Origin of the sequence: Streptomyces sp. NPDC002742, assembly GCF_042888885.1 — a bacterium.
Lineage (GTDB): Bacteria > Actinomycetota > Actinomycetes > Streptomycetales > Streptomycetaceae > Streptomyces.
In genome coordinates this window covers 1-187,652 of the sequence record NZ_JBIAQF010000002.1, presented here as the reverse complement: position 1 = coordinate 187,652, position 187,652 = coordinate 1, and the positions used below count along the sequence as shown (strand labels likewise).

152 protein-coding genes and 17 pseudogenes are annotated in these 187,652 nt (G+C 70.1%); 82 read left to right on the top strand and 87 right to left on the bottom strand.

Translation table 11 applies throughout. The annotated features are described in order from the left end of the window. Nucleotides 1-319: 319 nt before the first annotated feature. Both ACFYW8_RS03560 and ACFYW8_RS03555 read left to right on the top strand, forming a co-directional pair. Nucleotides 320-886 (top strand): RNA polymerase sigma factor, encoded by a 567-nt coding sequence (locus ACFYW8_RS03560; RefSeq protein ID WP_389067160.1) that lies wholly within the window; start codon nt 320-322, stop codon nt 884-886. Further along, nucleotides 883-1,380 (top strand): hypothetical protein, encoded by a 498-nt coding sequence (locus ACFYW8_RS03555; RefSeq protein WP_389067156.1) that lies wholly within the window; start codon nt 883-885, stop codon nt 1,378-1,380. Before ACFYW8_RS03560 ends, ACFYW8_RS03555 begins: the two co-directional genes overlap by 4 nt. Nucleotides 1,381-1,510: 130 nt before the next feature. Here the strand turns inward: ACFYW8_RS03555 and ACFYW8_RS03550 are convergent, their stop codons facing one another. Beyond that, on the bottom strand, nt 1,511-2,488 hold the full coding sequence (locus ACFYW8_RS03550) for a beta-ketoacyl-ACP synthase 3 (RefSeq protein WP_389067151.1): 978 nt from the start codon (nt 2,486-2,488) through the stop codon (nt 1,511-1,513). Nucleotides 2,489-2,892: 404 nt separating this feature from the next. Between ACFYW8_RS03550 and ACFYW8_RS03545 the strand changes: the two genes are divergently transcribed. Then, nucleotides 2,893-3,210, top strand: a complete 318-nt coding sequence (locus ACFYW8_RS03545; protein ID WP_389067147.1) for a response regulator transcription factor — start codon at nt 2,893-2,895, stop codon at nt 3,208-3,210. Then, nucleotides 3,207-3,962 (top strand): 4'-phosphopantetheinyl transferase family protein, encoded by a 756-nt coding sequence (locus tag ACFYW8_RS03540; protein ID WP_389067143.1) that lies wholly within the window; start codon nt 3,207-3,209, stop codon nt 3,960-3,962. Before ACFYW8_RS03545 ends, ACFYW8_RS03540 begins: the two co-directional genes overlap by 4 nt. A 12-nt stretch (nt 3,963-3,974) precedes the next feature. Here ACFYW8_RS03540 and ACFYW8_RS03535 read toward each other — a convergent pair whose 3' ends face one another. The 5 genes from ACFYW8_RS03535 to ACFYW8_RS03515 form a co-directional block, all read right to left on the bottom strand. After that, a complete protein-coding gene (locus tag ACFYW8_RS03535; protein WP_365873866.1) occupies nt 3,975-4,889 on the bottom strand; it encodes an SDR family NAD(P)-dependent oxidoreductase in 915 nt (304 codons plus the stop codon). Nucleotides 4,890-4,951: 62 nt separating this feature from the next. After that, complete coding sequence (locus ACFYW8_RS03530; protein WP_365873868.1) at nt 4,952-5,959, bottom strand: SDR family oxidoreductase; 1,008 nt, start codon at nt 5,957-5,959, stop codon at nt 4,952-4,954. Next, nucleotides 5,956-7,281, bottom strand: a complete 1,326-nt coding sequence (locus tag ACFYW8_RS03525; protein WP_389067134.1) for an NAD(P)/FAD-dependent oxidoreductase — start codon at nt 7,279-7,281, stop codon at nt 5,956-5,958. The genes ACFYW8_RS03530 and ACFYW8_RS03525 overlap by 4 nt, the downstream gene beginning before the upstream one ends. Before the next feature lie 62 nt (nt 7,282-7,343). Next, the gene (locus tag ACFYW8_RS03520) at nt 7,344-8,219 is read right to left on the bottom strand and encodes a class I SAM-dependent methyltransferase (RefSeq protein ID WP_389067130.1); all 876 of its coding nucleotides are present in this window, start codon (nt 8,217-8,219) and stop codon (nt 7,344-7,346) included. Continuing rightward, nucleotides 8,216-8,467, bottom strand: a complete 252-nt coding sequence (locus ACFYW8_RS03515) for an acyl carrier protein (RefSeq protein WP_389067127.1) — start codon at nt 8,465-8,467, stop codon at nt 8,216-8,218. Before ACFYW8_RS03515 ends, ACFYW8_RS03520 begins: the two co-directional genes overlap by 4 nt. Nucleotides 8,468-8,836: 369 nt before the next feature. On the opposite strand from ACFYW8_RS03515, the gene ACFYW8_RS03510 reads away from it, so the two are divergent. The 10 genes from ACFYW8_RS03510 to ACFYW8_RS03465 are packed head-to-tail and all read left to right on the top strand — an operon-like array spanning nt 8,837 to nt 27,932. Beyond that, nucleotides 8,837-9,685: an alpha/beta fold hydrolase gene (locus ACFYW8_RS03510; RefSeq protein ID WP_389067124.1), complete on the top strand. Its 849-nt coding sequence runs from the start codon at nt 8,837-8,839 to the stop codon at nt 9,683-9,685. Between the two features lie 51 nt (nt 9,686-9,736). Then, entirely contained in the window at nt 9,737-15,679 is a 5,943-nt protein-coding gene (locus ACFYW8_RS03505; RefSeq protein WP_389067119.1) for a type I polyketide synthase, read from the top strand. 3 nt (nt 15,680-15,682) lie between these two features. Next, nucleotides 15,683-19,648, top strand: a complete 3,966-nt coding sequence (locus ACFYW8_RS03500; protein ID WP_389067113.1) for a type I polyketide synthase — start codon at nt 15,683-15,685, stop codon at nt 19,646-19,648. After that, nucleotides 19,630-20,640, top strand: coding sequence for a 3-oxoacyl-ACP synthase III family protein (locus ACFYW8_RS03495; protein WP_389067108.1), 1,011 nt, complete (start codon nt 19,630-19,632; stop codon nt 20,638-20,640). Before ACFYW8_RS03500 ends, ACFYW8_RS03495 begins: the two co-directional genes overlap by 19 nt. Then, entirely contained in the window at nt 20,637-22,034 is a 1,398-nt protein-coding gene (locus ACFYW8_RS03490; protein WP_389067103.1) for an NAD(P)/FAD-dependent oxidoreductase, read from the top strand. The genes ACFYW8_RS03495 and ACFYW8_RS03490 overlap by 4 nt, the downstream gene beginning before the upstream one ends. Continuing rightward, nucleotides 22,031-23,080, top strand: coding sequence for an AfsA-related hotdog domain-containing protein (locus ACFYW8_RS03485; protein ID WP_389067099.1), 1,050 nt, complete (start codon nt 22,031-22,033; stop codon nt 23,078-23,080). The genes ACFYW8_RS03490 and ACFYW8_RS03485 overlap by 4 nt, the downstream gene beginning before the upstream one ends. Nucleotides 23,081-23,083: 3 nt before the next feature. After that, nucleotides 23,084-24,415: an FAD-dependent oxidoreductase gene (locus ACFYW8_RS03480; protein ID WP_389067095.1), complete on the top strand. Its 1,332-nt coding sequence runs from the start codon at nt 23,084-23,086 to the stop codon at nt 24,413-24,415. Next, nucleotides 24,412-25,245 (top strand): SDR family NAD(P)-dependent oxidoreductase, encoded by an 834-nt coding sequence (locus ACFYW8_RS03475; RefSeq protein ID WP_389067092.1) that lies wholly within the window; start codon nt 24,412-24,414, stop codon nt 25,243-25,245. The genes ACFYW8_RS03480 and ACFYW8_RS03475 overlap by 4 nt, the downstream gene beginning before the upstream one ends. A 7-nt stretch (nt 25,246-25,252) precedes the next feature. Further along, nucleotides 25,253-26,260 (top strand): acyl-CoA desaturase, encoded by a 1,008-nt coding sequence (locus ACFYW8_RS03470; protein WP_365873892.1) that lies wholly within the window; start codon nt 25,253-25,255, stop codon nt 26,258-26,260. Between the two features lie 46 nt (nt 26,261-26,306). Further along, nucleotides 26,307-27,932 (top strand): AMP-binding protein, encoded by a 1,626-nt coding sequence (locus ACFYW8_RS03465; protein WP_365873895.1) that lies wholly within the window; start codon nt 26,307-26,309, stop codon nt 27,930-27,932. Between the two features lie 139 nt (nt 27,933-28,071). On the opposite strand, the gene ACFYW8_RS03460 is transcribed toward ACFYW8_RS03465, so the two are convergent. After that, the gene (locus ACFYW8_RS03460) at nt 28,072-28,557 is read right to left on the bottom strand and encodes a hypothetical protein (RefSeq protein WP_389067083.1); all 486 of its coding nucleotides are present in this window, start codon (nt 28,555-28,557) and stop codon (nt 28,072-28,074) included. 751 nt (nt 28,558-29,308) lie between these two features. On the opposite strand from ACFYW8_RS03460, the gene ACFYW8_RS03455 reads away from it, so the two are divergent. After that, the gene (locus ACFYW8_RS03455; RefSeq protein ID WP_389067079.1) at nt 29,309-30,967 is read left to right on the top strand and encodes a ricin-type beta-trefoil lectin domain protein; all 1,659 of its coding nucleotides are present in this window, start codon (nt 29,309-29,311) and stop codon (nt 30,965-30,967) included. Nucleotides 30,968-31,218: 251 nt separating this feature from the next. Here the strand turns inward: ACFYW8_RS03455 and ACFYW8_RS03450 are convergent, their stop codons facing one another. Then, entirely contained in the window at nt 31,219-33,045 is a 1,827-nt protein-coding gene (locus tag ACFYW8_RS03450) for a cellulase family glycosylhydrolase (RefSeq protein ID WP_389067076.1), read from the bottom strand. Nucleotides 33,046-33,799: 754 nt separating this feature from the next. Here ACFYW8_RS03450 and ACFYW8_RS03445 point away from each other — a divergent pair. Further along, nucleotides 33,800-35,932, top strand: a complete 2,133-nt coding sequence (locus ACFYW8_RS03445) for a glycoside hydrolase family 6 protein (protein WP_389067072.1) — start codon at nt 33,800-33,802, stop codon at nt 35,930-35,932. 240 nt (nt 35,933-36,172) lie between these two features. Here the strand turns inward: ACFYW8_RS03445 and ACFYW8_RS03440 are convergent, their stop codons facing one another. After that, nucleotides 36,173-36,646 (bottom strand): MarR family winged helix-turn-helix transcriptional regulator, encoded by a 474-nt coding sequence (locus ACFYW8_RS03440; RefSeq protein ID WP_389067068.1) that lies wholly within the window; start codon nt 36,644-36,646, stop codon nt 36,173-36,175. Nucleotides 36,647-36,839: 193 nt separating this feature from the next. On the opposite strand from ACFYW8_RS03440, the gene ACFYW8_RS03435 reads away from it, so the two are divergent. After that, nucleotides 36,840-37,418, top strand: coding sequence for an NADPH-dependent FMN reductase (locus ACFYW8_RS03435; protein ID WP_365873909.1), 579 nt, complete (start codon nt 36,840-36,842; stop codon nt 37,416-37,418). Between the two features lie 157 nt (nt 37,419-37,575). Here the strand turns inward: ACFYW8_RS03435 and ACFYW8_RS03430 are convergent, their stop codons facing one another. The 3 genes from ACFYW8_RS03430 to ACFYW8_RS03420 all read right to left on the bottom strand — a co-directional run bounded on the left by ACFYW8_RS03430 (nt 37,576) and on the right by ACFYW8_RS03420 (nt 40,038). After that, nucleotides 37,576-38,850: a sulfite oxidase gene (locus ACFYW8_RS03430; protein ID WP_389067063.1), complete on the bottom strand. Its 1,275-nt coding sequence runs from the start codon at nt 38,848-38,850 to the stop codon at nt 37,576-37,578. A gap of 137 nt (nt 38,851-38,987) precedes the next feature. Next, nucleotides 38,988-39,071, bottom strand: coding sequence for a putative leader peptide (locus ACFYW8_RS03425; protein ID WP_354775551.1), 84 nt, complete (start codon nt 39,069-39,071; stop codon nt 38,988-38,990). A gap of 412 nt (nt 39,072-39,483) precedes the next feature. After that, on the bottom strand, nt 39,484-40,038 hold the full coding sequence (locus ACFYW8_RS03420; RefSeq protein ID WP_365873913.1) for a TerD family protein: 555 nt from the start codon (nt 40,036-40,038) through the stop codon (nt 39,484-39,486). Between the two features lie 150 nt (nt 40,039-40,188). Here ACFYW8_RS03420 and ACFYW8_RS03415 point away from each other — a divergent pair, with 150 nt between their 5' ends. Beyond that, a complete protein-coding gene (locus ACFYW8_RS03415; RefSeq protein WP_389067058.1) occupies nt 40,189-40,425 on the top strand; it encodes a hypothetical protein in 237 nt (78 codons plus the stop codon). Nucleotides 40,426-40,557: 132 nt separating this feature from the next. Here the strand turns inward: ACFYW8_RS03415 and ACFYW8_RS03410 are convergent, their stop codons facing one another. Next, the gene (locus ACFYW8_RS03410) at nt 40,558-41,277 is read right to left on the bottom strand and encodes an SDR family oxidoreductase (RefSeq protein ID WP_389067055.1); all 720 of its coding nucleotides are present in this window, start codon (nt 41,275-41,277) and stop codon (nt 40,558-40,560) included. A gap of 54 nt (nt 41,278-41,331) precedes the next feature. On the opposite strand from ACFYW8_RS03410, the gene ACFYW8_RS03405 reads away from it, so the two are divergent. The 4 genes and pseudogenes from ACFYW8_RS03405 (at nt 41,332) to ACFYW8_RS03390 (ending at nt 43,320) form a co-directional block, all read left to right on the top strand. After that, nucleotides 41,332-41,964 carry a TetR/AcrR family transcriptional regulator gene (locus tag ACFYW8_RS03405; protein WP_389067052.1) on the top strand — a complete coding sequence of 211 codons (633 nt, stop codon included), beginning with the start codon at nt 41,332-41,334 and terminating at the stop codon, nt 41,962-41,964. Then, a complete protein-coding gene (locus ACFYW8_RS03400; RefSeq protein ID WP_389067047.1) occupies nt 41,961-42,794 on the top strand; it encodes an SDR family NAD(P)-dependent oxidoreductase in 834 nt (277 codons plus the stop codon). Before ACFYW8_RS03405 ends, ACFYW8_RS03400 begins: the two co-directional genes overlap by 4 nt. A gap of 114 nt (nt 42,795-42,908) precedes the next feature. Beyond that, nucleotides 42,909-43,112 (top strand): annotated as a pseudogene (locus ACFYW8_RS03395) (helix-turn-helix domain-containing protein); the annotation flags it as partial. A gap of 58 nt (nt 43,113-43,170) precedes the next feature. Then, complete coding sequence (locus ACFYW8_RS03390) at nt 43,171-43,320, top strand: hypothetical protein (protein WP_389068161.1); 150 nt, start codon at nt 43,171-43,173, stop codon at nt 43,318-43,320. A gap of 316 nt (nt 43,321-43,636) precedes the next feature. On the opposite strand, the pseudogene ACFYW8_RS03385 reads toward ACFYW8_RS03390, so the two are convergent. Continuing rightward, nucleotides 43,637-43,891 (bottom strand): annotated as a pseudogene (locus tag ACFYW8_RS03385) (transposase family protein); the annotation flags it as partial. A 251-nt stretch (nt 43,892-44,142) separates the two neighbouring features. Between ACFYW8_RS03385 and ACFYW8_RS03380 the strand changes: the two are divergent. The 3 genes and pseudogenes from ACFYW8_RS03380 to ACFYW8_RS03370 all read left to right on the top strand — a co-directional run bounded on the left by ACFYW8_RS03380 (nt 44,143) and on the right by ACFYW8_RS03370 (nt 47,785). Further along, nucleotides 44,143-46,392 (top strand): hypothetical protein, encoded by a 2,250-nt coding sequence (locus ACFYW8_RS03380; protein WP_389067044.1) that lies wholly within the window; start codon nt 44,143-44,145, stop codon nt 46,390-46,392. A gap of 100 nt (nt 46,393-46,492) precedes the next feature. Further along, a pseudogene (locus ACFYW8_RS03375) lies at nt 46,493-46,995 on the top strand (transposase family protein); the annotation flags it as partial. Nucleotides 46,996-47,170: 175 nt separating this feature from the next. Beyond that, complete coding sequence (locus tag ACFYW8_RS03370; RefSeq protein WP_389067041.1) at nt 47,171-47,785, top strand: hypothetical protein; 615 nt, start codon at nt 47,171-47,173, stop codon at nt 47,783-47,785. Nucleotides 47,786-47,906: 121 nt separating this feature from the next. Here the strand turns inward: ACFYW8_RS03370 and ACFYW8_RS03365 are convergent, their stop codons facing one another. Continuing rightward, a complete protein-coding gene (locus ACFYW8_RS03365; RefSeq protein WP_389067037.1) occupies nt 47,907-48,287 on the bottom strand; it encodes a transposase family protein in 381 nt (126 codons plus the stop codon). A gap of 481 nt (nt 48,288-48,768) precedes the next feature. On the opposite strand from ACFYW8_RS03365, the gene ACFYW8_RS03360 reads away from it, so the two are divergent. Both ACFYW8_RS03360 and ACFYW8_RS03355 read left to right on the top strand, forming a co-directional pair. Further along, complete coding sequence (locus ACFYW8_RS03360; RefSeq protein ID WP_389067033.1) at nt 48,769-49,149, top strand: TetR/AcrR family transcriptional regulator; 381 nt, start codon at nt 48,769-48,771, stop codon at nt 49,147-49,149. After that, nucleotides 49,146-50,468 carry an FAD-binding oxidoreductase gene (locus ACFYW8_RS03355; RefSeq protein ID WP_389067028.1) on the top strand — a complete coding sequence of 441 codons (1,323 nt, stop codon included), beginning with the start codon at nt 49,146-49,148 and terminating at the stop codon, nt 50,466-50,468. Before ACFYW8_RS03360 ends, ACFYW8_RS03355 begins: the two co-directional genes overlap by 4 nt. A 30-nt stretch (nt 50,469-50,498) precedes the next feature. Here the strand turns inward: ACFYW8_RS03355 and ACFYW8_RS03350 are convergent, their stop codons facing one another. Further along, complete coding sequence (locus ACFYW8_RS03350) at nt 50,499-51,170, bottom strand: FMN-dependent NADH-azoreductase (protein ID WP_389067023.1); 672 nt, start codon at nt 51,168-51,170, stop codon at nt 50,499-50,501. 118 nt (nt 51,171-51,288) lie between these two features. Here ACFYW8_RS03350 and ACFYW8_RS03345 point away from each other — a divergent pair, with 118 nt between their 5' ends. Then, the gene (locus ACFYW8_RS03345; protein ID WP_389067019.1) at nt 51,289-52,356 is read left to right on the top strand and encodes a LysR family transcriptional regulator; all 1,068 of its coding nucleotides are present in this window, start codon (nt 51,289-51,291) and stop codon (nt 52,354-52,356) included. A 98-nt stretch (nt 52,357-52,454) separates the two neighbouring features. Here ACFYW8_RS03345 and pheA read toward each other — a convergent pair whose 3' ends face one another. The 5 genes and pseudogenes from pheA to ACFYW8_RS03320 all read right to left on the bottom strand — a co-directional run. Next, complete coding sequence (gene pheA / locus ACFYW8_RS03340; protein ID WP_389067014.1) at nt 52,455-53,309, bottom strand: prephenate dehydratase; 855 nt, start codon at nt 53,307-53,309, stop codon at nt 52,455-52,457. 9 nt (nt 53,310-53,318) lie between these two features. Then, complete coding sequence (locus ACFYW8_RS03335) at nt 53,319-53,750, bottom strand: nuclear transport factor 2 family protein (RefSeq protein ID WP_389067010.1); 432 nt, start codon at nt 53,748-53,750, stop codon at nt 53,319-53,321. Between the two features lie 17 nt (nt 53,751-53,767). Further along, entirely contained in the window at nt 53,768-54,691 is a 924-nt protein-coding gene (locus ACFYW8_RS03330) for an NAD(P)-dependent oxidoreductase (RefSeq protein WP_329303820.1), read from the bottom strand. Between the two features lie 43 nt (nt 54,692-54,734). Then, nucleotides 54,735-57,491, bottom strand: coding sequence for an AMP-binding protein (locus ACFYW8_RS03325; RefSeq protein ID WP_389067002.1), 2,757 nt, complete (start codon nt 57,489-57,491; stop codon nt 54,735-54,737). A gap of 629 nt (nt 57,492-58,120) precedes the next feature. After that, nucleotides 58,121-58,303, bottom strand: a pseudogene (locus tag ACFYW8_RS03320) (LLM class F420-dependent oxidoreductase); the annotation flags it as partial. A 283-nt stretch (nt 58,304-58,586) separates the two neighbouring features. Between ACFYW8_RS03320 and ACFYW8_RS03315 the strand changes: the two are divergent. The 3 genes and pseudogenes from ACFYW8_RS03315 to ACFYW8_RS03305 all read left to right on the top strand — a co-directional run bounded on the left by ACFYW8_RS03315 (nt 58,587) and on the right by ACFYW8_RS03305 (nt 60,436). Beyond that, nucleotides 58,587-59,507, top strand: a complete 921-nt coding sequence (locus tag ACFYW8_RS03315; RefSeq protein ID WP_389066998.1) for a hypothetical protein — start codon at nt 58,587-58,589, stop codon at nt 59,505-59,507. Nucleotides 59,508-59,531: 24 nt separating this feature from the next. Further along, nucleotides 59,532-59,666: pseudogene (locus ACFYW8_RS03310) on the top strand (peptidase); the annotation flags it as partial. 65 nt (nt 59,667-59,731) lie between these two features. Beyond that, nucleotides 59,732-60,436, top strand: a complete 705-nt coding sequence (locus ACFYW8_RS03305) for a terminase (RefSeq protein ID WP_389066993.1) — start codon at nt 59,732-59,734, stop codon at nt 60,434-60,436. A 20-nt stretch (nt 60,437-60,456) separates the two neighbouring features. On the opposite strand, the gene ACFYW8_RS03300 is transcribed toward ACFYW8_RS03305, so the two are convergent. From ACFYW8_RS03300 to ACFYW8_RS03255, 10 genes and pseudogenes are all read right to left on the bottom strand, one after another. Continuing rightward, nucleotides 60,457-60,858, bottom strand: a complete 402-nt coding sequence (locus tag ACFYW8_RS03300; RefSeq protein WP_389068124.1) for a DDE-type integrase/transposase/recombinase — start codon at nt 60,856-60,858, stop codon at nt 60,457-60,459. 6 nt (nt 60,859-60,864) lie between these two features. Then, nucleotides 60,865-61,029: a hypothetical protein gene (locus ACFYW8_RS03295; protein ID WP_389066988.1), complete on the bottom strand. Its 165-nt coding sequence runs from the start codon at nt 61,027-61,029 to the stop codon at nt 60,865-60,867. Nucleotides 61,030-61,084: 55 nt separating this feature from the next. After that, on the bottom strand, nt 61,085-61,402 hold the full coding sequence (locus ACFYW8_RS03290) for a transposase (RefSeq protein ID WP_389068123.1): 318 nt from the start codon (nt 61,400-61,402) through the stop codon (nt 61,085-61,087). A gap of 54 nt (nt 61,403-61,456) precedes the next feature. Continuing rightward, the gene (locus ACFYW8_RS03285; protein ID WP_389066984.1) at nt 61,457-61,948 is read right to left on the bottom strand and encodes a hypothetical protein; all 492 of its coding nucleotides are present in this window, start codon (nt 61,946-61,948) and stop codon (nt 61,457-61,459) included. Between the two features lie 681 nt (nt 61,949-62,629). After that, nucleotides 62,630-63,031, bottom strand: a pseudogene (locus ACFYW8_RS03280) (transposase family protein); the annotation flags it as partial. A gap of 387 nt (nt 63,032-63,418) precedes the next feature. Beyond that, a complete protein-coding gene (locus ACFYW8_RS03275; protein ID WP_389066981.1) occupies nt 63,419-64,189 on the bottom strand; it encodes a hypothetical protein in 771 nt (256 codons plus the stop codon). A gap of 190 nt (nt 64,190-64,379) precedes the next feature. Next, nucleotides 64,380-66,776, bottom strand: a complete 2,397-nt coding sequence (locus ACFYW8_RS03270; protein ID WP_389066976.1) for a hypothetical protein — start codon at nt 66,774-66,776, stop codon at nt 64,380-64,382. Further along, nucleotides 66,773-69,019, bottom strand: a complete 2,247-nt coding sequence (locus ACFYW8_RS03265; RefSeq protein WP_389066970.1) for a hypothetical protein — start codon at nt 69,017-69,019, stop codon at nt 66,773-66,775. Before ACFYW8_RS03265 ends, ACFYW8_RS03270 begins: the two co-directional genes overlap by 4 nt. 9 nt (nt 69,020-69,028) lie before the next feature. After that, nucleotides 69,029-71,176, bottom strand: a complete 2,148-nt coding sequence (locus ACFYW8_RS03260) for a hypothetical protein (protein WP_389066966.1) — start codon at nt 71,174-71,176, stop codon at nt 69,029-69,031. Nucleotides 71,177-71,218: 42 nt separating this feature from the next. Continuing rightward, nucleotides 71,219-72,208 (bottom strand): hypothetical protein, encoded by a 990-nt coding sequence (locus ACFYW8_RS03255; protein ID WP_389066961.1) that lies wholly within the window; start codon nt 72,206-72,208, stop codon nt 71,219-71,221. Between the two features lie 187 nt (nt 72,209-72,395). Here ACFYW8_RS03255 and ACFYW8_RS03250 point away from each other — a divergent pair, with 187 nt between their 5' ends. The 5 genes from ACFYW8_RS03250 to ACFYW8_RS03230 are packed head-to-tail and all read left to right on the top strand — an operon-like array spanning nt 72,396 to nt 80,775. Then, complete coding sequence (locus ACFYW8_RS03250) at nt 72,396-74,402, top strand: hypothetical protein (protein ID WP_389066957.1); 2,007 nt, start codon at nt 72,396-72,398, stop codon at nt 74,400-74,402. A gap of 20 nt (nt 74,403-74,422) precedes the next feature. After that, nucleotides 74,423-76,747, top strand: coding sequence for a hypothetical protein (locus ACFYW8_RS03245; RefSeq protein ID WP_389066952.1), 2,325 nt, complete (start codon nt 74,423-74,425; stop codon nt 76,745-76,747). Between the two features lie 31 nt (nt 76,748-76,778). Continuing rightward, nucleotides 76,779-79,055, top strand: coding sequence for a hypothetical protein (locus ACFYW8_RS03240; RefSeq protein ID WP_389066949.1), 2,277 nt, complete (start codon nt 76,779-76,781; stop codon nt 79,053-79,055). 33 nt (nt 79,056-79,088) lie between these two features. Then, on the top strand, nt 79,089-79,865 hold the full coding sequence (locus ACFYW8_RS03235; RefSeq protein WP_389066945.1) for a hypothetical protein: 777 nt from the start codon (nt 79,089-79,091) through the stop codon (nt 79,863-79,865). Nucleotides 79,866-79,884: 19 nt separating this feature from the next. Beyond that, complete coding sequence (locus ACFYW8_RS03230; protein ID WP_389066940.1) at nt 79,885-80,775, top strand: RICIN domain-containing protein; 891 nt, start codon at nt 79,885-79,887, stop codon at nt 80,773-80,775. 23 nt (nt 80,776-80,798) lie between these two features. Here the strand turns inward: ACFYW8_RS03230 and ACFYW8_RS03225 are convergent, their stop codons facing one another. Continuing rightward, nucleotides 80,799-81,914, bottom strand: coding sequence for an NAD(P)/FAD-dependent oxidoreductase (locus ACFYW8_RS03225; RefSeq protein WP_389066935.1), 1,116 nt, complete (start codon nt 81,912-81,914; stop codon nt 80,799-80,801). Further along, on the bottom strand, nt 81,914-85,339 hold the full coding sequence (locus tag ACFYW8_RS03220; RefSeq protein WP_389066929.1) for a LodA/GoxA family CTQ-dependent oxidase: 3,426 nt from the start codon (nt 85,337-85,339) through the stop codon (nt 81,914-81,916). Before ACFYW8_RS03220 ends, ACFYW8_RS03225 begins: the two co-directional genes overlap by 1 nt. A gap of 173 nt (nt 85,340-85,512) precedes the next feature. Here ACFYW8_RS03220 and ACFYW8_RS03215 point away from each other — a divergent pair, with 173 nt between their 5' ends. Beyond that, nucleotides 85,513-85,695 (top strand): hypothetical protein, encoded by a 183-nt coding sequence (locus ACFYW8_RS03215; protein WP_389066924.1) that lies wholly within the window; start codon nt 85,513-85,515, stop codon nt 85,693-85,695. Between the two features lie 76 nt (nt 85,696-85,771). Here the strand turns inward: ACFYW8_RS03215 and ACFYW8_RS03210 are convergent, their stop codons facing one another. The 10 genes from ACFYW8_RS03210 to ACFYW8_RS03165 all read right to left on the bottom strand — a co-directional run bounded on the left by ACFYW8_RS03210 (nt 85,772) and on the right by ACFYW8_RS03165 (nt 96,010). Continuing rightward, entirely contained in the window at nt 85,772-85,996 is a 225-nt protein-coding gene (locus tag ACFYW8_RS03210) for an LGFP repeat-containing protein (protein WP_389066920.1), read from the bottom strand. After that, nucleotides 85,993-86,673, bottom strand: coding sequence for a M23 family metallopeptidase (locus ACFYW8_RS03205; RefSeq protein ID WP_389066916.1), 681 nt, complete (start codon nt 86,671-86,673; stop codon nt 85,993-85,995). The genes ACFYW8_RS03210 and ACFYW8_RS03205 overlap by 4 nt, the downstream gene beginning before the upstream one ends. Nucleotides 86,674-87,167: 494 nt before the next feature. After that, complete coding sequence (locus ACFYW8_RS03200) at nt 87,168-87,470, bottom strand: helix-turn-helix domain-containing protein (protein WP_389068122.1); 303 nt, start codon at nt 87,468-87,470, stop codon at nt 87,168-87,170. A gap of 82 nt (nt 87,471-87,552) precedes the next feature. After that, nucleotides 87,553-87,960: a DDE-type integrase/transposase/recombinase gene (locus ACFYW8_RS03195; RefSeq protein ID WP_389066912.1), complete on the bottom strand. Its 408-nt coding sequence runs from the start codon at nt 87,958-87,960 to the stop codon at nt 87,553-87,555. A gap of 266 nt (nt 87,961-88,226) precedes the next feature. Then, nucleotides 88,227-88,643: a hypothetical protein gene (locus tag ACFYW8_RS03190; RefSeq protein ID WP_389066908.1), complete on the bottom strand. Its 417-nt coding sequence runs from the start codon at nt 88,641-88,643 to the stop codon at nt 88,227-88,229. Nucleotides 88,644-89,477: 834 nt separating this feature from the next. Beyond that, nucleotides 89,478-90,101, bottom strand: coding sequence for a malonic semialdehyde reductase (locus ACFYW8_RS03185; protein WP_389066905.1), 624 nt, complete (start codon nt 90,099-90,101; stop codon nt 89,478-89,480). 146 nt (nt 90,102-90,247) lie between these two features. Further along, nucleotides 90,248-92,266, bottom strand: coding sequence for an acetoacetate--CoA ligase (locus ACFYW8_RS03180; RefSeq protein WP_389066901.1), 2,019 nt, complete (start codon nt 92,264-92,266; stop codon nt 90,248-90,250). Then, entirely contained in the window at nt 92,263-93,897 is a 1,635-nt protein-coding gene (locus tag ACFYW8_RS03175; protein WP_389066897.1) for a bifunctional 3-(3-hydroxy-phenyl)propionate/3-hydroxycinnamic acid hydroxylase, read from the bottom strand. Before ACFYW8_RS03175 ends, ACFYW8_RS03180 begins: the two co-directional genes overlap by 4 nt. After that, nucleotides 93,894-94,868: a fumarylacetoacetate hydrolase family protein gene (locus ACFYW8_RS03170; RefSeq protein ID WP_389066892.1), complete on the bottom strand. Its 975-nt coding sequence runs from the start codon at nt 94,866-94,868 to the stop codon at nt 93,894-93,896. Before ACFYW8_RS03170 ends, ACFYW8_RS03175 begins: the two co-directional genes overlap by 4 nt. Next, nucleotides 94,865-96,010, bottom strand: coding sequence for a VOC family protein (locus ACFYW8_RS03165; protein ID WP_389066889.1), 1,146 nt, complete (start codon nt 96,008-96,010; stop codon nt 94,865-94,867). The genes ACFYW8_RS03170 and ACFYW8_RS03165 overlap by 4 nt, the downstream gene beginning before the upstream one ends. A 136-nt stretch (nt 96,011-96,146) precedes the next feature. On the opposite strand from ACFYW8_RS03165, the gene ACFYW8_RS03160 reads away from it, so the two are divergent. Continuing rightward, nucleotides 96,147-96,782 (top strand): TetR/AcrR family transcriptional regulator, encoded by a 636-nt coding sequence (locus ACFYW8_RS03160; protein WP_389066886.1) that lies wholly within the window; start codon nt 96,147-96,149, stop codon nt 96,780-96,782. Between the two features lie 93 nt (nt 96,783-96,875). Here the strand turns inward: ACFYW8_RS03160 and ACFYW8_RS03155 are convergent, their stop codons facing one another. Both ACFYW8_RS03155 and ACFYW8_RS03150 read right to left on the bottom strand, forming a co-directional pair. Continuing rightward, nucleotides 96,876-97,922 carry a zinc-binding dehydrogenase gene (locus tag ACFYW8_RS03155; protein WP_389066882.1) on the bottom strand — a complete coding sequence of 349 codons (1,047 nt, stop codon included), beginning with the start codon at nt 97,920-97,922 and terminating at the stop codon, nt 96,876-96,878. A 135-nt stretch (nt 97,923-98,057) separates the two neighbouring features. Then, nucleotides 98,058-101,279, bottom strand: coding sequence for a bifunctional cytochrome P450/NADPH--P450 reductase (locus ACFYW8_RS03150; RefSeq protein WP_389066878.1), 3,222 nt, complete (start codon nt 101,277-101,279; stop codon nt 98,058-98,060). Between the two features lie 131 nt (nt 101,280-101,410). Here ACFYW8_RS03150 and ACFYW8_RS03145 point away from each other — a divergent pair, with 131 nt between their 5' ends. Next, nucleotides 101,411-102,067, top strand: coding sequence for a TetR/AcrR family transcriptional regulator (locus tag ACFYW8_RS03145; protein ID WP_389066874.1), 657 nt, complete (start codon nt 101,411-101,413; stop codon nt 102,065-102,067). Between the two features lie 488 nt (nt 102,068-102,555). Here the strand turns inward: ACFYW8_RS03145 and ACFYW8_RS03140 are convergent, their stop codons facing one another. The 3 genes and pseudogenes from ACFYW8_RS03140 to ACFYW8_RS03130 all read right to left on the bottom strand — a co-directional run bounded on the left by ACFYW8_RS03140 (nt 102,556) and on the right by ACFYW8_RS03130 (nt 104,973). Continuing rightward, nucleotides 102,556-103,491 (bottom strand): diacylglycerol/lipid kinase family protein, encoded by a 936-nt coding sequence (locus ACFYW8_RS03140; protein WP_389068120.1) that lies wholly within the window; start codon nt 103,489-103,491, stop codon nt 102,556-102,558. Between the two features lie 255 nt (nt 103,492-103,746). Next, nucleotides 103,747-104,505, bottom strand: a pseudogene (locus tag ACFYW8_RS03135) (transposase); the annotation flags it as partial. A gap of 225 nt (nt 104,506-104,730) precedes the next feature. Then, nucleotides 104,731-104,973, bottom strand: a complete 243-nt coding sequence (locus ACFYW8_RS03130; RefSeq protein ID WP_389066870.1) for a transposase — start codon at nt 104,971-104,973, stop codon at nt 104,731-104,733. A gap of 278 nt (nt 104,974-105,251) precedes the next feature. Here ACFYW8_RS03130 and ACFYW8_RS03125 point away from each other — a divergent pair, with 278 nt between their 5' ends. Continuing rightward, on the top strand, nt 105,252-105,584 hold the full coding sequence (locus ACFYW8_RS03125; protein ID WP_389066866.1) for an NUDIX domain-containing protein: 333 nt from the start codon (nt 105,252-105,254) through the stop codon (nt 105,582-105,584). 256 nt (nt 105,585-105,840) lie between these two features. On the opposite strand, the pseudogene ACFYW8_RS03120 reads toward ACFYW8_RS03125, so the two are convergent. Further along, a pseudogene (locus tag ACFYW8_RS03120) lies at nt 105,841-106,760 on the bottom strand (helix-turn-helix transcriptional regulator). 244 nt (nt 106,761-107,004) lie between these two features. Between ACFYW8_RS03120 and ACFYW8_RS03115 the strand changes: the two are divergent. Further along, nucleotides 107,005-107,526 (top strand): hypothetical protein, encoded by a 522-nt coding sequence (locus ACFYW8_RS03115; RefSeq protein ID WP_389066864.1) that lies wholly within the window; start codon nt 107,005-107,007, stop codon nt 107,524-107,526. A 43-nt stretch (nt 107,527-107,569) separates the two neighbouring features. On the opposite strand, the pseudogene ACFYW8_RS03110 reads toward ACFYW8_RS03115, so the two are convergent. The 3 genes and pseudogenes from ACFYW8_RS03110 to ACFYW8_RS03100 form a co-directional block, all read right to left on the bottom strand. Next, nucleotides 107,570-108,336, bottom strand: a pseudogene (locus ACFYW8_RS03110) (enoyl-CoA hydratase/isomerase family protein). Continuing rightward, nucleotides 108,333-108,752, bottom strand: a pseudogene (locus tag ACFYW8_RS03105) (Zn-ribbon domain-containing OB-fold protein). Before ACFYW8_RS03105 ends, ACFYW8_RS03110 begins: the two co-directional pseudogenes overlap by 4 nt. An 84-nt stretch (nt 108,753-108,836) precedes the next feature. Further along, complete coding sequence (locus ACFYW8_RS03100) at nt 108,837-109,847, bottom strand: lipid-transfer protein (RefSeq protein WP_389066860.1); 1,011 nt, start codon at nt 109,845-109,847, stop codon at nt 108,837-108,839. A gap of 864 nt (nt 109,848-110,711) precedes the next feature. Here ACFYW8_RS03100 and ACFYW8_RS03095 point away from each other — a divergent pair. After that, the gene (locus ACFYW8_RS03095; protein WP_365873931.1) at nt 110,712-112,097 is read left to right on the top strand and encodes an MFS transporter; all 1,386 of its coding nucleotides are present in this window, start codon (nt 110,712-110,714) and stop codon (nt 112,095-112,097) included. Between the two features lie 56 nt (nt 112,098-112,153). Here the strand turns inward: ACFYW8_RS03095 and ACFYW8_RS03090 are convergent, their stop codons facing one another. The 4 genes from ACFYW8_RS03090 to lnt all read right to left on the bottom strand — a co-directional run bounded on the left by ACFYW8_RS03090 (nt 112,154) and on the right by lnt (nt 117,205). Continuing rightward, nucleotides 112,154-114,079, bottom strand: a complete 1,926-nt coding sequence (locus ACFYW8_RS03090; RefSeq protein ID WP_365873933.1) for a GAF domain-containing protein — start codon at nt 114,077-114,079, stop codon at nt 112,154-112,156. A gap of 121 nt (nt 114,080-114,200) precedes the next feature. Next, nucleotides 114,201-115,001, bottom strand: coding sequence for a 3-hydroxybutyrate dehydrogenase (locus ACFYW8_RS03085; RefSeq protein ID WP_365873935.1), 801 nt, complete (start codon nt 114,999-115,001; stop codon nt 114,201-114,203). A gap of 60 nt (nt 115,002-115,061) precedes the next feature. Beyond that, nucleotides 115,062-115,535 carry an NUDIX domain-containing protein gene (locus ACFYW8_RS03080; protein WP_389066850.1) on the bottom strand — a complete coding sequence of 158 codons (474 nt, stop codon included), beginning with the start codon at nt 115,533-115,535 and terminating at the stop codon, nt 115,062-115,064. A 56-nt stretch (nt 115,536-115,591) separates the two neighbouring features. Beyond that, nucleotides 115,592-117,205, bottom strand: a complete 1,614-nt coding sequence (gene lnt, locus ACFYW8_RS03075) for an apolipoprotein N-acyltransferase (protein ID WP_389066846.1) — start codon at nt 117,203-117,205, stop codon at nt 115,592-115,594. Nucleotides 117,206-117,445: 240 nt separating this feature from the next. Between lnt and ACFYW8_RS03070 the strand changes: the two genes are divergently transcribed. Next, nucleotides 117,446-118,504 carry an O-antigen ligase family protein gene (locus ACFYW8_RS03070; protein ID WP_389066843.1) on the top strand — a complete coding sequence of 353 codons (1,059 nt, stop codon included), beginning with the start codon at nt 117,446-117,448 and terminating at the stop codon, nt 118,502-118,504. An 18-nt stretch (nt 118,505-118,522) separates the two neighbouring features. Here the strand turns inward: ACFYW8_RS03070 and ACFYW8_RS03065 are convergent, their stop codons facing one another. Together ACFYW8_RS03065 and ACFYW8_RS03060 are read right to left on the bottom strand one after the other, a co-directional pair. Then, entirely contained in the window at nt 118,523-119,068 is a 546-nt protein-coding gene (locus ACFYW8_RS03065; protein WP_389066837.1) for a hypothetical protein, read from the bottom strand. Between the two features lie 208 nt (nt 119,069-119,276). Then, a complete protein-coding gene (locus ACFYW8_RS03060) occupies nt 119,277-120,062 on the bottom strand; it encodes a glutamate racemase (RefSeq protein ID WP_389066833.1) in 786 nt (261 codons plus the stop codon). Nucleotides 120,063-120,120: 58 nt separating this feature from the next. Between ACFYW8_RS03060 and ACFYW8_RS03055 the strand changes: the two genes are divergently transcribed. Beyond that, entirely contained in the window at nt 120,121-121,296 is a 1,176-nt protein-coding gene (locus ACFYW8_RS03055; protein WP_389066830.1) for a glycosyltransferase, read from the top strand. Nucleotides 121,297-121,314: 18 nt separating this feature from the next. Here the strand turns inward: ACFYW8_RS03055 and ACFYW8_RS03050 are convergent, their stop codons facing one another. Further along, nucleotides 121,315-122,640: a TerD family protein gene (locus ACFYW8_RS03050; RefSeq protein ID WP_389066826.1), complete on the bottom strand. Its 1,326-nt coding sequence runs from the start codon at nt 122,638-122,640 to the stop codon at nt 121,315-121,317. Between the two features lie 291 nt (nt 122,641-122,931). Between ACFYW8_RS03050 and ACFYW8_RS03045 the strand changes: the two genes are divergently transcribed. From ACFYW8_RS03045 to ACFYW8_RS03030, 4 genes are all read left to right on the top strand, one after another. Further along, nucleotides 122,932-123,348, top strand: a complete 417-nt coding sequence (locus ACFYW8_RS03045) for a DUF6643 family protein (RefSeq protein WP_365873951.1) — start codon at nt 122,932-122,934, stop codon at nt 123,346-123,348. A 45-nt stretch (nt 123,349-123,393) separates the two neighbouring features. Then, on the top strand, nt 123,394-124,218 hold the full coding sequence (locus tag ACFYW8_RS03040; RefSeq protein WP_389066821.1) for an MOSC domain-containing protein: 825 nt from the start codon (nt 123,394-123,396) through the stop codon (nt 124,216-124,218). Nucleotides 124,219-124,401: 183 nt separating this feature from the next. Further along, a complete protein-coding gene (locus tag ACFYW8_RS03035) occupies nt 124,402-125,007 on the top strand; it encodes a hypothetical protein (RefSeq protein ID WP_365873955.1) in 606 nt (201 codons plus the stop codon). A 171-nt stretch (nt 125,008-125,178) separates the two neighbouring features. After that, a complete protein-coding gene (locus tag ACFYW8_RS03030; RefSeq protein WP_389066816.1) occupies nt 125,179-127,608 on the top strand; it encodes a right-handed parallel beta-helix repeat-containing protein in 2,430 nt (809 codons plus the stop codon). Nucleotides 127,609-127,643: 35 nt separating this feature from the next. On the opposite strand, the gene ACFYW8_RS03025 is transcribed toward ACFYW8_RS03030, so the two are convergent. Further along, on the bottom strand, nt 127,644-130,025 hold the full coding sequence (locus ACFYW8_RS03025) for a hypothetical protein (RefSeq protein ID WP_389066811.1): 2,382 nt from the start codon (nt 130,023-130,025) through the stop codon (nt 127,644-127,646). A 279-nt stretch (nt 130,026-130,304) separates the two neighbouring features. Between ACFYW8_RS03025 and ACFYW8_RS03020 the strand changes: the two genes are divergently transcribed. Both ACFYW8_RS03020 and ACFYW8_RS03015 read left to right on the top strand, forming a co-directional pair. Continuing rightward, on the top strand, nt 130,305-131,135 hold the full coding sequence (locus ACFYW8_RS03020) for a DeoR/GlpR family DNA-binding transcription regulator (RefSeq protein WP_365873959.1): 831 nt from the start codon (nt 130,305-130,307) through the stop codon (nt 131,133-131,135). Nucleotides 131,136-131,378: 243 nt separating this feature from the next. Beyond that, the gene (locus tag ACFYW8_RS03015) at nt 131,379-131,858 is read left to right on the top strand and encodes an SRPBCC family protein (RefSeq protein WP_365873961.1); all 480 of its coding nucleotides are present in this window, start codon (nt 131,379-131,381) and stop codon (nt 131,856-131,858) included. 252 nt (nt 131,859-132,110) lie between these two features. On the opposite strand, the gene ACFYW8_RS03010 is transcribed toward ACFYW8_RS03015, so the two are convergent. After that, nucleotides 132,111-133,235: a PLP-dependent cysteine synthase family protein gene (locus ACFYW8_RS03010; protein ID WP_389066800.1), complete on the bottom strand. Its 1,125-nt coding sequence runs from the start codon at nt 133,233-133,235 to the stop codon at nt 132,111-132,113. 316 nt (nt 133,236-133,551) lie between these two features. On the opposite strand from ACFYW8_RS03010, the gene ACFYW8_RS03005 reads away from it, so the two are divergent. Together ACFYW8_RS03005 and ACFYW8_RS03000 are read left to right on the top strand one after the other, a co-directional pair. Continuing rightward, nucleotides 133,552-133,875 (top strand): hypothetical protein, encoded by a 324-nt coding sequence (locus ACFYW8_RS03005; protein WP_365873963.1) that lies wholly within the window; start codon nt 133,552-133,554, stop codon nt 133,873-133,875. 207 nt (nt 133,876-134,082) lie between these two features. Then, on the top strand, nt 134,083-134,598 hold the full coding sequence (locus ACFYW8_RS03000; protein ID WP_365873965.1) for an ATP-binding protein: 516 nt from the start codon (nt 134,083-134,085) through the stop codon (nt 134,596-134,598). A 62-nt stretch (nt 134,599-134,660) separates the two neighbouring features. Here the strand turns inward: ACFYW8_RS03000 and ACFYW8_RS02995 are convergent, their stop codons facing one another. From ACFYW8_RS02995 to ACFYW8_RS02985, 3 genes are read right to left on the bottom strand one after another with little or no spacing between them, the layout of a single operon-like run. Then, a complete protein-coding gene (locus ACFYW8_RS02995) occupies nt 134,661-137,222 on the bottom strand; it encodes an ABC transporter permease (protein ID WP_389066793.1) in 2,562 nt (853 codons plus the stop codon). Next, nucleotides 137,219-137,983: an ABC transporter ATP-binding protein gene (locus tag ACFYW8_RS02990; protein WP_389066789.1), complete on the bottom strand. Its 765-nt coding sequence runs from the start codon at nt 137,981-137,983 to the stop codon at nt 137,219-137,221. Before ACFYW8_RS02990 ends, ACFYW8_RS02995 begins: the two co-directional genes overlap by 4 nt. After that, the gene (locus ACFYW8_RS02985; RefSeq protein WP_389066784.1) at nt 137,980-138,285 is read right to left on the bottom strand and encodes an SHOCT domain-containing protein; all 306 of its coding nucleotides are present in this window, start codon (nt 138,283-138,285) and stop codon (nt 137,980-137,982) included. Before ACFYW8_RS02985 ends, ACFYW8_RS02990 begins: the two co-directional genes overlap by 4 nt. 205 nt (nt 138,286-138,490) lie before the next feature. Between ACFYW8_RS02985 and ACFYW8_RS02980 the strand changes: the two genes are divergently transcribed. The 3 genes and pseudogenes from ACFYW8_RS02980 (at nt 138,491) to ACFYW8_RS02970 (ending at nt 140,657) form a co-directional block, all read left to right on the top strand. After that, nucleotides 138,491-139,066: a TetR/AcrR family transcriptional regulator gene (locus ACFYW8_RS02980; protein WP_389066781.1), complete on the top strand. Its 576-nt coding sequence runs from the start codon at nt 138,491-138,493 to the stop codon at nt 139,064-139,066. Nucleotides 139,067-139,147: 81 nt separating this feature from the next. Further along, nucleotides 139,148-139,732, top strand: coding sequence for a DUF4865 family protein (locus ACFYW8_RS02975; RefSeq protein ID WP_389066778.1), 585 nt, complete (start codon nt 139,148-139,150; stop codon nt 139,730-139,732). Between the two features lie 5 nt (nt 139,733-139,737). Continuing rightward, nucleotides 139,738-140,657: pseudogene (locus tag ACFYW8_RS02970) on the top strand (phosphotriesterase). Between the two features lie 3 nt (nt 140,658-140,660). Here ACFYW8_RS02970 and ACFYW8_RS02965 read toward each other — a convergent pair. Together ACFYW8_RS02965 and ACFYW8_RS02960 are read right to left on the bottom strand one after the other, a co-directional pair. Next, nucleotides 140,661-141,899: an ROK family protein gene (locus ACFYW8_RS02965; RefSeq protein ID WP_389066773.1), complete on the bottom strand. Its 1,239-nt coding sequence runs from the start codon at nt 141,897-141,899 to the stop codon at nt 140,661-140,663. A 23-nt stretch (nt 141,900-141,922) separates the two neighbouring features. Further along, a complete protein-coding gene (locus ACFYW8_RS02960; RefSeq protein WP_389068118.1) occupies nt 141,923-142,600 on the bottom strand; it encodes an alpha-ketoglutarate-dependent dioxygenase AlkB family protein in 678 nt (225 codons plus the stop codon). A 71-nt stretch (nt 142,601-142,671) separates the two neighbouring features. On the opposite strand from ACFYW8_RS02960, the gene ACFYW8_RS02955 reads away from it, so the two are divergent. Then, a complete protein-coding gene (locus tag ACFYW8_RS02955) occupies nt 142,672-143,814 on the top strand; it encodes a methyltransferase (protein ID WP_389066769.1) in 1,143 nt (380 codons plus the stop codon). Between the two features lie 117 nt (nt 143,815-143,931). Continuing rightward, nucleotides 143,932-145,329: an FAD-dependent monooxygenase gene (locus ACFYW8_RS02950; RefSeq protein ID WP_365873978.1), complete on the top strand. Its 1,398-nt coding sequence runs from the start codon at nt 143,932-143,934 to the stop codon at nt 145,327-145,329. A gap of 128 nt (nt 145,330-145,457) precedes the next feature. Here ACFYW8_RS02950 and ACFYW8_RS02945 read toward each other — a convergent pair whose 3' ends face one another. The 3 genes from ACFYW8_RS02945 to ACFYW8_RS02935 all read right to left on the bottom strand — a co-directional run bounded on the left by ACFYW8_RS02945 (nt 145,458) and on the right by ACFYW8_RS02935 (nt 148,902). Beyond that, entirely contained in the window at nt 145,458-146,690 is a 1,233-nt protein-coding gene (locus tag ACFYW8_RS02945; protein WP_389066765.1) for an MAB_1171c family putative transporter, read from the bottom strand. A gap of 445 nt (nt 146,691-147,135) precedes the next feature. After that, entirely contained in the window at nt 147,136-147,987 is an 852-nt protein-coding gene (locus tag ACFYW8_RS02940; RefSeq protein WP_389066761.1) for a ketose-bisphosphate aldolase, read from the bottom strand. Nucleotides 147,988-148,020: 33 nt separating this feature from the next. Further along, nucleotides 148,021-148,902 (bottom strand): SIS domain-containing protein, encoded by an 882-nt coding sequence (locus tag ACFYW8_RS02935; protein WP_389066758.1) that lies wholly within the window; start codon nt 148,900-148,902, stop codon nt 148,021-148,023. A 122-nt stretch (nt 148,903-149,024) separates the two neighbouring features. Here ACFYW8_RS02935 and ACFYW8_RS02930 point away from each other — a divergent pair, with 122 nt between their 5' ends. From ACFYW8_RS02930 to ACFYW8_RS02905, 6 genes and pseudogenes are all read left to right on the top strand, one after another. Beyond that, the gene (locus tag ACFYW8_RS02930; RefSeq protein ID WP_389066754.1) at nt 149,025-149,804 is read left to right on the top strand and encodes a DeoR/GlpR family DNA-binding transcription regulator; all 780 of its coding nucleotides are present in this window, start codon (nt 149,025-149,027) and stop codon (nt 149,802-149,804) included. A 278-nt stretch (nt 149,805-150,082) separates the two neighbouring features. Beyond that, a pseudogene (locus ACFYW8_RS02925) lies at nt 150,083-151,335 on the top strand (MFS transporter). Between the two features lie 164 nt (nt 151,336-151,499). Beyond that, entirely contained in the window at nt 151,500-152,945 is a 1,446-nt protein-coding gene (locus ACFYW8_RS02920) for a glyceraldehyde-3-phosphate dehydrogenase (RefSeq protein WP_365873989.1), read from the top strand. Nucleotides 152,946-153,160: 215 nt separating this feature from the next. Then, entirely contained in the window at nt 153,161-154,327 is a 1,167-nt protein-coding gene (locus ACFYW8_RS02915; protein ID WP_389068116.1) for an MFS transporter, read from the top strand. Nucleotides 154,328-154,372: 45 nt separating this feature from the next. Further along, a pseudogene (locus ACFYW8_RS02910) lies at nt 154,373-154,771 on the top strand (DNA alkylation repair protein); the annotation flags it as partial. 195 nt (nt 154,772-154,966) lie between these two features. Further along, entirely contained in the window at nt 154,967-155,737 is a 771-nt protein-coding gene (locus tag ACFYW8_RS02905; RefSeq protein WP_365873991.1) for a maleylpyruvate isomerase family mycothiol-dependent enzyme, read from the top strand. A gap of 223 nt (nt 155,738-155,960) precedes the next feature. On the opposite strand, the gene ACFYW8_RS02900 is transcribed toward ACFYW8_RS02905, so the two are convergent. Next, a complete protein-coding gene (locus ACFYW8_RS02900; RefSeq protein ID WP_389066746.1) occupies nt 155,961-156,638 on the bottom strand; it encodes a response regulator transcription factor in 678 nt (225 codons plus the stop codon). Next, entirely contained in the window at nt 156,635-157,888 is a 1,254-nt protein-coding gene (locus tag ACFYW8_RS02895; RefSeq protein ID WP_389066743.1) for a sensor histidine kinase, read from the bottom strand. Before ACFYW8_RS02895 ends, ACFYW8_RS02900 begins: the two co-directional genes overlap by 4 nt. 125 nt (nt 157,889-158,013) lie before the next feature. Between ACFYW8_RS02895 and ACFYW8_RS02890 the strand changes: the two genes are divergently transcribed. From ACFYW8_RS02890 to ACFYW8_RS02880, 3 genes are read left to right on the top strand one after another with little or no spacing between them, the layout of a single operon-like run. Beyond that, nucleotides 158,014-158,961: an ABC transporter ATP-binding protein gene (locus tag ACFYW8_RS02890; RefSeq protein ID WP_389066739.1), complete on the top strand. Its 948-nt coding sequence runs from the start codon at nt 158,014-158,016 to the stop codon at nt 158,959-158,961. Then, nucleotides 158,958-160,514 (top strand): hypothetical protein, encoded by a 1,557-nt coding sequence (locus ACFYW8_RS02885; protein WP_389066735.1) that lies wholly within the window; start codon nt 158,958-158,960, stop codon nt 160,512-160,514. Before ACFYW8_RS02890 ends, ACFYW8_RS02885 begins: the two co-directional genes overlap by 4 nt. Next, nucleotides 160,511-161,347 carry an ABC transporter permease subunit gene (locus tag ACFYW8_RS02880; protein WP_389066732.1) on the top strand — a complete coding sequence of 279 codons (837 nt, stop codon included), beginning with the start codon at nt 160,511-160,513 and terminating at the stop codon, nt 161,345-161,347. The genes ACFYW8_RS02885 and ACFYW8_RS02880 overlap by 4 nt, the downstream gene beginning before the upstream one ends. 69 nt (nt 161,348-161,416) lie before the next feature. Here ACFYW8_RS02880 and ACFYW8_RS02875 read toward each other — a convergent pair whose 3' ends face one another. Continuing rightward, nucleotides 161,417-161,830: a MarR family transcriptional regulator gene (locus ACFYW8_RS02875; RefSeq protein ID WP_365874003.1), complete on the bottom strand. Its 414-nt coding sequence runs from the start codon at nt 161,828-161,830 to the stop codon at nt 161,417-161,419. A gap of 85 nt (nt 161,831-161,915) precedes the next feature. Here ACFYW8_RS02875 and ACFYW8_RS02870 point away from each other — a divergent pair, with 85 nt between their 5' ends. Together ACFYW8_RS02870 and ACFYW8_RS02865 are read left to right on the top strand one after the other, a co-directional pair. Continuing rightward, nucleotides 161,916-163,403 carry an MFS transporter gene (locus ACFYW8_RS02870; RefSeq protein WP_365874005.1) on the top strand — a complete coding sequence of 496 codons (1,488 nt, stop codon included), beginning with the start codon at nt 161,916-161,918 and terminating at the stop codon, nt 163,401-163,403. 69 nt (nt 163,404-163,472) lie between these two features. After that, nucleotides 163,473-163,808 (top strand): DUF6332 family protein, encoded by a 336-nt coding sequence (locus ACFYW8_RS02865; protein WP_389066721.1) that lies wholly within the window; start codon nt 163,473-163,475, stop codon nt 163,806-163,808. Here ACFYW8_RS02865 and ACFYW8_RS02860 read toward each other — a convergent pair. From ACFYW8_RS02860 to ACFYW8_RS02850, 3 genes are all read right to left on the bottom strand, one after another. Beyond that, on the bottom strand, nt 163,769-164,434 hold the full coding sequence (locus ACFYW8_RS02860) for a response regulator transcription factor (RefSeq protein WP_365874009.1): 666 nt from the start codon (nt 164,432-164,434) through the stop codon (nt 163,769-163,771). The two genes, ACFYW8_RS02865 and ACFYW8_RS02860, sit on opposite strands and share 40 nt — an antisense overlap. After that, nucleotides 164,431-165,666, bottom strand: a complete 1,236-nt coding sequence (locus ACFYW8_RS02855; protein WP_389066714.1) for a sensor histidine kinase — start codon at nt 165,664-165,666, stop codon at nt 164,431-164,433. Before ACFYW8_RS02855 ends, ACFYW8_RS02860 begins: the two co-directional genes overlap by 4 nt. A 193-nt stretch (nt 165,667-165,859) precedes the next feature. Then, nucleotides 165,860-166,588 carry a TetR/AcrR family transcriptional regulator gene (locus tag ACFYW8_RS02850; RefSeq protein ID WP_389066711.1) on the bottom strand — a complete coding sequence of 243 codons (729 nt, stop codon included), beginning with the start codon at nt 166,586-166,588 and terminating at the stop codon, nt 165,860-165,862. A 229-nt stretch (nt 166,589-166,817) separates the two neighbouring features. On the opposite strand from ACFYW8_RS02850, the gene ACFYW8_RS02845 reads away from it, so the two are divergent. Then, a complete protein-coding gene (locus tag ACFYW8_RS02845; RefSeq protein WP_389066706.1) occupies nt 166,818-167,267 on the top strand; it encodes a nitroreductase family deazaflavin-dependent oxidoreductase in 450 nt (149 codons plus the stop codon). A 93-nt stretch (nt 167,268-167,360) separates the two neighbouring features. Here the strand turns inward: ACFYW8_RS02845 and ACFYW8_RS02840 are convergent, their stop codons facing one another. After that, a complete protein-coding gene (locus ACFYW8_RS02840) occupies nt 167,361-168,623 on the bottom strand; it encodes a geranylgeranyl reductase family protein (protein WP_389066702.1) in 1,263 nt (420 codons plus the stop codon). A 176-nt stretch (nt 168,624-168,799) separates the two neighbouring features. Between ACFYW8_RS02840 and ACFYW8_RS02835 the strand changes: the two genes are divergently transcribed. Then, on the top strand, nt 168,800-170,155 hold the full coding sequence (locus ACFYW8_RS02835) for a dipeptidase (RefSeq protein ID WP_389066698.1): 1,356 nt from the start codon (nt 168,800-168,802) through the stop codon (nt 170,153-170,155). A 206-nt stretch (nt 170,156-170,361) separates the two neighbouring features. On the opposite strand, the gene ACFYW8_RS02830 is transcribed toward ACFYW8_RS02835, so the two are convergent. The 3 genes from ACFYW8_RS02830 to ACFYW8_RS02820 all read right to left on the bottom strand — a co-directional run bounded on the left by ACFYW8_RS02830 (nt 170,362) and on the right by ACFYW8_RS02820 (nt 172,633). Next, nucleotides 170,362-171,399 carry an NUDIX domain-containing protein gene (locus ACFYW8_RS02830; protein WP_389066693.1) on the bottom strand — a complete coding sequence of 346 codons (1,038 nt, stop codon included), beginning with the start codon at nt 171,397-171,399 and terminating at the stop codon, nt 170,362-170,364. A gap of 201 nt (nt 171,400-171,600) precedes the next feature. Beyond that, the gene (locus ACFYW8_RS02825; RefSeq protein ID WP_389068114.1) at nt 171,601-171,867 is read right to left on the bottom strand and encodes a transposase; all 267 of its coding nucleotides are present in this window, start codon (nt 171,865-171,867) and stop codon (nt 171,601-171,603) included. Continuing rightward, nucleotides 171,824-172,633, bottom strand: a complete 810-nt coding sequence (locus tag ACFYW8_RS02820; protein ID WP_389066688.1) for a transposase — start codon at nt 172,631-172,633, stop codon at nt 171,824-171,826. Before ACFYW8_RS02820 ends, ACFYW8_RS02825 begins: the two co-directional genes overlap by 44 nt. A gap of 493 nt (nt 172,634-173,126) precedes the next feature. Here ACFYW8_RS02820 and ACFYW8_RS02815 point away from each other — a divergent pair, with 493 nt between their 5' ends. The 6 genes and pseudogenes from ACFYW8_RS02815 to ACFYW8_RS02790 all read left to right on the top strand — a co-directional run. After that, nucleotides 173,127-174,008, top strand: coding sequence for an ISAs1 family transposase (locus ACFYW8_RS02815; RefSeq protein WP_389066684.1), 882 nt, complete (start codon nt 173,127-173,129; stop codon nt 174,006-174,008). Between the two features lie 321 nt (nt 174,009-174,329). After that, nucleotides 174,330-175,406, top strand: coding sequence for an IS110 family transposase (locus ACFYW8_RS02810; RefSeq protein WP_389068112.1), 1,077 nt, complete (start codon nt 174,330-174,332; stop codon nt 175,404-175,406). Between the two features lie 43 nt (nt 175,407-175,449). Continuing rightward, nucleotides 175,450-175,635: an IS3 family transposase gene (locus tag ACFYW8_RS02805; RefSeq protein WP_389066679.1), complete on the top strand. Its 186-nt coding sequence runs from the start codon at nt 175,450-175,452 to the stop codon at nt 175,633-175,635. A gap of 114 nt (nt 175,636-175,749) precedes the next feature. Next, entirely contained in the window at nt 175,750-176,010 is a 261-nt protein-coding gene (locus ACFYW8_RS02800; protein WP_389066676.1) for a type II toxin-antitoxin system Phd/YefM family antitoxin, read from the top strand. Next, nucleotides 176,007-176,252, top strand: coding sequence for a type II toxin-antitoxin system RelE/ParE family toxin (locus ACFYW8_RS02795; protein WP_389066674.1), 246 nt, complete (start codon nt 176,007-176,009; stop codon nt 176,250-176,252). The genes ACFYW8_RS02800 and ACFYW8_RS02795 overlap by 4 nt, the downstream gene beginning before the upstream one ends. A gap of 233 nt (nt 176,253-176,485) precedes the next feature. Beyond that, nucleotides 176,486-176,827: pseudogene (locus ACFYW8_RS02790) on the top strand (Tn3 family transposase); the annotation flags it as partial. Here ACFYW8_RS02790 and ACFYW8_RS02785 read toward each other — a convergent pair. The 5 genes and pseudogenes from ACFYW8_RS02785 to ACFYW8_RS02765 all read right to left on the bottom strand — a co-directional run. Then, nucleotides 176,767-176,939, bottom strand: a pseudogene (locus ACFYW8_RS02785) (recombinase family protein); the annotation flags it as partial. The pseudogenes ACFYW8_RS02790 and ACFYW8_RS02785 sit on opposite strands and share 61 nt — an antisense overlap. A gap of 57 nt (nt 176,940-176,996) precedes the next feature. Continuing rightward, nucleotides 176,997-177,449: an SRPBCC family protein gene (locus ACFYW8_RS02780; protein ID WP_389066670.1), complete on the bottom strand. Its 453-nt coding sequence runs from the start codon at nt 177,447-177,449 to the stop codon at nt 176,997-176,999. Between the two features lie 108 nt (nt 177,450-177,557). After that, the gene (locus ACFYW8_RS02775) at nt 177,558-178,169 is read right to left on the bottom strand and encodes a TetR-like C-terminal domain-containing protein (RefSeq protein WP_389066667.1); all 612 of its coding nucleotides are present in this window, start codon (nt 178,167-178,169) and stop codon (nt 177,558-177,560) included. Then, complete coding sequence (locus ACFYW8_RS02770) at nt 178,162-178,998, bottom strand: alpha/beta fold hydrolase (protein ID WP_389066662.1); 837 nt, start codon at nt 178,996-178,998, stop codon at nt 178,162-178,164. The genes ACFYW8_RS02775 and ACFYW8_RS02770 overlap by 8 nt, the downstream gene beginning before the upstream one ends. 223 nt (nt 178,999-179,221) lie before the next feature. After that, a complete protein-coding gene (locus tag ACFYW8_RS02765) occupies nt 179,222-180,226 on the bottom strand; it encodes a hypothetical protein (protein WP_389066659.1) in 1,005 nt (334 codons plus the stop codon). A gap of 237 nt (nt 180,227-180,463) precedes the next feature. Here ACFYW8_RS02765 and istB point away from each other — a divergent pair, with 237 nt between their 5' ends. Further along, nucleotides 180,464-181,234, top strand: coding sequence for an IS21-like element helper ATPase IstB (gene istB / locus ACFYW8_RS02760; RefSeq protein WP_189845846.1), 771 nt, complete (start codon nt 180,464-180,466; stop codon nt 181,232-181,234). On the opposite strand, the gene ACFYW8_RS02755 is transcribed toward istB, so the two are convergent. Continuing rightward, complete coding sequence (locus ACFYW8_RS02755) at nt 181,231-181,929, bottom strand: ISAzo13 family transposase (protein WP_389066653.1); 699 nt, start codon at nt 181,927-181,929, stop codon at nt 181,231-181,233. The genes istB and ACFYW8_RS02755 overlap by 4 nt on opposite strands. A gap of 99 nt (nt 181,930-182,028) precedes the next feature. Between ACFYW8_RS02755 and ACFYW8_RS02750 the strand changes: the two are divergent. The 4 genes and pseudogenes from ACFYW8_RS02750 to ACFYW8_RS02735 form a co-directional block, all read left to right on the top strand. Further along, a pseudogene (locus ACFYW8_RS02750) lies at nt 182,029-182,532 on the top strand (IS3 family transposase); the annotation flags it as partial. A gap of 89 nt (nt 182,533-182,621) precedes the next feature. Then, nucleotides 182,622-183,230, top strand: coding sequence for a transposase (locus ACFYW8_RS02745; protein ID WP_389066651.1), 609 nt, complete (start codon nt 182,622-182,624; stop codon nt 183,228-183,230). Between the two features lie 9 nt (nt 183,231-183,239). Beyond that, nucleotides 183,240-183,659, top strand: coding sequence for an IS30 family transposase (locus ACFYW8_RS02740; RefSeq protein WP_389068109.1), 420 nt, complete (start codon nt 183,240-183,242; stop codon nt 183,657-183,659). Nucleotides 183,660-183,862: 203 nt separating this feature from the next. Further along, the gene (locus tag ACFYW8_RS02735; protein ID WP_389066646.1) at nt 183,863-185,029 is read left to right on the top strand and encodes an IS110 family transposase; all 1,167 of its coding nucleotides are present in this window, start codon (nt 183,863-183,865) and stop codon (nt 185,027-185,029) included. A gap of 31 nt (nt 185,030-185,060) precedes the next feature. Here ACFYW8_RS02735 and ACFYW8_RS02730 read toward each other — a convergent pair. Continuing rightward, nucleotides 185,061-185,222: pseudogene (locus ACFYW8_RS02730) on the bottom strand (transposase); the annotation flags it as partial. 271 nt (nt 185,223-185,493) lie between these two features. Between ACFYW8_RS02730 and ACFYW8_RS02725 the strand changes: the two are divergent. Further along, nucleotides 185,494-187,089: an ISL3 family transposase gene (locus ACFYW8_RS02725; RefSeq protein ID WP_389066642.1), complete on the top strand. Its 1,596-nt coding sequence runs from the start codon at nt 185,494-185,496 to the stop codon at nt 187,087-187,089. Nucleotide 187,090: 1 nt separating this feature from the next. Here ACFYW8_RS02725 and ACFYW8_RS02720 read toward each other — a convergent pair whose 3' ends face one another. Then, nucleotides 187,091-187,528 (bottom strand): SMI1/KNR4 family protein, encoded by a 438-nt coding sequence (locus ACFYW8_RS02720; protein WP_389068106.1) that lies wholly within the window; start codon nt 187,526-187,528, stop codon nt 187,091-187,093. Between the last annotated feature and the right edge of the window lie 124 nt (nt 187,529-187,652).

Sequence of the window (187,652 nt, the reverse complement as noted above, 5' to 3'; positions counted from 1 at the left end):
CCGACGGCCCCCGCCGCCCCCGCACCCCCCCGCCCCCGGCCGGCCCGCGGGGCCCCCCCCCCGGCGCGGGGGGGGGCCCCCCCCGGGTGGGGGGGGGGGGGGCGGCGCCCGGGCGGGCCCCCCCGCGACGGGCATCCTCGACGTACAGGAAGAGGCCGTACGGGGCCGAAACACTCCCCGGGCGCCTGAAGGAGTTCCGGCCAGTTGCGTGACCTGGGGAGTGCGCGCCCAAAAGCCCCCCTCTGTCCCTGTGAAGCTCACGCGTCGACGCGGCCCCGCTGACGGTGGAGCGTCGACCTGCGAGGGAGGAGAACGACGCATGAACACAGCCGACACAGGCTTCCTGCCGCCCCGGCCGGATGCCCGGCAGCCGTCGGAGGAGGATCCGTGGGCCAGGGCGGCCCCCCTCGTCCGGGCCGCCCAGACCGGTGACGCCCTGGCTCTCAACGATCTCCTGGACCTGCTGACGCCGTACGTCAGCAGGTTGTGCCGTCCGATCGCGCTGGCCGACAGCCCCGACGCGGTGCAGGAGTCGCTCATCGCGGTCTTCCAGGGGCTGCCCAAGCTGCGGGAGCCCCGCGCCCTGTACGCGTGGGTCCGCACGATCACCGTGCGCGAGGCCGTGCGGGTGGCGCGGCGCGCGGAGCACGAGACCCCGGTGGGCGAGCTCGCGGACCTGCCCTCGGTACACAGCCCGGAACTCGCCGCCGATGTGCGCGACGTACTGCGCCGGCTGTCCACCGAACACCGCGCCGTCCTGGTCCTGCGCGAGCTGGAGGGACTCGACGAACGGTCGGCCGGCCGGCTCCTGAACATCTCCTGCGGCACGGTGAAGTCACGGCTGCACCGTGCCCGTCACAGCTTCCGAAAGGCGTGGGCGCGATGAGCGTTGACTGGCCGACCACCGAACTCGACCCTGTGCGCCGCCTGCGCGTCATGGCCGCGGGCCTGAACGCGGTCATGTACGCGGACGCCCACCTCGACAGGCCCTTCGCGGACGTCTGGGCGGTGGCGAGCGACCTGGAGGGCGAGCTGCCGCACCTGGTGCCGACGCTGCGCGCCTTCCACCTGTCGCCCGCCTCCGGGCCCCGCCGACACGCCTGGGCCTACGGACCTCTCGGGCACCGCGCCCGGTTCGAGGTCATGCTGCAGCCGGGATGGTGCCTCATGCAGAGCGGATGCGTCATCGGGGGGATGGCGGCCGTCCCGGAGGGTTCCGGGACACGGTTCGCGGTCCTCGGCGCGCTCCGGCACAGCGGGCCCTCCTCCGCCCTGAGAACGCTGCGCCCGCTCGGCAGCAGCCGCGGCCGGCGCATGATAGCCCGCGCCAGACTCCGGGCCGAGGCACGCTTCGCGCCCCGGCCGGCCGACGGTCCGTGACCGGGGGCCGTCCCGCCGGCGGACCGCTCACCCGGCCCACGTCCGCCCCGGCCGCTCGCGGCACCCGACGCGATGCCGGTCCCTGCCGGCCGGGGGGACCGGCAGCGCGTCGGACCGGGGCGCAGCCGGGTCAAGGGCAAGTCACCACCTGCGCCGCATAGCTGAGCCCGGCACCGAAGCCCATCAGGAGGACCGGGTCGCCCGACCGGATCTGGCCGAGGTCGATGAGCCGGGTCAGGGCGAGCGGGACGGAGGCCGCCGAGGTGTTGCCGGTCTCCACGATGTCGCGGGCGATCGCGGCGTTCGTCGCGCCGAGGCCGGCCGCGAGGCGCTCTATCATCCGCAGGTTGGCCTGGTGGGAGACGAAGCCCTTGAGACTGTCCGGGGACAGCCCGGCGCGAGCGCAGGCCGCGGCGGCGACCTGCGCCAGCTCCGTGGTGACCCAGCGGTAGACGGCCCGACCGTTCATCGTCACGCTGCCGCGCCGGTCCGGAATGGCGACCAGGCCCGCCCTCTCCCCGTCGCCGCCCCACACCACCGGGTGGATCCCCGTGTACTCGGCGGAGACGACGACCGCGGCACCCGCCCCGTCCGCGAACACCGTCGCGGTGTCCACGTCCGCGGGGTCCACCCAGTCGGTCATCCGCTCGGCGCCGACGACCAGAGCGCACCGACTGGTACCCGAGCGGATCAGGCCGTCGGCGATCCCGAGTCCGTAGCAGAAGCCCGCGCAGGCGGCGTTGACGTCGAAGGCCGCGACCGTGGGGATGCCCAGCAGGGCGGCCACGGACGCCGCGCCGTTCGGCATGGGGGAGGGCATGGAACAGGTGGCGAGGACGAGGAGGTCGACGTCCGCCGGGCCCAGTCCCGCGGTGGAGAGAGCCTTCGCGGCGGCCGTGGCACCCATACCCGTCAGGGAGTCGTCCGGGCCCGCGAAGCGCCGCTCGCGGATACCGACCCGCCGTTCTATCCACTCGGCGGAAACGCCGAGCGGATCCCCCAATTCCGAATTTCCCACGATGCGTTCGGGCCGGACCCCGGCCACGGCCGCGATGCGGGAGCCGGCTCCGGCATCAACGGTGATCGGTACGGAGGGATAGGACGACATAAGGTCACCTCGGTGAATCTGCGGCGGCGGGCAACTGGGCGGCTGCGTGCAATTGCACGTTTCCTGGAATCCGAATGCAGGCAGCACTGGGCAGAGCGGCGGAAGCTCAAGCTTCCATCAAATTTCCGCCGCTCCACGGAGACGGGAAACGCCTGGCCTCACGTCTGGTCCTCGGCACCGGATTCACCACCCTGATGCCCATCCGACAGGTGAACTCCCTTGCCAGGATGTAAAGTTGAGCAATCAATAAGTTACTTCACGATCAGCATCCACTAGTATTGTCGGCTGACAGCTTCTCGACACGGAGGTAGGGTGCGGAGATCACGGGGGAATGGCCGTCCATGGCCACGTGTTCATTTATTTCCTCGTGCGGGAGACGATTCCATCAAGGAGTTGGAGAGCGCATGAACGGGGACCACGCAACCACTGATGAGACCGAATCACGAATAGGGTTCGGCGGCGGTGTGGGCTTAGCGCGGGTAGAACGCTCGGCCCTGCAGAAGCTGACACCGCGCGAGCGCGAAGTACTCAGCGTCCTGTCGATCGGCGAGGGGAACAGAGCTCTCGCCCGCCGGTTCGGCATCGCCGAGCGAACGGTGAAAGCCCATCTGACCAGCATCACGCGGAAGCTGGGACTGCGGAACCGGGTCGAGGCCACGCTCCTGTCGGTGCGGTGGGCGGACGAGCTCCGCCCGGGCGGACAGAATCCCGAACACGGGTGACGATCCGTCCGGCAGGACCCTGCGAGGTCGCCGTCTGGACCTTGTGGATCCCCGATCACGCGGCGGTCGCGGCCGACAGCGCGTGGACACTCGGCGCCGAGGAAACCGAACGGGCCGCCCGCTTCCAGGACCCGGCGGCGCGTGAGCGCTATGTCACCTCCCATGTGGGTCTTCGCGTGCTGCTCGGCGGGTATCTGGGGATGGCGCCGCAGGACGTGGGGTTCCTCCGCGAGCGCTGCGGGATGCCGGACTGCGAACGGCCGCACGGACGGCCGGTGATCGCCGGTCCGCCCGGGCCGCATTTCTCCCTCTCGCACGCCGAGGACGCGGCCCTGTACGCGATCGCCGGCACGCCCGTCGGCGCGGACATCGAGTCGGCGGGACTGGTGGGCGACGGCCTGGAACGCGCGGGCGGGCGCTTCCACCCCGCCGAGCGGCGTGCCGTCGCCGCCCTCCCCCCCGCCCTGCGCGAGAGGGCTCTGCTCGGCTGCTGGGTGCGCAAGGAGGCGTACCTCAAGGGCATCGGAACCGGGCTCGCCGGCGGGCTCGGCCGCCATCACGTCGGCCTCGCCGAGGAGTTGGCACCCCCTTGGGCCCCGCCGGGGCCGGCGGGCTGGTCTCTCGCCGACGTGAAGGCGCCCGACGGCTACCGGGCCGCGGTCGCCGTCCGCGACGAGGACGCGCCGGACGGCACGGGCAGGCCGGGCGGCCCACGTCCCAGCGTGCGGGTCGCCGAACTGCGTCTGTCCTGACGTCACTTCCGCCTACTGCGGTCCGGCGGCGCCGACCACCTTGTTCAGGCGGTGCATCCGCGTGGCCAGGCTCATCCGCCCCTCCAGGCGGAAGGCCGGGGGGCGACGGCCGTCCACGTCGTCGAAGCCGTACTCGACCGCCAGGTCGCCGGTGCTCAGCACCGTGCCCGTGCGCTCCATGACGTCCGGGTCGGCGAGCAGGGAGGCGATGGCACGGCCCACGTACTCCGGGGAGTGCACCACCGACGCCGGGCCGCTGCCCATCGCCTCCCAGGCCGCCTCGACCCGCTCCGTCCGCACGAAGCCCGGGTGCAGGGAGACCGCCGCGACACCACTTCTGCGCAGGTCGGAGGCGACGCCGCGGCACATGCGGTCGGAGGCGGACTTGAACACGTCGTAGCCGACCTGACCGAGGTAGATGTCCCCGTCGGAGAAGCTGATGCCGACGACCAGACCGCTCCCCTGCGAAATCATCAGCGGGACCAGCCTGCGCGTGACGTCGTACTGCCCGCGGAGCGAAGACTCGAACAGTTCGTAGCGCCACATCGGCTGCTCCCAGAAGGGCGCGTCGAAGCGGACCTCGGCGGACCGCTCGTACCCTCCCCAGGCATTGGTGACCAGAAGGTCCAGACGGCCGTGGCCGGCCCTGATCCGCTCGGCGAGGGCTTCGTTGTCCCCCGCCGCCGCGTGGTCGCAGCGCAGGGCGATGCCCGTGCCGCCGCGCCGCGTCACCTCGTCGGCGGTGTCGTCGACCGTGCCGGGCAGGCCCTCGGTACGCCGGCCCGTGCGAGTGCTGCGGCCCGTGACATACACGGTCGCGCCCGCCTCGCCGAGCGCGAGCGCGATACCGCGGCCCACGCCTCGGCTGGCCCCGGTGACCACGGCCACCTTTCCGCCCAGGTCCGGAGCGTTCCACACGTCGTTCACGCCAGAGTCCTTCCGTTGGTTCGGGAGTGCGCCCTTTTTCGTACGGTGTCCGCGTCGCCTTCTCAGCCGAGATGCTCGGCGGCGTACTCCAGGCCGGCCAGGTACGCGGCCGTGCCGTCGACATGCGGGATCGAGTAGCGATCGCGCAGCTCCGCCATGGAGGAGGGCAGGACGCCGCCGCTGCACCTGGTGACCTCGCTGACGTCCCTGAGGACCGAGAGATACGAACGGGTCAGCGGGGGTGTCTTCGCTATGGCGTCCGGGGCGAGTTCGTCGGGGTCCACCAGCGGCGGCAGGTTCAGCGAGCGGCCGCGCCCGGCCGCGTGCTTGACCAGGAGCTGGAGACAGGTCTCGACATCCATCGCCTCCTCGCCGTAGGTCACCCAGAACTCGCCCTGCTCATGGCCGAGTTCGACAGCGCGCAGCACCGCCTTCGCCAGCAGGTCCTGTGGGACGAAGTCCATCCGGATGCCCGGGTGCACGGGGACGAACGGTGCCCGGCCCCGGCCGAGCCAGTCCGACATCAACTGCACGATCTGGCCCTGTGAGGTCCAGCCCGTCGTGGAGTCGCCGATGAGGTTGGTGGGCCGGAACACGGTGTGCGGCAGTCCGCTGTCTCGCAGGAGTTGCTCCGCCCGTCGCTTGGAGCGGATGTAGTTCCCGCAGACGTTCTCCTCGCCGAGCGGCACGGGCGCGTCCTCGGCGAGGGCCGCCACGAAGGCCGTGCCCATGAAGTGGACCGCGGCACCCGCCTGTTCGGCGAACTCGATGACCCGGCGGGTGCCCTCGACGTTGATCGGCCCGTAGCGCTCGGCCGGCAGGCCCCACTCGGTCAGCCCTGCGGAATGGATGACGGTGTCGACCGAGGCCACGAGCGCGGCATGGCTGTCCGCGTCCAGCCCGAAACGCTCCGCCGTCAGGTCCAGGGAGACCGTGGACTCCGCGGCCGGGATCCGCGCGCTGTGGACGGCGGAGATGATCCGCGGCCCGTCGGCACCGTTCTCCCGGAGGATGCTGCGGCCCACCACGCCGGAGGCTCCGGTGAGCAGGACCGTGCGACGCGCGCTCATGGGCGGGACTCCTTCCACTCCATCAGGCGGGCCATCGCGCGGGCGCCGACATAGAGAGCCGGTTCGGGCGGGAAGTCGGCTGGGGGCTTACGTCGCTCGTCGTCCACGAAGAGCAGCCGGGTGTAGTCGGTGTCCTTGCCGAGGGTGAGGTCGCGCAGGACCTTGCCACCGGTGTGGGTCGCGGCGATGCCGTTGCCGCAGTAGCCGTATCCGTACAGGATGCCGCCCCCGCCCAGGGAGCCGAAGTGCGGAGCGTAGTCACGCACGACATCGGCGGTTCCGCCGTACGCGTAGGTGAACCGGAGGTCGGCCCACATCGGGAAGAACCGCAGGAACTCACGGTGGATCTCGCGGTAGACCTCGGTGCGGTTCATGTTCCGCTGCCGTTTGTCCCGGCCGAAGTAGTACGGAGCGGGTCCTCCCGCGAACATGACACGGTTGTCGTGCGTGAAACGGGCGCATGTGAGAAGGGACTTGGCCTCGACCATGCCCTCACGTCCGGGCCACCGCACCCGCGCGAGCTGCGCGTCGGTGAGGGGCTCGCTCACCATGGCGTACGTCCAGATCGGCACGACCTTCCTGCGGAAGGGCGGGAAGGCGTCCATATGCACGTTCGTGGCGAGGACGACCTTGTCCGCCGTCATCCGGCCACCGGTGGTGATCACCGTAGGCCGCACGCCCGGCTCGACGCGCAGGCAGGGCGACTTGTCGTAGATGGTCACGCCCTTCTCGCGCACCACGCGGGCGAGGCCACGAGCGAGCTTGAAGGGGTTCACCAGAGCACCGCCGGTGCGCATGCCGGCCAGGATCGCGGGCGAGCCGATGACCGCCCGGGACTCCTCCCGCGTCAGGATCTCGGCCCGTGCCGCGCCCATCCGCTCGGCGAGTTCGCGGTCGTGCCGCAGGCGCTTGAGCTGGGCCGCGTCGGTGGCGACCATCAGGTAGTCATTGGCCTCGTACTCCGCGTCGACACGGTTCCTGCGGGTGAACCTGCCGATCTCCAGAATCGACCTGCCCACGGCCTGGGAGGCTTCCAGTGCCCTTTGCAGACCGAATTCCTTGACCAGAGCCTGGATGTCCTTGCCGATGGTGGGCGTGACGAATCCGTCGGCGCGGCCCGACGCCCCGTAGCCGGAGTGGTTCGCCTCGACGATACGGATGTCGAGCGCTGGCTCGGCCTCTTTGAGGAAGTAGGCGGTCCACAGTCCGGTGAAACCGCCCCCGACGATGCAGACATCGCAGTCCACGGTTTCCCGCAACGGGGCTTCGACGGTGACCTGTTCGGTGTCGTGCCAGTAGACGACGTGCTTGTATGCGTTCACTGAGTGCTCCTCAACAGGGCCACCGTGGAGCTGTCGGTCACCAGGATCCCGTGGACGTCACCTCACACGGCTTCGAGGATCATCCTGGACAGGCCGAGGTGGCGGTTCGTGAAGTGGCCGACCGTCGAGCCCAGATAGCGTTCGTAGTTGGCGACGTTCTCCTCGCCGGCGGCCTTGACGGCCTGAGCGCGGTTGGCCTGGAGGCGGTTCAGCCATTCCTGGCAGGTACGGCTGTAGTGGTCCGGGTCGGTGCGCAGATTCACGATGTCGAAACGTTTCTCGCTCGACTCGATGACCTCGGAGAGGGCCGGGATCTCGGATTCCGGGAAGATGGTGTCGATGATGAACATCAGATCACGGACGGTCTGCTTGTCCATCTGGACGTTGTTGCCCTTGATGTTGGTCTGCAGCGCGATCCGTCCGCCCTTCGGGAGCCATGTACGGCACCGGTCGAAGAACTCCTGGTACGCGGCGACCCGTTCGGCGCGAGACAGGCCCGTGCGGGCAAAGTGCTCGAAAGCACCGATGGAGATGATGGCGTCGTAGGGCTCGTCCGGTTCATGGTCGAGCCAGTTCTCCACCCGCACCTCGGTACGCGGCAGAGCCGCCCGGCGCAGCCGTTCGGCCTGGCTCTCGCTGAGAGTGAGGCCGACCGCCCGCTGCACACCATGGGTGTTGACCAGGCGGTCGAGCAGACTGCCCCAGCCGCAACCGACGTCCAGGACCCGGCGGGCGCCGGCCGCCCGCGCGCCCTCGATCAGATGGTCCAGCTTGCGCTTCTGGGCCGCCTCCAGAGTGTCACCGGAGTCGTTCTCGTCCCACAGCGCGCAGGTATAGGTGAGATCGGCGTCCAGCCACAGGGCGAAGAAGTCGTTCGACACGTCGTAGTGGTGGCGAATGGACTCGGCCGTCGCTCCCCGGTATTCGCCGGCCGTCACGCGGCGGCGCCGCCCTTCTCGCTCTCCTGCGCCAGCTTCACCAGGTCCGCCACGGTCCTGACACTCGCGGCCCTGCTCTCATCGAACTCGATCTTGAGGTCGTCCTCGATGGTGTAGACGATATCGGCTATCTGCAGACTCGAAAGTCCGACCGACTCGAAAGCCGTATCGGCATTCAGGTCATAGGAATCCGCTTTGCTGCCCAGCTTCTTGGCAATGCGGGAACACACTTCTTCAGCAGTGATCACAGGATGCCTTTCGACTATTGAGGCGATGAGCGCCAGAGATTTCCCAACGTCCACGATCCGGCCACGCCACCGAGCGAGTCGGGGCACATTCGAAGGCCGGTACGAAACGCCGCCGATGGCAGGACGGAGATTCCAGCGCGGGACGGGAGTTGCCACGGTACCCAGGGGACCGACGGGGCACTATTGCCCTTTAGGGCAGTGATCGTTTTCAACAAACATACTGCTGGCGAAAAAGGGGCTGACATGTTTTGCTTGCCGAGGCTCACCCGGCCGGGGGTAAGTACGCCGCGAGCTGACCCTGTGCGGTGGTATCTGCCGCGGGCGGCCGCTGCAGCCCCGTCTCATCCGACGAGGACCAAGGAGATCCGAATGGCCGAGGTACACCTTGCGGCGGGCACGGTGGAGTACCAGGACACCGGCGGAGAGGGGCCCGTAGTGGTCCTGCTGCACGGTGTCGCGATGGACGGCTCCCTGTGGCGGAACGTGGTGGCACCTCTGCGCGCGGAATTCCGTTGTGTGATCCCGACGTTGCCGCTGGGCGGACACCGCATTCCGATGAAGGCCGACGCCGATCTGTCGATCCCCGGTGTCGCCCGGCTCGTGGCCGAGTTCCTCGACGAACTGGACCTGCGGGACGTCACTCTGGTCATGAGCGACTGGGGCGGGGCTCAGGCACTCGTCGCCCTGGGCCGGGACGAGCGGATCGGCCGTCTCGTCATCACCTCCTGCGAGGCGTTCGACAACTTCCCGCCGGGCGTGCCCGGTTCCAATCTGTACACCTCCGCGAAGATGCCCGGAGGTATCAACTTCGCCTTCAAGCTCCTGAAGTTGAAGCCGATGCGGCGCCTTCCCATGACCTGGGGCTGGATGAGCAAGCGGCCCGTCCCGCACGAGGTGATGGACGCGTGGTTCGAGCCCCTGTGGACCTCCGCGGAAATCCGCCGGGATCTGCGGAAGTACGTCCTGGGCGTACCGCCCAAGGACGAACTCCTCGCCTGGGCGGAGAAGTTGCGGGAGTTCGACCGGCCGGCGCTCGTGGTGTGGGCCGCCGAGGACAAGGTCATGCCGCTCGCGCACGGGCGCAGGCTCGCGGAGCTGCTGCCCAAGAGCGAGCTCGTGGAGATCGCGGACAGTTACACCCTCATCCCGGAGGACCAGCCGGATCGACTCGCCGCGCACCTCCGGTCCTTCCTGCTCACGGGCAGGGCCACCGACTAGTCAGGACGGCTCGACCCGTCCGCAGCCGCTTCCCTCGCGCGGGAAGCGGTGATGAGGCGTGGGCGCAAGGCGAAGGACGACGACGTGGAGGACGGCATGGCGGACGCGATGGACCCGGGCGATCCGACGGACGAGCGGAGCAATCCCCTGACGGTGCGGCTGGCCGCGCTGCCGGCGGATGCCCGGTACCCGGTCCTGCTGGACCTGGTGCGGGAGAAGACCGCGGAACTCCTCGGCTCCGACCCCGGGGATGTCGATCCCGACCTCGCCTATCGCGACTTCGGCTACAACTCCCTGGCCGCGGTGGAGCTGACGAGCAGTATCGGCGCGGCTTGTGGGTTCGAACTGCCGCTGACGCTGCTGTTCGACCATCCGACGCCCGCGGCCGTGGCGAAGCACCTGCTGTCGACACTGGGGTTCACCCCGGCGGACGCGCAATCTCCGCGGACCGTCCCGGAGCGGGCCGACGACGAGCCGATCGCAGTCGTCGGAATGGCGTGCCGCTACCCGGCCGGAATCGCTTCCCCCGCCGACCTGTGGGACGTCCTCGCCGCCGGGCGGGACGTCGTCTCGGACTTCCCCGCCGACCGCGGCTGGGACCTGGACGGCCTCTTCTGCGACGATCCGGAGCGGGCCGGTACGAGCTATGCCCGCACCGGCGGCTTCCTGGAGTCCGTCGCCGACTTCGACGCCGACTTCTTCGGTGTCGCGCGGCGCGAGGCAATGGCGATGGACCCGCAGCAGCGGCTGCTCCTGCAGACGGTCTGGGAGTCCCTCGAGGACGCGGGCATCGATCCCGGCACGTTACGGAACTCCCCGACAGGGGTCTACGTCGGCAGCAGCGGCCAGGACTACGAACAGCTGGCCCGCTCGGGCCCGCTCGAGCTGGAGGGCTACTGGGGCATCGGCTCGGCGGGCTCCGTCCTGTCCGGCCGCATAGCCTACGCGTTCGGCTTCGAAGGCCCGGCGCTCACCGTCGACACGGCCTGCTCGTCGTCCCTGGTGAGCGTGCACCTGGCGACCCGGGCGCTGCGCGACGGCGAGTGTTCGCTCGCGCTCGCCGGCGGCGCCGCCGTGATGACGACGCCGAAGGTGTTCACGGAGTTCAGCAGGCAGCGGGCCCTGTCACCGGACGGCCGGTGCAGGTCCTACGCGGAGGCGGCCGACGGTACGGGCTGGTCCGAGGGCGTCGGGATCCTCGTACTGGAGCGCCTCGGTGAGGCACGCCGGCTCGGCCACCGTGTCCTGGCGCTCATCCCCGGCTCGGCCGTCAACCAGGACGGTGCGAGCAACGGCCTGACGGCGCCCAACGGGGCCGCGCAGCGCCGGGTCGTCACACAGGCGCTCGCGGCGGCCGGCCTTCGCCCCGGTGACATCGACGCGGTGGAGGGGCACGGCACGGGCACGAAACTCGGTGACCCGATCGAGATCGATTCGCTCACGGCGGTGTTCGCCCAGGACCGTCCCCCGGCGCGGCCGCTGCGACTCGGCTCCATGAAGTCCAACATCGGCCACAGCCAGGCCGCGGCGGGCGTCGGCGGACTCATCAAGATGATCATGGCTCTGCGTCATGAGGTTCTTCCCAGGACCTTGCACGTCGACAAGCCGACGCCCAAGGCGGACTGGACGAGTGGCGCGGTGTCCCTGCTGACGGAGCCGGCCCCGTGGCCGCGGAGCGGGCGCGTCCGCCGGGCCGGGGTGTCGGCGTTCGGGGTCGGCGGAACGAACGCGCATGTCGTCCTGGAGGAGGCACCCGGCGACGAGCCGGCCTCGCGACTCCCCGCCGGGCAAGGCGAGACCGGAGCCGCCGGGCACGCGCTGCCTGTCGTGCCCTGGGTTCTCTCCGCCAAGACCCCGGCCGCCTTGCGGAAGCAGGCCCGGCGTCTGCACGCGCATCTCACCGCGCGGCCCGAAGGCACGCCCGCCGAGGTCGGGGCCGCGCTCGCGCTGACCCGGGCCCACCTGGGCCACCGTGCCGCCGTCACCGGTGCCACGCGCGACGAGTTGCTCGGCGCCGTGGCCGCCCTGGCGCACGGGGAGGCCGTCGACGGAATGCCCCTCGCCCGTGCCCGCAGCGGCGGCGGCAAAGTCGTCTTCGTCTTCCCCGGACAGGGGTCCCAGTGGGTCGGTATGGGGCGTGAACTGGCCGCCGCGCAACCGTTGTTCGCACAGGAGCTGCGGGCCTGCGCCGATGCGCTGGCGCCGTTCGTCGACTGGTCGCTCGACGACGTGCTGCGCGGTGCGCCCGGCGCGCCCCCGCTGGAACGTGTGGACGTCGTACAGCCCGCGCTGTTCGCCGTGATGGTCTCGCTCGCCGCGCTCTGGCGGCGGCACGGGGTGCATCCGGACGCCGTCGTCGGACACTCGCAGGGCGAGATCGCCGCCGCTTACGTCGCCGGAGGGCTGTCCCTGGAGGACGCGGCCCGCGTGGTGGCGCTGCGGAGCCGGGCCATCGCCGACGTGATGGCCGGGCTCGGCGGGATGGCGTCGGTGACGGCGTCCCCCGAGAGGCTTCTTCCCCTGCTCGGACGGTGGGGCGAGCGCCTCTCCGTGGCCGCCGTGAACGGGCCCTCCTCGACGACCGTCTCCGGGGACCCGGACGCCCTCGACGAACTGCTCGCGTGCTGTGCCGCCGAGGACATCTGGGCCCGTCGCGTCCCCGTCGACTACGCCTCGCACTCCCCTCAGGTCGAAGCCGTGAAGGAGCGGCTCGCCGAGGTCCTCGCACCCCTGCGACCACGCTCCGGCGGGGTCCGCTTCCACTCCACCGTCACCGCGGCCGAGTTCGACACGGCGGGGCTCGACGCCGGCTACTGGTACCGGAATCTGCGCCGGCCCGTCCGCTTCGACCCTGTCGTACGGGATCTCCTCGCACACGGTCACACGACGTTCATCGAGGTGAGTCCGCACCCGGTCCTCACGGTCCCGCTGGAGCAGACGGTGGAGGCGACGGGCGCCTCGGCCGCCGTCTTCGGCTCGGCCCGGCGCGACGGCGAGCTGGCGCGCTTCGTCGGTGCCGTCGGCGACGCGTACGCGCACGGAGCGCCGGTGGCGTGGGACGCCATGTTCGACGCGGACACCGCACGGCGGGTCGAACTCCCCACGTACGCCTTCCAGCCGGAGCGGTACTGGGCCGTTCCACGGGCCGTCACGGGCGATGTCACCGGCGCCGGTCTGCTCGGCACGGGGCACCCGCTGCTCACCGCGGCCACCGCGCTCGCGGGCGGCACGGGGTGGCTGCTCACCGGTCGGGCCTCCCGGAGTACGCACGGCTGGCTGGACGACCACGCGGTCCACGACAGCGTCCTGATGCCCGGCACCGCCTTCGTCGACATGGCGGCACGCGCCGCGGCACTGGTCGGCTGCGATGTGGTCACCGAGCTGACGCTGGAGGAACCACTGGCCTTCCCGGACGCGGACGCGGTGGATCTGCAGGCCTCCGTGGGGACGCCGGACGGGGCGGGGCAACGGCCGGTCACCCTGTATTCACGCGCCGCCGACGCGGAGGAGGAAGCGGCGTGGACGCGGCACGCGGCCGGCCTCCTGGGGACGGCGCCGCCCGGCGATTCCCCGACGGAGCCGACCGCCTGGCCCCCACCCGGCGCCACACCCGTGGACATCGACGACCTGTACGAAAGCCTGGCGGACCGGGGCTTCGGCTACGGTCCCGCCTTCCGGGGCCTTCGGGCCGCCTGGCGGCACGAAGGCAGCCTCCTGGCGGAGGCGGACATCACTGCGGACCCGGAGGGCTTCGGGGTGCACCCCGCGCTGCTGGACGCGGCGTTCCACGCCCAGCTCGGGGAGACGACGGGCGCGGACGCCGGGTCGGCGCGGGTCTGGCTCCCGTTCACCTGGTCCGGCGTACGGATCGCCCGCCCCGGGGCCACCCGCCTGAGGGTGACGCTCACCGCGCAGGGCGAAGGCGTGGTTCAGATGTCCGCGACCGACGAGACCGGCACCCCGGTGGTCTCCGTCGACTCCGTGGTGGCCCGCCCGGTGTCCCCGGCAGGGCCGGCATCGGTGCGCTCGGCCACACGGTCGCTGTTCCGTCTGGAATGGCAGCCGGTGCCGGCCCCGGCCGCAGCGGCGGGACCCGGCGGGCCGGTCGCGGTCCTGGGCACCGTCGAAGGGGCCCAGGACCCCTCGGCCACAGCCGATTTCGCGGCGTACCCCGATCTGGCCGGTCTCCGCGCCGCTCTCGACTCGGGTGCCCCCGTCCCGGACACCGTGATCGCACCCGAGTTCGCTCCGCGCACGGTGCCGAACGCGGTGCCGAACGCGGCGAAGGCCCGTGCCCTGGCGGCCCGCACCCTCGCGCTTCTCCAGGAATGGCTCGCCGACGAGCGCCTGGCCGCCTCCCGGCTGGTCCTCGTCACACGGAACGCCGTCGCTGTCGCTGCGGACGCCGGCACCGTCCAGCCGGGCCTCGCCCCCCTCTGGGGTCTCGTCCGTGCCGCGCAGTCCGAGCACCCGGGGCGATTCACGCTCATCGACGTGGAGGGAGCGGAAGGTCCCGCCTTGTCCGAGCTCCTCGCCGGGCGCGAGGGTGCGCGGGGTCCGGCACTGCCCGCGCTTCTCGCCACGTCCGAGCCCCAACTCGCCGTGCGCGACACGATCCCGTACGTACCGCGCGTCGTCCGCGCGCACGCCTCCGGTGAGCCGCTCCCGTTCGCCGTGGACGGCACCGTCCTCATCACAGGCGGCACAAGCGGGATCGGCGCCCAGGTGGCCCGGCACCTGGTCGCCGAGCGCGGTGCCCGGCATGTGCTTCTCGCGAGCCGTCGTGGCCGCGGGGCCGACGGCGTGGCCGGGCTGGCCGCCGAACTGACCGCGCTCGGCGCCGAAGTCACCGTCTCCTCCTGCGACTTCGCCCAGCGGGCGGACGTGGCCGGGCTCCTCGCCTCCGTCTCGCCGGCGCATCCGCTCACCTCCGTGATCCACTCTGCCGGGGTCCTCGACGACGGGCTCCTGGAAACGCTCACTCCCGAACGCCTCGACCGTGTCCTGCGGCCCAAGGTGGACTCCGTGCTCCATCTGCACGAGCTGACCACCGAAGCCCCGCTCCAGTCCTTCGTGCTCTTCTCCTCGGTGGCCGGGACCATCGGCGGGCCGGGCCAGGCCAACTACGCCGCCGCCAACACCTTCCTCGACAGCTTCGCCCGGTGGCGGCGCGCGCAGGGGCGGCCCGCCCTCTCCCTCGCCTGGGGACTGTGGGAGGAGACGAGCGTCATGACCCGGCATCTCGTGGGCGGCGCAATGGCGCAGCTCGGCAGATCAGGGCTCGCCCCGCTCGCGACCGCCGAAGGGCTCCGGCTCTTCGACGCCGTGCACGGCACCGGTGACGCGCTCCTGCTGCCTGCCCGGCTCGACCTGGCGGCCCTGCGCGCCCAGGGCCGCGACGGCACACTCCCCGCCGTCCTGCGCGCCCTCGCCCCCACCGCGGCCCGTCCGGCGGAAGCCCTCGGCGGTGCGCTGCTCGCCCGGCTCGGCGCCACACCGCCCGAAGAGCGGGACGCGATCGTCGCGAGCGTCGTCACCACGGAGATCGCCGCAGTTCTCGGCCATGCCGACACCGGGACGATCGACCCGGAACGGCCCTTCAAGGAAATGGGACTTGACTCGCTCGGCGCGGTGCGGCTGCGCAACCGGCTCAGCCGGGCCACCGGGCTCACCCTGCCGTCCACGCTCGTCTTCAGCCACCCCAGGATCCCCGCGCTCGCGGCCCATCTGCGGACCCTGCTGGAGGAGCGCACCGAACCGCCCGCGCGGGAGCAGGCCGCTGCCGCCCTGTACGCGGGTCTCGACCGGCTCACCGCGCTCCTTCCCTCCGTCCCGGCGTCCGAGCTCCGCTCCGTGAGCGCCCGGCTGCGGTCCCTCCTCGCCTCGCTGGAGGGCACGGAACCCGGCACCCACGACAGCCGCGGGCAGCGGATCGACGACGCCACCGCCGACGAGATGTTCGACCTGATCGACAACGACCTGGGGGTGGTCTGAGCCATGACCGACGACGACAGGACCCTGCGCTACCTCAAGCGCGTGGTCGCCGAACTCCAGAGCACCCGCGAGCGGTTGCAGGAGGCCGAGCAGCTCCTGTACGAGCCGGTCGCGGTCGTCGGCATGGCCTGCCGGTATCCCGGCGGTGTCACGTCCGCCGCCGATCTGTGGGAGGTCGTGGACCAGGGGCGTGACGTCGTCGGACCCTTTCCCGACGACCGGGGCTGGGACCTCGACGGCCTCTTCGACGACGACCCCGACCACGTCGGGACCACGTACGCCCGATCCGGTGGATTCCTCGACAGGGCGACGGAGTTCGATGCCGAGTTCTTCGGCATCGGGCACACCGAGGCGCGTGCCATGGACCCGCAGCAGCGGCTGCTCCTGCAGACCGTCTGGGAGTGTCTGGAGGACGCCGGAATCGACCCCGGCCCACTGCGCGGCTCCCGTACGGGCGTGTTCGTGGGGACGACAGGGCAGGACTACGCCCTGCTCGCGCGCTCGGGTCCGAGCGATCTGGAGGGCTACTGGGGCATCGGCTCGGCGGGCAGCGTGCTGTCGGGGCGGGTCTCGTACGCCATGGGCTTCGAGGGGCCGGCGCTCACCATCGACACAGCGTGTTCCTCGTCCCTGGTCAGTGTGCATCTGGCGGCGCAGGCACTGCGCCGCGGCGAGTGCTCTCTCGCACTCGCCGGTGGGGTCACGGTGATGTCCACGCCGGGCGTGTTCACGGAGTTCAGCCGGCAGCGCGCCCTGTCGCGGGACGGCCGATGCCGCTCCTACGCGGAGTCGGCGGACGGAACCGGCTGGGGCGAGGGCGTCGGAGTCGTCCTCCTCGAGCGGCTCGGCGAGGCCCGGCGGAACGACCACCGCGTCCTCGCCGTCGTCCGCGGCTCGGCGGTCAACCAGGACGGCGCGAGCAACGGACTGACCGCGCCCAGCGGTACCTCTCAGCAGCACGTCATCAGCCAGGCGCTCGCCTCCGCCCGTATCCGTGCGGCCGACGTCGACGCCGTCGAGGGCCACGGCACCGGGACCACACTCGGCGACCCCATCGAGATCGACGCGCTGGACGCCGTCTACGGCCGACAGCGCGGGGAACGACCGGCTCTCTTCCTCGGCTCGTTGAAATCCAACCTCGGGCACAGCCAGGCGGCCGCAGGTGTCGGCGGGCTCATCAAGATGGTCCAGGCCCTGCGCCACGAACTGCTTCCGCGGACCCTGCACGTCGACCGGCCCACGTCGAAGGCCGACTGGTCCGGCGGCATCTCCCTGCTGACGGAGGCCACGCCCTGGCCACGCGGGGAGCGGGTCCGTCGCGCGGGCGTCTCGTCCTTCGGCATCAGCGGCACCAACGCCCATGTGGTCGTCGAGGAAGCACCGGCCGCCCGGCCGGAGGTGGACGAGGAAGAACCGCCCGGCCTTCCCGCGGTCCCTTGGGTGCTCTCCGCCAGGACTCCCGCCGCGCTGCGCGACCAGGCCCGCCGCCTCCACACCCACCTCGTCGCGCATCCCGGCGCCGGGCCCACCGAGGTCGGCGCGGCCCTCGCCCGTGGCCGCGCCCGCTTCGAGCACCGGGCCGTCGTCATCGGCGCGGACCGTGCCGAACTCCTCGCCGGTCTCGCGGCGTTCGGCAGGGGCGAGCATTCGGCCAACACCGTGCAGGGCGTCGCGGCACACACCGGCAAGACCGCCTTCCTCTTCTCCGGCCAAGGCTCCCAACGCGCCGGCATGGGGTATGAACTCGCCGCCGCACACCCGGTGTTCGCGGAGGCCCTCGACGCGGCCTGCGCCGAACTCGACCGCCACCTGGAACGACCGCTGCGGCAGGTGCTGTTCGCCGCCCCGGGCACCCCGGAGGCAGAGCTCGTGCACCGCACGGGCCATACCCAGCCAGCCCTGTTCGCCCTGGAAGTCGCCCTCTACCGCCTGGTCGAGTCGTGGGGCCTCACCCCCGACCTCCTGTTGGGCCACTCGATCGGCGAACTGTCCGCCGCTCATGTCGCCGGGGTCCTCTCCCTCGCCGACGCGAGCGCCCTGGTCGCGGCCCGCGGCGCGCTGATGCAGGCGCTGCCGAAGGGGGGCGCGATGGTCGCGGTGCAGGCGTCGGAGGAGGAGGTGCGCACAAGCCTTTCGGGGTACGAGCGGTTGGCGGTGGCCGCCGTCAACGGGCCCCGCTCTGTGGTCGTCTCCGGTTCTGCGGACGACCTCGACACCTGGGAAGTTCCCTGGCGGCAGCTGGGCCGACGCACCCGCAGGCTGCGGGTGAGCCACGCGTTCCACTCACCCCTGGTGCGCCCCGTGCTCGGTCGCCTCGCCGAGATCGCGGGCGGTCTGAGCTACCGGACACCGCGCATCCCGATCGTCTCCAACGTCACCGGCACCCTCGCCGACCCGGCCGCGCTCGCCACCCCCGGCTACTGGGTGCGGCACGCCGAGCATCCGGTCCGCTTCCACGACGGCATGCGCACCCTGGAGGACGCGGGGGTGACCGCGTTCCTGGAGCTCGGCCCGGCCGGGGTACTCACCGGCATGGCGCAGGAGTGTCTGGCCGAACCGTCCGCCGCCGTCCTCACCTGCGCGCTCGACGGGCGCGGGCCCGAGCCCGCGGCCCTGCTGACCGCGCTCGCGGAGCTGCACACCCACGGCGCCGGCGCCGACCCGGCGGTGCTGTTCCCACCGGCCGCCGGGCGTGGGGTGAGCCTTCCCACGTACGCTTTCCAGTCACGCCGCCACTGGATCGACGTATCGCCGACGGTCCTCGGTCCGCAGCGGGCGGACAGCGGCGCGCCCGCCCCGAGCCGGACTTCGAACGAGTTCGAGGAGCCGGCCCGGGACGTCCTGGAGCTGGTCCTGGCCGCGGCCGCCCTCGTCCTCGGATACGAGGACAGCACGCAGGTGGACGCGGAGAAATCCCTCCTGGAACTCGGCATCGACTCCCTCGGCGCCGTCCGGCTCCAGCGGCGGTTGTCCACCGTCACCGGGCTCGACCTGTCGGCGACACTCCTGGTGGACCACCCGACCCCGGTGGCGGTCGCGGATCACCTGCGGACGCTGGTCGGACAGACCACGCCCGAGGCGCAGGAGCCCCAGGAGGCCCCCGCCCCTGCACCCGCACCCGCACCCGCACCCGCCCGGACCCCGTACACCACCCGGCTCAGGTCCGCCCACGTCCGCGGTGAACTCGCCGCCGCCGTCCCGTGGTTACGGGAGGCCGCCGCCGCGCTCCCCACCTTCTCCTCCCCCGGCCGGCTCACCGCAACGACCGGACCCACCCTCGTCTCCGACGGCGCCGCCGAGCCCGCCGTGGTGTGCGTGCCGTCGTTCCTGGCCGGTTCGGGCCCGCACCAGTTCGCGCGGTTCGCCGCGGGCTTCCGCCGTCGTCTGCGGATGTCCGCGCTCACTCTGCCCGGCCTCGGCGCGCCCTCGCCCCTCCTCCCGAAATCCTGGCGAGCGGCGGTCGACAGTCTGGCGGCCGCGACTCTCGCAGCCGCGGCCGGGGCCCCCGTGCTGCTCGCCGGGCACTCCATCGGCGGAGCCTTCGCGCATGCCGCGGCGGCGAGCCTCGAACGCGCCGGACACCAGGTCGCGGGGGTCGTCCTGATCGATACGTACGAGCCCGAACCCGCCCGGCAGAGCGAGGTCTTCGCATGGGCGATGGGCCGCATCCTCGCCAGGGACCGGCCGTCGGCCGGCGTCGACGAGGCGGGCGTGCTGGCCATGGGCGGATATCTGCGTCTCTTCGACGACTGGGCCGCCGATCCGCTCACCGCCCCGGTACTGCTCCTCACGGCCGAACGCGGCCCCGAGGCATCGAACAGCGAGGGCTGGCGGGTGTGGCGCGCGGCGGACACCGTCACACCGGTCCCGGGCGATCACTTCTCGCTCCTCGAGGAACACGCCGCTGACACGGCACGGACCGTCGAGGACTGGCTTCGAAAGGAACGTTCATGCAGCCCGTCGGCATAGTCGACTTCGGGAGCTATCTGCCCGAGAACGTCGTGGGACCCGAGTTCTTCCACGACCCGGACGCCCCGGTGGACCCACTCGCCGGCGCCCCGCTGTTCAAGGTCCCCGCGACACGGCACCACGTCGCTCCGGACGAGCGCGCCTCAGACATGATCGCGAAGGCGGCCGAGCCGCTCTTCGAGCGGCTCGGGAGGAAGCCCCGGGCGGATGTGTTCCTCACGAACGTGCTGCTCCCGGACGAGCCGTTCATGGGCGTCGGCGCCCAGGCCGCGCACCGGCTCGGCATCAACCCCGAGTGGGTCGTGGACCTGCACAATGGCGGCTGCGCCTCGTTCGTCTACATGATGCAGCTGGCGCAGAAGATCATGGCCGACGGCTCCGCGCGCACCGCCCTGATCGCCAACGTGCAGAACACCGCGGGGCAGATGTTCGCCCAGTCCGAGGTGCGCAAGCACCCCCACGCGGCGGTACCGGGCGACGGCTGTGGCGTGGCCTATCTGGAGGCGGGCGGTGGTTCGCCGATCCTCGGCATACGCAAGCGGAGCACTCCCGAGTACTCCGTCGACCTGGGGCTGTCCGCTCCGGACGGGCGCAAGTACTGGGAGCCGGGCACCGGGCAGACGGACATCTGGTTCGACAACGGGAAACAGGCTCAGATCCTGGGGCGCGGCAACACTCTGGTCCCCGAACTCGTCCGGGAGCTCTGCTGGGACCTCGGCGAGGAGCCGTCCGGCATCGACGTCCTCGTCACCAACCAGCCGAACCGGATCTTCCTGAAGAACTGGCGGCGGGCCCTGGACCTCGACGAGAAGCGGCACTTCGACACCTTCGACCGCTTCGGCAATCTGTACGGCGCCGCCGTGCCCGTCACCCTCGACCAGGCCGCGCGCGCCGGCGGGCTGCGCGACGGCGACCTCATCGTGATGTCCGGTTTCGCGCACGCCGGCGACTTCGCGGCCGCGGCGGCGGTGCGCTGGAACGGTGTGTCGTGAACGGCGGCACGGAAGGCACCGCGTCGGAGCACTTCGACGTCGTCATCGTCGGAGCGCGCTGCGCCGGCTCCACGCTCGGCGCGCTCCTCGCGCGCCGAGGGCTGCGGGTCGTCGTGCTCGACCAGGCCGCACGGATCCGTTCGACGCTCTCCTCGAACATCCTGCAGGCAGATTCCCTGGAATTCCTCAACCGTCTTGGCGTGACGGACGAGTTGAGGGCGGCCGGGGTCACCACGATGACTCATGTCGACATGCGTCTGGAGGAGTTCCGCTGTGTGGCGGCCTTTCCGCAGCGGGAGGGGGACGCCGGCGGCGCGGCGTGCATCCGCCGAGAGGTCCTCGACCCCGTACTGGTGGGTGCGGCCCGCGCGTCCGGCGCCGAGGTGCGCCTGGGCACCCGGGTGGTCGGGGTGGTCCGCGAGGACGGCCGCGTCTCGGGGGTCAGGGCCGTGTCGGGGGGCACCGAGACCGTCCTGCGCGCCCGCCTCGTCGTCGGCGCCGACGGCCGGAACTCCAAGGTCGCCGAGACCTGCGGCTCCCGCATGTACAACGTCAGCCCGGGTGAACGCGGCTACTACTGGACCTACTTCGAAGGAGCGGACCTCGGCGAGCACCCCACCTTCGTCTTCCACCGCTGGGGCGACCGGCACATGCTCGGCGGCCCCGCCGACAACGGCCTGTACATCGTGGGCGTCTCCCCCCAGCAGCACGAGCGGGAGTCCTTCCGGGCCGACCTCGAAGGCTCCGTGCACGCCCACGCCCTGCGCTGCGCGCCCATCGCCAAGGCCCTTTCGGGCGCCACCCGGGCGAGCAAGATCTACGGTCTCCGCCGTTTCGCCGGGTACTTCCGCGAGGCTGCGGGCGCCGGCTGGGTGCTGCTCGGGGACGCCGGACACTTCAAGGACCCGGCGGGCGGGCGGGGCATCGGGGACGCCTTCCACCAGGCGGAGCGGCTCGCGCCCGCGATCTCGGCGGCGCTGCCCCACTCCGCCGGAATCGACCTCGCCACCGCCGAGTTCGGCACCTGGCGGGACCGCACCTACGCCGAGTACTACGGACTGGCGGCGGACCTCGGTGTCGCGGGCCCCATCGCGGGCGTCGTCCCGCGGGTCGTCGGCAGGCTGCACGCGAAGGGCAAGGTCGACGGCGTACTGAACCTGCTGAGCCATCGCGCCTCCGTCATGGAGGTCCTCACCCCCGGGCGGGTGCTCGGCGCCACCGGCGCGGTCGTACTGCGCGGCCGCGGCCGACGCCGTGCCGCGCTCGGCGAGTTGGGCCGGCTCGCCACCACGGAGATCCGCCGCCGCAGCGCCATGCGCACGCCCGTGTATCAGAGCGGCCCCCAGCCGCGCCCCGTACAACAGGACCCACCTGAACCGGAGTCGATCCGATGACCAGTCCTCTTCCGTACGCGATCGTCCCCGGCCCACTGCTGCCGCCCGGCGTCGAGCTGGGCTTCGAGCAGACCGTGCCACGCTCGTTGGCGCACCGCAGACAGATCGGCGAGGTCTTCGTCGCCGACTCCGCGCAGAGCTCGGACGTCGACTTCCATCTGTCGTTCCAGATCCCCCGCGCACACAGTCTGTGGTCCGACCGGAACGGGGCGTATCACGACTCGTTCGCGTCCGCCGAGGCCGCGCGGCAGTCCATCTTCGTGCTGTTGCACCGCCATGTGGGCGTGCCCGTGGGGCTGCCCTTCAGCCTCCAGCGGATCACGCTGCGCGTCGAGGACCCGACGGCGTACGCGGACGACGGGATCTCCGCGCTCCAGGGCCATCTGCACTACCGCGTCGCCGAACGGCAGGGCAAAGGCTCCGACGTGGTGAGCATGACACTCGAAGGCGTCATGGAGATCGACGGACGGCGGGCGATGACGCTCGGCGCGGTCCTCGCCTTCATGTCGCAGGAGGACTACGACGTCTTCCGCGCCTTCCAGCGGGCCCAGAAGCCGGTGGAGGGTACCCGGCCGACCCCGGCCCACCGGCTCGCGCCCGCCCTGGTCGGCCGCGAGATCCCGCGCAATGTCGTCATCGGTTCGACGGGCCCGAAGGGCTCGGAGCCCGACGACGGCACGATCCGCTACCTCCTCGCCGCCGACCGGCGCCATCCTGCCTTCTTCGACCACGAGTACGACCACGTGCCGGGCCCTCTGATGGTCGAGGGCATGCGGCAGGCGGCCGTCGCGGCGGCCTGCCGGAGCGGGGCCATCGCGTCCCCGCACGCCCTGGCCGTCGGCTGCGACGCGGCCTTCCTGGACTTCGCCGAGTTCGAGGCGGACGTCGTCTACGAGGCGCGGGTCTCGGCCCCCGGCGCGGACGGCAGCCTGCCGGTGGCCGTGCGCATCCAGCAGTTCGGCAAAACGATCGTCGAGGGCCGTGTCGAGCTGTTGCCCGACGCCGGCCCGCATCCCCGTTCGACCGCACAAGGCCACGGAGTCTGATTCATGTCATTGGAACGTACCCGGCGCCGCGTGGCCGTGGTGGGCGGCGGCATCGCTGGTCTCACCGCCGCCCTTCGCCTCGACCTGTTGGGCCACGACGTCGAAGTCATCGAATCCCAGAGCACGTTGGGCGGCCGCTTCGGCCTCGGCAGACTGGGCGACCGGGAGGTCATGACGGGCGGCAAGAACATCGGCCGCCAGTACCACACCTTCCGCTGGTTCACCTCGGAGCTCGGCTCGGACAGATACGAGAGCTTCGGGTACAACGCGTCCCGTATGAAGGACGGCGAGGTGCTCACGATCGACAGCGAGCGCCGTGGTCAGACGCTCAAGAACATCCGGCGCATGGGCTCGACCCGGGACTTCGCGCGCATGGCCGGCATGGCGGCCCGTATCCGCGCCGACCGGCGCAACCGCTTCCTCGGCTCGCGCCACTTCAGCGGCGTCTCGGCACGGCACGACCACGCCCCGCTCAGCGCGTTCTTCGGCCCCCGGATGACGGACATGCTGGTGCGGCCCATGGTCATCCGCAACAACGGAGCGGAGCCCGACGAGGTCTACCCCGGCACGTTCGGCACCAACCTCGCGATGCTGTTGGACCACTACGACCAGTTGTCGGGCGGTATCCAGCCCGTCCTGGCTGCGTTCGCGAAGCGGGTGCCCGTCCGTCTCGACTCGACGGTCGAGGACGTGGAGATCCGCGACGGCAGGGTCACCGGTCTGCGGATCTCCCGGGAGGGCGCCGAGGCCACGTCCCGCGACTACGACGGCATCGTGCTCGCCACCCCCGCCTACGCCACCGCCGAGATCGTCCGCTCGGCCCGGCCGGCTCTCGCCCGCCGCCTCGACGACGTGAACTACTTCCCGTCGACCGTGGTGCTCGTCGAGTACGACCGGGACATGTTCACGCATGACGTGCGGGCGCTCGCCATGGACGACGGACCGTGCAGCAACGCCGGCTCGTACGGGCAGGAGGACCGCCACATCGTCCGCTACACCTACAGCGGCCGCGAGGGCAGGCTCACCGACCTCAGCACCGAGAACATCGACCGGCTCACACGTGAGACCGAGGAACGCCTGGTGGCACACCTGGGAGCACCGCGCGCCGAGCGCGTCAACCTCCTGGTCAAGCACTGGAAGGCCGCCTACAGCGGCTATCTCCCCTATCACGCCGAGTTCCTGGCCGAGGTCCGCGAAAGCGTCACGGAGATCGCCGGCCTGGAGCTCGCGGGCGACTACATCCAGGGCGTGTCCATCGAGGGATGCGCGCGAACGGGACGTGCCGCGGCCGGGCGGCTCGCCGCGCACCTCGGCTCTCCGGTGACCCCCGCGTGAGCGGCCAGGAGTGGGCAGTGGTCACCGGCGCCTCCTCCGGCATCGGCGAGCACCTCGCCAGGGGCCTGGCCGCGCGCGGCTACGGCCTGTGGCTGATCGCGCGGAGGACCGAGGCCCTGGAGCTGCTCGCCGAAGAGCTGCGGGACAGGCACCACGTGAGTGTGCGGGTGCGGACCTGCGACCTCGCCGACCCGGCCGCGCGCGAGAAGCTGGCCGGGGAACTGGCCGGGGAGCCTGTCTCCGTGCTCTGCGCCAACGCCGGGTTCCCCACCTGCGGGCCGTTCAGCGAGAACAACCCGGCGAAGGAGACCGCAGAGGTCCAGGTCAACGTCGTCTCGCTGCACGCCCTCACCCAGGCCCTCCTCCCCGGCATGCTGGCCCGCCGGCACGGTCGCGTCCTGGTCACCGGATCCACCGCGGGCTGCCAGCCCGTGCCGACGGCGGCCACCTACTCGGCGACCAAGGCCTTCGCCAACGCCTTCGCCGAGTCGCTGCACGTCGAACTGCGTGGCACCGGAGTGAGCTGCACGCTGCTCGCACCCGGACCCGTGCGCACCGGCTTCTATGCGACGGGCGGCATTTCGGGCCTGCAGAGGCACTCGTTCCTCGCCTGGCTCACACCCCGGCGCGTCGCCGAGGCGGGCCTGCGGGGCATGGCCCGGGGGCGCCGTGTCGTGGTCCCAGGCCCTGTCGCCAAGGCCCAGTACCTCGCGGGCCGCCACACCCCCCGCGCGCTCCTCTTTCCCTTGCTGCGCGCGGCAGTTCTGCCCCTGTTCCGCAATGCCAGGGGCTCCATCGCGAACCCTCGGACAGCCAACTCCCGGAAGTGAGAAGCACATGGATGGCAGGAAGCATCGCTGGTTCATACTCGGAGCGTCGTTGATTCCGCTGCTCGCGGTCTTCGGCGCCATGGGACTGCTGTGGAACGAGATCTTCGGCTGGTCGGACATCGTCGTCCTGGTCATCATGTACGCCGTCTCCGGTTTCGGGATCTCCGCCGGATACCACCGCATGCTGACCCACCGCTCGTTCGAGACCTACAAGCCCATCCGCATCGCCCTCGCCACCGCCGGAGTGATGGCGGGGCAGGGCCCGCCCCTGATCTGGGCCGCGCACCACCGCAAGCACCACCGCGTCGCCGACAAGCCGGGCGACCCGCACTCCCCGCACCTGGACTTCGAACCCGGATTCAAGGGCACCATGGCCGGGCTGTGGCACGCCCACCTCGGCTGGCTCTTCGACGTCGGTCTCAGCTCCGATCCGATGCGCTACTGCCCCGACCTGGTCCGCGAGAAGCCCCTGCGCTGGCTCAGCGAGAACCTGGTCCTGGTCACCGCCTCCAGCGTGGTCCTGCCCGGCCTCATCGCCTTCGGCATCACCGGCGGATCGCTCCGGGCCGGCCTGACGGGAACGCTGTGGGGCGGCCTGGTCCGCATCTTCCTCATCAACCACATGACGTACGCCGTCAACTCCGTCGGGCATGTCTTCGGGCGTCGCCGCTTCGAGACCACCGACCAGTCGCGCAACGTCGCCTGGCTGTCGATCCCTTCGTTCGGGGAGGCCTGGCACAACAACCACCACGCGTTCCCCCGCTCCGCCCGCCACGGCATGAAGTGGTACGAGGTCGACCTCTCCGCGATCCTCATCTGGTCCCTGGAGAAGAGCCGGCTGGCCTGGAAGGTCGTCCGCATCGACCCGGAGCGCATGACCATGCGCGAGGCCAACATCAGCCGCGTGTCCGGCTCCTCCCTGGACGAGCGGGAACTCCTGGAATCCCAGCAGAAGATCGCGCCCATGGCCGAACGCGACCGCGACCGCGACGCCTCCCTCGTCGACGTCGAATAGCCACGCCGGGGAAGCCGAACAAGACGAGAGACGGGGAAACACGTACATGGAGTTCTTCAGCGCCCTGACCGACGGTGCCTCGCACGGTGTACTGCACGAGTGGAACGGCGACGCGTTCGACCACACACCCTGGCGCGAGGTCGTCGGGAACGCACACGGAATGGCCGCGGGGCTCCGCGCCCTCGGTGTGCGACCCGGGACCCGTGTCGCCTGCATTCTCACCAACACCCCCGACACGGTCCGCGGACTGCTCGCGATCTGGCTCGCGGGCGGCGCGGTGGCGTCGCTCCCGTTACCCACACGAGGGCAGAGCCCCGAGGCGTACGGCGAGCAGCTCGTCGCTCTTTCGGCGCGGCTGGACCCTACCCTCCTGCTCGTCGACGACTGGCTGACGGCCATGGTCCCCGCGGAGCTGACCCGGCAGCTTCCGGTGCGCGGCTGGTCGGCCCTGCGCGGCTCGGGACGCGTCGAGCCGAGCCCGCCGGGACGGGACGACCTGGCGTTCGTCCAGTACTCGTCCGGCTCCACCAGCACACCCAAGGGGTGCGCGCTCACCACCCGTGCCATCGAACAGCAGTTGCAGATCATCCTGCATCTGACGGGCGGCCGGCCGGGCGCGGACACCGTGGCCTCCTGGCTCCCGCTCTCCCACGACATGGGCATGTTCGGCTGCCTGCTGTACTCGTGGGCGTACGACTTCGACTTCGTGCTGTCCTCGCCCGACCGGTTCGGGATGGCGCCGCGCACCTGGTTCCGGGACATGTCGGAGTACGGGGCGACGATGACGGCGGGCACCAGCACCGCCGTGTACCTCGCGGCGCGGGCGCAGGGACAGGGCTCGCTGCCCAAGGAGCTGAAGTTGCGGGCCGCCGTGATCGGGGCGGAGCGCGTCGACTGGGACACACTCGCCACGGCGACGGAGAAGTTCCGGCCGTTCGGTCTGACCGACTCGGCGTTCCAGCCCGCGTACGGCATGGCCGAGGCGACGCTCGCGGTGACCGGCAAGCCCTGGGCGCAGGCGCCGACCGCACTCGCCTTCGACGGGCCCGCGCTCGTCGAGGGCTCGGTGATCGAAGTGGCGCCCGACCATCCGAAGGCCACTCGGCTCGTCTCCAACGGCCTTGCGCTGCCCGGGGTTTCCGTCCGCGCCGGGTCGAACGGCGGGATCGCGGAGATCCAGGTGGCCTCACCGAGTCTGGCCAACGGCTACTACGCGGACCCGGCGCGCACGGCCGCCCGATTCCAGAATGGCTGGCTGCGGACCGGCGACCTGGGTTTCGTCCAGGACGACGAGCTCTACATCCTGGGCCGCGCCGACGACATGCTGTCGGTGGGCGGGCGGAAGGTCTACGCCTCCGAGATCGAGTCGGCGGTCGACAGCCTGAAGAACGTACGCAAGGGGTGTGCGGCCGTCGTCGACGCGGGTGACTCGGGAAGGTCGCGGCTCGTCCTGATGGTGGAGTCGCAGGGCAACCCGCGCGACTACCGGCCCATCGCCGAGGAGGCGGCGTCGCTGGCCATGGAGAAGGCCGGGGTCGCGCTCGCGGAGTGCCTCTTCCTGCCGCGCGGCGTGCTGCCGAAGACGCCCAGCGGCAAGATCCAGCGGTTCCGCTGCCGGGCGCTGCTCACCGAGGAACGGCTCACGCCCGTGGCCCGCGTGACGTTCGCCTGACGGACACGGACGTGTGAGGGCCCGGCCCGGACCTGGGCTCGATCCCCTTCGACGGACATCCGAGATCAGGGGTTCGTCCCCGGAAGGATGTCCGTCGCGGAGGGCATGCGGACGCGGAAGCCCCGCCCTCGCCGATCGTTCACGCCGGAGTTCGCAGCACCCCGGCGATGGTGGTTCGGTACATCCGCAGCGCCTGGAGTCCGGCGGTGTAGCGGTCGCGGTGACGAGTGATGTCCACGGCCTGCTTCTGCGCCCGTACGGTGTGCCAGATCTCGGCCGTACGGTGGCGGCGCTTGCAGATGACGTCCGCGATGGCGGTGGCCCGCTCCCGTTGCGCATGCCGGGTGTTGCCGTCGCTGCCCCGCTTCCAGTCGGTGTCCGTGTACGCCGCGACAGGGTCGGAATAGCGCCTGAATCCTTGTTCTGCCACGCAGCGGGACCACACATCCCAGGCCGCGGTCAGGCGCGGGTCGCGCCTGACCGCCTTGTCGACCTCGATCGCCCGTGTGCTCGCGTAGAGCCAGTCCCGCTTGAGGTCGATGCCGCGCAGCAGCCGTCGGCCCGCCTCGTCATGCGAAGGGATGCCAGCGAGTGGTGCGCGGCGGTCTGCCGTCGCCCCCGTCAACTCAGCCCCGGGCGGCGGTCTGCCGTCACCCCCGCCCAACTCAGCCCGGAACGCCAGGACTTCAAGCGACGGAATGCCCGATCCGGCGGCACCTGTCGAGCGGCTCCGAAGACCCGCGTACCGCGATCCCGGGAGCCGGGTCGCGGCGCCCGGCCCATTCCGCGACTTCGCGCATCCGGGATTCGCCGACGTGCAGGAGCACGCGGCGGTGGCCGCGCCGGGGTTGGCGTGCGGGGCGTCGAGCTGCCGCTCCGAGTCGTCGAGCACGATCGGGAACCCCGGCTCGGCGCCATCGCGGTCCAGCCGATCCAGTACGGCTCAAGGACACATGAACCGCCCGCTGAAGACAGAACCAGGGCGATCCGTCCCTCCAGGTCGAGGTCCGTCGCACAGCCTTGACTGCATTGGTCCGGTCCAATAGCGTCGCCCCGCACAGAACTCCACACGGTTCAACACCCGCCAGCCGTCACCTGCGCTGATGGTGTGTCCGCCGGCCAAGGGACGGGAGCCCGGCCGCCTGCTGTGGGCCTGCCCGTCCACGGCTGCCCGGGTGCCGGTCCTCGCCTGTTCGTCGTCATCCAGATCCTCAAGTGCGCGTGCGCTGCTCACCGTTGATGGAGATCGCCGGGGCGGCGCGGCGGACGAACACGATCACGCCTTTTCTTCGGAGGTCCGACCCATGCAATTATCCTCTGCAAGACCACGGCGCCGCGGATGGAAGAGAGCGCTGACTCTGATTCCCGTCGCCGTGATGACGGTGGCGGCCACCGTCACCGGGACGCTGAACGCCGAGGCGGCAGTGCCCCCGACGCCGTCGGGCTTCACGCTCACCTGGAGCGACGACTTCAACGGCGCGTCCGGCACCGGCATCGACCAGAGCCTGTGGAAGTACGACACCGGGCCGGGCAGCAATTTCGGTACCGGTGAGATCGAGACCATGACCAACAGCACCTCGAACGTCTCTTACGACGGCCAGGGACATCTGGTGCTCCAGGCGCTGCATTCCGGTTCCGACCCCCGGGGTGGATGGACCTCCGGCCGCGTCGAGACCCAGTCGGCGTCCTTCGGCGCCCCGGCCGGCGGAGTCGTACGTATCGAGTCCGTCCTCCAGCAGCCCAACGTCACCACCGCCAACGGGGCGGGCTACTGGCCGGCGTTCTGGATGCTCGGCGCGCCGCTGCGCGACGGTGTGACCTGGCCGAAGTCCGGCGAGATCGACATCATGGAGGACATCAACGGCCGCAGCTCCGATTTCAGCACCCTGCACTGCGGCGTGAACCCTGGCGGGCCGTGCAACGAGTCGACCGGCATCGGCTCGGGTGAACGCGCCTGCGGCGGCTGCCAGACCGGCTTCCACGACTACGCGGCGGAGATCGACCGCTCGGTGTCGCCGGAGCAGATCAGGTTCTACCTCGACGGGAACAACTTCTTCACCGTCAACGCCAACCAGGTGGACGCGACGACCTGGGCCGACGCGGTCGACCACCCCTTCTTCATCATCTACGACCTGGCGATCGGCGGCGGGTTCCCGGACGCCTTCGGCGGGGGCCCGAACGCGTCGACGGTCTCCGGCGGCAAGCTGGTCGTCGACTCGGTGGCGGTCTACAACAAGGGGCCTGGCTCCGGGGGTGGCGGTGGTGGTTCGACGACCGGTCAGACGATCACCGGACCGGGCGGCAAGTGTGTCGACGTGGCAGGTGACGACACCGGCGGAGACGGCACCGCGGTGCAGCTGTGGGACTGCCAGTCGGCGGCAAAGGACCAGCACTGGACCTGGAGCGGCCAGACCCTCCAGACCCTCGGTAAATGCCTGGACATCGCCGGCGGGAACAGCGCCGCGGGTACGAAGTTGCAGCTCGCCACGTGCAACAGCGGCGGCTACCAGGCATGGGTGCGGCAGACCGACGGCTCGCTGAGGAACCCGGCCAGCGGCCGGTGCATCGACTCGCCGTCGGGCGCCACCGCGAACGGCACACGCCTCCAGATCTGGGACTGCAACAGCTCCGGCGCCCAGAACTTCGCCATCGGTACCCCGATCTACGGACCGGGCGGCAAGTGCGTGGACGTGGCGGGTGACGACACCGGCGGAGACGGCACCGCGGTCCAGCTGTGGGACTGCCAGCAGGCGACCTCGCTCGACCAGAAGTGGACGTGGAACGGCCAGACCCTGCGCACGCTGGGCAAATGCCTGGACATCGCAGGCGGTGTCAACGCGGCGGGTACGAAGCTCCAGCTGGCCACCTGCAACGGTGGTGCCTACCAGAACTGGGTCGCCAACGCCGACGGCTCGATGTCCAACCCGGTCACCGGCCGGTGCGTCGACTCACCGTCCGGCGCCACCGCGAACGGCACAGGCCTCCAGATCTGGGACTGCAACAGCTCAGCCGCCCAGAAGTTCGCCCTGGCATGAGAGGGGGGAGGCTCACGGCCTCCGGCAGAAGCCTCCTCTTCGCGTGAGCCGAGGCCGGGTACATCGAAGGGCAGCACCTCAGCCCGTGCGGCCCTTCGATGTACCGCCGGTGAGCACTGGCGCGGGAAACGAGTCGCGAGGACGTCGTGTCCCGCTTCGGCCGCGGGCCGCCGCACGGTGAGACTCACCATGCGGCGGCCGCACCGTGCGGCGTGCCGCGGTCCGGCCGGGACGGGCCCCGGGCGATCTCTCTAGCCGGCCCGGCAGCTCAGGACCGGCGTACCGGCGCCACCCGGTGTCGCACCGAACCCGAAGCCGGTGGAGGAGCCCACCGCGATGGCGCCGTTGTGGTCGGCGTTGTTCGCGGTCACCGTCCTGCCCACCTGGCTGTAGGAGGCGTTCCACATCGATGAGATGGTCTGGCTGCCCGGCCACTCCCACGTGACCTGCCACGACCTGGTCGTCGTGGAGCCCGTGTTGGTGACCGTGATGTCGGCGTTGAATCCGCTGCCCCAGTCGCTGCTCACCTTGTAGCCGGCGGTGCATCCGCTGGAGCCGCCCCCGGTGCCCGCGGTCGTCGCGGCGACCGGCGCGGACGCCGCGGAGGTGTTGCCGGCCGCGTCGCGAGCCCGCACGGTGTAGTCGTAGCGGGTCGCCGCGGTGAGGCCCGTGTCGGTGAAGGACGTGCCGGTGGCCTCACCGGCCTTGGCGTTGCCACGGTAGACGTCGTAACCGGTCACCCCGGTGTCGTCGGCGGAGGCTTTCCACGACAAGGACACACTCGACGCGGTGGTACCGGTCACGGCCAGTCCGGTCGGTGCCGAGGGCGCGGTCGTGTCTCCGCCTCCACCGCCACCCCCGCCTCCGGTGAAGCCCGGGGCCTTGATGGCCGCCAGGTAGCCGTCCTTCACGGTGTCCACGGTCTGCCAGTCGTCCTTGAGGATGCCTCCAGTGTCGCCGGAGTTCGGATTCCACGACCAGAAGGTCCAGTTGAAGCTGTCGGCCCCGTAGGTGTTCGTGGGGCGCAGGTAGTCGACGAGCGCCGCGAGCCACTTCTGGTCGACCGTCGACTGCAGGGTGGTGCCGAACTCGCCGAGCCAGACGGGGGCGATGTTCTGTTTGAAGATGTAGCCCCAGTACTTGTCCCAGACGCCCGGCATGTTCGCCGGGAACGACGGGTCACTGAACCACGGTTGCTGCGCGACGCTGGTGGCGTAGTCGTGGGCCGAGTAGACCACGCGGTTGGCGACACTCAGCCGCACCGGCGCGGTGGCGACCCCGGCGAGATTGCCGCCCCACCAGGTGCTCTGACCGTTCACCGTCTGGACGCCCTCGACGAAGATCAGCAGGCTGGGGTTGACGGACAGGACCGCGTCGCCGGCCCGTTCCGCCGCCAGCCGCCAGTCGGTGCTCGTGTCCCCGCAGCCCCAACAGGCCGGATCGTGCGGCTCGTTGTGCAGGTCGATGCCGATCACGGCGGTGTTGCCCTGGTAACGCGCCGCCAAGGCCTTGAGGTCGGCGATCCAGGTCGCCTCGGGGACGGCGGAGGTGTACCAGAGCGCCGACTGGGCCGAGGAGTCGGGCCGATGACGGTCGAGTACGACCTTGAGACCGATCGAGCCCGCGTAGCCGACGATCTTGTCCATCACCTGGAGCGAGTTGAGACCTTGCAGGTCGGAGTTCAGACCGTTGGCATACGTGATGCCGTTGGGCTGGGTGCCCTTGAAGATGTCGTCGCTGTAGGGCAGGCGGACGGTGTTGTAGCCCAGGGACTTCATCTGGTCGACCATCGACTTGTAGTCGCGCGACCAGAGCCCGTGCGCGACGTAGTTGGACGTCTCGAACCCGAACCAGTTGACGCCTGCCATGCGCACCGGCTGGTTCTGCGCGTCGAGGATCCGGCGGCCCTCGGTGTGCCAGTATCCGGCGCCGGACGCGGCTGCCGCAGGCGACGGGGACGAGGGGGCGGCGGCCGCCCGAGCGGGCACCACCACCGTGAACGGAACGAGAGCCGCGACGGTCGCGGTGAGGAGCGCGACCAGGGCGCGCCTGACGCGGAATGAGGGTGGGTGACGCATGGTGTGGGGGTCCTCTCCGGGTGGGAGCGCTCCCATTCTTGGGCGCGCGTCTCCGTCGGGCAGGCGGACGGGCATCCGGCATGGCGGCTCCCGCGGACCGTCGGGAGTGTCCCGCTCCCGACGGCCGGCTCGTCGAAGCCGGACTGCGCACATGGAAGCCACTAAGCGTGTTCGCGTCAATACCTCGCGCGGCGATCGCGCTCCTCCGCGGAGCTGCCGACCATGGGCATACGCCGGTTCAGGCCTCACCCCCGCACATCCGACCATGGAGGACGCACCCGCCTTCCGGATTCCCCGCCGGAGGCTTCCCGGACCACCCGGGCGTTCGCACCCACGGCGACCTGGCGCGCACACGGACGACCCGCGAGCGAGCCACGCCATGAGGTCGATGAGTGACGAAGCGTCAGCAACCCATCTTTCGCACAGGTGTTGACATCCACTGTCCGCACGTCGCACCTTGGGAGCGCTCCCACCATCACCCTCATGTCCCCGCCGTCACATCAGTGACCGGGCACCGTCCAGCTCGGCAGCGACAACGCCGGGCGCACGTCCGGACGACGCCGCGGCGCGCTCATGTTCGGCGACCCTCCGGCTCCAGCTTGCGCGACGCACACGGTCGCACCTTCGTCATGCCTGAACGCAACGCCCGTCCGGCGGAGTTCCGTCCGGTGTGCCCGAGCCGCGGCACACCGGGTGGCCGCCGGGCGACCCCGCACGCCGACCGTACCCGCCTGCTCTCCCCAGGAGATGGCCGATGCCTTCCCGTAGACCCGACTCCACCGTGCGCCGAAGCGGTCCGAAGCGGACCGCCGCTCTGGCCGTCGGCGCCCTTCTCGGAGCCCTGTCCGTCGCCGCCCTGCCGACCACCGCGACCGCTGCCGCCAAACTCGACAATCCCTACGTCGGCGCGAAGGCCTACGTGAATCCCGACTGGTCGGCCAAGGCGGCTGCCGAGCCGGGCGGTTCGGCCGTCTCCGACCAGCCCACCTTCGTCTGGCTGGACCGGATGGCCGCGATCCAGGGCACCGCCGACGCCCGTGGTCTGAAGGCGCACCTCGACGCGGCCAAGGCGCAGGGCGCCAACCTCGTCCAGTTGGTCATCTACGACCTGCCGGGCCGGGACTGCGCGGCGCTCGCCTCCAACGGTGAACTCGGTCCCGACGACCTGGCCACCTACCAGAGCAACTACATCGACCCGATCGCGGCGATCCTCGCCGACCCGGCCTACGCGAGCCTGCGGATAGTCAACCTCATCGAGCCGGACTCGCTGCCCAACCTCGTGACCAACGCCGGCGGCACGGCGGGCTCCACGACCCAGTGCGCCACCATGAAGGCGAACGGCAACTACGAGAAGGGCGTCGGTTACGCCCTCCACAAGCTCGGCGCGCTGCCCAACGCCTACAACTACATCGACGCAGGTCACCACGGCTGGCTCGGCTGGGACAGCAACCTCACGCCGTCGGCCCAGGAGTTCAAGAAGGCCGCCACCACCAACGGCGCCACCGTGAACGATGTGACGGGCTTCATCGTGAACACCGCGAACTACTCCGCCACCAAAGAGCCGTACGTGAAGGTGACGGACACGGTCAACGGGCAGACGGTGCGCCAGTCGAAGTGGATCGACTGGAACCAGTACGACGACGAGAGCTCGTACGCGCAGGGCCTGCGCACCGCACTCGTCGCGCAGGGCTTCGACGCCGGTATCGGCATGCTCGTCGACACCTCGCGCAACGGCTGGGGCGGTTCGGCCCGGCCGACCGGTCCCGGCCCGACGACCAGCGTCGACGCCTACGTGGACGGCGGCCGCATCGACCGGCGCATCCACGCCGGAAACTGGTGCAACCAGAGCGGGGCGGGTCTCGGCGAGCGCCCGGCGACCGCACCCGACACCGGAATCGACGCCTACGTGTGGGCCAAGCCGCCGGGCGAGTCCGACGGGGCCAGCCAGGCCGTCGACAACGACGAGGGCAAGGGCTTCGACCGGATGTGCGATCCCACGTACACCGGGAACGGGCGCAACGGGAACAACCTCACCGGGGCACTGCCCAACTCCCCCCTCGCCGGCCACTGGTTCTCCGCCCAGTTCCGCCAGCTGCTCGCCAACGCCAACCCGCCCTTGAGCGGATCGGGTGGCGGCGGCGGTGACACGCAGGCCCCCACCGTTCCCGGCGGTCTCGCGGTCAGCTCCACGACGAGCAGCAGCGCCACCCTGAGCTGGAGCGCGTCCACGGACAACACCGCGGTCACCGGATACGACGTCTACCGCGACGGCACCAAGGTCGGCAGCGCCACCACCACGTCCTACACCGACAGCGGGCTCGCCGCCTCCACCACCTACACGTACACCGTCAAGGCCAAGGACGCGGCCGGCAACGTCTCGGCCTCGTCCGCGTCGGTGTCCGCCACCACCAAGGCATCGGGCGGAGGAGGAGGCACCTCGGGGCTCAAGGCGCAGTACAAGAACAACGACTCCTCCACCGGTGACAACGGAATCAGGCCCGGCCTCAAGCTCGTCAACGGCGGTTCCGGCGCCGTCGACCTGTCCAAGGTGACCATCCGCTACTGGTTCACCGGGGAGTCCTCCTCCGCCGGCTACCAGACGTTCTGTGACTGGGCGCAGCTCGGCTGCTCCACGGTGAGGACTTCGGTGAGCGCCGTCGCCCCGAGCCGCACGGGCGCGGACCACTACCTGGAGGTGGGCTTCACCTCCGGTTCGCTGGCGGCCGGAGCGGACAGCGGTGATCTGCAGCTGCGCATGGCCAAGTCGGACTGGTCGAACTTCGACGAGTCGAACGACTACAGCCGGGGCGCCAACACCTCCTACGCGGATGCGGCCAAGGTGACCGTGTACGTGGCGGGCACCCTCGTCTGGGGCACCGAGCCGTAGAGCGGGCGGAACGGACAGGGGCCGGGGCGGAGGCGCTCCGGCCCCCACGCCGTCCGTGCGGGGACGGATCGTGACCGACCGACGGACACGACACCGAACGGCACGGCGTACGGCCACTGCTCGTGACCTGTGGCACGCCGCACGAGGAGGTGGAGCGGCACGACCTCCGTGCCGCGGTCGGGCCGACCGGGATCAGCCCGGCCGGCCTTCCAGTCGCCATGACCGGCCGCCGGGGCGGAGCTAAGGGCTGTCCCCGGTGCGCTTGAGGTTGTCCACGACTTGTTCGCCGATGTCGGCGAACACGTCGATCTGCTCGGGCGTCAGCAGGTCGACGAAGTACCGGTGCACCGATTCGACGTGCAGAGGCGCCGCCGTCTCGATGGTCCGCTGCCCCTCGTCGGTGAGGGTGACGACGGCGCCCCGTCCGTCGGTCACACACTCCTCGCGCGCCACCAGGCCCCGCTGTTCCATCCGGCTCAGGTGGTGGGAGAGGCGGCTGCGTGACCAGAGCATGCGGGCGGCCAGCTCGCTGACCCGGCGCCGGTGGTCCGGGCTGCTGTTCAGGCTGGACAGCACGTCGTAGTCCGGCTCGGACAGCCCGCTGTCGCGGCCCAGGTCACGGGCGAGTTGGGCGTTCAGCAACAGGAACATGCGGCGGTACGCCTGCCACGCGCGTTGTTCGCGATCCGTCAACCAGCGGGGCTCATCGTTCACGGTGTCAGCCTACCCATATGTGGTTGACGTATCACCATCCCGTTCCCTACGGTACTAGGTGACACGTCAATCACTTGGTGACAGGCCCGGAAATCCTCTCCCCGACGGCCCGTCACCGTTCCCGTGCCCGGCCCGGGTCCGTCACGTCCCTCCTACGGACCCGCGCCATTCCCTCGGACGAAGGAACCGGACCATGCCCATGCCCCGTCTGTACATCATTTCCACCAGCACGCGCCCCAGTTCCGCCGGCCGCCCGCTCGCGCGCTGGATCGCCGAACTCGCCGCAGAGCACGACGCGTTCGACACCCGACTGCTCGACCTGGGCGAGATCGCGCTGCCCTTCATGGACGAACCGGAGCACCCGGAGGCGGGCGTCTACCGCCACCAGCACACGAAGGACTGGAGCGCGACGATCGCCGCCGGCGACTGCTTCGTCTTCGTCATGCCGATGTACAACGGCGGCTTCGGCGCCCCGTTGAAGAACGCGATCGACTACCTGTACCAGGAGTGGCAGAACAAGCCCGTGGGGCTGGTCAGTTACAGCGCGGGCAAGAGTGGCGGCGCCCCCGCCGTCGAGATGATCCAGCCCGTACTGGGCCGGGTCGGTCTGCGCCCCGCCCTGCGGACGCTGTCCGTCCCGGCCATCGAGTCGTACGTCGACGAGGAGGGCCGCTTCGCCCCCACGGCCGACCTGCGGACCCGCGCACAGGCGGTCCTCGACGCCGTGGCGGACCTGGCCACGGCCCCCGAAGCGGAGCGCGCCTCAGCCTGAGAGGCCGCCTTCGGGTCAGCCCGGGCCTCCGCTCGGTCGCCTGCCACCCCGGTGCCCGGCCGGCCTCGGGCTGTGGCCCGGGCACCGGGTGAAACAGCGGCAGTACGCCGGGGCTCCCGCCTCCGGCGTGACAGGCCCTGGCCGGGGCTGCCGTCCGTCAGACCACGCTCACCGGATGCCGCACCACCGCGTCGAACAGGTACCCCTGTGTATTCGGCACGGTGATGTCCGGCTGAGTCCGGCCGGCCGTGTCCGTGGCACGGGCCAGCAGGTGGGTGGGGCCGGGTGTGTCGGGCCGCCAGCCGAGGGACCAGCGGGTCCAGGTGCCGACGCGGGGCCGGTCGTGCAGCCGGGCAGGCCGCCAGTGGGCACCGCCGTCGGTGCTGACGTCGACCCGGGCGACGGCTCCCGCGCCCGACCACGACCGCCCGTGCAGTACATGCCCGCGGCCCGCCGTGAACGTGGCCCCGCTCGCCAGCTCGAAGGCGCTCTTCGTGGCCTGCCGGGTGAGCGGCGCACTGCCGCCCTCCGGGTAGGTGGGGCCGAACAGCCGGTAGAAGGTGGTGTTCCAGGGCGAGTAGAGCGGCTGCGCGGACACCTCGATGTCGCCGACCCACTTGATCGACGCGATCCCCACCCAGGAGGGCACCAACACCCGCACCGGATGACCGTGATCATACGGAAGCCGCTCGCCGTTCATCTCGTACGCGAGCAGTACGTCATCCAGGGCCTTGGCCAGCGGCAGCGGACGGCGTACCCGGCCCAGGCTCTCGCCGCCGCTGACGTACTCGGCGTCCAGGCCGCGCGGCTGCACGTCAACGGCGTAGCGGGACAGGCCGGCCCTGCGCAGCACGTCGGCCAGGCGCACCCCCCGCCAGCGTGCGACGCCGACCGCCCCAAGTGTCCACGAGGTGCCGGTGACCGTCTCGCCCTGCTGTGTCGTGTAGTAGGAACGGCCGTTTCCGGCGCATTCGACGAAGGCGGTACGGGTGACGGCCGGCAGCGCCCGCAGATCGTCGTACCCGAACTCCACCGGCCGGTCCTCACCGGGGGTGCCACGCAGCCCGCTCCCCCACAGCCGCAGCCGCCAGTCGTCGGCATCCAGCACGGGCGTGGCTGTGTGGTTGCGTACGAAGAACAGTTCGTTGGGGGTGTGGTGGCCGGTTCCGCGCAGCGCCTCCCAGCGGGTCTCGGCGTTGGTGCCGCGCTCGATGAACCACTCGGGCGGCAGGGGCTTGACGATCGGCCTGTCGGTGGCGTGGGCAGGCCTCGTGGCGCCGAGTGCGGTCCCGGCGGCGGTCGCGGCGAGCAGGGTGAGCAGCCGACGGCGGGTGACCCCGTCGGCCCTGGCCTCACCGGCGAGCCACTGGCGCAGTCTGCGGCGGTCGTACTCGGATTCGTAGCGGTGACCGGCGGGGATGGGTGAAGGCATGGCGGGTCCTCGTCATGACGGGGGATGAACGAGAGGGATCGGCACGAGCGGGGCGCGGGCATCCGCGGACGGGGCCGACACTTACTCAACTGGCTTTTCCAGCACAGCTGTCGACAGATATGCGAGGAGCTGCGTGATCAGCCGGTCGTCCGACACAGCGCGGCGGCCACCCGGACGAGGTCCACGGCGCGGCGGCGGGTCAGCGGTTCCGACAACGGCATGGCGGGATGCAAGCACGTGGGGCGGAAGGTGTCAACGGAGCATTCGCGTCAAGAAGCCGGCTGTCCCGGAACGTCGGCGGCCTGCCGCCGATCGTGACAAGGCGTCCATGGCGCCACTGCCGAGGCCGACCGTCTCATACTCCACCGCCAAGTCACGCGCACGCGCGCCCGGCTCCCGTCTCACTGCCGACGTCCGCGGCCCTGCGTCTCCGGTGTCCGGTGTCCGGCCGGAAAACAGCTGGTCGCACGAGCACGATACAAATCGACCCGCGGAGGTCGCACGAGCCGGCGGAAGGCGACGTCCTGGCCTCGCGGGTTTCGTCTCACTCGCGAGAGGGATGGCGGCGGACGCGAGCCGACCGTCGCGGACGGGACGGCAAAGGGGCGCCGGATCCGCCCCGGGTCCTGCCGATCAAGCTTGCCGGATGCCGCCCATCTCCACGGCGAAAGCGGTCGGCGTGCTGTCGAATCCGCGGAGCGTCTCCCGAAGAGCCCACCCTCCGAGGCCGTCCCTGGTGAACTCCGCGACCGTCGTGGCGGTCGACCCGGCGACCTGTGCGAAATCATGCGCCATCAGCTCCGTATAGCCCTCGACGATCAGCACTCCCGCGTTCGCGATGTCGCCGAAGGTTCGGAGGCCGTGGTCCTGGTGGATGGCCACACCCACCACGACCCGCGCATAGGACGACGCCAGCCGGTCGAGCTCCAGGACCATCACCTCGACGAAGCCGAAGCCCTGACCGGTCTCGCTGTGGCGACTCATGTTGATGGTCCCGTCAGGAGACCTGCTCTCGGTGTGGACGACGTACACCGGGCGTCCGTGAGGGTCGTCCTCTGAATAGGTTGCGGCGATGATGTCGAGATGACGCGGTGGCTGCCCCCAGGGGCTGGGATCCCAGCGGAGCTTCACCTCGACCTTCGCAAGTCCCCTGCCGACACCGCTCACAGGACGCTGCCTCCCCCGCACCAGACCCGTATGGAACGTATATCCATGCCGTCAAGTATGTCTCTCCGCAAGCCTGTTCATGCTGGCCAGGTGCTCTCAGGTTTCACCCACGCGTGCGGGCGAGGGCATGATGCCAGACACTGGCCCCTTTCCGACCTGCCGGTGCTCGCCATGAAGGTCACCTCACGGTCGTCGGGATTTTGGACCTCGACGGTGGCGTACGGATTGCCGGGCGACGGGCATCTCACCACGATCAGCGCGGTACTCAGGGCGGGCTTCTGCGCCGAGTCGGCCGTCGAGCCGGAACGCGACCCCGAAGACCTGCCGCCACCTGTCGTGGACGTCGAACTGCCGTCGTGGTCCTGGCTGGAGCTGCTGCATCCACCGACCCCGCGGTCGTTGCCGTGACGGGTCTTGTGAAAGGTCTTCGCCGAGCGCGAACTGCTCCCGGGGCCACCCCGGTGTCGGGTTTTGAGCGTCGGTGTTCTGCCCTGCCGAGGTGAGGCGGCAGGGCAGAACACCGACGGCGCGGTGAGCGGATCAGCCGAGCGAGACCAGACGCGCGCCCCCGTCGGTCTCGACGATGGTGCCGGTGAGGTTGGCATTGGTGGCGGCCAGGGCCACCACCTCGGCGATCTCCTGTGCCGAGGCGATGTGGCGGACAGGCAGAGTGGCGGCCGTTTGTGCGAAGTACTCGCGCTTGGCGTCTTCCGGTAGGCCGTTCCACCAGGGCGTGTCGACGAGCCCGGGAGAGACGGCGTTCACCCGTATCGGAGCGAGTTCCGCGGCCAGCGGCCTGACCAGGGCCTCGATTGCGCCGTTGAGGGCGGCTATGCCGGCGGTGCCCGGCATGCCGGTCCGCGCGGTGATGGCGCTGAGCAGGGTGATCGACCCGTCCGGTGTGAGGTGCGGTAGGACCGCCTGGATCGTGGTGACGTGCGGCCAGAACTTGGCCTCGAACGCGCGTCGCAGCATCGTCAGGTCGAGATCGGCTACCGGCCCCGGCCCCTCGCTTCCGCCGGCCGCCAGGACCAGCCAGTCGATGCTGCCGGCCGCCTCGGCGAGGGCGCTCATCTCGTCAGGGTTTCCGGCGTCGGCCCGGTGCCCGACCAGCCCGGCGTCGGTGATGGCGAGGTCGTCAAGGCGCTCCTTGCTGCGGCCGGCGATGTGCACCGTGGCACCACGTGCCTGGAGCAGGCGGGCCGTTGCGAGCCCGATACCGGACGTTCCTCCGACTACGAGGGCGGTGCGCTGGGACATGGCGTCTCCTCATTTCGAACCGTCGCGTCTCGAATTAAGCTAGCCTCCATGGTCATGGACAAGCAACCCCCTCCGGAGTCACGCCCGGGACGCAAGCGCAGCGAGGAGAGCCGGATGGCGATCCTGGTCGCGGCGTTCGAACTGGTCGGCGAGGCCGGTTACGCGGGCCTGACGATCGAAGGAATCGCCAACCGCGCCGGATGCGGCAAACAGACGATCTACCGCTGGTGGCCCTCCAGGGCCCACGTTCTCCTCGAAGCACTCGCGGTGAAAGCCGATCTGTACATCACGAACGTCGACCACGGCTCCTATACCGACGACGTACGGGCCTTCCTGGAGGACACGTTCCGGCTCGGCCGCCAGCAGCGCGTCGCCGACATCCTGCGCGTCCTGATGGCGGAGGCCCAGATCAACGAGGAGTTCGGCCAGCTCTTCCGCAGCGCCTTTCTGCAGCGCCGGCGCGACGCGCTCCAGGTCGTCCTCGACCGGGCCCGGACACGGGGCGACCTGCCGCCCCGCCCTGCCGCGTCCACCGTCCTGGACATCGTGTTCGGCACCTTGTGGTACCGCCTCCTGGCCACGCGCCAGCCCATGGGCGACGACCTCGTCGAGGACCTCACGGCCACCCTCACGCAGGCCGCGCAACCCCCGACCGACACAGCGATCGACCTGGGAGACCAGCAATGACCCTTTCCCGCGCCATCCTCATCACCGGGGCCACCGACGGCCTCGGCCTGGCCCTGGCCGAACGCCTGGCAGCCGACGGCGCCGACCTGATCCTGCACGGCCGCAACCAGGCCAAACTCGACCGCATCGCAGACCAGTTCGCGGCCCGCGGCTTATCCAGGCCCCGGACCGTGACCGCGGACCTCGCCGACCTCGGCCAGGTCCGCCGCATGGCCGCTGAGATTCGCGCGTCGGTGGACCGACTCGACGTCCTGGTGAACAACGCCGGCATCGGCGGCGGGCATCCGGACGGCCGCACCCGCCGCATCAGTGCAGACGGCCACGAGCTGCGCTTCGCCGTCAACTACCTCGCCGGCTTCCTGCTCACCCTCGAACTCCTGCCGCTGCTGCGCGCGTCAGCGCCGGCCCGCATCGTCAACGTCGCCTCCATCGGCCAGCACCCGCTCGACTTCGAGAATCTGATGCTGGAGCGCGACTACGACGGCATCCGAGCCTACGGCCAGAGCAAACTCGCCCAGATCACCTTCGGCTTCGAACTCGCCGCACGCCTGCCCGCCGACGAGGTCACGGTCAACAGCCTCCACCCCGCCACCTACATGCCGACCAAGATCGTCCTCGCCGAGATCGGACACAGCATCGACACGCTGGACCAAGGAGTGACCGCCACCCACCGGCTCGTCACCGATCCGGCACTCGCCGGTACCACCGGACGCTTCTATGACCGCACCCGCGACGCACGCGCTCATTCCCAGGCATACGACAGCGAGGACCGACTGCGCTTGTGGCAGGCGAGCCTGGAACTCACCAAAGCCCAGAGCCCCCTGTGTTGAGTGCCGCTGAAGTTGAGGCCGTGGGCATGGCCGCCGTCCTGCCCGACGCTCGCAGGACCAAGGGCCGCAGACTACGGCCCGTCGTGATCCACTTCTCGTGATCGGCCTGTCTGCATGCCCGTTGCCGCCGCCCGTCCGATCGTCCTGACCGCCTCCGAGCGGCACCGACTGAAGAAGGCGGCCTACGGTCACAAGACCGAGCACCAGGCCCGCCAACGTGCCACCGTCGTGCTGCATGCGGCCCGCGGGTGCTCCAACGCACGCATCGCCCGCGAGACCGGCCTGCACATAGACACCGTGCGGACCTGGCGCGGCCGCTTCGCCCACGGCGGGCTGCCGGCCCCGGCCGACCGCAAGCGCAGCGGGCGCCCCGCACGTGCAGGTCGCCGAGACCAAGGCGCTGGCCTGCCGGCTGCCCGCCGAGGCCGGGGCACCGCTGTCGCGGTGGTCGTGCCCGGAACTGGCCGCCGAGCTGACCGCGCGCGGCATCATCGAAACCGTCTCGGCGTCCACGGTGCGCCGCTGACTGCACCAGGACGCGCTCAAGCCCTGGCAGTACCGGTCCTGGATCTTCATCCGCGACCCGAACTTCCGCGCCACGGCCCAGCGGGTCCTGGACTTGTACGCCCGTACCTTCGACGGCGAACCGCTTGGCGAGGACGAGTACGTCATCTCCAGCGACGAGAAGACCTCCATTCAGGCGCGCTGCCGCTGCCACCCGACCCTGGCGCCGGGGCAGGCCCGGGCGATGCGCGTCAACCACGAATACGACCGCGGCGGCGCGTTGGCCTGCCTGGCCGCCTACGACGTCCATCAGGCACACCGGGTCAGCCCGCCGAACCCAGCAGACCCGGCGCCCGTTCAGAAAGCAGGCCGATGACCGTGCTGGTGCAGGCGTGGGCGGTGGACTCGCTGATCCCGAACCCGGCAGCGATCTTCGCCAGGGTGGTGTGCTCTCGCAGATAGACCAGTGCCACCATCGCGCGCTGGGACGGGCGGAGCTTGCAGCGCCGATCACCCTCGCGGGTGACGATCAGCATGGTGACCCATTCCACGAGCCCGTGGGGCAGGTCGAGTGCGGCAGGATAGATAACCAACGAGGCCCCCGAGCAGCGTGATTGAGACGTCAGACATCTCGATCAGCAGCCCGGGGGCCTCGCCCGTTGCGGCTCACGGCCATCACCCGATCGGTGGCCACCTCGAAGAAGCTCAGTCAGACGCCGAACCATGCTTGGACGACAGCCTGGAGCAGGCCCCTACTCGGTGACCAGACATGGGGCCGACGGTCTACACGTGATCCGCCCACCCCGAGCCGGGAAGACGCATATGCCGTTGACATAATCCGCGCATGCCGACCCGAGACACGATCCAGTACGCCCCCGACGCGGGTCTCCTCATGATCCCGGGTGATCCGACGAAGGACCTCGCCCCGGGGTTCGCGGTCTTCGACGACTCCGTGCCCGCTCTGCGCACGTTCGTCCTGGGCCGACTGCAAAAGGAAAACGTCAGGCCGGCACCGCCCAAGGCGAAGTGCGATGCCGTCATACCCGTACGCGTGGGTCTCGTCCCCCGGCCCGACAACGACTACGACACGAGTGCCGTGTCGGTCGCCGCCCCGCCCCACCACGGCAGGTCCGTTCTCGACCGGCACATGGGCTATCTCTACAGCAGCGCGCTGCACGTCACGAGCGAGAGCATCCGCGATCTCACCGAGGAGGCCGGGACGCCCGTCGGCTGCCACGGATGGATAGAACTCCACGACCTCGAAGCCGATGACCGCTTCGACGACGAGGACGGCGAGGACGAGGACGACGCGGACTGGGAACCCAGCCGCCACGAGTTGGTGTCGTGGACGGAGCAGAAGGCCTTCGGCTATGCGGTCGGTTCCGTACGGGTCCTGCTGCCCGAGCGTCAGACCGTGCGCGCCCTCGTGGACTCGTACCTGGCCGCTCATCGGCAGGAGGCCGACCGGTGCACGGAGAAGGAGCCGGCCCCGACCGGTGTCGAGCAAGGCCTGCGCCGGGCGCTCGCCGAACGGCTCGCCATCCGGCTGCGGACCGGTCTGAGCCACCGCGCCGCCGGCGGGTCCTGGGGCCGGGAGACCGAGCTTGACCGCGCGCGGCAGCGCCGAGACGCCGAGGCGCGGCCGCTCCTGCGCGCCTGGGAGGCGTACCGGAGCTCGCCACACGGTTTCCGTGACCTGCGTGCCGTCACCCGGTCCGTCTTCCAACACACCCGGATCCTCGTCCTGGACGGGTCCGGCGTGGAGGTCGGGCAGTACCACCAGCCGGACGGCCCGCTCACCCTGGTCGACGAGCGGGTGCGCACCGAGGCACTCGACGCGCTGCGCGCGCACGGGGTGGACGTGGACACGCCCGAAGATCTGCCCCTCGGCGGCTTCCCGGACGCGGTGGTCGTCGTCGGCGGAGGCAGGTGGTCGATCCGGCTCTCGAAGCCGGGGGTGTCGCGGGGCGGACTTCCCGAAGCCGGCTGGTTCGACCCGGACTCGGGCACGCTCACCGTTTACGCCGCGCCGCTCGCCGAGCCGTTGGCGGTGCTGCTGCGTCGGCACGGCGTACGGCCACTGCTCGTGACATGGGGCGCGCCGCACGAGGAGGTGGAGCGGCACAACCTCCGTGCCGCGGTCGCACCGACCGGGATCAGTCCGGTCAGCCGCTCCAGCCGGGTGACGGCCGCCACGCAGCGGCTGATCCCGGAACCCCACCGCCGCTGGCTCGACGCGAAGCCCGACGACAGGGAGGCGCCTGCCGCGAAGGCGGGGAGCCTGCTGCCGCCGCTCATCGACAACGCGGCGGAGAACCCGTACTACCGGCGGGCCCTGGAGGCGCTGTTCGGGTCTCCCGTGGACCTGGCGGAGCGCGGGCCGTGCCGGCTCTGCGGGCGCTCCTCCCAGTCGGCACGCCCGGGACTCTTCTACTGCCACGGCTGCTGCGCCCTGGCGAGGAACGGGGTACTGCGCGACACGGGAGCGGACGGAGCGTGGACGGAAGCGATCGTGTACGCGCTGCGCAGGCTCGCGGAGATCGAGTTCTCCGGGCCGCCGTCCCTCGCCCAACTGGACCGTATCTGCGTCCCGTCCGAGGACCGCGCTCGGGTCGACGAGGCGATGCTCTGCCGTTTCCTGGTGCCGCGCCCTGGCTCCGCCCTGCTGAGCACGCGGCCGACACGCCCGGCCCGCACCTGGACGGAGTGGCTGGGACACGCAGGACTCCTCACGGACGGGGTCCGCACCTCGATGGGCACGGCAACCACGGCCACGGACGGGCACCTGTGCCGCTCCCTGTTCGAGCGGCACGTGGACGACTTCCTCCACCACCGGGGCGTGGCCCACGAACCGGAGCCTGCCTACCCGCGGCACCCGGAACTCAACACGACCGGCCTGCGGGCGGACTGGCGCCTGGCGGACGGCACATTCGTCGAAGCCCTGGGCCTCATGACCAAGGAGGCATACGCGGCGAAGGTCGCACGCAAACGGGAACTGGCCCGCCACCACGGCCTGCGCCTCATCACCATCACGGCCGAGGACCTGGGCCGCCTCCCGGAGGTCTTCGCGGAGCATTTGCAGCGTGGCCACTGATCGGGTGACGGCGATGGCAGCGAGCAGGCCACAACGCACAAGGCTCCCGTGCCGTTGAGGGAGGTGTCCGAAGTCTCAACCCACCGGCACAGGAGCCTTGTTGGTTTCCCATCCTGCCGCACTCGACCTGCCGCACGCCCTGGTCGAGTGGGTCACGATGCTCATCGTCACCCGTGAGGGTGACCGCCGCTGCAAGCTCCCACCGCACGCGCTGGTCGCCTTGGTGTACCTGCGCAAGCACGACACCCTCGCGCAGATCGCCGCCGGCTCCGGCATCTCGGTGGGTACCGCCCACGCCTACACCCAGGCGGTCGTCGATCTCCTTGCAGCACGGGCTCCCGGCCTGCTCAGGGTGCTGCGGGAGAACGGTCCGGAGTTTGTCCTGCTGGACGGCACCCTCGCCGGGTGCGACCGCGTCGGCGACAGCCGCGCCGACCACTCCGCCAGACACCGCCGCCACGGCGTGAACGTCCAGGTCGTCACGGACCCGGCCGGACACGTGCTGTGGATCTCACCGGCCTGCCCGGCCGGTCCCACGACCTGATCGCGGCCAGCACCCACCGGATCATCAGCATCTGCGATCGCCAGGGCGTCCCGGTCCTCAAAGCCGTCCTCACCCTGGAGAGGCAACGCTGAAAACGCTCCGTGGACGGGGGCTGGGTCTTGATGATGACTCCTGCGGTGCGGTTCGGGCTACGGTGTTGGATTCCGGGGTGTCGGGTTGGGGCCAGCCGGTGCAGGCGTGCCCGCGCCTGGTGACGACAGGTAGGAGCCGGCGGTGGAGATGGGCGAGCAACTCATTTCCCGGACGGATGCCGCCTACCAGCGGTGGTTGGCGTCGGTCACCGACGACGTCGTCGCCGGTGGAGTGGTCATGTACTGCCTGGAATCCCTGCTGGAGCGCAACACGACCTACGGAATCGACGAGTGGCTCACGGGCTACCTCATGATCGGCCAAGAAGGCGATCGGGGATTCTTCCTCAGGTGCGACGACGGCGGCGGCCCGGTGTTTTGGGCCGGCCTGGGCGGTCTCGGCGAAGTCGACCTCGATGTTGCTGCCCCGGTGTTCGAGGTGTGGCTGCGTTCCGGTTTCGCCCTGCCCCCCGACCCGGAGCCAGAACTGCCGCCAACCGCCGACGTCTATGTGGGCAGGATTCCGGTCGATGGAGTTCAGCTGCTGGTACGGGCAAGGAAGCTGCTGGGGGTGGATTGGCGGTTCGGGGATCTTAAGGGCCTGCTCGCCACCCAACCGTTCCTGGCGGCGAGGTCAGCTCATTTGTACGCGCTGCGCCGCGACCTGGAACACGCCCCCGGGTTGCGGCCGTACCTGTTCTACGCCACCGACCACGGCCTGGAAGCGGTATGGCCGACCGACAGCCCGGAAGGCCGGTGACTTGGCACAAGTTCAGGTGTCGAACCAAGGCCGTCCCCGATGACGGCGGATCGTATGGCGAGCCGTTGTGTGCACGGGGCTACTGGCCCATTCCGCGCAAGGTTTTGACTACGGATAGTTGTCACGTGGTGCGGTCGTGCTCGATGTGGAGGATGACCAGTGCGGCAGCGACGATCTTCCCGATCCGCCAGGGATTCAGGCTGACGTTGCGCAATGCTTTGAAGGCCATCTTGAGCAGGGAGTTTCCGCGTTCGCCGATGGCGCGCAGGCTGTTGTGGGTCTGGTTGAGCTGCTGCTGGAGCAAGCCGAGCCGGCCGTTCTTGGGTTTCTTGAACGCGACGGTGATGACGCCGCACTCGCCTTCGTAGCCCAGGTCTCCGAGGGTGCGCAGGTCGGCGGCGGCCTCGGTGAGGGCGGGCAGGATCTCGGTGTGGGTGCGGATCGCGGATTCGATCCGTTGGGCCAAAGCCCGGGCATCATGGTTGGCAGGGCCGACGCTCATGACCACGAGGACAGCCACCCGGAGGAAGGCCCTGGCTCCTGCCCACGCGGGCGGGTGCAGGATGCGGCCTCAGCGGCTGGTGAGGTTGTCGGCGATCACGGCGCCCAGACGTCGTCGGACACCTCCATCGGCGGACCCCGGTTGGCGATGGTGAGCACCGCGCCGTCCAACTGCCCGTGGTCTCCGCGAGTCGGGCGCGTACAGCACCGCTGTCCAGGTCGGAGACGTCAACGACCCGCAGGTGCGGGGTGCCGGGAGCGGCGTCGGCCACGTGGTCGGCGAGGCCGTGCTGCCGGGCCTCGCTGCGGCAGGCCGCCACCGGGATGGCGTCCAGCTCCAGGAGTGCGCGCGTCGCCCCTTCCCCGCTGACACCGCCTGCGTCGGCGATGAGCACGGTACGGCCCCACAGAAAGGATTCCTCAAGGGGTACCGATAACTGGACATTTCGAGCGGGGCAGCCATCGGCAGCACTAATGACCAGATGTACATTGAGAGGATCAGTAAGGAACCTCCCGGCACCCCTGCCGTAGTCAGGAAACGCGTCCGCGCCCCCGAAGCCCACCGCGAGGCGATTCTGGAGGCGGCGCGGGCCGCGTTCGCCGAGCGGGGCTACACCCGTGCCACCATCCGGGAGATCGCCGGGCGGGCCGGTGTCACTCACGGTCTGGTCATGCGGCACTTCGGCTCGAAGGAGCAGCTGTTCCTCGCGGCCGTGCCCGGACCCCGGGACCTGCCCGAACTGCTGCCCGGCCCGCCCGAGACCATGCCGGAGCGGCTCGTGGCGTACCTGACGCGCACTCTCCGGTGCCTCCTCGAGCCCGTCGGTCCTCCTGAGTCCTCCGAAGGGACCTCCCCGTCATGACGGAACAGAGCCTCACCCACGTCGCGTTACCCCCGTCCCTCACCGGCCGGACGGTACTGCCGTCCGACGCCCGCTACGAGCGGGTGCGCCACGGATACGTGCACCGGGGCGCCCCGGCCACGGTGATCTTCCCCGAGAGCGTGGAGGAGACGGCCGTGGCACTGGCGTACGCCCGCGCCAGGGGCACAGTGGTGTCCGTGCGCAGCGGCGGGCACGGCATCAGCGGACGGTCGACCAACGACGGCGGTGTCGTCGTTGACGTCTCCCGCCTCGACGACGTCGCGGTGCTGGACCGGACGCGACGCCGGGTCCGGATCGGCGCGGGTGCCCGCTGGGGGAGAGTTGCACAGATCCTCGCCCCGCACGGGCTCGCCATCAGCTCCGGAGACACCGGCGACGTGGGCGTGGGCGGGCTGGTCACCGCGGGCGGCATGGGCTGGTTCGCGCGGCGGGACGGGCTGACCATCGACCATGTGACGGCCGTCGAAATCGTCCTGGCCGACGGCACTTTCGTCCGTGCCGACGCGGAGCACCACCCCGACCTGTTCTGGGCGGTCCGGGGCGCGGGCGGCAACTTCGGCGTCGTGACGGCGGTGGAGCTGGAGGCGTCCGAGACCGGCGATGTCGTTTTCGCCAACCTGGTCTTCGACGCGCGGGACACCGCGTCGCTCGTCGAGGAGTGGGGAGCCGTCCTCGATGCCGCGCCCCGCGAGCTCACGAGCTTCCTCACCCTCATGCCCGCCGCACCGGGCCGCCCGGCCATGGCCCACGTCGCCGCGGTCTACGCAGGAGACCGACCGGACGCCGCCCAGCGGGTGTTGACTCCCCTGCTGGGCCTGGGCCCGCTGCTGCGCCAGGAGGCGGTGCTCGCCCCGTACCCGGCGCTGGTGCCGGTCGGCGGCGCCCCGCACCACGGGCAGGGCCTGGGCGCCACCCGCTCCGGACTGCTCGACCGCGTCTCCACGCACACCGCCCGCTCCCTCGCGGACGCGCTGGCGTCCGGGCAGGTACTGATGGGGCAGTTCCGTTCGGTGGGCGGCGCGGTCAACGACGTCAGTCCATCGGCCACCGCCTACACCCACCGCACCCAGAACTTCCAGCTGCTCTCCGCGACCGTGCCCGAACGGGTGCGCTCCCTCGACGCCCACTGGGCACGGCTCGCCCCGGAGGTGAACGGCATGTACCTCAGCTTCGACACCCGCCGCTCCCCCGAGGTCCTCGCCGAGGCGTTCCCCGAGCCGGCCCTGACCCGGCTGCGCGCGCTCAAGACGCGGTACGACCCGGAGAACGTCTTCGACCGCAACTTCCCGCTGCGATGAGAGCGGTTTCCGGGGACTTACCGGGGGCTGTCAGGCCTCGCCGTGCGTGCGGGCGCCGTCGATCGCCGCCTGGTACGACGTGGCCGCCATCTCCTTGAACTGGAGGAGCCGGGGCACGTGCGCCGACTTGGTCAGCTCCGCGTGCAGGAACGTCAGGTCGGAGGCGAGGCCCACCATGCTGAGCGCCGCCTTCAGGTACGGCTCCTGGTGGTCGAAGTCGTGGCGGGGCGTGCCCGGCCCGTAGGCGCCGCCGCGCGCGGAGGCCACGACGACCCTCTTGCCGGAGAGCGGGCCCTGGCCGGTGGCCGGGTCGGCGATCAGCGGCGCGATCAGGACGCGGTCGAACCACGCCTTGAACGTGGACGGCACCGAGAAGTTGTACATCGGCACGCCGAGCAGGATCGTGTCGGCCGCGAGGAGCTCCTCGATCAGCGGCCAGGTCACCGCCCAGCTCGCCGCCTCCTCGGGCGTCCGCGCCGCCTCGCGGGCCGCCTCGAGGTCGCGCACGCCCTCCGCCTCCAGGCGGTGCATGACCTCGATCTGCGCGTGGTCGACGTGCGGTACGGGGTCGGCGGCCAGGTCACGGTAGACGTAACCGCCGTCGGGGTTGGTCTTGCGCCAGGCCTCCGCGAACTCGCCCGAGATCTGGCGGGAGACCGAGCCCCGGCGGGGGCTGGAGTCGAGATGGAGCAGTGTGGGCATGGCGGAAGTCCCTTGTCTGGTTGGCGCGTTGGAGGGAGTCGATCTCCATTGAAGTCGCCGCCAGGACCGTTGTCTCGTAATCTGGCGTGATACTTCTTAACCAGAAGCGTTAGCGAGGATGACGGTGCTGGACGTACGGAAACTGGTGCTGCTGCGCGAGGTGGGGGCCCGGGGCTCGATCGCCGCGGCCGCGCAGGCACTCAACTACACGCGTTCCGCGGTCTCCCAGCAGCTGTCCGCCCTGGAGTCGGAGACCGGCGCCGCGCTGTTGGACCGCGGCAGCAAACGGGCCGAACTCACCGCCGCCGGACGACTGCTGGTGGCTCACACCGAGCGCGTCCTCGCCCAACTTGAGGCTGCGGAAGCGCAGTTGCTCGCCCGAGACGGCAAGGTCACCGGCGAGCTGCGGGTGGGAGTACCGCTGCACGAGGGGCCGGCTCTGCTGGTGCCGGCGTTGAACCGGTTGCGCGCACGTCATCCGGAACTGCGCATCACCCTGCACGGCGTCGATCCCGACAAGGGCCGGCAGACGGTCCGGCTGGGGCGGCTCGACGCCGTCCTGGCCTCCGGCTACCCGCAGGTGCCCGAGCCGCGGGTGCCGGGGCTGCACGAGGAGGAGGTGATCAGCGACCGCATCCGTCTGGCCATCGCGCCCGGTCACCCGCTCGCCCGGAGCGAGGGGCCACGTGACCTCGCCGAGTTCGCGGATCAGCCGTGGCTGCTGGACCGGACGTCCAGGCTCGGGCAGTTGGTCCTGCACCTGTGCGCCGACGCCGGTTTCGTCCCCGACATCGTCTCCGACATCGGGGACATGCAGGCCGTGTTCGGGCTGGTCTCGCTGGGCTGGGGCGTCGCGCTCGTCCCCGACCTGGTGCCCGAGCGGCCGGGGCATCCGGTCGCCCGCATCGCTCTGAAGAGGATCCGGCCCATCCGCCGGATCACCCTCGTGGTGCGCGAGGGCGCCCTGGACAGCCCGCCGGTGGCGGCCCTGCTGCCGGCCGTACGGGAGGCGGCCGACGAGCTGCGTCGATCCTCGGCGAACCCGATCCACCACCCAACGACAGACGAGCTCCACCCGCCGGGGGCCGACGAGCTGTGCCGAGGCGAGGCCGGCCGGCACCCCCGACCCGCAGCGGACGAGTCGCGCCTGCCGGCGGCCGAAGAACCTCCTCGGCCCACGGCATGAGGGCCTCGTCAGCCGCCGGCTGACGACTGCCTCCGCGCCGACCGACCAGCCGCTTCCGCCCCGGCGACCAGTTCGCTCCCGCCCCGGCGACGGACCGTTCATCCCGCCGTGGCGGACCAGCGTGGATAGCTGCCAAGGAAGCGCACCTCCAGGCCCCGGGCCTCCACGGCCGCCATGGCCAGGCGCAGCGGGCGGGTGTCGATGTGGGCGTCGACGTCGAGGAACAGGTCGTAGCTGCCGAGTGCCCGGCCCGTCGGCCAGGGCTGGATCCAGGACAGGGCAATGCCGAGGGTGCGGAACTCGTTGAGGACGTTGGGGACGAGGGCCGGGCCCGCGGTACTCAATGACACCAGCAGGGAAGTGCGCTCGCGTGCGGTCCGGGCCGGGTGGGACCAGCGGGGGGCCACCGACACGAACCGGGTCACGGCCCCCGCCTCCCGGCCCAGGCCGGTGGCGAGGATCCGCAGCCCGTACAGGCCGGCGGCCGGCGCGGCCGCGATGGCCGCGGGGCCGGGGGCGCCCGCCTCGGCGACCTCCCGGGCGGCCGCGGCGGTGGAGGCGGCGGTCCGGGTGCGGGCCCCGGGCAGCCGGGTGCGCAGCCAGTCCTCGCACTGGCCCAGCGCGTGCGGGTGGCTGTGCACCACGGTCACCTCCTCCACCGCGACGCCCTCGGGGGCCATGAGCGCGAAGGACACCGGCACCTCGACCTCGGCGTTGATGTGCATCTCCGCCGAGGCCAGCTGGTCCATGGTGGCGGGTACGACGCCGCGCACCGAGTTCTCCAGCGGCACCACCGCCGCTTCGCACTCACCCCGGCGGGCCGCCTCCAGTGCGGCGGGCACGCTCGGGAACGGACGGTGCGCCGGTTCGCGGCCCGGAGGGAGGGCCGACAGGAGCCGGCGCAGCGCGGTCTGTGTGAAGGTCCCCTCCGGGCCGAGGTAGGCGTACGTCATCGTCGCCCGTCAGCTCTCGATCACACGGTGGAACGCGACGGTGTCGAAGATGTCCTCCATGCGGACGGCCCGTCCGCCGCGCAGGACCCAGGAGTGCACGAACGGCTGAGTCTCCGTGTACCCGCTCAGGGAGGTGATGTCCCGGTGGCCGAAGACGACCACACGCTCGCCCTCGCGGACGAACTCGGCCGGGTGCAGCCGCATGCCGCCGAGGACGGTGGGCACGTGGGCGAGGAACTCCTTGACGCCGGCGTGCCCGTGCTTGGCGCCGCCGAGGCCGTACTTGTCCATCCCCTCGGGATGCACCCACTCGATGTCCGGATCGAAGGCGTCCAGGAGCGCGCCCGCGTCGCGGGCTGCGAAGGCGGCGTAGGCGGCGTGGATCGGTGCCAGCGGATCGGTGCTGTCGGCGCTGCCGCCGTTTTCGGTGCTGTCGGTCATGACGGGAGCCGGTCCTCTCACTTCTTGAGGTGTTCGGGGTAAAGGGCCGCGAGGGTGCGCCGGATGCCCTCGCGCCACGGCACCCTGCACGGTCCGGTGAGCGAGCGGCGCAGCGTCGGGTTGAACTGGTAGGTCTCGCGGGTGACTTCGCTCGGTACGAGCTTCGCCTCGACCCCCGTGAGCTCCTCCAGGTAGCGGACGCAGTCGGTGACGCCGACGGACTCGTCGCCGCCCCAGTTGGTCAGGGTCACCGGGACGCTCGCCGCGTTCCACAGGTGCGGGACCTGCTCGACGAGGTCGTCCGTGTACAGCAGCGAGGTCCAGTTCTGGCCCTCCAGCGGGACCGGGATCGGCTCGCCCGCGAGCATCCGTTTGAAGTAGAGCATCGGTACGCCGCCGTAACCGCCCGGCCCGTAGGCGATGTTGAGGCGGGCTATGACAGTCGGCAGGCCGAGGGTCTGCGCGAACGCCCGGACCGTACCCTCGGCCGCGATCTTGACCACGGGATAGGCGGGCAGCCAGTCGGCCTTGCCGTCCAGCGGGTCGGTCTCGGTGTACTTGTGGTCGAGGGTCTGGCGGGCGTACAGGGCGCCGGTGGAGACGTACAGGAACGCCTCCGCGGTACGGCAGTGGGTCATCAGGCGCCCCACGGCGACCGAGTTGACCTCGACGGCCGCGTTGAAGTCGCCGTCCTCTCCGCGGCGCACCGCTGAGTGGAAGACGTGGGTGAAGTCCTCCGGCAGGCCCTTGAGGGAGCCGGCGCCGGTGTCGTCCATGTCCCAGTGGAAGGTGCGGATGCCGTGCCGGGTCAGCTTCTCCTCGGCCCCGGGGGCGCCGAAGCGACCCAGCGCCCACACCTCGTTGCCGTCGGCCAGCGCCTCGGCCACCGGTCCCGCCACCTGTCCGGTGGCACCGGTCACCAGGATCTTCTTGCCGTTCACGTACTGCCCCTCCTCGGGGTCGGGGGTCGGTGGTCCGTGGGGTTCAGGCGTCGCCGAGGGCGCGGTCGAGCTCCTTGCGCAGGATCGACTGGAAGGCCGCCACGTGCGCCGGGCCCATCAGCGTGTAGTGCTCGCCGGGTACGTCGATGTAGCGGTTCTCGCCGGTGGCGTGTTCGTCCCAGCGGCGCAGCTCGTTGTCCAGCCAGTCCTCCTTGGTGCCGCGCAGCGGGATGGCGTAGAAGACGCTCATGGAGCGGACTCTGCCGCCGGGCGAGTAGCCGCGTCCGAGGTTCGTGAGGCCGTCTGCGAGTTCCGCCCATGCCTTGAACCTCTCGAAGGTGAGGTCGAGTTCGGCGAGGCGGCCCGCGGGCGCCTGGTCGATGAAGTGTGCGAGCTGCTCATCCTTGGACAACGACCTCAGCTGCGCGGGCAGTTCGAGCGACTGCTTCTTGTCGATCAGCTCCAGGAAGAACGCCAGGTTGGCGGCGGTCTCGACGAAGTCCAGCTCGTTCATGCGGTACTTGATGTGCGGCGGCAGGTTGAAGCTGCCGACGAAGTCGACGCGCTCGCCCTGCGCTTCGAGCACCTTGGCTATCTCGAAGGCGACCGCGCCGCCGTACGAGTACCCCGCGACGGCGTACGGGCCGTGCGGCTGGCGGGAGCGGATGGCTCTGACGTACGTGTCGACCATCTCGGCGAAGCTCTCGAAGGGCTTCTCGCCGGGGTTGAAGCCGCGGGCACGCAGTGCGTAGAACGGCCGTTCGCCCACGAAGTACTTGGCGAGGTTGACGAAGACGAGGACCTCGCCGACGCCCGGATGGACGCAGAACAGCGGGGTTTTGTCGCCGGTGACCTGCATCGCAACGATCGGGTCGTACTCCCCCTCGCCGTCCGCGGCCCCGTCGAGGTGGGCGGCCAGGGCACGCACGGTGGGGGCCCGCAGCACGGTGATGATCTGCAGGCCGTCCGCGCCGAGGCGCTGGGCGACCAGGGAACGCAGGCGCAGGATGTCGAGTGAGGTGCCGCCCAGGTCGAAGAAGTTGGCGGTGACACTCATCAGGTCGGGGGCGGTGTCGAACATCTCGGCGTAGATGCCGGCGAGGACTTTCTCCGTGTCGCCCTTGGGCGCGGTATGGCCGCCGAGCCGACGCAGAACCAGGTCGTCGACGACGCCCGTCACCTCGTCGTACGCCCCGGCCTCCAGCCGCTTGCGCATCAGCGCGCGCTGGATCTTGCCGAGGCTGGTCTTGGGGAAGGCGTCCTTCGGCAGCGGAAGGATGAGTGCGGGCCGGAAGCCCCAGTGCATGACGACGCTGCTGCGCACCGCGCTCAGCACCCGGTACAGGGCGAGCTCGTCGCCGTCGGCGCACTCCGGATGGAAGGCGACCACGAGTTGCTCGGTGTCGCTGCCGGGGGCGCGGGTGGGGAAGGCGGCGACAAAGGAGTGGGCCACGTCGTCGAGGCCTTCGAGGAGGGTCTCGACGTCGTGGCTGAAGTAGTTGACGCCATTGACGATGACGCTGTCCTTGTTGCGCCCGACGAGGGTGAGCCGGCCGTCGTCGATCCGGCCGAGGTCACCGCTGCGGAACCAGCCGTCGGGGGTGAAGGCGTCCTGTGTGGCCTGCTCGTTGTTGTAGTAACCGGTTGTGATCATCGGGCCGTTGAGCTGGAGCTCGCCCACCCCGCCCGCGGGCAGTTCGCGGTGCGCCTCGTCGGCGACGCGGATGCGCAGCCCCTCGACGGGCCGTCCCAGGTTGGCGAACTCCTGGGCCTGGTCGGCAGCCGGGAAATCGACCGAGTAGATGCTGCCGGCGCAGGTCTCCGACATGCCGAACGCGGGCCACAGGACGTCAGCACGCAGCCCGTACGGCGCGAAGCGGCTGAGGAAGGTCTCGCCGGTGGTGCGGACGACGGCCTCGCCGCCGCTGATGACGTGCCGCAGCCGGGACAGGTCGATCTCGTCGCCGTCCTCCTCGCCGAGCCGGTCGGCCTGCGGATTGATCAGCCCCAGCAGGAAGTTGGGGGTGAAGGTCATGGTGACGCCGAAGCCGGAGATGATCCGAAGGAAGTTCAGCGGCTCCTGGAGCACCACGGGCGCTTCGACGTGCAGCTGGGTGCTGCCCGCGTACAGAGGCAGCAGGTGGCATTCGAGGAGGGCGGCGACATGGTCGAAGGAGACCCAGTTGAGGCTGATGTCCTGGGCGGTCAGCCCGTGGTAGCCGTTCTTGGCGGCCATGGAGGCGAGCAGGTTGGCATGGCTGAGCATCACGGCCTTGGAATTGCCGGTGGAGCCCGACGTCAGCACGAGGACGGCGGTGTCCTTGGGATCGGCCTCGTGGAAGGAGACCGCGGGGTGCTCGGCGTGCAGATCCTCCAACGGGACGACGGACAGGCCGTCGGCACGCGGGAGTTCGGCGGCGAGGGTGGCGCTGGTGACGATCAGCGGATGGCCGAGAAGGGTGTCGACGTGCGTCAGCTGGGCCGCCCAACGCTCCGGGTCGCCGCCCAGGGCGGCCATCGGGCATGGCACGAACCCGCCGAGCTGGCAGGCCCAGAACGCGGCGACGAACTCCCGCGGTTTCTCCAGGAGCAGGACGACCTTGTCCCTTGGGGCGAGGCCGCGTTGCCGCAGGCCGGTGAGGACCGAGCGGGCCTCGTCGAGGAGGCCGGAATAGCTCTGCAAGGGTGCGTCCTGGTCGTCCGCGCCCCGGGGGTAGCGCAACCCGGACTCCGTGTGGTCCCGGGCGGCGTCGCGTAACAGGTCCACGATGGTCCGCGTCCTCGTCACGGCTGTGGTCATGCGGGATGCCTTCTTCCTCTGAGTCGGCCGTCGTGCCCGGGATCACCGGAACGGCGTGCTCAACGATGTACGGAAAGCGGAAAGTCGTTCGGGCGTGCTGGTGAGTCACGCTCGACCGCGTGCGGAAAGGTGTGGCGGTGACAGCGGCCGGGAAAGCAGGGTGGCGCGGCGGGCGCGGCCCCTCCAGAGAGCCAATAAGCGGAAGGGGTAGATCCGATTTCCGTCGGCTGATTGGGCAATCACCCGTTCATCGTCCCCCGCCGACCAGGCCAGTCCCTGGAGCCACGACATCGGGGCTCCGAATATCCGCCGAGAATAAGAACCGGTGGTCGGGCTTGTCAAAGAGCTAAAAAGGGAAGCAGAAAGTGCCAGAAAAGAGGAAAAAAAGCCCGCCAAACCTCACTGAACGTGGGGGAGAACACACCGACCGGACGGAGTTCTGCGGAAAATCGACAAAGGAGTCCCATTTCTGACCTGCGCACCATCGATCCAGGTAACCTGCCCGTCACATCACTACTTCCGGATGCGCTGCAAAAGAACCCGGTGCCGTTTTTTCTGACGGTGGGCGTAAGTAATCGAGACATGTACCGGAAAGAGACGGCGCGGTATCCGGGTCCTTCCCTTCCGAGCGCCTGCACCTGGGAGGAGATCAGCTCCAAGTGGTCCAGGTCGTGCAGGTCGAGGATCTGGAGACAGAAGCGCCGGGAGCCAACCTCGGCGTAGCGGCCAGTGTTCCCGACGACCTCGGGGGGAAATCCGGCCAGACCGTTGGACCTCAGCTCGTCGGCCTCGCGGCCGATCGCGGCGGGCCGGTTGAGCTGCCCCGAGTTCCGCAGAGTCCGCCGGTCACGGTTTCAAGCGGTCAGCAGTCCTACTTCCGGAATCCGCCAGTGGTCCTGCAGCGTCTGCACTCGGCAGTCGGTACGTAGTCGAGTTGGGGCGGAGTGGAGACGTTCTTGGTTTTGCCGCGTGACCTCCTGGAAGATCACCCACTCGACCTGGCCAACACCCTTCCAGGATCCCGCATTTCGATCGACTCAGTCTTGAAAATGCCTCACCGGCATCAACGGCGCGGACATCTTCGGACCGGAGCGGATGTACGAGTACCTGACGCCGAAGACACTCTCCGACTCCGATGGGCCGCCCCGTACATGGGACGCCCGCGCCATGCCCCAGGACCGGCCGTTCTTCTTCCCTCTCGACAGGGTCTTCTGCCTGATCGGCACCGACCCGACCGACTATGAGGTGGCGCACGGGTTGTCGGCCGCCACGGTGGGGCCCCGCAGCGACGGTCTGGTGCAGATCGACAACGCGTACGTCCCCGGCGCGCACCGGGCGTATGTGCACCGCAGCCACAGCGGACGCTACGGACTCGTCAACTCCGAGGAGGGCTACCAGAATCTGCGGCGCTTCCTGTTCGGGGACCGTAAGGTCGAGGCCGCGCTCGTCGGAACACATCTGCCGCAGCGCAGTGACACGACCTGGCAGGCCGAGGTCCGCCTGTCGGTGCGTGGGCTCCAGATCGCCACGCACGAACGGACGAGTGCCCAGTGGTGCCCCATCCAGCTCCAGGGTGCCATGGCGGGCGCCGCCGAAGCCCCGCCGGACAGCACCGCCGACGGCGAGGCATGCGTCCCACTGGTGAGGACCTTCCTGAACAGCAGCCTGCGGGCCGGCGGCTCCGACACCATGCGGTACGCGCTGCACCTGCGGATCCTGTCACTGCACCGGCGCGACGGCCTTCTGAGCTTCAACGACCACCTCGAACAGGTCGCCGACTTCGACGACATCCTCGTCATCGACGTGGGCGCCGACCCCGCCGCGCCCGCGATCTCGGCCGGCTGGAATTCCGAGATCACCGGCCGGATCAGCGACTACGTGCCCGAGGGGCGGACCCGCGCCGACGAGAACCCCGCTCCTGGCGTCTGGGTCAACCACATCGAACTACCCGCCACCGCCGCCCCGATGCTCGGGGAGGACGCGCGAATCCGGCTCACGGTCACCCCCTGGGACTGACCGGACGAAAGGAAGCGAGCCGTCATGGTTGTTCTGTCGCATGTCAGCTTCGGTCAGACGAACGAGGGCATCCGTGCCGTACAGAAGGCCCTGATCTCCCGGGGCCATGAGATCCCCGGCGGCCCCACCGGCTTCTTCGGCGAACAGACCAAGACCGCCTACCGTGCCGAACAACTCTCCCAGGGGTTCAAGGGCGCGGACGCCGACGGCATCCCCGACTGTCCGTGCCCGGCGCCCGGCTACTGTGCACCACCAACCCGGACAGTCCGCGGCACTGGTTGCGGACGGGGTATCTCAACCGAGCCGGCGAACTCGACCTCGCCGCATGGCACTTCCGCCTCACCGACAACCCCTCGCTTTCGCCGGCCTATGTCGCCGCTCTGTCTGCGGAGTACACCGGGCTATGGCGCCGACGCATGATCGACGGCGCATGGGTGGTCGCCGAGGGCGCGATTTTCGACATGTACGACGAGGCCGCGCACGTCGTCGACGAACTGCCCGCGATGCACCGGCACCGGCTCGGCGTCGACTGTGGCACGACGAATCCGTTCTCGGCGGTGCTGCTCAGCCTCGGCAACGACGATCGCCTGTACGCGGCGGCCGAGTGGCGGTACGGCTCCCGTGCCCGGCATCGGCAGATGACCGACGCACAGTACAGCGCCGCCGTGCGGAAGTGGCTCGGCGAACTCGACGTCGAACCCGAGTGGACGTTCGTTGACCCGAGCGCGGCGAGCTACTCGGCGCAGCTACGGGCCGATGGGCACCCCGGCGTCGCGCGCGCCGACAACAGAGTGCTTGACGGCATCCGCAGCGTCTCGAACACTCTCGACGCCGGCCTGCTGCGCATCCATCGCTCGTGCGAGGGGTTGCTCGACGAACCGCCCGGCTATGCATGGTCGGAAGAGGCCGTCGCCCGCGGTGAAGACTAGCCGGTGAAGGCGAACGATCACTATTGCGACCGGGCATCGGATTGATGTATCAACTCGCCGTGCCGATAGGGGCGTTCGTCGCGGCCGCGTTGCCACAGGGCCATCTCCAGCGCGTCCAGGACGAGCCTGGTTTCCTTCGATGTCGCGGCGGACCAGCCGATGATCCGGCGGGAGAAGGTGTCCACCACGAAGGCGACGTAGACGACTGCGGACCAGGTGCTGACGTAGGTAAAGTCGGCGACCCAGCAGCGGTTCGGCGCCGGTGCGACGAACTTGCGGTCCAGCAGGTCCGGTGCCCGCTCGACGGCAGTGTCCAGGCTCGTGGTGATGACCTTCTTTCCGCGGACGGTGTCGGCGATACCGAGTTCCCGCATCAGACGTTCGACGGTGCACCGGGCCGCGATGTGACCTTGGCGGTGCAGCTCACGCTAGACCTTCCTGGCGCCGTAGACACGGAAGTTGGCCGCGTGGACCTCGGTGATCAGCTTCTTGAGGGCGGTATCCCGCACCTGCCGGGCCGAGTGCGCGGCCGCGCGTTTCTTCGCCGCGTAGTACGTGGAGGAGGTGATCTTGCAGTCGTGCTCGGTGAGCACGCGGCAGATCGGCTCGACATCCCCGGCCGACCCATCCTCGCCACGTAAACCGTCCTCAACCAGCACTGTTGCTCTGACCGGTTGAATCTAAGAGCACCACCCGGTGCAGTCGGCGCCACAGGCCCGCCTCGGGCCACACCGTGAACCGGCGATGCGCCGTCGCGGGAGACGTACCGAACGTCGGTGGCAGGTGCCGCCAGGCGCGACCGCTGGTCAGTACGTACACCACGGCAGTGAACACGGCGCGCTCATCACACGGAGCGGCCCCGCCGCCCTGCGGTCGAGCAGCGAACGATGGCAGTAACGGGGCGACCAGCTCCCACAGTTCATCAGAAACCAGCCGCTGCGACAAATCAGCACACACGACCGGCATCATGCCTCACAGACATCACGCCACGTGAGACAACCTCTTATGCTTGATCGGGATTCATTCGCCTTCCGGCGGGAAGGATCCTGCCCCATCGGCGCGGATCAGGCCACGATAGAGGCCCGTATTAGTGGCACCGATCGCATCGTAGTTCACTGTTACGGTGAACGGAATTTCATATGCTTCGAGTGCCTGGTCGTAGAGTTGCGGGTTATCGAAGCGCACACCGATTTTAATACTGACCGTTGGGTCGAGTATCAGAAGATTCTTCATCAGATAGGCTTCGATGATGTACTGTTGAGCTTCTGAATACTTCCAGTTCATGAGCAGTTGAATCTCGGCCAAGGGCTCCCCGAAAACGCTCGACTCCCGGTAGAACACCTGCTTCATCTCGACTTCGTGCCAAGGCGAGTAGGTGTCCACTACCGCGCCTTCCATGTCGCGGGGAATCGCGTACGCCATGCCGAGGCTGCGTTCGTCCACAGTGATCGGCACATCGCCATTATCGAAGATGTCGTGGGCCGCCTTGATGATGTCTGCTACCTCACCCATGTTTTACTCCTTCTCACCTTCTCGGTCGGCGTCGAGGTCCGGTCACGTCGAGGTGGCATTCCGGCGTATTGCAGCTTGAGATCGCACGGTCTGCCACTCCCACTCTTCGGCCTGCCGTGTGCTTGTCGACTGAATGCGTGACCCTTGAGCCACGTCACTTGGCGAGGAGCAGTTCGCTGAAACCGAAACCGTCCTTGGGAGACGATCTCCGCCTGTGCAGGCCGATTGGTTCTGATGGGCAGAGGGTTGACAGCCCTGATCGGCTGCTGAGTCTCGGGGGATCGATGGCCCGGAATTTCTATGGGCGATCATCAAGGTTTTCGTGTGCGATAGCCGGATTGGCCGATTCTTCCATTACTGCACACTGGATTCGTGCAGGTGTGGAAGTCTGGCACCCTACCTTCTCTGCCAGCGTGGGTCGCGAGGCCTACACGAATATGACCTCTACCATCATACGCAGCGGAACCCGCGCCGCGCGAGCGGCGCTCAAGCCCCGGGCGAACTGGACTCTGGCGTCGTCTGGCTGCGCCAAATCGCTTCGACGACCTGTGGTCGGAGACCCTCGAGATATTCGTCAGCAGATTTCAACGTAGCGGCCGGCACCCGTCCGGCCCTGCTGGTCTGCGACACATTGAGCATTTTCAGCGTTGCCTCTCCAGGGTGAGTATGGCCTTGGCGATGCCCGGTCGGGTCGGTCACGACCTGTACGTTCACGCCGTGGCGACGGTGCTTGTGCGAGTAGTCGGCCCGGCCGTCACCCACCCGGTCGCACTCGGAGAGCGTCCCGTCGAGCAGTACATACTCCGGTTTATGCTCGCGCGGGACCTTGAGCAGGCCGGGCGCCCGGGCGGCCAGGAGGTCGATCACCGCGGCGGTGTAGGCGTGGGCGGTGCCGACCGAGATCCCGAAGCAGGCGGCTATCTGGGCCAGGGTGTCGTGCTTGCGCAAGTACACCAGAGCCACGAGCGCGCGTTGGTGCGGCGGGAGCTTGCAGCGGCGGTCACCCTCGCGGGTGACGATGAGCATGGTGACCCACTCGACCAAGGCGTGCGGCAGGTCGAGTGCGGCAGGATAGGAGACCAACGATGCACCTGCGCTGATGAGTTGAGACTTCGAACACCTCCTTCAACGGCACGGGAGCCCTGTGCGTTGCGGACACTTCACTCATGCCGCCTCCGTCACCCGATCGGTGGCCACGTTGAAAACGCTTATTGGAAGAGTTGCTGTGGCGGGGCAAGCAGGACATCAGTCGTTTCCTGGAACTGCTCGGGCAGGTGCGGTGGCGGCCTCGCGGTCATGTCCTGGCCACGCCGACCGGTGGCCGCCCGCGGTGCGTGACGCTGGGCGGCTCGAAGGCCGCGCGGTCCGTACCGCTGCCCCCGTGTCTGGTGCTGCCGTTCCGCCGACGTCTTGGAGGGCAAGGACGGCACGGCTGGGGGCGGTCGCGTTCGGGGAACAACGCCGAGGATCTTACGGCGAGTTGACCGCGAGCGGCGAGAAACCGATGGTCAGGCGTACGTCGGGATCAGGACCTAGGGTGAGAGAGAGGATCCCGTGGTGACCGTGCTCGTGCGCGGTGCACCCAGAGGTCAAGGCGGCGTACTGGCTCAGATCCAGACCTGAGCGTACGGCGAAGGCGAGGAGTCGGTCGCGGGCTACCCGGTCCGGACCCAGCCAGCTGACTGCCGGACCGCAGATCGTCAGGGCTCTGGGGGTCAGCGTGACGTTGGCGTTCACCCCGTAGAGCTCCTCGCCTAGAGACCGGCCGAGGAGATCACCGAGCGCTGCGGACAGAGCGTCCACACGGGCGCGAAGGTGCACAGGGGCGAGGCCTCGTATGTCCGACATCGTGAGCCGACCGACCCGGTAGTAGCGTTCGGGGCGACTTGACGCCGCGTCGAGGCCGACGAGACGTAGTCTGCCCTCCGGCAAGGGGAACGGCAGGATGCCGAGACGCGCGGTGATCTCCCGCTCGACCGGGATCGCCGCCCCCCTCGGTACTTCCACGTAGAGCTTGAAGCGGTCGCCCGCGTCGTCGTGCCGCCCGCTCAGCCATGCCCCCCACATCACCGAGTGCTGTCGGTGGGCGCGGAGAAGGAGCGCCGTCAGGCCCTCGTCGGGCGACGGAATCCCCAGTGAGCGCAGGCGGCGCAGTCCTGCGGCGAGGCGGTCGGCTGGTGCCTGTTCCGGGGAGACGAACTCGGTCGTGTACCGCGTCGTCCAGGGGGCGGACGTGGCCACGCTGAGCTCAACGGGGAACCCCAGGGGCGTGAGGAGGCTCGCGCACCAGCGATCCGCTCGGGTGCTGCGGGTGACGGGTGCCAGGAGTCTCGGCAGCCAGTGCCGGGCCCTGGGATGCAGTACAGGAAGGGTCCGGCTCACCTCGGGCGGAAGCGCGGTACGCGGGGCCGTGTCGGAGGGCATTGGCGCGTCACTGCGCGCGTACGGGCACGAGCGAGTCGCTCGTGGGCGTGTAGTTGGTCTGCGAGGAGGTTCCGTCCGAGTGCACGAATGTGAACCGGTAGGAGAACTCGCGCTTGTTCCGATCGGGAAGCGCGATCCAGGTGCGCTGAGTCGTGGTCTGAGCGGGGTCGAGTTCTATGCGCTTGTCACGGTGGTAGTCGGCCTCTGGGTCGGTGTAACGGAGGTCGACGAAGACCGATCTCAGCCCGGAAGGGTTCCAGGCGGGAACGAGATCGATGTCGAGCTGGCCGGGGTAGGGGTCGTTGACGGCCAGTTGGGTGGCGCCGGTGGCGACGGGCTCGCTGGTGATGACGGACCCGTCGGTCATCGTGTGCACGAGCCGGTACGTGTACGTCAGTTCGCTCCGGTCCGCCGTACGCACCTTCCACTGCGTGGCGTTGTCGCCCGGCCGGACGGTGCGGGTGTCACGCAGCACCGAGCCGTCGGGCTCCTGACGGGTCAGTTCGACCCGGGTCTCGTGGACCACGTCCGCGTCGATGTCGTGCGGAGCGACTTCGACCTCGAGGAAGCCGAGGAACTGGTGCGGGTCGATGGAGAGCGTGTGGTGCTCGCTCGTGCCCTCGCGTACGTAGGTCAGGCTCTGTCCCTCCCAGCCGGACTCGGCCGCGAAGTGGTACTCCAGGCGGAAGGCGTAGGTCGTGTCCATCGAGCGGTTCATGAAGAACTTGACGGGCTCGGACGCCGGATGGCCCGCGTCGATCAGCCGGTCGAAGGTCTGCACGCCACCGTCGTCCTCGGGCCTGCCGTATCGGATCGTCACAGCGATGCTGGTCAGACCCATCGCCGCGAAGTCCACCGCGCCGAGCAGTTGCACGGTGATGGTCTTGAAGAAGTCGTCGTTGAGATCGACGTCGATGACATGCGGTGGTCCGTCCAGATCGGCGGCGAGCGTGCTGAAGAATCCCTGGGGTGCGTAGGTGCGCTGTACGGCCTCGGCCCGGTCGTAGGTGAAGGACACTTCCTTGTCCTCGATCTGCATCCCGTAGCGCAGCTTGAACGACACGATCGCCGGATTCACACCACCGGCCGTCGCGGGCGAAGGCACCGCAGCGCGTCCCGGAACCCCTGCGGGAGCCTGCGGCTGCGCGGGCGGGGTCGGCGCGCGAGGGACGGCGGCGGCCAGCGCCGGTGCGGGTGCCGCCGGAGCCGGAGCGGCCGACGCCGGTGCGGGGGCCGCCGGGTTCGGAGCCGGTGGCGCGGGTGCCACAGGAGAAGCGGGTGCCGGGCCGGCGGCTCCCACCGCCCCGGGAAGCCGGGGCACCGCCCCGCCACCGGGGACCCCGCCCGCCACGGGCTGCGCTGCCACGGGCGCCGCAGGCGGAGCGCCGGGCCGGGTGAGAGGCGCGGCCGGCGCCGCCGCCGTCGGGATCGGCCGAGCCGGAGCCACCGGCCCGGAGACGCCGGGGAGGGGCTGGGCCGGTGAGGGAGCCGTGCCGACGAGACGCGCGGGTACGGCCGCTGCGGCCGGGCCCCCCGCGGCGGCGGGTCTGGGGCCGGGCGAAGGCAGGTCACGCGGGCTCAGGCTGGGCTCGAACCACTGCCCGAGGATGTGGTTCATGAACATGTCCAGCGCCCGCTGGATCTTCTCCTCGTTGTCCTCGTCAGTGGTGAACTCCTTGATCTCGATCTTGATGACCTGATCCTGACGCAGTTTCTGAAACGCTGCTTCGAGCCCCACGTGAGCCCAGTAGATCTGGGCGTCCAGACCGACGGCCAGCTCGCTGTACACCCGGCGGAGGTTCGCGGTGATCGTCACCGAGAGGGCAGGGCGCAGTGCCGTGAACTTCAGCCGGTAGATAACACCGACGGGGCTGCCTCCCGCGCGGAAGACCTCCTTGAGCAGCTTCGCGCCTTCGGCGGAGAGCGTGAGGCTGAACATCGCGGTGTTCTCCCCGAACAACGAGGGAACCGCTGTGCCGAGAATCGTCTCCACGGCGCGGAAGGCCCCCTCGGGGAGCTGCGCGACGGTGCCTCCGGGTCCCTGAGCGTTGAGGGCGACACATTGCACATCTCCCTCGTCGAAGGGGACGGGGGACAGGCGGACGGTGCCCGGAGCGCGTTCGGCCAGTTTGCTCTTGATGATCGCCTCGGTTCCCGGGTCGAGGGTCAGAGCGGTCTCGAACATCAGGAAACCGCCGCCTTCCGCTCCCGCTTCGACGGCGGCAGGCCGGTACGTGATCAGCGTGAAGGCCGGCCCCTGCTCCCGTTGGGCGAGCCTGACCGGGGCGGGCAGATACCAGAACTGGTTCGGGTCGGCGTGGTCGGGAAACACCTCGACGCCTTCCAAGAGCACGGATGTAGTGCCGATCTGCAGCATGACGAAGACCTCCAATCCTGGTGTCATGCACCGGGAACATCGAGCACGGGCAGGTTCGTGTCGATCCACGCACCCTCGCGGCTCATGCCGTTGTCGTGGTGGTAGGTCACGCGGTACCGGTATCCCGGCGATCCCGCCATCGTGTACTCGTGGACGACAGCGCCGGCGTGGAGCGTGAACGGGTAGCTCGCGGTCACGGTGTCCGTTCCGGGCGCGGCGAACTGGACCAGCACCTCCCGCACACCGTCCGCGGCACTGGCCGAGGTGTCCACGCGCACCACCACGGCCTGACGGACCGGCATGTCGGGGCTGACGACGAGTCTGAGCTCGCCGGTGGAGCACTCCGGCACCTCTCTCTGATGGCCGTCGACGAACAGCGCCGTCACCCGGTAGGACACGCGCCGCAGTGTCGGGTCCCGCAGGGGGACCTCGAAGACCTGTGAACCCGCTTTGGCGGAACCGAAATCCATGGACGCGTCTTGACGCACCTGATGGGCCGGATCCTCGTACAGCAGGTCGACGAGCAGTGCGCTGACGGCGTTCCAGTCCGCCGCGGGCATGACGGTGAGCTTGTACGTGTCGCTGAAGGGGTCGTCGATCCGAAGGTCGGTCCCTTCGTACTGCACCCACTCACGCACGACATCCTGCCGGTCCCGCCCCCGGTAGGTGAGACGGTACGAGAAAACCTCCGGGGCGGAGTCCGAGAGGAACAGGTACCAGTTCCATGCGGGGTTCTGCTCGGTCATGTCGATCACGTACTGACCGGAGGCGCCCAGTGTCTGGTCCTCGTAGCGCAGTTCGACGGTGACACCGTTCCAGTGGGCCCATGTGAGGTCCTCGGCCCTTATAAGGATCTTGGTCAGGCGGAAGACGTCGTCGGGGCGGATCTCGGCCTTCTCGCCGTCCACGACGCTGCTTGCGCTGATCTCGTTCGGCAGCGTGTAGTTCTCGGTGTTCTTCAGGTGGTACGTGACGTCCATCTGTACCGGCGTCACCATGTGGCCGTCCTCGACCTGACTGAACCACTGCGCCGTGCCTTCGTTGTGCGCCTCGTCGAGCAGGACCGTGGTGGTCTCGCCTCCGTAGCGCAGGTCCACCGCGACGGAGGTGATGTAGTCGCTGGGGAACTGGACCCGGGAGATGACCGCGACCTGACGCTGCCTGAACCACGGGTCGTCGAGCGACACACCTCGGACGAAGTCGCGCCGCGGGCGCCCGGACGCGGTGATGAGGTCGGCGATGCCACTGAGATGCCCCTGAGGGTGGACCGTCCGGCGGATGGCGGTGCTCTGACTCATCTGCACGTTCAGCGACTTCTCCACGTCCTGGACGGACCTGTCGCGCCGGTAGGTGTACGAGCCCAGCAGGGAGAGCCCGCCGGTCACCGCCACCCGGCCGAACTCGGTGGCGAGCCCGGCGGCCTTGTCCCAGCCGTCCGGCGCCGGCCGCGGGGGGAGGGTGACCTCGAACAGGGCATCGGTGATCATGTCGTAGACGGCCGAGACCGCCCGGCTGTGGTCCGCGATCACACTCTTGCCGGCCTCGCCCTCCGGGATGAACAGATTGTCCTGGACGTCGATGATCCGCTCGTCCCGGAGCCTGTCGAGCTCCTCGGTGACCTGGCTGGAGAGGAACACGCCCGAGACGCCGAAGGTCTTGTCGAGCCGTTCCTTCAGCTGCTTCCACTGGACGTTGAGCGTGACCGTGTACGCGGGACGCAGCGCAAGGAACTCCAGCGAGTACACGACGCCGATCGGCACGACGGCACCGTCGAGACAGGCGTCCATGAGCTTCGCTCCGTCGGCGTCGAGCCGGGCCGAGAAGGCGGCCTGGTTCACTCCGTAAAGGCTGGGCTTGGCATGGTGGATGATCCGTTCGACGAAGCCCTGACCGCCTGGTTCGTCACCGGTCTGGCTGTCCAGCAGGACGAGCTTGACCGAACCGTCCTCGACCGGCACCGGCACCGGACGACGTGGCCGGTCGGGGAGGTTCAGCTGGGACTGGATCTGCCCCGCGACGTCGTCCAACACCTGGTCGAGGACGTCGGCATGGGGGCCCAGCACCACGTCGAAGTTCAGTAGGCCCCCGGTGACTTCCTCCTGCATGCCGCGGAACTGGAGCAGCGAGAAGACGGGGACGGGGGTGCCGCCCTCGATGCGTACCGCAATCGACGGACCCATCGGGAGGTAGTACCACTGGAGGGGATCGGCGTGGTCGGCAAAGAGACTGAAGCCGTTCACCGACAGGAAAGGCGGAGCCAGGGAAAGCATGAGGACCTCTCAGGGCGCGACGGCCTGACGCGGCAGCAGCAGATTGGTGTCGGCGGTGGTGACCGGTGCCGTGTTGGCGCTCGTGCCGTCGGCGCGGTAGTAGGTGGCGGTCCAGGTGAAGTCCTTCTTCGCGGCGGCGTCGGTGAGGTAGAACACCACCGGTTGCAGCTGGCCGTCCTTGCGTACGACGACGCTCTGGGTCTGTTGCTGTGCAGGGTCACCGCCGGTCAGGACGACCTTCACCAGGACGTGTGTGCCCCAGTCGACGAGATCGGGTGTGATGGTGACCGCCACCACCGCGGCAACCGGGTCGCCGACGGTGATCGTGGAGTCCTCGGACACCGTGTCGGGGATCTCGCGGATGCTGCCGTCCTTGTAGCGCACGATGGCGCTGTAGGTGACCGTGCCGGCATCGGCCTCAAGGACCGGGAACGACCATTCCTTGTACGCATCGGCGGCCTTGAGGACGTGGTTGTCGCTCCACTCGTACCCGCTCGCGGGATCCTCGTACCGGACGTCGCAGACGATCGAGTCGATCTTGCTGGTGAGGTCACCGACGGCGAAGACCCTGACCTTGCGCACGTTCGTGAAGGGCGACCTCACCCAGATGTGCTGACCGGACGCGTCCGTCCAGTCCCGTTCGATCACCTGGCCGCCGGGCATCCGGTAGTCGACGCGATACCGGACCGGGCGGTCGCGCTTCTCCGCGATCACCCAGCGCAGGGTCTGCTCGGCGTTCTTCTCCTTGGTGAACACGACCTGGTCGCCGATCGGGCTCCCCGAGGAGGGGGTGTACTCGAGGGTGACGGTGGCCGCGTCGACGGTCGCGAAGTCCAGGTTGCCGGGCTGTACCTCCACCTCCAGGACACCGAGATCGTCGACGTTGAGGGTCAGCGGGCCCTTGTTCGGAGCCGGAGGCGAGTTGTAGACCGTGGAGGTCCCCTTGTAGTTGACCTTGAAGGCGTACTGGTACTCCTCGGTGCCGCTGTCGGTGTAGGAGGAGAACGACGCCACCTCGTTGGGTGTCTCGAAGTGGTAGTCGCTCGTGACCAGCTTGTCCGCCTGGTACTCGACGTGCAGGTCCACGCTGTGGACCAGCCCGTCCTTGAAGTCCGCGTTGACCCGCACCGGAACGGTGAAGGAGCGGAAGAAAGGGTCGTCCAAGCTGATCAAGCGGTAGTGGTCGTTCCACTGGATCGGTTGGCCCTTCTTGTCCACCAGGGTCGTGATGTTCGGCAGGGTGCCCTGCGGATTGAACGGCCAGAGCACCGCGGTCTGCTGGCTGATGTCGATGCGGAAGTCGTCGATGCGTATGTTGGTGAACTCGCGGTGGATGCTCTCGTAGTCCTCCAGCACGCTGCGGTCACCGGTGTAGCCCGGAATCTGTTCCGCCATGCGTTTGGTGGCCATGTCCAGCACCGTGCGCCGGATGCTCTCGTCGATCTTGGCGACCAGCTGGGGGTCGGCCCCCACCCCCGCTTCCACGTGGGTCTTGATCACGTCGGAGTTGATCGCCAGCTCGGTGATCTTGTCCGAGAAGGAGTCGGCGCCCCACCCGCCGTCGTCCTTGGCTTCCTGGGCGAAGTGGCGGAACTGGAAGCCGTGGAACGTACCCCAGCCCGTGACGGCGGGCAGTTTCACCCAGCCGTTCAGGCCGTAGGCGACCTGCACGATGCCGCCCTTGCCCTGCATGGCCTCGGCGAAGAGGGTGGCGCCGAAGTCGGGGACCTCCACCGTGAACGGTGTGACGTTGTCGCCGTACAGCGAGGGGCTCACCGGGTTCCAGACCTTGGTGACGAGCTTCTCGTCCACGTCGGAGAGATTGATGTGGGCTGTGCCGTTGGCCCAGGTGATGGATCCGAGGGAGACCTTGTCGGCGAGATCGGCCCCCACCTGCTGGCGCAGCTGCTCCATGATCACCTGGCGCGTGGCGTCATCCAGGGCGAACTGGGTGTCGAAGGTCGTGAAGCCGCCTCCGGTCTTACCCAGGGGACCCGGCCTGGGCTCGCGGTACTTCAGATACATGAAGATGGGCCGGCCCTCGGGGTCGCAGCGGAAGGACGGCATCTGCGGCACCGCGTAGAACAGCGCCGGATCGGCGTGGTCGCCGTAGACCTGGACGCCGGAGATCATCTGGGCTTTGTCGATCTGGAGCATGCTGTCCTCGCTTCGGCCGGGCCCGGCAGCCGCCGGCGGCTCTCAGACCCGAACCTGGGGGCTGGTGGAATGGACGGTGTGCTTCGGGACGGCGACGCCGCCGGCGGTGGTCTCCGTCACGTCGATCACGAGCTCTCCGCCGAGGTCGTCCTGGGCGCTGGCCACCAGCCAGGACGCCGTCCAGTCCGGTTTGCCCAGGGTGACGGTGCGGTGATCGGGCAGCCCGTCGCCGGCCGGTTCGTACCAGACGTCCAGGACGACCACTGCCCCGTCGGTGCGACCCGGTGCCTGGCAGGTGACCGTCACCAGTCCCAGGGCGGCCTCGTCGATGGTCCAGCCGGAAGCGCCTGGGCGAAGGGTGCGTCGATAGGGCTTGCCGCTCTCGCCGTGGACGGCCATGTCGAGGCTCTCCGCGGTCGGCAACTGTTCCGGGACCGGGCCGCCGGGCGAGAACGTCACCGTCCACGGGGCGCCCGCGCTGTCGGTGCCGGTGAGGTCGACCGCTCTGACCGGGGCGGTGCCCAGCGCCACCGTGAGGCGCAGCGGCAGCGTTGCGGCAGGAGCTGCCGGGTCGGTGGTGGGCGACTCGGTCGCCGTGCCGGTCAGGAAGACATGCCTCGCATCTGCCGGGGCATCACTCATCGCCTCACCGACGTCGAGGTCGCGGACCACCTCATCGGTTCCGAGAACTCCGTCGAACCGGACGAGCAGCTGCCCCTGTCGGCCGTTGAGTGCCTCGCGCGCGACGGCAAGCAGGGCCGGTGGCAGAGGTCCCGTCAGGAGAGCGGTGTACGGAGGCATCCCGGAGGAGGCCGACGATGCCAGCACGGTCTCCTCCTCGCCCTCCCGTCGGGCCACCAAGGTGACCTGACGTACCGTCACTGGACCAGGGGTGACGATCACGGTGGCTGCCGGCACGTCCATCTTCTCGGCGGCTTGCGCCACCAGAGCGGCGGTCTCCTTGCCGTCCGGCCACCAGTGCGCGCTGATCTGCACGGATGCGGACGTGTCGGTGCCCACCACCGTCGCCATCGGCACACCGTGAGCGGAGATGTCCAAAGCGGGCCTGCCGGGGAGGAGTTGGACCGTCGGAGGGTCGAGCCGCGTCACGACGATTCGCGCTTGGGAATCGGTGAACATTTTGCCCCTCGTGGGTGATTGTGCTCATATTGAGCTTAGAGCGCGATCCGCCCGAACGCAGGAGAAGAGGTGGGCGCCAGTGCTCCTCCTCCCGGCCCTCATCACTCGTCCCACCTGGTCTCTTTTCGCCGACGACGAGTTCGCCCAGGTCTTCTACGCGATCGCGTCGCTTCCCCGGCTCAGCCGGGATTCCGATGGCGTCACTCTGCTGTCACTGATGCGTTATCGCTCCACACCCGGTGGCCCCGGGGGCGGAATTATTGAATTGCAAACAGATCTGTCCCTGCGGCCGGAGGAGCAGGCGGAGGCGGTCGCCGCCGCCCGGGCGAGCTGTGCAGGGGCGGTCGAACCCCGTATGGACCACCCGCTCTGGCTGGACGGAACAGCGACGCTTTCCCTTCTCGGCTCCGCGGTGGACGGCGACGGGGGGCCCGTGAGCGCGCAGCCGTCGCTGTCGGGGGCGAGTCCGGCGGCGTTCCAGGCGGCGCTGACGCGCGAGGCGACAACTGTCCAATGGGAAGCGCTACGTGAGGGAAAGCCCGCGCTTCAAGCTTCCTACCGGATGCACGCCATGGCCCGCATCCCGGACGGCAGGGTCCACGCCTACGCCCGCGGCGCCGATGTCACCGCACTGTGGGACCGGCTCAGTGCGGTCCCCGACGTGCGGGGCGCCCTGGTCGAGGCTTCCGCCGCCGGCGTCGAGGTCCTGGACTGGCCTGCGAACGGCGATCCGGAACTGCTGCGGGCGTTCATCGACTGGGGATGGGACTGGCTCGCGCCCTGGCTGCCGCCGCACGGCACGCCCCCCGGTTCCGACATCGACGCGGAGTTCACCGGCTCCGCGGGGTTGCCGTGGCCCTTCGAGATCGGGGGCAGCCTGGACGCGCTGGAGTTGCCCCGTGACGAGGGATGTTTCCTGTCGGTCGACCTGTCCGATCCGATCTTCCAGCAGCGGCGCCTGGTGACGCGGTGCAACGCAGACTTCTCCTCGGGCCGGATCGCGGCGGTCACGGCCCATGTCGACTACGGGGACCGTCACCACTCGGCCGTGTTCACCGACAACGAGACAGCCGACCGGTTCGTGTGTCCCGTCGACCCCGCCCTCGGCCGCACGGTCATGATCCGGCCGGTGGTGTCCTTCGCGGCGTCGAGCGCTGTGATGGAACTGCCCGAGATCCGAACCGACATGGAGATCGTGCTGATCAGCGTCGACACGGACGGCTGGCTGACGATCGACCTGAGCGCGGCCGCGCTGGACTGGGCGACGGTCCGTCACGTGGAAGTGGGGCTCCGCTACGAGGACGCCGAGCGCGGTGTCGAACGGGTCGAGGACACCCTGAAGTTCGACGCCGCGCACCCTGCCCAGCGCTATGAACGCGCCCTGTACGCACCGGTGACCAAGCCGTACGAGATGCGGCTGTCCTACGACCTCACCGACGGGCGGACCACCGACGTCGACTGGGTGCCGGCCACGGACCGGACGGTCATCATTCCGCCGCCGTCGGATGTCCGGCGGACGGCACGACTGAGCGCGGGCGGGTGGCTCTACGGCATCACGGCCTTCTTCGTGGACCTGGAGAGCAACGACGGCTCCGGCCACACGTCGGCCACCACCGTGCGACTGACACCCGAGGCCGACACCGCGAACTGGCTGACCGGGTCCGCCGACACAGCCCCTTCGACTCTCAAGTACCGCGTTACGGCCCTCTTCGCCGACGGACATTCCACCGTCGACGCCTGGAAGGAAGCCTCATTTGGCGAGCGGCTGTACATCGGACCGGCGCCCACCGCGGTCCTGGAGGTCACCGTGGTGGCCGACCTCGTCGACTTCTCGGTGGTCAAGCTGGTGAAGACCACCCTGAGCGAGTCGGGCCCGGCCGGGGAGACGGACACCCACGAGGTGATGTTCGCGCCCGGGCGGCCCACCAGCATCGGCCTGCGACTGCTCTTGTCGGACAAGGCCGCTGAGTCGCCGGACCGCTACACCGTCACCTCCACGTTCTACCTGCGCGACGGCGGGCGTCGCAGCACGCCCGAGACACCTGGATCCGATCCGGTGATCGTTCTGCAGCTCCCTCCCGCGTGAACGGCTGTCAAGGAGACGTCATGCTGAACCTGTTGAACAAGTTCGTGGTCCCCGACGTGGGTCACGTGGACATCTACCAGGACGACGAGGATCCGCTTCAGTTCTGGATGGTTCCCCAGCCCGTCCGTCTCATGACCGGCCCCGACGGGGAACCGACGCTGTCGATTCTCGCCTTCGCCCGGGATCTGAGCTTGCTGGCCGGGATTGACGAGCCACTACCCGAAGGTGAGACCGAGGGCGGGATTCTGAGCATGACGGTCGAGTCCACCGTGGACAAGGCGGATCAGGACAAGATCGTCGCGTATCTGCGCAGTCAGGTGCTGTCCGGCGCAATGGACCTGGCTCGCCCTGTCGCGGTCGGCGGACAGGTGGTGACGGAGTATCGGCAGGCCACGGGCGGCGACCCCAAAATCGCCTACCCCACCTGGGTCGAGGGTGATGTGCAGTTCTGCCTCCCGTCGGCCCTCGGCCCGACCTTCATCAAAGGGGACGATGCCAAGACGAAGCCGTCCCTCACCGGCTCGAACGTGGCGAGCTTCACCATCGCCTTGGGGCAGGAAGGTATCCGGCTGTTCCGCGAGGGTGTCAAGTCGGGCAAGCTCACCGCGCATGTGGCGTACTCCCTGAAGTTCGTCGCCAGGGTGCCCGCCATCACCGTCACCGTCTCGGGCGACGCGAACAACGTCTACGAGGAACTCAAGGAACACGCCCCCATCGTGGAGACCGAGGACGGTGTTCCCGTCCGCAGTTATCCGCAGGTGTCCAGCCTCAAGGAGCTCAAGAACATCGCGGGCAGCCTCGATGTGCAGTACACGAAATTCGACTTCGCCACCGGTGACGACAAGCTGCGCGAGCAACTGGAGACTTTCGTCCTCGAGATCACGGAGACGTACCTGAAGAACATCTTCACCCAGCCGGTCATCAACGGACAGCTCAACAAGGAGAAGCTGGGCACGGACCCGATGCAGAACTTCAAGCCGCCCGATGCACCCCCCGTCGGAGGAAACCAGCTCTGGCTGAAGGAGTTCAAGCAGACCGACATCCGCGAATTCGGGATGACCTTCCACGGCAGCATGGCCCGGCCGTTCTCGGCAAACCCCAACGCGGCGCTGGTCGCCATGGTCACCAAGCCCCAACTGGAGAAGGCATTCACGACCGCGGACCTCAACACACCCATCTTCCAAACGCTCCAGGTCCCTGTGCGGGTGACCGCCGACTTCAAGAATGACCCCATCGCCGGTATCCAGGTGACGCTGGACTACCACCAGACCGACGACCGTACCGGCGAGGCCAAGGCGTTCTCGCAGACGTACGACTTCGTCAAGGGCGACGAGACGTACTACTTCCGCACGACCCTTGCCAAGGACGCCCAAGGAGCGCCGAAGAACACCTACAGCTACTCCAGCAGACTGCACTACAAGGCGGCGCAGCAGTCGACGGACATCGGCCCGCAGACCACGCGCGAGAAAAGCCTCATCATCGGGTACGACCGCCTTGGCTGCGTCGACGTCAAGGTGGTCGCGGGCACCGTGCCGTGGACGGCGGTGCAGTCCATCCAGGTCGACCTGAAGCTTCCCGGGGTGAACCTGCCCTCCGCGACGCAGACCCTCGTGCTCACCGCCACGGCGCCGGAGGGAAGCTGGTTCAGCTACACAGGCGGGCAGACCTCGCAGGAGTACGAGTATTCCTGCGAGTTCCTGCTCAGGAACGGCAGCAGGCTCGTCACCGGACCGGACCGCACTTCCACGGCCCAGCTGCTGATCGACGCCCCATTCGAGGACCGCATGGCAGCGACCTTCACTCCTCAAGGGCTCTTCCCGCCCCTTCAGTCGATCGTGCTGTCCACCAAGTACGCCGACGAGGACGCCAAGTACCACACAGAGGACACGCACGTGTTCGTCAACAACACGGAACCCTGGCGCTGGGAGGTCGACCTGCCCGACGCGAAGAAGCGTGAGTTCCAGTACAAGGCCGACATCAACTACGCCGACGGGACGACGGCATCCGGACAGTGGCAGGTCGGCCAGGAGGGCAGCGTCCCCGTCGGTGAGGTCAAGAGCTCGCTGATGGAGGTGTCCGTGACCGCGGGGGCACTGGACATGACCAAGTGGAAGCTCGTGGTGGTGAAACTGCGCTACGAGGACCCCGTCACGCACGCGGTGCAGGACGAGACGTTCCAGCTGACCGCTGGCAACGCCGCTCAGAACCCGTCCTGGAAGGTGACGCTGAAGGATCCCGCCGCCCAGACCTACACGTACGAGGTCGAGGGCTACGGCACCGACGGCACACGCAAGTCCGTGCCCGTCACCTCCACCAGCGACGAGCTGCTCGTTCTCGAGCTCTGACGGCGGCAGCGGGCGCTGAAGGGACGATGTCATGACCGATGAGCTCAACGTCTCCAGCCTCCAGGCACTGGACCTGGGTCCCGGTCTGACGGACGCGGCGACCGGACCGAACATGACCATGGCGGGAGGCACCTTCCAGCCGGGTCTCCTGGGCGATGTGATCGCCCACCAGGCGGAGCTCTCGGTGGACGCGATCCCTGTACTGGAAACCGCGCCGATGGAGTCCGGGGAGGTGCTCAGGAGCGGCGACGGGACCGAGTGCTTCGTGCCCGTCGCCGTCCTGCCGACCCGCTCGAAGAGGTCCAAGACACCCGCCGTGTTCCTGGAGGAGGACGACACCGGCAGATGGAGCCTGCTGGTGTGGATCGACCTGGTCCGGCCGGACGGCGCATCTCCCGAGGCGCAGGCGCTGCCGTTGAGTGACATCGCGGCCGTTCTCACCGCTACAGCACCGGAGACCGGGGCCGACTTCACCTCGGTGAGCGACCTGCCACCGCCCGAGGGTGTGGTGCGCCGTCTGGCGCTCGCCGTTACCGTGGACCCGGCCGTCATGGCCGAAACCCTGCGCACCGACATGAACGCGGCCATCGTTGTGAGCGGAACGGTGTACTACCGCGACCAGAACAGCGCCTCACCCACCCCCGAGGAAGAAGAGCAGCTTCAGGTCGCGCAGTTGTCCCGACGCGAGACCCTCGACCAGTTCCGGGCGGACGGAGGCTCGGACGAACAGGCCTACCGGCTCGCCCAGACCCTGGACGAGCAGATCCAGGCATCGATGCTGGAACTGCTCCATGTCGACAATGCCTCCATGCTCCTGGGACCCGGCGGGGGAGGAGTCCTTCTCTACCTGCCGCCGTCCGACAAGCCCAACCGGCCGATCTACTACCACTGGAACTTCAAGAGCGGCGCGGACTCCCAGGAGGGTCTGGACCCGGACAACGTGTGGGTCGAGAGTGGAGCGGGCCTGTGGCAGGCGTCGCCACTGCCCAACCAGTACTTCGTGATCCCGCACGAGTACCGGCTCGCCTTCGAAGTCGAGCGGGGCTCCCCCGCCATGAGCGTGCTGCTCGTCCGCGAAGACGGGGCCGACGGTGCAGCCACCGGCAGCCAGACATGGAAGGTCCGTGTCCGCTTCAAGGTGGTGCCCTGGCTCGACCAGCGCGAACTCGAAAAGCTCCGCGCGGTGATCGCCGAACTGGAAGGGGTGTCCTACCCGCAACTGGTGATGGGCGGGTACGCCAAAGCCACGTTCGATCAGTCGACCTGGCTGAAGGACCTCGGCGGCAGGGCGCTGAGCTCGGACAGCGAGACCACGCAAGTGGACGCCCGCGGCTTCGAGCTGGTGCTCGACTGCTCGATGGAGTTCTACACACTGCTCGCCCAGCTGCTTGCACCGCCCACGGGAGCCGCCACCGGCGTCGATGGACGGGTGCTGCTCGACCTGCGGACGTCGCCGGACGAGGAGGCACCTCTGGCGCGCAGGGAGATTCCGGTCCGCATACGACTGGACCGCCCGGACGACGGATTCCTCACGACTGAGCAGATCACCGCCCCGTTCCCCGACCCCGCGACCTGGCCGACGGGATGGACACCGCCCTTCTACGCCAAGGTGCGCAGCCCAGGCGCCGTACGGGCGGATGTCGCCGGGGTGACGGCGGCCCTGCTCGTGCTGGATCCGTTGACCGGTGTGCCTGTGGACCACGCTGCCGCGGCAGCGACGCCCGCAGCCTTCTCTGTCGGCCTGCCGGATGCTCCCCCCGTGCAGCCGCCTCCCGAAGCGGCGCCGGCCGGGGCTCCTCCCGTGTTCCAGCCGCCGGCCAATCCGCCGGTGGGCAATGGGGAGGTGCTGCTGAGACTGACCCAGAGCGAGCGCATCCCCGTCGACCCCCGTCTGGTGAGCTCCCTTGCACTCGACTTCACCGGAGTGACCGTGCGCCTGGACCCCGCGGTGATGCTCGAACGGGTCCATCAACTCGGCACCTCCACCGGCCTGGTGGCGCGGGTGGACGTCAGCAGTTACCAGCTCAAGCATCCGGAGAGCCTGCCGCCCGAACTCGCCGACGTATTCGGTATCGACGTGGAGGTGAGGCGTGGCTCCGCCGACGCCGTGACGGTGAGTCTCAACCGTGATGCCCCCGAGGCGAGTCTCGACCTCCCCTTCGGCTTCTCCGACCTGGTGGTCGGTGTGCGCCCAGACCAGCCGAAGTTCGAGTACCGGCGGCGCAACGTGGCGATCAAGGGGACGGGCCCGTACTCGGCCTGGGAATCCGTCGTGGGCAAGAGCCTGCACGTCACCCCGGTCACTTGAACACACGAGAAGACGAGAGCGAGGCGGGACACCATGTCCGAGACTGTGGTGAACACCGATGGTTCGACGACGGTCGACAACGGCGACGGCACGTCGACGACGACCTGGGGTGACGGCACCTACCAGGTCGACTACGCCGCCGACGGTTCCAGCATGCGTGTGTTCTCCAACGGGAACGTGCTCAACACCTACGCCGACGGCACCCGCACCTACAACGACCAGAACGGCGTGGCGCTCGACCCCGACACGGGGCAGCCGCTCGCCCCACCGCCCGCCCCCGAGGCGCCCACGCCCACTTCCGGTGAGATCGAGACCGGCGTCCACCTCATCACCACCCTCGTGGAAGCCGGCCTCATCCTCGCCCGTGCGGAGGGCGCGCTGGCCATTGTGGAACCGGCCAATGCCCTCCTGATGCCCATCACCATGGCGGGGGAGATCTGGCACGCGCTCGACTCCGCGCCGCGCGCCTACGGCACCATGGGCCACTGCTACGGGCTCATGTACGGCGCGCTGGACATGGGCGAGCCGGCCTACCCGCAAGGGCCCTACTCCCTGGACAGCGCCGAGACCATCGAGCAGAAGCAGGCGCGATACGCCGAAGGGGTCCAGCTGGCTGCCGGACAGCTGGCCGACGGCGCCAACGGCACAGCCATGAGGAACAAACTGCTGCTGCGCACCGCCTATCTGGGCAGCGACCCGAGCCGGACCCTCAACGAGATCTGGAAGGCGTCCTGCCTCGCGACCGACGACGAGTTCTACGCCAACCATCTCGCGCTCATGTGGCCCGACACCGGCATGACCGAGGCGTGACGTCCCCTGGGAGGCTGCCGTGACCAGGACATCAGCTCTGCTCATCGCTGCGCTGACTGCGGGCGTGGCCGGCCTCGGCCTCACACCCGGGGCATCGGCACCGGCCTCGTACGATCCCGATGCCTGCGTCGAGGGCCATGTCTGGAGGCTGACGTCGCCCGACGACCATGTCTGTGTGCCTCAGGCGGTCCAGGACCAGGCCGCAGCCGACAACAGCCAGGAGGATGCGCGGCGCAATCCCGAGGGCGGACCGTGGGGACCGGCGACATGCTTGCAAGGTTACGTCTGGCGGTTGGCGACCCCGGAGGACCTCGTGTGCGTCGTCCCCGAGACCCGTACCACGACCGCACAGGAGAACGCCGAGGCGCCGAACCGCTGGAAGGCCACGGTGCGTACGGACGGTTCCAACGCCCACCCGTTCCTCTACCCTGCCGAGTCGTACGCGATCACCATCGTGCCCGCGGGACGCGGCGCGGAGGAACTGTCCGTACTCGTGGTCGACGCCGAGGGCGCGGCGACAGAGAGCGGTACCGGAACGATGGTCGCGAACGATCAGGGCACACAGAGCCAGCAGTTCGAGTTCCAGCGGTGGGGCGGCGGAGTGGCCCTGTCCAACGCCTTCCAGATCGTGGCCGGTTCGCAGGGTGGCTGTCTGACCGTGGCGGAATACGGCAAGGGGAACGGAGCCAGGGTTGTCACGAGCTCGTGCGAGGACGACGCGAACCAGGTCTGGTCCCTGGCCGGCCGACGTGACGGCTCCTGGGACCTCCGCGTACGTCACAGCGGCAAGTGCCTGACGGCGCACAACCCGAGGCTGACAGCACCGTCCGCGGGAGCGTATCTGGAGCAGTGGGACTGCCTCGGCGGGAAGAACCAGGCCTGGCGCCTCGTGCCCGCGCCCACGGAGTGAAGGGGCCCACGGACTGACGGCACCTACGGCCTGGCGTGCGGGTCGTGCCTGCGTCGTGTCCAGAAGGGCCCGGTCCATCGGTCCTCCGCTCGATAGCAGGCTGCGCGTGCCCGGAGGAACTCCGTGTGCACCACGGTGGTGAGTTCCGCGTAACGGGTCAGGGCGTCCCCGTCGCCGTGGGCGTCGGCCGCCATCGCGGAACCGGCCGAGACGCCGGTCGCCAGTGCGGCGGTGATACCGCGCGCGGCCACGGGATCGGTCGCTGTCACCGCGTCGCCGACGGCGGCCCAGCCGGGGCCGACCGTGGGTGACGTGCACGAGGTACCGGCCCGCAACACGGCTAGTCCTTGCGGCGGCCGGCTCCCGTGCAGGCACGTCCGGGTCCTCACCTGTTGTGTGGCGGTGAGAGCTTCCCACCAGCCGGCTGGGTGGCGCAGGCCCGTCGGTGCGACGAGATCCGCGTCCGTGACGGCCATGACAATAGTGCGTCCGCCTGGCAAGGGCGCGGTGTACCACCAACCGAAGGGGGCGGACTCCACGAGAGAGGTGCGTTCGGCGCCGCTTCCGATGTCTCCCGCCGCCGTACGCCCGGGGAGCACGGCAGCGATCGCGACGAGATGGTCGGTCGCCACGACGCGTGCCCCCAGCCTGCGGGCGACGCGGGCACTCGCCCCGGTGGCGTCGACGAGGTAGCGCACGACGACCTCGGTGCCGGACAGCGACACGCGCCACAGTTGCCCGACGCGGCCAACGCCGGTGACGCTGCCGTCGTGGCGGCGCACCCCCGCCTCGCGTGCGGCGTCACGCAACGAGACGTCGAAGGCCCGCCGGTCGAGAAGCCAGCCCGGGCCGTAGGGGCCGTCGATGAAGTCCGACGCCGTGAGGGTGCTGTCTCCCCAGACGGAGCGGGTCCCGTACCACGGCTCGTGCCCGTGCGATGCGACCCTGTCCAAGACGCCGAGCCTGGCCAGCAGAGGCCGTGCGGTGGGTGCGAGGCTCTCTCCGACATGCCTCTGGCGAGGGTGCGGCCGGTGCGCGAGGACGACGTCGGCACCGGTGGCCGCCAGGGTGAGGGCGGCGGCGCAGCCGGCTGGACCGGCGCCGGCCACCAGAACGTCCGCGCAGCCGACCCCACGCATCAATGGATCGTTCCCATGCCGTTGATGAGCGGCCGCAGCGGGTTGTCGGCATTGGTGGCGGCCTGCGCGGTGGACATGCTCACCCGGCTGAGGGGAGCTGTCGCGTCGGGCAGCGGGCAGCCTGCCTCGACCCAGTCGGAGACGATGTCGCGCACCGGCTTCGGCACAGGCAGGTCCTTGGTCAGGTCCGTGTGATCCGCCCGGTCGAAGAAAGCGTGGATGAACTCCCGCCGGGATGGGGGGAAACCTCCCTGCTCGGCGGTCGGCGGACCAGCGACGCCGGTGCTGGCAAGGGCGTTGGCGGGATGGGCGATCGCGGCGAGCAGCACCGGGGCGGGCTGGAGTGCCCACCAGGCGACCGGTCTCTCGACGAGGTGGTCGGGGTCGCCGGGCTGCGGGCCGATGAGGGTGCGCGTGTCGGACAGGTAGGCGGCCGGGCGGGCGCGCACCGCGTCCGCCAGGAGGACCATCGCCTCCAGCGGGGAGTACGCCCGCTCCTGCGTGCGCTGCTCGACCAGGGCGCGGATCCAGTCCCGCCAGAATCCGGTCTCCTCGGCGTCGAAGACCTTGTACATCGGACCGTCCCAGGCCAGGAGTCGGAGGAACGTGCTGGCGTCCGGATCTCCGGGGCAGACCCACTCTGACTCGCTCAGCGCGTTCAGAAGTCCCTCGGGGTCGGCGAACCAGTCGTTGAGACAGGTGCCCGCGAGCTTCTTCTCCCCATGGTTGAGCGCCGCCCTCGACGCCTTGTCCCGGATCGAGGTGAGCAGGCGCTCCTCGGCTGTGGGCGGTGCGTTGAGCCGTGCCACCAGTTCCTCACCCAGGTTGCCTGTGCTCTGGAAGGCGACGTAGCCGTTCCAGATACGCTCCCACTGCTGCTGGACGGCTCGGTCGCCGCCCAGGGTGTGGACCTGGTCGAGATGCTGCACTACAGCCTCTCGGGCCAGCGCGCCGTGCCCGTCCGCCGCGTTGTCGATGCCGATGTGCATGCGGAAGAACCGCGAGTCGATCCCGTGGTGGTCCATCAGCTTCGCCACGGGCGCGACTCCCAGAACTTCCCATTCGAGGAACAGGGTCATGCCGAGGAGCTCGGGGAAGTACGCCTCGGGGTGCGCGGAGATCGCCAGCTCGAACGCCGGCACGGTGTAGGCGGAGTCCAGGAGATCGGTGCGGGCCGCGAAGGCGTACGAGTCGACGGACGGCAGGTAGATCCCCAGCTGTTGCAGCAGGGTGCGGTAGAGGTTCGAGTGGTTCAGGGCCGGGTTGCCGTCGCCGACCTCCTCCTTCCAGATCCGGAAGAGCAGAGCGTGCACCTCGTCGATGGGCTTGCCTTCGGTGAGGTAGCGCAGCCAGACGCCGTCGAGGAGGTTGAAGGGAGCGAGCTGCTTGAGCCGTTCGACGACGGAGTCCCGGGTGCGGAAGACCGGCTCGATGTCCTGCTCCGCCGGATCGTACGCCTCGGCGTCCTGGGAGAGGCGGGTGTAGATGAGGTCGAGACGCTCTTCGAGGTTCTCCCGGGTGTAGCGGAAGGGGCGCAGGGTCTGCGGGGCACTGGGACTGCACTGCGCTGCCACGGCGGCTCTCAGAACGCTGTCCACGAATGCCCGTGAGGCCCTGACCTGCTCGGGGAAGCGGTCGGGATGCTGGAGGGTGTAGAACCAGTCGCGGTGGCTCAGTCCTACCTGGTGCGCCCGCTCCGTCTCGACGAGGACGCGGCTGCCGTCCGGGGACCGGCGGGCGACGACGAAACCCAGCCGGCTCCATTGCGTGACCATGTCGTCGGCACCGGTGTGCTCGCGCACCTTCTTCCACGCGTCGGCGACCCGCTTCTCGTAGGCCGTGTCGCTCTCACCGGCGGCGCGGGGCAGCTTCGGTCTGTGGACCACCTGCTGCCCGACTCCGCGGGCCCATGGGCGCCGGTAGGGGAACGGGCCGGTGACCTGTGCGCCCTGTTTGCCGGCGGAGCGGATCAGGGCGAGGAAGTGGGACTCGGGATAGACGTCGTCGGGCCGCTGGGCGGGCCACCAATGGGTGTTGCATTCGTAGAAGTCGGCCTGCCAGGGGAGGGCCATGTGTTTGGTGAGGTCGCCCGCCTCGGAGCCCTCACGAAGACGGAAGGGCTCCGACCAGGTGTCCGGGTCCTGGACGACGTAGGTCACTTCGATCCCCGGGTAGAACGGGCCGCCCGAGCACGCCTCCAGGGCCGCACGGAGCAGTGCGTGCGGCTCTTCGGCCGGAGAGGGCTGCGCGGGCTCGGGCTCCTGACCGGTCCAGTCCTCGACGAAGTCTCCCTCCGCCCAGCGCCTCATCCGGTCGTACTGGCCCGGCAGCAGTGACATCCATCTTCCGGGCCGGCCGTCCATGGGTTCCCCGTCGTCCCCCGCGAGCTGCGGCATGTACTCCGAGGTCGCCTCGGCGGCGTTCGGCTCCGGTGCGCGCAGCACTCGGAAGACGCCCTGCCTGAGTTCGGCGCTCTCCGGTCCGCTCGCGGCCAGCCGCCGTAGCAGCGCCGGAGCGACGAAGTGGCCGGGCTCCCCTTCGCCGTGGCCGCGCAGGGCGGCCGCGTTGACCCACTGGAGGTCGCTGACGCGCCGCAGGATCGGGAAGATGTGCCGGGTGAAGGAGACGTCGCTGCGCTCGCTCTCGTGCTCGCCCCGGGCTTCGGCGGCCACGTCGTAGAGCGTGACGAGATTGACGGTGTCCGGCGAGAAGTCGGGCGGTCCTACGACGACCCACGCGGGCCTCGCCTCCAGCGTCCGTGTGCCCCCGCCCAGGAGCACCGTCGCGGCGACGGGACCGTCGGACACGTCGTCGTACCAGAGGTCGTTGTCTGCGTAGTGGATGATCGGGTTGTTCGCGGCAGTGGTGCCGGAGTGACCGAACCCGCCGAGCACCAGCAGACGGCCCTCGCCGTCGGTGCGCAGTTCGCCCAGCGGTACCTGCTTGCCGAGGAAGGTGCCGGTGTCGAAGCGGCTGCCGCTGCCGTCCTGGTCGCGGCCGACCACGGTCCGGGGGCCGGGCTTGACGACCAGTTCGGCGCGGGCCTCGGGATCGTCGACATCGATGGCCTGGTTCCGACGTGTTCTCGGATCGGTTCGGGTCGTGTCGCCCTCGGGTGCGGCATGACGGCGTCCGAGGAACCTGAACCACGCGGCCTTGGCATTGGCGAGCTCGACCGTCCAGGAGATGTCCGCCTGGTCCGCCGTGAGCTCGCCGAGGACGTTGCCGTGCGCGTCGTAGCCGTAGACCCGGAACCGTGCCGCCTGCCGTTTCACCCGTCCGGCGGCGTCCTTGAAGCCACCCGCCGGTCGTGCCGGGGTGCCGGGCGTCTCGGGTCCGACGAAGAACTCGTCCGGGCTGTTGCCTACACGGGCGATGCCGACCGCCGGGTGGATCTCGCAGCGCACTACGTCGTCCAGGTTCACAGGAGGCAGTTCACCCGAGTTCCTGGGACGGCCAGGGGAACTGAAGGGCGCGGACGCGGATTGTCACCTGTCTGGCGGATCAACTGTGGGTAGCGCCCGAATACCGCAAATAGTGTCATATGGGTTGGGTGAGAAGGACCCGAAAACCCAACTGAGGAAAGGAAGAACCCACGATGGCGAAGCCCAAGGAATCTGGCCCCGGCCGGAAGCCGAGCGCGAAGGATGCCCAGAAGAGCGCCGAGGACATGAAGCCCGGCTCCGAGGAGCAGAGCCCCGAGAAGGCGGCTCCCGGCGAGAGGCCGCCGCAGGAGCCCGTCGAGCCGCGGCCCGAACCCAGGAGGTTCGGTCGGGGCTGAACCGTTCGGTCGACCTCCGAGGTGTTCCGCACGACGCCGACCGACGTCTGCGGAACACCTCCACCGTTCCGGCCGGTCAGCTGTCGTCGTACCGAGTGGCCCGCTGCGCGGTCGCCCCCTTCTCCGGTGACCAACGGATGTACCCGCCCTGGAACTGGCTGTAGCGGCCGTCGCCCTCACCCCTCTCGTCGGAGGTCGGGTAGCGGAGGTAGCAGTTCTCCCAGCCCATGTTCGCCCACTGGTCACGGATCGCGCCGTGCACCTCGTGCGGGCCGGTCTCCGGCTCCTCGCCCTCGCTCACCAGTTGGGCTTGACGACATTGCCGTAGGACCAGGCGGGGCCCTTAGACATCTCGAAGTGCAGATGCGGTCCCGTGGAGTTGCCCGTGGTGCCGACCTTGCCGAGTTGCTGTCCGGCAGCGACGTGCTGTCCGGCGTTCACCTGCCGTTGTGAGAGGTGGCAGTACGTGTAGACATGCCCGTTGTCCGCGGCGAGCCCGATCCACTGGCCGTACGCTCCGCCCTGCCCGTTGGACCAGGCGATCGTTCCGCTGCGTACGGCGACCACGGGGACCCCGGAGTCGGCCGCGTAGTCCTGGCCGGTGTGCCGGCCGACACCGTCGGGCCTCCAGGCGTATTTGCCGCGCTCGTAGAATTCGAAGCTGACTTTGTGGCCGGGCACGGGTGAGGGCACCTTGCCGGGACGCCCCGCAGCGGCGGGCGCGCTCCTGTCCTCGACGTGGAAGAGGCCGGTGAGGTGGCCCAGGGTGGCCAGGGAGGTGAGGCCTGGCACGCCGTCGGCGTCGGCTCCCGTGAAGCCCTGGGCGAGCTGTTCGGCGCGGTAGGCGGCCTTGGTCTGGTCTCCGAAGAGGCCGGTGGCGCCGTCGGAGATCTTGCGGCCCCGTTTGATCAGGGCCTTCTGTACGGTGCGTACGTCCTCGTTCCGCTTGCCGAACTGGACGTTGGACAGAGCAACCATGACGAGGCTTTCTAATTGGTGCAGGGACGGAGTCGTAGCCGATGGCCTCATGGCCGCGGCTGGTTGGGCAGACGCCCTGCGCAGCATCTCCGTCGTAAGACATCGCGTGGCATTCGGTGCAATGAGCCAGTGCTGCACCGAACTGCATCGATTCCGTCATCCCCCGGCTTCCACGGAAATCCCATCCGAGGTGATCGCTCTGGAGGCCATGGCGTCCGCTCCGACTTTGTGCATCTTCGTTCGAGGGTACGGAATCGATGTCAGTGCGGCGTCAATCTGACGTCATCGGCGGGCTGAACCTATCCGCCGAGTTACAGCGTGCGAAGCAGTACGCGGCAATCCCCAGCCGCCCAAATTTCGGACCCGTGACATCGTTCCGGATGCGGGCCTTCCCCCGTGAAGATGGGCACGCGGTTATTGATCACACGGCGAGCGTGAGTTCAGCGGTGTGGTGTCGGCGTTCGTATGCGCTGGGGCTGACTGAGCTTTTCTGATCAGGTTGGTGCTGGGTGGATTTCGAGTCCGGTGTGGGCGAGGAATACGGTCAGCAGGGCCGGTCGGTGCTGGATGCCGCGGAGTCCTGTTCGAACAGCGTGGGTGAGTTCGTCGAGGGTGAGGGCGGCGAGGTTGGCCAGGGCGCATTGCGCGTCGGCGATGCCGTGCCCGAACAGGGCCTCGGGACCGCTCTCGCTCCAGGCGTGGTGCCAGTTGCGCACCGCCTGTGCGCTCACTCCCAGGAGGCGCGCGATCTCCGCATCCGACCGGCCGCCCTGTTCGAATAACTGGCCCGCTGTCAGGCGCCTTTACTCCCCTGGCCCGGTGAAAATCACCGGCACGCTGCCCCGTCCCCATGAATACGGCACAGCACCAGCGACATGATCAGCCAAGCTCAGCGAGGTGGCCGTTGGCGGAGTGCCGGTGGCGGGTGCTGTAGCGGGTCAGCCAGGCGAAGACGGTCCTGCGGCAGGTGTCGGCGTCGCCGTAGTCGTGGGCGCACTGGAGGGTCTCGCGTTTCAGGGACACGTGGAAGCTTTCGCAGGCCGCGTTGTCGGCGCTGGCGCCGACCGTGCCCATCGACGGGGTGACCCTGAGCTGGTCGCAGAGGCCGGCGAAGGCCCGGGATCCGTATTGCGCCCCGTGGTCGGAGTGGAACACGGCGCCGTCCGGGCGGCCGCGGGTCGAGGCCGCCATCCGCAGTGCGTCGGCGACCAGGTCGGCGCGCTCTACGTTTCTTCCTGGGAGACCCCAACCATTCGTAGGGTTGCGGCACCCGGGGGAGCCGGGCATGGGAGGTCGACGTCCTCGCGGTAGAGGGCGTCGATCAGGAAAGACGGCATGCGAACGCGACCCCTGTTCATGATCTTCGGCTTCGAGAACCTTGATCATCAGGAGTCGCGTTCGCCATTTCCAGCCGGGGACATCGACCACAACGCACCACACCGGGGTGAAACCCTCATCTCGCCACCTGAGAACGCATCAGCCCTGCTCCCCGGGGCCCTGAGAGACCCCAGTCCTTCGCAGGTCACTTGCTTCCACGGACTCAATTTCGGCGATCACTTGGACATGCGCACGGTGAAGTTTTCTATCTTGCCGGACTTCCATTCGATGTGGTCCTGAACCGACAAGTAGGCCGACTCCCGGGCCAGGCGCAGCTGCTCGCTCGCGTTGTTCCATGTGTACTTGGCGTACTGGGCGCCCGCGACGTACCTGCTGGGAGACAGCTTCTTCGACCGGCCGCCGTCCCAGGGACAGTCCTTCGTCGCGTCGTAGTCGCACGTGGAATAGGCCCTGATGTAAAGACCGCAGCTGTCTGAAACCCATACGTCGATGCGGCTCAGCCTGTCATTGCTTGAATACCACTTGCCTGGAAGATTACTTGTGGCTAGGCAAGCGGCTGCCTGTTTCGCTGAGGTGAGCGTGAACGTGACCGAGAGGGAAAGCGTCAAGGCGGCCGTGATGAGCAGGGCCATGATCCGGGGTAGTTGGCTGCGGGCAGAAGAGACGTGTGTCATTGCGAACCTCAGATGGCGGGTACCAGCATGAGCATTCCGTGGTCGCACGACATGTCCAGCTGGTCTTGCCGCTTGGCGGCAGGCACGACTAGCGCAGCGCGGGAGAGTTGACGACGACGCGCTGAAGAGTGGGCGGCGAAAATCACATCCGACTCTCGCTGGTCATCAAGGTAATTCCAGTCAACGCCGGTCACCTATATGCCGCAACTGGAGGGCGATGCAGGGTGATGTCCCGCCAAGTGGTGTAGCCGGTCGTGGGTCGTGAACGTGCGGGTGTCTGCCCGAGGCGTGCATCCGCTGTCGCTGAATGCTCCCTGAACAAGAGCAGGCCATCGTGCAAGGAGCAATGCTCAGGACTTGTGGATCGGCTCCCTGGGAGTGCGCGAAGGGCGTATTTTCCCGGGTGATTGATCGACCAGTCGCCGAGTAGGCCCGCGTTCGTAGTCCTCACCGACCCCGTCCAGACGATGGCCCAGTCCGCCGTCCTGCGACACCTGGACCGCCGAGCCGCCGAACTCCACGCCGGACCTGCCTACGAGTCCTGGCTCGAGATGATGACCCGGGCCACGACACGCTATCCGTTTCTGGCCCAGCGCCTCGCGAGTGGTCCCTCATCCGAGCCGTCACGCTGGGGCAGCCGTGGCATCCGGACGCTTTGCTCGAGTCGTCAAACTGGCTCCAACTCAAAATGGCCGAAGCGTCGAACGCCGCCGCCCTTGGGATCCTCGCAGACGGCGGTCGCACCAAACGGATCCGCAACACCGCCCGGACCAGCCTGAAGCAGCAGAGCCTTCAGGCCCAGGCGACGGCGTCCTCGAGGGGCACGCGGGGCAGCCGCGGGAACCAGGGGTCGGCACCGGGGTGACCGATGTTGACCACCAGATGGGAACGCCAACTGGTACCGGCGAAGAACTCGTTGTCCACGCCGGCCTCGTCGAAGCCCGCCATGGGACCGGCCACGAGGCCCGCCGCGCGCACCGCGAGCAGGAAGACCCCGGTCTGCAGTGCCGAGTTGTAGGCAGCGATGTTCTCGCGCTTCTCGGTCTGGTCGGCGAACGCCGCTCGCAGCATGTCGCCGCGGGCCGGGAAGACTGTCGGCATCTGCTCGTGGAAGTCGGTGTCGTACGCCAGGACCGCCACGGCCGGCGCTTTGAGGGTCTTGGCCCTGTTGCCCTCGTCCAGGTGGCGGACAAGGCGCCCCTTGCCCTCGCGGGTGCGCACGAAGAGCACACGCAGAGGCTGGCCGTTGGCGGCGCTCGGCGACCAGCGGGCGAGTTCCCAGATCATGGCGAGTTCGCCGTCGGTTACAGCCGTTGCGGCGAAGGTGTTCGCGGTACGGGCCTCTGTGAACAGCAGCTTTCGCCCGGCGTCGTCCAGGACATCGAGGGCCTGCGGTTCGCGGTCGGTTATGGTCACGGTTTCTCTCTTGCTTCGGTGTGCGGATGGTGTGGTGTCGGGGCGGGCTCTCCGCCCGGTACCAGTCGGCGGGACGGGGTTTGCGGAGCCGGGCGGGGCGCACATCCCGGTGCTGTCACCCAGGCCTGCCCGCCCCTGGCCGACGGTCATGTGCGGCGTGCTGTCCGCTTGCTCCGCTCCGCACCCAACTGGGCGTAGAAGTCGATGAGTTCGGGGTTGTCGACCGCCGCGGGGGTGAGGATCTGCTCGGCAGGGACGCCTTGGAGCAGGCGCTTGACCGGAACTTCGAGTTTCTTGCCGGTCCTCGTGTGCGGGATGGCCGGCACGGAGAGGATCTCGTCGGGGACGTGGCGGGGTGAGGCGCCGGCGCGGATCGCGTCGCGGATCCGGTCGCGCAGGGCGTCGTCCAGGGTGACGCCGGGCGCGGGGACGACGAACAGGGGCATCCAGTAGCCGCCGTCCGGCTCCTCCGCGCCGATGACGAGGGCCTCGGTGATCTCGGGAAAGCGTTCGACGATCTCGTGGATGTCGGCGCTGCCGAGGCGTACGCCGTTGCGGTTGAGGGTGGCATCGGAGCGGCCGTGGACGATCACCGAGCCGTGGGAGGTCAGGGTGATCCAGTCGCCGTGCCGCCACACGCCGGGGTAGGCGCCGAAGTAGGCGTCGAGGTAGCGGCTGCCGTCGGGGTCGTTCCAGAAGTGCAGCGGCATGGACGGCATGGGCCGGGTGACGACCAGTTCGCCGACGCGGTCGAGGACCGGGGTGCCGTGGGCGTCGTAGGCGGCGAGCGCCACGCCCAGGTTGGGGGCGGACAGCTCCCCCGCCCAGACGGGGGTCGTGGGGGCGGAGCCGGCGAAGCCGGAGACGACGTCCGTGCCGCCGCTGGTGGAGGCCGGCTGGACGCCGGCGCCCACGTGGTCGCGGACCCAGGGGTAGGCGGAGGCGGGCAGAGCCGAGCCGGTGGAGCCGATGACGCGGACGGCCGACAGGTCGTGCGCGGAGGGTTCGATGCCCAGCTTGGCCATGGCCAGCAGGTACTGGGGGCTGGTGCCGAAGACGGTGACCTTGTGGCGCGCCGCCAGCTCCCACAGGATGTCCGGTCGCGCAAGTGGTGCCGGGCTGCCGTCGTAGGTGCAGGTGGTGGCGCCGGTCAGCAGGGTGGAGACGACCAGGTTCCACATCATCCAGTGGGTGGTGGTGTACCACAGCAGGCGGTCCCCGAGGCCCAGATCGGTGTGCAGGCCGAGGATCTTGAGGTGTTCGAGCAGGACGCCGCCGTGGCCGTGGACGATGCCCTTGGGCAGGCCGGTGGTGCCGGAGGAGAAGACGACCCACAGCGGGTGGTCGAACGGCACCGGGGCGAAGGTGAGGTACTCGGTGCGGGCGGCGGCGTCCTCCCAGGGAACCGTCAGCCCCGGGCGCCGGGTCTCGGGCCGGGCGAGGCCCAGGTGGTCCACGAGAATCGTGGCCTTCAGCGTTGGCAGCGCGTCGGCCAGTTCGAGCGAGGCGGCACGGCGGTCGTGCCCGGTGCCGTTGAAGAGGTAACCGTCCGCGGTGATGAGGACCGTGGGTTCGAGCTGGGCGAAGCGGTCGGCGGCGGCCTTGGGGGCGTAGTCCTGGCCGCACACCGACCACACCGCGCCAAGGCTGGCGGTGGCGAGGAAGGCGATGACGGCGTGGGGGGTGTTGGGCAGGTAGCCCACCACCCGGTCGCCCTGTTCGACGCCCAGGTCTCGCAGGGTGGCGGCGACGGAGGCGACCTGGGCGCGCAGCTGCCGGCCCGTGATCTCGTAGCCGGAGCCGGTCTCGTCCAGCGCGGTGATCGCGGGAGCGTCCGGCTGAAGGTTGCGCAGTGCGTGGTGGGCGTAGTTCAGGGTGGCGCCGGGGAACCAGCGGGCGCCCGGCATGGTCTCCTGGGCCAGTACACGCTCGTACGGCGTCGCCGCGTCGATGGCGAAGTACTCCCACAGGGCGGCCCAGAAGCCTTCCAGGTCGGTGACCGACCAGCGGTGCAGGGCCTGGTAGTCGGTGGGGTCCTGGACACCTTCGGCGCCTTGGTGCCGGGCTGCCCATCGGGCGAAGTCCGCGATGCGGCTGCCTGCGGCCGCCTGCGGGTCGGGAGTGAGGAAGGGTTCCGGATACGGCGTGGCGTGCGGGGTGCTCATCGTGTGGTGCTCCTCGGCAGGGGGGCCGGCCGGCCCCCGGCGGGGCGGCGGGCCGTGTGCAGCAGCGGCGCCCAGACGGCGGTGTCGGTGAAGTCGCCGGTGCCGGCGGGGACCGTGTCCAGCACGACGCGATCGGGACGCAGCAGGACGGCATCCGCCCGGCCGCGTGCCAGCCAGGCGGCGAGGGTGCCGTCGTCGCCCAGGTCGTCCACGCGGATCGTGCGCGCGCCGAGTGCCGTGGCCACGGCCGTCACCTGCGAGGTGGGCGGCACGGTGGTCAGGACGGCGAAGGAATCCCCGAGGACGTCATCCAGGCGCACTCGCCTGCCGTCGACGATCACCCACGGCTGCGGACACAAGGTGCCGGCCAGCACACGGCCGACCAGCCGGGGGCGGCGCCGTACCAGTGGACCGGCGGCCAGGGCAGGGCTGAGATCGCGGCCCACCGCCGCTGTCACGCCGGGGATGCGGCAGGCCGTGCCCACGACGGCCCGGCGGATCGCCGCGCCCCGGTCCTGTCCGCCGGTCATGGCCCAGCCGACGGCGACCGCGACGCGGATCAGGTGGCGGGCGTGCGGCTTGCGTTCGCGCTCGTAGGTGTCCAGCAGTGCGTCGTCCGCGCCCTGTTGGAGAACGCGGGCCAGTTTCCAGGTGAGGTTGTGGGCGTCGCGCAGTCCCGCGCACAGACCCTGCCCGATGAAGGGCGGGGTGAGGTGGGCCGCGTCGCCCAGCAGGAAGACACGGCCCCGGCGCCACCGGTCGGCCAGGCGGGCCCGGAAGGTGTACTGCGCCTGCCGGACCACCTCGAAGTCGTCGCCAGGCGGGGCGTCACGCGGCAGGTCCACCCAGGGGGCGACCAGCTCGCGCAGTCGGTCCAGCCCCTCCGGGCCGTCCAGGGGCTCGTCGTCGGCCAGCCGGAACTCCCAGCGGTAGCGGTCCTCGCCGACGCGCATGAAGGTGGCCGGCCGGGTGGGGCAGCAGATCTGCTCTGCGCCTTCCCAGGTGCGCACCCGGCGACTGGTGCGCACGTCGATGACTCTCCAGCTCTCCTCGAAGTGCAGGTCCTCCCATACGGCACCGATGGCGTCGCGAGTGAGACTGCCCGCGCCGTCGCAGCCCAGGACGGCATCGGCCCACACGTGCTCCACCTCGTCGCTGCCGTCGCGGCGGAAGGCGACCCGGGCCGGACCCGTCGAGCCGTGTGCTCCGTCGGTGTCCTGGGTGACGGACACGACCTCCACGCCGCCCCGCAGCTCGCACTCCGGGCGGCGCGCCAGGGCCTCGCGGAGCAGGCGTTCCAGCTCGGGCTGGTCGAACATGCTGGTCTGCGGGAAGCCGTGGTGTCCGTGCGGGGAGCGCGGGAACTCGGCGATCAAGCGGTGCCGGGGATCCAGTAGCCGCAGCCCGCGCGCCGGGCGCGCGAGGGCGGCGAACTCCTCGTGGACGCCGACACGCTGCAGGATCCGGCGGACTTCGTCGTCCATGGCGACGGCGCGCGGCAGGGGGTAGACGTCCCGGTGGCGTTCCAGGACGATGCTGCGCACTCCGTGGCGGGCGAGCAGGAGGGCGGCCGTGACGCCCACAGGTCCCGCACCGATGATGACCACCGGTATCCGGGATGCGGCGTTCATGACGCGTCCGTCACAGGAGTCTGCTGCTCGCCGAGGTTGATCCGCCCGTCAGGCGTGGCGATCGTGGCGGTGATGAGGTCGCCGTCGCGCAGGTAACGGGGGTTCTTGGCCTGGCTGTTGAAGAACGCCTTCCACTTCAGTGCGGGCGGCAGCAGTGCGCCGATCTTCTCGACCGGCTTGGGCGGGGCCTTCAGGGCCGTGCCACCGGGGGTGCCGGTCAGCAGCAGGTCGCCCGGATCCAGGGTCTGGAAACGGGCGAGCAGGGTGAGCGCCTGCGCGGGCCGTACGATCATGTCGGCGAGCGTGCGGTCCTGGCGCGGTTCGCCGTTGACCGACAGCCGCAGGCGCAGGTTGGACAGATGGGCGAAGTCCTCGGGCTCCAGCAGGGCCAGATACGGTCCGGTCGGTGTGAAGGTCGGGTAGGACTTGCTCTCGTAGAACTGGGTCTTGGTCAGCTGGACGTCGCGGGCGCTGACGTCGTTGGTCAGGACGAGTCCGGCGACGTAGCGCGGCAGGTCCTGCTCCTGGACGACGGTGCCCACGGGCAGGGTTGCGCCCATGACGAGGCCGAGTTCGACCTCGTAGTCGAGGAACTTCACGTGCGCGGGGCGGACGATCGCCTCGTGCGGGCCGCTGACCGAGCCGGACGCCTTGCGGAAGAAGGTGGGCGGGATGTCGCCGGTGAAACCCGAATCGCGGGCGTGGCTGCGGTAGTTGACCATCTGGGCGACCACCCGGCACGGGGTGGTGACCGGGGGCAGGGCCACCAGGTCGGCGACGGGTGTGCCGCTCTCGGCGGAGGTGGCGGCCTCGCGGACCGCGTCGCGGTCGGCGAGCAGTTCGGCGGTGGTGTGCGCCCTGGTCTCGACGCGGACGGCGCGCTCGTCCCGGACGACCCACCAGCCTCCCCCGCTCCCGGCTCCGCCCGAGCGGGAGGTGCCCCCAGTGGTGCGCAGAACGTTGGTGCTCATGAGCTCATCGCTTTCATCAGGCCCAGCAGGCGTGCGGGGTCGAGTTCGTTGTCACCGCGCAGGGCCGTCATGACCTCGCGGAGCTTGGCGGGGGACGGATTCGTGCCCAGGAAGTCACGGGTGACCGGCGGCCCCCACTGGGCCAGACCGCTCGCCGACATGGGCGCCCAGCCGGGCTCGATGTCGCAGGAGAACAGGTCGCCGTCGGCGAAGTGCTCCAGCATGAAGCGGTCGGGGTCGCGCCAGTAGTCGAAGAGCTGGCTGCCCTGGATGTGCCGGCCGATCCCCCAGCTGCGCCGGTAGCCGCGCTCGGCGAGGTACTCGCCACCGGCGGCGATCGAGTCGAGGTCGGTGACCTGGTAGGCGGAGTGGACGTAGCCGTTGCCGGGTCCCAGGTGCATGGCCAGCGTGTGGTGGTCCACGGCCAGGCCGTCCTGGTCACAGCGGATGAACGCCATCGTCGGCCCGCGCTCGCGCTGCCCGTCCAGGAACAGGAAGTCGCTGACGATCATCCCAAGGGTGTCCAGGTACCAGTCCAGGGCGCGGGCGAACAGCCGTGTCTCCAGCACCACGTGGCCCAGCCGCTGGATACGGGAGGGCTCACGGGACGGGCGCTGGGTGGCGTTCGTGCGGCGGTGCTCCGTACCGGAGTTGAGGAGCAGGGGCTGCTGCTCGGGCAGCGCGGGCAGCTGTTCGGCACCGTGGACGACCCGGACCGGGAAGCCCGAGGGATCGAGCAGGGCGATGGACCGCCCGCCTCCGGGTACGCCGATGTCCCGGACGGCACTGCCGGTGGCGCGGGCCAGCCGGTCCAGGTCGCTCCGCTCGGCCGCGCGGAACGCCGGCCCGATGAAACGGGACGTTTGCCCGCGCCGGATGACCATGCAGGGTGAGCCTGCGAACGTGCCGCGCAGCCACAGCTCCCGCTCGGTGCGGGCGGCGATCGCGAACCCGAAGTCACGCGCGAACACCTCGGCCCGGTCCAGATCAGGCTTCTCGAACTCCAGCCAGGCCAGGTCGGCCACCTTGATCACCGGATTGCGAGCGCGCCCGGGGTGCTCGCCGCGCAGGGCGCCCTGCTCGCTGTGGAGGTCCTGGTGGGGCGTCTGGGGATCGGCCCTGTCAACGGGGGTGTGGGGCATGGTGTCCTCCAAGCAACACTGCCGTAATGAGGAAATCATCAACTTTGACGCATCTCGTCGTCAATAGCTGAGGCCAGAGAATTGATAAATCCATCAGTCATGGGGGACTCATCGTCACGGTTGCTAGACTCGCCGTATGCCGACGTCAGCCCCGCCCAGGAACCGCTTCGAGCGGCGCCGCGCCGAGACCCGTCAGGCGCTCGTCCGCGCGGCCCGGCAGGTCCTCGCTGAGACCGGGGACACCAGTGCCAGCATCCAGGCGATCGCCGAGCGCGCGGACGTGGGTTTCGGCTCCTTCTACAACCACTTCGAGTCGAAGACGGAGCTGTTCGACGCCGCGGTGGCGGACGCCTTGGAGGAGTTCGGGCAGGTCATCGACGAACGCGTACGAGGGATCGAGGACCCGGCCGAGCTCGTCGCGGCGGGCTTCCGGCTGACCGCCCGGATGGCCGACTCCCACCCGGAACTCCTGCGGATCCTGCGCGATCGCGGTCTGGCCCACATTCACTCCGACCGGGGCCTCGCCCCACGAGCGCTGCGCGACCTGGAGATCGGCATCGCCTCGGGCCGCTTCACCTGTACCAGCGCGACCACCGCCCTGTCCGCCGTGGGCGGGACCCTGCTGTCCCTCGTCGCACTGCGACTGGCCCGCCCCGACCTCGACGGCGACGTGGCCGCCTCCGACCTGGCCGAGATGGTCCTGCGCATGCTCGGCGTCCCCGCGGACGATGCCCACGAGGTCACCCGGCGCCCCCTGCCCGACCTCACCTGACCCCGGACAAGCCGTGAGCGCCGGTGCTCCCTCAAGTACCGGCGCCCACTCACCCCTGCCCGAGGTGGCTCGGCGGAACGTTCTGTTCCGGTGTCAGGGGACGAGGATGAGACGGATCGGGTCGCCGATCTTGTTCTCCAGCCGGTTGACCGCCTCGGCCGCGTCGGCCAGCGGAATGTGGTCCGTAATGGAGGGGGCGAGGTCGAGACGGCCGCCCGCGGCCAGCCGCACCAGCTCGGTGACGGACTCCGGGGTGCCCCCGTAGTGCCCGCGCACCTGCTTGCCCAGGTAGTTGAAGGTCAGGCCCTCGGTGATGGTGAGCGGCTTCGGCGTGATGCCCACCAGGATCAGGGCGCCGCCCGGACCGAGCGCTGACGCGGCCTGCTCGCGGACGGCGGGCACGCCGGCGCAGTCGAAGGCGAAGTCCAGACCCCGTCCGCCGGTGGCCGCGCGGACCTGGTCGGCGAAGTCGGGGGCGCTCGGGTCGAGGGCGACGTCCGCGCCGAAGGCCAGGGCGCGCTCCCGGGCGCCGGGCAGCGGGTCGACGGCGATGACCGGCGCGGCGCCGACCAGGCGGGCGAGGAGCACGTTGTGGGCGCCCACTCCGCCCACGCCCCAGACGCCGACCGCCTGGGCGGGGCGTACGCCGGCGGTGGCGACGACGGCGGCGTAGGGGGTGGAGACCGCGTCGGGGATGATCGCGGCCTGGTCGAAGGGGAGGCTGTCGGGGATGGGGACGAGGGTGTCCTCGCGGGCGAGGGCGTACTGGGCCCAGCCGCCGTCGTAGTCGATGCCGGCGGTGAGCATCCGGGTGCAGGGGCGGCGGCGCACGCAGCCGGCGCACTGGCCGCAGGTCTTGCCGGCCTCCAGGGTGACGCGGGTGCCGGCGGTCAGGCCCCGCTTGAGGTCGGGGCCAAGGGTGTGGATCACACCGGAGACCTCGTGGCCGACGGTGACCGTGTCGGAGGTGGCGAACAGCGGGACGAGAGAGCCGTCGATCAGGTGGACGTCCGAGAGGCAGACGCCGGCGGCCTTGACCTCGACGAGGACCTCGCCCGGGCCGGGTACGGGGACGGGGACCTCTTCCACGACGAACTTCTTGCTGTCCAGGTGGAAGCGTCCGGCGAGCATGGTGTCCATAAAAATCTGCTTTCTGTGAGCGGCACGGTCCGGCGGTTCGCGCCGATGGGTGCCGGGTGTTGCCTGGTGGGCGTGGGGAGACCGGGAGGCGTGGGGCCAGGGAGGGGTGCCGGACGCCTCCCGGCACAGGGAGGGTCAGGCGAAGACGTCCTGCTGGTAGCGCTCGTCGGCTTCCAGCTGGGCGAGCCACTGCTGGGCGCTCTCGTCGTCGCTGCCGGTGTGGCGGCGGTGGATGGCGGCGAGGGCTTCACGCACCGCGGGCGCCATACGGCGGCCGTCACCGCAGACGTAGACGTACGCGCCGTCCTGGAGTGCCTGCCAGACACTGTCGGAGGCGGCGGTGAGGGCGTCCTGGACGAACCGGGCGCGGTGGCCGGTCACCGCGGAGAAGGCGGTGTGGACCCGGGCGATGCCGGACAGCTCCCACGTCTCCATCTCGTCGCGGTAGAAGTAGTCGTGCTCCGGGTGGCGGCAGCCGACGAAGACCTCGGACAGGCCCACCTTCGTGCCGTTCCCGTACTGCCGGGCTCGCTCCTCAAGGAAGCCGCGCAGCGGCGCGATGCCGGTGCCGGGGCCGATGAGGATCAGCGGCGTGGCCGGGTCGGCCGGCGGGGCGAAGGTCGGGGAGGGGACGCGCACGTAGCCGTAGAAGACGTCTCCGGGCTCAAGGCGTGCGATGTAGGAGGAGCAGGTGCCGCGGTACTGGCCGTCGCCGGAGAGGGCGGGGCCTTCGAGGAGGCCGACGGTCAGGCGCACCTGGCGCGGGTCGGTCAGCGGGGAGGAGGAGATGGAGTAGAAGCGGGGGCGGATCGGGCCCATGAGGTCCAGGAAGACGGCCAGCGGCAGTTCGACGGCGGGGAAGCGCTCCAGAAGGCCCAGCACCGAGACGCGCTTGCCCAGGATCTCCTTCTGGTAGAGCCGCTGGGCCTCTTCGGTGTCGGCCGTGTACGCCTCCAGCTGAGGCCTGGTCCAGGGGCACTGGGTGTTTTCGGCCAGGGTCTGTATCTGGGAGCGGGTGGCCGGGTCCTGCAGTTCCAGGAACTCGGTGAGCAGCAGGCCGGCGGTGACGGGCGTGCCCACCGGCAGGTGGCTCCGACCGCCTGCGGGCTGGTCGAGCCGGAGCACCTGGTCGCGGTCGACGCCGAGCCGCGCGAGGGCGCGGTCGACCAGCGCGGGCTCGTTCTTGGCGTAGACGGCCAGGTGGTTTCCGGTGTCGTAGGTGACGCCCTTCGGCAGCTCGACGGTGATGGACTTCGCGGACGGGCGCGGGGGTTCGATGCTGAAGTCCCACAGCCCGGTCGCGTCGCTGACGAGTTCCTCGTTGGCGACCACGGCGAGGGGGTACGCCTGCTCGGAGACGATCGCGGGGCGTACGTCCGCCTCGGTGAGCAGGTGCACCTCGTAGCGCGGCGCGCCGTCGTCGGAGGTGTCGGCGGCGTACTCCTCGGCCAGGGTGGCCCACAGGGTGTCCGTCCAGCGGGTGGCCATGCCGTCGAAGTCACCGGCCGCATCGGCGATGCCGCGCTCGATGACGGGGGTGGCCCCGGCGGCCAGCAGGCTTTCCTCGATCCGCTTGGGGAAGGCCTGGTAGGTCGCGACCCACTGGGTGTTGCCGGCGCCCAGCAGCGCGAACCGCACGTCGGACAGTGAGCCCTCGGGCAGTCCGGCGGCGATCAGGTCGTCGAAACGCTGGGCGTTGTCGGGGGCCTTGCCGTTGTAGCTGGCGGCGACGACGACGAGCAGGCCCTCGGTGGGCAGGTCGTCGCCCAGTTCGTCCAGGCTCGTCAGCGTGGTGCCGAACCCGGAGCGCTCACCGCGGTCGGCGATGGTGCGCGCCAGGTCCTCGCACGAGCCCAGGCTGGAGCCGTAGGCGACGGTCAGGTTCACCCCGACGCCGCTGACCGCGGCCTGCTGCCGCTCGTCGTCGCTCTGCAGGTCCAAGGCGCCGAAGACGGTCCGCTCGTGCTCCTGGCGGGTACGGACGACCAGCTCGAAGTCGCCGGGCTTGCGCGTGAGCGCTTCCCGCACGTCCATCGTGTAGTCGTTCGGGTCGGCGAACTTGAACTTCTGCAGCACCAGAGCGAGGGCCAGCCGGGCCTCGGTGAGGGCGAACTGCCGGCCGATACAGGCACGCACGCCGTTGCCGAACGGCTTGTAGGCGTGCGGGTGCTGCTGGGCGCGGTTCTCCGGCAGCCACCGGTCGATGTCGAACTCCTCCGGCCGGTCCCACGCCTTGGGGTGGGTGTGCAGCGGGCCCTCGAGGATGTTGACCCGCGTCCCCTTCTTCAGCTCGTAGCAGCCGCCGATGACGGTGTCCTCGATCGGGGCCTTGCCGAAGGCCGGAATGGGAGCCCACAGGCGCAGGGTCTCTTCCAGGATCCGCGGGATCACGTCCAGCTTCATGATCGTGTCGTAGTCCGGGACCGTGTCGCCGGGCAGCAGCCGGTCCACCTCGGCGTAGGCCTGGGCCAGCACGTGCGGATTGCGCATCAGCGAGTACGTGGCGAACGACAGCAGACCACTGGTGGTCTCGTGACCGGCGATCAGGAACGTCAGCACCTGGTCCCGGACGTTGTCGTCGTCCAGCAGCTTGCCGGTCTCCGGGTCGGTCGCCTGCAGCATCAGACCCAGCAGGTCGTCCTCACCACTGCTCTCCCCCTGACGGCGCTCCTTGATCACACTCTCGACCAGCTCGCGCATCACCTGGATGTTCTCGCGGTACTTCTTGTCGTCCGCCCTGCGGAGCTTTGTCATCATCGGCAGCTCCTGCGAGCGCCGCAGCGACTCCACGAGCGCCCCCAGCAGCGCCTGGAGGAAGGGGTGCAGCTCTTCCTCGGCGAAGGAGTCGAACCGGTAGCCGAACCCCGACACAGCGATGGTGTCCAGGGTCAGCCGGGTGTAGTCGTCGGTGATGTTGACCGGCCGGCCCTCCTTACGCTCCCACCTGCCCGCCAGGTTCTGGGCAATCTCCAGCATCTGTCCGTAGTAGTTCTTCATGGCCCGCTGGCTGAAGGCCGGCATGAGGATCCGGTGCGCCATGCCCCATTCCTCTTCGTGCTGGTGTGCCGTGAACAGGCCCGCTCCCGCGAAGTCCCGGACATGGTTCAGCGGTGTCTTCTCGATCTGCTTGTAGAACCGCGTCTCGTCGCATATCTCGGCCACCAGGTCAGGGTCGTAGACGAAGACCTGCTTGATGCCGGCGATGTCCATGCCGTAGATGCCCTCGGGGAACTGCTTGGACAGCTCGCCGAAGTACGCGACCGGATTGGTGTGGGGGATCTGCGGCGTGTGGCCGAGGAGGGGGATCCCGCGCGGGGACCGGATGGGACGCGGGTCGGTCACGGGCTGCGTGGTCATGAACTTGCTCCTTTGTGCGGAGAGAGGCGAGGGCAAGGGCGCTGTGCAACGAAGGGGAAGCCGCAGAGGGGCAGCCCGACCCCGATTTCCATACGTCGTATGGAACTGTCTTCAGTGGTACCATACGGCGTATGGAAATTCCAAAAAGGGCCCCCCGGGGGACGAGGAAGAGAGACGTACCGCTCACCGAGGACGGCATCTACGCCATGGCGCTGCAGCTCATCGACTCCGACGGGGTCGATGCACTGACCATGCGCAAACTCGCGACCGCGCTGGACGCGAACCCGATGTCGCTGTATCACCACGTGCCGAACAAGGACGCCGTGCTGCGCGGCGTGACCGAGCGCGTCGGCTCGCGGTTCCGCACGCCGGAGCGGGAGGACGCTCCCTGGCAGGACCGCCTGAGCCAACTCGCCCTTGACTTCCGCCAACTGGCCCACCGTCACCCCGAACTGATGGGGTACTCCTTCGGCCGTGCCGACTTCATCCAGCCGGACGACCCGTTCTGGCAAGGACTCACCGGCACACTCGCCGCCGCGAAACTGCCCGCCTCGGAGATCCCCCGGGTCGCTGCCACCCTGTGCGCGGTCTTCACGGGACTGCTGGCCAACGAGCTGACCGGAGCACTGCAGCGGTGGACCACCCTCCCTCCGGCACCGGCCGGTCCCGACGGGGAAGATGCGCCCGCCCCCTCGAAGGACGTGATCGACACGATGTACAGCTGTGCGCTGGACGCCGCGATCGCCGGCGTGGAAAGCCATCCCGCACGAGCCCGAGAGGAGGAGTGACGGAGCGGCTGCAGCCGGTGCCGGTGATGAGCCGGCGGAACTCGATCAGCTTCTTGCTGATCACCGCCGCTTCGTATGCTTCCAGCGCGCCCGGTCAGCGCCGAGTTGACAGCCATCACCCGGTCCGCATCAGCGGCCGCCTCCCTCGAAGGGCCCTGTCCTCCAGGTCCTCAAGCCCGGGACCTCACCCGGCGAAGGCGAGGGTCGCCGGCACAGACGGGCCGGCGGAACAGCAGCCTGGCCGGACGCGCTTCGAACAGCACGGCAGGGTTGACCTGGAAACGGGTGGTGTCGCTGCTCAGAATGAACGCAGTCGACCAGCCGCGAGGACTTCAACCGCACCGGCCCGGCCGTCGAGCACATCGACCGGACGGTGGCGACCGGGCCCGGGCCCGGTCACCGCGAACGCACAAGCGCGCACGCGTACGTCGCCCGTGTCCGCGCGGCGTTCTCCGGACAAGAACCGCGTCCTGGCTCTGGTCGCTCCTTCAACCGTTGCCACCCGCTCGCAGCGCTCCCGGGCGCCTCGGCAGGGGCTCCGGTGGGATTCCCGGCCGGTCCTTCGGCAGCAGCACACGCAGGGCACCTGGCCGAATTCCGCATACGACGGGGAGAGGAAGCCTCACCGCTTCGCCGTCGATCCCCGCATCCAGGTACCGCACGTCACCCCGCAGCGTGACGCCGGACGCCGACCAGACGACACCACCCTCGCCTGCCGGGCCAGGACCGGGCATGGAGCGTCGCAGTTCGCTGCGCAGGTGCCGGAGGAGGTCCGGGGGCGTCTGTGCCGGACGCTTGAGGACGATGCCGCCCAGCAGTCCCGTGGTGAGCGAGAAGCGACGCCCCAGCCAGCGCGGTGTGGCCAGGTGATAGGGGTTGTTGGAGACCAGCACCATCTGCGGGAACTCGACGGTCCCCCACGGGGTGTCCACGCAGGCCTCGACCCACTGCTTGCCCTTGAGATAATCGGGTGCCACCGCAGCGAACGCGCGCGTCTTGTCCTCCCGGTACCCGGGCTCCAGCAGGGCGTCGGCGTACATGCCGAAAGAGACGTTGTTGACGAAGACGCGCGGGCCGAGCACCCCCAGGTCCACCCGTGCGGACTCACCGTCGACCAGGGCGCCCAGCGCCTGCGCCGGATCGCGAACGTCGAGGCCCAGGTCCCGGGCGAAATGGTTGCGGGTACCCGCCGGGACCACCATCAGCGACCGGCCCGCGTCCGCGGCCACCGCGGCGACCGCGGATACAGTGCCGTCGCCGCCCGCGACTCCCAGCACCTGTGCCCCCTCCTCGACGGCGCACCTCGCAACCGACGCCGCGTCCTCCTCCGCGCTGGTCATCCAGACCTGAGCCCCCATGTCCTCGGCCCGCTGGACCAGACCGTAACGAGCAGGCTTACCGCCGCCCGAGCGTGGATTCGTCACGATCACCACCCGGGCACGCGTCCGAGCTTCGGCCATCACCGCACCCACTCTCACCACTGATGCCGGCCTTCGGCCGACAGATGGAAGCCGTAGGACCAGGCTGACAGATCCCGCACCCTCTTCGCTTGCCGGGAACGCCAGTGCCTCCCGACGGCGTGGCGGCCGCACTGCGTGGTTCCATTGGCCGACGCACGCGCGCGCCGGCCGCGGCGGAGGACACGCGGCAGTACGCGACCACCCTGCCCTCGGCCTGTGCGGGCGCGTCATCGACGGGCCAGGTACCCGACGCGGCCTGGCGGACGGGGACCGGCATCGTGTCGGCAGAAGCATGACGCGGTCGGAGCGGACCCGGCCGACCAACTCGACCGGAAGGTCGCGCAGGACCCAGGCCAGGCGGGTGACGTCGTAGCCGGCATCACTGACGATCACGATATGCGGGTCCCCGGCCTGCCACTGGCCCGCAGTGATGAGCCGTTCAACGACTCTCCGGAGCTGGTCAGCGGTGACTGCTGTCGCGTCGTCGACCGGACCGAGCCGGACCGCGTCAAGAATCGCGGTCCAGGACGTGGCGCCGGGCTCCAGCAAGGCAACGAAGGAGTAGGGCCAGCCCGGGATGAACTGCGAGGCTGTTTTCGCACGGCCGTAGACGTGGCAGAACAGGCGCTCCGCCGAGCACGGCGCGTCCGATCGAAGCCACGGCGACACATCGACCGCCAGGACCAGGCGCCCGCCGTCGAAACGCGGCAGTCGCAGTCCGGCCAGCACCGTCCGTAGCCGTTCGGTGTCGATCCGGCCGTGGTTCAGGCCGCCGTACATCGCTCCGTGCCCACGCCGACGCTCGGGCAACAACGTCAAGTCCACCGGCGACTTCACCGCACCGTCCGCGCACAGCACCGCGTCCACCAACTCGAACAACTCATCGCGCCGAGCGGTCAGACACTCGTAGAACTCGCCCCGGAAGCGTGACGCTTCCGCGAACGCCTCCCTCTGGGGAGCATCAGCCAGCAGACTCACCCTCGAGCGTGATCTGTGGCACGACTACGAGTGGGGCAACGTGCACTGGCACTGCTGCGGCAACCCTCTCGAAGCCCGAGCTCTCCTCGACACCGCGATGCAGGCCATATCACCACGAAGCGCCCGCGAACTACGAAGGATCGTCAGCCCGTCAGACGCCGTCTGGAACCTTCCGACCCCGCCCTACGACACTGACGGCAGATAAAGAACTTCCCAATGACGATGTCAAGCCGCCGTCGTGACGGTTGGTAGGACCTCGTAACACGTTCCGTCGCGGAGCATGGCCCACAAGACGTTGGCTCGGCGACGGGCCAGAGCGAGCAGCGCGAGTACGTCAGCGATCAGCTCCAGCAGGTCCGGTTCGTCGTTGAAGACCCGGCGTGAGAGGAGGCGTTCGCCTCGCTCGTCGACCACCACGCAGTGGTGGTGTTCCTTGCCGATGTCCACTCCGGCCCAGATCTGGGACATGGTCACCTCCGCTAGCTCGTCGTCTCACATCGATCCCGCAGACGACCTCGCCGACGTTGTCCTACACAGCGATCGAGTCGCGTATCCCAATTAGCGGTCGAGTCGTCGAGGGGCTCCGGGCGGCCAAGTTCTTTGAGCCATCCAACGGCGACAAGCTCACAGCCATACCCAGAACCCCCGGGTCCGTCGATTTACGAATGACCAGCTCAGACCCACGCTTGAAAGGTAGGACAAGCTAAGACGCACCACTGACACCCACCCTGAAACGAGGAGCGTCGATGCCATCGGGAAAGCTCGACCAAGGCGAGCCCCTTCCCGACGGTGCCGCCCGGGAGTTGTACGAGGAGACCGGCGTCACCGTCGACCCGGCTCACCTGCGCCTGGTTCGCACCGTGCACCATCGGCAGGACACGCAGGTGGAGCGGATCGGCTTCTTCTTCGAGGCCACCGAATGGGAGGGGCAGCCCGTCAACAAGGAGCCCGAGAAATGCCTCGCCCTTGAGTGGTTCACCGTGCATGACCTGCCCGACGACATCATCGAGTACCCGGCGGTCGGTCTACGCGGCTACCTCGGCGACGACAGCCCTCTCACAGAACACGGCTGGCAGTAGACCGACCCCGCCTTCTCCACTCCTCCGCGTCGCCATGACGGAGGGCTCACGGCTCAGGAAGGGGGAGAGTTGGGCCCGCTGGTGAGGTGGGGCGGCGTACGGGCGAAAGCAGCGGCCTCTCCGGCGGCCCCGGATCCGGAGGGGCCGCCGAGCCTGCCGAAATCACCGAAGCCGCTCTGGCCCCGCAAACAGCCCGCCGACGGGAGGGGGTCCGGTCCGGCCCCGGTGCTGCACGTCGGTCCGGACGGACCACGCCTCACCCGGACGTGACGCGAGCCGACGCCCGCCCCCGCACGATGAAGGCGGCGATGTCGTGGGTGGGGCAGCACCCCGGCAGGACCGGCCCGTGATCCGGTGACGTGCACCAGATGCCACTGTCGGCTTCCCCTCCCTCCGCGCCGGACGGATCCGGCTCGATGGCATAGACGATGAGCATCTGGTCCGGGTCCTCAGGAAGGAGCAGCGTGCGGAAGGTGGCGGTGAGAGGACCGAGCAGGGGGTGCTGGAGGCGGTAGGCGCCGTGCATGGGGTCGACGACGTCCTGTCGCGCCACAGCCGCCGGAAGTCGGAGTCTGTCGCCGCCAGTTCCGCGATGAACGCGTTGGTCTCCTCGTCCTCGGGATGGCGGCCCACTTCCAGACGCAGCCAGGCGACGACGTGCCGTGCCATGACCGGCCAGTCGAGCACCAGTTTCCGGATGGCGGGCTGCCCGTACACGAGAAGGGCCAGGTTGCGCTCCGGCACGGGGGCGAAATCGAGGAAGATCTTCGAGGCGGGGCAGTTCCACGCCAACACCTGAGTCCGTCGCCCCAGGGCGAACACGGCGGTGTCCGGCATGTTGTCCAGCAGCCACTGGGTACCCTCCGAGACCCGCTCGGCGGCGGGTGGCCGGCTCCGGTCGGGGTGGGCGAGGTTGTGCAGATGGACCCGCTCCAACTCGTCCAGCCGCAGTGCGCGGGCGACCGCGTCGAGCACGGAGGCGGAGACCTTGTCGTTGCGCCCCTGTTCCAGCCGTATGTAGTAGTCGATCCCGATCCCGGCCAGCTGTGCCAGTTCCTCGCGCCGTAGCCCCGGCACCCGGCGCACCCCTCCGAACGTCGGCACGCCCACCTCGGACGGGCTCAGCCGGGCGCGTCTGGACTGGAGGAAGGAGCGGAGTTCGGTGCGCCTGTTCATAGCCTCTCCTGGCCGGATTCACCTGGCCGGAATCCTAGACAGGCCACCTGTGTGGAACGGGACCGAGGACGGACTCACAGCGAAAGGGCGTGAGCCAGGGGCCAGTTGGACCCCTCCTACATGCCCGGACGATCCGAGAGGCTGGATCTGCGCGCCCTTCGGCCCGTGCGGGGGATACGGGCCGAGGGTGCTGCGCGTCAGCAGAAGATGACGCACCACAGAGGCACCACGGAAAGGTATGCGCATGATGGTCAAGGTCCGGCGTACGGCAACAGCGGCGGCCGCGTTTCTGCTCGCTTTCGGAGGTATGAGCGCGTTGACGGTCGGTCCCGCCTACGCGGAGGACTACGCCTGCACCAGCTACCAGGACAAGACCTTCTCCACACCTGGGAGCGACGTGGAAGTCTCGATCAAACTGTGCATCGAGCACTACTCGGAGGGCGGGTACGAGGCCAGCGCCTACTACAAGTGGTCGGGAAGCGGTGGCACGGATCTCGACGACAACCGGAAGTTCGACCGGTTCGACCTCCAGGTGCGGGTCGAACAGCACGACCCCGACATCGGCGACATCATCCAGGCGTCGCGTGTCTGCGACGTGAGGTACGACATCAACACGTCAGGCGATGGGAGCGGCTTCTGCCAGAAGTGGTACAGCCACAGCAGAGCGCTGACCTGGAGCGCCGACGGGACCGTCACGTACGACATCGACCGCGACGGCGGGGGCGCGTACACCTGGAACCTGGGCGGCTCCCCGCAGATCGACTGACCGGAGGGCCTGGAGGATCCCGGTCCCGGCACGGTGCAGCGGCTCACCGAATCCGGGGTCGGGACGTCGGCCGTGCCGCGAACAGCGCCGCCTGCTCCTCGCCCGGCAGGTTCCCCAGCGCGATGAGATGCGGTGCCTGGGCCCAGCCCGCCCCGCGTGCCGCCTCCTTCGCCGCCCACAGGGCTCGGACCGTGCCCTGGACGCCGGTGGGCGGGTAGCCGGCGATGACGGCCGCGCAGGCTGTCGCGGCGGCCAACGCACTGCCCGGCTCGGTGAGTTCGCTGACCAGGCCGATCTCGTACGCGCGCCGGGCGGAGATCCGTTCCGCCGTGTCCATGAGCATCATGCGGTCGACCTCGCCGTACGGCATCCGCTGGGCCAGGAGCACCGACTCGTACGCGCTGACCATGCCGTACGTGGTGTGGGGTCGAAGAACTCGGCGCCGGCGACGACGAACTCGGACTCCCCGAGCAGGTAGAAGGCCCCTCCGCAGGCCATCCCCTCCACGGCGGCGACGACCGGCTTCCACAGGTCGTTCGCCTTGGGGCCGACGGTGAGCAGCGGGTCGTCCTGCATATAGGGCGAGTCGGGCTGGGGGACCACCGCGTCGCGGTCCAAGCCGGTGGAGAAGGCCCGACCGCCGGCTCCGGTGAGGACGATCGCGCGGACCGTGTCGTCGAAGCGCAACTCCCGCCAGAGTGCGTTGAGTTCGCCGACCGTCGGCAAGTCGATCGCGTTGAGTCTCGTCGGGCGGTCGACGGTGACCACCGCGACCCCGGTGTCCTTGTCCGCGGCGAGTCGTACGGTCATGGGCGCTCCAGGATCCGCTGGGGGAGACCGGCGGCGTCGAAGAGGGCCTGGACCCGGGCGCCGATGCGGACGCGGTCGGGGGAGAGCGAGTCGAGGGGGGCGCCCGCCTCGGTCACCAGGTTGCCCACCATCCGTATCCGGGGCGCTTCGGCCAGCTCGACGAGGATCACGTTGTACGAGGCCTGTGCCGCGTACTCCGGCAGGAGGGGCGGGTGCGGGACCACGTAGGACCAGATGCGGCCGGCCGGAGGTCGGACGCCACTCGGTCGCGAAGGACCGGCAGTGCGGGCAGCAGGGGCGGGCGGGAAGCGGGGTTCGCCGCAGTCGGCGCAGGCCTGGACGCGGAGCTCGCCCTGGGCCGCGTACCGCCAGAAGGGGGCGCCGTCGGCGTCGGGCACGGGGTCAGCGTCGCGGATTCAACTCCCTCGGATTCCGCGTCGGTTCGTCGGTTCCGTTCGGCGGTTCGATTCGTGGGTTTGGTTCCTCGGTCGGTTCCTTGGTCAGCTCCTCAGGAGGAGGGCGGAGGTCGGGACGCCCTCGCCTGCCGTGACCAGGCAGGTGGCGGCGCCGGGGACCTGGGCGGTGCTCGTCCCGCGCAGTTGCTTCACGCCCTCGTTGATCAGGTTGAACCCGTGGACGTAGGCCTCGCTGAGGCCGCCCCCGCCGGTGTTGAGGGGCAGCCGTCCGCCGGTCTCCAGGGCGCCGCCCTCGGCGAAGGCGTCGTAGATCTGGGCCACGTCGACGTCGTGCGGGGTGAAGTCGGCGTGTTTCCACAGGTGTCGGGCCGCCGCCCAGGCGGTGCCGGTGAGCGGGTCCTCGTTCCAGTAGTTGACCATGCCGTGGTGCTGGGCGGGCAGGCCCTGGGCGGCGGAGTGGACGTAGACGGGGGCCCGGCGGCAGTCGCGCGCCCGCTCCGCCGACACGATCACGCAGGCCAGCGCCCCGTCCGTCTCCAGGCAGTTGTCGTAGAGGCAGAGGGGCTCGCTGATCCACCGGGCGGTCATGTACGTCTCGCGGGTCAGCAGGCGGTCGTACATGATCGCCGCCGGGTTCTGGTTGGCCCGGTTGCGGCAGGCGAGGGCGACGTTGAAGAGGTGGTCGCGGGTCGTGCCGTACTCGTGCATGTGGCGGCGGGCGAGCATGGCTATCTCGTCGGCGGGGCGCAGCAGGCCGAACGGGCGGGTCCACTGGGCCGGGGTGGGGAGCTGGACGGCCGTGTTGGTCCACGGGCGGGGCCCGCTGCCCCGCTTCCGCGACCGCCAGGCGACGCCGACGGTGGCCTGGCCGGCGGCGATGGCGGCGGCCAGGTGCGCGACGGTGGCGCAGGAGCCGCCGCCGCCGCCGAAGCCGACCTTGCTGAAGAAGGTCAGGTCGCCGAAGCCGACGGCCTTGGCCAGCTCGACCTCGTCGGTCTCCTCCATGGTGTAGGAGGCGAGGGCGTCGACCTCGCCCAGGGCGATCCCGGCGTCGTCGAGGGCGGCCAGGACGGCCCGGCAGGGGCGTGTCCTCACCGCCTTTTTGTTCCGCATACTCAAGAGCGGAGAACTGGAGTACAACGGTGCCCCCCACCGGACACTGCACCCCGTCGTAGCCCACTGCGCACACAAGCCCCGCCGGAGCATCCCGGCGGGGCCTCGTCGTCTCACGCGCTATCACAACCGTCTCACCAACTGTGCGGACTCCCCCGGACTGTGAGGCTCTGAACTGGCATTACGCGCTTGTCCTGGATCAGCTGGACGCCCCTGGACGGTCGTTACGACCTGTGCCATGTCGTACCGCAGGACTCGCACGCCAACACCACAGATCACGGACCAAGATCCGGACCAGGTGCGGACCAACTCGGCCCAGCAGCAGACGATTCCACCCTTTACCGCAGGCCAGAGGTGATGGTGAGCGTGTACCACCAGCAGACGAAGAATCTGCTGGGCCGAACGCGCACCGCGCCCAGGCGCAGCACCTTGCCCATGCCCACGGCGGCTGAGCGGCGAGGCCCGGCTCGGTCTCTCAGCCCGGTCACCTGCCACGCAACAACCCTGAGCGGATCAACCCCAGATGCCCGAGTTCAACGGAGCGTAGTCAGCACCAAGTCAGCACGGGACAGGTGAAGACGGGTGATGACGTGGGCTTTTAGTCAGCACCGAACCAGCACGGGAGTCAGCACCGCACCGTCAAATCGCCCCGAACTACGCGTCCCGGACAGCACTCGTTTCGACCGCCTTCGAGCCGCAGAACCGCCCTTCCGTGGGCCGGCATGGTGGCCGCACGCATAGCCGACCCTCGAACTATGTTGCCCCACCACATGTGCCCCTGACGTGCATCTTCCTACCGTGTGCCGACACGTACCCGTCCCCACCGCACACGAGGAAGTGGCGCACATGGCCTCCGGAACCACCGCTCCCCCACCCCCCGCCAGCCTCAAGCGCATCGTCGCCGCCAGCCTCATCGGCACCACCATCGAGTGGTACGACTTCTTCCTCTACGGCTCGGCCGCCGCCCTGGTGTTCAACAAGCTGTTCTTTCCCGGCTCCGACCCGCTCGTCGGCACGCTGCTGTCCTTTCTGACATACGCCGTCGGGTTCGCGGCCCGGCCGCTGGGCGCGCTCGTCTTCGGACACTACGGAGACCGGCTCGGCCGCAAGAAGCTGCTGGTGCTGAGCCTGCTGCTGATGGGCGGGGCCACCTTCGCGATCGGTCTGCTGCCCACGCACGCGACCGTCGGCGCGGCGGCCCCCGTCCTGCTGACCGCGCTGCGCCTGGTGCAGGGCTTCGCGCTGGGCGGCGAATGGGGCGGCGCCGTCCTGCTGGTGTCCGAGCACGGCGATGCGAAGCGGCGGGGATTCTGGGCCTCCTGGCCGCAGACCGGAGCACCCGCGGGCCAACTCCTGGCGACCGGCGTCCTGTCACTGCTCACCGCCACCCAGTCGGACGACGCCTTTCTCTCCTGGGGCTGGCGCGTCCCGTTCCTTCTCTCCGGCGTGCTGGTCGTCGTCGGTTTGTGGATACGTCTGTCTGTCGATGAATCACCCGTGTTCAAGCAGGCGTTGGCGCGGGCGGAGGCCCGCGGGACGGTCGGGACGGGCGAACCGGAAAAGCTTCCGCTGGTTTCCGTACTGCGCCACCACTGGCGTGACGTGCTTGTCGCGATGGGCGCCCGGATGGCCGAGAACATCAGCTACTACGTGATCACCGCCTTCATCCTCGTGTACGCCACCACCTCCGCCGGTGTCTCCAAGCAGACCGCGCTCAACGCCGTCCTCATCGCCTCGGCCGTGCACTTCGCCGTCATCCCGGCCTGGGGCGCGCTCTCCGACCGCATCGGCCGCCGCCCCGTCTACCTGCTCGGCGCCGCGGGCATCGGCCTCTGGATGTTCCCGTTCTTCTCCCTGATCGACACCGGCGGCTTCACGAACCTGGTTCTCGCCGTCACCGTCGGCCTGGTCCTGCACGGCGCCATGTACGCGCCCCAAGCCGCCTTCTTCTCCGAGATGTTCGCGACCCGGATGCGCTACTCGGGTGCCTCCATCGGCGCCCAGTTCGCCTCCGTCGCGGCGGGCGCGCCCGCACCGCTCATCGCGACGGCGCTGCTCTCCTCGTACGACAGCTCGACTCCCATCTCCCTCTATGTCATCGGGGCGGTCGTCCTGACCCTGATCGCCGTGGGCTTCGCGAAGGAGACCCGCCACCGCGACCTGTCCGACGTCGAGGCCACGGCCGACGAACGACCCGCTCCGGTCACACCGGCGGACGCCCGTACCGTCTGACCGCAGACCCACGCTCCCCCGTCCCCGGTCCCCGTACGCGATACCGCGTACGGGGATCAGTACGGCCCGCCCGACGACAACCGGTGAAGTCTCAGAGCGAGTTGGATCTCCAGGGTGCGGGCCGGGCTCTGCCAGTCGTCACCGAGCAGGCGCCCCACCCGCTCCAACCGCTGCGCCACGGTGTTCACATGCACATGCAGTGCGTCCTTCGTGCGCGCGGGACTCATACCGCTCGCGAAGTACGCGTCGAGTGTGCGCAGCAGATCGGTTCCGCGCCGTTCGTCGTAGGCGACGACTCCGCCGATCGTGCGGCCGACGAAACCTGAGATGTCCCGGTCCCCGGCGAGCAGCAGTCCCAGGAATCCGAAGTCCTCGGCGGCCGCGCCGTCGCCGGCCCGGCCGAGCAGGCGCAGCGATTCCAGGCAGCGCTGCCCCTCCGCGTACGCCGAGGCCACCGCTTCGGGGTGCGCCGCGAGCTGGTCGACGGGCGCCGAGGCACCGACGGTGACCGCCTCGTGAACGGCGGTGCCGAGCTCCTTGGCTGTGCGGCGGGCCAGTGTCGTCGCCGTGTCGCCGGGCCCGAGTGGGAGCAGCAGGACGGTGCCACCGTCGCGGGCTGCGGCCAGCCCGTGGCGGGTGGTGGCGAGATGTGACGCGGCAGACCACAGCCGTCTGCGCGCGCCGGCCTCCTGGTCTGCGTCGGCGGCCGTGACGTCGAGTCGGGCCGCCAGCACCACATGAGGGCCGTCGAGATCGGCGTGCAGCCGCGCCGCCCGCTCCCGCAGCAGCCTCGGATCGCGGTCCCGGGCGTCCAGCAGGTCGTCCAACAGCTCACCGCGCACGCGCTGTTCGGCCTCGGAGGCCGAGCGTCTGGCGAGCAGGAGCAACGAGGTGACCATCGCGGCGCGCTCCAGGGTTCGCTGGTCGACGGGGTCGAGTCCCGGATGCCCTCGCAGCACCAGCGCGCCGAACAGCTCGCCTCCCGCCACCACCGCGGCGACCCAGTCGTCCCCGTGCTGTACGGCGTGGCCTTCGGCGCGGGCCGCCTCCACGGCCTTGGCCTGCGTGCCGCCAGGTTCCGCGAACTCGACCGTGCCGGCCAGGACTTCGGACACCGCTGCGGCCACGTCGTGGACTCCCCCGCCGCGCAGCACCAGTTCGGCCAGCCGGTCGTGGACGTCCGAGGCACGCTCGATCACTCCGCTGCGGTCTCGGATGATCTCGTTGGCCCGGCCCAGGCGATCGAGAGCGGAGCGGGTCTCCGCCAGCGAGTTCGCCGTGTCGATGGCGGCCGCGGCCAGGGCCGCGAAGGAGCCGAGCAGCGCGATCTGTTCCCGCTCGAAGACCCGCGCCCTGCGGTCCGCCGCGAACAGCACGCCGATGACCTGGGGACCGATCATCAACGGCACGCCGAGAATCGCGACGAGCCCCTCGTCCTGCACGCCCGCGTCGATGGCCCGGGTGTGCTGGAAGCGTTCGTCCTTGAAGTAGTCGTCGGTGACATACGGGCGGGCGGTCTGTGCGACGAGTCCGCCCAGCCCCTCCCCCATGCCCAGCCGCAGCTGCTGGAAGCGTGCGGCGACCGAGCCCTCGGTGACACGCATATAGGTGTCGCCCCTGGCCGCGTCGTTCAGGCTGAGGTACGCGATGTCGGTGCCCAGCAGTGACCGGGCCCGCTGCACGATCGCCTGCAGCACGGCGTCGAGGTCACGCAGGCCCGCGAGATCGTGTGCGGTCTCGAAGAGCGCGGAGAGTTCGGCCTCGCGGCGGCGCCGTCCTTCTATCTCCGTGCGCACGCGCAGGGCGAGCGACTTGGCCTGTTCGAGCGCGGCGACGCTCTCGGCGGACAGGCCCTCGGCGCGGGCGAGCAGCACCGGCTGCTCGTAGGCGTCGGCGGTCGCTCCTCTGGCCAGGAGTTCCAGGAACGGCGCTTCCGCGCTGTCGGCGGAGCGCTCGGCTGATGGCACGTGATCGCGGGACATGGCAACAGGATCGCGCATCCGCGGGGCGGCGCCCCGTCCCTGTGGATAACTCACGACTGTCTCCGCTACTGCTCGTGGCGAGTTGGCTGGTGCGGGTTCCAGCCCCGGCCCCAGCCCCGGCTCAGTGCGCGGTCCAGCCCCCGTCCAGCGTCAGCGACGTTCCGGTCATGAAGGCCGCCTGCGGGCCGCAGAGATAGGCCACCGCCTCCGCGACCTCCTCCGGCTCGATGAGCCGCTTGACCGCGCTGTCCCGCAGCAGGACCTCGGTCAGCACGCGCTCTCGCGGAATCCCGTGCGTCCGCGCCTGATCGGCCAGTTGTTGCTCGACCAGTGCGGTGCGCACATAAGCGGGATTCACACAGTTCGAGGTGACCCCGTGGGGCGCGCCTTCGAGGGCCGCGGTCTTCGAGAGGCCCTCGAGTCCGTGCTTCGCGGCGACGTACGCCGACTTGAACGCCGAGGCGCGCAGCCCGTGGACTGAGGAGACATTGACGATGCGACCCCATCCCTGCCCGTACATATGAGGCAAGGCGCCGCGGATGAGCCGGAAAGGCGCCTCCAGCATCACGGTCAGCACCCTGTGGAACACGTCGGGCGGGAATTCCTCGATGGGCCGGACCATCTGCAGCCCCGCGTTGTTCACGAGGACATCGGCGCCGGCCCCGGCCTGTTCCGCCGCGTCGAGGTCGGTGAGGTCGAGGACGTGCGGCTCGACGGTCCCGGCCAGGCCGTGCGTCTGCTCGGCCAGGGTTTCCAGGCCGGCGGCATCCCGGTCGACCGCTCTCACCTCGGCGCCGGCGGCGGCGAGCCGCAGCGCGCAGGCCCGGCCGATTCCGCTCGCGGCGCCGGTGACGAGGGCTGTGCGGCCGCCTAGGTCGAGTGCGGAAGCGTGGAGGCCCAAAAGGGCGCTGGGCAAGGTCATGCCTCGACCCTAAGCAGCACCCGCACCCCAACCGATGTGGTCAGCGCACATACTTCACACTCAGGTCATAGGCTCGAACCATGTGGGTTCGTCAACCAGCGCCTGCTTGATCCGGGCCAGGGCGTGCTCGTTCAGCACCGGCAGGGCGTCCACGTCGAACCAGCCGACCTGGAGCGACTCGTCGTCATTGACACGGGCCTCACCGCCGACGGCGCGGCATCGGAGCGTGGTGTCCATGAACTGGCAGATGTCGCCGTTGGCGAAAGTCACCCGCTCCCCGGCCCGGACCATGACGACGCGCTCGACCTCGACGTGCACGGCCGTCTCCTCGTACACCTCGCGCACCGCGCAGGCCGCGGGCTGCTCCCCCGGCTCCGGAATACCGGAGATGAGCGCCCACTGGTGGTTGTCCGAACGCTGCCCGAGCAGAATCCTGCGCTCGTCGTCGAAGACCACGGCGCTCACCGCGGGAAGCCAGAGGAGCTGGTGGCCCGCGGAGGCCCGGATCGCGCGGATGAAGTCGGGAATAGCCATGACCCCGACCCTATCGGCGCGACTCCGCCACCCCGCGCGGACCCGGGAACCCCGTCCTAGGCGCCGGTGTTCCGCCGCGAGCGGACCGCGGACGCCGCTGCCCAGCCGAGGCCACCCGCCGCGGCCAGCACCAGGATCATCTCCGGGACGATGCCCAGCTTCGTGGCCGGGGTCTCGGAGGAGCGCAGCGGCACCTTCTGGACCAGGGAGTCGGCGACGAACATCCCGGTCTTCTGGGTGATCTTCCCGTCCGGCATGATCACGGCGCTGACACCGCTCGTCACGGGCACCGTGACGGTGCGGCTGTGCTCGACCGCGCGGATCCGGGACATCGCGAGCTGCTGGTAGGTCATCTCGCTGCGGTCGAAGGTCGCGTTGTTGCTGGGCACCGAGATGATCTGGGCGCCGTCGGTGACGGTGCTGCGCACGGCCCAGTCGAACGCGGCCTCGTAACAGGTGGCCAGGCCGACCTTGGTGCCGTTCATGGTGAAGACACCCGGTTCGGTGCCGCGACTGAAGTCCTGGCGGACCATACTCGTCCAGTTCTTGTTGATGGCCCCGAGCAGCGGGCGCAGCGGCAGGTACTCGCCGAACGGCTGGACCTGCCGCTTGTCATAGGCGTCCACCGGGCCCTTGTCCGGGTCCCAGAGGATCTGTTCGTTGTAGAGCTTGCCGTGCCGTTCGACGACCGCGCCGACGGAGACGGGGGCACCGATCGCCTTGGCCGCCTCGTTGATCACGAAGCGCGCGTCGGGGTTGGCGAGCGGGTCGATGTCGGAGGAGTTCTCCGGCCACAGCACAAGGTCGGGCCTGGCGGCCTTGCCCGCCTTGACCTCGGCGGCCAGTCGCTCGGTCTCCCGCACATGGTGGTCGAGGACGGCACGCCGCTGGGAGTTGAAGTCGAGACCCGCGCGCGGGACGTTGCCCTGGATGAGCGCGACGGTGGCCGTGCCGTTCTCGGCCTTGTCGCTGACGAGCATCCGCGCGGCGAGCGCCCCGGCGACAGGGACGGCGACACTGAGCAGCGCCACCAGGGCGGCGCCGCGACGCAGGACGCCGGTACCGCGCCGCTCGACGGCCAGGCGGACGATCTCGTACAGCCCGAAGCCGCACAGCACGACCGCGAAGCCGAGCACTGGAGTGCCGCCGACCGCTGCGAGCGGCAGGAAGACGCCGTCGGCCTGTCCGAACGCGATCTTCCCCCAGGGAAAGCCGCCGAAGGGCGCACGCGCGCGTGCCGCCTCTCCGGCGATCCAGAGTGCCGCCGCCCACAGCGGCCACCCGGGCAGGCGGGAGACGAACGTGATCCCCGCGCCGACGAGCGCGACATAGATCGCCTCCACGGCGACGAGCGCGAGCCAGGGACCGGAGCCGACCTCGACGCCGGTCCACACCAGCAGCGGCAGCAGGAATCCGAGGCCGAACAGATAGCCGAGGCCGAGACCGGCCTTCCAGGAGCGACCGCGCAGGGTCCAGCCGAAGACCGCGAAGGCCGGCAGGGCGAGCCACCACAGGGTCCGTGGCGGGAAACTGACGTACAGCAGCACTCCGGAGAGCGCCGCGGCGGCGGCGGGAACGAGTCGACGCGCCAGAGCCGCCCCGCGCGGGGCGGGCACGGCCTGGGGTTCGAGCTGTTCCGGCTCGTCTACGGTGGTTGCGGTGGCGGTCACTTGGGGAGTGTACGGCGCTTGACCTGGGCGCCGACAGCTCGGCCTCCTCGGTCCCGATGGGCGCGACACCGCTCACCGCACGCCTTCGCCCGGATCTGCCGCAACGTTCCTGCACAACGGGTCCCCAAAGCGGCGCATCACCCGTTACGGTGTGGCCGAACCTCTGACGTGCGGCCTGACGCGGTGACGGCGCCCGGGGTCCGGCAGAGTCGGGGGGCGACGGGGGTGGGTTCAACGGGCATGGCGTCCACGGCTGACTCGGCGGCCACGGGCGAAAGACGCAGCGCCTCTGATGTGGCCGGTGTGGTCGTGCTCGCGGTCTGTGCCGCCTGGTCGCTGATCACCGCGGCCGCGCACGACGGCCGGCCCGAGGGCATGCTGCTGGCGGTTCTCGCCGTGGCGGCGGGCTACGCCTCGGGGCGGATCCTCGGAGCGCTTCTGCCGGTAGCCGCTCTTTGTGCCGGAGCGTTGGCCGGACTCGGTCTCGCCATCGCCACGCCCGGCCCGCAGATCAGCCTCCAGCTCGGCCACACCGGTGCCACGACCGCCCTGCTGACCCTCTCCTGCGGCGCCGCGTGCTGCGCGGCGTGGGCCGCGCGCCCGCCCGCCCTGCGGCTCGCGCTGCGGCTGGGGGCCGCCGGGACCGCGGTGACGGCGGCGCTCCTCGGGTCCACCACCGGATTCTTCACCTGCACCGGGGTCCTGCTGTGTTCGCTCGCCGCCGCCCGTGCGCGGCGCCGGGGCCCCGGCCTGACGGGGCTCGTGGCCTCCGCCGCGCTGGTGACCGGGGCGACCTGGGCGATCGGCGAGGACGCGCTGCCGGGCGGACTGACCGAGTCCCTGGAGGGCCAGCTGACGGAGCACCGCGTCCTGCTCTGGCACGACGCCCTGCGCATGGCCCGGGCGAACCCCGGGCTGGGGGTCGGGCCCGGCCGTTACGGAGAGCTCAGTCCCACGGTCGCCCAGTCACTGCTGCCCGACGGCAAACCCCACTCCGCGCCCCTGCAGCAAGCCGCCGAACAGGGGCTGACCGGCGTGGTCCTGCTCGCGACGGCGTTCTGCTGGGTCCTGTACGCGCTGTTGCGCTCGCCGCGCACCACGCCGATCGCGCTGACGACGGGCGCGGCCCTGACGGCGGTGGCCGTCATCGCGTCGATCGGCAACGCGCTGAGCTTCATGACGGTGACCGCGGGCGCGGGACTGCTCGCCGGGCTCGCGACCGCACGACCACTGACCACGGGGGAGCCGTACGACGTGCTGACCCCGGCCGGGCGTTCCGACAGTCATCCGGTGTCGTGATCGACCCCACCGCTGTCGTCAGCGCACCACGCCGGTCGTGTCCGGGCGCAGATGGCCGCGGATGATCCGTACCGCCGCCTCGGCGTTGTCCACGGTGATCGTGAACGTGTGGCCGTCGCCCAGGCGCAGCACCACGCCCTCGCCCCGCCGGACGATGACGGCCGTTCCCTGCTCGGGCCGCCAGCGATACCCCCAGCCGCCCCACTGGCGTGGGGTGACCTGGGGCGCGAAGTCGGCGCCTACGACCGTCGACAGAGGGATGCGGCGGCGTGGCAGCCCTATGTGGCCGCAGCGCACCTCCAGAAAGTCCTCGTCCACCCGCACGGCGACATGGACGAACGCGAGCGTGCCGAAGAGGATGAGCAGTCCCGCCGCGATGCATCCGACGACGGACATGACCAGCGGCGCCGTTCCCGACGTCCAGCCGGAGGAGACGGCCAGCTCGATCCCGAGAGCCAGACAGGCCACGCCGCCTATGGCGGGCAGCCACTGAACACGATTCCTCGCACGTCCGGTCCAGATCTCCGGATGCGAGGAGGTTTCGCCGTGGGGGTGGTCCCTCATGCCCATGAGACTACTCAGGTTCCGCTGCGCGGGCACCGGGTCGCGGAGTGTCACTCCACCGGGTGGACGAGCGTCCCACCGAGGGCGTCCGAAGGGTGACCGACCGTGCCCGCAGGGAGCCGGGTGCCCGCGTGTTCACCGCGGTCCGTCCTGGGGCGGACGTCTTCGGCGGCGGGCAGGGCGTCACGAGGACAGGGGCTCTCGCCCTTCAGCGTGCCGGGCTGACCGCCGAGAGTATGCGGCCTTCCTCATAGGCGAGCGCGGTCGGGGGCAGCGCGCCCTCACGTCCGCTCAGAAGGACCGTGACGGTGGAGTCGGCGGGGGCCCCGGGGTCCGCGAGCTCGCCGATCCGGCGCAGTGCCTGCGCGGCGACCGCCCCGGCGGAACCGTGCAGGACGAGCGGCGGACGGCCGGGGCGCTGCACGGCCGCGCGGATGCGCTCGGCGACCAGCTCGTAATGGGTGCAGCCCAGGACGACGACCCTTACATCCTCGGGGGTGCGCTCGGCGGCCGCGGCGATCGCGGCGTCGATGGCCGCCTGGTCGGCGTACTCCACGGCGTCCGCGAGTCCGGGGCAGGCCACCTCGGTGACCTCCACGCCGCCGGCGAACTCCTCGATCAGCCCCCGCTGGTACGGGCTGCCGGTGGTGGCGGGCGTGGCCCAGATCGCCACGGGTCCGCCGCCCGCGGCGGCCGGCTTGATCGCCGGGACGGTGCCGATGACGGGCACCTCCGGCTCCAGGCGGGCGCGCAGGGCGGGCAGGGCTCGTACCGAGGCGGTGTTGCAGGCGACGATCAGGGCATCGGGCCGGTGCAGCGCGGCGGCCTCGGCGACGGCCAGGGCACGCGCGGTGACGTCTTCCGGTGTGCGGGGTCCCCAGGGCATGCTGCCGGGGTCGGATGAGAGGACGAGATCGGCGTCGGGCCGCAGTCGACGCACCGCGGCGGCAGCAGCGAGCAGGCCGATTCCTGAGTCCATGAGCGCGATCTTCACCCGGTCACCATAGACGATCGGTCTTTACGGTCGACCGTGGTGGGGCAGACTGCGACAGGTGAGCGCCCTCCTGTGGATCGCTGTCGGATCACTGGCCGCGTGGCTGTGGCTGCTGCTCGGCCAGGGCTTCTTCTGGCGCACGGACGTGCGGTTGCCCGCCTGCCGAGAGCCGTCGGACTGGCCTTCTGTCTGCGTCGTGGTGCCGGCCCGGGACGAGGCCGCCGTCCTGCCCGAGAGCCTGCCGTCGCTGCTCGCCCAGGACTATCCGGGGCAGGCCGAGATCTTCCTCGTCGACGACGGCAGTTCGGACGACACGGGAGAGCTGGCCCGCGAGCTGGCGCGCCGGCACGGCGGACTGCCGCTCACCGTCAGCTCACCGGGAGAACCGCCCGCGGGCTGGACGGGCAAGCTGTGGGCCGTACGCCACGGCATCGGCCTCGCCCGCGCGCGTGAACCCGAATATCTGCTTCTGACCGACGCGGACATCGCGCACGCGCCGGACAGTCTGCGGCTCTTGGTGGCGGCGGCGCGCACGGGTGGTTTCGACCTTGTCTCGCTGATGGCGCGGCTGCGGGTGGAGAGTCCGTGGGAGCGGCTCGTCGTGCCGGCTTTCGTCTACTTCTTCGCGCAGCTCTACCCCTTCCGCCGGATCGCCGTGAGGGGCTCGCGGACGGCGGCAGCGGCGGGGGGATGCGTCCTGCTGCGCGCGGACACCGCCGAGCGGGCGCGGATCCCTGACGCCATCCGGCATGCCGTCATCGACGACGTGGCCCTCGCCCGTGCCGTCAAGCGGGGCGGCGGCCACATCTGGCTGGGCCTGGCCGAGCGGGTCGACAGCGTGCGCCCGTATCCGCGGCTGCACGATCTGTGGCACATGGTCTCGCGCAGCGCGTACGCCCAGCTGCGGCACAGCCCGCCGCTGCTCGCCGGAACCGTGGCCGGGCTCGCCGTGGTGTATCTGGTGCCGCCGGTCGCCCTCCTGGCGGGCCTCGCCGCGGGGAACACGTGGGCGGCGGCGGCCGGAGGGCTCGCCTGGCTGGTGATGACGGTGACGTACATGCCGATGCTCCGTTATTACCGGCAACCCCTGTCGCTCGCTCCCCTGCTGCCGGTCACCGCGTTCCTCTATCTCCTCATGACGGTCGACTCCGCGGTGCAGCACTACAGGGGGCGCGGCGCGGCCTGGAAGGGCCGCACCTACGCCCGCCCCGACACGGCCCTCGACGAGCACTGAGGGACGGGGACCGGAAGGTCATTTCCTGCCCGGAGTCCAGTTCATGCCCCAGCCGTAGGCGTGGTCGACGGTGCGCTGCGGACTCACCCCGCGCGCGGGGACCAGGTACCGGGCCTCACGCTGGACGACGAGGTCGGCGCCGCTGCCGGTGATGAGAGCGAGCGCGCAGACCGTGGACGGGACCGTGCACTCGTCGAGCGAGAAGTCGATCGGCGCGCCGTTCAGCGGCTGGAGGGTGACCGTGGCGTGCAGATCGGCGAAGGACCGCGCGCCTTCGTAGATGGTCACGAAGATGAGGATGCGCCGGAAGCTCTGCTTGTGATCGAGGTTGATGGAGAGGTTCTCGCCCGAGGCGACAGCCCCGGTGCGGTCGTCCCCGTCGAGATGTATGTACGGCGGCTGGTGCAGCGCTCCGAAGGCGTTGCCGAGCGCCTGAACGACTCCCTTGCGGCCGTCGGACAGCTCGTAGAGCGCGCACAGGTCGAGGTCGAGGTCGGCGTGCATGGCGACGGCACGGCCGCGTTTGCTGCCCCAGCCCGAGAACTGCTTGCGCACCTCCCAGTTGAGGTTCACACGCATGGCACCGGCCGTACCGCCCTGTTTGCTGAGCGAGACGGAGGGTGCTTCCTTGGTGAGCGTCACCTTGGACAGGCGGACCGGCGCCGGAGGGGCGGCGGGTGGTCGCGGTGTCATGGGCGGGGCCATCGTCGGCGGCATGGTCACGGGCGGGGCGACCGGCGGAGCGACCGGGGGCGGCGGCCCCTGCACGAGGGTGGCGAGCGACGGGGGCACAGGGGCGGCCGGGGGCGCCGCGCTCTGCGGCTCGTCCACCGTGATCCCGTAGTCGGTGGCCAGACCTTCGAGACCGCTTCCGTAGCCCTGTCCGACGGCACGGAACTTCCAGGCGCCCTGGCGCCGGTAGAACTCGCCCAGCACGAAGGCGGTCTCCACCGTCGCGTCGGCGCTGTCGAAGCGTGCGACCTCCGTGCCGTGCTGTGCGTCGAGCACCCGGATGTACAGGCCGGGCACACGTCCGAAGGAACCCCCGTCCGCGGAGGCGGCCAGGACCACGGTCTCGACGACGGTTTCCGCTCGCGTGAGATCGACGAGCAGCGCGTCGGTCACCTGGCCGCGGTCGCTCCGCTTCCCCTCGTGGCGCACGGCGCCCGAGGGGTGGGCCGGCTGGTTGTAGAAGACGAAGTCGCCGTCCGAACGAACCTTTCCAGCCACGAGCAGAAGAGCGGAGGCATCGACGTCGGGCACCCCCGGTCCTGAACGCCACCCCAATTCCACCCGGAGTGCGGTCGTCGGGACAGGAACATTCGATCCCTTAGGCATTGACATGTACGCCCCCATCACGTGTCTCCACGCCGGTACGAGTCCCGAACGGACCGCCGGCTCCGTTCCCGCCAAACCTAATCCCCAGGTCCGCCGACTCCCATGGCTCGCGTCAGAAGATCCTGGTCAACCGCCGGTAACCCGTCCGAAGCTCGGCCTTTACACGATCTCAACCATCTTTGACGTCCTTTTTTCCCGAGTTCGCTCGCATTGGGGATCCCGCGTCACCGCCGACACGGAAAACAACCCTCTTATCGGTCTCCCCAACCAGCACATCGTGGGCTTAACTTATGTGCCATGACCTCCCCCCGCTCCACCTATGGCGGCGGTTACTACTCCGCCTTCCAGGACACCCCGATCTACGACTCCCTCGTCGCTGAGCGGGGTACCCCTCAGATCGCCCCGATCCGGGTCCCTTCCGCCTACGACTCGGGCAGCAACAACCTCCCGGCACTGCCGTCCGCGCTCCCCGCGCTGCCGGCCGGCCCCTCCTCCTACGGCTACCAGCAGGCCCAGCAGCCCTCGCCGCTGCAGCAGGCCCCCGCGCCGTACATCCCGCAGCAGGTCGGCGCGCCTCGGGGCTATCCCCAGCCGCAGCAGCCCCGCCCGATGGCGGCCGGCACGGGCTACGAGGCGATGCGCCCCGCGGCTCCCCGCCCCGCCCCGGCCAACTACCAGGACCCGTACAACGGTCAGCAGTACCGCGGGTACTGACACGTCCGAACCGGATTGTCGGTGCTTCCTGGCACCATGGCGGTCATGGGGAACGCGGCACTGCACTCGATCCACGTCCATCCGGTCAAGGCGTTCCGGGGCCAGTCGCTCCGGGAGTCCGAGGTGGAGCCCTGGGGGCTGGCCGGAGACCGACGCTGGGTCCTGATCGACGACGGGGGAAAGGTCGTCACGCAACGCGAGCAGCCGCGCCTGGCGCTGGCCGCCGCCGAGACACTCCCCGGCGGCGGCCTTCGTCTGTCCGCCGAGAACCTCGAGCCGGTGACTGTGCCCGTGCCCGAGCCCATCGGCACGACGACGGTGGAGATCTTCGGCGACAAGGTGGAAGCGGTCCTCGCCGGCCCGGCGGCACACGACTGGTGCAGCGGGTACCTGGGGGCCGATGTGCGCCTGGTCCACATGGACGATCCGGCCGTCCGCCGGCCCGTCGACCCGGACTTCGCGCTGCCGGGCGAGACCGTCAGTTTCGCCGACGGATATCCGCTGCTGGTCACCACACTCGGATCGCTGGACGCTCTCAACTCCTTGATCGAGCGGGGCGGCCACGCCGAGGAGGGACCGTTGCCGATGAACCGCTTCCGGCCGAACGTCGTCATCTCCGGCACAGACGCCTGGGCCGAGGACGACTGGTCGCGGATAGCGATCGGCGAGGTCACGTTCCGGGTCACCAGGATGTGCGGCCGCTGCGTAGTCACCACGACCGACCAGGGCACCGCCCTGCGCGGCAAGGAGCCCCTGCGCACGCTCGCCCGGCACCGTCGCTTCGACGGCAAGCTGATCTTCGGGCAGAACCTGGTGCCCGAGTCCCGCGGCACGCTGCGGGTCGGTGATCCGGTCACGGTCCTCGCGTAGCCCGCGATCGCATTCCGCCGGAGGCCCGGCACGGGGAACCCCGCTGCGGGGCAAAAGCGTTGAGTCTGCGTGGGACGTTCATGAAGGGCCTCGGGGGAGGGTGACGTCGCTCTCTCTTCCCCGGCTCCGCGCGTGAACGGCTCCGCTGCGGGATATCACGTACGCGGAAGGGGGTGCGGGACGGTGCGCGCGATCATCGGTCTCTGGCGCTGGCGGCACAATCCGCTGCGCCGCACGACAGATCTCGTGGAAGCCTGGCTGGCCCTGGCGGCCCTCCTGCTCGTCCTCGTCGCGGCACCCCTCGCCGGAGCGGCCGTGGGAGCCTCGGTCCAGGGCACTCTGCAAAAGGCCGTACGGGACCAGCGCAAGGACCGTCACCAGGTGACGGCCGTCGTCGTCAGGAAGCTGCCCCGGGGCCCATTGGCGCCCGACCCCGAGACGCCGTCGGGGCGCGACGCGCACAGCCGCGTCCTGGCCCACTGGACGGCGCCGGACGGCACCGCGCGGCGCGGCACGGTGGTGGCCACCCTCAAGTCCCCCCGTCCAGGCGACCACTTCTCGGTCTGGACCGACCGGCACGGCCGAATAATGGGCCGTCCGCTGGACGGTGCCACGGCGACGACGCACGCCGTTCTGGCCGGTTTCGGCGCGGCCGTGCTGTCGGCGGGACTCCTGGAGGCCGGCAGGCGCTGGATCCTGTGGCACATGGTCCGTCGGCGTCACGCCCGATGGGACCGGGCATGGGACAAGGCGGGTCCCGACTGGGGCAAGGCAGACACCGGCAGCTGACGCCCTTCCCGCTCCGGTCAACCGGGCGTCCCCGCGCACGCTACGGTGGACCGGCCGAACTGTTCGGCGCCGTCGTGAGAGGCTGTCCGCAGGGACCGGGAACCCGGCCGACGGGGCATCAGCACGACCTCGCAGGACCCGCGTACGACGAGGTGGGGGCACAACAGCGCCATGGCACAGGGCACGGTCCAGGTCACGCACACCGGAACCTCGCGGTGGCGGCGCCGCACGGGTGAGTACGCATCGCTGGCCGCCGCCCTGGAAGCCGCGGCCGACGGTGACGTGCTGACCGTCGCCCCCGGCACCTACCGGGAGAACCTGGTGGTGGACCGCGCGGTGACGCTGCGCGGCCCCGAAGGTTCCCCCGGTTCCGTGCGCATCGCACCGATCGACGGCGTGGCCTTGACCGTGCGCGCCTCCGCCGTGGTCCAGGACCTGCATGTGGAGGGCCAGGACTCGGCCTCGCCCGCGCTGCTCGTCGAAGAGGGCACACCGGAACTGCTGGACATACGGATCGTCACTCGCTCCGCCGCCGGGATCGAGGTACGCGGTGGCGCCCGCCCGACCGTGCGCCGTTGCACGGTCGACAACCCCGCGGGCGTCGGCATCGCCGTACTGGACGGCGGCGGCGGGGTGTTCGAGGAGTGCGAGGTCGTCGCGGCCGGCCAGTCGGGGGTCGCGGTCCGAGGGGGCGCGCATCCGCGCCTCGAGCGCTGCCGGGTGCACCACACTTCCGGCGCGGGCCTGTCGGCGACCGGCGAGAACTCGTCGCTGGAAGCGGTGGGTTGCGAGGTGTACGAGGTCAAAGGTTCCGGGGTGCAGATCACCGGCCGGGCCACGGCTCATCTCACCGACTGCGATGTGCACCGTACGACCGCGGACGGCGTCACCCTCGACACGGACGCGGTGCTCACCCTCGCCGACTGCCGCATCCACGACATCCCGGAGAACGCGGTCGATCTGCGCTCGCGCTCGGTGCTCACCCTGACCCGTACGACCGTGCGGCAGTTCGGGCGCAACGGCCTCTCGGTCTGGGACCCCGGCACCCGCGTGGACGCCAACCAGTGCGAGATCTTCGACAGCACGGGCGACTACCCCGCGGTGTGGGTGAGCGACGGCGCGACGGCGGTACTGGACTCGTGCCGGGTGCACGACGTGCCGGACGCGCTGTTCGTCCTCGACCGGGGTTCGCGCGCCGATGTCGTCGACTGTGACATCTCGCAGGTGCGCAACACCGCGGTGTCGGTGAGCGACGGAGCCACCGCGCAGCTCGACGACTGCCGCATCCGGGACGCCGCGACAGGTGCCTGGTTCCGCGACCACGGCAGCGGCGGCAACCTCTCCGGCTGCATCGTGGACGGCACGCAGACCGGCGTGATCGTCACCAAGGGCGCCGATCCGACCATCGAGCGCTGCACGGTCACCTCGCCCGCCGAGGCGGGCTTCTATGTCTCGGCGGACGGCCGGGGCAGCTTCCTGAACTGCCGGGTGGTGGACAGCGGGGGCTACGGCTTCCATGTGATCGACGGCTGCCGGGCGACCCTGCGCAAGTGCCGTACGGAGCGGTGCGCGCGTGGCGGCTACGAGTTCGCCGACGCGGGCTCGACGCCCGGCGGAGGTCCCGTCGTCGAGGACTGCGCGAGCGACGAGAGCACCGGACTGCGCACCCCGGCGCACGAGACGGCGCACGCGACGTCCACTTCGTCCGCAAGTCTGCCGGGGGCCATCCCCGGTCAGCGCAGCACCCAGCGGGAACCGCTCGTCACCGGTGTGGAACCCGAGCAGCCGACCCGCGGATCGAAGATCGTCCTCGGTGAACTCGACACACTGGTGGGCCTGGAGAACGTCAAACGCGAGGTGCGCGCCCTCACCGACATGATCGAGGTGGGCCGCCGCCGGCAGCAGGCGGGCCTCAAGGCGGCGTCCGCCCGCCGCCATCTCGTCTTCACCGGCTCCCCCGGCACCGGCAAGACGACCGTCGCCCGGCTCTACGGCGAGATCCTGGCATCGCTGGGTGTGCTGGAGAAGGGGCATCTCGTCGAGGTGTCCCGGGTGGACCTGGTCGGGGAACACATCGGGTCGACCGCGATCCGCACCCAGGAGGCGTTCGACCGGGCGCGCGGCGGCGTGCTGTTCATCGACGAGGCGTACGCGCTCTCGCCGGAGGACTCGGGCCGCGACTTCGGGCGCGAGGCCATCGACACGCTGGTGAAACTGATGGAGGACCACCGCGAGGCGGTGGTGGTGATCGTCGCGGGGTACACCGCCGAGATGGAGCGGTTCCTGTCGGTCAACCCCGGAGTCGCGTCCCGCTTCTCACGGACCATCACCTTCAACGACTACCTCCCCGACGAACTGCTGCGAATCGTGGAACAGCAGGCCGAGGAACACGAGTACCGACTGGGTCCGGGCGCGGCCGAGGCGCTGCTGAAGTACTTCACGGCGATTCCGAAGGGGCCCGCGTTCGGCAACGGACGTACGGCACGCCAGACGTTCGAGGCCATGGTGGAGCGGCACGCGGGCCGCGTCGCGCAGCTGGACGAGCCGAACACGGACGACCTGACCCTGCTCTACTCGGAGGATCTGCCCGAACTGCCCTGACCCTCCGCCTCCTTGAGCCTGCTCGGACAGACAGCTCACACCCCCTGGGCGTCCTCCCGGGGACGCTGGCCCGGCACCTCGGGCAGCAGCCGGGCCAGCAGCAGTTCCCGTTCGTCGGCGAAGGCGGGATCCGCCTGGTAGTCGGAGTGGCCGAGAACCGGCGCGGGCAGCGGCTGCCGTTCGGTGCGGCCGTAGGCGAGCGGGTCCTTCAACGGTTCGTGGTCGACTTCGGGACCGCAGTCGCCGGGCAGCCGGACGGGCCCGCCGATCGGGTCGGTGCGACGGTACAGATTGCGCCAGCAGGCGACCTCGCGGTGCAGCGAGGCCAGCGCGGCGGGGCCGAAGTGGGCCGGGAACCAGCGCCCGTACAGGCGCTCCAGCGGTGAGCCGTAGGTGAGCAGCGCGACCCTCTTGCGAACCGAGGGCTTGAGCTGCCAGGCCGCGGCGGCCGCCAGCACACTGCCCTGGGAGTGCCCGGAGAGCACGAGCCGTCCGCCGGTCGCGCGGGTCCAGGTGGCCATGCGCCAGGTGAGGTCGGGCACGGCGCGCTCGGCATAGCAGGGCGGCGCGAAGGGGTGGGCCGCGCGCGGCCAGAAGGTGCCGACGTCCCAGAGAATGCCGATGGTGCGGCGGGCGGCGGGGTCCTTGTAGGCACGCCGGCCCCAGGTGACGAACAGGATGAAACCGAGGCCGATCAGCCAGGAGCCGAGTGCCTGCGCGGTCTCGGCCGCGCCGTGGACGAAGCCGTTCGCCCCGCGCGCGGCCTCGCTCGGGGCGTCCCCGGTGGCGAAGGCCCCGGCCAGGGCGCAGGCTCCGAGGAGCAGGGTCACGGCCGAGATGACGCCGACCATGAGCGGCGCCCGGTCGGTGAGAGCGGCCATCGCTCGCGTGCTCGCGATGCGGCGGGTGCGGGCGGAGTCCTTGGCCGCGCCGAGGTACTCGCGTTCGACGGCGATCGTCTCGCGGCGGCGCAGCTGCCAGGTACGCCGGGCGAGCCACCCGGTGAGGGCTAGCAGGACGAGGAGCAGCGGCGGGATCGCTGAGGCCTGCCAGGTCAGCAGGACGGGCGGACCGGGAATCGAGTGCCGGGTGCCGTCGAGCCAGTCGGCGACCCGCTGGGACACTCCTCCGGACATCACACCGCCCAGGGCGCAGGCGAGCATGGCGACGGCGGGCCCCGCGAAACCGCGCATCGCGGTGCGGGTGTCGAGGGCGCTGCCCGTTGCTCCGCCCGGGCCCGGGACCTGGGTGTTCGTGCGGTACAGGGCGCGGGCGACGACGCCGAGCGCCATCACGAGGAGGCCCTGTACGAGGGTGAGGCCGCCGAACGTGGCGTCGCCCGGCAGGCGCCCCGTCGAATGCCAGCGGGGCCGTGACCAGCCGGCGTACACCAGGGTGAGGGCGAGCAGGGCGACCGAGCCCAGAGGCAGCCTGCGCACGAGCGTCCTGTCGCGTCCGTGGTCTATCCGGTTCTCGCTGCGGCCGCGACGGCAGACCACCCACAGCACAACGGCCCCGCCCACCACGAGTGTTGCGTTCAGGAGCTCGCCCAGCGTCTCCAGCACGGCGGACCCGCCCCGAGCGCGGTCGTAGCGGGCGGCCGAGGAGCCCACGGCCGCGGCGACGGTCAGGAAGCCCGCGGCGGTGTGCGCGGCGCGCAGCCGGGCCACCAGGCGGCGCCCGTACCAGAAGCCGGGGCGGCCGAGTCCGGTGCCGTCGGTCTCGTCGTCGTGCTCGGCCGCGCGGGCCATCGGCTGCTGCGACTCGTACTCGCTCCAGGTGCGGTGCGACAGGTACCACAGGAGAGTGGTGAGTGCCGCGGGCACCAGACAGGCCAGGGCGAGCCGGCGGCCCGGCTGGCTCCACCAGCCGGCGTCGGGCCGGTCCGGGGAGAGGAATCCGAGCCAGGAGTGGTTGCGCACGCACGCACGGGTGCCCGCGCACTGCCAGGCGGCCAGGTCGAGGGCGACCTCGCAGGCGGCGGCGACCAGGAGCACCGTGAGGGTGAGCCCGGCGAGGCGGACGAGCAGCCCGTACAGGCGCACCGCCCGCCCTCGGCCGTGCGCGGCGGGACGCATCCAGTGCGCGAGGTTGACCACCATGAAGGGCAGTAACAGGAGCCACAGGGCGCGGGCGCCGTTGCCGGACGTGAGGTTGCACCACACGTACGCCTCGCGGACCGGCCCGCCGGAGTGGTCGCCCGGGCGCTCCTCGGCATCGGTGTCGTCGGCGCGGCGGAAGACGGCCGCCGTCGCGTCGCCGGTGATCCGGACCGTCCGCGGATCGTTCAGCATCTCCTCCGGCGTGGTGCCGCCGACCCCGTGGACCATGAGTTCCAGGGCGGAACCGGCCGCTGCGGGCGGCTGTACGGGGCTGTCTGGCTCCCCGTCGATGGCGTGTTCCCGTGCACGTTCCACTGTTCCGCACTTCCCCGTGCCCCGTGTGTCTCATGTGTCAAGTGCAGGCACAAGGGTCTCGCGCCTCGGAGGGCGTGCGCACCCGAACTCACGGAATCTCCCCGATACGTGTGAACGTGGCGGCACGGGAGGGGCGCGGCGGGCGTACGGGCAGTGGCGCGGCCGACGGTGTCCCGTGCGAGGATGGGTCGTCCTCCAGACCTCGGGCAAGGAGAATGTCCACGTGGGAGCGGGTTCGGGCGGAGTCGGGCAGTCAGCGGCGAAAGGACCGGAGCGGTCGTGAGTGAGAATCAGAACCTCCTCGCGGAGCAGCGTCGAGCTCTGATCCTCGACGAGGTGCGTCGCCGGGGCGGCGTCCGCGTGAACGAGCTGACGCGAAGACTCGGTGTCTCGGACATGACGGTCCGCCGTGACCTCGACGCGCTGGCCCGTCAGGGTGTCGTCGAGAAGGTGCACGGTGGCGCGGTGCCGGTGGTCGAGGCAAGCACGCACGAACCGGGTTTCGAGGCCAAGTCGGGCCTGGAACTGACCGCCAAGGAGGACATCGCGCGGGCCGCCGCCGAGTTGGTCGCGCCGGGCTCGGCGATCGCCCTCTCCGGTGGTACGACGACGTACGCGCTGGCCCATCACCTCGTGGACGTCCCGGACCTGACCGTGGTCACCAACTCGGTACGCGTGGCGGATGTGTTCCACTCGGCACAGCGCACCTCCGGTCAGCGCCAGGGCGCCGCGACCGTCGTGCTCACCGGTGGGGTGCGCACGCCGTCCGACTCGCTCGTCGGGCCCGTGGCCGATCAGGCCATCGCGGCACTGCACTTCGATGTCCTCTTCCTCGGTGTGCACGGCATATCTGCCGAGGCGGGGCTGTCGACGCCGAACCTCGCGGAGGCGGAGACCAACCGGCGGCTCGTGCAGTCGGCGCGCCGTGTCATCGTGATCGCGGACCACACCAAGTGGGGCACGGTGGGCCTCAGTTCGTTCGCCGCGCTGGAGCAGGTCGACACGCTGGTGACCGACGGCGGGATGCCCGCCGAGGCGCGCGCGGAGATCGCGGAGCATCTGCGGCGCCTGGTGGTGGCCGGTGAACCCGAGGACGATACAGACATCTGACGGGCCGCCAGCTAGGGTGACGCTGGCCGCGCCGCCGGTCATGCCGTCGGCGCCGTCCATGACGCGGGCGTGACCGGGCCGTCGCTCGTGGCCGACCGGGGGGGGGATTCCGTGAGGCGGTCGAGCGGACGGCTCCCCGAGACGGTCGGGCGGGTTCGGTTCCGTGAGGCGGTACAGCGGGCCGTCACGGGCCTTCCGCACACACACGAGACCGGAACCCGGTTCCGGCAAGGGGGTTCACCCATGGCAAGTCGCCTGCGTCCGGAGGGACCCGGCTTCGTCGAGACCGCTCCGCTGCGACTCGTGTTCGCCCGGGAGGTCGCCGCCTCGCCCGAGGCGGTCTTCTCCGCGCTCGCCGAGGACGTGTCCGGCTGGACCGAGTGGTTCTCCGCGGTGACCCTCGCCCGGCCCACCGCGGACGGCACCGGGCGCGAGGTGCGGCTTCGCGGCGGAACGCGCTTCGAGGAGACCGTCCTCGTCTCGGAAGCTCCCGAACTGTACGCGTACCGGGTGGACGCCACGAACGCGCCAGGACTCCGGGCCCTGGTCGAGGAGTGGCGGCTGACGCCCTCGGGCAAGGGGACGCGCGTGCAGTGGACCTTCGCCGCCGACGGAACGGCCTTCTTCCGGGCGGCACTTGTCGTGGGGCGGTGCGGCCTGGGACGCGCCTTCCGCGGCGCGATGACGACCCTCGACCGGCGACTGGCGTCGGCACCCGCCTGAACGGCCGACGCACACGGTCGGCGCCGGGCCGGGGGTCAGGCTTCAGACACCGGGCCTCGGTGGCCGGACCGCAGGCGTCAGGCGTCAGGCGTCAGGCGTCAGGCGTCAGGCGTCAGGCGTCAGCGACAACGAGGTTCCCCCAGACGGAGGTTGATCGGTGCGGCCCGAAGGCACGCCCGTCCGCCAGGTCAGCCCACCAGAGGCCGGGTCCGCCCGGAGCCGGGCCGACCTCGGAATCACGCCGGCCCGGAGTCAGGCCGGCCAGACGCCCGTCTCCAGCAGGGAGTTGATGGCCGTCGTGTACGGCGCGATGTCCAGGCCCTGTTCGGCCAGCCACGCGTCCGAGTAGTACTTGTCCAGATAGCGGTCCCCCGGGTCGCACAGAAGCGTCACCACGCTCCCCCTGCGTCCCTCGGCCACCATCTCTGCGACGATCTTCAGGGCACTCCACAGGCCGGTGCCGGTCGAGCCGCCCGCCTTGCGGCCGATGGCCTGTTCCAGGGCGCGTACGGCGGCGACGCTCGCCGCGTCCGGCACCTTCATCATGCGGTCGATGGCCCCGGGCACGAAGCTCGGCTCCATGCGCGGTCTGCCGATGCCCTCGATGCGTGAGCCCCTGTCGCAGGTGACGTCAGGATCCCCGGTGGTCCAGCCCTCGAAGAAACACGAGTTCTCCGGGTCGGCGACACAGATACGGGTGTCCGCCTGCATGTAGTGGACGTAGCGCGCGAGAGTCGCCGACGTACCTCCGGTGCCTGCCGTGGTGACGATCCACGCGGGCTCCGGGAATCGCTCCAACGCCAGTTGGCGGAAGATGGATTCGGCGATGTTGTTGTTCCCTCGCCAGTCCGTGGCCCTTTCCGCATAGGTGAATTGGTCCATGTAGTGGCCGCCCGTCTCGACCGCGAGGGCGGCGGACTCCTCGTAGATCTTTCGAGCGTCGTCGACGAAATGGCACTGCCCGCCGTGGAATTCGATCAGGCGGCATTTCTCGGCGCTCGTGGTGCGGGGCATGACCGCGATGAAAGGCACGCCGACGAGCCCCGCGAAGTAGGCCTCGGACACGGCGGTCGAACCGCTGGACGCCTCGATCACCGGGCGGCCCGGCCGAATCCAGCCGTTGCACAGTCCGTACAGGAAGAGGGAGCGGGCGAGGCGGTGCTTGAGGCTGCCGGTGGGATGGGTCGACTCGTCCTTCAGGTACAGATCGATGCCCCACTCCTCGGGCAGCGGGAAGCGGAGCAGATGGGTGTCGGCCGAGCGGTTGGCATCGGCCTGGACCTTGCGGACGGCTTCTTTGAGCCAGGCCCGGTACTCCGCGTCACTGCGGTCGACATCGAGGGTCTGGCCGGTCCGGGTCTGCTGGGGCGTGCTCACGGGATGGCTCCTAACGCATGGCACCGACACCGCTTCGCCTGGTCGGACGCCTCGATCATAAACACCTTCCGCACCCTTCTCACCTGCATAAACACGTCTTTGGGCAACCCAAAGGCACCCCTGGGGGAGGGCGGGAATCCGCGAGGGGGGGCGCATCCCGGCCTTTGCTCCCGCCACCGCCGCCGCATCGCCGTGAGCACTGGTGCTCGACGTTGCCTGCGGGCAGACTGCACCGCACGGGGGCGATCGCCCCCGACGGGGATGCACACTGGGTCACGACAGGGCACAGCCGGAGCACACAAGGGGGCGGGGCATCATGGCGGAGCCGGAGTTCACGGCCACAGGCGTGCGGATCGGGAAGAGGCTGCGCTCGCTCACCCGGGCCGGACAGGTCCGGATCAGCGACGGCAGGCTGGAACTGCTCACCAGCTACGGGAGCGAGATCGACAGCGCGCCGGTGCAGGCGGTACGCGCGTCGAAGCCCTGGTTCGCACCCGAGGACCGGGCGTCGGCGGACGTCAACGGCACGCGCTACTCCCTCACGCTCGGTGAGCACGATCCCGCACCCGGCAGGCCGGGGCCACCGTCGGCGCGCCGCTTCATCGAGGCGGTCCGCAGGGCGGCGGGACGCAGCGGCTGAGCCGCGCCCGCGCCGCGTCGAAGCGCCGCGAGTTGCAGGACCCCGCCCCCTGCGTCACTCTGATGTCACGTCACTACTCTGGGTTTACCGGCGATAACGCTGCGAACCAGCCCGCCGGCCACCACAGCAGGCGGCCGTTCCACTCAGCCGCCTCTGCTGGATCCGATCTCCGTCTTCTTCCGGACCTCAATTCGGGGAGTCGCAGCCGTGATCAGCCAGCCAAGCAGGCATTGCACGGTGGAGCTCCAAGCCCTGCCGTCGCGGATCGGCCAGGTCCGCAGAATCGTCTCTGCGCAGTTGCGCTACTGGCATCTGGACCCCTTGATAGACCGGGCCGCACTCGGAGTGACCGAGTTGCTGACCAATGTTCACCGGCACGCCCAGCCGGACAAGATCTGCACCGTGGAGATCGAGCTGCTGCTCGACCGGCTCACGGTCTCGGTGCACGACCACGACCCCCGGCTTCCCGTGGTGCGGGAAGCCGATCCCGGCTCCACCTGCGGACGCGGCCTCGCCATGGTCGCGGCGGTCAGCGAGAGCTGGGGTGTGCGGCCCGACGGCGAGTCGGGCAAGGTCGTGTGGTTCACGCTTCCGGCGTCGACACCCGTGACGACGCCTTCCCTTCGTTCGCCGTACGAGACCGCGGGCGAGGCCACTTTGCGGCACACCGTGGACGTACTCAGGCCGGAACACGCTCCCGCCCGGTCGGCCGTTGCCGGCTGACCGGGCGGTGACCCCCCTCTCGTACGCCGCTCGTTCGCGGGCGTCGTACGGCATCGGGTGGCTCACTCCGTGGCGATGGCCCGCAGCACGTCCAGGCGCGCCGCCCGCCGTGCCGGACGCAGTCCCGCGAGCGCCCCGGCAGCGAGACCCACCAGAGCCACCACCAGGAGCCGCAGCGGCGGGATCGCGAAGGCGAAGGCGCTGTCCGACGCTCCGTCTGAGGCCTCGACCAGCACCCAGCCGAGGAAGGCGCCGAGGGCGAGTCCGCCCGCCGTGCCGAAGGCGGCGACGAGGACCGACTCCCAGCGGACCATGGCGCGCAGCTGCGCCCGGGTCTGTCCGACGGCCCGCAGCAGCCCGAGCTCGCGTGTGCGCTCGTGGATGGCGAGCGTGAGGGTGTTGGCGATACCGAGCAGGGCGATGAGCACCGCGAGGGCGAGCAGGGCGTAGACCAGGGTCAGCATCATGTCGATGCCGCCCGCCGAGGACTGCGCGTACTCGTCCCGGGTCTGCACCTCGGGGTCGCCGTACCGCTCGGCGACCTTCTCCACCGCGGCTTTGCCCTCCGCCGTCCGCACACCGTCCTTGAAGGAGACGGCGACGAGCGTGTCGGCGTCCTGGGTGCGGTGCGGGGCCCAGGCGGCGCGGGTGATGACGTAGTCGCCCGCGAGTTCCGACCGGCCGTAGACGGCGCGGACGGTGAAGTTCGCCTTCTGTCCGTCGGTGAAGGCGAGCCGGACCGTGTCGCCGGTCGCCAGGTGCTGCTTGCCGGCCTCCGTGCGGGTGATGGCGATACCGTCGGTACCGAGGCTGCTCAGCGAGCCCCGTACGTCACCGAGGTCGAAGACCTTGCCGAGCGTCACCGGGTCGGTGACCGTCAACGCGCGACCCTTGCCGTTGACTTCGGCGACGCCTTTGCCCAGCCCGACGGCGTACTCGACGGCCGGCTGCCGCGCGATGGCCGGGGCCAGTTTCGGGCTGAGACCGCTGCCGCCCGCGCCGAACGAGGGGGTGCTGACGGCGACGTCACCCGCGAAGGAGCGGGAGACCGTCTGGTCCATGGTCGCCTTGAGCGAGGCGCCGAAGACGGTGAACAGCGACACGACGGCGACGCCGATCATGAGCGCGCCCGCGGTGGCGGCGGTCCGCTTGGGGCTGCGCAGCGCGTTGCGCCGGGCGAGTCCGCCGGTGACGCCGCGCACCCTGGCGAGCGGCGCGCCGAGGACGCGTACGGCGGCCGTGGACGCGACCGGGCCGAGGACCACGAAGGCGGCGAGGGCCAGCACGGCGCCGAGTCCGGCGAGCCACAGCGACGGAGTCAGCAGGACACCGGTCAGGGTGACGGCCGGCGCCAGGGCGGCCAGTCCCCCGCCGACCACCGCGCGGCCGCGCGAGGCACCGGACTCGTCGACCGCCGTCTCCCGCAGCGCGGCGAGCGGCGCGGTGCGTCCCGCCCGGACGGCGGGCAGCAGGGCGGAGCCGAGGCAGACCACGACGCCGACGCCGAGCGGCAGCAGCATGGACAGCGCGCTGATCACCAAGTCACCCTCGGGGAAGGGGAATCCGATGGCCGGGAACAGCGCCTGGAGTCCGGCCGCGATCCCGATGCCGCCGGCGATCCCCGCGGCCGAGGCGGTCACGGCGACGACGCTCGCCTCGGCCAGGGTCGACACGGTGACCTGTCGGCGTGAGGCGCCCAGGGCGCGCAACAGCGCGTTCTCACGGGTGCGTTGGGCGACGACGATCGCGAAGGTGTTGTGGATGGAGAAGGTCGCGACGAGGAGCGCGATACCCGAGAAGACGAGCAGGAGCGTGGTGAAAATGGTGAGGAACTGGCTGGAGACCATGTCGGTGTTCTCCTGCGCGGACTCCTGTCCGGTGATGGCCTCGACTCCCTTGGGGAGTACGGGAGTCAGGTCGGAGACGAGCTCGTCCTGACCGACTCCCGGGCCCGCGCGCACCCGGATGCTCGCGGCCTCGCCGGGCTTCGCGGTCAGGTACTTCTCCGCGTCGGACTGTGTCATGCCGGTGAACGTCACCTGGGCCATGCCGTCCTCGCCGCCGAAGGTCGCGAGGCCCACGATCGTCACCCGGACGGGGTCCGGCGTGCGCAGGACCGTCGTGTCACCGATCTTCAGGTGCCCCTTCTCGGCGGTGCCCCTGTTGACGACGACCTCGCCGGACTTCGACGGGGCGCGGCCCTCGGCGAGCCGGTACGCGTTCAGCTTCGGGTCGTCGATCCAGTTGCCCGCGAGGGTGGGCGGGCCCTGGCCGCCGATGGGCTTGCCGTCGGAGCCGATGAGCTGGCCGGCGCCCTGGATGTCCGGCGCGGCGGCCGCGACACCGGGGGTCCGCTCGATCGCCCTCACCAGATCGGTGGCGACGGGCGCGCGCACGCCCTGGCTCTCCCCCGGGGTGGTGATGGTGTCGGCGCTGCGCACGACGGCGTCGGTGCCCTTGGTCGCGTTGCCGAACATCGTGTCGAATCCGGCGCGCAGGGTGTCGCCCATGACGAGGGTGCCGGCCAGGAAGGCGACCCCGAGGAGCACGGCGAAGAAGGTGCCCGCGAAGCGGCGTTTGTGGGAGCGCAGCGACGAGACGCTGAGGCGCAGTGCGGCGTTCATACCGGTGCCCCCTTGCCGTCGAATGCCTTCATACGGTCGAGGACCCTGTCGGCCGTCGGGTTCTCCATCCGGTCCACGAGACGTCCGTCGGCGAGGAAGACCACCTCGTCGGCGTGCGCGGCGGCGACCGGGTCGTGCGTGACCATGACGACCGTACGGTCCATCTGGCGCACCGCCCGGCCGAGCAGGTTCAGGACCTCCCCGCCGGAGCGGGAGTCGAGGTTGCCGGTGGGTTCGTCGGCGAAGACGACGTCGGGCTGTCCGGCGAACGCCCTTGCCACGGCGACACGTTGCTGCTGTCCGCCGGACAGTTCGCTGGGCCGGTGGTGCAGCCGGTCGCGCAGGCCGACGACGTCGACGAGGGCGTCGAGCCATTCGCGGGAGCCCTTGGTTCCGGCGAGGTCCATGGGCAGGGCGATGTTCTCGGCGACGGTGAGCGTCGGAATCAGGTTGAACGCCTGGAAGACGAAACCGATCCGGTCGCGGCGCAGCAGGGTCAGGCGGCGGTCGTCGAGGGTGCCGAGTTCGGTGTCGCCGATGTACGCGGCTCCCGAGGTGAGGGTGTCCAGGCCTGCCGCGCAGTGCATGAGGGTGGACTTGCCGGAGCCCGAAGGCCCCATGATCGCGGTGAACCGGCCGGCCGGGAAGCCGAGGCTCACCCCGTCCAGGGCCCGCACGGCGGTGTCGCCGCCGCCGTACACCTTCACGGCGCCGTCGACGCGAGCCGCGTACGGGCGGGTGGTCGTGGCGGTGGCCGTCATGCCGCACCGCCCTTGCCCGTACGGCCGAACTGCTCGTCGAGGACGGAGAGGCGGCGCCAGTACTCGTCCTCGTCGATCTCTCCGGAGGCGAAGCGGCGACCGAGCACGGCGATCGGCGAGTCGCCGGCCGTCAGGGAACCGCCGGGGCCGAAGCCACCGGTCGCACGCCACGGGCCTCGGCCTCCGCGCCAGGCGGTGCGCCGCAGGACGGTCACGACGCCGATCACGACGGCCGCCCAGATCAGCGGAAGGAACAGGATCCACGGGCCGGGGCCGCCGTCCCAGTTCGCCAGGGTCTGCATCTCGAGTCATCTCCTCGATGGAATCGCGTGTCTCCGCGGGATCTTTCGGTGATGCTTCGAGACTCGCCCCGACAGCGGGTCCGGGTCGTCGTACGGCCAGCGGCCGTACGCGTACCTCCTGAGGAGTACTTCGCGAGCCCCGGGCTGCTCCGCGCGACCGCTGTGCCTCGGTCGGCGGGGCCTCTCGACCTCTGTACCTACTAGTATGTACAGTGACTTCATGAGCACTCCGGACCGACTGATCGAGTCCACGCGGGAGCTGCTGTGGGAGCGCGGCTACGTGGGCACCAGCCCCAAGGCGATCCTGGAGCACGCGGGCGCGGGGCAGGGCAGCATGTACCACCATTTCCGGGGCAAGCCCGGTCTGGCGCTCGCCGCGATCCGCCGTACCGCCGAGGAGATGCGGGCCACCGCCGAGGGCGTTCTCGGCTCGCCCGGATCGCCGTACGAGCGGATCGAGGCCTATCTGCGCCGCGAGCGCGACGTCCTGCGCGGCTGCCCGATCGGGCGGCTCACGATGGACCCGGAGGTGATCGCGAGCGACGAACTGCGCGCTCCGGTCGACGAGACGCTGGAATGGCTGCGCGGGCGGCTGGCCGCGACAGTCGAAGAGGGCAAGGAACAGGGGCAGTTCGCGCCCTCGCTCGACGGCGGGGAGATCGCCGCGACGATCCTCGCGACCGTCCAGGGCGGCTACGTCCTGGCGCGCGCCTCCGGTTCACCGGCCGCGTTCGACACGGGAGTCCGGGGGCTGCTCGCCCTGCTGGCACCCGCCCGCTGACCCCGCCGGGTCGAAGGCCACCGGTCCGGCGTCCGCCCTCCCCGCGCACCGCGCACCGCGCACTCCAGGAAGGACCTTCCCATGCACGCGATGCAGTACGAGGTCACGTTTCCCGCCGACTACGACATGACCGTCGTCCGGGACCGGGTCGCCCGTGTCGGCCACCGGCTCGACACGTGGGACGGCCTCGGGATCAAGGCGTATCTGATGCGCGAACGCGGGGTGGACGGTTCCCCGGTCAACCAGTACGCGCCCTTCTACCTGTGGAACACCGCCGAGGGCATGAACTCCTTTCTCTGGGGCGGGGCGTTCCAAGGGCTGGTGAACGACTTCGGGCGCCCCGTGGTACAGCACTGGACCGGTCTCGCGTACGAGGAGGGCGGCTCCGCCGGATCGCCGGCCAAGGTCGCGGTCCGCCTGCGCCGGGCCGTCGCCGAGGGCGTGGAACTGTCCGAGGCCATGGAGGAGGCGGCGCGCGAGGCCGGGCGGCTGGCCGCGCTGGACGGGGCGGTCCGCGTCGGCGCCGCCGTCGATCCGCGGCGCTGGGAGGTCGTGCACTTCTCGCTCTGGGACCACGACTCCCCCAAGGCGCCGGGCGAGGTCTTCCAGGTACTGCACGTGTCCGAACCCGAGCGTGACCGGCTGCCGCGCGGCCGGCAGTGGTGAGCCCGGTGGCCACGGTCCGCACGGTTCTGGGTGACGTGCTCCCCGGACACCTGGGGGTGTGCGACGCGCACGACCATCTGTTCTTCGGCAGTCCGCGGCTCCCGGGCCAGGAGCTGTGCGACGCGTCCGCCGCGCGGGCCGAACTGGCCGCGTTCCGCGCGCAGGGCGGTGGCAGCGTGGTCCAGTGGACGCCGTACGGTCTGGGCAGGCGGGCCGCGGATCTGCCGCTGGTCTCGCGCGACACCGGGATCCATGTCGTCGCGGCGACCGGGCTGCACCAAGCGGCGCACTACACACCGGAGTCGCTGAGCGAACTGCGCGGCAGGCTCGCGGAGCTCTTCGTCTCCGAGCTCACGACGGGCATCGGGACGACCGGAATCCGGGCCGGTCTGATCAAGGTCGCGGGCGGCTTCCACGCGCTGGACGCGCACGCCCGCTGGACGATGACCGCCGCCGCCGAGGCCCACCACGCCACCGGTGCGCCGATCGCCGTGCACCTGGAGCTGGGCACTGGTGCACTGGTGCACTGGACGTACTCGACCTGCTGTGCGGCGAGTTGGGCGTGCCGCCGCACCGCGTGATCCTGGGACACCTCAACCGTTCCCCGGACCCCGTGACGCAGCGCGAGGCCGCCGGGTCGGGCGCCTACCTCGCCTTCGACGGCCCCTCCCGCGCCAACCACTCGACGGACTGGGGCATGCCCGAGGCCGTACGCGCCCTCGCCGACGCCGGTTTCGGGCACCGGCTGCTGCTCGGCGGTGACACGACGACCGCGGCGGCGCGCTCGGTCGACGGCGGCCCGGGGATGCCGTATCTGCTGCGCCGGGTCCGCCCGAGACTCGAACGCGCCCTGGGCGAGGACCTGGTGGACCGGATCCTCACCGAGAACGCCGGGCGGGCCTTCGCCGTCGACTGGCGCCCATGAGGGTCAGACAGGCAGTGCCTTCAGCGGATCGTCGAGGACCGGCTGCCAGGCCAACTCGGCTGCCCCGACCAGGCTGTTGTGGTCCAGGGTGCAGGCGAGGATCGGCACCCCGCCGCTCTGCCCCCACAGGCTGCGGTCGGCGACGACGGCGCGCAGCCGGTCCGGGTCCGCGTCGAGCAGGGCGCGGTGCAGTCCGCCGAGGATGATGCGGTCCGGATTGAGGATGTTGACGAGGCCCGCGAGGCCGAGGCCCAGACGGTCGATCAGTTCCTCGATGGCCCCGCGCACGGACGGATCGCCGTACTCGTCGCGGATCAGTTCGTTGGACTGCTGGAGCAGCGACACCTCGGGGCCGGGGGCGCGGCCGGCCGCGGTGAGGAAGGCCAGCGGGTCGGCCTCGACGTCGAGACAGCCGCGGCTGCCGCAGTGGCAGGGGCGCCCCTCCGGATTGACGGTGAGATGACCCACTTCGAGGGCGAGCCCCGAACTGCCCGTGTGCAGGCGCCCGTCGAGCACCAGGGCACCGCCGACGCCACGGTGTCCGGTGGCGACGCAGAGCAGGTCGCGGGCGCCGCGGCCCGCTCCGTGCCGGTGCTCGGCGAGAGCGGCGAGGTTGACGTCGTTGGCCGCGAACGCCGGCCCCTCGATTCCGGCCGCGCGCACCCGCTCGGCGAAGATCTGCCGCACGGGGGAGCCCGCGGGCCAGGCCAGGTGAAGCGGGTTGAGGGCCAGCCCCTCGGGTTCGGCGACGGCGGACGGTACGGCGAGCCCGGCGCCCACACAGCGGCGCCCGGTCTCGCGGAGCAGTTCGGCGCCGACGTCGACGACCGAGCCGAGCACCTTCGCCGGATCGGCGTCGACGGTCTCGCAGCCGGGCGCGGTCGCGACGATCCGGCCGCCGAGGCCGACCAGCGCGGCGCGGAACCCGTCGGCGTGCACCTGCGCGGCCAGCGCCACGGGCCCGTCCTCGGCGACCTCAAGCCGGTGCGAGGGCCGCCCCTGCGAACCGGCGGCGGCACCGGGCCGCGCGTCGACCCGGATCAGCCCCAGCGCCTCCAGTTCCGCGGCCACCGCGCCCGCGGTCGCCCGGGTGACGCCCAGTTCGGCGGTGAGTACGGCACGCGTCGGCGCGCGCCCGGTGTGCACGAGTTCCAGCGCCGGTCCGAGCGCCCCGCGCCCCCGGTCGAGCCGTGTCCGCGTACTGCCATCCCCCGCCGTCCGGGGGCCCGCCTTGCCGTTCATGAGGGCGAGTCTCCCATGATCCGCTACCGCCCGGGCCACGGCGGGAAGCCACTGGACCTGAGCGTGAGGTTCAGCCGCCCGGTCAGTCCCAACTCGGCGGGCGCCGTTCCCGCGTGCACCCTCGGTACTCCGTGATACGCGAGCCGTGACGGGCCGCCGAACACGAAGAGGTCGCCGCTGCGGAGCTCGACGTCGGTGTACGGCCGCGCCCTGGACTCCGTGTTGCCGAACCGGAAGACGCAGGCGTCGCCCAGGCTCAGCGACACGACCGGGGCGTCGGACGATTCGTCGCTGTCGCGGTGCATGCCCATCCGGGCTTCGGCGTCGTAGAAGTTGATCAGCGCGATGTCGTACACGGCGGACGGATCCGTACCGAGGGCGTCGGCGCCGAGGGTGTCCGTGACCGCCTCGCGGGCCAGGTCGCCGAGCCGGTCGGGGAAGGGTTTCACCGGCGAACCGTCACCGTCGACCACCGTCCGCGCGTAGCCGTACGGGTACCAGTGCCAGCCCAGACAGACCTGCCGGGAGGTCATCGTGCCGCCGCCGGGGGTCCGGACGGTGCGCAGGCCCGCCGGCGGGCGTGCCCAGCCGCGGCACGCCTCGATCAGCTCCCTCTGACGGTCGACGTCCAGCCAGTCCGGGAGGTGGACGGCGCCGGGCGCGATCTCGGTCCGGCCGCGCGGGAACAGCTCCGCGTCCATCGACATGCCCCCATCCTCGCGCACCTCAGGCGCCCCGGGTCGCTTAGCCTTGACCCACGATGAACGACCGGATGACGACACCCTGGGGCGATTACGAGCTCGCCCGCTTCCCCGAGGACCCTCGCGACCGACTGCGCGCCTGGGACGCCGCCGACACCTATCTGCTGGGGCATCTCGCGGAGAGCGGCACCCCGCTGACGGGTTCGGTCGTGATCGTCGGCGACCGGTGGGGTGCCCTCACGACGGCGTTGTCGGACCGGCGGCCGACCCAGATCACCGACTCCCTCCTGGCGCGGGAGGCGACCCGCGCGAATCTGGCGCGGGCCGGTGCCGAGGAGTCCGCGGTCAGGCTCCTCACGACCCAGGACCCGCCTCCCGAGCGGATCGACGTGCTGCTCGTGCGGGTGCCGAAGAGCCTCGCCCTGCTGGAGGACCAGTTGCACCGGCTGGCGCCCGGCGTGCACGAGGGAACGGTCGTCATCGGCACCGGCATGGTCAAGGAGATCCACACCTCGACACTGCACCTCTTCGAACGGATCCTCGGTCCGACCCGCACCTCGCTGGCCGAGAAGAAGGCCCGGCTGATCTTCTGCACCCCGCTCCAGGGGATCGCCCGGAAGGCCAACCCCTGGCCGTACAGTTACGTGCTCCCCGACGACATCGGCCCGGTCTCCGGCCGCACGGTCGTCAACCACGCGGGGGTCTTCTGCGCCGACCGCCTCGACGTCGGCACCCGCTTCTTCCTGGGGCACCTGCCGCGCAGCCGGGGCGTCGAGCGGGTCGTGGACCTGGGCTGCGGCAACGGTGTGGTCGGCACGGCGATGGCGCTGGCCAATCCCGAAGCCGAGGTGCTGTTCGCCGACGAGTCGTACCAGGCGGTGGCCTCGGCGGAGGCGACCTACCGGGCGAACGCGGACGGGAGCGCCGAGTTCCGTGTCGCCGACGGACTGGACGGCGTCCCTTCCGGGAGTGTCGACCTCGTCCTGAACAATCCCCCGTTCCACTCCCACCAGGCGATGACGGACATGACCGCCTGGCGGATGTTCTCCGACTCCCGGCGCGCGCTGCGGCCGGGCGGCGAGCTGTGGGTGATCGGCAATCGTCACCTGGGTTACCACCTGAAGCTGCGGCGGCTCTTCGGCAACAGTGAACTGGTCGCGGGCGACGCCAAGTTCGTGGTCCTGCGGGCTGTGAAGAAGGACGCCGACCGGTAGCGAGTGACACCCGGCGCATCGCCGACCGACAGAATCAGCGCAGTTTTTGATCTCCCCTGTACACCTACGTGTCCGACCGTAGAGTGTGCTCGCTCACCAATGACAACTGGGGGAATCATGTCGCGCCGTGCTGTCGTCATCGGTGGGAGTGTGGCCGGCCTGCTCGCCGCCGCGGCCCTGTCCCGGTCCGTGGACGACGTGATCGTCCTGGAGCGCGACGAACTGCGCGACGGGCCGCACCCGCGCAAGCGGATCCCCCAGGCACGACACGCCCACATCCTGCTGCCCAGCGGACGCGACGCGATCCAGGAGCTGCTTCCCGAGGCAGACGTACGCCGGCGCCTGCTCGCGTCGGGAGCTCACGAGCAGTCCTTCACCGACATGCTGGGCTTCGGCGCGCAGGGCTGGTTCCGGCGCTGGCCGACCGTGACCGACGATCTGCTGCTGACCCTCTGCAGCCGCGACCTCCTCGACTCGGTCCTCCGCGACGCCGTCCTCGGGACGACCCGGGTCACGGTCCGCCGCGCCGAGGCGCTGGCGCTGCTGGGAACCGCCGAGCGCGTCACGGGTGTACGCGTCCTCGCCGACGGTGCCGAGGACGACCTGAGCGCCGATCTCGTCGTCGACGCGAGCGGACGGGGATCGCGCGTCGAGCACTGGCTCGAAAACCTCGGCGTGACGGACATACCGACCGACGAGGTCGACTCGGGTCTCGTCTACGCCAGCCGGATCTTCCGCGTTCCGATGGGCGCGGAGGACTTCCCGCTGACCCAGGTCGAGGCGGACCCCGCCGCCCCCAGGCCGGGGCGTTCCGCCAATCTGGTGCCGATCGAAAACGGTCGCTGGCTGGTCAGCCTCGCGGGCACGCGCGGCGGCGAACCCACCGCCGATCCCGAGCAGTTCACCGACTTCGCCCTCGGCCTGCGCCATCCGCTCATCGGGCAGCTGATCTCCGGTGCCGAGCCGCTCAGCGAGGTCTTCCTCAGCCGCAGCACCCGCAACAGGCGCCGCGAGTTCGAGAAGGCGGCCATGCCCGAGGGCCTGGTGGTGCTCGGTGACGCCGCCGCCACCTACAACCCCGTCTACGGCCAGGGCATGTCCGTCGCGGCCCTCGGTGCCCAGGCCCTGAGCCTGCAGTCGCTGCAGGCCGACGTCGCCGCTCCGGGGTTCGCCCGCGGCGTCCAGCGGGCGGTCGCCGGATACGTCTCCGCCGCTTACACGATGAGCACCTCCCAGGACCAGTGGTTCCCGGAGGTCGTCGGCAGGGCTCCGACGCTCGTGGACCGGCTCCTCAGCCGCTACATGGGCCGGATGGCACGCGTGGCCACCACCTCGTACGACGTGTCCGCGGCCATGTGCAGGGTCATCACGCTCCAGGCCGACGCGAGCCGTCTCGTGGACCCCAAGCTGCTTCTCGCCACCTTGAAGGGGCCTGTCATGGAACCCCTGACCGGGCCGCCGCTGACCCCCGGGGAGAGCGCCTTCCTCGATTCCGTGGGCCCGCTCGCCGTGTGAGGGTGTCCGCGGTACGGGCGCGGGCCCGACGGTCGGCGCTCCCGAGTGTTCGGACGACGGTCCGCGCCGTGAGCCGTCCGGCGGGACGGCGGGCCACGTGTCCGAAGCCCGGGCTGGGCCGCGCCCGGTCAGGAGAGTTGTCGTACCGCGGTCCTCCGCGACTGGACCGCGGCGTCGACGATGGGGGTGCGGACCGCCTTGGACAGGCTCAGCAGCGACGGCTGGCCCGTGTCCAGCGACCGCGAACCGGCGTCCGGCCGACTCACGCGCCCGCTGACCGAGACCACCACATCGACGTCACCGACCGAGATGCCGATGGTGCCGGTCTGCGCGACGGGGGTCTCGGTCTCGGCGAGAGCGGCCACGGCGACCATCGCGGCCATCCCGATCACCTCGGCCTCCGCCGCGCAGGAGCCGGTGGCCAGGGCGTCCCGGTAGGCGCGGCGCCGCACCTGGTCGTCGAGCTGTCCGGCGAGCCGTTTGAGGCCGTCCCGGATGGCCGTCTCCCGCGTGGTGAGCCGCAGTTCGACGTCGCCGATCGTCCGCCACGGCGGCGCCGCGACGCGGCGCCCACGGCTGGTCGGCCCAGCCAGCAGACGGAACAGCGGACGCAGACGTACGAACGTGACGGCGGAGTCGATGCGCGGACCGACGAGGGGAAGGATGTAGCCCGCCGAGGCCAGGCAGGAGCCGACGGCCACCAGCGGCGCGACGCTGGTGCTGAGACCGTCCCAGTGGTGCCCGAGCCAGTGAGCGGTCAGCGCGACGGACTTGACGACGCTGTACGCACTGGTGAACAGCCAGCCCAGCACGAGCAGGGCCAGCGAACCGCGGGTCCAGCGCCTGACCTTCCGTGTCCAGCGCCAGCACAGCAGGGTCGTCGTCACCGCGGCCACCATGTGCGCCATCAGATAGAGCACGATCATCTCCCGGATGAACGGCGTCGAGGCGTAGTAGGTGTCGAAGTCGGCCCGGCGCTCGACCGGCGTGTCGCCCAGCGCGAACAGGACGCCCTCGGCCGCGATCACTCCCAGGTAGCTGAACAGCCAGGCCCGGGACGTGCGCCGCACCTGGACGGGGTCGCTGCCGCGCCAGTGCACGATGAGAATGAGGGAAGCCGCGCCGAAGGCGGTCACCGCGCCGTAGGTCAGTGGCGCCGCCACATTCGGTATGCCCGTAAGGCTGTTGACCAGGGCGACGGTGGGTGGCGCGCCGAGTACGAAGCAGAGTCCCGACAGCAGGATGACGGCGCAGAACGACCGCTTGAGCGGGTCTCTCCAGTGGCGGCGCAGGTCGGGCAGCTGGGCGGCGAGTCCCATCCACAGGACGGCCGCGGCCAGGTAGTAGATCAGTCCGTTCACATCGGGCCCAGGGGCACGCGCGGGCGGACTTCTCGATGCGCGCCGGGGCGCGGAACGTCGGCGGACGTCGCACCGTTCACCATCGTGCACGGGTCCTCTTCGCGCACCGACACGCGAATACAAGCCAGAAGTTGACCGCTCAAGGCCTTCTCCGTCCTGCGCCCGGTCCAGCGTCGGCTACGCCCCGAAAACACCGCAAACCCCTGCTCCCCGTGTTCATGGGGCATGCGGTCGCCTGCCCGAGTGGCCTCCGGGGCGATGCTTCACCCTCGAGCCTGCCGTGCCCTTTCGGCCTTCTCATACTTGTTCACCCTAGCCACCTTGTCACCCACTCGAACTGTCGTCGGTGCAAAAGCGCGTACGCCAGGAGTGGCTTAGACCGGACCCGGCGCGGGTGAAGCGGCTTTGGGACGCATTTCAGGCTGTACAGGCATCCGGACGGCGCTCAGCCCCGCAGCACGCCGATGAGTCCCGTCACGGTCCGCGCCATCGCCTCCCGGCCCACGCCGAGGTACTTACGTGAGTCCACGGCGTCGGGACTGGCGGCGAGGAACTCCCGTATGGCGCCCGTCATCGCGATGTTCAGCGCGGTGCCGACGTTGACCTTGGCGATTCCGCCCTCGACGGCCGCCCGGAGTTCGCCGTCGGGCACCCCGGAGGAACCGTGCAGGACGAGGGGGACACCGAGCGAGGCGGCCAGCCGCTTGAGCAGGTCGTGGTCGAGGGCGGCGGTCCGGGTGGTCATCGCGTGCGAGCTGCCGATCGCCACGGCCAGCGCGTCCACACCGGAGTCGGCCACGAAGCCACGGGCCTCCATGGGATCGGTGCGGGCGCCGGGCGCGTGCGCGTCCCGGGGCGGTTCGCCCTTCTTGCCGCCGATCTCGCCCAACTCGGCCTCGATCCAAAGGCCTTGGGCGTGCGCCCAGTCGGCGGCGGCCCGGGTCGCGGTGAGGTTCTCCTCGTAGGGCAGACGGGACGCGTCGTACATGACGGAGCTGAAGCCGGCACGGGACGCCTGTCGCAGCAGGTCGTCGCTCTGTACGTGGTCGAGGTGCAACGCGACGGGTACCGAGGCACGTTCGGCGGCGGCGGTCGCGGCGCGGGCCAGCGGGAGCAGTCGGCCGTAGCGGAACTTGACCACGTTCTCGCTGACTTGGAGCACGACGGGCGCGTCGGCGGACTCCGCGCCCGCGATGACGGCCTCGACGTGCTCCAGGGTGATGACGTTGAACGCGGCGACGGCGGTCCGCGACTCGGCGGCCTCGGCGACCAGCTCTCCGGTTGCTGCGAGGGGCACAACTCCTCCTTCTCCGTGGATGACCGGGCCGGCTCAGTGGCTGAGGATCACCGAGCGGGTGAGGTGGCGCGGCTGGTCGGGGTCCAGGCCGCGCGCCGCGGCGACGGCGACGGCGAGGCGCTGGGCGCGGACCAGTTCGGCGAGCGGGTCCAGGCCGCCGTCCACCCACAACCCGCCGGTCCCCCGGACCTGTTCGGCCAGCCCCTCGGGTGCCTCGCCGAGCATCAGGGTGGCGGTGCCGTGGGTGGTGATGCTGATGGGACCGTGCCGGTACTCCATCGCCGGATAGGCCTCGGTCCAGGCGAGGGACGCCTCCCGCATCTTGAGCCCGGCCTCGTTGGCGAGGCCGACGGTCCACCCGCGGCCGAGGAAGGTGAACTGCGAGCAGCCGACGAGCCCTTCGGGCAGCGGTGTGCCGAGCGCGGTGCGCGCGTCGGCGACGACGGCGTCGCTGTGCAGACCGAGGTGGGCCCGGAGCAGGGTCAGCGCGGTGGTCGCGAACCGGGTCTGCACGACGGACTGCTCGTCGGCGAAGCCGAGCACGACGACGTCGTCCGCCGACTCCATCACCGGCGTGTGCGGATCGGCGGTGACGGCGGTCGTACGGGTGTGTCCGCGCAGCCGCCCGAGAAGTTCGAGCACTTCGGTGGTCGTCCCGGAGCGCGTCAGGGCGATCACGCGATCGTACGGGCGGCCCGCGGGGAACTCCGAGGCGGCGAACGCGTCCGTCTCGCCCTGTCCGCACTGTTCGCGCAGCGCGGCCGCGGCCTGCGCCATGAAGAACGAGGTGCCGCAGCCCACGATCGCGACGCGTTCCCCCGCCGCCGGCAGCGCGGCTTCGTGCACGGCCGCCTGTTCGGCGACGCGCATCCAGCACTCGGGCTGGCTGTTCAGCTCGTCCTCGACATGAGTCATGCCCTACCCCTCCCACGGATGCTTGTTCTTGCAAGATATAGCGAGTTTTCGAGCACAATCAAGCATTTGAGCGCAGGCGGGGTGCGTTATGGTCACGGAGGATCGAGGAACGGAGGGTGCGGATGTCGCGGGACGCCCGGTGGAAGGCGCTGCTGGAACTGCTCGTGGAGCGGGGCCGCCTGGATGTCGAGGAGGCCGCGACGGAGCTGGAGGTCTCGGCGGCGACGATCCGGCGCGACTTCGATCAGCTCGCCGAGCAGCAGATGCTCGTGCGCACCCGGGGCGGCGCGGTCGTGCACGGCGTCTCCTACGAGCTGCCCCTGCGCTACAAGACGGCCCGCCACGCCTCGGAGAAACAGCGCATCGCGAAGGCGGTCGCCGACCTCATCGCCCCCGGCGAGGCGGTGGGCCTGACGGGCGGGACGACGACGACCGAGGTGGCCCGCGCCCTGGCCGTACGCCCCGACCTGGCGTCGGGCTCCCCCGCGCTGACCGTCGTCACGAACGCGCTGAACATCGCGAACGAACTCGCCGTGCGCCCCCAGTTCAAGATCGTGGTGACCGGCGGGGTGGCCCGGCCGCAGTCGTACGAGCTCATCGGACCGCTCGCGGACGGCGTTCTCGGGCAGATCACCCTCGATGTCGCGGTGCTCGGCGTGGTCGCCTTCGACGCCGCACACGGCGCCGCCGCCCACGACGAGGCGGAGGCCGCGATCAACCGCCTCCTGTGCGAGCGGGCCGAGCGCGTGATCGTCGCCGCCGACTCCAGCAAACTCGGGCAGCGCGCGTTCGCCCGCATCTGCGGGGCCGAGTGGGTGGGCACCCTCGTGACGGACGCGGCGGCGGGGCCCGAGACGATCGGACGGTTCGAGGAGGCGGGGATCGCGGTCATGGCCGTATGACCTCGATCCCGTCGCCCGACCTCGACCCCTTCGCCTGCCATCCGCCCCGTCGCCCGGCATCGAAACGTCGCTCGCCATCGATCCCGTCGCCCGGCATGGAGATCGTCGTCGTACGACGGTGACGCCTCGGGCGGCGGACGGGCCGCACGAGGCCCTGACCGGTCTGACCCACTGCGGTCCGCTCGCTCGGATGCTCCGGTCGACCAGATGCTCCGGTCGACGCGAGAGCGATCGGGCGAAGAGCAGCGATCGGGCGAAGACCTGGGAGGCACACCGGAATGCGGGTCAGGCGGTCGCTCGGGCGGCGGTTCGGGTGGCTGTGGACGGCCTACGCGGTCAGCACGCTGGGCACCTGGCTCGCGTTCGACGCGTTTCCGCTGATCGCCATTCTCGTGCTGCACGCCGGTCCGGCCGAGGTGTCGGCGCTGGCCGCCGCGGGGCTCGCGGTGGGAGCGGCCGTCGCCGTGCCGCTCGGACCGTGGATGGAGTTCCGTCGCAAACGGCCCGTGACGGTGACGATGGACCTGGTCAGGTTCGCGGCGCTGCTGAGCGTGCCCGCCGCGTTCGCGCTCGGCCGGCTGGGCTTCGCCCACCTCCTGGTCGTGTCCGTGATCGTCGCGGCGGCCGACATCACCTTCAAGGCGGCCGGCGGTTCCACTCTGAAGGAGCTCGTACGACCTGAGGATCTCCTCGTCGCGAACGCGCGCTTCGAGTCCACGACCTGGACCGCCACCGTGCTCGGCCCACCGCTCGGCGGAGCGGCGATCGGCCTGTTCGGCCCGGTGATCACCGTCTTCGCCGACGCCATGAGCTTCCTGCTCTCGGCCCTGGGAATCCGCGCCATCGGCGGGAAGGAACAGCCGCCCGAGCGCCCCGTCCCCCGGGCCCGGCTCCGCGCCCGCGACCTGCTCGAAGGCTGGCGGTACATCCTGAGCAGCGCGGCCCTGCGCCCGCTTTTCCTCAACACCGTCCTGGTCAACGGTCTGATCCTGGCGGCATCGCCCGTGCTCGCCACCCTGATGCTCGGCCGGCTCGGCTTCTCGCCCTGGCAGTACGGTCTCGCGTTCGGCGTGCCCTGTCCGGGAGGGCTGATCGGGTCGCGTCCGGCCCGCCCGCTCGTCGCACGGTTCGGGCAGCACCGGGTCCTGCGCGTGGCGGGCACCCTGCGGGCTTGCTGGCCGCTCGGTCTCGCCCTCGTACGTCCCGGCGCCGCCGGGCTCGCGCTCGTCATGTGCGTGCAGTTCTGCCTGCTCGTCTGCATGGGCGTGTCAACCCGGTGTTCGCCACCTACCGGCTCGAACGGACCGCCACGGACCGGACCGCCCGCACCCTGTCCGCGTGGTCGGTCAGCAGCAACGCGACGATCGCGGCCCTCACCGCCCCGTGGGGGCTGCTGGCCGCCGCCACCGGCCCGCGCACGGCCGTGGCCGCCGCAGGCCTGCTCATCCTGACGACTCCCCTGCTGCTCCCCCGGAGTCACCGGGCGCCACGGCAGGACCGCGAGCCTGCGCGGGCCCGCCCGGCGCCGTAACCGCCGCACTGATCGGCGCAGCCGCGCCCGAGGGGTCTCCGCGCCCGAACCATGCGGCGGGCGCCGCGGCGGACGCCGTCTTCCTCACGAGTGGACACCGCGTGAACGGCCGGAAAGAGGGTCCGGTTAGCATATGAGCGCCACCTAGCTCGAAAGATGATTCTGTGACTGTCAACGACGACGCGTTCACCAACTGGAAGACCCGCGAAGAGATCGCGGAGTCGATGATCCCGATCATCGGGAGGCTGCACCGGGAGCAGGACGTCACGATCCTCCTGCACAGCCGCTCCCTGGTGAACAAGTCGGTGGTGAGCATCCTCAAGACCCACCGCTTCGCCCGGCAGATCGCCGGCGAGGAGCTCTCGGTCACCGACACGCTGCCGTTCCTGCGGACGCTCACCACGCTCGATCTCGGCCCGTCCCAGATCGACATCGGCATGCTCGCCGCGACGTACCGGGCCGACGACCGCGGCCTGTCCGTCGAGGAGTTCACCGCCGAGGCGGTCTCCGGCGCGATCGGCGAGAACAAGATCGAGCGCCGCGAGGGGCGTGACGTCGTCCTCTACGGGTTCGGCCGCATCGGCCGCCTCCTCGCCCGCCTGCTCATCGAGAAGACCGGCTCGGGCAACGGTCTGCGGCTGCGCGCGATCGTCGTGCGCCAGGGCGGCGAGCAGGACATCGTCAAGCGCGCCTCACTGCTGCGCCGCGACTCCATCCACGGCCAGTTCCAGGGCACGATCACGGTCGACGAGGCGAACAGCACGATCATCGCCAACGGCAACGAGATCAAGGTCATCTACGCCGGCGACCCGTCCGAGGTCGACTACACGACGTACGGCATCAAGGACGCCATCCTCGTCGACAACACCGGCAAGTGGCGTGATCGCGAAGGTCTGTCGAACCACCTGCGCCCCGGCATCGACAAGGTCGTCCTGACGGCGCCGGGCAAGGGCGACGTCCCGAACATCGTGCACGGCGTCAACCACGACATGATCAAGCCGGACGAGCGGATCCTGTCCTGCGCCTCCTGCACCACCAACGCGATCGTGCCGCCGCTCAAGGCGATGGCGGAGGAGTACGGCGTTCTGCGCGGCCACGTGGAGACCGTCCACTCGTTCACCAACGACCAGAACCTGCTGGACAATTACCACAGCTCCGACCGTCGGGGCCGCTCCGCACCGCTGAACATGGTCATCACCGAGACGGGGGCCGCCTCCGCGGTCGCCAAGGCGCTGCCCGACCTCAAGGCGCCGATCACCGGCAGTTCGATCCGCGTCCCGGTGCCGGACGTCTCGATCGCGATCCTCAGCCTGCGCCTGGGCCGCGCGACCACCCGCGAAGAGGTCCTCGACTACCTCCGCAACGTCTCGCTGACCTCACCGCTCAAGCGCCAGATCGACTTCATCAGCGCCCCCGACGCGGTGTCCAGCGACTTCATCGGCTCGCGCCACGCCTCGATCGTCGACGCCGGAGCCACCAAGGTCGAGGACGACAACGCGATCCTCTACCTCTGGTACGACAACGAGTTCGGCTACTCCTGCCAGGTCATCCGTGTCGTCCAGCACGTCTCCGGGGTCGAGTACCCGACCTTCCCGGCTCCGGCGGTCTGAGCGAAGGGCGACGCACGGTTCGCCGTCCGGGCAGGCGGGACGGCGAACAGACGAACGGCGGGGCGATACGACATCCCATCTCGTGGGGGTGCCGGTCGCCCCGTTTCCGTCGCGGGACCCCGCCCGGGGCAGCCCACCACCCCCTTGCCCCGAGCACGGCACCCGCCTAACGTGAGTTTGTGTCGCGAATAAACAAAACCGTCCCGCACAGCGTCGTGCCCGACCGCTCCCTCATCCGGCTCCGCGTCGTCCTGACCGCCTTCTTCGCCCTCGACGGCTTCGTCTTCGCCGGCTGGGTCGTCCGCATCCCCGCCGTCAAGCACCAGACCGGCGCCTCCGCCGGCGCCCTCGGCCTCGCACTCCTCGGCGTCTCCGCCGGCGCGGTGATCACCATGATGCTGACGGGACGGCTCTGCCGACGGTTCGGCAGCCACCCGGTGACCGTGGTCTGCGGCGTTTCGCTGTCCGTGAGCGTCGTCCTGCCGCCGCTGACCCGCTCCGTACCCGCCCTGAGCCTCGTCCTGCTGGTCTTCGGCGCGGCCTACGGCGGTATCAACGTCGCCATGAACAGCGCTGCCGTCGATCTCGTGGCCGCACTCCGGCGCCCGGTGATGCCCAGTTTCCACGCGGCGTACAGCCTGGGCGGCATGCTCGGGGCGGGGCTCGGCGGGCTGGTCGCCGGGCACCTGTCACCGACGCGCCATCTGCTCGGGATCGCCGCCCTCGGCCTGCTCGTGACCGCCGTCGCCGGGCCCGTGCTGTTGCGGGAAGACGTTCCCGGGCCACCCGACCGCCCACGGAGCGACAGGAGCGCGGCGGCCTCGCGTCCCGACCGCCGCATCCGTGGTCCGGTGGTCGTCTTCGGGCTCATCGCCCTGTGCACGGCGTACGGCGAAGGCGCGATCGCGGACTGGGGCGCCCTCCACCTGGAGCAGGACCTGAAGGCACACCCGGGGATCGCGGCCGCCGGTTACTCGTGTTTCGCCCTCGCCATGACGATCGGCCGCCTGAGCGGGACGGCACTTCTCGAACGGCTGGGCCGGACCCGCACGCTGGTGGCGGGCGGCACGACGGCCGCGCTCGGCATGCTGCTCGGCTCGCTCGCGCCCTCCGCCTGGGCGGCACTGCTCGGATTCGCCGTCACCGGACTCGGCCTCGCCAACATCTTCCCCGTCGCGGTCGAGCGCGCCGGCGTGCTCGCCGGAGCGAGCGGGGTCGCCGTCGCCTCCACCCTCGGGTACGGGGGCATGCTGCTGGGGCCGCCCGCGATCGGGTTCATGGCCGACTGGTACTCCTTGCCCACGGCGCTCACGAGCGTCGCCGCACTGGCGGCCGTGGCCGCCCTGATCGGATTCGCGACGCGCCGAGCGGCCGTGGCGTGAGAGGGCACGGGGCCATCGGCGACGGGCGCGCGGGGCAAACGGTCTCTGAAGAAGAGCCCGCACTCCGAGGAACTGCGCCTGGCTTGGTCCGCGGATCCGGATCCGGTGGTCGCGAGCGCCGGTTGGGCTCTGACCACCGAGCGCGTGGCGAAGAGGCCAGAGGGCCTCGACCTCGCGGGACTGCTCGACGTCATCGAGGCGGAGATGAAGGACGCCCCGGATCGCCTTCAGTGGGCGATGAACCACTGCCTGGCCCAGAGCGGGATCGATCACACCGAGTACCGCGCCCGCGCCACCGACATCGGTGAGCGCCTAGTGGTGCTCAAGGACTGTCCGACTCCCCCGGGCTGCGCGTCTCCGTTCGCGCCCACCTGGATCAGCGAAATGGTGCGCAGGCAGGAGGACAAGACGGTGACTCGACCGGTGACTCGACCGGTGGCTTGATCTGGTGTGCCTTCGCCCGCGGATACTTGATCCCAGGTGCTCACCGCACCTCTGCTTCCGCCGAGCCACCGGCCGGGACGAAGTCCAAACCGACTCCTGAGCGTCAACTCCTCTCGCCGCACCCGCACCCGGCACGCCCCTCTCCCGACCCAACCGCGCTCCCCGCGCCCACACCGCGTCGGGCACACTCTCGGCATGGAGATTCGGGAGTTCGTGGAAACCCTGGACCGGGAGGGCCGGTCGCTGTTCACCGCCGCCGAGAAGGCGGGTGTCGACGCCGAGGTCGCGACCTGCGCCGGCTGGCAGGTGAAGGATCTGGTGCGGCACACCGGTATGGTCCACCGCTGGGCCACCGCATTCGTCGCCGAGGGACACACCTCGTACCACCCCGACGGTGGACTGCCGGATCTGGACGACGACGAACTGCTGACCTGGTTCCGCGAGGGGCACCGTCTGCTCGTGGACACCCTGGCCGGCGCCTCGCCCGACCTGCGGTGCTGGAGCTTCCTTCCGGCACCCTCGCCGCTCGCGTTCTGGGCGCGTCGGCAGGCGCACGAGACCACCGTGCACCGGGTCGACGCGGAGTCGGCGCTCGGCGTGGAACCGACCGCCGTCCCGCCGGACTTCGCGGTCGACGGGATCGACGAGTTGCTGCGCGGATTCCACGCGCGCGGGAAGAGCAGGGTGCGCACCGAGGAGCCCCGTGTGCTGCGGGTTCGCGCCACCGACCGCCCTGACGCCGTGTGGACCGTACGACTCTCCTCCGAGCCGCCGCAGAGCGAACGCGGCGAGCACGCGACCGCGGACACGGGCGAGGACACGGACGAGGACGTGGACTGCGAGTTGGCGGGACCGGCCGCGCGGCTCTATCTGGCTCTGTGGAACCGTGTGCCGTTCCCGAGCGTGACGGGCGACGCCTCGCTCGCCACCCTTTGGCGGGAGAACTCCGGCATCACCTGGAGCTGACGCACGGATCCGAAGTCCGGGCCGCCCGGAGACGGGCTGCGGTCGTCCGGCGCACCCGCGACGGACGACCGCGGCCCCACGCGCAGGCCGCAGACGCTCAACACGCCGAGCACGCCGACCAAGCCGAGCAGGTGTCGGTCTCCGAAGTCGGCTGCGCAGATGACTGGAGCCGGGTTCACTGAGCACGGCCTCCGCCCGCGGGCCGCCGGCCCCTGACGGCTGCTCAGTCGGGCGGGACGGCTGGGGCGATGATCCGATACCCCACGCCGGGTGTGGTGGCGATGACCGTGGGGTCGCCGAGTTTGCGGCGCAGGCGGCTGATGGTCACCGTGACGGTGTTGGTGAACGGGTCGGCGTGTTCGTCCCAGACCTGTTCGAGGAGGTTCTCCGTGCTGAGGAAGGCGGGGCTCGCGTTCAGGAGGGCTTCGAGTACCGCGAATTCCTTGACGGAGAGGTCGAGCCGGTGGCCGTCGCGGCTGACGGTGCGGCGCATCGGGTCGAGTTCGATCCCCGCCGTGCTCAGGGTGCGGGACCGGGCGGCGGGGCGGCGGCGGGCCAGTGCGCGGATGCGCAGGACGAGTTCGGGAAAGTGGAAGGGCTTGGCGAGGTAGTCGTCAGCACCCAGGGTCAGGCCGCTGACGCGGTCGCCGGGTGAGTCGGCGGCGGTCAGCATCAGGACCATCGCGCGGCCGTCCCGCTCGGTGATCATCTGGCAGAGGGTGTCGCCGTGGATGCCTGGCAGGTCGCGGTCGAGCACGACGACGTCGTACGCGTTGACGTCCAGCTTGGCCGCGGCGTCGAGCCCGTCGTGGGCCACGTCCACGGCCATGCCCTGGTCGCGCAGTCCCTCGGCGATGACTTCGGCGAGGGGGCGGGCGTCCTCGACCACCAGGACTCTCAACGCGCCACGCCCATCTCCGTGTCGGGGGCTTCCACCGTCGCCCTGCCGTCCGTACGGGGGAGGGTGATGGTGACGCGCAGGCCGCCGTCGGGGCGGGCGCGCAGGTCCAGGGTGCCGTGGTGGGCCTGGGTGATGGCCGCGACGATGGAGAGGCCGAGGCCGCTGCCCTGGCCGGTGCCGGTCCGGTCGGCGCCAAGGCGGCGGAAGGGTTGCGCGAGGTCCGCCACCCGCCGCTGGTCGAGGACCGGTCCGCTGGACTCGACGACGAGGGACACTGCGCCTGCGTCGTCTCCTTCGGCCCGTACCGCGACACTGATCCAGCCCCCGGGGTCGTTGTGCGCGATCGCGTTGTCGACCACGTTGTCGGCCACGCGGCGCAGCAGCGTCTGGCTGCCCCACACCCACGCGGAGTCGTCGATCCGGTTTTCACGCACGGTCAGCCCCTTGGCCGCGATGTCCTTTGCCCGTCCGGTCAGAGCGGTCAGCGCGAGTTGGCCGAGGGTGAGGCGCGCCGAGTCGGTGAACTCGCCGTGCTGGGTGCGAGCCAGGACGAGGAGACTCTCCAGCAGCCGGTCCACCTGGTCGAGTTCGGCGCGCATCCGGGCGGCCAGCGTGGCTGTTGTCTCGGGTATCGGACCCGGCTTGGCGAGAGCCACGTCCAGGGAGGCCCGCATCGTGGTGAGCGGGGTGCGCAGCTCGTGGGAGGCGTTGGCGACGAAGAGGCGCTGGGCGTCGAAGGAGCCCTCCAGGCGGCCGAGGAGGTCGTCGATGGTGTCGGCGAGGTCCTTCACCTCGTCGCCGGGGCCGCCGATGGCCAGACGTTCGTGCAGGCTGTCGGCGGTGATCCGGCGGGTGGCCGCTGTCATCACGCGCAGCGGGCGCAGCACCCGGCCGGCGACGAACCAGCCGAGGCCGACCGAGATCACCGCCATGACGCCGAGGGCGATGGCGGAGCCGATCAGGATCTGCCGGGACTGGGTGTCGTGCGCCTTGGCCAGCTGCTGCTCCAGCTCGTCGATGCGGCCCTGGGCCTGTGCCGCCGTGGCCGGCTGATCGGTGCCGCCATCGGGGGCGGTCCGGCTGGAGCTCGATCCGCCGGATGCCACCACGGCCGCGATGGCGAGCAGCGCCGTTCCCGACAGCAGGAACAGAGTCACGTACAAGGCGGTGAAGCGGGTGCGAACAGTGCCACGGCGCAGGCCGAGCCGGGCGGTCAGGCCCGCGAGCCGTCGGGGCGGACCCCATTTCATCCGCATGCTCCCCTCTCGCCACCGCACCAGGACACGTACCAGGCCAGGCTAAGCCGAGGCGCCTAACAGCGAGATGACAGTGGCCGTTCGGCCCCTGTAACTCGCTCGGTCACAGGGTGGGGGCCATGAGCGATGAGAGTACGAAGGCGACGATCGAGGTCATCGGTCTGCGTAAACGCTTCGGGCCACAGTTGGCTCTGGACGGGATGACGTTCACCGTGCGGCCCGGACGGGTGACCGGCTTCGTCGGCCCGAACGGCGCGGGCAAGTCCACCACCATGCGCGTGATCCTGGGCCTTGACGCAGCTGAGGAGGGAAAGGCCCTGGTCGGCGGGGTGCCGTACCGCACCCTGCGTCGCCCGCTTCGGCATCTGGGGGCACTGCTCGACGCCTCCGCGCTGCAGCCGAGCCGCACCGCCCGTAACCACCTGCTGTGGCTGGCCCACTCACAGGGCGTGTCGGCCCGGCGGGTGGACGAGGTCATCGAACAGGCGGGGCTGGGTACGGCGGCCCGGCGCAAGGCCGGCGGCTTCTCGCTGGGCATGCGTCAGCGCCTGGGGATCGCGGCGGCGCTGCTCGGTGACCCGCCGGTCCTCATGCTGGACGAGCCGTTCAACGGCCTCGACCCCGACGGCATCGTGTGGATGCGCGGCTTCCTGTCGTCGCTGGCCCGGCAGGGCCGCGCCGTCCTGGTGTCCAGTCACTTGATGAGCGAACTCGAAGACACCGCGGACCATCTCGTGGTGATCGGCCGCGGCCGGGTCGTCGCGGACACCAGCGTGTCCGGGCTGCTCGCCGAGGTGTCCGGCGGACGGGTCACCCTGCGTACCTCCGCGCCTCCGCGCGCCGCCCAGGTCCTGCGCGGCGCGGGCGCCACCGTTCTCGCCACCGGCCCCGACACCCTCGGCGTCACGGGCCTGCCCGACGAGGAGATCGTGACCCTGCTCGCCCGGAACGGGGTGCCGTTCTCCCAGGTGTCCGCGCACCGGGCGACGCTCGAAGAGGCGTACATGGAGCTCACCCGGGACGCGGTGGAGTACCGGGGCATCCCGGCGGGGGAGGCTACGCGATGACCGCCACCCTCACCCCTCGCCCCCCGGCCACGAGGCGTGCTGAGCAGAATGGGTTCCTCAGGACGCTGCACGCCGAGTGGACGAAGTTCCGTACGGTACGCGGCTGGGTCCTCGCCATGGCGGGGGCGCTCCTGGTGACGATCGTGGTCGGCCTGCTCGGCACGGCCGCCCCCGGCGGTCGCGGCGCCGACTCCGCCTCGTACCCGAAGGGCCCCGGCGGCGAGGCCGTCAACGACAGCTTCTACTTCGTCCACAAGACGCTCACTGACGACGGCACCCTCACCGTTCCCCTGCGGTCGCTGACCGGTGTGGCCGACACCGGGACCGGCAAGACGGCCCAGGGCGCCCAGCCCTGGGCGAAGGCCGGGATCATCGTGAAGGAAAGCCTCACTCAGGGAGCCCCGTACGCGGCGGTCATGGCCACCGGCGGCCACGGCGTACGCATGCAGTACGACTACACGCACGACACGGCGGGCCCTTCCGGCAACGTCTCCCGGGAGTCCCCGCGCTGGCTGCGCCTGGTCCGCTCCGGCGACAGCCTCATCGGTTACGCCTCCACCGACGGCTCCCACTGGACCAAGGTCGGCCATGCGAAGCTGCCGGGGCTTGCGCGGACCGTGCAGGCCGGGCTCTTCGCGACGTCACCGGAGGCGAAGCAGGAAACCGCGGCGGGCACGGGCTTCAGCCCTGCCGTGGCCACCGGCACCTTCGGCCGTCCCGGCCTCACCGGCGGCTGGTCCCGGAGCGCGTGGAGCGGCACACAGGTGGGCGGCGACGCGGGCACCTCCGGCAGCTATACGAACACCACCAAGGGCGGCTTCACCCAGACCGACGGCGGCGGGTTCACCGTGACCGGGGCCGGTGACATCGCACCGGTCGTCGGCGGGCCCGTCATGGGCGTCGGCTTCTCCGTCGAGAACTTCCTCGTCGGCACCTTCGCCGGGCTGATCGTGGTGATCGCCGTGGGCACGGTGTTCATCACCGGCGAGTACCGGCGTGGTCTGCTGCGTACGACCATGGCGGCAACTCCCCTGCGGGGCTGGGTGCTTGGTGCCAAGGCGCTGGTGGCCGGGGGCGTCGCGTTCGCCATCGGCCTGGTGGCCGCCGCGATCACCATTCCCATCGGGGAACGCAGCGCGCGCGGCAGGGGCTTCCATGTCTTCCCCGTCACGTCGGCGACCGAAGTACGCGTCATGGTCGGCACCGGCCTGCTCTGCGCAGCCGCCGCCGTGCTCGCCCTCGGCGTCGGTGCCCTGCTGCGGCGCGGCGGCACGGCGGTCGCCCTGGTCATCGCGTCGATCGTGCTGCCCTTCCTGCTCGCCACCTCCGGCGTACTGCCCCCGGGCGTCTCGGCGTGGCTGCTGCGGGTGACCCCGGCTGCGGGCTTCGCCATCCAGCAGACCCTGCCGCAGTACGCGCAGGTGCTCAGCGTGTACGAGCCGTCGACCGGCTACTACCCGCTGGCGCCATGGACCGGCCTCGCCGTGCTGTGCGGATACGCCGCGCTCGCCTTCGGTCTGGCCGTGGTGCGGCTGCGCGGGAGGGACGTATGAGTCTCCCGAGCGGTGCACGACTCACGAGCACGGCGGACGGCACGTGGCGAGGGGACTTCGGCCGCGCCCTGCGCGCGGAGTGGACGAAGCTGCGCACCACGGGGGACATGGGCAGGTTGCTCCTGCTCGCCGTCGCGCTGACCGTGGCCGTCGGCTGCGGCACCGCCAAGGCCGTGAAGTGCCCGGACGCGGGGTGCGGCCAGGACGCGGTCAAGCTCGCCCTGACCGGCGTCACCGTCGGGCAGGCGGTCATCGCCGTCTTCGCGGTGCTGGCCGTCAGCGGCGAGTACGGCACCGGGATGATCCGCACCACGCTCACGGCGGTGCCGAACCGGCTCACCGTCCTCACCGCCAAGGCGACGGTCCTCACCACGGTCGTCCTGGCCTCCGGGACGGCTGCCGTCCTGGCCTCCCTCCTCGTCGGCCGCTACATCCTGCCCGGCAACGGATTCACCGAGGCGCACGGCTATGCGCCGCCGTCCCTGGCAGACGGCCCGACCCTGCGCGCGGCCGTGGGGTCGGTCCTCTACCTCGTCCTGATCGCCCTGATCGGTCTCGGCGTGGCGACGGCGGTACGGGAGGCGGCGACCGCCATCGGGATCGTGCTCGGGCTGCTCTATCTCTTCCCGGTCGTCACCCAGGTGGTCAAGGACCCGGAGTGGCAGCGCCACCTCCAGCAGATCTCGCCCATGTCCGCCGGACTCGCGGTCCAAGCCACCGTCCATCTGCACGAGCTGCCCATCGGCCCGTGGACCGGCCTGGGCGTGCTCGCCACGTGGGCCGCGGCCGCGCTGCTGGTCGGCAGCCTGCTGCTGTACAGGCGCGACGCGTAACCGAATCGAGCCGACCGCGAGCACCGTGGCTTCGGGCCCCGACGACTCCAGTCAGAACTGGCAGGCCGGTCACCCGCCGGAAGCCGCCGAACCGTCCGCCAGCATCCGGGTAAGGACCGCGCGCTGCAACGGCAGCACCTCGCCGTGCAGTTCGCGCCCCTTCGGCGTGACGCACACGCGCACGCCCCGCCGGTCCTCGGCGCACATTCCGCGGATCACCAGGCCGTCCTTCTCCAGTCGCCCGATCAGCCGGGACAGGGCGCTCTGACTGAGATGGACCCGCTCGGAGATCTCCTGGACGCGGAAGGAGGTGCCGCCGTCCGCCGCGGTACCCACCGCCAGTACGTCGAGCACCTCGAAGTCACTGGCGCCCAGGCCGTGTCGGTGCAACTCACGGTCGAGCTCGCAGACGGTGCGGGCATGCACCGCCAGGATGTCGCGCCACTGGTCCACGAGCCCTCGCTCGGCATTCTCCGCCGCCATGCGCGCACCGTAGCAAAGAAAGAACTTTGTTGCATCGGAATTAAATGCACTTGCATTGAATGCGTGTGCATGTAACCTCTCCGGCATGACCTCTCCGCTCACCCACCCCGCGCCCCAGGGACGCTGGACCCCCCGACTGTGGGGCACCCTGCTGGTGCTCTGCGCCGCCATGTTCCTGGACGCCCTGGATGTGTCGATGGTCGGCGTCGCACTGCCGTCCATCGGCTCCGAACTCGACCTCTCCACCTCCACGCTCCAATGGATCGTCAGCGGCTACATCCTGGGATACGGCGGGCTGCTGCTCCTCGGCGGACGCACCGCCGACCTGCTGGGCCGCCGCCAGGTCTTCCTGGTGGCCCTCGGCGTGTTCGCGCTCGCCTCACTGCTCGGCGGGCTCGTCGACTCGGGCCCCCTGCTGATCGCCAGCCGATTCATCAAAGGTCTGAGCGCCGCGTTCACCGCGCCCGCGGGCCTGTCGATCATCACCACGACATTCGCCGAGGGCCCGCTGCGAAACCGCGCGCTCTCGATCTACACCACCTGCGCGGCCACCGGTTTCTCGATGGGCCTGGTCCTGTCCGGTCTGCTCACCGAGGCGAGCTGGCGCCTGACCATGCTGCTGCCCGCGCCCATCGCCGTCGTCGCACTGCTCGTGGGCCTGAAGCTCATCCCGCGCAGCGAGCGCGAGAAGGACCACCGCGGCTACGACATCCCGGGCGCGATCCTCGGCACCGCCTCGATGCTGCTGCTCGTCTTCACCGTCGTCCAGGCGCCCCAGGCCGGCTGGGGATCGGCGCGGACCCTCCTGTCCTTCCTCGCCGTGGCCGCGCTGCTCACCGTCTTCGTCGGCGTCGAGCGACGCAGCCCGAGCCCTCTGATCCGTCTCGGCGTCCTGCGCTCCGGCAGCCAGATCCGGGCCCAGCTGGGCGCGATGGCGTTCTTCGGCTCGTACGTCGGCTTCCAGTTCCTGGTGACGCTGTACATGCAGTCGCTGCTCGGCTGGTCGGCCCTGCACACCGCGCTCGCGTTCCTGCCGGCCGGGGCGCTGGTGGCCCTGTCCTCCACGAAGGTGGGGGCCGTCGTCGACCGGTTCGGCACACCCCGGCTCATCGCGGCGGGCTTCGCCCTGATGGTCGTCGGGTACGCGCTCTTCCTGCGCGTCGACCTCGACCCGGTCTACGCTGCGGTCATCCTGCCGACCATGCTGCTGATCGGTGCCGCGTGCGCCCTGGTCTTCCCATCCCTCAACATCCAGGCGACCAACGGCGTGGACGACCACGAGCAGGGCATGGTCTCGGGCCTGCTCAACACCTCCGTGCAGGTCGGCGGCGCGATCTTCCTCGCGGTCGTGACGGCCGTCGTCACCGCGAACTCCCCGGAGGGCTCATCGCCCCAGGACGTTCTCGACAGCTACCGGCCCGGCTTGATGGTGGTGACCGGTATCGCCCTCGCGGGTCTGCTGATCACGCTGCCAGGGCTGCGCACACGACGTCCGCAGGAGTCCGTCGTAGTCGCCCGGTCCGGTCAAGAAGTGACGGAGTCGGGGACGGAGCGGGTCGCCGTCCGTGACTAGCGGGCACCTCCGACACCCGCGCCCGGCGGGGCACTTGCCCCGCCGGGCGCGTACCTGTTGACTCGATGGATGAGCAACAACGGGGAGAACATGGACAGTTGCCGCCAGTCTTCGGACGCGTCGCGCGCACAACGGGCCCAGGCGCGGCGGGACGCGGTCACCGTCGAGATCGGATACGCCCTGGCCAGTGCGGCTTTCGTGGCGGCGGTCGCCTTCGGGGTCGTCGCCGGACCCGCCCTCTTCCTGGACCTGTCGTCCGGCGCGGTAGGGGCGTTGGAGACCTCGGGCGGCGCCCTGGCCGCCCTCCTCTTCGCGCTACGGGTGGCCACCGTACTGTTCCGCTTCCGCCACGAGGCCGCCGCGCCTCAGCCCAGCCAGCCCGGCCGCACCAGCCCCGACTCATAGGCGAGCACCACCAGTTGGGCCCGGTCGCGCGCCCCGAGTTTCACCATCGTCCGGCTGACATGGGTCTTGGCCGTGAGCGGACTGACGACCAGGCGGCGGGCGATCTCGTCGTTCGAGAGGCCGATGCCGACCAGGGCCATCACCTCCCTTTCCCGCTCGGTGAGTTCGGCGAGAGACGCGACGGACTCGGGTTCCTTGGAACGGGCCGCGAACTCGGAGATCAGCCGACGCGTCACCCCGGGCGAGAGCAGGGCATCACCCTCGACCACCGCCCGTACCGCACGCAGCAGTTCCTCGGGCTCGGTGTCCTTGACCAGAAAGCCGGAGGCACCGGAGCGGATGGCCTCGAAGACGTACTCGTCGAGCTCGAAGGTGGTGAGCATGACCACCTTGACGTCGCCGAGTTCCGGATCGCCGGTGACGCGCCGCGTGGCGGCGAGGCCGTCCAGCACGGGCATCCGGATGTCCATCAGGACGACGTCGGGGCGCAGTTCGCGTACGGTTCGCACCGCCTCCTCGCCGTCGGCCGCCTCTCCGGCCACCTCGATGTCGGGCTGCGCGTCGAGCAGCGCCTTGAAGCCTGCCCTGACCAGTGACTGGTCGTCGGCGAGCAGTACGCGGATCACCGGTCCTCCCTGACCTTCCACGGCAGTACGGCCAGCACCCGGAACCCTCCGTCGTCGCGCGGACCCGCCTCGATCGTGCCACCGAGGGCGGCCGCCCGCTCCCGCATGCCCGCGAGCCCGTTGCCGCTCCCGCCCGCGTCCGCGCCGGTGGCCGGACCGTCGTCGTCGATCCGCAGACGGAGCGCGCCCGCCGTGTGATCGAGCCGCACCCGCGCGCGACGCGAGCCCGAATGCCGTACGACGTTGGTGAGCGCCTCCTGGATGATGCGGAACGCGGCGAGGTCGGTACCCGGTGCCGGGGTCGGCACCTCGCCCTCGATCTCGACCGTCAGACCGGCGCTCGCCGCCTGCTGGACCAGCTCGGGGAGCCGGTCCAGCCCGGGGGCGGGCGCGCGCGGGGCCTCGCCCGGCGCGCGCAGGGTGTCGAGCACTTGGCGGACCTCGCCGAGCGCCTCCTTGCTGGCCGCCTTGATGGTGGTGAGCGCGGTACGCGCCTGTTCGGGGTCGGAGTCGAGGAGCGCGAGGCCGACTCCCGCCTGGACGTTGATCACCGAGATGCTGTGCGCCAGTACGTCGTGCAGTTCGCGGGCGATCCGCAGCCGTTCCTCGTCCGCGCGCCGCTTGGCCGCCAGCGCGCGCTCGGCCCTGTCACGACTCCACTGCTCACGGCGCACACGCACCAGCTCGGACAGGGCCACCACCGCCACCACCCAGGTGGCGATGCCGATCTCCTGCATCCAGGAAGGGGATCGGTCCCCCGTCGGGGGCAGCCAGCGGTACAGCCAGTGGCCGACCACGAGATGTCCTGCCCACAGCAGGCCGACCGCCGTCCAGGCGGCCCTGCGGTGCCCGGCGACGACGGCACTGAAGCAGCCCACAGCGACCGGGAGGAAGACCGGTCCGTACGGATATCCAGCGGCCACGTAGACCAGGGCCACGGCGGCGGTGCCGAACACGACGAACACGGGGTACCGCTGTCGCCAGAGCAGCAGACCGGAGCCCACCAGGAGGAGCGCCCGGGAGAAGAAGTCCAGGGCGAGCCGGTCGTCGTGCTGGGCGTGGGCGGCGAAGTTGGAGCCGAGGAGCACGAAGGCGGTCAGCAGCAGGGTGGAACGCCACGGCCATCGCTCGCGGGGCTCCTCGCCGTTCCAGCGGTTCCACCCGGGCGGCCCGTGCCGCCACCACCGTGGACCGCCCCACGTCGAGGCCGTGGGTGTGTGCTGCTCTTCCATGACCGTCACGCTAGACGGCCGACCACCGCTGCGGCGTCCGCCGGGCGAGGTGATCACTCGTACTCCCCGCGGAGTACGGAGGGGTACGGATCGGGTACGGAGCGGGTAAGAACGGCACGGCATACGACGGCGGGAGCACGACCGGGGCTACGGCTGGGCGTACGACCGGGAGTACGGCGCCGTGGAGACGCGGCTAGGACGGAGGCGCCCCGCCGGCGGTCGCGGCCTGCTCCGGGTACACGAGCCCCACGTCGTGCGCGAGCCTCCCCACGGCCTGCCGGAAGAACGGCTCGCGGTCCTCCACGACCCGGTTGAACTGCCCGAACAGTTCGAACCCGATCAGCCCGTAGAGCTGGGCCCACGAGGCCACCAGCGCCACGATCACCTCGGGCGGCAGATCGGGCGCGAGATCGGCGGACATCCGCTGCGCCTCGGCCTTCAGTCCGGCGGACAGGGGTGTGCGGGCCACGCCCTTGCCCCGATAGGCGTCCCGGACGACGCCGATCAGGAGCACGCCGACCCGGGAGGCGGCCGGAACGGTCTCCTGCGGAGCCGTGTACCCGGGGACGGGGGAACCGTAGATGAGCGCGTACTCGTGCGGATGCTCCAGAGCCCAGCGCCGCGCCGCCACGCACACGGTGACCCAGCGCTCCCTGGGACCGGCGGCGGCGACCTCGGCGTGCGCGGACTCGGCCGCCTCTCCGAGGGAGTCGTAGGCGTCGATGATGAGCGCGGTCAGCAGGTCGTCCCGGCTGGGGAAGTACCGGTAGAGCGCGGAGGAGACCATCCCCAGCTCACGGGCCACGGCCCGCAGCGAGAGCTTGGCGGCGCCCTCGGCGGCGAGCTGTCTGCGCGCCTCGTCCTTGATGGCCGCGGTGACCTCGATCCTGGCTCGGGCACGTGCCCCTCGCGCGGTACTCATACAGAGCAGTGTCCCACGTTCAGAGCAGTGCACACAAAGGAGAGCATCGATCCGGATGTGGATCAGTGCTCCGGTTCGCGATCAGCAACCCGACCCGAGCGAGAGCGGCACACAAAAACGAGAGCGCTGCTCTTGCATTGGATCACCGATCCGATGCAGACTCTTCTCAAGCGAGAGCAGTGCTCACAAAAAAGATCGGCGCTCTCACAACATGCCACGAGGGGTCACCGTGTCCACACACGTCCAGAAGCCGGGCTGGTTCACCGTCAACGTCTTCAACCGCGCCGTGGCCTGGATCACCAGGCGCGGCCTCAGCGTCTGGGGATCGCGCGTCCTGGCCGTCCGGGGCCGCAAGAGCGGAGAGTGGCGGACGACCCCGGTCAACCTGCTCACCGTGGACGGCGAGCAGTACCTCGTCGCACCCCGCGGCCACGTCCAGTGGACGCACAACATGCGGGCGGCCGGCGGGGGCGAACTGCGCCTCGGAAAAAAGGTCGACACCTTCATCGCCGTCGAGGTCGCCGACGACGACAAGGTCTCGCTGCTGCGCGCCTACCTCAAGCGCTGGAAGGCCGAGGTCGGTGTGTTCTTCGGCGGCGTCGGTCCCGACTCGTCCGACGAGGAACTGCGGCGCATCGCTCCCGACCACCCGGTCTTCCGGATCACGGTCAAGAGCTGACGGGGGCGAAAGGCGTCCCTCCTCCCGCCCCTGGAGCCGAATTTCACGGCCGACGTCCGGACCGGGCCGGCGGCGGCCCCCGCCGCTGGTCCTCTAGTCCTCCCCCTCGGCGGCCTCCGCACCCTCCGGACGGCGATCGAGTGTGGTCAGGGCGCGTCCGACCATCGGGTGGGACCGGATGATCTCGCCGAGCGTGGTGGAGCCTCGGGTGATCCCGGTGAAGGCCTTCCACACCGGGCGCAGGCCGGTCAGCCCCGCGTGGAACAGGCCGGGGCGGCGCTCGAAGGCTCCGAGCAGGCGCTTGCCGACACTCATCTCGACGCCGAGCCCCGCCTTGATCGCGAAGGCGTAGTTCAGGGCCTGACGCCGGGCGTCCACCGCGTCGTGCGCCTCGGCGATCCGCACCGCCCACTCGCCCGCCAGCCGACCGGAGCGCAGCGCGAACGAGATGCCCTCCCGGGTCCAGGGTTCGAGCAGTCCCGCCGCGTCTCCGCAGACGAGCACCCTGCCGCGCGACAGCGGCGAGTCCTCGGCGCGGCAGCGCGTCAAGTGACCCGAGGAGATGGACGGTTCGAAGCCCGCGAGGCCGAGCCGGGCGATGAAGTCCTCCAAGTACCTCTTGGTGGCGGCGCCTTCACCGCGTGCGGAGATCACACCGACGGTGAGCGTGTCCCCCTTCGGGAAGACCCAGCCGTAACTGCCGGGCATCGGACCCCAGTCGATCAGGACGCGCCCCCGCCAGTCCTCGGCGACCGTCTCCGGCACCGGGATCTCGGCCTCCAGGCCGAGATCGACCTGGTCCAGCTTCACCCCGACGTGTGCTCCTATCCGGCTGGCGCTGCCGTCGGCGCCGACCACGGCCCGCGCCAGGACGGTCTCACCGCCCTGCAGGACCACGGCGACGGTGCGCCGGTCGGGCACCGCGGACCCGTGCTGCTCCACGCGGGAGACCGTGGCACCCGTACGCAGTTCCGCGCCCGCCTTCTGCGCGAACTCGACGAGCTGCTGGTCGAACTCGGGGCGGTTGATCAGCCCGAACAGCATGTGCCGGGACCGCCGGGTGCGGGCGAACTTGCCGTCCATGGAGAAGGTGACCGCGTGCACCCGGTCCCTGAAGGGCAGTTCGAAGCCGGGGGGCAGGGAGTCGCGCGAGGGGCCGATGATGCCGCCGCCGCATGTCTTGTAGCGGGGCAGTTCGGCTTTCTCCAGCAGCAGGACGCTGCGTCCCGCGACCGCTGCCGCATAGGCGGCCGAGGCACCCGCCGGCCCTCCACCGACGACTACGACGTCCCACACCCGCTGCCCGTCGTCCGCCGTACGCCGCTCGTCGTCCGCCGAAGAGTTCTCGCTGCTCACGTTGGTCTACTGCTCCCAGTCCAGCCGTCTGCCGCACCTGTCCCCCGCATCCTACGGCGGGCGTCGCCGCAGGCCGCTGTGGGAGGATCGGCAACGGATGCGTCCTGCACACCAGTACGCATCACCCGATCATCTGTACACAGAAGTACAACGTCGCACCTACAAGGAGCGTGCCCATGTCGTCGAATCCGGTCGCCGAGACCGTCGCCTCGCTCATGCCCCGGGCGAAGGCGGAGCTCACCGAGCTGGTGGCCTTCAAGTCGGTGGCGGACTTCGACCAGTATCCGAGGAGCGAGAGCGAGGGCGCCGCGAACTGGATCACCGACGCGCTGCGCGCCGAGGGCTTCCAGGACATCGCGCTCCTCGACACCCCGGACGGCACCCAGTCGGTGTACGGCTACCTGCCGGGCCCCGAGGGCGCGAAGACGGTCCTGCTGTACGCGCACTACGACGTGCAGCCGCCACTGGACGAAGCGGCCTGGACGACGCCTCCGTTCGAGCTGGTGGAGCGCGACGGACGCTGGTACGGGCGGGGCAGCGCCGACTGCAAGGGCGGCGTCGTCATGCACCTGCTGGCGCTGCGCGCGCTGAAGGCGAACGGCGGCGTTCCGGTGCACGTCAAGGTCATCGTCGAGGGTTCGGAGGAGCAGGGCACCGGCGGTCTGGAGCGGTACGCCGAGGAACACCCGGAGCTGCTGACCGCCGACACCATCGTCATCGGCGACGCCGGCAACTTCCGGGCGGGCCTGCCGACGGTCACCGCGACCCTGCGCGGTATGACCCTCGTACGGGTACAGGTGGACACCCTCGAAGGGAACCTGCACTCGGGACAGTTCGGCGGCGCCGCGCCCGACGCGCTGGCGGCGCTGATCCGTGTACTGGACTCGCTGCGCGCGAAGGACGGTTCGACGACCGTCGACGGCCTGGCGGGCGACTTGGCGTGGGACGGAGTGCAGTACGAGGACCAGGCGTTCCGTGAGGACGCCAAGGTGCTCGACGGGGTGGAGCTCATCGGCTCCGGCACGGTCGCCGACCGGGTCTGGGCGCGTCCGGCCGTCACGGTGCTCGGGATCGACTGCCCGCCGGTCGTCGGCGCGACGCCGTCGGTGCAGGCCGGTGCCCGTGCGCTGATCAGCCTGCGGGTGCCGCCGGGCGTCGACGCGGTCGAGGCGACCAAGTTGCTGGAGGCGCACATCGAGGCGCACACGCCGTGGGGCGCGCGGGTGAGCACCGAGCGGATCGGGCAGGGCCAGGCGTTCCGCGCCGACACCTCCAGCCCCGCGTACGCGTCGATGGCCGAGGCCATGGCGGTCGCCTACCCGGGCCAGGAGATGCAGTCGGCGGGCATGGGCGGCTCGATCCCGCTGTGCAACACGCTGGCCTCGCTGTACCCGCAGACGGAGATCCTGCTCATCGGCCTGAGCGAGCCGGAGGCGCAGATCCACGCGGTGAACGAGAGCGTCTCGCCCGACGAGCTGGAGCGCCTGTCGGTCGCGGAGGCGCTGTTCCTGCGGAACTACGCGGCGAGCTGATCGTCCACGGACATGGCTGGGGCCCACACCTGATGGTGTGGGCCCCAGCCATGTCCGCTCCTTCACCGCGTCGGAAGGTCCTGCCGAAAGCGCCGGCCGGGGCGTAAGGGTCTCGCGCGGTGGCGTCACGGGACCGGGCAGCGGGACAACCGGCGGTCCGTGGGCGCCCGTCGCGCGGTCCGCAGCCGCGTGGAGAACGCCCGGCGTCAGCCCAGCGGCACCCCGGCCTCCAGATACAGCGCGGCGCCGCGCTCGCGGGCCCGCAGGGCCCAGCGGAGCCGTTCGTAGCGCACGGGCGGCAGCAGGTCGGCGGCCTCCTGCTCGGTGACGAAGCGCCAGCCGCGCAGTTCCGGTCCGGGGAGCAGGAGTCCCCGGACGGCCTGTTCGTCCAGGTGTCCGCCGTCGAACAGGAGCCGGAGACCGCCGTAGCCGGGTGGTGCGGGCGATTCCCAGTCGACGACGAGGAGCGTGGGCACCTCGTCGAGGGTGATGCCGGTCTCCTCGGTGACCTCGCGCATACCGGCACGGGCGGGGGCCTCGCCGGCCTCGACGACCCCGCCGGGGAACTCCCATCCGGCCTTGTACGTCGGGTCGACGAGCAGGACCCGGTCGCTCTCGTCGAAGAGGAGCACCCCGGCGGCGACGGTCTCGGCGGTGGGTTCGGGCGTCTGCACGATGGCGCACACGGGTGCCTCCCCGGTGCGTACGGCTTCGGCGACGCGCAGGGCGGTGTCGTACGGGGTGAGCGCGCTGGTGTCCACGGGGTGGGCGTCGGCGGTGAGCCAGGCGAGCGCGGCCCGGTAGGGCTCGATGTGGTCGTAGGACCACTGGCGCACGCGTATCTCGCCGTCGGGCAGCTCCGGGGGCACCTCGCGCCCGGCTATTCGCTCACGCAGGATCGTTTCCGCCGGGGCGAGGAGCACATGCCGTACGGGAATCCGGCGTGCGGCGAGCCCGCCGAAGATCTCGTCGCGGTACTCCTGACGCAGCAGGGTCATCGGGACGACGAGGACGCCGCCGAGCTCGGCGAGCATGGCCGCGGCGGTGTCGACCACGAGCCGGCGCCAGATCGGCAGGTCCTGGAGATCGCCGACCTCGGCGAGGTGCTTGGCCGGGAGCAGTTGCGTGAGTGTGCCTCCGACGACCTCGGGGTCGAAGAGCGTGCTGTTCGGGATCAGCTCGATCAGTTCCCGTGCGGTGGCGGTCTTCCCCGCACCGAACGCACCGTTGATCCAGAGGATCATTCGTACTCCAAGACTTCAAGGCCGCTGAACAGCGGCGGAGCCGCTTTCACAAGGTCATCTGGGAGCGGCGTGGGAAAGGGAGGAGTCCACAGGCCCGCGCCCACTACGTTCCTTCTCCCACACCCGCTGGAGGTACACCACGATCCGCTCCTCCATCGCGACCGTTACCTCACTGAGCGACTCTGAAGCTCCTATAGAGCGTCAAGTGGCTGAAGATGTTGATGGTGCGCTGGTGACGTGTCGGTAGACCTCTCGCGCGACGAAGCGCTTGAGGCATCTGAAGATGTCCTTCGTCTTGAGCCCTTCGAGGGTGCGTCGTGCGACGTAGTCGCGGGTGCGTGGGTCGTGACGCATGCGGACCAGGACGATGGTGTGCAGCGCGCGGTTGGCCTGGCGGTCGCCGCCGCGGTTGAGCCGATGGCGGTCAGTGCGGCCCGAGGAGGCTGGGACAGGCGCGGCTGCGCACAGGTGGGCGAAGGATGCCCGAGACGAGCCTGTCGGGGTTGTCCCCGGCGGTGACCAGCAACTGTCCGGCGGTTTCGGTCCCGACGCCCGGTAGCGCGAGCAGTTGGGCCGCGGTGTGGGTGATCAGGACGCGCAGCTCGGTGTCCGCGTCCGCGATCTCTTCGCTCAGGTGCTGGTATCGCTTGGCCAGGCGTTTGAGCGCGAGTTTGACGGCGGCGGCCGGGGTGGTCAGATCGGAGCCGGGCCGGCTTGCGGTCAGGCGGCGTATCAGCTCGGTGATGGTCAGTGAGCGCAGTGTTTCGCGCGTCGCGGCAGGCGCGGTGATGATCAGTGATTTGAGCTGGTTGATGGTCTGGGTGCGGGCCTTGATGGCGCTGGCGCGGACCACGCGCAGTGTGCGGATCGCTTCGACGGTGCCATCGCGTTCCTTCGGGGTGCCGTTGGCTCGGCCGGAGAGCACTGCGGTGGCGGCGGCGTAGGCATCGACGGGATCGGATTTGCCGGCGGCGCGGCGAGCTCGACGGTCGGGCCGGTCCACTTCGACCACGGTGATCTGGTTGGCACGCAAGTGCCGGGCCAGTTCGGCGCCGTAGGATCCGGTGCCCTCCATGCCCACGGTCAGCACCTGGCCGTGCGAGTGCAGCCACGTCAGCAGCAGCCGATAGCCTTCAGACGTGGTGGGGAATGCCTCGGTGGCCAGGTGCCGACCGATGGTGTCGATGACGGCGGCCTGGTGGACGTCGGTGTGGGTGTCGATCCCGCCGATCACTTCGATGGGCTGTGGCATGGCAGCCGTGTTGGTCCTTCCGTGCGCGGAGGTGTGGGCTCGCGCGCACCGGCTCGGCGGACGGACACGACTGTGATGGGACCGCCTCGGTCAAGCTCCTATGAGGTCACGATCGCCGAGCCGGTACGCGCAATGACACCGCTCGCAGGTCGACGATTCAGAGTGAGGACAACCAGAGCGTCAATCGGAGATCGGGTCAGACCCTCGAGCGGTGCCTCCCACATCCTCACAGTCGGGGATCTTCGACCGTCGGCTTACTTGCCTTGTCGCCACCAGCATTCCCAGTTGAGGTTGCGGGAGTCGAGGTAGGTCTGGAAGACCGTGGGTGGCCTCAGGGCTGATTCAAAGTCCTGGGGGTCATGGAAACGTGCAGGTCGCTGAGGTGTGACGATCCGGCGGAGGTCCGTCACGAACACAACGAAGCTCCGGTTGACGGGGTGACCTTCCCAAGTCGCCCTGCCCGCCCGGAGCTTCGATGTGCCACCAGTCTGCCACTGTCTGCCTGACCAAGTCGCCCACCGCCGCCCAGCGCGGCGTGAACGGTGTCGCCGAACGGCTGGCCGTTCTTCGCGATCCGCGAGATCGGCGGGGACGGCGCCATTCGCTGGCATCGGTCCTGCTCACCGCCTGCTGTGCGGTGCTGGCCGGGGCTCGTTCCTATCTGGCCGTGGGCCAGTGGGCCCGCCACGCGCCCCTGGATGCACTGGCCCGCCTCGGCGTGCGCGCCGCCGGCCCGCTGGGCGTGCGCCGTGCGCCGTCGGGCTCCACCATCCGCCGTCTCCTGACTCTCGTATGTCCCGGCGGGCTTGCCGACCTGCTCGGATGCGACCCCGCGGGCAGCCGGCACCTGGCCATGGACGGCAAGACCGCCCGCGGCTCGCGCACGGACACCGGCCCGGCCGCCCACTTGCTCTCCGCCGTCCTGGAAGGCGGACGCACCGTCAGCCAGCTGCGGGTGCCGGACAGGACCACCGAGGTCACCGGCTTCACGAAGCTGCTGTCCCCGTTCGACCTGGCCGGTGTCGTGGTGACCGCCGACGCCCTGCACACCCACCGTGACCACGCCAGGTGGCTGGTCGAAGCGAAGAGGGCGCACTACCTGCTCGTGGTCAAGCGGAACCAGCCGACGCTGCACAACGCGTTGCGCTCGCTGCCGTGGAAGGAGGTGACCGCCCGCCGCTACGACCGCGAGGCGGGGCACGGACGACGTGAGACCCGCTCGATACGCACCCTCACCGTCACCGCTCTCAGGCTGGACTTCCCGCACGTGGCACAGGCCGCGAAGATCCACCGGCACCGGACCACCTCAAGACCGGCAAGATCACCCGCGAAACCGTCCACGCCATCACCGACCTGACAGCGCGTGCGGCATCTCCCCAGGCCATCGGCCAACTCGCCCGCGCGCAATGGGGCATCGAGCCCGTGCACCACGTAAGAGACACCACGTTCGGCGAGGACGCCTCGAAGATCCGCACCGGGCACGGACCGGAGATCTGTCGGCCACTGCCTGGAGCGTCACTTGTTGCCGCCGGGCAGGGGATGTGTCCCGATAGGGGCCTTCGCGACAGGCACCGTCACAGTCTTGACCGCCCCGGCCCGGCGACGGCCACCAGCATCCGAGGCGATCAGGAGACAAGCGATCTTGCCCAGCATCACGCGGTCCGCTGCCTCGTGGCACATCCCGGCCGGCGCCGCCGAGGAAGTCCTGCTCGGCGTCGACACCCACAAGGGCGTCCACGCCGCAGCCGTTGTCACCACGCTCGGCGCCGCCCTGGACGGCCGCAGCTTCCCGGCGACGGCCGAGGGCTATCGTCAGCTCGTCGCGTGGGCCCGCTCGTTCGGTGTGCTGCGGCGCGCTGGAGTCGAGTGCACCGGCTCCTACGGAGCCGCTCTGACCCGGCATCTGCGGACCGAAGACATCGAGGTGACCGAGGTAAACCAGCCCGACAAGGCGGCCCGACGGCGCCACGGCAAGACCGACGCCATCGATGCCGAAGCCGCCGCCCGCGCCGTGTTGTCCGGCCGGGCCACGGCCACAGCGAAGACGAGCGACGGCCCGGTGGAGATGCTACGGCTGTTCAAACTGGCCAAAGGGTCCGCGATCAAGTCCCGCACCCAGGCCATCAACCAGCTCAAGAGCGTCCTGGTATGCGCGGACGCCGAACTTCGCGAGTTCCTGGCCGGGCTGAGCAACCCGAAGCTGTTCAAGCAGTGCGCCGCACCCACGGAGTCGGACATCTCCGGGCCGGCAGGGGCCGCGCGGCACACCTTGAGACTGCTGGCGCGCCGCATCCAGAGCCTGACCGAGGAGATCAACGACCTCACCGGGCGGATAGCCGAAGCGGTCACGGCAAGCACTCCTGGACTGCTCGAGGTGAATGGCGTCGGCCCGGACAGCGCCGCGGCCCTGCTCATCGCTGCCGGGGACAACCCCGAACGCCTCGGCAACGAGGCATCCTTCGCCGCCTTGTGCGGCACCAGCCCGGTCGAGGCATCCTCCGGCAAGACCCAGCGCCGCCGGCTCAACCGAGGCGGCGACCGCCAGGCCAATGCCGCCCTCTTCCGGATCATCCTCAGTCGCCTACGCTGGCAAAACCGCACCCAGGACTACATGCGCCGACGCCTCGCCGAGGGCAAGACGCGCCGTGAAATCATCCGCTGCCTCAAACGGTACGTCGCACGAGAGATCTACCGAATCATCGTCCCCAAAACCACCGTGGCAGACCGCATGGAACCAGCCCGAGACGCCGCTTGACATCCATAGGGGCATCAACGCCGTCAGCAAGGCGCTCAACAGCGTGCTCAAGGTCGAGTACGTCTACCGGCACACGTTCGCCACCCGCACCGAGGCCCGGCGGCGGATCGCGACCTGGATCACCGGCTTCTACAACGGCCGTCGGCTACACAGCGTGTGTGGATATCAGAGTCCGATCGACTACGAACACGACCACCGGGCCAACTCCGCCTTGGAACTGGCCGCTTAGAAGATCTCCACAGTTCGAGGGGATTAACAGTAGTGCCGCACCCGCCCGCGTGGGCGCCGGACCATGCCGCAGAACGCAGGCCCCCAACATGCACACTTCTGTAAGGTGGTGTGCATGACGGAGACGACCTACTCGATCGTGGAAGCCCGCGCCCGCCTGGGCGCCATCGCGCGCGAGGTCAGCGCCACCCGTGAACCGGTCGCCATCACCGACCACGGGCAGACCGTCGCCATACTCGTCAGCCCCGCCGACGCCCTGGAACTGCAGGAACTGCGCGCGCTGGCCGCCTACCGCGCCCGCCAGGCCCGCGGCGAGAACGCCGGAGTCCCCCACGACGAGGCGTACCGCCGTGTGTTCGGCGGAGCTGAGGCGTGAGCTACGAGGTCATCTGGGAACCCGAGGCCCTCGCCCAAGCGGAGCGGTTCGCCAAGGACGACCCCGACGGGGTACGGCAGGTGTTCACCGCCGTCGACCACCTCGCCGACAACCCCCGTCCCGACGGGGCGTTCGGCAGCGCCGGCCTGCTGCGCATCCACGTCGGCACCTACCGCGTGATGTACGAGATCAGCGACCAGCAGATCCGCGTCAGCGTCATTCACCTCGGACGCGTGCGCTGACCCGACCCCGTACCTGCGCCAGGCCGCGCTCCCAGACAGTGCAGCGGCCCACGGATCGTCCTCGCGCACCGTGCCGCATGCTGCCGCGGAACCTGGAAGCGCGGCGGATCAGTCGGTGACGTGCACGGTGACGTACAGGTCTCCTGGCGCACCGCAGTGCTTGCCGGGGGCGCCGAGCTCGCGGATCCGGACCTCCTAGCCGTCCCTGAGGCCTGCGGGGATCCGGAACCTTGAACCGGATGGCGGCGCTGGCCCGGTACGCGCTGGGGTCGAAGGCGGCGTTGCTGGAGCGGGCGTCGGAGCCCAAGCGCACGGCGATGCTCACCGTGGTGATGCGGCACCTGGAGGCGAAGGCGATCGACGAGGCCCTGGACCTGTTCCAGGTTCTGATGACTTCCCGGCTGCTGAGCACGGCGAAGCGGACGACGGAGAAGGAACGGCTGTCCACGATGCCGCAGCTGGAGAAGGCGTCCCGGCTGGTCGCCCGCGCGTGGGAGGTGCTGGCCGGGGAGCTGGAGGCGATGGACCGGCCTTCCAGGTACGCAGTGCGCACGGCATCGGTCTTCGCGGCCGTGACGGCGGGGCGGCGCCCGCCCTTGTTGCCCTTCGCCTCGGCGGCCGCAGCCTGTCGTAGGTCAGTTCGCGTTGGAGGCCGCGCTGGAGTTCGCCGGCGGCAGCGAGGGTCTGGGGCAGGGAATCGCGGCGGCTATCCCGATCCCCGCGACCACCCCGGCCACCGGCACCTCACGCGCCCGGCCTGAGCTCGGTGCGGTCTTCCACCCGCTGCTTGAGGCCGGTGTTGAAGGTGGCGTACCCGTCTTTTTTGGGTGTTCTGAGGAAGGGCCGGATCAGGGTGACCAGGGCGCCGGAGAATTCCTCGTGGTTGGTCAGGCGGGTGGTGCCGTCATGGTTGGGGGAAAGGACGAAGGAGTGCTGGCCGTGGAACAGCTGCTTGATGCCGAGCGTGCCGACCCACCGCAGTTCCTGGCCAGGCATCGCGACGGTGACCGTGGGCCTGAAGGTCATGCCCGGCATGCGCATCGTGAGCCGGCTTCCCACTTGAGCGGTTCCCTCGGCGGCGGAGAAGGTGCTCCACTCGCCGTAGGCGGCGAAGTCGGTGAGGCCGTCCCACACCGCTTGTGGGGTGGCGTCGATGTCAATAACGGCGGTGAGGACCGGCTTCATGGTGGTTTCCACTTCTGGCTGGTGCGGGAGGGAGGGACGGGGGGTCGGCGAGCGGGTGGCCTACCGGTGGCCGGTGGGGCCGGGGACTGGCGTGGAGCGCAGTCCACGACGGTCAGAGCGTCACGCCCGGCGCGGCCCTGCGGGAGGGGCGCTGTGGGTGCTGGTGACCGTGGTCTCCTGCAGGCCGTGGTCGATGAAGTCGATCATCCAGGTGAAGCTGTCGTCGATGTCGGTGGCGAACTGGAACCCGCCGGCTGCTTCCAGGGATGCGTATCCGTGCAGGACGGTGCGCAGCATCCGCAGCGCGTGGATCTGCTGGTCGGGGTCGATGTGGTAGCCGTGGAGCATGGCGGCCCAGGAGTCGACCACCCGGTTGAGGGCGTCGATGAGGGGGTCGTCGGGTCCGGTCGGGCGGGCGGCGTTGGCTGCGGCGTATCGGCCGTGGTGGTCCTTGACGAACGTCCGCATCGCCTGTGCGCCGCGGGCCAGGGCTTCGGTGCCGGCCCGGCCCTGGATGGCGTCACGGATGGCGTCGGCGCACTGGTTCATGGCCAGGATGGCGATCCGGTGGGCGAGGTCGGTCTGGCCGGTGACGTGCTTGTACAGCGAGGGGGTTTTGACTCCGAGCCGTTCGGCGACCAGGCCCATGCCGAGCTGGTCGAACCCGACCTCGTCGACCAGGGCGGCGGCGGCTTCGGTGACTGCCGTGGCGGTGAGTCCGGCCCTAGGCACGGCTGGCCGCCTTGGCCAGGAACGGCAGTGCCAGCGCGAGGACCTGGTCGGGGGTCTGGGCGTGCGGGTAGTGGCCGGCGCCGTCGATCACGGCCAGCTCGCCGAGGCCGGCGGGCAGATCGGCGATGATCTTCGCCCCTTCGGCGCGGGGGTCGGCCCAGTCGGGGTCCAGGCTGCCTTCGACGACCAGGACCGGACAGGTGACGTGGGCGAGCTGGGTGCCGGCGTCGGTGGGCTTGGACTTGCACATGTCCTGCAGGGCCTTCATCCGGCCGGGTTCACTCAGCGTGGCCTCTATGCGGGCCAGTTCGCTGTTCCAGTCGGCGGGTTTGGCCGGGTAGGCCACGTCGAGGTACTTCTTCCAGTCCGCCAGGCGTCCCCGGACGATGACCATTGCCATCCGCGTGTACCCGGTCCGGAAACGCTTGACCCGGATCAGCCCGCCCAGGTCGACCGGCTGTGCACGGGTGAACGGAGCCAGCTCGATCACTCCGCTGATCACGTCGGGCGCAGTGGCGGCCGCGATGGTCGCGGCGCCGCCGCTGATCGACTGCCCGATGATCACGGCCGGGCCGCCGAGGTGACGCACGACGGCGACCAGATCTCCGGCGATGTCGGTGCGGCTGTAACCGTCCCAGCCGAGGCTGGACTCACCGCACCCGCGGATGTCGACGTTCGCGACCCGGTAACCGGCGGCCACCAGGCCGGGAACGAGGAAGCGGTAGGAGTGCCGGCTGTCGCCGATACCGTGCGCCAGCACGACCAGGGGACCTTCCCCGGTCACGTCGAAGGCGATGGTGTTCTTGCCGATCCTCAGGTGCTCGGTCATGCCGTCCTCCATCAAAGTAGCTAATGTCATTAGCTATAGATTAGTCACATTAGCTATGAGGGTCAACGCCTCACCCAGCCGCGCTCGATCGGGGGCCGAGCCCGGAGCGATGGGCTGCCGCACGGCGTAGTGCTGTTTTCCGCGAGAACTACTGGGACCCTCATCACCGCAACGTTCCAGGTCGGAGTGCCCAAGCACCTCACATTCCTACAGCCCGTGCTGCTCAGGACATGATCGGGTCGCTCTGGCTGCGGTGCGGGTGCGCGGCGTGGATGTACTTCATGGCGGTGCGGGGAGAGAGACCGAAGAGGCGGATGAGGTGGAGGGGGTCGTCAGTGTGCTGGGCCTCGTTGAGGATGCGGTCCACACGCAGGCGGCCCGCCTGGTGGCCGTGGGCGCGCAGGGGCTTGTTGATCGCCTGGATCGACACCGGGGGCTGGGTGTCGTCGGTGGCGGTATGGGCAGTGACCAGCAGGTATGGGCTGGTGGTGCCGGGCCAGCGTCGGTGGCGTTCGGCCAGCCACTGCCGTGCCAGGCGGTAGGTGAGTTCGTCCAGGTAGACGGTGTGGACGGGCTTGCCGGTGCGGCGCACGCGGAGGATGGCGCGGCTGTGGTCGAGGTCGTCCAGCAGCAGATGGCGCTGGTCGTGGGTGCTCAGAGCATGTACGGCGGCGAGTGCGAAGCTGAGCCGGTCGCGTGGGTTGGAGAGGCGGTCGAGAGCGCCGCGCAGCATGTCGTCGGCCAGCGGTCGCGGCAACACGACGGCGGTGGTCAGGGAGACAGTGCGGGCCGGGTCGCGGAAGATGAGCTTTTCGCGTTTGAGGGCCCGGAACAGTGAGCGCAGGGCGGTGGCCCGGGACTTGGCGGCTTCTCCGTGTATCGGTTCGAGCGCCTGCTCGATGTGGGTACGGGTGACGGCCCGCAGATCGGTGACGCCGTCCTCGTACCAGGTGCGCAGCGGGGGCGCGGCCAGGCGCAGGTGGGAGCAGACGGTCGACGGGGCGAGTGGCCGACTGGGGCGTGGAGCCGTGCCGCACAGGACATCGATCCACCGGTTGAGCGGGGCGCGGAACGAGGCGGGGGCGGTGTCGGCGAGGTGCCGGGCCCGGGCCAGAGCTGCATCCGAGTGCCAGTCGGGGGCGAGACGTCCGGTCAGGCGCAGGTAGTTGATGACGCGGGCGCCGTGGAAGTGCTTGCGGCGGGCGGTCGGCCGCGGCGTGGTTGTCAAGCAGGATGAGCACTGGGACGGCCTGCCAACCGGCAAGAATCGCCGCACCACGACGGGCGACGAGCCGCCACCACCGCGGAGCGAGTCCCCCGCGGCGGGTCGCATCGGGCCCTTGCAGGCCCTGTTGAACCGGGCCGCTGCAACCCAGATCGAGGTCGGGAGGCGGCCACTGTCGGTCTATGACGAACTGACCGGCACCCGGCCCTTCACCACCAACTCCCCGACGAAGGAGCCGTCTTGAGCGAGCTGACCGGCAACCGCATCCGCACCACGGCCGGCAAGCTCGGCCTGCCGCACCTGGCAGAGACCATCAACGAGTACACCCGCCGGGCCGACGAGGCGAAGATGGGCTACCTCGATTTCCTCGACCTGGTCCTGTCCGAGGAACTGGCCGTCCGGGACGACCGGCGTTTCCGTCAGGGCCTGCGACTGTCGAAGCTGCCGCACCACAAGACGCTGGACGAGTACGACTTCTCGTTCCAGCCCGAGCTCGACCCGCGCAAGGTCAAAGACCTCGCCAGCCTCTCCTTCGTCGACGGCAAGGCGAACGCCGCGCTGCTGGGGCCACCCGGGGTGGGCAAGACGCATATCGCTGTCGCTCTCGCGGTCGCGGCCTGCCGGGCCGGCTACTCGATCTACTTCACCAGCCTCGACGACATGGTCCGCAATCTGAAGGCTGCCGAATCGGCCGGACGGCTGGTCAACAAACTCGGCACCTACCTGCGGCCGAGCGTCCTTGTGATCGATGAGGTGGGCTACCAGCCCCTCGAACGAGCCGAGGCGAACCTGGTCTTCCAGGTCATCTCCAAGCGTTACGAGAAGGGCTCCATCATCCTGACCTCGAACAAGACCTTCAGTGAATGGGGACAGGTGTTCGGCGACGAGGTCCTCGCCACCGCGATCCTCGACCGCCTCCTCCACCACTGCGAAGTGATCGCAATCAACGGCCCGAGCTACCGGCTCAAGAACCGCCTCCAGGCCATCGAGCGGGAGAACGAAGTGGCCTAACAACTGGGGACGTTCAAACGTACCGGCCCGGTCCGAAGGGAGAGTACGCCGACAACCGGGGTGTCGGGGCCGATGAAGTCGTGATCCGGGGCGATGATCGGCTCGCCTTTGGGACGGTAGGTGCGGCCGGGCCGGGCGAAGTCGCCGATCGGCTCCTTCTGCTTCGCGTCCACGCTCACCACTGGCAGCCCCTCCTCCAGGAAGCGTTCGGCAGCGGTGTTGATGTGACGGAACTGGGCGTCTCGGTCAGGCACCTGGCTGCCGGCCCGAATCTTGGCCATGCCCTGCAGGCTGAAGCCCATCGCACGCAGCAGACCGCCGACTACCGGGGCGCTGACCGGATGACCCGCATCGGTCAACTCCCGTGACAAATCCCGCAGCGAGGCGGTGGTCCAGCGCAACGGGGACACCGGATCACCCACCTCGCGCGGCTCGATCAACAACTCGAGAGCCGCCACCAGACCGGGGTCACGCTCGGCGGCAGACTTGCGCCCGCCGCCGGGCCTGCGCACCCGCCCCAGCGTCTCCGCTCCGCTCGTGAGTTCCTCACACCCTCGCGCGACGGTCGACTCCGAGACCTCCGCCACCCGGGCCACGGCCGTGATCCCTCCATGGCCCAGCGCCTCGGCCTCTGACGCCAGATACAGACGGCGCTGCCGCTCGTCCAGATGCGGCAGCACCGCCGCGAACTTCACATCCAGTACCGCCAGGGCTTCATCCCGAATCGTCACAACAGCCCAACTACCACACAGAATCGAGCCAGTTACCCGAATTCGGCAATAGTTAAATTACGGCTCCTGAACCGCTTCCAGTGCGTCGCCGACCATCAGCGCCGCTACGGCGTGAAGCGGCTCTGCAGCATCCTCGGTGTCAGCCGCTCGAGCTTCTACTACTGGCGCCGGACAGCCGCGGACCGGGCCGCCCGGCAGGCGGCCGACGCACGGCTTGCCGCCCGGATACGGGCGGTGCACCGCGAATCGGACGGCACCTATGGCGTCCCCAGGATCACCGCCGAGCTCCGCGAGACGAACGGTGAGGCGGTCAACCACAAGCGGGTCGCCAGGATCATGCGGGAGTCCGGGATCGAAGGGGTTCGGTTGCGCCGCCGGCACCGCACCACCGTCCCCGATCCGGCTGCGGCCAAGGCTCCGGACCTGATCCGCCGGGACTTCACCGCGGGCAAGCCGAACACGAAGTACGTCGGCGACATCACCTACCTGCCCATCGACGGCGGGAAGTTCCGACACTCCCGCCTCGGACAGCGATCACCAATCGCCTTCGAGAACGCCTTCCACCTCACACCAACTACGCTTGCACCAGCCGCATAACCCGTGTTCAGGATTCGGGGTCAAGGCCCGTTTACGTGGCGAGAATGGGTCGGCCGGGCATGCCGGACGAGATGAAGGCCGATTTGTGGCGGCGGTGGAGAGCCGGGGAGTCGACCAGCGTCATCTCGAGGCAGATCGGTAAGCCGCCCGGCTCGGTGTTCACTGTCCTCAAGCATCACGGAGGAATCGCTCCCGGACCCCGCAAAGCGCGCGTCGGAAGCTTGACCTTGGGCGAGCGGGAGGAGATCTCGCGCGGGCTGCGTGCCGGAGAGTCCTACCGGGCCATCGCCGGCCTCCTGGGGCGTGCGGTGTCGACGATCAGCCGTGAAGTCAGCAACAACGGCGGACGCGATATTTACCGGGCGATCGCCGCGCAGGAAAGGGCACTTGACCGCGCCCGGCGCCCGAAGCAGTGCCTGCTCGCCCGCAGGCCCGCACTGAGGCGGACGGTGCTGACCCTGCTGAAGGAGGAGTGGTCGCCGGAACAGATCGCCGGCCACCTGCGTCTGCATCACGGTGACGACCCGGCGATGGAGATCAGCCACGAGACGATCTACCGATCGGTCTGCACTACCCGATGGAAGGTGATCCCCCGCGAGCTGTGCAAGCGCCTGCGAACCGGCCGCCCGATCCGGAAGAACAAGCACCACACAGTGAAAGGGCAGTAGCGCTCACAGATCACCGATGCCCGACCGATCGAGGAGCGGCCCCAGGCGGCGGAGGACCGCAGCGAGTCCGGGCACCTGGAAGGCGATCTGGTGATCGGCTCGAACAACAGCCAGATCGCCACGCTGGTCGACCGGAAATCGCGGTTCCTCACGGTCGTGAAACTCGCCAGCCGCCACACCATCGTGGTCGTTCCCGCTCTGACCGAGACCTACAAACGCATGGATCCCCGACTACGCAGCACGCTGACCTGGGATCGCGGCATGGAACTGGCAGCTCACAAACGGCTCACCGCCGACACCGGTGTCGACGTGTCTTCGAAGCCCCTGGCAACGTGGCACCAACGAGAACACCAACAAGCTGCTCCGGCAGTACCTGCCGACTTGTATTGGGGGGGTAGCGGTGTTCGTGATCGGGTTGGCCGCCCGTAACGTGCCGCAGGACGCCGGGCAGGCTGACTCGAGTACTTCCTGCCGCCCGCAGGGGCTGGCTCTCTTTGGGTGTGTCGACCTGCCCGGTGTCCGTTCGCGGCTTGACTCAACAGAGGCATGAGCATCAGCCACCCCACGTTTCTCGAAGTCGGGCTGTCAGCTGCGGATTCCACTGACCCGACATCCGAGATAGGGGACCGCCGATGATGCTGATCGGCATTGATCCGCATAAGTCGACCCACACGGCCACGGCCGTCGATCCCGAAACCAACCGTGATTACGCATCGATCCGCATCGACGTGACGCTCCAGGAGTATCAGAGCATGCTGGAGTGGGCCCGTCAGTGGCCCGAGCGGCGATGGGCCGTCGAGAACGCCAGGGGCCTGGGACACCATCTGACTTCATGGCTGCTCGCCCGGGGAGAACAGGTCGTTGACGTCTCGCCCAGCGCGACCGCGCGGGTCCGTCAGCTCTCACGCGGCGGAGGCCGGAAGAACGACCGCATCGACGCCGCCGCAGCGGCATGCGTCGCCGCTCTTCAAGGCGACGCAAGGCCGGTGCAACCCGAGAACTCAACGGATGCACTGGCACTGCTGGACGAACGGCGCGGCAACCTCGCGCAGGCCAGAGTCCGCGCGGTGAACCAGCTCCACGCGCTGCTGCGGGCGCTCCTGCCCGGAGGGGCACCGCGCGATCTGTCCGCGGCCAAAGCCGAGCAGCTGCTGGAGACGGTCGTCCCCGTCGGCTCCGCCGAACTCACGCGTCACGCCCTCGCCGCTGACCTGATCGCCGAGATCCGGACATGGGATGTGAAGCTGAAAGACAACGCCAAAGCCATGGCCGCGCTGGTCGCCGAGTCCGAAAGCCGGCTGACCGACACTCCGGGCATCGGAGCCGTGACCGCCGCTCGCCTCCTCGGCCGGACCAAAAACCCCACCCGCTTCGCGACTGCCGGCGCGTTTGCGCAGTACGCCGGCACCGCTCCCATCGAGATAGCCAGTGCGGAGCGCTCACGCCACCGCCTGTCCAGGCGCGGCGACCGCCAGCTCAACGCGGCACTCCACACCGTGGCCATCACGCAGATCCGCATGCCCGGCACCCGGGGCCACACCTATTACCAGGCCAAGATCGCCGAGGGCAAGACACCCCGGGAGGCACAACGCTGCCTGAAACGCCGCCTCGCTGATCATGTCTGGCGCACCATGGTCGCCGACGAACGCCGCCGCACCCGAACGACGGGCCCAGGAGGACAACCGGGGGCGACTTCAGCATCCAGCGCGGCCGGCCCAACCCCGACGGCCGACTCTTCGGACAAGTCACTTCCCGGACCCGCCGAAACCGAGCCCCCGTCACCGCACCAGGCAGCTTGACAAACACAGAGGCACCGTCCAGGCGGCAGCGGACCGCGTCCGCCGCCTGCCGGTCCGTGAGATTCTCCGCGTACTGCAGCACCGACACGAGAGCCAGCTGAGCCGGCGACAACCCAGGCCGCCCGTCAGCCGGATACCAGTCGGTGAAATCGGCATCCGTGAACAAGCCGTCCAGCCGATCACGCACCCACATCGCGGCCGTGCCCCGTGGACTGCTCGCCCGGGCCATCCGCACCGTCAACGGCGGAATCATCCGCCCCGAAACCGAACCCATCGCCACTGCGGTCACCCCTCCGACCGCCGAAACCGCCCCGCTCCCACCAGCGCAGCATCACGAGGACATGAACACAGCCACGGTCAGCAAAAGTCACCCCACCGAGTGAAGATCACCAACAGCATCAGTTCCGTGAATCCCCAGGTCAGCGAGGGGAACGAGGGATCGTTTCGGCAGAGTGTTACCTGGCATGGCGAGCAAGACGGTCGAGGCTGTGCTGTTTCCCGGGATCGATGTGCGAGTGGAGCGCGTCAGCGACTCCACCGACGTCCTTGTGGTGGAGGCGGTGTCCACTGCTCGCCCGGGTCGGTGCCCGGACTGTCGGAAACAGGCGAGACGCGTGCACAGCACGTACCAACGCGCCTTGGATGAGAGGCCGTTGAGCTCGCGCCGGGTCATAGTCCGGCTGCGGGTCCGCCGGTACTTCTGTGACCGGAAGAGTTGTTCCCGCAAGACGTTCGTCGAGCAAGTGCCGGGGCTGTCCGAGCGGCACCGCCGCTCCAGCACCGGGCTGACAGGCTGGCTGCGGTCGATCGCGATCGAGCTCGGCGGCCGTCCGGCCGCGCGGTTGTGCCGCCGCCTGCGGCTGGTCGCGGGCCGGACCCGGCTGCTCAGGCTGTTGACGGCGCCGACGGTGCCGGACCGTGCGCCGCGGGTGCTGGGGGTGGACGAGTTCGCCTTCCGCAAGGGCTGCACCTACGGCACCGTGCTGGTCGACGTCGAGGCCGGCCGGGTCGTGGACGTGCTGCCCGACCGCACCTCCGAAACGTTCGCGGCCTGGCTCACCGAGCATCCTGGAGCCGAGATCATCTGCCGAGACCGGGCCAGCGCCTACACCAAGGCTGTCAGGGAAGCCGCCCCTCATGCCCTGGAAGTCGCTGATCGCTGGCACCTGTTGCAGAACCTGTCCGCCGCGGTGGAGAAGACCTGCCACCAGCACCGCGACTGCCTGCGCAAACGTGCCGAGGAGGTGACGGTGATCGAGGTGCCGGAGCCGCCCCCGATGCTGTTACCGCCCGCGGAACTGCCCCGCACCCAGATCATCGAGCGCACCCGACACCGCTACGAGGACATCCACCGCCTGCTGGAGAAACGCTGGACGATCAGCGCCATCGCCCGCCGTCTGAACCTCGACCGTAAGACCGTGCGCCGCTTCCGCGACACCGACCTCGACGAGCTGCTGGCCTCCGCCCGCGACCGCCGCCCCAACGGCGTCCTGGAGCCGTTCAAGGCATACCTCAACGCCCGCTTCACCGAAACCCAAGGCCAGGCCAGCGGCACCCAGCTGTTCCTGGAGATCCAGGCCCGCGGCTACCGGGGCAGCCGCCAGGTCGTCCGCAAGCACCTCGCCGCCCTGAGCGCGGGCACCGCCGAACCGGTACGGGCCGACATCCCCAGCCCCCGCAAGATCACCTCGTGGATCATGAGGCCCCGTGAGACTCTCACCGACAGCCAGGACGCGCGGCTGCTTCAAGTCCGGCTCGCCTGCCCGGACATCACCCGGGCCTGCGACCTCGCCCGAGCGTTCGCCGATCTGGTCCGTCACCGGCGCGGAAACCTGCTGCAGGAGTGGATCCGGCAGGCCGAACAGGACGCACCGAAGCCCATGAAAGGCTTCGCCGGCTCCCTCCGCCAGGACCTCGACGCCGTCACCGCCGGACTCACCCTGCCCTGGAGCTCCGGAGCCGTCGAGGGACACGTGAACCGGGTAAAAACGATCAAGCGAGCCATGTACGGCCGGGCCTCGTTCCGCCTTCTGCGGATCCGGATCCTCACTCGGCCGTGATCTACAACCGATACCAGTCGTCCCCACTGACGCGCAGGGAACGGCCGAGGTAGTCGCGCAGATTGTTTGCCACCCATCGGCGGCTGTCGGTCTCGTGCTCCCACACGAAGACGTCCGGACGCTGTGGCTTCTGCACGAGGGCGAACTGATCGCCACCTCCGTTGTCCCCGAAGAACATGAAGGCATCGAAAGGCATGTAGAGCTCGGCGAACGTCCGGTCGGACCAGAACTGGAGGTTCTGGTCGACGATCTGCTCCAAGGTCCAAACGGTGTCCACGTGGGTGTGGCCGATCACCCCGTTGCTCTCCAGGAGCAACCGCTTGAGATCCGCTGGCACGGGTCGGCCCAGGAGTCCTTCCGCCGAAACGATCTCGGATGCATCGACCGGCTCCCGAAGCCCTGCGTCAGGGAAGACTTCCAGCACTGACTCTCTCCACATGATCGCGAGCATAGCCACGCCCCAGGTTCAGAAGGCTTCCGCTTTCCGAACGTGATCGTGTGGTTCGAGGTTGGTGGGCATGAATTCCACCTGCAGGCGGGAGGGATGGGGCGGTTCGTCTGCT

Bases quoted from the DNA above. Each gene is read 5' to 3' on its own strand.
- ACFYW8_RS03560 (WP_389067160.1), top strand. From the start codon at position 320: ATGAACACAGCCGACACAGGCTTCCTGCCGCCCCGGCCGGATGCCCGG.
- ACFYW8_RS03555 (WP_389067156.1), top strand. From the start codon at position 883: ATGAGCGTTGACTGGCCGACCACCGAACTCGACCCTGTGCGCCGCCTG.
- ACFYW8_RS03550 (WP_389067151.1), bottom strand. From the start codon at position 2,488: ATGTCGTCCTATCCCTCCGTACCGATCACCGTTGATGCCGGAGCCGGC.
- ACFYW8_RS03545 (WP_389067147.1), top strand. From the start codon at position 2,893: ATGAACGGGGACCACGCAACCACTGATGAGACCGAATCACGAATAGGG.
- ACFYW8_RS03530 (WP_365873868.1), bottom strand. From the start codon at position 5,959: ATGAGCGCGCGTCGCACGGTCCTGCTCACCGGAGCCTCCGGCGTGGTG.
- ACFYW8_RS03510 (WP_389067124.1), top strand. From the start codon at position 8,837: ATGGCCGAGGTACACCTTGCGGCGGGCACGGTGGAGTACCAGGACACC.
- ACFYW8_RS03505 (WP_389067119.1), top strand. From the start codon at position 9,737: ATGAGGCGTGGGCGCAAGGCGAAGGACGACGACGTGGAGGACGGCATG.
- ACFYW8_RS03500 (WP_389067113.1), top strand. From the start codon at position 15,683: ATGACCGACGACGACAGGACCCTGCGCTACCTCAAGCGCGTGGTCGCC.
- ACFYW8_RS03495 (WP_389067108.1), top strand. From the start codon at position 19,630: ATGCAGCCCGTCGGCATAGTCGACTTCGGGAGCTATCTGCCCGAGAAC.
- ACFYW8_RS03485 (WP_389067099.1), top strand. From the start codon at position 22,031: ATGACCAGTCCTCTTCCGTACGCGATCGTCCCCGGCCCACTGCTGCCG.
- ACFYW8_RS03480 (WP_389067095.1), top strand. From the start codon at position 23,084: ATGTCATTGGAACGTACCCGGCGCCGCGTGGCCGTGGTGGGCGGCGGC.
- ACFYW8_RS03470 (WP_365873892.1), top strand. From the start codon at position 25,253: ATGGATGGCAGGAAGCATCGCTGGTTCATACTCGGAGCGTCGTTGATT.
- ACFYW8_RS03465 (WP_365873895.1), top strand. From the start codon at position 26,307: ATGGAGTTCTTCAGCGCCCTGACCGACGGTGCCTCGCACGGTGTACTG.
- ACFYW8_RS03455 (WP_389067079.1), top strand. From the start codon at position 29,309: ATGACGGTGGCGGCCACCGTCACCGGGACGCTGAACGCCGAGGCGGCA.
- ACFYW8_RS03450 (WP_389067076.1), bottom strand. From the start codon at position 33,045: ATGCGTCACCCACCCTCATTCCGCGTCAGGCGCGCCCTGGTCGCGCTC.
- ACFYW8_RS03445 (WP_389067072.1), top strand. From the start codon at position 33,800: ATGCCTTCCCGTAGACCCGACTCCACCGTGCGCCGAAGCGGTCCGAAG.
- ACFYW8_RS03435 (WP_365873909.1), top strand. From the start codon at position 36,840: ATGCCCATGCCCCGTCTGTACATCATTTCCACCAGCACGCGCCCCAGT.
- ACFYW8_RS03430 (WP_389067063.1), bottom strand. From the start codon at position 38,850: ATGCCTTCACCCATCCCCGCCGGTCACCGCTACGAATCCGAGTACGAC.
- ACFYW8_RS03425 (WP_354775551.1), bottom strand. From the start codon at position 39,071: ATGCCGTTGTCGGAACCGCTGACCCGCCGCCGCGCCGTGGACCTCGTC.
- ACFYW8_RS03415 (WP_389067058.1), top strand. From the start codon at position 40,189: ATGAAGGTCACCTCACGGTCGTCGGGATTTTGGACCTCGACGGTGGCG.
- ACFYW8_RS03410 (WP_389067055.1), bottom strand. From the start codon at position 41,277: ATGTCCCAGCGCACCGCCCTCGTAGTCGGAGGAACGTCCGGTATCGGG.
- ACFYW8_RS03405 (WP_389067052.1), top strand. From the start codon at position 41,332: ATGGACAAGCAACCCCCTCCGGAGTCACGCCCGGGACGCAAGCGCAGC.
- ACFYW8_RS03400 (WP_389067047.1), top strand. From the start codon at position 41,961: ATGACCCTTTCCCGCGCCATCCTCATCACCGGGGCCACCGACGGCCTC.
- ACFYW8_RS03380 (WP_389067044.1), top strand. From the start codon at position 44,143: ATGCCGACCCGAGACACGATCCAGTACGCCCCCGACGCGGGTCTCCTC.
- ACFYW8_RS03365 (WP_389067037.1), bottom strand. From the start codon at position 48,287: ATGAGCGTCGGCCCTGCCAACCATGATGCCCGGGCTTTGGCCCAACGG.
- ACFYW8_RS03360 (WP_389067033.1), top strand. From the start codon at position 48,769: ATGTACATTGAGAGGATCAGTAAGGAACCTCCCGGCACCCCTGCCGTA.
- ACFYW8_RS03355 (WP_389067028.1), top strand. From the start codon at position 49,146: ATGACGGAACAGAGCCTCACCCACGTCGCGTTACCCCCGTCCCTCACC.
- ACFYW8_RS03350 (WP_389067023.1), bottom strand. From the start codon at position 51,170: ATGCCCACACTGCTCCATCTCGACTCCAGCCCCCGCCGGGGCTCGGTC.
- ACFYW8_RS03345 (WP_389067019.1), top strand. From the start codon at position 51,289: ATGACGGTGCTGGACGTACGGAAACTGGTGCTGCTGCGCGAGGTGGGG.
- pheA (WP_389067014.1), bottom strand. From the start codon at position 53,309: ATGACGTACGCCTACCTCGGCCCGGAGGGGACCTTCACACAGACCGCG.
- ACFYW8_RS03335 (WP_389067010.1), bottom strand. From the start codon at position 53,750: ATGACCGACAGCACCGAAAACGGCGGCAGCGCCGACAGCACCGATCCG.
- ACFYW8_RS03325 (WP_389067002.1), bottom strand. From the start codon at position 57,491: ATGACCACAGCCGTGACGAGGACGCGGACCATCGTGGACCTGTTACGC.
- ACFYW8_RS03315 (WP_389066998.1), top strand. From the start codon at position 58,587: ATGTACGAGTACCTGACGCCGAAGACACTCTCCGACTCCGATGGGCCG.
- ACFYW8_RS03290 (WP_389068123.1), bottom strand. From the start codon at position 61,402: ATGCCGGTCGTGTGTGCTGATTTGTCGCAGCGGCTGGTTTCTGATGAA.
- ACFYW8_RS03285 (WP_389066984.1), bottom strand. From the start codon at position 61,948: ATGGGTGAGGTAGCAGACATCATCAAGGCGGCCCACGACATCTTCGAT.
- ACFYW8_RS03270 (WP_389066976.1), bottom strand. From the start codon at position 66,776: ATGACACCAGGATTGGAGGTCTTCGTCATGCTGCAGATCGGCACTACA.
- ACFYW8_RS03265 (WP_389066970.1), bottom strand. From the start codon at position 69,019: ATGCTTTCCCTGGCTCCGCCTTTCCTGTCGGTGAACGGCTTCAGTCTC.
- ACFYW8_RS03260 (WP_389066966.1), bottom strand. From the start codon at position 71,176: ATGCTCCAGATCGACAAAGCCCAGATGATCTCCGGCGTCCAGGTCTAC.
- ACFYW8_RS03255 (WP_389066961.1), bottom strand. From the start codon at position 72,208: ATGGCGACGGTGGTGGGCACCGACACGTCCGCATCCGTGCAGATCAGC.
- ACFYW8_RS03245 (WP_389066952.1), top strand. From the start codon at position 74,423: ATGCTGAACCTGTTGAACAAGTTCGTGGTCCCCGACGTGGGTCACGTG.
- ACFYW8_RS03240 (WP_389066949.1), top strand. From the start codon at position 76,779: ATGACCGATGAGCTCAACGTCTCCAGCCTCCAGGCACTGGACCTGGGT.
- ACFYW8_RS03235 (WP_389066945.1), top strand. From the start codon at position 79,089: ATGTCCGAGACTGTGGTGAACACCGATGGTTCGACGACGGTCGACAAC.
- ACFYW8_RS03225 (WP_389066935.1), bottom strand. From the start codon at position 81,914: ATGCGTGGGGTCGGCTGCGCGGACGTTCTGGTGGCCGGCGCCGGTCCA.
- ACFYW8_RS03215 (WP_389066924.1), top strand. From the start codon at position 85,513: ATGGCGAAGCCCAAGGAATCTGGCCCCGGCCGGAAGCCGAGCGCGAAG.
- ACFYW8_RS03205 (WP_389066916.1), bottom strand. From the start codon at position 86,673: ATGGTTGCTCTGTCCAACGTCCAGTTCGGCAAGCGGAACGAGGACGTA.
- ACFYW8_RS03195 (WP_389066912.1), bottom strand. From the start codon at position 87,960: ATGCCCGGCTCCCCCGGGTGCCGCAACCCTACGAATGGTTGGGGTCTC.
- ACFYW8_RS03190 (WP_389066908.1), bottom strand. From the start codon at position 88,643: ATGGCCCTGCTCATCACGGCCGCCTTGACGCTTTCCCTCTCGGTCACG.
- ACFYW8_RS03180 (WP_389066901.1), bottom strand. From the start codon at position 92,266: ATGAGCACCCCGCACGCCACGCCGTATCCGGAACCCTTCCTCACTCCC.
- ACFYW8_RS03175 (WP_389066897.1), bottom strand. From the start codon at position 93,897: ATGAACGCCGCATCCCGGATACCGGTGGTCATCATCGGTGCGGGACCT.
- ACFYW8_RS03170 (WP_389066892.1), bottom strand. From the start codon at position 94,868: ATGAGCACCAACGTTCTGCGCACCACTGGGGGCACCTCCCGCTCGGGC.
- ACFYW8_RS03165 (WP_389066889.1), bottom strand. From the start codon at position 96,010: ATGCCCCACACCCCCGTTGACAGGGCCGATCCCCAGACGCCCCACCAG.
- ACFYW8_RS03160 (WP_389066886.1), top strand. From the start codon at position 96,147: ATGCCGACGTCAGCCCCGCCCAGGAACCGCTTCGAGCGGCGCCGCGCC.
- ACFYW8_RS03155 (WP_389066882.1), bottom strand. From the start codon at position 97,922: ATGGACACCATGCTCGCCGGACGCTTCCACCTGGACAGCAAGAAGTTC.
- ACFYW8_RS03150 (WP_389066878.1), bottom strand. From the start codon at position 101,279: ATGACCACGCAGCCCGTGACCGACCCGCGTCCCATCCGGTCCCCGCGC.
- ACFYW8_RS03145 (WP_389066874.1), top strand. From the start codon at position 101,411: ATGGAAATTCCAAAAAGGGCCCCCCGGGGGACGAGGAAGAGAGACGTA.
- ACFYW8_RS03130 (WP_389066870.1), bottom strand. From the start codon at position 104,973: ATGTCCCAGATCTGGGCCGGAGTGGACATCGGCAAGGAACACCACCAC.
- ACFYW8_RS03125 (WP_389066866.1), top strand. From the start codon at position 105,252: ATGCCATCGGGAAAGCTCGACCAAGGCGAGCCCCTTCCCGACGGTGCC.
- ACFYW8_RS03115 (WP_389066864.1), top strand. From the start codon at position 107,005: ATGATGGTCAAGGTCCGGCGTACGGCAACAGCGGCGGCCGCGTTTCTG.
- ACFYW8_RS03095 (WP_365873931.1), top strand. From the start codon at position 110,712: ATGGCCTCCGGAACCACCGCTCCCCCACCCCCCGCCAGCCTCAAGCGC.
- ACFYW8_RS03090 (WP_365873933.1), bottom strand. From the start codon at position 114,079: ATGTCCCGCGATCACGTGCCATCAGCCGAGCGCTCCGCCGACAGCGCG.
- ACFYW8_RS03085 (WP_365873935.1), bottom strand. From the start codon at position 115,001: ATGACCTTGCCCAGCGCCCTTTTGGGCCTCCACGCTTCCGCACTCGAC.
- ACFYW8_RS03080 (WP_389066850.1), bottom strand. From the start codon at position 115,535: ATGGCTATTCCCGACTTCATCCGCGCGATCCGGGCCTCCGCGGGCCAC.
- ACFYW8_RS03070 (WP_389066843.1), top strand. From the start codon at position 117,446: ATGGCGTCCACGGCTGACTCGGCGGCCACGGGCGAAAGACGCAGCGCC.
- ACFYW8_RS03065 (WP_389066837.1), bottom strand. From the start codon at position 119,068: ATGAGGGACCACCCCCACGGCGAAACCTCCTCGCATCCGGAGATCTGG.
- ACFYW8_RS03050 (WP_389066826.1), bottom strand. From the start codon at position 122,640: ATGTCAATGCCTAAGGGATCGAATGTTCCTGTCCCGACGACCGCACTC.
- ACFYW8_RS03045 (WP_365873951.1), top strand. From the start codon at position 122,932: ATGACCTCCCCCCGCTCCACCTATGGCGGCGGTTACTACTCCGCCTTC.
- ACFYW8_RS03040 (WP_389066821.1), top strand. From the start codon at position 123,394: ATGGGGAACGCGGCACTGCACTCGATCCACGTCCATCCGGTCAAGGCG.
- ACFYW8_RS03030 (WP_389066816.1), top strand. From the start codon at position 125,179: ATGGCACAGGGCACGGTCCAGGTCACGCACACCGGAACCTCGCGGTGG.
- ACFYW8_RS03015 (WP_365873961.1), top strand. From the start codon at position 131,379: ATGGCAAGTCGCCTGCGTCCGGAGGGACCCGGCTTCGTCGAGACCGCT.
- ACFYW8_RS03005 (WP_365873963.1), top strand. From the start codon at position 133,552: ATGGCGGAGCCGGAGTTCACGGCCACAGGCGTGCGGATCGGGAAGAGG.
- ACFYW8_RS02995 (WP_389066793.1), bottom strand. From the start codon at position 137,222: ATGAACGCCGCACTGCGCCTCAGCGTCTCGTCGCTGCGCTCCCACAAA.
- ACFYW8_RS02990 (WP_389066789.1), bottom strand. From the start codon at position 137,983: ATGACGGCCACCGCCACGACCACCCGCCCGTACGCGGCTCGCGTCGAC.
- ACFYW8_RS02985 (WP_389066784.1), bottom strand. From the start codon at position 138,285: ATGCAGACCCTGGCGAACTGGGACGGCGGCCCCGGCCCGTGGATCCTG.
- ACFYW8_RS02980 (WP_389066781.1), top strand. From the start codon at position 138,491: ATGTACAGTGACTTCATGAGCACTCCGGACCGACTGATCGAGTCCACG.
- ACFYW8_RS02975 (WP_389066778.1), top strand. From the start codon at position 139,148: ATGCACGCGATGCAGTACGAGGTCACGTTTCCCGCCGACTACGACATG.
- ACFYW8_RS02965 (WP_389066773.1), bottom strand. From the start codon at position 141,899: ATGAACGGCAAGGCGGGCCCCCGGACGGCGGGGGATGGCAGTACGCGG.
- ACFYW8_RS02960 (WP_389068118.1), bottom strand. From the start codon at position 142,600: ATGGACGCGGAGCTGTTCCCGCGCGGCCGGACCGAGATCGCGCCCGGC.
- ACFYW8_RS02955 (WP_389066769.1), top strand. From the start codon at position 142,672: ATGACGACACCCTGGGGCGATTACGAGCTCGCCCGCTTCCCCGAGGAC.
- ACFYW8_RS02950 (WP_365873978.1), top strand. From the start codon at position 143,932: ATGTCGCGCCGTGCTGTCGTCATCGGTGGGAGTGTGGCCGGCCTGCTC.
- ACFYW8_RS02935 (WP_389066758.1), bottom strand. From the start codon at position 148,902: ATGACTCATGTCGAGGACGAGCTGAACAGCCAGCCCGAGTGCTGGATG.
- ACFYW8_RS02930 (WP_389066754.1), top strand. From the start codon at position 149,025: ATGTCGCGGGACGCCCGGTGGAAGGCGCTGCTGGAACTGCTCGTGGAG.
- ACFYW8_RS02905 (WP_365873991.1), top strand. From the start codon at position 154,967: ATGGAGATTCGGGAGTTCGTGGAAACCCTGGACCGGGAGGGCCGGTCG.
- ACFYW8_RS02895 (WP_389066743.1), bottom strand. From the start codon at position 157,888: ATGAAATGGGGTCCGCCCCGACGGCTCGCGGGCCTGACCGCCCGGCTC.
- ACFYW8_RS02890 (WP_389066739.1), top strand. From the start codon at position 158,014: ATGAGCGATGAGAGTACGAAGGCGACGATCGAGGTCATCGGTCTGCGT.
- ACFYW8_RS02885 (WP_389066735.1), top strand. From the start codon at position 158,958: ATGACCGCCACCCTCACCCCTCGCCCCCCGGCCACGAGGCGTGCTGAG.
- ACFYW8_RS02880 (WP_389066732.1), top strand. From the start codon at position 160,511: ATGAGTCTCCCGAGCGGTGCACGACTCACGAGCACGGCGGACGGCACG.
- ACFYW8_RS02875 (WP_365874003.1), bottom strand. From the start codon at position 161,830: ATGGCGGCGGAGAATGCCGAGCGAGGGCTCGTGGACCAGTGGCGCGAC.
- ACFYW8_RS02870 (WP_365874005.1), top strand. From the start codon at position 161,916: ATGACCTCTCCGCTCACCCACCCCGCGCCCCAGGGACGCTGGACCCCC.
- ACFYW8_RS02865 (WP_389066721.1), top strand. From the start codon at position 163,473: ATGAGCAACAACGGGGAGAACATGGACAGTTGCCGCCAGTCTTCGGAC.
- ACFYW8_RS02855 (WP_389066714.1), bottom strand. From the start codon at position 165,666: ATGGAAGAGCAGCACACACCCACGGCCTCGACGTGGGGCGGTCCACGG.
- ACFYW8_RS02850 (WP_389066711.1), bottom strand. From the start codon at position 166,588: ATGAGTACCGCGCGAGGGGCACGTGCCCGAGCCAGGATCGAGGTCACC.
- ACFYW8_RS02835 (WP_389066698.1), top strand. From the start codon at position 168,800: ATGTCGTCGAATCCGGTCGCCGAGACCGTCGCCTCGCTCATGCCCCGG.
- ACFYW8_RS02830 (WP_389066693.1), bottom strand. From the start codon at position 171,399: ATGATCCTCTGGATCAACGGTGCGTTCGGTGCGGGGAAGACCGCCACC.
- ACFYW8_RS02815 (WP_389066684.1), top strand. From the start codon at position 173,127: ATGTGCCACCAGTCTGCCACTGTCTGCCTGACCAAGTCGCCCACCGCC.
- ACFYW8_RS02800 (WP_389066676.1), top strand. From the start codon at position 175,750: ATGACGGAGACGACCTACTCGATCGTGGAAGCCCGCGCCCGCCTGGGC.
- ACFYW8_RS02770 (WP_389066662.1), bottom strand. From the start codon at position 178,998: ATGACCGAGCACCTGAGGATCGGCAAGAACACCATCGCCTTCGACGTG.
- ACFYW8_RS02745 (WP_389066651.1), top strand. From the start codon at position 182,622: ATGCCGGACGAGATGAAGGCCGATTTGTGGCGGCGGTGGAGAGCCGGG.
- ACFYW8_RS02735 (WP_389066646.1), top strand. From the start codon at position 183,863: ATGATGCTGATCGGCATTGATCCGCATAAGTCGACCCACACGGCCACG.
- ACFYW8_RS02725 (WP_389066642.1), top strand. From the start codon at position 185,494: ATGGCGAGCAAGACGGTCGAGGCTGTGCTGTTTCCCGGGATCGATGTG.
- ACFYW8_RS02720 (WP_389068106.1), bottom strand. From the start codon at position 187,528: ATGTGGAGAGAGTCAGTGCTGGAAGTCTTCCCTGACGCAGGGCTTCGG.